At 44.7% G+C, this 230,686-nt stretch carries 224 protein-coding genes, 1 tRNA gene, 3 pseudogenes, 2 riboswitches and 3 other annotated features (1 of these 233 cut by a window edge); of the genes and pseudogenes, 176 read left to right on the forward strand and 52 right to left on the reverse strand.

Annotated features, from left to right (window positions below):
- Nucleotides 1-67: 67 nt before the first annotated feature.
- Genes Q5C82_RS07805 through Q5C82_RS07815 form a run of 3 tightly spaced genes read right to left on the reverse strand, consistent with a single transcriptional unit; the run spans nucleotide 68 to nucleotide 2,654 of the window.
- Nucleotides 68-880 (reverse strand): ABC transporter permease, encoded by an 813-nt coding sequence (locus tag Q5C82_RS07805; protein ID WP_003223298.1) that lies wholly within the window; start codon nucleotides 878-880, stop codon nucleotides 68-70.
- Nucleotides 855-1,637 (reverse strand): ABC transporter ATP-binding protein, encoded by a 783-nt coding sequence (locus Q5C82_RS07810; protein WP_003223299.1) that lies wholly within the window; start codon nucleotides 1,635-1,637, stop codon nucleotides 855-857. The genes Q5C82_RS07805 and Q5C82_RS07810 overlap by 26 nt, the downstream gene beginning before the upstream one ends.
- Nucleotides 1,638-1,649: 12 nt before the next feature.
- Nucleotides 1,650-2,654, reverse strand: a complete 1,005-nt coding sequence (locus tag Q5C82_RS07815) for an ABC transporter substrate-binding protein (protein WP_003223301.1) — start codon at nucleotides 2,652-2,654, stop codon at nucleotides 1,650-1,652.
- A 149-nt stretch (nucleotides 2,655-2,803) separates the two neighbouring features.
- On the opposite strand from Q5C82_RS07815, the gene Q5C82_RS07820 reads away from it, so the two are divergent.
- Both Q5C82_RS07820 and Q5C82_RS07825 read left to right on the forward strand, forming a co-directional pair.
- The gene (locus Q5C82_RS07820) at nucleotides 2,804-3,577 is read left to right on the forward strand and encodes a S9 family peptidase (RefSeq protein WP_003223302.1); all 774 of its coding nucleotides are present in this window, start codon (nucleotides 2,804-2,806) and stop codon (nucleotides 3,575-3,577) included.
- A gap of 51 nt (nucleotides 3,578-3,628) precedes the next feature.
- Nucleotides 3,629-3,871, forward strand: a complete 243-nt coding sequence (locus Q5C82_RS07825; protein ID WP_003223304.1) for a DUF2584 domain-containing protein — start codon at nucleotides 3,629-3,631, stop codon at nucleotides 3,869-3,871.
- 38 nt (nucleotides 3,872-3,909) lie between these two features.
- On the opposite strand, the gene pckA is transcribed toward Q5C82_RS07825, so the two are convergent.
- The gene (gene pckA, locus Q5C82_RS07830) at nucleotides 3,910-5,493 is read right to left on the reverse strand and encodes a phosphoenolpyruvate carboxykinase (ATP) (protein ID WP_003223307.1); all 1,584 of its coding nucleotides are present in this window, start codon (nucleotides 5,491-5,493) and stop codon (nucleotides 3,910-3,912) included.
- Between the two features lie 198 nt (nucleotides 5,494-5,691).
- Nucleotides 5,692-5,830, forward strand: a riboswitch (SAM riboswitch).
- A 167-nt stretch (nucleotides 5,831-5,997) separates the two neighbouring features.
- Between pckA and metK the strand changes: the two genes are divergently transcribed.
- The 3 genes from metK (at nucleotide 5,998) to alaP (ending at nucleotide 10,778) form a co-directional block, all read left to right on the forward strand.
- Complete coding sequence (metK, locus tag Q5C82_RS07835) at nucleotides 5,998-7,200, forward strand: methionine adenosyltransferase (protein ID WP_003223309.1); 1,203 nt, start codon at nucleotides 5,998-6,000, stop codon at nucleotides 7,198-7,200.
- A 148-nt stretch (nucleotides 7,201-7,348) separates the two neighbouring features.
- Nucleotides 7,349-9,247: an asparagine synthase (glutamine-hydrolyzing) gene (asnB, locus tag Q5C82_RS07840; RefSeq protein WP_003223311.1), complete on the forward strand. Its 1,899-nt coding sequence runs from the start codon at nucleotides 7,349-7,351 to the stop codon at nucleotides 9,245-9,247.
- A 139-nt stretch (nucleotides 9,248-9,386) separates the two neighbouring features.
- A complete protein-coding gene (gene alaP / locus Q5C82_RS07845) occupies nucleotides 9,387-10,778 on the forward strand; it encodes an alanine permease AlaP (RefSeq protein ID WP_003223313.1) in 1,392 nt (463 codons plus the stop codon).
- A 259-nt stretch (nucleotides 10,779-11,037) separates the two neighbouring features.
- Here alaP and Q5C82_RS07850 read toward each other — a convergent pair whose 3' ends face one another.
- Nucleotides 11,038-11,553 (reverse strand): gamma carbonic anhydrase family protein, encoded by a 516-nt coding sequence (locus Q5C82_RS07850; RefSeq protein WP_003223315.1) that lies wholly within the window; start codon nucleotides 11,551-11,553, stop codon nucleotides 11,038-11,040.
- Nucleotides 11,554-11,601: 48 nt separating this feature from the next.
- On the opposite strand from Q5C82_RS07850, the gene ytpA reads away from it, so the two are divergent.
- Nucleotides 11,602-12,381: a phospholipase YtpA gene (gene ytpA, locus Q5C82_RS07855; protein WP_003223316.1), complete on the forward strand. Its 780-nt coding sequence runs from the start codon at nucleotides 11,602-11,604 to the stop codon at nucleotides 12,379-12,381.
- A gap of 20 nt (nucleotides 12,382-12,401) precedes the next feature.
- A complete protein-coding gene (gene tbcS, locus Q5C82_RS07860; protein ID WP_003223318.1) occupies nucleotides 12,402-13,508 on the forward strand; it encodes a tetraprenyl-beta-curcumene synthase in 1,107 nt (368 codons plus the stop codon).
- Here tbcS and Q5C82_RS07865 read toward each other — a convergent pair.
- Together Q5C82_RS07865 and Q5C82_RS07870 are read right to left on the reverse strand one after the other, a co-directional pair.
- A complete protein-coding gene (locus Q5C82_RS07865; RefSeq protein WP_003223320.1) occupies nucleotides 13,498-14,082 on the reverse strand; it encodes a class I SAM-dependent methyltransferase in 585 nt (194 codons plus the stop codon). The genes tbcS and Q5C82_RS07865 overlap by 11 nt on opposite strands.
- Complete coding sequence (locus tag Q5C82_RS07870; RefSeq protein WP_003223322.1) at nucleotides 14,079-15,050, reverse strand: TIGR01212 family radical SAM protein; 972 nt, start codon at nucleotides 15,048-15,050, stop codon at nucleotides 14,079-14,081. Before Q5C82_RS07870 ends, Q5C82_RS07865 begins: the two co-directional genes overlap by 4 nt.
- 161 nt (nucleotides 15,051-15,211) lie before the next feature.
- Between Q5C82_RS07870 and Q5C82_RS07875 the strand changes: the two genes are divergently transcribed.
- The 12 genes from Q5C82_RS07875 to Q5C82_RS07930 all read left to right on the forward strand — a co-directional run bounded on the left by Q5C82_RS07875 (nucleotide 15,212) and on the right by Q5C82_RS07930 (nucleotide 25,654).
- Nucleotides 15,212-15,484, forward strand: a complete 273-nt coding sequence (locus tag Q5C82_RS07875) for a YtzC family protein (RefSeq protein ID WP_003223324.1) — start codon at nucleotides 15,212-15,214, stop codon at nucleotides 15,482-15,484.
- 155 nt (nucleotides 15,485-15,639) lie between these two features.
- Entirely contained in the window at nucleotides 15,640-15,777 is a 138-nt protein-coding gene (locus Q5C82_RS07880; RefSeq protein WP_003223326.1) for a hypothetical protein, read from the forward strand.
- Between the two features lie 33 nt (nucleotides 15,778-15,810).
- Nucleotides 15,811-16,203 carry a GntR family transcriptional regulator YtrA gene (gene ytrA, locus Q5C82_RS07885; RefSeq protein ID WP_003223328.1) on the forward strand — a complete coding sequence of 131 codons (393 nt, stop codon included), beginning with the start codon at nucleotides 15,811-15,813 and terminating at the stop codon, nucleotides 16,201-16,203.
- Nucleotides 16,196-17,074, forward strand: coding sequence for an ABC transporter ATP-binding protein YtrB (gene ytrB, locus Q5C82_RS07890; RefSeq protein ID WP_003223329.1), 879 nt, complete (start codon nucleotides 16,196-16,198; stop codon nucleotides 17,072-17,074). The genes ytrA and ytrB overlap by 8 nt, the downstream gene beginning before the upstream one ends.
- Entirely contained in the window at nucleotides 17,068-18,054 is a 987-nt protein-coding gene (gene ytrC, locus Q5C82_RS07895) for an ABC transporter permease YtrC (RefSeq protein WP_003223331.1), read from the forward strand. Before ytrB ends, ytrC begins: the two co-directional genes overlap by 7 nt.
- Nucleotides 18,055-18,083: 29 nt before the next feature.
- Nucleotides 18,084-19,061 carry a hypothetical protein gene (locus Q5C82_RS07900; protein WP_003223333.1) on the forward strand — a complete coding sequence of 326 codons (978 nt, stop codon included), beginning with the start codon at nucleotides 18,084-18,086 and terminating at the stop codon, nucleotides 19,059-19,061.
- A 14-nt stretch (nucleotides 19,062-19,075) separates the two neighbouring features.
- Nucleotides 19,076-19,771 carry an ABC transporter ATP-binding protein YtrE gene (ytrE, locus tag Q5C82_RS07905; protein ID WP_003223334.1) on the forward strand — a complete coding sequence of 232 codons (696 nt, stop codon included), beginning with the start codon at nucleotides 19,076-19,078 and terminating at the stop codon, nucleotides 19,769-19,771.
- Nucleotides 19,761-21,071 carry an ABC transporter permease YtrF gene (gene ytrF / locus Q5C82_RS07910; protein ID WP_003223336.1) on the forward strand — a complete coding sequence of 437 codons (1,311 nt, stop codon included), beginning with the start codon at nucleotides 19,761-19,763 and terminating at the stop codon, nucleotides 21,069-21,071. Before ytrE ends, ytrF begins: the two co-directional genes overlap by 11 nt.
- Nucleotides 21,072-21,168: 97 nt before the next feature.
- Nucleotides 21,169-21,864 carry a two-component response regulator BceR gene (gene bceR / locus Q5C82_RS07915; protein ID WP_013308036.1) on the forward strand — a complete coding sequence of 232 codons (696 nt, stop codon included), beginning with the start codon at nucleotides 21,169-21,171 and terminating at the stop codon, nucleotides 21,862-21,864.
- On the forward strand, nucleotides 21,857-22,861 hold the full coding sequence (locus Q5C82_RS07920) for a HAMP domain-containing histidine kinase (RefSeq protein WP_003223340.1): 1,005 nt from the start codon (nucleotides 21,857-21,859) through the stop codon (nucleotides 22,859-22,861). Before bceR ends, Q5C82_RS07920 begins: the two co-directional genes overlap by 8 nt.
- A 101-nt stretch (nucleotides 22,862-22,962) precedes the next feature.
- Entirely contained in the window at nucleotides 22,963-23,724 is a 762-nt protein-coding gene (bceA, locus tag Q5C82_RS07925) for a bacitracin ABC transporter ATP-binding protein BceA (RefSeq protein WP_003223342.1), read from the forward strand.
- Nucleotides 23,714-25,654, forward strand: a complete 1,941-nt coding sequence (locus tag Q5C82_RS07930; protein ID WP_003223344.1) for an ABC transporter permease — start codon at nucleotides 23,714-23,716, stop codon at nucleotides 25,652-25,654. The genes bceA and Q5C82_RS07930 overlap by 11 nt, the downstream gene beginning before the upstream one ends.
- A 36-nt stretch (nucleotides 25,655-25,690) precedes the next feature.
- Here Q5C82_RS07930 and Q5C82_RS07935 read toward each other — a convergent pair whose 3' ends face one another.
- A complete protein-coding gene (locus Q5C82_RS07935; RefSeq protein ID WP_003223346.1) occupies nucleotides 25,691-26,437 on the reverse strand; it encodes an LMBR1 domain-containing protein in 747 nt (248 codons plus the stop codon).
- Nucleotides 26,438-26,626: 189 nt separating this feature from the next.
- Here Q5C82_RS07935 and Q5C82_RS07940 point away from each other — a divergent pair, with 189 nt between their 5' ends.
- Nucleotides 26,627-27,820, forward strand: a complete 1,194-nt coding sequence (locus tag Q5C82_RS07940; protein WP_003223349.1) for an MFS transporter — start codon at nucleotides 26,627-26,629, stop codon at nucleotides 27,818-27,820.
- Nucleotides 27,821-27,851: 31 nt separating this feature from the next.
- Here the strand turns inward: Q5C82_RS07940 and Q5C82_RS07945 are convergent, their stop codons facing one another.
- Nucleotides 27,852-28,637: a blue-light photoreceptor gene (locus tag Q5C82_RS07945; protein WP_003223351.1), complete on the reverse strand. Its 786-nt coding sequence runs from the start codon at nucleotides 28,635-28,637 to the stop codon at nucleotides 27,852-27,854.
- 393 nt (nucleotides 28,638-29,030) lie between these two features.
- Between Q5C82_RS07945 and Q5C82_RS07950 the strand changes: the two genes are divergently transcribed.
- The 3 genes from Q5C82_RS07950 to Q5C82_RS07960 all read left to right on the forward strand — a co-directional run bounded on the left by Q5C82_RS07950 (nucleotide 29,031) and on the right by Q5C82_RS07960 (nucleotide 32,634).
- On the forward strand, nucleotides 29,031-29,366 hold the full coding sequence (locus Q5C82_RS07950; RefSeq protein ID WP_003223352.1) for a DUF4257 domain-containing protein: 336 nt from the start codon (nucleotides 29,031-29,033) through the stop codon (nucleotides 29,364-29,366).
- Between the two features lie 103 nt (nucleotides 29,367-29,469).
- Nucleotides 29,470-29,684: a binding site (T-box leader), on the forward strand.
- Between the two features lie 109 nt (nucleotides 29,685-29,793).
- A complete protein-coding gene (gene leuS / locus Q5C82_RS07955) occupies nucleotides 29,794-32,208 on the forward strand; it encodes a leucine--tRNA ligase (protein WP_003223355.1) in 2,415 nt (804 codons plus the stop codon).
- Between the two features lie 114 nt (nucleotides 32,209-32,322).
- A complete protein-coding gene (locus Q5C82_RS07960) occupies nucleotides 32,323-32,634 on the forward strand; it encodes a rhodanese-like domain-containing protein (protein ID WP_003223357.1) in 312 nt (103 codons plus the stop codon).
- 22 nt (nucleotides 32,635-32,656) lie between these two features.
- Here the strand turns inward: Q5C82_RS07960 and melA are convergent, their stop codons facing one another.
- Genes melA through Q5C82_RS07985 form a run of 5 tightly spaced genes read right to left on the reverse strand, consistent with a single transcriptional unit; the run spans nucleotide 32,657 to nucleotide 38,055 of the window.
- Nucleotides 32,657-33,955, reverse strand: a complete 1,299-nt coding sequence (gene melA, locus Q5C82_RS07965) for an alpha-galactosidase MelA (RefSeq protein WP_003223359.1) — start codon at nucleotides 33,953-33,955, stop codon at nucleotides 32,657-32,659.
- A 19-nt stretch (nucleotides 33,956-33,974) separates the two neighbouring features.
- Entirely contained in the window at nucleotides 33,975-34,805 is an 831-nt protein-coding gene (locus Q5C82_RS07970; RefSeq protein ID WP_003223361.1) for a carbohydrate ABC transporter permease, read from the reverse strand.
- Nucleotides 34,802-35,713 carry a carbohydrate ABC transporter permease gene (locus Q5C82_RS07975; RefSeq protein ID WP_003223362.1) on the reverse strand — a complete coding sequence of 304 codons (912 nt, stop codon included), beginning with the start codon at nucleotides 35,711-35,713 and terminating at the stop codon, nucleotides 34,802-34,804. The genes Q5C82_RS07970 and Q5C82_RS07975 overlap by 4 nt, the downstream gene beginning before the upstream one ends.
- On the reverse strand, nucleotides 35,710-36,987 hold the full coding sequence (locus Q5C82_RS07980) for an ABC transporter substrate-binding protein (protein WP_003223363.1): 1,278 nt from the start codon (nucleotides 36,985-36,987) through the stop codon (nucleotides 35,710-35,712). The genes Q5C82_RS07975 and Q5C82_RS07980 overlap by 4 nt, the downstream gene beginning before the upstream one ends.
- A gap of 33 nt (nucleotides 36,988-37,020) precedes the next feature.
- A complete protein-coding gene (locus Q5C82_RS07985) occupies nucleotides 37,021-38,055 on the reverse strand; it encodes a LacI family DNA-binding transcriptional regulator (protein WP_003223365.1) in 1,035 nt (344 codons plus the stop codon).
- A 217-nt stretch (nucleotides 38,056-38,272) separates the two neighbouring features.
- On the opposite strand from Q5C82_RS07985, the gene Q5C82_RS07990 reads away from it, so the two are divergent.
- From Q5C82_RS07990 to Q5C82_RS08040, 11 genes are all read left to right on the forward strand, one after another.
- Nucleotides 38,273-39,172, forward strand: a complete 900-nt coding sequence (locus Q5C82_RS07990; protein WP_003223367.1) for a dienelactone hydrolase family protein — start codon at nucleotides 38,273-38,275, stop codon at nucleotides 39,170-39,172.
- 89 nt (nucleotides 39,173-39,261) lie between these two features.
- A complete protein-coding gene (locus tag Q5C82_RS07995) occupies nucleotides 39,262-39,762 on the forward strand; it encodes a hypothetical protein (RefSeq protein WP_032727398.1) in 501 nt (166 codons plus the stop codon).
- A 199-nt stretch (nucleotides 39,763-39,961) separates the two neighbouring features.
- A complete protein-coding gene (bioW, locus tag Q5C82_RS08000) occupies nucleotides 39,962-40,738 on the forward strand; it encodes a 6-carboxyhexanoate--CoA ligase (protein WP_003223371.1) in 777 nt (258 codons plus the stop codon).
- Nucleotides 40,728-42,074, forward strand: coding sequence for an adenosylmethionine--8-amino-7-oxononanoate transaminase (gene bioA / locus Q5C82_RS08005; protein WP_003223373.1), 1,347 nt, complete (start codon nucleotides 40,728-40,730; stop codon nucleotides 42,072-42,074). Before bioW ends, bioA begins: the two co-directional genes overlap by 11 nt.
- Entirely contained in the window at nucleotides 42,064-43,233 is a 1,170-nt protein-coding gene (gene bioF, locus Q5C82_RS08010) for an 8-amino-7-oxononanoate synthase (RefSeq protein ID WP_003223374.1), read from the forward strand. Before bioA ends, bioF begins: the two co-directional genes overlap by 11 nt.
- Nucleotides 43,230-43,925, forward strand: coding sequence for a dethiobiotin synthase (gene bioD, locus Q5C82_RS08015; protein ID WP_003223375.1), 696 nt, complete (start codon nucleotides 43,230-43,232; stop codon nucleotides 43,923-43,925). The genes bioF and bioD overlap by 4 nt, the downstream gene beginning before the upstream one ends.
- A 2-nt stretch (nucleotides 43,926-43,927) precedes the next feature.
- Nucleotides 43,928-44,935, forward strand: coding sequence for a biotin synthase BioB (bioB, locus tag Q5C82_RS08020; RefSeq protein ID WP_003223377.1), 1,008 nt, complete (start codon nucleotides 43,928-43,930; stop codon nucleotides 44,933-44,935).
- Between the two features lie 66 nt (nucleotides 44,936-45,001).
- Nucleotides 45,002-46,189, forward strand: coding sequence for a cytochrome P450 (locus Q5C82_RS08025; protein ID WP_003223379.1), 1,188 nt, complete (start codon nucleotides 45,002-45,004; stop codon nucleotides 46,187-46,189).
- Nucleotides 46,190-46,266: 77 nt separating this feature from the next.
- Entirely contained in the window at nucleotides 46,267-47,028 is a 762-nt protein-coding gene (locus Q5C82_RS08030) for an NAD(P)-dependent oxidoreductase (RefSeq protein ID WP_003223380.1), read from the forward strand.
- Nucleotides 47,029-47,236: 208 nt separating this feature from the next.
- Nucleotides 47,237-48,097 (forward strand): carbohydrate ABC transporter permease, encoded by an 861-nt coding sequence (locus tag Q5C82_RS08035; protein WP_079996637.1) that lies wholly within the window; start codon nucleotides 47,237-47,239, stop codon nucleotides 48,095-48,097.
- Between the two features lie 23 nt (nucleotides 48,098-48,120).
- Complete coding sequence (locus tag Q5C82_RS08040; RefSeq protein WP_003223383.1) at nucleotides 48,121-49,623, forward strand: extracellular solute-binding protein; 1,503 nt, start codon at nucleotides 48,121-48,123, stop codon at nucleotides 49,621-49,623.
- Nucleotides 49,624-49,663: 40 nt separating this feature from the next.
- Here Q5C82_RS08040 and Q5C82_RS08045 read toward each other — a convergent pair whose 3' ends face one another.
- Nucleotides 49,664-51,979 carry a helix-turn-helix domain-containing protein gene (locus Q5C82_RS08045; protein ID WP_003223385.1) on the reverse strand — a complete coding sequence of 772 codons (2,316 nt, stop codon included), beginning with the start codon at nucleotides 51,977-51,979 and terminating at the stop codon, nucleotides 49,664-49,666.
- Between the two features lie 215 nt (nucleotides 51,980-52,194).
- Here Q5C82_RS08045 and rmgP point away from each other — a divergent pair, with 215 nt between their 5' ends.
- The 6 genes from rmgP to Q5C82_RS08075 all read left to right on the forward strand — a co-directional run bounded on the left by rmgP (nucleotide 52,195) and on the right by Q5C82_RS08075 (nucleotide 57,027).
- Nucleotides 52,195-53,160 (forward strand): polygalacturonan/rhamnogalacturonan ABC transporter permease, encoded by a 966-nt coding sequence (rmgP, locus tag Q5C82_RS08050; protein ID WP_003223387.1) that lies wholly within the window; start codon nucleotides 52,195-52,197, stop codon nucleotides 53,158-53,160.
- A 7-nt stretch (nucleotides 53,161-53,167) separates the two neighbouring features.
- A complete protein-coding gene (gene rmgQ, locus Q5C82_RS08055; protein WP_136975888.1) occupies nucleotides 53,168-54,289 on the forward strand; it encodes an unsaturated rhamnogalacturonyl hydrolase in 1,122 nt (373 codons plus the stop codon).
- On the forward strand, nucleotides 54,286-54,789 hold the full coding sequence (locus Q5C82_RS08060; protein WP_079996437.1) for a lipoprotein YteS: 504 nt from the start codon (nucleotides 54,286-54,288) through the stop codon (nucleotides 54,787-54,789). The genes rmgQ and Q5C82_RS08060 overlap by 4 nt, the downstream gene beginning before the upstream one ends.
- 11 nt (nucleotides 54,790-54,800) lie before the next feature.
- Nucleotides 54,801-56,087 carry a Gfo/Idh/MocA family protein gene (locus tag Q5C82_RS08065; RefSeq protein WP_003223393.1) on the forward strand — a complete coding sequence of 429 codons (1,287 nt, stop codon included), beginning with the start codon at nucleotides 54,801-54,803 and terminating at the stop codon, nucleotides 56,085-56,087.
- 21 nt (nucleotides 56,088-56,108) lie between these two features.
- Nucleotides 56,109-56,777, forward strand: coding sequence for a YesL family protein (locus Q5C82_RS08070; protein ID WP_003223395.1), 669 nt, complete (start codon nucleotides 56,109-56,111; stop codon nucleotides 56,775-56,777).
- 67 nt (nucleotides 56,778-56,844) lie between these two features.
- Nucleotides 56,845-57,027 (forward strand): sporulation protein Cse60, encoded by a 183-nt coding sequence (locus tag Q5C82_RS08075; RefSeq protein ID WP_003223398.1) that lies wholly within the window; start codon nucleotides 56,845-56,847, stop codon nucleotides 57,025-57,027.
- Between the two features lie 37 nt (nucleotides 57,028-57,064).
- Here Q5C82_RS08075 and Q5C82_RS08080 read toward each other — a convergent pair whose 3' ends face one another.
- Together Q5C82_RS08080 and Q5C82_RS08085 are read right to left on the reverse strand one after the other, a co-directional pair.
- Nucleotides 57,065-58,600, reverse strand: a complete 1,536-nt coding sequence (locus Q5C82_RS08080; protein ID WP_003223399.1) for a BCCT family transporter — start codon at nucleotides 58,598-58,600, stop codon at nucleotides 57,065-57,067.
- A 189-nt stretch (nucleotides 58,601-58,789) separates the two neighbouring features.
- On the reverse strand, nucleotides 58,790-60,052 hold the full coding sequence (locus tag Q5C82_RS08085) for an NAD(P)/FAD-dependent oxidoreductase (protein WP_032727399.1): 1,263 nt from the start codon (nucleotides 60,050-60,052) through the stop codon (nucleotides 58,790-58,792).
- 202 nt (nucleotides 60,053-60,254) lie between these two features.
- On the opposite strand from Q5C82_RS08085, the gene murJ reads away from it, so the two are divergent.
- Together murJ and Q5C82_RS08095 are read left to right on the forward strand one after the other, a co-directional pair.
- A complete protein-coding gene (gene murJ / locus Q5C82_RS08090; RefSeq protein WP_013308033.1) occupies nucleotides 60,255-61,889 on the forward strand; it encodes a lipid II flippase MurJ in 1,635 nt (544 codons plus the stop codon).
- A gap of 68 nt (nucleotides 61,890-61,957) precedes the next feature.
- On the forward strand, nucleotides 61,958-62,677 hold the full coding sequence (locus Q5C82_RS08095) for a pseudouridine synthase (RefSeq protein ID WP_003223403.1): 720 nt from the start codon (nucleotides 61,958-61,960) through the stop codon (nucleotides 62,675-62,677).
- 120 nt (nucleotides 62,678-62,797) lie between these two features.
- On the opposite strand, the gene Q5C82_RS08100 is transcribed toward Q5C82_RS08095, so the two are convergent.
- The gene (locus tag Q5C82_RS08100; protein WP_003152337.1) at nucleotides 62,798-63,019 is read right to left on the reverse strand and encodes a DeoR family transcriptional regulator; all 222 of its coding nucleotides are present in this window, start codon (nucleotides 63,017-63,019) and stop codon (nucleotides 62,798-62,800) included.
- Between the two features lie 289 nt (nucleotides 63,020-63,308).
- Between Q5C82_RS08100 and Q5C82_RS08105 the strand changes: the two genes are divergently transcribed.
- Nucleotides 63,309-64,019, forward strand: a complete 711-nt coding sequence (locus Q5C82_RS08105; RefSeq protein ID WP_003223405.1) for an ABC transporter ATP-binding protein — start codon at nucleotides 63,309-63,311, stop codon at nucleotides 64,017-64,019.
- Nucleotides 64,016-65,173 (forward strand): ABC transporter permease, encoded by a 1,158-nt coding sequence (locus Q5C82_RS08110; RefSeq protein WP_003223407.1) that lies wholly within the window; start codon nucleotides 64,016-64,018, stop codon nucleotides 65,171-65,173. The genes Q5C82_RS08105 and Q5C82_RS08110 overlap by 4 nt, the downstream gene beginning before the upstream one ends.
- Before the next feature lie 38 nt (nucleotides 65,174-65,211).
- On the opposite strand, the gene pbuO is transcribed toward Q5C82_RS08110, so the two are convergent.
- Entirely contained in the window at nucleotides 65,212-66,510 is a 1,299-nt protein-coding gene (gene pbuO / locus Q5C82_RS08115; protein WP_003223409.1) for a hypoxanthine/guanine permease PbuO, read from the reverse strand.
- 96 nt (nucleotides 66,511-66,606) lie between these two features.
- On the opposite strand from pbuO, the gene pepV reads away from it, so the two are divergent.
- The gene (gene pepV, locus Q5C82_RS08120) at nucleotides 66,607-67,998 is read left to right on the forward strand and encodes a dipeptidase PepV (protein WP_003223412.1); all 1,392 of its coding nucleotides are present in this window, start codon (nucleotides 66,607-66,609) and stop codon (nucleotides 67,996-67,998) included.
- A gap of 32 nt (nucleotides 67,999-68,030) precedes the next feature.
- Here pepV and cysK read toward each other — a convergent pair whose 3' ends face one another.
- The gene (cysK, locus tag Q5C82_RS08125; RefSeq protein ID WP_032727295.1) at nucleotides 68,031-68,966 is read right to left on the reverse strand and encodes a cysteine synthase A; all 936 of its coding nucleotides are present in this window, start codon (nucleotides 68,964-68,966) and stop codon (nucleotides 68,031-68,033) included.
- Nucleotides 68,967-69,115: 149 nt separating this feature from the next.
- Here cysK and thpR point away from each other — a divergent pair, with 149 nt between their 5' ends.
- The 5 genes from thpR to Q5C82_RS08150 all read left to right on the forward strand — a co-directional run bounded on the left by thpR (nucleotide 69,116) and on the right by Q5C82_RS08150 (nucleotide 74,742).
- On the forward strand, nucleotides 69,116-69,667 hold the full coding sequence (thpR, locus tag Q5C82_RS08130) for an RNA 2',3'-cyclic phosphodiesterase (RefSeq protein WP_003223416.1): 552 nt from the start codon (nucleotides 69,116-69,118) through the stop codon (nucleotides 69,665-69,667).
- Nucleotides 69,668-69,692: 25 nt separating this feature from the next.
- On the forward strand, nucleotides 69,693-70,607 hold the full coding sequence (locus Q5C82_RS08135) for a hypothetical protein (RefSeq protein ID WP_003223417.1): 915 nt from the start codon (nucleotides 69,693-69,695) through the stop codon (nucleotides 70,605-70,607).
- A gap of 48 nt (nucleotides 70,608-70,655) precedes the next feature.
- Entirely contained in the window at nucleotides 70,656-71,585 is a 930-nt protein-coding gene (locus Q5C82_RS08140; RefSeq protein ID WP_003223419.1) for a YegS/Rv2252/BmrU family lipid kinase, read from the forward strand.
- 24 nt (nucleotides 71,586-71,609) lie between these two features.
- Nucleotides 71,610-73,766 (forward strand): type I pullulanase, encoded by a 2,157-nt coding sequence (gene pulA / locus Q5C82_RS08145; RefSeq protein WP_003223421.1) that lies wholly within the window; start codon nucleotides 71,610-71,612, stop codon nucleotides 73,764-73,766.
- 178 nt (nucleotides 73,767-73,944) lie between these two features.
- On the forward strand, nucleotides 73,945-74,742 hold the full coding sequence (locus Q5C82_RS08150; protein WP_003223423.1) for a phosphotransferase family protein: 798 nt from the start codon (nucleotides 73,945-73,947) through the stop codon (nucleotides 74,740-74,742).
- Here Q5C82_RS08150 and Q5C82_RS08155 read toward each other — a convergent pair whose 3' ends face one another.
- Nucleotides 74,743-75,021: a YtzH-like family protein gene (locus tag Q5C82_RS08155; RefSeq protein ID WP_003223424.1), complete on the reverse strand. Its 279-nt coding sequence runs from the start codon at nucleotides 75,019-75,021 to the stop codon at nucleotides 74,743-74,745. It abuts the gene before it with no gap.
- Nucleotides 75,022-75,225: 204 nt separating this feature from the next.
- Between Q5C82_RS08155 and trmB the strand changes: the two genes are divergently transcribed.
- The 3 genes from trmB to Q5C82_RS08170 all read left to right on the forward strand — a co-directional run bounded on the left by trmB (nucleotide 75,226) and on the right by Q5C82_RS08170 (nucleotide 78,562).
- The gene (gene trmB, locus Q5C82_RS08160; RefSeq protein WP_003223427.1) at nucleotides 75,226-75,867 is read left to right on the forward strand and encodes a tRNA (guanosine(46)-N7)-methyltransferase TrmB; all 642 of its coding nucleotides are present in this window, start codon (nucleotides 75,226-75,228) and stop codon (nucleotides 75,865-75,867) included.
- Between the two features lie 66 nt (nucleotides 75,868-75,933).
- Nucleotides 75,934-76,779, forward strand: a complete 846-nt coding sequence (locus tag Q5C82_RS08165) for an MBL fold metallo-hydrolase (RefSeq protein ID WP_003223428.1) — start codon at nucleotides 75,934-75,936, stop codon at nucleotides 76,777-76,779.
- A gap of 82 nt (nucleotides 76,780-76,861) precedes the next feature.
- Nucleotides 76,862-78,562 carry an NAD-dependent malic enzyme gene (locus Q5C82_RS08170; protein ID WP_003223430.1) on the forward strand — a complete coding sequence of 567 codons (1,701 nt, stop codon included), beginning with the start codon at nucleotides 76,862-76,864 and terminating at the stop codon, nucleotides 78,560-78,562.
- A 53-nt stretch (nucleotides 78,563-78,615) separates the two neighbouring features.
- On the opposite strand, the gene Q5C82_RS08175 is transcribed toward Q5C82_RS08170, so the two are convergent.
- The gene (locus Q5C82_RS08175; RefSeq protein WP_003223432.1) at nucleotides 78,616-78,933 is read right to left on the reverse strand and encodes a PepSY domain-containing protein; all 318 of its coding nucleotides are present in this window, start codon (nucleotides 78,931-78,933) and stop codon (nucleotides 78,616-78,618) included.
- A gap of 158 nt (nucleotides 78,934-79,091) precedes the next feature.
- On the opposite strand from Q5C82_RS08175, the gene Q5C82_RS08180 reads away from it, so the two are divergent.
- Complete coding sequence (locus Q5C82_RS08180) at nucleotides 79,092-80,165, forward strand: M42 family metallopeptidase (protein WP_003223434.1); 1,074 nt, start codon at nucleotides 79,092-79,094, stop codon at nucleotides 80,163-80,165.
- A 56-nt stretch (nucleotides 80,166-80,221) separates the two neighbouring features.
- Here Q5C82_RS08180 and Q5C82_RS08185 read toward each other — a convergent pair whose 3' ends face one another.
- A complete protein-coding gene (locus Q5C82_RS08185; protein WP_003223436.1) occupies nucleotides 80,222-80,668 on the reverse strand; it encodes a YtoQ family protein in 447 nt (148 codons plus the stop codon).
- Nucleotides 80,669-80,745: 77 nt separating this feature from the next.
- On the opposite strand from Q5C82_RS08185, the gene Q5C82_RS08190 reads away from it, so the two are divergent.
- From Q5C82_RS08190 to motS, 13 genes are all read left to right on the forward strand, one after another.
- Nucleotides 80,746-80,862, forward strand: a complete 117-nt coding sequence (locus tag Q5C82_RS08190; protein WP_136975886.1) for a hypothetical protein — start codon at nucleotides 80,746-80,748, stop codon at nucleotides 80,860-80,862.
- Nucleotides 80,863-80,901: 39 nt separating this feature from the next.
- The gene (locus Q5C82_RS08195) at nucleotides 80,902-81,225 is read left to right on the forward strand and encodes a thioredoxin family protein (RefSeq protein ID WP_003223438.1); all 324 of its coding nucleotides are present in this window, start codon (nucleotides 80,902-80,904) and stop codon (nucleotides 81,223-81,225) included.
- Between the two features lie 14 nt (nucleotides 81,226-81,239).
- On the forward strand, nucleotides 81,240-82,049 hold the full coding sequence (locus Q5C82_RS08200) for a DUF1444 domain-containing protein (RefSeq protein WP_003223439.1): 810 nt from the start codon (nucleotides 81,240-81,242) through the stop codon (nucleotides 82,047-82,049).
- A 15-nt stretch (nucleotides 82,050-82,064) separates the two neighbouring features.
- The gene (gene ytpR, locus Q5C82_RS08205; RefSeq protein ID WP_003223441.1) at nucleotides 82,065-82,670 is read left to right on the forward strand and encodes a YtpR family tRNA-binding protein; all 606 of its coding nucleotides are present in this window, start codon (nucleotides 82,065-82,067) and stop codon (nucleotides 82,668-82,670) included.
- Between the two features lie 160 nt (nucleotides 82,671-82,830).
- Entirely contained in the window at nucleotides 82,831-85,707 is a 2,877-nt protein-coding gene (locus tag Q5C82_RS08210; protein ID WP_003223444.1) for a DNA translocase FtsK, read from the forward strand.
- 248 nt (nucleotides 85,708-85,955) lie between these two features.
- Nucleotides 85,956-87,254, forward strand: coding sequence for a UDP-N-acetylmuramate--L-alanine ligase (gene murC, locus Q5C82_RS08215; protein ID WP_003223446.1), 1,299 nt, complete (start codon nucleotides 85,956-85,958; stop codon nucleotides 87,252-87,254).
- Between the two features lie 161 nt (nucleotides 87,255-87,415).
- Nucleotides 87,416-87,838: a DUF948 domain-containing protein gene (locus Q5C82_RS08220; protein ID WP_003223447.1), complete on the forward strand. Its 423-nt coding sequence runs from the start codon at nucleotides 87,416-87,418 to the stop codon at nucleotides 87,836-87,838.
- A 30-nt stretch (nucleotides 87,839-87,868) separates the two neighbouring features.
- The gene (locus Q5C82_RS08225; protein WP_003223450.1) at nucleotides 87,869-88,324 is read left to right on the forward strand and encodes a YtxH domain-containing protein; all 456 of its coding nucleotides are present in this window, start codon (nucleotides 87,869-87,871) and stop codon (nucleotides 88,322-88,324) included.
- A gap of 23 nt (nucleotides 88,325-88,347) precedes the next feature.
- Nucleotides 88,348-88,674: a bacillithiol system redox-active protein YtxJ gene (gene ytxJ, locus Q5C82_RS08230; protein WP_003223452.1), complete on the forward strand. Its 327-nt coding sequence runs from the start codon at nucleotides 88,348-88,350 to the stop codon at nucleotides 88,672-88,674.
- 235 nt (nucleotides 88,675-88,909) lie between these two features.
- Nucleotides 88,910-89,986 carry a bifunctional 3-deoxy-7-phosphoheptulonate synthase/chorismate mutase gene (locus Q5C82_RS08235; protein ID WP_003223454.1) on the forward strand — a complete coding sequence of 359 codons (1,077 nt, stop codon included), beginning with the start codon at nucleotides 88,910-88,912 and terminating at the stop codon, nucleotides 89,984-89,986.
- Between the two features lie 275 nt (nucleotides 89,987-90,261).
- The gene (gene ccpA / locus Q5C82_RS08240; protein WP_003223457.1) at nucleotides 90,262-91,266 is read left to right on the forward strand and encodes a catabolite control protein A; all 1,005 of its coding nucleotides are present in this window, start codon (nucleotides 90,262-90,264) and stop codon (nucleotides 91,264-91,266) included.
- A gap of 63 nt (nucleotides 91,267-91,329) precedes the next feature.
- Nucleotides 91,330-92,148, forward strand: coding sequence for a flagellar motor protein MotP (motP, locus tag Q5C82_RS08245; RefSeq protein WP_032727402.1), 819 nt, complete (start codon nucleotides 91,330-91,332; stop codon nucleotides 92,146-92,148).
- Nucleotides 92,138-92,848: a flagellar motor protein MotS gene (motS, locus tag Q5C82_RS08250; protein WP_003223460.1), complete on the forward strand. Its 711-nt coding sequence runs from the start codon at nucleotides 92,138-92,140 to the stop codon at nucleotides 92,846-92,848. The genes motP and motS overlap by 11 nt, the downstream gene beginning before the upstream one ends.
- A 28-nt stretch (nucleotides 92,849-92,876) precedes the next feature.
- Here motS and Q5C82_RS08255 read toward each other — a convergent pair whose 3' ends face one another.
- The 3 genes from Q5C82_RS08255 to acuA are packed head-to-tail and all read right to left on the reverse strand — an operon-like array spanning nucleotide 92,877 to nucleotide 95,343.
- Complete coding sequence (locus tag Q5C82_RS08255) at nucleotides 92,877-94,043, reverse strand: acetoin utilization protein AcuC (protein ID WP_003223462.1); 1,167 nt, start codon at nucleotides 94,041-94,043, stop codon at nucleotides 92,877-92,879.
- Nucleotides 94,040-94,684 carry an acetoin utilization AcuB family protein gene (locus Q5C82_RS08260; protein ID WP_003223464.1) on the reverse strand — a complete coding sequence of 215 codons (645 nt, stop codon included), beginning with the start codon at nucleotides 94,682-94,684 and terminating at the stop codon, nucleotides 94,040-94,042. Before Q5C82_RS08260 ends, Q5C82_RS08255 begins: the two co-directional genes overlap by 4 nt.
- 26 nt (nucleotides 94,685-94,710) lie before the next feature.
- Nucleotides 94,711-95,343, reverse strand: a complete 633-nt coding sequence (gene acuA, locus Q5C82_RS08265) for an acetoin utilization protein acetyltransferase AcuA (RefSeq protein WP_003223467.1) — start codon at nucleotides 95,341-95,343, stop codon at nucleotides 94,711-94,713.
- A 159-nt stretch (nucleotides 95,344-95,502) separates the two neighbouring features.
- Between acuA and acsA the strand changes: the two genes are divergently transcribed.
- From acsA to Q5C82_RS08280, 3 genes are all read left to right on the forward strand, one after another.
- Entirely contained in the window at nucleotides 95,503-97,221 is a 1,719-nt protein-coding gene (gene acsA, locus Q5C82_RS08270) for an acetate--CoA ligase (protein WP_003223469.1), read from the forward strand.
- Between the two features lie 54 nt (nucleotides 97,222-97,275).
- Nucleotides 97,276-97,513, forward strand: a binding site (T-box leader).
- 49 nt (nucleotides 97,514-97,562) lie between these two features.
- On the forward strand, nucleotides 97,563-98,831 hold the full coding sequence (gene tyrS, locus Q5C82_RS08275) for a tyrosine--tRNA ligase (RefSeq protein WP_003223470.1): 1,269 nt from the start codon (nucleotides 97,563-97,565) through the stop codon (nucleotides 98,829-98,831).
- Nucleotides 98,832-98,961: 130 nt separating this feature from the next.
- Nucleotides 98,962-99,090: a hypothetical protein gene (locus tag Q5C82_RS08280; protein ID WP_003223472.1), complete on the forward strand. Its 129-nt coding sequence runs from the start codon at nucleotides 98,962-98,964 to the stop codon at nucleotides 99,088-99,090.
- Nucleotides 99,091-99,111: 21 nt separating this feature from the next.
- Here the strand turns inward: Q5C82_RS08280 and rpsD are convergent, their stop codons facing one another.
- Entirely contained in the window at nucleotides 99,112-99,714 is a 603-nt protein-coding gene (gene rpsD, locus Q5C82_RS08285) for a 30S ribosomal protein S4 (RefSeq protein ID WP_003223474.1), read from the reverse strand.
- Nucleotides 99,715-100,008: 294 nt separating this feature from the next.
- Between rpsD and Q5C82_RS08290 the strand changes: the two genes are divergently transcribed.
- Nucleotides 100,009-101,748: a diguanylate cyclase gene (locus Q5C82_RS08290; protein WP_013308031.1), complete on the forward strand. Its 1,740-nt coding sequence runs from the start codon at nucleotides 100,009-100,011 to the stop codon at nucleotides 101,746-101,748.
- Nucleotides 101,749-101,785: 37 nt separating this feature from the next.
- On the opposite strand, the gene Q5C82_RS08295 is transcribed toward Q5C82_RS08290, so the two are convergent.
- Complete coding sequence (locus Q5C82_RS08295; protein ID WP_003223477.1) at nucleotides 101,786-102,277, reverse strand: GAF domain-containing protein; 492 nt, start codon at nucleotides 102,275-102,277, stop codon at nucleotides 101,786-101,788.
- A gap of 126 nt (nucleotides 102,278-102,403) precedes the next feature.
- Here Q5C82_RS08295 and refZ point away from each other — a divergent pair, with 126 nt between their 5' ends.
- Complete coding sequence (gene refZ, locus Q5C82_RS08300) at nucleotides 102,404-103,027, forward strand: transcriptional regulator RefZ (protein ID WP_003223478.1); 624 nt, start codon at nucleotides 102,404-102,406, stop codon at nucleotides 103,025-103,027.
- Here the strand turns inward: refZ and hisJ are convergent.
- Nucleotides 103,020-103,829 (reverse strand): histidinol-phosphatase HisJ, encoded by an 810-nt coding sequence (gene hisJ / locus Q5C82_RS08305; RefSeq protein ID WP_003223480.1) that lies wholly within the window; start codon nucleotides 103,827-103,829, stop codon nucleotides 103,020-103,022. The two genes, refZ and hisJ, sit on opposite strands and share 8 nt — an antisense overlap.
- Nucleotides 103,830-104,025: 196 nt before the next feature.
- On the opposite strand from hisJ, the gene ezrA reads away from it, so the two are divergent.
- Complete coding sequence (gene ezrA, locus Q5C82_RS08310; protein ID WP_003223482.1) at nucleotides 104,026-105,729, forward strand: septation ring formation regulator EzrA; 1,704 nt, start codon at nucleotides 104,026-104,028, stop codon at nucleotides 105,727-105,729.
- 98 nt (nucleotides 105,730-105,827) lie between these two features.
- Here the strand turns inward: ezrA and brnQ are convergent, their stop codons facing one another.
- Nucleotides 105,828-107,168, reverse strand: a complete 1,341-nt coding sequence (gene brnQ, locus Q5C82_RS08315) for a branched-chain amino acid transport system II carrier protein (protein ID WP_003223483.1) — start codon at nucleotides 107,166-107,168, stop codon at nucleotides 105,828-105,830.
- 201 nt (nucleotides 107,169-107,369) lie between these two features.
- On the opposite strand from brnQ, the gene Q5C82_RS08320 reads away from it, so the two are divergent.
- The 5 genes from Q5C82_RS08320 (at nucleotide 107,370) to Q5C82_RS08340 (ending at nucleotide 113,403) form a co-directional block, all read left to right on the forward strand.
- A complete protein-coding gene (locus Q5C82_RS08320; protein WP_003223487.1) occupies nucleotides 107,370-108,515 on the forward strand; it encodes a cysteine desulfurase family protein in 1,146 nt (381 codons plus the stop codon).
- A 3-nt stretch (nucleotides 108,516-108,518) separates the two neighbouring features.
- A complete protein-coding gene (gene thiI / locus Q5C82_RS08325; RefSeq protein WP_003223488.1) occupies nucleotides 108,519-109,724 on the forward strand; it encodes a tRNA uracil 4-sulfurtransferase ThiI in 1,206 nt (401 codons plus the stop codon).
- Nucleotides 109,725-109,815: 91 nt separating this feature from the next.
- Nucleotides 109,816-110,025, forward strand: coding sequence for an alpha type acid-soluble spore protein SspA (gene sspA, locus Q5C82_RS08330; RefSeq protein WP_003223491.1), 210 nt, complete (start codon nucleotides 109,816-109,818; stop codon nucleotides 110,023-110,025).
- 179 nt (nucleotides 110,026-110,204) lie between these two features.
- A complete protein-coding gene (locus Q5C82_RS08335) occupies nucleotides 110,205-111,794 on the forward strand; it encodes an acyl--CoA ligase (RefSeq protein ID WP_013308030.1) in 1,590 nt (529 codons plus the stop codon).
- A 19-nt stretch (nucleotides 111,795-111,813) separates the two neighbouring features.
- Entirely contained in the window at nucleotides 111,814-113,403 is a 1,590-nt protein-coding gene (locus tag Q5C82_RS08340) for an amidohydrolase (RefSeq protein ID WP_003223495.1), read from the forward strand.
- Between the two features lie 33 nt (nucleotides 113,404-113,436).
- Here Q5C82_RS08340 and Q5C82_RS08345 read toward each other — a convergent pair whose 3' ends face one another.
- Nucleotides 113,437-114,240 carry an NAD kinase gene (locus Q5C82_RS08345; RefSeq protein WP_003223497.1) on the reverse strand — a complete coding sequence of 268 codons (804 nt, stop codon included), beginning with the start codon at nucleotides 114,238-114,240 and terminating at the stop codon, nucleotides 113,437-113,439.
- Between the two features lie 186 nt (nucleotides 114,241-114,426).
- Here Q5C82_RS08345 and sppA point away from each other — a divergent pair, with 186 nt between their 5' ends.
- From sppA to Q5C82_RS08415, 14 genes are all read left to right on the forward strand, one after another.
- The gene (gene sppA / locus Q5C82_RS08350) at nucleotides 114,427-115,434 is read left to right on the forward strand and encodes a signal peptide peptidase SppA (RefSeq protein ID WP_003223499.1); all 1,008 of its coding nucleotides are present in this window, start codon (nucleotides 114,427-114,429) and stop codon (nucleotides 115,432-115,434) included.
- A 12-nt stretch (nucleotides 115,435-115,446) separates the two neighbouring features.
- On the forward strand, nucleotides 115,447-115,941 hold the full coding sequence (locus Q5C82_RS08355) for an RDD family protein (RefSeq protein WP_003223500.1): 495 nt from the start codon (nucleotides 115,447-115,449) through the stop codon (nucleotides 115,939-115,941).
- Nucleotides 115,942-116,015: 74 nt separating this feature from the next.
- Nucleotides 116,016-116,696, forward strand: a complete 681-nt coding sequence (locus Q5C82_RS08360) for a DUF2953 domain-containing protein (protein WP_003223502.1) — start codon at nucleotides 116,016-116,018, stop codon at nucleotides 116,694-116,696.
- Nucleotides 116,697-116,709: 13 nt separating this feature from the next.
- Nucleotides 116,710-117,165, forward strand: a complete 456-nt coding sequence (gene ytfJ / locus Q5C82_RS08365; RefSeq protein ID WP_003223504.1) for a GerW family sporulation protein — start codon at nucleotides 116,710-116,712, stop codon at nucleotides 117,163-117,165.
- Between the two features lie 108 nt (nucleotides 117,166-117,273).
- Nucleotides 117,274-117,777, forward strand: a complete 504-nt coding sequence (tpx, locus tag Q5C82_RS08370; RefSeq protein ID WP_003223506.1) for a thiol peroxidase — start codon at nucleotides 117,274-117,276, stop codon at nucleotides 117,775-117,777.
- Nucleotides 117,778-117,836: 59 nt separating this feature from the next.
- The gene (locus tag Q5C82_RS08375; protein WP_003223507.1) at nucleotides 117,837-118,823 is read left to right on the forward strand and encodes a class I SAM-dependent methyltransferase; all 987 of its coding nucleotides are present in this window, start codon (nucleotides 117,837-117,839) and stop codon (nucleotides 118,821-118,823) included.
- Nucleotides 118,824-119,169: 346 nt separating this feature from the next.
- Nucleotides 119,170-120,357, forward strand: a complete 1,188-nt coding sequence (locus Q5C82_RS08380) for an acetate kinase (RefSeq protein ID WP_003223511.1) — start codon at nucleotides 119,170-119,172, stop codon at nucleotides 120,355-120,357.
- Nucleotides 120,358-120,442: 85 nt separating this feature from the next.
- The gene (locus tag Q5C82_RS08385; RefSeq protein WP_003223512.1) at nucleotides 120,443-120,955 is read left to right on the forward strand and encodes a molybdenum cofactor biosynthesis protein B; all 513 of its coding nucleotides are present in this window, start codon (nucleotides 120,443-120,445) and stop codon (nucleotides 120,953-120,955) included.
- A gap of 170 nt (nucleotides 120,956-121,125) precedes the next feature.
- Nucleotides 121,126-122,337 (forward strand): argininosuccinate synthase, encoded by a 1,212-nt coding sequence (locus Q5C82_RS08390; RefSeq protein ID WP_003223513.1) that lies wholly within the window; start codon nucleotides 121,126-121,128, stop codon nucleotides 122,335-122,337.
- Nucleotides 122,334-123,719: an argininosuccinate lyase gene (argH, locus tag Q5C82_RS08395; protein ID WP_003223515.1), complete on the forward strand. Its 1,386-nt coding sequence runs from the start codon at nucleotides 122,334-122,336 to the stop codon at nucleotides 123,717-123,719. The genes Q5C82_RS08390 and argH overlap by 4 nt, the downstream gene beginning before the upstream one ends.
- Before the next feature lie 64 nt (nucleotides 123,720-123,783).
- On the forward strand, nucleotides 123,784-123,915 hold the full coding sequence (locus tag Q5C82_RS08400; RefSeq protein WP_003223517.1) for a hypothetical protein: 132 nt from the start codon (nucleotides 123,784-123,786) through the stop codon (nucleotides 123,913-123,915).
- A 125-nt stretch (nucleotides 123,916-124,040) separates the two neighbouring features.
- Nucleotides 124,041-124,808 (forward strand): SDR family oxidoreductase, encoded by a 768-nt coding sequence (locus tag Q5C82_RS08405; protein ID WP_003223520.1) that lies wholly within the window; start codon nucleotides 124,041-124,043, stop codon nucleotides 124,806-124,808.
- 62 nt (nucleotides 124,809-124,870) lie between these two features.
- Nucleotides 124,871-125,554, forward strand: a complete 684-nt coding sequence (locus tag Q5C82_RS08410) for a metal-dependent hydrolase (protein WP_003223523.1) — start codon at nucleotides 124,871-124,873, stop codon at nucleotides 125,552-125,554.
- A gap of 120 nt (nucleotides 125,555-125,674) precedes the next feature.
- Nucleotides 125,675-126,994, forward strand: a complete 1,320-nt coding sequence (locus Q5C82_RS08415; protein ID WP_003223527.1) for a CBS domain-containing protein — start codon at nucleotides 125,675-125,677, stop codon at nucleotides 126,992-126,994.
- 19 nt (nucleotides 126,995-127,013) lie between these two features.
- On the opposite strand, the gene Q5C82_RS08420 is transcribed toward Q5C82_RS08415, so the two are convergent.
- Nucleotides 127,014-127,316 (reverse strand): YtpI family protein, encoded by a 303-nt coding sequence (locus Q5C82_RS08420; protein ID WP_003223529.1) that lies wholly within the window; start codon nucleotides 127,314-127,316, stop codon nucleotides 127,014-127,016.
- Nucleotides 127,317-127,446: 130 nt separating this feature from the next.
- Here Q5C82_RS08420 and nrnA point away from each other — a divergent pair, with 130 nt between their 5' ends.
- Entirely contained in the window at nucleotides 127,447-128,388 is a 942-nt protein-coding gene (nrnA, locus tag Q5C82_RS08425; RefSeq protein WP_003223531.1) for a bifunctional oligoribonuclease/PAP phosphatase NrnA, read from the forward strand.
- Between the two features lie 17 nt (nucleotides 128,389-128,405).
- Here nrnA and Q5C82_RS08430 read toward each other — a convergent pair whose 3' ends face one another.
- The 3 genes from Q5C82_RS08430 to ytrH form a co-directional block, all read right to left on the reverse strand.
- The gene (locus Q5C82_RS08430) at nucleotides 128,406-128,597 is read right to left on the reverse strand and encodes a hypothetical protein (RefSeq protein WP_003223533.1); all 192 of its coding nucleotides are present in this window, start codon (nucleotides 128,595-128,597) and stop codon (nucleotides 128,406-128,408) included.
- A gap of 101 nt (nucleotides 128,598-128,698) precedes the next feature.
- A complete protein-coding gene (gene ytrI / locus Q5C82_RS08435) occupies nucleotides 128,699-129,202 on the reverse strand; it encodes a sporulation membrane protein YtrI (RefSeq protein ID WP_003223535.1) in 504 nt (167 codons plus the stop codon).
- Complete coding sequence (ytrH, locus tag Q5C82_RS08440; protein WP_003223537.1) at nucleotides 129,199-129,540, reverse strand: sporulation membrane protein YtrH; 342 nt, start codon at nucleotides 129,538-129,540, stop codon at nucleotides 129,199-129,201. Before ytrH ends, ytrI begins: the two co-directional genes overlap by 4 nt.
- A 139-nt stretch (nucleotides 129,541-129,679) precedes the next feature.
- Between ytrH and dnaE the strand changes: the two genes are divergently transcribed.
- From dnaE to Q5C82_RS08475, 7 genes are all read left to right on the forward strand, one after another.
- Nucleotides 129,680-133,027: a DNA polymerase III subunit alpha gene (gene dnaE / locus Q5C82_RS08445; RefSeq protein WP_003223539.1), complete on the forward strand. Its 3,348-nt coding sequence runs from the start codon at nucleotides 129,680-129,682 to the stop codon at nucleotides 133,025-133,027.
- A gap of 136 nt (nucleotides 133,028-133,163) precedes the next feature.
- Nucleotides 133,164-134,396 carry an NADP-dependent malic enzyme gene (gene maeB / locus Q5C82_RS08450; RefSeq protein WP_003223541.1) on the forward strand — a complete coding sequence of 411 codons (1,233 nt, stop codon included), beginning with the start codon at nucleotides 133,164-133,166 and terminating at the stop codon, nucleotides 134,394-134,396.
- Nucleotides 134,397-134,729: 333 nt separating this feature from the next.
- The gene (gene accD, locus Q5C82_RS08455) at nucleotides 134,730-135,602 is read left to right on the forward strand and encodes an acetyl-CoA carboxylase, carboxyltransferase subunit beta (protein ID WP_003223544.1); all 873 of its coding nucleotides are present in this window, start codon (nucleotides 134,730-134,732) and stop codon (nucleotides 135,600-135,602) included.
- Complete coding sequence (accA, locus tag Q5C82_RS08460; protein WP_003223545.1) at nucleotides 135,587-136,564, forward strand: acetyl-CoA carboxylase carboxyl transferase subunit alpha; 978 nt, start codon at nucleotides 135,587-135,589, stop codon at nucleotides 136,562-136,564. The genes accD and accA overlap by 16 nt, the downstream gene beginning before the upstream one ends.
- 183 nt (nucleotides 136,565-136,747) lie before the next feature.
- Nucleotides 136,748-137,707, forward strand: coding sequence for a 6-phosphofructokinase (gene pfkA, locus Q5C82_RS08465; RefSeq protein WP_003223547.1), 960 nt, complete (start codon nucleotides 136,748-136,750; stop codon nucleotides 137,705-137,707).
- 41 nt (nucleotides 137,708-137,748) lie between these two features.
- Nucleotides 137,749-139,506, forward strand: a complete 1,758-nt coding sequence (gene pyk / locus Q5C82_RS08470; RefSeq protein ID WP_003223548.1) for a pyruvate kinase — start codon at nucleotides 137,749-137,751, stop codon at nucleotides 139,504-139,506.
- 94 nt (nucleotides 139,507-139,600) lie between these two features.
- Complete coding sequence (locus Q5C82_RS08475) at nucleotides 139,601-139,984, forward strand: FxsA family protein (RefSeq protein WP_003223550.1); 384 nt, start codon at nucleotides 139,601-139,603, stop codon at nucleotides 139,982-139,984.
- Nucleotides 139,985-140,016: 32 nt separating this feature from the next.
- Here the strand turns inward: Q5C82_RS08475 and ytvI are convergent, their stop codons facing one another.
- Nucleotides 140,017-141,132 carry a sporulation integral membrane protein YtvI gene (ytvI, locus tag Q5C82_RS08480; RefSeq protein ID WP_003223552.1) on the reverse strand — a complete coding sequence of 372 codons (1,116 nt, stop codon included), beginning with the start codon at nucleotides 141,130-141,132 and terminating at the stop codon, nucleotides 140,017-140,019.
- A gap of 96 nt (nucleotides 141,133-141,228) precedes the next feature.
- Between ytvI and Q5C82_RS08485 the strand changes: the two genes are divergently transcribed.
- From Q5C82_RS08485 to coaE, 10 genes and pseudogenes are all read left to right on the forward strand, one after another.
- Nucleotides 141,229-141,693 carry a DUF441 domain-containing protein gene (locus Q5C82_RS08485; protein ID WP_003223553.1) on the forward strand — a complete coding sequence of 155 codons (465 nt, stop codon included), beginning with the start codon at nucleotides 141,229-141,231 and terminating at the stop codon, nucleotides 141,691-141,693.
- Nucleotides 141,694-142,025: 332 nt separating this feature from the next.
- A complete protein-coding gene (gene citZ / locus Q5C82_RS08490) occupies nucleotides 142,026-143,144 on the forward strand; it encodes a citrate synthase (protein ID WP_003223555.1) in 1,119 nt (372 codons plus the stop codon).
- Nucleotides 143,145-143,308: 164 nt separating this feature from the next.
- Nucleotides 143,309-144,580: an NADP-dependent isocitrate dehydrogenase gene (icd, locus tag Q5C82_RS08495; protein ID WP_003223557.1), complete on the forward strand. Its 1,272-nt coding sequence runs from the start codon at nucleotides 143,309-143,311 to the stop codon at nucleotides 144,578-144,580.
- A gap of 43 nt (nucleotides 144,581-144,623) precedes the next feature.
- Nucleotides 144,624-145,562 carry a malate dehydrogenase gene (gene mdh / locus Q5C82_RS08500; RefSeq protein ID WP_003223559.1) on the forward strand — a complete coding sequence of 313 codons (939 nt, stop codon included), beginning with the start codon at nucleotides 144,624-144,626 and terminating at the stop codon, nucleotides 145,560-145,562.
- Nucleotides 145,563-145,773: 211 nt separating this feature from the next.
- The gene (phoP, locus tag Q5C82_RS08505) at nucleotides 145,774-146,496 is read left to right on the forward strand and encodes a two-component system response regulator PhoP (RefSeq protein ID WP_003223561.1); all 723 of its coding nucleotides are present in this window, start codon (nucleotides 145,774-145,776) and stop codon (nucleotides 146,494-146,496) included.
- The gene (phoR, locus tag Q5C82_RS08510) at nucleotides 146,489-148,228 is read left to right on the forward strand and encodes a sensory box histidine kinase PhoR (RefSeq protein WP_003223563.1); all 1,740 of its coding nucleotides are present in this window, start codon (nucleotides 146,489-146,491) and stop codon (nucleotides 148,226-148,228) included. Before phoP ends, phoR begins: the two co-directional genes overlap by 8 nt.
- A 241-nt stretch (nucleotides 148,229-148,469) precedes the next feature.
- On the forward strand, nucleotides 148,470-151,112 hold the full coding sequence (polA, locus tag Q5C82_RS08515) for a DNA polymerase I (protein WP_003223566.1): 2,643 nt from the start codon (nucleotides 148,470-148,472) through the stop codon (nucleotides 151,110-151,112).
- A gap of 22 nt (nucleotides 151,113-151,134) precedes the next feature.
- Nucleotides 151,135-151,965 (forward strand): DNA-formamidopyrimidine glycosylase, encoded by an 831-nt coding sequence (gene mutM, locus Q5C82_RS08520; protein WP_003223569.1) that lies wholly within the window; start codon nucleotides 151,135-151,137, stop codon nucleotides 151,963-151,965.
- A 148-nt stretch (nucleotides 151,966-152,113) separates the two neighbouring features.
- A pseudogene (gene ytaF, locus Q5C82_RS08525) lies at nucleotides 152,114-152,764 on the forward strand (sporulation membrane protein YtaF); the annotation flags it as partial.
- 15 nt (nucleotides 152,765-152,779) lie between these two features.
- Nucleotides 152,780-153,373, forward strand: a complete 594-nt coding sequence (gene coaE / locus Q5C82_RS08530; RefSeq protein WP_003223573.1) for a dephospho-CoA kinase — start codon at nucleotides 152,780-152,782, stop codon at nucleotides 153,371-153,373.
- Between the two features lie 36 nt (nucleotides 153,374-153,409).
- On the opposite strand, the gene ytbE is transcribed toward coaE, so the two are convergent.
- Both ytbE and Q5C82_RS08540 read right to left on the reverse strand, forming a co-directional pair.
- The gene (gene ytbE / locus Q5C82_RS08535; protein ID WP_003223574.1) at nucleotides 153,410-154,252 is read right to left on the reverse strand and encodes an aldo/keto reductase YtbE; all 843 of its coding nucleotides are present in this window, start codon (nucleotides 154,250-154,252) and stop codon (nucleotides 153,410-153,412) included.
- Nucleotides 154,253-154,275: 23 nt separating this feature from the next.
- Nucleotides 154,276-155,466, reverse strand: coding sequence for an MFS transporter (locus tag Q5C82_RS08540; protein ID WP_003223577.1), 1,191 nt, complete (start codon nucleotides 155,464-155,466; stop codon nucleotides 154,276-154,278).
- A gap of 183 nt (nucleotides 155,467-155,649) precedes the next feature.
- Here Q5C82_RS08540 and Q5C82_RS08545 point away from each other — a divergent pair, with 183 nt between their 5' ends.
- The 9 genes from Q5C82_RS08545 to thrS all read left to right on the forward strand — a co-directional run bounded on the left by Q5C82_RS08545 (nucleotide 155,650) and on the right by thrS (nucleotide 165,037).
- Entirely contained in the window at nucleotides 155,650-156,030 is a 381-nt protein-coding gene (locus Q5C82_RS08545; RefSeq protein ID WP_003223580.1) for a winged helix-turn-helix transcriptional regulator, read from the forward strand.
- A gap of 204 nt (nucleotides 156,031-156,234) precedes the next feature.
- Complete coding sequence (locus Q5C82_RS08550; RefSeq protein ID WP_003223582.1) at nucleotides 156,235-157,257, forward strand: glyceraldehyde-3-phosphate dehydrogenase; 1,023 nt, start codon at nucleotides 156,235-156,237, stop codon at nucleotides 157,255-157,257.
- Nucleotides 157,258-157,495: 238 nt separating this feature from the next.
- Entirely contained in the window at nucleotides 157,496-157,876 is a 381-nt protein-coding gene (speD, locus tag Q5C82_RS08555) for an adenosylmethionine decarboxylase (protein ID WP_003223584.1), read from the forward strand.
- Nucleotides 157,877-158,149: 273 nt separating this feature from the next.
- Entirely contained in the window at nucleotides 158,150-158,608 is a 459-nt protein-coding gene (gene nrdR / locus Q5C82_RS08560) for a transcriptional regulator NrdR (protein ID WP_003223586.1), read from the forward strand.
- 114 nt (nucleotides 158,609-158,722) lie between these two features.
- Nucleotides 158,723-160,144 (forward strand): replication initiation membrane attachment protein DnaB, encoded by a 1,422-nt coding sequence (gene dnaB / locus Q5C82_RS08565; protein WP_003223588.1) that lies wholly within the window; start codon nucleotides 158,723-158,725, stop codon nucleotides 160,142-160,144.
- Between the two features lie 27 nt (nucleotides 160,145-160,171).
- The gene (gene dnaI, locus Q5C82_RS08570) at nucleotides 160,172-161,107 is read left to right on the forward strand and encodes a primosomal protein DnaI (protein WP_003223590.1); all 936 of its coding nucleotides are present in this window, start codon (nucleotides 160,172-160,174) and stop codon (nucleotides 161,105-161,107) included.
- 33 nt (nucleotides 161,108-161,140) lie between these two features.
- On the forward strand, nucleotides 161,141-161,782 hold the full coding sequence (locus tag Q5C82_RS08575; RefSeq protein ID WP_003223592.1) for a TVP38/TMEM64 family protein: 642 nt from the start codon (nucleotides 161,141-161,143) through the stop codon (nucleotides 161,780-161,782).
- A 78-nt stretch (nucleotides 161,783-161,860) separates the two neighbouring features.
- Nucleotides 161,861-162,706, forward strand: coding sequence for a putative sporulation protein YtxC (ytxC, locus tag Q5C82_RS08580; RefSeq protein WP_003223594.1), 846 nt, complete (start codon nucleotides 161,861-161,863; stop codon nucleotides 162,704-162,706).
- Nucleotides 162,707-163,105: 399 nt separating this feature from the next.
- A complete protein-coding gene (thrS, locus tag Q5C82_RS08585; protein WP_003223596.1) occupies nucleotides 163,106-165,037 on the forward strand; it encodes a threonine--tRNA ligase in 1,932 nt (643 codons plus the stop codon).
- A gap of 40 nt (nucleotides 165,038-165,077) precedes the next feature.
- Here thrS and Q5C82_RS08590 read toward each other — a convergent pair whose 3' ends face one another.
- Entirely contained in the window at nucleotides 165,078-165,860 is a 783-nt protein-coding gene (locus Q5C82_RS08590) for an HAD family hydrolase (protein WP_013308029.1), read from the reverse strand.
- 166 nt (nucleotides 165,861-166,026) lie between these two features.
- Between Q5C82_RS08590 and lytS the strand changes: the two genes are divergently transcribed.
- The 4 genes from lytS to lrgB all read left to right on the forward strand — a co-directional run bounded on the left by lytS (nucleotide 166,027) and on the right by lrgB (nucleotide 169,801).
- Complete coding sequence (gene lytS, locus Q5C82_RS08595; protein WP_003222402.1) at nucleotides 166,027-167,808, forward strand: two-component system sensor histidine kinase LytS; 1,782 nt, start codon at nucleotides 166,027-166,029, stop codon at nucleotides 167,806-167,808.
- Nucleotides 167,786-168,511 carry a two-component system response regulator LytT gene (gene lytT, locus Q5C82_RS08600; RefSeq protein ID WP_003222403.1) on the forward strand — a complete coding sequence of 242 codons (726 nt, stop codon included), beginning with the start codon at nucleotides 167,786-167,788 and terminating at the stop codon, nucleotides 168,509-168,511. The genes lytS and lytT overlap by 23 nt, the downstream gene beginning before the upstream one ends.
- Before the next feature lie 133 nt (nucleotides 168,512-168,644).
- Nucleotides 168,645-169,085 (forward strand): antiholin-like murein hydrolase modulator LrgA, encoded by a 441-nt coding sequence (gene lrgA, locus Q5C82_RS08605; protein WP_003222405.1) that lies wholly within the window; start codon nucleotides 168,645-168,647, stop codon nucleotides 169,083-169,085.
- Between the two features lie 20 nt (nucleotides 169,086-169,105).
- Nucleotides 169,106-169,801: an antiholin-like protein LrgB gene (gene lrgB, locus Q5C82_RS08610; protein WP_003222407.1), complete on the forward strand. Its 696-nt coding sequence runs from the start codon at nucleotides 169,106-169,108 to the stop codon at nucleotides 169,799-169,801.
- 31 nt (nucleotides 169,802-169,832) lie between these two features.
- On the opposite strand, the gene Q5C82_RS08615 is transcribed toward lrgB, so the two are convergent.
- Nucleotides 169,833-170,492, reverse strand: coding sequence for a hypothetical protein (locus tag Q5C82_RS08615; RefSeq protein WP_003222409.1), 660 nt, complete (start codon nucleotides 170,490-170,492; stop codon nucleotides 169,833-169,835).
- Between the two features lie 114 nt (nucleotides 170,493-170,606).
- Between Q5C82_RS08615 and Q5C82_RS08620 the strand changes: the two genes are divergently transcribed.
- The 5 genes from Q5C82_RS08620 to Q5C82_RS08640 all read left to right on the forward strand — a co-directional run bounded on the left by Q5C82_RS08620 (nucleotide 170,607) and on the right by Q5C82_RS08640 (nucleotide 172,579).
- Nucleotides 170,607-170,810, forward strand: a complete 204-nt coding sequence (locus Q5C82_RS08620) for a hypothetical protein (RefSeq protein WP_003222411.1) — start codon at nucleotides 170,607-170,609, stop codon at nucleotides 170,808-170,810.
- 129 nt (nucleotides 170,811-170,939) lie between these two features.
- Nucleotides 170,940-171,070: a sequence feature (ribosomal protein L20 leader region), on the forward strand.
- 58 nt (nucleotides 171,071-171,128) lie between these two features.
- Nucleotides 171,129-171,650: a translation initiation factor IF-3 gene (gene infC, locus Q5C82_RS08625; protein WP_010886591.1), complete on the forward strand. Its 522-nt coding sequence runs from the start codon at nucleotides 171,129-171,131 to the stop codon at nucleotides 171,648-171,650.
- A 12-nt stretch (nucleotides 171,651-171,662) separates the two neighbouring features.
- Nucleotides 171,663-171,863 carry a 50S ribosomal protein L35 gene (rpmI, locus tag Q5C82_RS08630; RefSeq protein ID WP_003222418.1) on the forward strand — a complete coding sequence of 67 codons (201 nt, stop codon included), beginning with the start codon at nucleotides 171,663-171,665 and terminating at the stop codon, nucleotides 171,861-171,863.
- A gap of 31 nt (nucleotides 171,864-171,894) precedes the next feature.
- On the forward strand, nucleotides 171,895-172,254 hold the full coding sequence (rplT, locus tag Q5C82_RS08635) for a 50S ribosomal protein L20 (RefSeq protein ID WP_003222420.1): 360 nt from the start codon (nucleotides 171,895-171,897) through the stop codon (nucleotides 172,252-172,254).
- A gap of 55 nt (nucleotides 172,255-172,309) precedes the next feature.
- Nucleotides 172,310-172,579 carry a DUF1294 domain-containing protein gene (locus Q5C82_RS08640; protein WP_003222422.1) on the forward strand — a complete coding sequence of 90 codons (270 nt, stop codon included), beginning with the start codon at nucleotides 172,310-172,312 and terminating at the stop codon, nucleotides 172,577-172,579.
- Nucleotides 172,580-172,595: 16 nt separating this feature from the next.
- Here the strand turns inward: Q5C82_RS08640 and ysdB are convergent, their stop codons facing one another.
- A complete protein-coding gene (gene ysdB / locus Q5C82_RS08645; RefSeq protein WP_003222423.1) occupies nucleotides 172,596-172,988 on the reverse strand; it encodes a sigma W pathway protein YsdB in 393 nt (130 codons plus the stop codon).
- 183 nt (nucleotides 172,989-173,171) lie between these two features.
- Between ysdB and Q5C82_RS08650 the strand changes: the two genes are divergently transcribed.
- The 17 genes from Q5C82_RS08650 to Q5C82_RS08730 all read left to right on the forward strand — a co-directional run bounded on the left by Q5C82_RS08650 (nucleotide 173,172) and on the right by Q5C82_RS08730 (nucleotide 190,397).
- Nucleotides 173,172-174,257: a M42 family metallopeptidase gene (locus tag Q5C82_RS08650; RefSeq protein ID WP_003222426.1), complete on the forward strand. Its 1,086-nt coding sequence runs from the start codon at nucleotides 173,172-173,174 to the stop codon at nucleotides 174,255-174,257.
- Nucleotides 174,258-174,454: 197 nt separating this feature from the next.
- Nucleotides 174,455-175,426: an arabinan endo-1,5-alpha-L-arabinosidase AbnA gene (gene abnA / locus Q5C82_RS08655; RefSeq protein WP_032727403.1), complete on the forward strand. Its 972-nt coding sequence runs from the start codon at nucleotides 174,455-174,457 to the stop codon at nucleotides 175,424-175,426.
- 183 nt (nucleotides 175,427-175,609) lie between these two features.
- Complete coding sequence (gene araA, locus Q5C82_RS08660; protein ID WP_003222429.1) at nucleotides 175,610-177,100, forward strand: L-arabinose isomerase; 1,491 nt, start codon at nucleotides 175,610-175,612, stop codon at nucleotides 177,098-177,100.
- A 15-nt stretch (nucleotides 177,101-177,115) separates the two neighbouring features.
- Complete coding sequence (gene araB, locus Q5C82_RS08665) at nucleotides 177,116-178,801, forward strand: ribulokinase (RefSeq protein WP_003222431.1); 1,686 nt, start codon at nucleotides 177,116-177,118, stop codon at nucleotides 178,799-178,801.
- Nucleotides 178,802-178,814: 13 nt separating this feature from the next.
- Nucleotides 178,815-179,504, forward strand: a complete 690-nt coding sequence (gene araD / locus Q5C82_RS08670; protein WP_003222433.1) for an L-ribulose-5-phosphate 4-epimerase — start codon at nucleotides 178,815-178,817, stop codon at nucleotides 179,502-179,504.
- Nucleotides 179,482-180,300 (forward strand): HAD-IIA family hydrolase, encoded by an 819-nt coding sequence (locus tag Q5C82_RS08675; protein WP_079996632.1) that lies wholly within the window; start codon nucleotides 179,482-179,484, stop codon nucleotides 180,298-180,300. Before araD ends, Q5C82_RS08675 begins: the two co-directional genes overlap by 23 nt.
- Entirely contained in the window at nucleotides 180,297-181,481 is a 1,185-nt protein-coding gene (gene egsA, locus Q5C82_RS08680) for a sn-glycerol-1-phosphate dehydrogenase (protein WP_003222437.1), read from the forward strand. The genes Q5C82_RS08675 and egsA overlap by 4 nt, the downstream gene beginning before the upstream one ends.
- Before the next feature lie 30 nt (nucleotides 181,482-181,511).
- Entirely contained in the window at nucleotides 181,512-182,813 is a 1,302-nt protein-coding gene (locus Q5C82_RS08685) for an ABC transporter substrate-binding protein (protein ID WP_003222440.1), read from the forward strand.
- Nucleotides 182,814-182,848: 35 nt separating this feature from the next.
- Nucleotides 182,849-183,790, forward strand: a complete 942-nt coding sequence (locus tag Q5C82_RS08690) for a carbohydrate ABC transporter permease (RefSeq protein WP_003222442.1) — start codon at nucleotides 182,849-182,851, stop codon at nucleotides 183,788-183,790.
- Nucleotides 183,791-184,636, forward strand: coding sequence for an arabinose ABC transporter permease AraQ (gene araQ, locus Q5C82_RS08695; RefSeq protein ID WP_003222443.1), 846 nt, complete (start codon nucleotides 183,791-183,793; stop codon nucleotides 184,634-184,636).
- An 18-nt stretch (nucleotides 184,637-184,654) separates the two neighbouring features.
- Entirely contained in the window at nucleotides 184,655-186,157 is a 1,503-nt protein-coding gene (gene abfA, locus Q5C82_RS08700; protein ID WP_003222445.1) for an alpha-L-arabinofuranosidase AbfA, read from the forward strand.
- Nucleotides 186,158-186,310: 153 nt separating this feature from the next.
- Complete coding sequence (locus Q5C82_RS08705) at nucleotides 186,311-186,637, forward strand: PadR family transcriptional regulator (protein ID WP_003222447.1); 327 nt, start codon at nucleotides 186,311-186,313, stop codon at nucleotides 186,635-186,637.
- Nucleotides 186,634-187,188 (forward strand): DUF1700 domain-containing protein, encoded by a 555-nt coding sequence (locus tag Q5C82_RS08710; RefSeq protein ID WP_003222449.1) that lies wholly within the window; start codon nucleotides 186,634-186,636, stop codon nucleotides 187,186-187,188. The genes Q5C82_RS08705 and Q5C82_RS08710 overlap by 4 nt, the downstream gene beginning before the upstream one ends.
- Nucleotides 187,185-188,075 (forward strand): DUF4097 family beta strand repeat-containing protein, encoded by an 891-nt coding sequence (locus tag Q5C82_RS08715; protein WP_003222451.1) that lies wholly within the window; start codon nucleotides 187,185-187,187, stop codon nucleotides 188,073-188,075. Before Q5C82_RS08710 ends, Q5C82_RS08715 begins: the two co-directional genes overlap by 4 nt.
- A gap of 111 nt (nucleotides 188,076-188,186) precedes the next feature.
- Nucleotides 188,187-189,983: a carbon starvation protein CstA gene (gene cstA / locus Q5C82_RS08720; RefSeq protein ID WP_003222453.1), complete on the forward strand. Its 1,797-nt coding sequence runs from the start codon at nucleotides 188,187-188,189 to the stop codon at nucleotides 189,981-189,983.
- Nucleotides 189,926-190,114: a hypothetical protein gene (locus Q5C82_RS08725; RefSeq protein WP_079996435.1), complete on the forward strand. Its 189-nt coding sequence runs from the start codon at nucleotides 189,926-189,928 to the stop codon at nucleotides 190,112-190,114. Before cstA ends, Q5C82_RS08725 begins: the two co-directional genes overlap by 58 nt.
- Entirely contained in the window at nucleotides 190,029-190,397 is a 369-nt protein-coding gene (locus tag Q5C82_RS08730) for a VOC family protein (RefSeq protein WP_230939516.1), read from the forward strand. The genes Q5C82_RS08725 and Q5C82_RS08730 overlap by 86 nt, the downstream gene beginning before the upstream one ends.
- Before the next feature lie 36 nt (nucleotides 190,398-190,433).
- On the opposite strand, the gene Q5C82_RS08735 is transcribed toward Q5C82_RS08730, so the two are convergent.
- Nucleotides 190,434-191,768 (reverse strand): (Fe-S)-binding protein, encoded by a 1,335-nt coding sequence (locus Q5C82_RS08735; RefSeq protein ID WP_003222458.1) that lies wholly within the window; start codon nucleotides 191,766-191,768, stop codon nucleotides 190,434-190,436.
- Nucleotides 191,765-193,177 (reverse strand): glycolate oxidase subunit GlcD, encoded by a 1,413-nt coding sequence (glcD, locus tag Q5C82_RS08740; protein WP_003222460.1) that lies wholly within the window; start codon nucleotides 193,175-193,177, stop codon nucleotides 191,765-191,767. The genes Q5C82_RS08735 and glcD overlap by 4 nt, the downstream gene beginning before the upstream one ends.
- A 294-nt stretch (nucleotides 193,178-193,471) precedes the next feature.
- On the opposite strand from glcD, the gene Q5C82_RS08745 reads away from it, so the two are divergent.
- Nucleotides 193,472-193,618: a hypothetical protein gene (locus Q5C82_RS08745; protein ID WP_003222461.1), complete on the forward strand. Its 147-nt coding sequence runs from the start codon at nucleotides 193,472-193,474 to the stop codon at nucleotides 193,616-193,618.
- 81 nt (nucleotides 193,619-193,699) lie between these two features.
- On the opposite strand, the gene Q5C82_RS08750 is transcribed toward Q5C82_RS08745, so the two are convergent.
- From Q5C82_RS08750 to sspI, 3 genes and pseudogenes are all read right to left on the reverse strand, one after another.
- Nucleotides 193,700-194,560: a glycerophosphodiester phosphodiesterase family protein gene (locus tag Q5C82_RS08750; protein ID WP_003222463.1), complete on the reverse strand. Its 861-nt coding sequence runs from the start codon at nucleotides 194,558-194,560 to the stop codon at nucleotides 193,700-193,702.
- Nucleotides 194,561-194,705: 145 nt separating this feature from the next.
- Nucleotides 194,706-194,810: pseudogene (locus Q5C82_RS08755) on the reverse strand (hypothetical protein); the annotation flags it as partial.
- Nucleotides 194,811-195,088: 278 nt separating this feature from the next.
- Entirely contained in the window at nucleotides 195,089-195,304 is a 216-nt protein-coding gene (gene sspI / locus Q5C82_RS08760) for a small acid-soluble spore protein SspI (protein ID WP_003222464.1), read from the reverse strand.
- A gap of 118 nt (nucleotides 195,305-195,422) precedes the next feature.
- On the opposite strand from sspI, the gene Q5C82_RS08765 reads away from it, so the two are divergent.
- A complete protein-coding gene (locus Q5C82_RS08765; RefSeq protein WP_003222467.1) occupies nucleotides 195,423-196,169 on the forward strand; it encodes an RNA methyltransferase in 747 nt (248 codons plus the stop codon).
- Nucleotides 196,170-196,235: 66 nt separating this feature from the next.
- Here Q5C82_RS08765 and Q5C82_RS08770 read toward each other — a convergent pair.
- A pseudogene (locus Q5C82_RS08770) lies at nucleotides 196,236-196,440 on the reverse strand (hypothetical protein).
- 81 nt (nucleotides 196,441-196,521) lie between these two features.
- Between Q5C82_RS08770 and pheS the strand changes: the two are divergent.
- Nucleotides 196,522-197,556, forward strand: a complete 1,035-nt coding sequence (gene pheS, locus Q5C82_RS08775) for a phenylalanine--tRNA ligase subunit alpha (protein ID WP_003222470.1) — start codon at nucleotides 196,522-196,524, stop codon at nucleotides 197,554-197,556.
- 15 nt (nucleotides 197,557-197,571) lie between these two features.
- Nucleotides 197,572-199,986 carry a phenylalanine--tRNA ligase subunit beta gene (pheT, locus tag Q5C82_RS08780; RefSeq protein ID WP_003222472.1) on the forward strand — a complete coding sequence of 805 codons (2,415 nt, stop codon included), beginning with the start codon at nucleotides 197,572-197,574 and terminating at the stop codon, nucleotides 199,984-199,986.
- A gap of 35 nt (nucleotides 199,987-200,021) precedes the next feature.
- On the opposite strand, the gene rnhC is transcribed toward pheT, so the two are convergent.
- On the reverse strand, nucleotides 200,022-200,963 hold the full coding sequence (gene rnhC, locus Q5C82_RS08785; RefSeq protein ID WP_003222474.1) for a ribonuclease HIII: 942 nt from the start codon (nucleotides 200,961-200,963) through the stop codon (nucleotides 200,022-200,024).
- Nucleotides 200,964-201,095: 132 nt separating this feature from the next.
- On the opposite strand from rnhC, the gene zapA reads away from it, so the two are divergent.
- The 14 genes from zapA to Q5C82_RS08855 all read left to right on the forward strand — a co-directional run bounded on the left by zapA (nucleotide 201,096) and on the right by Q5C82_RS08855 (nucleotide 217,488).
- Nucleotides 201,096-201,353 (forward strand): cell division protein ZapA, encoded by a 258-nt coding sequence (gene zapA / locus Q5C82_RS08790; protein ID WP_003222476.1) that lies wholly within the window; start codon nucleotides 201,096-201,098, stop codon nucleotides 201,351-201,353.
- A gap of 6 nt (nucleotides 201,354-201,359) precedes the next feature.
- Nucleotides 201,360-201,893, forward strand: a complete 534-nt coding sequence (locus Q5C82_RS08795) for a CvpA family protein (protein WP_003222477.1) — start codon at nucleotides 201,360-201,362, stop codon at nucleotides 201,891-201,893.
- 71 nt (nucleotides 201,894-201,964) lie between these two features.
- Nucleotides 201,965-203,677, forward strand: a complete 1,713-nt coding sequence (gene polX / locus Q5C82_RS08800) for a DNA polymerase/3'-5' exonuclease PolX (protein ID WP_003222479.1) — start codon at nucleotides 201,965-201,967, stop codon at nucleotides 203,675-203,677.
- Nucleotides 203,678-203,697: 20 nt separating this feature from the next.
- A complete protein-coding gene (locus Q5C82_RS08805) occupies nucleotides 203,698-206,055 on the forward strand; it encodes an endonuclease MutS2 (protein ID WP_003222482.1) in 2,358 nt (785 codons plus the stop codon).
- A gap of 14 nt (nucleotides 206,056-206,069) precedes the next feature.
- Entirely contained in the window at nucleotides 206,070-206,474 is a 405-nt protein-coding gene (locus tag Q5C82_RS08810; RefSeq protein ID WP_003222485.1) for a DUF350 domain-containing protein, read from the forward strand.
- A 187-nt stretch (nucleotides 206,475-206,661) separates the two neighbouring features.
- Nucleotides 206,662-208,344: a long-chain-fatty-acid--CoA ligase LcfA gene (gene lcfA / locus Q5C82_RS08815; protein WP_003222487.1), complete on the forward strand. Its 1,683-nt coding sequence runs from the start codon at nucleotides 206,662-206,664 to the stop codon at nucleotides 208,342-208,344.
- A 117-nt stretch (nucleotides 208,345-208,461) separates the two neighbouring features.
- Nucleotides 208,462-209,046, forward strand: a complete 585-nt coding sequence (gene fadR, locus Q5C82_RS08820) for a fatty acid metabolism transcriptional regulator FadR (RefSeq protein WP_003222489.1) — start codon at nucleotides 208,462-208,464, stop codon at nucleotides 209,044-209,046.
- A gap of 14 nt (nucleotides 209,047-209,060) precedes the next feature.
- Nucleotides 209,061-209,837, forward strand: coding sequence for an enoyl-CoA hydratase (locus Q5C82_RS08825; RefSeq protein ID WP_003222490.1), 777 nt, complete (start codon nucleotides 209,061-209,063; stop codon nucleotides 209,835-209,837).
- A 14-nt stretch (nucleotides 209,838-209,851) separates the two neighbouring features.
- Complete coding sequence (gene etfB, locus Q5C82_RS08830) at nucleotides 209,852-210,625, forward strand: electron transfer flavoprotein subunit beta (protein WP_003222492.1); 774 nt, start codon at nucleotides 209,852-209,854, stop codon at nucleotides 210,623-210,625.
- Between the two features lie 35 nt (nucleotides 210,626-210,660).
- On the forward strand, nucleotides 210,661-211,638 hold the full coding sequence (gene etfA / locus Q5C82_RS08835; RefSeq protein ID WP_003222494.1) for an electron transfer flavoprotein subunit alpha: 978 nt from the start codon (nucleotides 210,661-210,663) through the stop codon (nucleotides 211,636-211,638).
- Between the two features lie 213 nt (nucleotides 211,639-211,851).
- Nucleotides 211,852-213,339, forward strand: a complete 1,488-nt coding sequence (gene abfB / locus Q5C82_RS08840) for an alpha-L-arabinofuranosidase AbfB (RefSeq protein ID WP_003222497.1) — start codon at nucleotides 211,852-211,854, stop codon at nucleotides 213,337-213,339.
- 327 nt (nucleotides 213,340-213,666) lie between these two features.
- Complete coding sequence (gene trxA, locus Q5C82_RS08845) at nucleotides 213,667-213,981, forward strand: thioredoxin (RefSeq protein ID WP_003222500.1); 315 nt, start codon at nucleotides 213,667-213,669, stop codon at nucleotides 213,979-213,981.
- Between the two features lie 135 nt (nucleotides 213,982-214,116).
- Nucleotides 214,117-215,889: an excinuclease ABC subunit UvrC gene (gene uvrC, locus Q5C82_RS08850; RefSeq protein ID WP_003222502.1), complete on the forward strand. Its 1,773-nt coding sequence runs from the start codon at nucleotides 214,117-214,119 to the stop codon at nucleotides 215,887-215,889.
- A 64-nt stretch (nucleotides 215,890-215,953) separates the two neighbouring features.
- Nucleotides 215,954-216,133, forward strand: a riboswitch (Lysine riboswitch).
- A gap of 125 nt (nucleotides 216,134-216,258) precedes the next feature.
- Nucleotides 216,259-217,488, forward strand: coding sequence for an aspartate kinase (locus Q5C82_RS08855; protein WP_003222504.1), 1,230 nt, complete (start codon nucleotides 216,259-216,261; stop codon nucleotides 217,486-217,488).
- A 43-nt stretch (nucleotides 217,489-217,531) separates the two neighbouring features.
- Here the strand turns inward: Q5C82_RS08855 and Q5C82_RS08860 are convergent, their stop codons facing one another.
- Nucleotides 217,532-217,978 (reverse strand): YslB family protein, encoded by a 447-nt coding sequence (locus Q5C82_RS08860; protein ID WP_003222508.1) that lies wholly within the window; start codon nucleotides 217,976-217,978, stop codon nucleotides 217,532-217,534.
- Between the two features lie 291 nt (nucleotides 217,979-218,269).
- On the opposite strand from Q5C82_RS08860, the gene sdhC reads away from it, so the two are divergent.
- The 12 genes from sdhC (at nucleotide 218,270) to Q5C82_RS08920 (ending at nucleotide 227,191) form a co-directional block, all read left to right on the forward strand.
- Nucleotides 218,270-218,878 (forward strand): succinate dehydrogenase cytochrome B558, encoded by a 609-nt coding sequence (sdhC, locus tag Q5C82_RS08865; protein WP_003222512.1) that lies wholly within the window; start codon nucleotides 218,270-218,272, stop codon nucleotides 218,876-218,878.
- 33 nt (nucleotides 218,879-218,911) lie between these two features.
- Nucleotides 218,912-220,678: a succinate dehydrogenase flavoprotein subunit gene (sdhA, locus tag Q5C82_RS08870; RefSeq protein WP_003222515.1), complete on the forward strand. Its 1,767-nt coding sequence runs from the start codon at nucleotides 218,912-218,914 to the stop codon at nucleotides 220,676-220,678.
- Nucleotides 220,675-221,436 (forward strand): succinate dehydrogenase iron-sulfur subunit, encoded by a 762-nt coding sequence (sdhB, locus tag Q5C82_RS08875; protein ID WP_003222517.1) that lies wholly within the window; start codon nucleotides 220,675-220,677, stop codon nucleotides 221,434-221,436. The genes sdhA and sdhB overlap by 4 nt, the downstream gene beginning before the upstream one ends.
- A 59-nt stretch (nucleotides 221,437-221,495) precedes the next feature.
- Nucleotides 221,496-221,939 (forward strand): thioesterase family protein, encoded by a 444-nt coding sequence (locus Q5C82_RS08880; RefSeq protein ID WP_003222520.1) that lies wholly within the window; start codon nucleotides 221,496-221,498, stop codon nucleotides 221,937-221,939.
- A gap of 115 nt (nucleotides 221,940-222,054) precedes the next feature.
- Nucleotides 222,055-222,279, forward strand: a complete 225-nt coding sequence (gene gerE, locus Q5C82_RS08885; protein WP_003184172.1) for a spore germination transcription factor GerE — start codon at nucleotides 222,055-222,057, stop codon at nucleotides 222,277-222,279.
- Nucleotides 222,280-222,523: 244 nt separating this feature from the next.
- Nucleotides 222,524-222,964: a MarR family winged helix-turn-helix transcriptional regulator gene (locus tag Q5C82_RS08890; RefSeq protein ID WP_003222521.1), complete on the forward strand. Its 441-nt coding sequence runs from the start codon at nucleotides 222,524-222,526 to the stop codon at nucleotides 222,962-222,964.
- A gap of 7 nt (nucleotides 222,965-222,971) precedes the next feature.
- Nucleotides 222,972-223,790: a glutamate racemase gene (gene racE / locus Q5C82_RS08895; RefSeq protein WP_079996433.1), complete on the forward strand. Its 819-nt coding sequence runs from the start codon at nucleotides 222,972-222,974 to the stop codon at nucleotides 223,788-223,790.
- A 115-nt stretch (nucleotides 223,791-223,905) separates the two neighbouring features.
- Nucleotides 223,906-225,006 carry a spore germination protein GerM gene (gene gerM, locus Q5C82_RS08900; protein ID WP_003222525.1) on the forward strand — a complete coding sequence of 367 codons (1,101 nt, stop codon included), beginning with the start codon at nucleotides 223,906-223,908 and terminating at the stop codon, nucleotides 225,004-225,006.
- Between the two features lie 110 nt (nucleotides 225,007-225,116).
- Nucleotides 225,117-225,854 carry a ribonuclease PH gene (gene rph, locus Q5C82_RS08905; protein ID WP_003222527.1) on the forward strand — a complete coding sequence of 246 codons (738 nt, stop codon included), beginning with the start codon at nucleotides 225,117-225,119 and terminating at the stop codon, nucleotides 225,852-225,854.
- Nucleotides 225,855-225,866: 12 nt separating this feature from the next.
- The gene (locus Q5C82_RS08910; protein ID WP_079996431.1) at nucleotides 225,867-226,463 is read left to right on the forward strand and encodes an XTP/dITP diphosphatase; all 597 of its coding nucleotides are present in this window, start codon (nucleotides 225,867-225,869) and stop codon (nucleotides 226,461-226,463) included.
- Between the two features lie 15 nt (nucleotides 226,464-226,478).
- Nucleotides 226,479-226,988 (forward strand): metallophosphoesterase, encoded by a 510-nt coding sequence (locus tag Q5C82_RS08915; protein WP_003222531.1) that lies wholly within the window; start codon nucleotides 226,479-226,481, stop codon nucleotides 226,986-226,988.
- 129 nt (nucleotides 226,989-227,117) lie between these two features.
- Nucleotides 227,118-227,191 (forward strand) — tRNA-Arg (locus Q5C82_RS08920).
- Between the two features lie 64 nt (nucleotides 227,192-227,255).
- Here the strand turns inward: Q5C82_RS08920 and Q5C82_RS08925 are convergent.
- Nucleotides 227,256-228,080 carry a YsnF/AvaK domain-containing protein gene (locus Q5C82_RS08925; protein ID WP_003222533.1) on the reverse strand — a complete coding sequence of 275 codons (825 nt, stop codon included), beginning with the start codon at nucleotides 228,078-228,080 and terminating at the stop codon, nucleotides 227,256-227,258.
- A 221-nt stretch (nucleotides 228,081-228,301) separates the two neighbouring features.
- On the opposite strand from Q5C82_RS08925, the gene Q5C82_RS08930 reads away from it, so the two are divergent.
- Entirely contained in the window at nucleotides 228,302-229,612 is a 1,311-nt protein-coding gene (locus Q5C82_RS08930; RefSeq protein ID WP_003222535.1) for a DUF1668 domain-containing protein, read from the forward strand.
- A 140-nt stretch (nucleotides 229,613-229,752) separates the two neighbouring features.
- Here the strand turns inward: Q5C82_RS08930 and Q5C82_RS08935 are convergent, their stop codons facing one another.
- Nucleotides 229,753-230,208 (reverse strand): GNAT family N-acetyltransferase, encoded by a 456-nt coding sequence (locus Q5C82_RS08935; RefSeq protein ID WP_003222537.1) that lies wholly within the window; start codon nucleotides 230,206-230,208, stop codon nucleotides 229,753-229,755.
- 199 nt (nucleotides 230,209-230,407) lie between these two features.
- Nucleotides 230,408-230,686, reverse strand: the 3' portion of a protein-coding gene (locus Q5C82_RS08940) for a hypothetical protein (protein WP_032727404.1). 45 nt of this gene lie beyond the right edge of the window; only the last 279 of its 324 coding nucleotides appear in the window; its start codon lies off the right edge, out of view; the stop codon is at nucleotides 230,408-230,410.

Genomic DNA, 230,686 nt, shown 5'->3' on the forward strand with positions numbered 1-230,686 from the left:
TGGCTGTTTAAAAGGTGTTTTGATCCCTGTCTCAAAAACGGGGGTCAGTCCCATTTGCCGGATTTTTTTATGTCCTGCCCTTCGTCCATTTCTTTTCCAGCAGCTCTACGCCCTGATACATCAAAGTGGCGAATATGGCGATGATCAGCAGACTTAAGAAGACGAGTGTAAAATTGAAGACTTGGAAACCATAAATGATCATATATCCTAATCCGACCTTAGAAACAAGGAATTCTCCTACAATGACGCCAACCCATGATAAACCGACATTTACTTTTAGTGTTGAAATAATAGCGGGAGAGGATGCGGGCAGTATCACTTCTTTAAAAATGACCCATTTTTTTGCGCCGAATGTTTTCATGACTTTTATATAGTTTTCGTCCACCTCCTGGAAAGCGGTGTACACGACGATGGTTGTGATAATAACGCTGATGATGGCCCCCATCGCAATAATGCTGATAAAACTGGGACCGAGCGCGACAATCAGGATCGGGCCCAGAGCCACTTTCGGCATTGCATTCAAAATAACAAGATATGGATCTAAAATCCTGGCAAGCCGGTTGGACCACCATAACAAGGCAGCGAGGCACGTGCCCATAAACGTTCCAAGCAAAAAGCCAAGCACCGTTTCAAATAAAGTGACGCCGATGTGGGACAGTAAAGATCCGTCACCGAGCTTCTCCAGCAATAAATGCCATACAGCTGACGGAGAGCTGAAGATCAGCGGATCGATCCAGCCGAGCCTGCTGGAGATTTCCCAACCCGAGAAAAAGAGAATAAATATGGCAAGCTGAAAGGAATGGACATTCCATTTTTCCTTTTTCTGTTTGAATTGATATTGCTCGTGAAGCAGATCAATCGTTTCTTTGCTGTTTCTCAAGAGAATTCAGCTCCTTCCATATCGTTTGAAACAGTGTCTGGAAGGATGGCTCCTGGCGGGCGTCAAAAGGCATCATCGCGGCCAATTCCTTAGGAATCGTAAAAATCTGATGGATGGTGCCCGGCTGGTTTGAAAATAAAAAGATCGTATCGCTCATCGCTATCGCTTCCCCAATATCATGTGTGACAAGCACTGCAGTTTTTTGATACTCCTTTAATGTGCGGAATACCAGGTTTTCCAGTGACAGCTTTGTCTGAAAATCAAGCGCGGAAAATGGCTCATCCAGCAAAAGCAGACTTGGATTTGGCGCAAGAGTTCTTGCAAGCGCGGCCCGCTGGCGCATTCCGCCCGACAGCTCCTTCGGATATTTTTTCTCCACATCTATGAGGCCGAACTCCGGCAATAAACCGAGTGCAGCAGCCTTGCTATCTTCCGTCAACGTGTCGGCGATTTTTAAACCGAGAAGCACATTTTCCTCGATAGATTTCCAGGGAAATAAGTAATCCTGCTGAAGCATGTAGCCAATGTTATGTTCTTTTTGATTCGGCTCACGGCCTTCAATCAGAACTCTGCCTTCCGAAGGCTCAATCAGGCCTGCAATAATGGAAAGCAGTGTTGTTTTTCCGCAGCCGCTTGGGCCGAGAAATGAAATGAAATCACCTTTTTCGGCATTGAAATGAATATCCCGTACGGCCGTCGTTTTTTCTTTAATAGAAAAATAAGTATGGGTTACATGGTCGACATGTAAGAAAGACATAGATGGCGCCTCCTATTTTTCCGAGGTGACTTTTTCGGCAATTTGTTTATTTACAAGCTGATTGTATGGAATATGCTTCGGCAGTTCTCCCGATTGATCCATAATGGTTTGGAGCAGCTCCCATTCTTTTTCGTTGAGAAGAGGGTCTGGCGAATACGCATGCTGCTTTTTATAGCGGTCAATGGATGTTTCAATGACTTCTGGATCGGTATCGTCAAATTCATCTTTAATGGCGTCTGTGATTTCTTTCGCCGAGTGATTTTCCACCCACTGCTGCGCCTTATAAATAGCTCTTGTAAATTTGACGGCTGTGTCTTCATGTTTTTTCAGATAGCTTTGTTTTGCCATAAAAGTCGTGTAAGGAACCTGGCCTGATTCTTCTCCGAACGAAGCCACGATATGGCCGATGCCTTTTTTCTCAAAGAGAGAAGCTTGCGGTTCAAAGAGCTGCACATACTCGCCGGTTCCAGAAGCAAATGCATTGGCGATATTGGCGAAGTCTATATTCTGGATGAGGTCAATATCCTTATGCGGGTCAATCTTATGGTTGTTCAGCACATACTCGCCGACCATTTGCGGCATGCCGCCTTTTCTTTGGCCGAGAAACGTTTTTCCTTTTAGTTGATCCCAGTCAAACTGTTTAACATCTTCTCTCGCGACAAGAAAGGTTCCGTCTGTCTGAGTCAGCTGGGCGAAATTAATGACAGGATCTTTAGCCCCTTGCGCTTCGACATAAATAGATGTTTCTGACCCGACAAGTGCGATGTCTGAGCCGTTTGAAAGAAGCGATGTCATCGTTTTGTCGCCGCCCCAGGTCGTATTTACATCGACATCAAGCCCTTCTTCCTTGAAAAATCCTTTAGACTCAGCAACATATAAAGGCGCGTAAAAAATCGAATGGGTCACTTCAGCTACTTTGACTTTGGTGAGCGTTTCTTCCTGCTTGCAAGCCGCTAGGGCGATCATCAGAAATATACTGCCGACACAGGCGCAGCCCAGCCTTAACCATTTGTTCACATAGACAACCTCCTTATTTAGCATCAAGTTAATATCCTTTTTTGCTTTACATATCGTATGATGGGTATAAAAATGTGTGAATGCCTAATCAGGTTCTCAGGATGTAATTTTGGAGTAAGGAAAGCATATAGAAAAAGGAGGCGGCTGCTATGATTGTTGAGAAAAGAAGATTTCCGTCGCCAAGCCAGCATGTGCGTCTGTACACGATCTGCTATTTATCAAATGGTTTACGGGTAAAAGGGCTTCTGGCTGAGCCGGCGGCACCGGGACAATATGACGGATTTTTATATTTGCGCGGCGGGATTAAAAGCGTGGGCATGGTTCGGCCGGGACGGATTATCCAGTTTGCATCCCAAGGGTTTGTTGTGTTTGCTCCTTTTTACAGAGGAAATCAAGGGGGAGAGGGCAACGAGGATTTTGCCGGAGAAGACCGGGAAGATGCTTTTTCCGCTTTTCGCCTGCTTCAGCAGCATCCAAATGTCAAGAAGGACAGAATCCATATCTTCGGTTTTTCCCGCGGCGGAATTATGGGAATGCTCACTGCGATTGAAATGGGCCGGCATGCTGCTTCATTCGTTTCCTGGGGAGGCGTCAGCGATATGAACCTTACATATGAGGAGCGGCAGGATTTGCGGCGAATGATGAAAAGAGTCATCGGCGGAACGCCGAAGAAGGTGCCTGAGGAATACAAATGGAGAACACCGTTTGACCAAGTAAATAAAATTCAGGCACCTGTGCTATTAATCCATGGAGAAAAAGACCAAAACGTTTCGATTCAGCATTCCTATTTATTTGAAGAGAAGCTAAAACAGCTGCATAAGCCGGTGGAGACATGGTACTACAGTAAATTCACACATTATTTCCCGCCAAAAGAAAACCGGCGTATCGTGCGGCAGCTCACGCAATGGATGAAAAACCGCTGACGGTGAAATATGTTATGATAAAGAAAAAAGAGAACGAAAGGGGATTTCACTTTGGGAATGCCTGTTGAATTTAATACACTGATTGTGACAAAAGGAAAAGAAGTTCGCATAGATGAAAATATATTCACGTTAGAGAAAGACGGATACCGTGTGTATCCGATGGAGATTCCGATGGATGTGCGCAAAACAAAGTTCGGCGAAAAGTCAGGCACAGCTGAAGTGCAGAAACTTCAATGGGAAGACGGCCGGACCATCATTACGTACAAGCTGACTTCTTTGCATTCTGTCAATTAAAACAAGCCAAGAGCGTAATTGCTCTTGGCTTTTGCTTTTTAAACGAGAGGGCCGCCTGCCAGTGCAATGGCATCTGTATGTGCGAATTTTTTAAAATTCTCTTTGAATTCATTTGCGAGGTAGAGAGCCTTTTCTCTGTATTCTTTCTTGTTGCTCCACGTGTTTTCAGGCTGAAGGATATGATCAGGAACGCCAGGAACATGGACCGGTATATGCAGGCCGAAAATATCGTCAGTCATCATTTCTGTATCCTCTAATTTGCCTTCAATCGCTGCTTTGACCATCGCTCTCGTGTAAGAAAGCTTCATGCGTTCGCCTGTACCGTAGCCGCCGCCGGTCCAGCCGGTATTGACCAAGAAAACGTCTGCGCCGTGTTCATCGATCTTTTTGCCGAGCATTTCAGCATAGACATGAGCAGGAAGCGGCAGGAACGGTGAGCCGAAGCATGTGGAAAACGTCGTCTCAGGAGACGTCACACCGCGTTCGGTTCCGGCTAGCTTACTCGTATAACCGCTCAAGAAATGATACATCGCCTGCTCCTTCGTCAGTTTGCTAATCGGGGGCAAGACTCCGAATGCATCAGCCGTCAAAAATACAATTGCTGACGGGTGGTCTGCCATGCTTGGTGTCACGATGTTGTCAATCATATGAATCGGGTAAGCCGCACGCGTGTTTTCGGTATAGAAGGAATCATCATAATTGGCTTCGCGTGTATCTTCATCAACAACAACATTTTCGAGAACAGACCCGAAGCGGATCGCGTTAAAGATCTGAGGTTCCTTTTCTTCGCTTAAATGAATACACTTGGCGTAGCATCCGCCTTCAATATTAAAGACGCCTGTGTCAGACCATCCGTGTTCATCATCGCCGATCAGTTTGCGGTCAGCATCGGCTGAAAGAGTGGTCTTGCCTGTTCCAGACAGTCCGAAGAAAAGGGCAACATCGCCTTTTTCACCGACATTGGCAGAGCAATGCATGGATAAAATATCTCTTTCAGGGAGCAGGAAATTCATAATGGAGAAGATGGACTTCTTCATTTCTCCGGCATACTCTGTTCCGCCGATTAAAATCGTCCGCTTTTCGAAAGAGACAATAATAAAGGTTTCGGAATGTGTGCCGTCTGTTTTTGGATCTGCTTTGAAATGCGGAGCAGAAAGAATGGTAAACGGTTGTTCAACTGTTTTCTTATCATTGCCTTCTGGGCGGATAAACAGCTGTCTGGCGAATAAATTGTGCCATGCGAACTCATTTACGACAGTGATCGGCAGTCTGTATTTTTCATCTGCGCCGGCAAATCCTTCGAAAACAAACAGCTCATCCCGCTGTTTCAGATAGCTGACAACTTTCGTGTACAGCCGCTCAAACGCTTCTTCTGAAATCGGCTGATTCACCGTACCCCAATCGATCTTATTTATCGTGCTTTCTTCCTCCACGATAAATTTGTCATTAGGTGAGCGTCCTGTATAAGCGCCTGTTGTCGCCCGAACAGCACCCGTAGAAGTTAAAATGCCTTCGTTCCGGGAAAGTACTTTTTCTGTAAGCTGCGCTGCTGATAAATTATGACGCACATTTGGGCTTGTTAATAAGGCTTGTAAATCAGCGGTTAAATCAACTGAGTTCATATGAAACCTTCCTTTATCGTTTTTTGTGTTTTGCTAATTGTGAATTAGTATAACATATATTTTCAAATAGTCTATACTATTTATCGTTTTTTTGTGTGTGCGTTTTCCAATGTTTTCCCTCGATATAGGTGCCTATTTCTTCTGAATCATATTGACATTGCAAACCCTTTTACGATAAGATATTTCATTGAGCGGATACTCTTATCCCGAGCTGGCGGAGGGACAGGCCCTATGAAGCCCAGCAACCGGTTTCTCTGTTATTTATTATGTTTAACTGTGTGAGACAACCAAGGTGCTAACCTGTTGCAAGGTTGTATGATTCCTTGAGCGATAAGAGTGAAAGGCACAAAGACCAAACCCTTTCCTCGATGGAAAAGGTTTTTTTATTTCATAAATATGCCAATTAACATTCTCTAATATAACGTTACATTGTATAAGAGGGAGCGAGTTCCGTATCATATATACAAGGTCTTTCGGGAGGCCTTGTGCAGGAGGAAGCAAATCATGAGTAAAAATCGTCGTTTATTTACATCAGAATCTGTTACGGAGGGGCATCCGGATAAAATCTGTGACCAGATTTCTGACAGCATTTTAGATGAAATTTTAAAGAAAGACCCTAACGCGCGTGTTGCTTGTGAGACGTCTGTGACAACTGGTTTGGTGCTTGTCAGCGGAGAAATCACAACATCTACGTATGTTGACATTCCGAAAACGGTTCGTCAAACCATTAAAGAAATCGGATACACACGTGCGAAATACGGATTTGATGCGGAAACTTGTGCGGTTTTAACATCAATTGACGAGCAGTCTGCTGATATCGCAATGGGTGTAGACCAAGCGCTTGAAGCCCGTGAAGGCACAATGAGCGACGAAGAAATTGAAGCGATCGGTGCGGGTGACCAAGGTTTAATGTTCGGTTACGCGTGCAACGAAACGAAAGAGCTTATGCCTCTTCCAATTTCACTTGCTCATAAATTAGCCCGCCGCCTGAGTGAAGTCCGTAAAGAAGATATTCTTCCGTACCTTCGCCCTGACGGCAAAACACAGGTAACGGTTGAGTACGATGAAAATAACAAACCTGTCCGCATTGACGCGATTGTTATTTCAACTCAGCACCACCCTGAAATTACGCTTGAGCAAATCCAGCGCAACATCAAAGAACATGTGATCAATCCGGTTGTTCCTAAAGAGCTGATTGATGAAGAAACAAAGTATTTCATCAACCCTACAGGACGTTTCGTAATCGGAGGTCCTCAAGGGGATGCGGGACTAACAGGACGCAAAATCATCGTTGATACGTACGGCGGCTATGCACGCCATGGCGGAGGAGCGTTCTCAGGTAAGGATGCAACGAAGGTAGACCGTTCTGCAGCTTACGCAGCGAGATACGTTGCGAAAAACATCGTTGCGGCTGAGCTTGCTGATTCTTGCGAAGTACAGCTTGCTTACGCGATCGGTGTTGCACAGCCTGTATCAATCTCAATCAACACATTCGGTTCCGGAAAAGCTTCTGAGGAAAAACTGATTGAAGTTGTTCGCAATAACTTTGATTTACGACCTGCCGGCATTATCAAAATGCTTGATTTACGCCGTCCGATCTACAAACAAACTGCTGCGTACGGCCACTTTGGACGCCACGATGTTGATCTTCCGTGGGAACGTACAGACAAGGCGGAGCAGCTGCGTAAAGAAGCGTTAGGAGAATAACTTTATAGCCGCTTACTGGTTAAGCGGCTTTCCCTTTTTCACGTTGTATTCATGTTTATTTTTTTACATAACCGTGAAACCAAATACTATTCACAGCGTCTATAAATAGGGGTTCAATGATGACAATTTTAATTATGGAGGCAATACTATGTGTGGATTTGTCGGGGTTTTTAACAAGCATCCGTTAGCTCAAACCGCTGATCAAGAAGAACTAATCAAACAAATGAACCAAATGATCGTTCACCGCGGTCCTGACAGTGATGGATATTTCCATGATGAGCACGTTGGATTCGGATTCAGACGGCTCAGCATTATTGATGTAGAAAATGGCGGACAGCCTTTATCATATGAAGATGAAACATATTGGATTATCTTTAACGGAGAAATCTATAACTATATTGAACTGAGAGAAGAACTTGAAGCAAAGGGGTACACATTCAACACGGATTCGGACACAGAGGTTCTTCTTGCGACTTACCGTCACTATAAAGAAGAAGCGGCGTCCAAACTCCGCGGTATGTTTGCCTTTCTGATTTGGAATAAAAACGATCATGTGCTTTATGGAGCAAGAGATCCATTCGGCATTAAACCGTTGTACTACACAACGATCAATGATCAGGTTTATTTTGCCTCAGAGAGAAAAAGTTTAATGGTTGCTCAGAATGATATTGAAATAGATAAAGAGGCATTACAGCAGTACATGTCTTTCCAATTCGTTCCTGAACCAAGCACGCTTGATGCCGATGTGAAAAAAGTAGAGCCGGGTTCCCAGTTCACAATCCGCCCGGACGGCGATATCACATTCAAAACGTATTTCAAAGCGAACTTTAAGCCAGTTCAAACTGAAGAAGATAAGCTTGTAAAAGAAGTCAGAGACGCGATCTATGACTCTGTAAACGTTCATATGAGAAGTGACGTTCCTGTCGGTTCATTCCTGTCTGGCGGAATTGATTCTTCCTTTATTGTATCCGTTGCGAAGGAATTTCATCCAAGCTTAAAAACATTCTCTGTCGGATTTGAACAGCAGGGCTTCAGTGAAGTCGATGTAGCGAAAGAAACTGCAGCGGCACTTGGCATTGAAAATATCAGCAAAGTCATTTCGCCTGAGGAATACATGAACGAGCTTCCGAAGATCGTATGGCATTTTGATGATCCGCTTGCTGATCCGGCAGCGATTCCATTGTACTTTGTTGCAAAAGAAGCGAAAAAACATGTAACGGTTGCTTTATCAGGTGAAGGTGCGGATGAGCTCTTCGGAGGATATAACATTTACCGTGAGCCGCTTTCGCTTAAACCGTTTGAACGCATTCCGTCAGGCCTGAAAAAGATGCTTCTGCACGTTGCGGCTGTTATGCCTGAAGGTATGAGAGGAAAGAGCCTGCTTGAGCGCGGCTGTACTCCGCTTCAAGATCGTTATATCGGTAACGCGAAAATTTTCGAAGAATCTGTCAAAAAACAGCTGCTGAAGCATTATGATCCGAATCTTTCATATCGTGATGTGACAAAGACTTACTTTACAGAAAGCAGCTCATACAGCGATATCAACAAAATGCAGTATGTCGATATCCACACTTGGATGCGCGGCGATATTTTGTTAAAAGCGGATAAAATGACGATGGCGAATTCTTTGGAATTGCGTGTGCCGTTCTTGGATAAAGTCGTATTTGACGTCGCTTCTAAAATTCCTGATGAGCTGAAAACGAAGAACGGCACGACGAAGTATCTTCTTCGCAAAGCCGCTGAAGGAATTGTGCCTGAGCACGTATTAAACCGCAAAAAGCTTGGTTTCCCTGTACCGATCCGTCATTGGCTGAAAAACGAAATGAACGAATGGGTGCGGAACATTATTCAGGAAAGCCAAACGGATGCTTATATCCACAAGGATTATGTTCTTCAGCTTCTTGAAGACCATTGTGCGGACAAGGCTGATAACAGCCGGAAAATCTGGACTGTACTGATCTTTATGATCTGGCACAGCATTAATATCGAAAAACGGTATATGCCTGAAGAGCTGAGTCATCAGCCGAAAGAAGTCATCTTTGTGTAACAGACAACAAGGCTTTCGATTCGTCGAAAGCCTTGTTATTATCCTTTTATTATTTCTTCATCATCATTGATTTACCCAATCCACACGGAAAATTCAGAAAAATGATTTATTGATATTTTTTTCTAGGGGAGAAGAAAGCATGCAAAAACAAAAACAAGAGCTGCACCGCGGACTCGAAGAAAGGCATATTTCTTTAATGTCTTTAGGAGCTGCTATAGGAGTGGGATTGTTCCTCGGCTCCGCATCAGCTATTCAATTAGCAGGGCCGGGTATTTTGGGAGCGTATGCCATAAGCGGCATGGTCATGTTTTTTATTATGAGAGCGCTTGGAGAAATGGCCATTCAAAAACCGGTCGCTGGCTCCTTCAGCCGCTACGCCCGTGATTATTTGGGACCGCTTGCAGGTTATTTAACAGGGTGGAACTACTGGTTTTTATGGGTTGTAACCTGTATGGCTGAAATCACTGCTGTCGGGATTTATATGGGGTACTGGTTTCCGGACGTGCCAAACTGGATTTGGGCATTATCAGCGCTGGTCATTATGACGGGTGTTAATTTCTTGGCTGTCAAAGCTTACGGAGAGCTGGAATTTTGGTTCGCTTTGATTAAAATTGTCGCAATCTTATCAATGATTGCTGTCGGTTTATTGATGATCATCGCAGGGGTTGGCAATGGAGGCATTGCAACCGGAATCAGCAACTTGTGGAATAACGGAGGATTTTTTCCACATGGAATAAAAGGGATTTTATTGTCACTTCAAATGGTAATGTTCGCCTATTTAGGGATTGAAATGATTGGGGTGACGGCTGGTGAAGTGAAAAACCCGCAAAAATCGTTGGCCAAAGCAATTGATACGGTATTTTGGCGTATTTTGATTTTTTATGTAGGCGCTTTATTTGTCATTATGTCTATTTACCCATGGCAGGAAATTGGCTCACAAGGAAGCCCGTTTGTCCTCACATTTGAAAAAGTGGGCATTCCATCGGCAGCAGGCATCATTAACTTTGTTGTCTTGACGGCTGCGCTGTCTTCATGCAACAGCGGCATTTTCAGCACAGGGCGGATGCTGTTTAACTTAGCGGAGCAGGGTGAGGCACCGCAAGCATACGGGCAGCTGACGAAAGGCGGCATCCCGGGTAAAGCTGTTCTGGCTTCAGCGGGCGCTTTATTAGTCGGAGTGCTGTTAAACTATGTTGTACCTGCAAAGGTGTTTACTTGGGTCACAAGCATTGCGACATTCGGAGCGATTTGGACGTGGGCGATCATTTTGCTTTCCCAAATAAGATACCGGAAAAGCTTGCGGCCGGAAGAAAAGAAACATTTAAAATACAAAATGCCTTTCTTTCCGTTTACGTCTTATGTATCTTTGGCATTTTTAGCATTTGTCGTTATTCTTATGGCTTACAGTCCAGACACAAGAGTAGCTGTGATTGTCGGGCCGATTTGGTTTCTTATCTTACTTGCCGTGTATTATGGAAAAGGCTTTCATAAGAAAAATGCGGCTGCTGCCAGTGAACGAAATATTAGCTGACCAAAAGAGCTCCCAGCGGGCTCTTTTTGTGTGTGGTCATAGAAAATAGAGAATAGGAAAGAATAGGAACATATTTTTTTGCAGAGGCAGCTTACAGTTGCGGAGCAAGTTTTATGATAAGATAAAAGTCATACGTTTGATGCCGGATGTGAACGTTTTATGGAGAAATCAAAACCCGAACTGTCATTACGTCCGGGTCAGCAATGGTTATTGCTTTCAAACATAATTTGAAAAATGGTAAAGTAAGACGAAGCAGGTCTTATGTTTGTTGAAGTGATTTATAGTATTGGCCCTTTGCTACATATTCGGACCGTATTCTTTGCATATCTTGTCGGTCTTCTTCGGTCAAAGGGCGGATAACTTTTGCAGGACGGCCAAAAGCGAGATGGCCAGGCGGAATGATCTTTCCCGGCGGGACAAGACTGCCGGCACCAATAAAGGCGCCTTCGCCAATTTCGGCTCCGTCTAAGATGATTGAGCCCATACCAATTAAGGCGTTCTTGCGGATAACAGCGCTATGAAGTGTAACCTGATGGCCTATCGTGGCGTCATCTTCAATGAGAAGCGTCTGATTCGGGCTTTGATGGAGGCAGCTTAAATCTTGGATATTGACTCTATTTCCGATTCTAGTCGGCGCGACATCTCCCCTTATGACAACAGAAAACCAAATGCTGGACTGTTCTCCGATAACGACATCACCGGTAATTGTTGCATTATCAGCTACAAAGGCTGTTGGGTGGATATCTGGCATGTGTTCCTTATAAGGGTAGATCATAGTATTCATCCTTCTTTCTCTATTTAAATTTCGTATGAGGTGAAGAGCATGTGGACCTGGAAAGCAGACAGACCTGTTGCCGTGATTGTGATGATCCACGGGGCAAGTGAATATCACGGACGATATAAATGGCTGATTGAAATGTGGAGATCTTCGGGTTATCACGTTGTCATGGGCGACTTGCCGGGTCAGGGGACAACCACAAGGGCCAGAGGTCATATTCGCTCATTTCAAGAATACATTGATGAAGTAGATACTTGGATAGATAAAGCACGAACCTTTGAGCTGCCGGTTTTTCTTCTTGGTCACAGCATGGGCGGCCTGGTCGCGATTGAATGGTTTAAACAGCAAAGAAATCCCCATATTACGGGAATTATTTTATCATCACCGTGTCTCGGACTGCAAATTAAAGTCAATAAAGCGCTTGACCTTGCATCAAGAGGCCTGAATGTCATCGCTCCGTCGCTTAAGGTTGATTCGGGATTATCAATTGATATGGCGACACGTAATGAGGACGTCATCGAGGCCGACCAAAATGACTCGTTATACGTCAGGAAAGTTTCTGTCAGATGGTACAGAGAGCTTTTAAAAACTATTGAGTCAGCGATGGTGCCGACAGATGCGTTTTTAAGAGTGCCGCTTCTTGTGATGCAGGCCGGTGACGATAAGCTTGTTGACAAAACGATGGTCATCAAGTGGTTTTCAGGTGTAGCTTCCCATAATAAAGCGTACAGAGAGTGGGAAGGGCTTTATCATGAAATATTTAATGAACCCGAAAGAGAAGTTGTCTTTAAAGCGGCAAGAGCGTTTACTGATCAATATATTTGAACTAGTTGGGGGTGCATGTGTTGACAGTACCGGAACATCCTTTTGGACTGATGGCAAAAGTATATCGAGATATATTTCCGCTCGTTCATCAAGAGCTGGACATATGGAAGCAAAAATCAGAATCAATTTATAACAGTGAATTAAAAGCACAGGCAACCGCAAGTATTCGAGACAAAACGTTCCACTGTGAGGGCGGCGGCATACTGGCCTTGTTGTCAGGCAATCAAAAGCAGAAATGCGTCGAGTTTATCATTGCGTATCAAACGATCAGTGATTATCTGGACAATCTGTGCGACCGCAGCACCTCACTTGACCCGCAAGATTTTCGGATGCTCCACACTTCAATGCAGGACGCACTGACAGTGGGAGCAGAACCGCAAAATTATTATCAATTCAGAGAAGAACAGGATGACAGCGGATATTTGCATGAACTGGTCAAAACGTGCCAGCGTGTTCTTGGTTCAATTGAGCACTACGACATGATCAAACCTTATCTGCTTGAACTGTGCGGCTATTATTGCGATTTGCAGGTACATAAGCACGTCATTGAGCATGAGCGTGTCCCGCGGCTTGAGAAGTGGTTTACTCAGTATGAATCAGAGCTGCCTGAGAAGATGGAATGGTATGAATTTTCAGCCTGTGCAGGCTCTACGTTAGGCATATTCTGTCTTGTTGCGTATTCGTTCCAGCCTGATTTCACAGAAAACACCGCTAAAAAAATCCGCAATAGTTATTTTCCTTACATACAAGGTCTTCACATTCTGCTTGATTATTTGATTGATCAAGAGGAGGACTTGCTGGAAGGGGACTTGAATTTTTGCTCGTATTACGAGTCGCATGAAGAAATGATGAAGCGGCTTGAACACTTTATCCAAAAAGCCGACGAACATTTACAAGGCATTCCGCATGAAAACTTCCATCGTTTAATCAATCGCGGCTTGCTGGGCGTTTATTTGTCAGATGATAAAGTGGCTGGCCAAAAGGAAATGGGCCGGCTTGCGAAGAAGCTGATCAAAGCAAGCGGAAAAACCTCCTTTTTCTTTTATATAAACGGCAGAGCCTACCGGAAATTTCAAAAAATGGGCTGGATGAAAAACTCAAAGAAAAAAGCTCAAATCATTTGCTGATTTGAGCTTTTTTTTCGATGGCAACAATAAATGGCGGGTCATTTTGTTGATTGATAAATCCGTATGTTAAGACACGGGCTGCTTGCTGATCCAAGTTCCGGCAAAAGTCAAGCACGTCGTTTTTTTCAGCTTTGCCTTCGGGGTGACCATGATAGACGACCAAAACAATCAGGCCTTCATCTTTCATGATGCTGAGAAGCTGTTCAATTGCTTTGATCGTTGAACTGCCGTTCGTTGTAATCGATTTGTCCCCGCCCGGCAGATAGCCGAGGTTAAACACAGCGGCCGCCACTTTGCCATGTGTTTCCGGTGGAAGGGATTTCGCGATTTTGTCATGGCTTTTGTGAAATAACGTTGTTCGCGCTTGATATGCCTCACCGAGCCGTTCCTTCGTATTGGCCACGGCTGATTCTTGGATGTCGAAAGCGTACACATGGCCGTTTTCACCGACAAGCTCCGCTAAAAACTGCGTATCATGTCCGTTGCCCATCGTTGCATCTATGACAATATCTCCTTCTCCCGCGGCCATTTTCAGCAGTTCCTTGCTGTAAGGAAGAATTTTTTTCAAAATCATAGGGATGATTCCTCCTCAACAAAACGCTGGAAGAACTTCCCTTGATAGCTGCCGCGATTTTCAAGCTCTTTATTAATGGCGCCAAGCACTTCCCATTTGTTAACGCTCCACATCGGCCCAATCATCAATTCTATCGGTCCGTCACCTGTAATGCGGTGGACGATCATTTCCGGCGGAATGATTTCAAGCTGATCGCAGACGAGTTGCACATATTCATCTTGAGAAAGGAATTCGAGTTTTCCCTTTTCATATTGCTTGACCATTGGTGTTCCCTTCAATAGGTGCAGCAGATGGATTTTAATGCCCTGGACGTCCAAATCTGCGACAGCCTTAGCAGTTTCCATCATCATGTCCCGGTCTTCCAAAGGCAGTCCGTTGATAATATGCGAGCAGACACGTATGCCGTGTTTTCTTAATTTATTGACGCCTTCCACATAGCAGTTAAAATCATGTGCGCGGTTGATCAGAAGAGCAGTCCGTTCATGAACCGTTTGAAGCCCAAGCTCCACCCACAAATACGTGCGTTCATTCAGCTCTGCCAAATAGTCAACGACATCATCAGGCAGACAGTCTGGACGTGTGGCGATCGAAATGCCGACCACATCATCAAGCGCGAGGACAGATTCAAATTTCTCACGAAGCACCTCAACGGGCGCGTGCGTGTTGGTGAAAGCCTGAAAATAAGCGATGTATTTGCCGTCCTTCCATTTTTCGTGCATACGGTTTTTGATGTCATGGAATTGCGTAATTAAATCATCGGCCCGGTTCCCGGCAAAATCGCCGGAGCCTGCTGCACTGCAAAATGTACAGCCGCCGTGGGCCACGGTGCCGTCCCGGTTCGGACAGTCAAAGCCGCCGTCCAGCGCCACTTTAAACACCTTATGGCCGAAATGTTCTCTGAGATGATAATTCAATGTATGATAGCGTTTTTCCGTATTTGAATAAGGAAAAGGATTGTTCTGCATCACAATTCATGTGCCTCCTTGCGTACGATTGCATCCTAAAATTGTAGCACGCATTTGACAAGAGAACAAATGAATATCGACCATAAATTACTTTATTGAACGAAGTCAGATGGGGCTACAATATGAATGATGGATTATTTCCATTACCAAGAGGAGGGGTTACTGTGGCAACAAGACAATCAGTAGATGAACATCTCCAGCAATGTATGCAGGCATATGATTATGCTGAAGAACAGCTGACAATCGCTTCTAAACAAGAGCATTATAATGACCAAGAATACAGTGATGCACAAATGCAACTTGAAAATGCGGTAAATGCCTTAAATAAGCTGTGGCTGTCATCAAATGATCAGCAAAGAGAACAGCTGTACAGAATGAGGCTTCAGCTTCAAGCTTTGCAAAATAATATGATCCTGCAGCAACCTCTTGATGTGTAAGAAACGGACCCTTTTGATAAGGGTCCGTTTTTTTTGTAAAAAAGGATTGACTTTGTGGGGCAAAGTATTTATTGTATTAAGTGTACTAATTGAAGTAATACACTATAGACACTGATAAAAAGTCATTTATATATTGAAAGTAAAGGGAGGCAGTTATGAAACATAAAAAACGAAACAAACGTAACCTGCCGATGCTGATCGCGGCATCTGTGATCGCTTGTTCTTTTTTTCTTGTTCTTGTGATGATCGGTTTTGAATGGCAAAAAAGTATAATTGATCAGTTTTATTTATAAAAGGTTCAGATCGTATAGAAAGTAGGGAAGTAAATGATTCAAATCGATCCAAGAAGCTCAACACCTATTTATGAACAAATTATTCAGCAGATGAAAGAGCTTTGTTTGAAAGGGATCATGAAGCCTGGTGATAAGCTTCCTTCTGTCAGAGAATTGGCGACGATCATTATTGCGAATCCGAACACTGTCAGTAAAGCGTATAAAGAGCTTGAGCGAGAGGGGATTATTGAAACGCTTCGAGGCAGAGGGACCTATATATCGGAGAATGCAAAAACGACACTGGTTGAAGGGAAGATGACGATGATTAAAGAGCAACTCAAACAGCTCATCATCGATGCACACTATGCAGGGGTTGAGCTGGAGAAACTGCAAGAATGGATAAAGGAAATCAGCGCTGATGTGAAGGGAGGCGTAGAAAATGATTGAACTACGGCAGCTGTCAAAAACGATTGACGGAAATCAAGTATTAAAAGATGTTTCATTAACAATTGAAAAAGGAGAAATCTTCGGGCTGCTCGGCCGCAATGGGTCAGGCAAAACGACAATGCTTCGCTTAATCCAGCAAATCATTTTCGCCGACAGCGGGACGATTTTGTTTGATGGCGTAGAAATCAAAAAGCATCCGAAGGTCAAACAAAATATCATCTACATGCCTGTTCAAAATCCTTTTTACGACAAGTATACATACAAGCAGCTAGTCGATATCCTAAGAAGAATTTATCCGAAATTTGATGTGACGTACGCGAATGAGCTGATGAACAGATATGAAATTCCAGAAACGAAAAAATACCGCGAGCTGTCGACAGGTTTGAAAAAACAGCTGTCGCTCGTTCTGTCGTTTGCAGCAAGACCGGCGCTGATTCTTCTTGATGAGCCGACGGATGGAATAGACGCGGTGACAAGACATGATGTATTGCAGCTGATGGTCGATGAAGTGGCTGAGCGTGATACGAGCATTCTGATCACCTCTCACAGGCTTGAGGACATAGAGCGGATGTGCAACCGAATCGGTTTTCTCGAAGATAACAGATTGACCAACGTCATGGATCTTGATGAGTTAAAAGAAGAATACATTAAAATTCAAATGGCCTTCGATACAGATGTCAATTTGGCCATCAGAGAACAAAACATTCCGATGCTCGATCAGGCCGGTGTGTTTTACACAGTGCTGATCCCGAAAAGCGATGAGGAGAACAAGAGCTTTTTGAGAGAGCTGAAGCCAAAAGTGTGGAATGAGCTTCCTGTCAACTTGGAAGAAGTGTTCATTGCGAAGTTTGGAGGGAAGCGGAGATGGTAGACCGAGGTCTCCTCTATCGAGAGTGGAAGCAGAATCAAGTGGTAATTGTGTTAAGTATTGTGTTTTTAGTGCTGGCAAATCCCCTCTCTATCGTTAATACGTATTTGTCTTATCAAGGATGTCTTGATCGCCAAGACCCGCAATATTGTGATTTTATTGTGAATTATTCCATAAGCAATCTGATAGATATCAACTGGGTACCGGGTGTCATTTTGGCGGTCTGCTTTCTGGGAATGGAACGTTCGAAAGGCACGATGGATTTTATATTAAGCCTCCCGTATAACAGAAGCCAAATTTTTCAGACGAAATTTTGGTTAGGCGGTTTTGTCATTGTGATGTCTCAATTGATTGGCTTTTTACTTGCATGGCTGCTAATTCTTGTTTATAGGCCTGAACACGTCTACTATTTTGAGCACAGCAGCGTTGGAGTAATCGTGATTAGTTTTATGGCTTTTTCACTGGTGATGGCCGCTGGAGCGTTAACTGGAAATGCTTTTGCCCAGCTATTAACTGCATTTTCTGCCGGAATATTGCCGTATTTAATTGTTGCATTGCCGGTTGGAAACCTTGAAGTTGTTTTTGATGTGAGTATATGGGAATTGTTCCCTTCCCCTGAGAGTTATTTCTCGCTGGCGAGCAATTTATCGTATCTAGTACCGATTAGTTACGTTGGAAATGAATGGCTGACTAACAGTAAATATCTTTTATTGATTCCAGCCGTTATGAGCATGCTATTTTACTTGATTGGCTTAATAAGCTTCAAAAAGCTTCCAAGTGAACGAAACGGACACTTTTTCTTATGGAACAAATTAGATCGTCCGGTGCAAATTCTGGTTATGGCTTTCGGCATCCTTGGGTTTGGTTTATTTGGTTACTATACAGGACATTCCATTATTGGTTATATTTTTGGAATGATCATTGGAGCGGTGGTTGGGTTCTTTGTGAGCTACTTCTCTATTTATAAGAAAACGAAACATTAAGAAATACTTTCGGTTTGGAGGGAAGTGATTTGCCGGACTTTGGGCTGTTTTATAAAGAGTGGAGGCAAAATAAAGCTCTGTTAACCATGATTTTTTTGATATTTATGCTTAGCAATCCTTTTACGATTTTAAATACGTACATCTCGTATCAAGGCTGCGTCGCACATCAGAATGAGTGGGTCGAAACCTGCGTATTTTCGATTAACTATTTAAACGGGACGTCTATCTCAATGTTTTGGATTTGGGGCGTCGTTTTGGCGGTCAGCCAGCTTGGGATTGAACGAAGCAAGGGCTTGTTTGATTTTACATTAAGCCTTCCTTATACACGTGGGCAGATATTTAACGCAAAGTTTATGATGGGCGGAATGGTGATTGTGGTTTCACAAATCACGGGGTATGGATTAGCTGTTTTGCTGGTTATGCTTTTGAAGCCTGATCAGGTTGCTAATTTTCATCACTACAGCCTTGGAATGATCATCATCAGCATGCTGGCTTATTCTTTGGTTATGGCTGGAGGAGCTTTGACAGGCCATATTTTTGCACAGCTGCTGGTCTCATTTACTGTCACCATCATGCCTTTTTTAGTCATTACCCTTCCTGCGATTACTATGGATATCCTTTTTGGCGGGAGAGCGGGATTTTTAGATTACCCTATACCTGAATGGATGCAGTATATATTTCCGATCACATATGTTATTCCAAACTGGGTTGAGGATTCACCGAATTATTTAGTGATTCCGGCTGTCATGAGCATTATTTTCTACCTCATCGGGTACATCAGCTTCGTCAAACTGTCAAATGAACGAAACGGATATTTCTTTTTGTGGAAAGCGTTGGATCGTCCGGTGCAAGTGATCGTCATTATCATTGGCATTTTGGGCTTCGGCTACTTTGGATTTGCTACAAGCGAGAGCTTTGTCGGCTATCTCCTTGGCATGGCTGCAGGCGCTGTGATTGGTTTCTTCATCAGCTATTTTGCGATTTATAAAAAAACAAAACATTTATAAGGGAGAGAGAAAAGATGATTGATGTTCAGCATATTAACCATTCTTTCACGATCGGAAAAAAGGGCCGTGAGAATGAAGTGCCTGTCTTAAAAGATGTCTCGTTGACTGTTGCGAAAGGTGAAATCGCTTGTATCGTCGGACGAAGCGGGTCGGGGAAGTCAACGCTTCTGAATTTGATTTCAGGCTACATCTCACCAACAAAAGGGCGTATTGTGATTAACGGAACTGATGTCACGGGCTTTAATGAAAAGGAATGGGCTCAGTTCCGCCTTGAACACTTTGGGTTTATTTTTCAAAGCTTTCAGCTCATCCCGGGTTTAACGACGTATGAAAATGTTGAAATGCCGCTGGCGTTAAAAGGGATCAAACCGTCCGAGCGCAAGCAAAAGGTACAGGATATGCTGAAGCGCGTTGGTCTTGAAAACCATGCCGCTCATTATCCGAATGAACTGTCAGGCGGCCAGCAGCAGCGTGTCAGCATTGCGAGAGCGTTGATTTTAAATCCGTCGATTATTTTAGCGGATGAGCCGACAGGAAGCCTTGATTCAGAAACGGAACAGGAAGTGCTGAATTTGATTCAACAGCTAAACCGTGAGCGGGGCATTACATTTGTGATCATTACTCACGATGATGAAGTGGCTTCCATCGGACATTCAAAATTTCAGCTTCATGACGGAGTGTTAAAAGGGGGAATTACCGTTGAGGTTTAAGGATCAGGTTCATTTTATTAGAAGAAATATGAAGAAAAACAGATTGCGTGTCTTTATGACAATTCTTGCGACAACAATGGCGTGTGCGTTTTTGGTGGTGCTGTCGTCGGTTGGATTTGGGATTCAAAAGACAATTACTGATATGACAATGAGCCAGCAGATTGTAACGAAAGTCAGTGTAATGGGCAAGGAAGGCGACAAGCCTATTAAAAAAGCTGATTTAGAGAAGTATGACCACGTAAGGTCAGTTGTAGAAAGAACGCAAGTGTATGAACCAAACAAAGCAACTTTAGGCAATCGTACAAATGAAAGCTCAAATTTAATCTTTACCAATATGAATGATGAACTGAAGGCCAATATGGAGTTGGAAAAAGGAAGAGTCGCAAAGTCGGAAAATGAAATCGTAGTAGGATACGACTTTGCAAAGAGATTATTGACGAAAAAAGAATCGGAAGAGTATAACAAAAAAATCGAGGAAGCAAAAGGAAACCCGGAAGATATAAAAGAACCAGAAGGCTATACGAAAGATATTCTGAACAAAACAATTGAATTAAGTGTATCAAAAACAGATCCTAAAACAGGGGATGTCGAAAAAACAAAAACATATGACTTTAAAATTGTTGGTATTACAAAAAAGCCATCTCAAGATTGGATGGAGGACTCAAACATTTTTATCAGTGATCAATTCAAGAAAGATTTTTCGGAATTCTTAGACTTCAAAGACGGAAATGTTGAAAAAAACATTGGTGTTTTTGCTGATAAATTTGAGAACGTGGAACAACTGACAAATGATCTGACAGATGACGGATACTATGTAACCTCGGTGACTACCGAGCTTGAGGGAGCCAACACCTTCTTCATGGTCTTTAAAATCGGACTGATCTTTGTCGGATGTATTGCGGTAATCATCTCAGCGATCGGTATTTTTAACACGATGACGATGGCGGTGACAGAAAGAACGCAGGAAATCGGCATTATGAAAGCGATTGGAGCGAGCCCGTCTATCATTCGCCGAATGTTTCTAATGGAAAGCGCGTATATCGGGATTTTAGGCTGTGTGATTGGGATTATCATTTCTTACGGCGTGAGCTACCTTGTTAACCTTGCCGTTCCGATGATTCTCGCGGCGACAAGTGGGGGAGAAGCGGGCGATTTGAGTTACACATTCTCCTACATTCCGGCGAGCCTTGTCATCATTGCCGTTGTGATTTGCGGAGGAGTTGCGGTGATTTCCGGTATGAACCCGGCGAGAAAAGCGACCAAAACCAACGTGCTGACTGCGTTGAGAAGAGAATTATAATGTGTACGAGCCGGCTGAGACAGCCGGCTTTCTCTATAGCGCATGAAGGTGTTTTGCTATACACTTGATAAAAAAAGGAAAAAGTGCGGTGAGTCGATTGTTTAAACTTTTGCTGATTGAAGATGATGAATCGCTGTTTCATGAAATCAAGGATCGCTTAACGGGATGGTCCTATGATGTATATGGCATTCAGGATTTCAATCAAGTTCTGCAGGAATTTGCGGCGGTTAAGCCTGATTGCGTCATTATTGATGTCCAGCTGCCTAAATTTGACGGGTTTCATTGGTGCCGGCTGATCCGCTCTCGGTCAAATGTTCCGATTCTCTTTTTATCCTCCCGAGATCATCCTGCTGATATGGTGATGTCTATGCAGCTTGGGGCAGATGACTTTATTCAAAAGCCGTTTCATTTTGATGTGCTGATTGCGAAAATCCAAGCGATTTTCCGGCGCGTACATCATTATAATACGGAGCCGAGCACGATCAAAACATGGTGCGGGGCTGCCATAGACGCAGAGCAGAACCTCGTCAGCAATGACGAAGGCTCTGTTGAACTGACTAAAAATGAAATGTTCATTCTAAAACAGCTAATAGAACAAAAAAACAAGATCGTCAGCCGGGAAGAGCTGATCAGAAGCTTGTGGAACGATGAGCGTTTTGTGAGTGATAATACGCTGACCGTCAATGTCAACCGCCTGCGGAAAAAACTGGAGGCCTTGCAGCTTGGCACATATATCGAGACGAAGGTCGGCCAAGGATACATGGCGAAGGAAGAGGATCATTTCTATGATTAAAGCATTCCTTACCGAAAGGCGAAGCTGGATTGCCGTGTTTTTGTTTCAGCAGGTTTTGATTTTATTCGTTGCTTTTGTTGATCCCTCTATTTCATTTGAAAATATTCTTTATATGGTGTATTTGTGCAGCTTGTTTTTTATGATATTTCTTCTTGCCCGCTATCGGAAAGAAACGGCGTTTTATAAAAGCCTGCAAACATGGGAGAACAATCTTGATGTGACAGCGATAAATGAACCGGCAACGCCGTTTGAATCGATGGTTGAAAGAAGCATTACCGGGCAAACGGAACACTTGAAGCAGACCGCAGCCCGGCATCGCTTGGCATTAGAAAATGAAAAAGATGAGCTGATGGCATGGATTCATGAGGTCAAAACCCCATTGACAGCGATGCATTTAATCATTGATAGAATGGAAGACCACGCTTTAAAATCCCAGCTATCATATGAATGGCTTCGTATTCACCTGCTTTTAGATCAGCAGCTGCATCAAAAACGCATATCATTTATTGAAAACGATCTGTCTGTGGAATTCATTCAGCTTCAGCCTTTGATCTTCAAGGAAATCAAAGATTTACAATCGTGGTGTATCCAAAAAGGGATCGGCTTTGATATTCAGCTGGAGGCTGAAGAAGTGCTGAGCGATGCAAAATGGCTGGCGTTTATTATCAGGCAGCTGCTGACAAATGCGGTGAAATACAGCGAAGCCTCTGAAATTGAGATCAAAAGCTTTCAAAAAGGGGAACAGACACAGCTCCAAGTGAAAGACTGTGGCAGGGGCATTGATCAAAAAGATGTGCCGCGTATTTTTGATAAAGGATTTACATCTACAACGGACCACCATGATCAAGCGTCCACTGGCATGGGGCTGTACTTGGCGAAAAAAGCCGCGACGCCGTTATTGATCCATATTGATGTTGATTCGGAGTTCGGTGTGGGGACAGTTTTTACATTAACCTTTCCGAAACGGAATCAATTTGAACGTGTCATAAGCATGTGACGAAAATGTCACATGCTTTTCTTTTTTGTTCGCCGTATCGAAGGAAAAGCCCGGCATTCCTTTTTATAATGAGATTATCCAATATAAAGGAGATTATAGAAATGATGATCTTACAAGCAAATAAAATTCGAAAAAGCTATGGAAACAAGCTGAATAAACAAGAAGTGCTCAAAGGTATTGATATCCATATCCAAAAAGGCGAATTTGTCAGTATTATGGGGGCATCAGGGTCCGGGAAAACCACATTGCTTAACGTGCTGTCTTCGATTGATCAGGTCAGTCACGGAACGATCAACATTAACGGAAACGAAATGACTTCTATGAAGGAAAAGCAACTGGCTGAATTTAGAAAACAGCATTTAGGCTTTATCTTTCAAGATTACAATTTGTTAGACACATTGACAGTGAAAGAAAATATCCTTCTGCCATTATCGATCACGAAGCTATCAAAAAAGGAAGCCAATCGAAAATTCGAGGAAGTTGCAAAGGAGCTGGGAATTTATGAATTGCGGGATAAGTACCCGAATGAAATTTCCGGCGGCCAGAAGCAGAGAACATCCGCCGGGAGAGCGTTTATTCATGATCCAAGCATTATTTTCGCTGATGAACCGACCGGTGCGCTCGATTCAAAATCAGCCTCTGATCTATTAAACAAGCTGAGTCAGCTCAATCAGAAACGCAACGCCACGATTATTATGGTCACCCATGATCCTGTCGCGGCCAGTTACTGCGGGAGAGTCATTTTCATTAAAGACGGGCAAATGTATACACAGCTGAATAAAGGAGGCCAAGACAGGCAGACGTTTTTCCAGGATATTATGAAAACGCAGGGCGTGTTAGGCGGGGTGCAGCATGAACATTAATCAGCTTATCCTGCGAAATTTGAAAAAGAATCTTCGGAATTACTATTTATATGTGTTTGCGCTCATTTTTAGCGTGGCTCTTTATTTCGCCTTTGTCACGCTCCAATATGATCCTGCGATTAACGAAGTGAAGGCTTCAATCAAGGGAGCCGCGGCCATTAAAACCGCTTCGATTTTGCTTGTGGCTGTAGTGGCGATCTTCATTTTATATGCCAATACGATTTTTATTAAAAGACGGAGTAAAGAAATCGGGCTGTTTCAATTAATCGGAATGACGAAGCATAAAATCTTTCGCATCTTAAGTGCAGAAAATATCATGCTGTATTTCGGTTCCTTAGCAATCGGGGTAGTGGCTGGGTTTTCGATATCGAAGCTTGTTTTAATGATTCTGTTCAAAATTGTCGATGTCAAAGCTGATGCGAAACTGCATTTTTCCGAGCAAGCTCTAATCCAAACGATCATTGTATTCTGCGGCATTTACCTTTTGATTATGATCATGAATTATACGTTTATCAAAAAACAAAGTATTTTATCCTTATTTAAAGTGGCGTCTTCCACTGAAGATAAAGTGAAGAAAATATCATTTTTCCAGATGCTGATCGGCGCTTTGGGCATCGTGCTGATTTTGACAGGATACTATGTGTCTTCTGAGCTGTTCGGCGGAAAATTTAAGACCATTAATGAACTATTTGCTGCGATGAGCTTTATCCTGGGGACCGTCATTATCGGGACGTTTCTCTTTTATAAAGGATCGGTGACGTTTATCTCGAACATCATCCGAAAAAGCAAGGGCGGCTACTTAAATATTTCAGAAGTCCTGTCACTATCATCAATCATGTTCAGAATGAAATCGAACGCGTTGCTATTGACGATTATTACAACCGTTTCAGCGCTCGCCATCGGGCTGTTATCGCTCGCTTATATTTCGTATTACTCGGCAGAAAAGACTGCTGAACAAAATGTAGCAGCTGACTTTTCATTCATGAATGAGAAAGATGCCAAACGATTTGAGAGCAGTTTGAGTGAAAATGACATTTCGTATGTTCAAAAAGAAATGCCTGTCCTGCAAGCGTCTTTTGATCTCACAAATATCATGGATGGAACCTCGAAAGAGATGCAGGGCGATCCCAGCAACACACAGCTTGCTGTTGTTAGCGATAAAGATGTAAAAGGAGTCGATGTGGCGACTGGGGAAGCCGTTTTCTCAGGATACACCGACTTGCTGAAAAAAATAATGGTTTTAAAAGATTCCGGCAGCATTAAAGTAAACAGCAAGCATGAGACACAATCATTAGACTATAAAGGATTAAGAGAAGAGTTTCTTGTATCCTACACGTTTACAAGCGGGGGAATGCCCGCAGTCATAGTGGATGACAACCTGTTTAAACAGCTGAACAAAGATAAAGACCCTCACATTCAGCTGGCGCAATCTGAATTTATCGGCATCAATATGAAACATGAGGATCAGCTTGAAAAAGCAAATGAGCTTTTTCATAAGGTGAACAAGAATGATCAGCATTTATCAAGATTGGATACAAGCATTGTGCAAAAATCACTGTTTGGTCTCGTGATGTTCATCGTCGGCTTCTTAGGATTAACGTTCCTGATTACATCAGGATGTATCCTTTATTTTAAACAAATGGGTGAAAGTGAAGATGAAAAACCGAATTATACAATTTTGAGAAAACTCGGTTTTACGCAGGGCGACCTGATAAAGGGGATACGCATCAAACAAATGTACAACTTCGGCATTCCACTTGTTGTCGGCCTCTTCCACAGCTACTTTGCCGTCCAATCCGGCTGGTTCTTATTCGGATCTGAGGTGTGGACACCGATGATAGTGGTGATGGTGTTATATACTGCGCTCTACTCGATTTTTGGTTTTTTGTCAGTGCTTTATTATAAGAAGGTTATTAAATCGTCGTTGTGAAACAGCAAAAGCTCCAGAGATTCTGGAGCTTTTTGTTTATCGTTTTGGCGCCCGGTAGCCGGCGGCTTCAGCTTCTTCAACTGAACAAAACATTTCAGCCGGGTCGGTTGTCCGGTCATAGTATGTACTGCCCGGCGTGTGGTAGATGCCGTTTTTGCTTCCTTTAATATTACAGCCTTCTGCTGTGTCAGCTGTTGTGGCTTCATCACTTTTATATGTATTGCTTGAAGAATTTCCAGTGTCTTCATGAGAACTGGCAGTTTGGCTCTTTGCCTCTTTCAATTGCTTTTCAAGCTTTGTTTTATCTTGGTGTAGTGTTTCATTTTCAGCCTTTACCGTTTTTGTATCTTCTTTGAGCTTTTTTTGATTTTCTTGAAGCGCTTTAATCTCAGCTTGTAATGATTTCTGAGTCTTTTTTAGTTCGCTATTTTCTTTTTCAAGCTGTTTAAGCTTGTCCTGATCTTCTGTGTTGTTTTTCAATTTTTTTGCTTCAGAGCTGACAGATTTATATTCTTTCTCAAGTGCTTCATGCTCTTTTGTGAGACTTTTATATTCGGCGTGTAGCGCTGAATATTTTTTCTCAGCATTTGCTGCAGCAGCATCAGGTTCTGACAATCCTGCTCCGGTGAAAAGCAGTACCAGGCCTCCTATCAAAAGCGGCCAAAAGAGTTTCTTAGAGAAACGTTTTTCCTTTTTCAGCATATATCTGACGAGGTGATACAATCCATAGCCAAGCGAAATGAGACATGCGAGAAAACCTAAGAATGCTAATACCATTTCCATAATATTACCCCTTTTTCTACTTATTTTACATTTTTTAAACAATATTTGTTAGATTTTTTCACGCTCATCAGTTGAAAAATGTGAGACAGAGAGATAGAATGAATGTGCTATGATAACTCGATTCGTACGGAGCCGTTTTTAGGTTTCGTTTTTTTCATGAGCTTTTTTAGGGAAGAAAGGGGGATTAGTATGCCGCGTGCTCTTAAAATTTTAATCATTGGAATGTTTATCAATGTGACGGGTGCTTCTTTTTTATGGCCGCTGAATACGATTTATATCCATAATCATTTAGGAAAGTCATTAACAGTAGCCGGACTTGTGCTGATGCTGAATTCCGGCGCCAGTGTAGCAGGAAATTTATGCGGCGGTTTTTTGTTTGATAAAATCGGCGGCTTTAAATCGATTATGCTTGGGATTGGGATTACGTTAGCAAGCCTGATGGGCCTTGTCTTTTTTCATGAGTGGCCGGCCTATATTGTGTTGCTGACAATTGTGGGCTTTGGTTCCGGTGTTGTTTTTCCGGCCAGCTATGCAATGGCTGGATCGGTGTGGCCTGAAGGGGGAAGGAAGGCATTTAATGCGATCTATGTTGCGCAAAACGCGGGGGTGGCCGTCGGCTCAGCGCTTGGCGGTGTCGTGGCGTCTTTCTCGTTTTCATACGTATTTTTGGCGAATGCTGCATTGTATCTGGTCTTTTTCTTTATCGTATATTTCGGATTTCGAAATATTCAGACGAAGGATGCGTCTCAAACATCGGTGCTTGATTATGATGCTGTAAACAACAAAGCAAAATTTGCTGCGCTCATCATATTAAGCAGCGGCTATGTACTTGGCTGGCTGGCTTATTCCCAGTGGTCTACCACGATTGCTTCGTACACGCAAAGCATTGGAATATCTCTTTCTTTATACAGCGTGCTGTGGACGGTTAACGGAATTTTAATTGTGCTTGGCCAGCCGCTTGTCAGCTTTGTAGTGAAAAAATGGGCGGAGTCGCTGAAAGCGCAAATGGTCATCGGATTTATCATTTTCATTCTATCATTCAGTATGCTGCTGACGGCAAAGCACTTCCCGATGTTTCTGGCTGCCATGGTGATCCTGACTATCGGGGAAATGCTTGTCTGGCCTGCGGTGCCGACGATTGCCAACCAGCTTGCCCCTAAAGGGAAGGAAGGATTTTATCAAGGCTTTGTCAACAGCGCGGCGACAGGCGGCAGAATGATTGGTCCGTTGTTCGGCGGTTTGCTTGTCGATCACTTCGGCATTCAAGCTCTTGTTTTATCTCTTTTGGTTTTGCTGTTGACCAGTATTGCCACAACGCTTTTATATGACAAACGGATAAAACCGGGTAAAGAAACAAATAAGCAAGCATCAATCTCTTCATAATAAAAGATCCCGCCGGATGAGCGGGATCTTTTTACATAATCGGAAGCACGTTCACGGCATCCTTTACATTAGAATATGTTTTCAGCGATGAGAAATTGGCGTCCAGTTTATTCATTTTCATGGCCAATTCAGGCTTAATGCCGGTAATGATTAATTCGGTTCCAGTCAATTTCAGCAAATGGCTCAGCTTGAAAATCTGGTCGGCAGTTTGGTCATTTACTTGGGCCAAACCCGATAAATCAATGATCAAATAATCATCCTTAGATGTTGATAAGATATTCGTTAATGTGCTGACGATGGAATTAAATCGCTCCTCTGTCAGGTTGCCGACTAGCGGAAGAGCCGAAATGCCGTTGCGAATCGGGACAATAGGCGTTGAAAGTGCAGTAATTTCTGTGAGGGAATCCTCGAGAAGCTTTTCATACTCTTTTTGCTGGGTGATGTCTTTTTGAATTCCGACAAAATAGGTCTTGTCTTCGATCTCCAGCGGATCAATACTCAATTCATTCCAGAACATCGTTCCGTCTTTTTTGTAGTTTTGGATCTGAACGGTAACCGGCTCTTTATTTTGCAAAGCAATTCTGATGTTGTCAACTTCAGCGGATTCTGTATGTTTCCCCTGTAAGAAACGGCAGTTCTTTCCTAAAATCTCCCCGGCTTTATAGCCGGTCATTTGAACAAAGCCTTGGTTTACGTAAACAATAGGATTATCTTCGAGTGCAGGATCTGTAATTACCACACCGACTCGGGCGTGATCAAGCGCTTTTTTGATGACTTCCAGCTGTCCTTGTATTCCAAATGATTGAAAACTAGCCATATAAATCCCCCTTAGGCTGTCAGCTAACTGTGCGAAAGCCTGGTATTCCCCTTTTTTTAATGAATTCTACAGTAACCGTAGCACAACACATGTTCTGATTCAAGCAAGCGCAGTTTGATGTTTGTCATCAAGGCTTGTCCTCGTATACACTAAAAATAAGAACAGAGATTGAACATATGAATGGAAGTAGCTAAATGAGTGACTAGGTCAATGTCACTGGGTGAAAAATGAATCCAATGCATCAAGCTTACCGATCATATGTTCACATATAATGGAAGAAACAAGCTTTTCACAGATTTGCCAGTATGTAGATATCGAAAATCATCGGAATTGTTTAAGGGGGCTGGATGGCCTGAAGTCGCTTTACGAAATAAGGGCTTTAGGAAGGTGATGATGAAGATGCTGCATCAGGTACTCATTGCTTGTGTAATTGGAGGAATCATGGGGATTCTCGGTCATGTGAAAAAGAGAGGCAGGCTGGAGAAGCCCAGAATGACGAAGCGGTTTATCTACCTTGGATTTTTGGAAGATTGGTTTATCGGAATGACAGCTTCCATTTTACTTGTATTATCCGCTGACCCCGATTCAGGAATTCAACTTGTCATCTTATCCATTATCTCAGGCTACGGCGGTGAAGCTGTTCTCAGAAGTTTTGACTTTGTAAGAGAAATGAACAGCGGCGGCGAACCGGCCGAGTCCAAACGTCAAACCAAAACTCCACCCGAATAATTGTCCTCAATCTTCGCCCGTTCAGGGTACATTCCCATTGTATACAAACCTGCTTGCACTTATGAACAGAATTCTATAAAATACAGTTAAGATTACGGTTGCGATAAGAACAATGAAGAGGAGCAGTAAGAAGCAGATATTGTTGCAGAGAGTTGACGGCTGGTGAAAGTCAATCAAGTTTGTTTCCGAACTCACCTCAGAGTTGCAGCGGTGAAAAGCCGCTGACGCATAACTGCGTTAAAAGTATCAAGTGAGTGCGGCGCATGCCGCGCTAACGAGGGTGGTACCGCGGGAAAACGAAAGTCTCTCGTCCCTTTTTGGGATGAGGGAGTTTTTTTTAGTTTGGGAATATTCTGAATATAATCCTCTCCTTCCCGTCAATACTTGAACCATAAACGCCGTATTCAATCAGAAGGAGGTTTTTACTTTGAGTTTTCAGCACAAAGAGATAGAAAAGAAATGGCAAACATATTGGCTTGAAAACAAAACATTTGCCACTCTTGATCATAATGAAAAACAAAAATTTTACGCGCTGGACATGTTCCCTTATCCGTCTGGAGCGGGATTGCACGTCGGCCATCCTGAAGGATATACAGCGACAGATATCCTGTCCCGTATGAAGCGTATGCAGGGCTATGATGTCCTTCATCCAATGGGCTGGGATGCATTCGGCCTGCCGGCTGAACAATACGCGCTTGACACAGGGAACGATCCCGCTGTGTTTACGAAGCAGAATATCGATAATTTCCGCCGCCAAATTCAGTCGCTTGGCTTCTCATATGACTGGGATCGTGAAATCAACACGACTGACCCCGAATACTATAAATGGACGCAATGGATTTTCTTAAAGCTTTACGAAAAAGGCCTTGCTTACGTTGACGAAGTGCCTGTAAACTGGTGCCCTGCGCTTGGAACGGTTCTTGCCAACGAAGAAGTCATTGACGGCAAGAGCGAACGCGGCGGCCATCCGGTCGAGAGACGCCCGATGAAGCAGTGGATGCTGAAAATTACAGCATATGCGGACAGGCTTCTTGAAGACTTGGAAGAGCTTGACTGGCCGGAGAGCATTAAAGACATGCAGCGCAACTGGATCGGCCGTTCTGAAGGCGCGCACGTTCATTTTGCTGTAGATGGACACGCTGAATCCTTTACGGTGTTTACGACAAGACCAGATACGCTGTTTGGCGCTACATACACTGTACTTGCTCCGGAACACGCATTGGTGGAAAACATCACAACGGCAGAGCAAAAAGAAGCTGTTGAAGCATATATCAAAGAAATTCAATCAAAGAGTGACCTTGAGCGTACAGATCTTGCGAAAACAAAGACAGGCGTTTTCACAGGAGCTTATGCGATCAATCCTGTAAACGGAGAAAAATTGCCGATCTGGATTGCGGATTACGTTCTTGCTTCATACGGAACAGGTGCTGTTATGGCTGTTCCTGGCCACGATGAGCGTGATTTTGAATTCGCCAAAACATTCGGCCTTCCGGTGAAGGAAGTCGTGAAAGGCGGAAACATTGAGGAAGCAGCGTACACTGGCGACGGCGAGCACGTAAACTCAGATTTTCTGAACGGCCTTAACAAGCAGGAAGCGATTGAGAAAGTGATCGCTTGGCTGGAAGAAACGAAAAACGGCGAAAAGAAAGTGACGTACCGTCTGCGCGACTGGCTCTTCAGCCGCCAGCGTTATTGGGGCGAACCGATTCCGGTCATTCATTGGGAAGACGGAACATCAACGGCTGTGCCGGAAGAGGAGCTGCCGCTGATTTTGCCGAAAACGGATGAAATCAAACCGAGCGGAACAGGCGAATCACCGCTTGCGAACATTAAAGATTGGGTGGAAGTCACAGACCCTCAGACAGGGAAAAAAGGAAGAAGAGAAACGAATACAATGCCGCAATGGGCGGGAAGCTGCTGGTATTTCTTGCGCTATATTGATCCGCGCAATCCGGATCAGCTGGCATCACCAGAGAAATTGGAAAAATGGCTTCCGGTTGATATGTATATCGGCGGCGCAGAACATGCCGTGCTTCACCTTCTGTATGCCCGCTTCTGGCATAAGTTCCTTTATGATATCGGCGTAGTACCGACGAAAGAACCGTTCCAAAAGCTGTACAACCAAGGCATGATTCTCGGCGAAAACAACGAAAAAATGAGTAAATCTAAAGGGAACGTTGTCAACCCTGATGAAATCGTTGCCTCTCATGGCGCTGATACGCTGAGATTGTACGAAATGTTTATGGGACCGCTTGATGCTTCAATCGCCTGGTCTGAATCAGGATTAGACGGCGCGCGCCGCTTCCTAGACCGCGTATGGCGCCTGTTTGTTGAAGACAGTGGTGAGCTTAATGGCAAAATCGTTGAAGGTGCCGGTGAAACATTGGAGCGCGTGTATCATGAAACGGTCATGAAAGTCACAGACCATTATGAAGGCCTTCGTTTCAACACGGGTATTTCCCAGCTGATGGTCTTTATTAATGAAGCGTATAAAGCAACAGAGCTGCCGAAAGAATATATGGAAGGCTTCGTGAAGCTTCTTTCTCCTGTCGCGCCTCACTTAGCGGAAGAGCTTTGGGAGAAGCTTGGCCATTCCGGCACGATTGCATACGAAGCTTGGCCTGTATATGATGAAACAAAACTTGTGGATGATGAAGTTGAAATCGTTGTTCAGCTGAACGGAAAAGTAAAAGCGAAATTACAGGTTCCTGCCGATGCGACGAAAGAACAGCTGGAACAGCTTGCTCAAGCAGATGAAAAGGTCAAAGAGCAGCTTGAAGGCAAAACGATTCGAAAAATCATCGCGGTGCCTGGCAAGCTTGTCAATATTGTGGCAAACTAAGCCTAGAAAAAATCCCCTTTGCCAAAAGGGGATTTTTTTATCAGTCTCTAAATAGCAATCGTCCAGCTGACTTTGATATACTGAACATGATCATTGTGAATAGGAGTGTTTTCTTTGAAGATAAAAGAAATCAGCACAGCCGCTTTGAAAGAAAAAATTGAGGCGGACGAAGAACTATATTTAATTGATGTCAGAGAAGATGAAGAGGTGGCGGAAGGCATGATCCCGCAAGCCGTTCATATTCGGATGGGGGATATTCCTGAAAAAGTGGACACCCTTGATAAAGACAAAGAGTACGTGTTTATCTGCCGCTCAGGAATGCGCAGCATGAATGTCTGCAGGTACTTGGATGAGCAAGGTTTTAAAACAGTCAATGTTGAAGGCGGCATGATGGCCTGGGAAGGCGAAACAAAACCAAAAAACTAGGGGAGAGCGGTCCCCTAGTTTTTTATTTATATTCCGGAAGCCAATCGCCGTGTGCTGCAAATAAATCATCACACATGGAGATGATGTCAGTCATGGAAAGCTCCGCGCTTGTATGAGGATCAAGCAGTGCCGCTTGGTAGACCGCTTCTTTTTTCCGTGTAACAGCTGCTTCAATTGTCATCAGCTGCGTATTAATATTCGTCCGGTTTAAGGCTGCAAGCTGCTCAGGCAGTTCTCCGGTGAAGCAAGGGGTAATTTTTTTTCTGTCGGCGACGCATGTCACTTCCACAACCGCTTTTGAAGGAAGATTGGTGATCAGTCCTGTATTCAAGACGTTTCCCCCGAAGGTGAACGGCTCGTTCGTTTCCATTGCTTCTATAATTCTTGAACCATATTCCTTTGAGCGTTCATGCGTGAGGTTTTTATTATTGACGATATCATCCCGCATTTTCTCCCAATTTTGAATCTGTTTGACGCATCTTCTCGGATATTCGTCGAGAGGGATTTGCAGCTCGCTGATCAGCTCGGGATAGTTCCGTTTAATAAAGTATGGATGGTATTCTGCGTTGTGTTCGGATGATTCCGTGACATAATAGCCGAACTTATCCATCAATTCAAACCGCACCATATCATGATGTTTTGTTTTTTGTTTTTCTTTCGCTCTCCTTTTGATTTCTGGATATAGATCTAGGCCGTCTTTTTTGACTTCCAAAAGCCAAGCCATATGATTGATGCCCGCGATGTGCTCCTCGATTCCGTGATGCTCCATTCCGAGAGATTTGAATAAATCCTTCGTGCACACTTGAACACTGTGGCAGAGTCCGATTGTTTTGACATTCGTATAGCGGAGCATGGCGCCTGTAAGAGAGGCCATCGGGTTTGTATAGTTTAAAAACCATGCATCCGGGCACATTTCCTCCATATCTTTTGCGATATCAAATAAGACCGGGATTGTTCTAAGTGATCTGAAGATCCCGCCGATGCCGACTGTGTCGGCGATCGTCTGACGCAGCCCGTACCGTTTCGGAATCTCGAAATCTATGACTGTGCTCGGTTTATACCCTCCAACCTGAATCGCATTGATGACATAGCTTGCGTTCTGCAAAGCGAGTTTTCTGTCGTCGTAGCTGTTGATGGCCACGCTAGGGTTATAGCGGTCTCTCAGATTTTCGAGCATGAGCTGGGATTCCTGTAAGCGTTTTGGATCAATGTCATAAAGGGCGAATTCAAATCCATTCAGCGCTTCAGTTAACAAGCAGTCTCCCAAAACATTTTTGGCGAAAATGGTGCTCCCTGCACCGATAAATGTAATCTTTTTCATATTGCTTCCTCCCTTAATGTTATCCCTTTACCGCTCCGGATGACAGGCCGGCAATAAAGTATTTTTGCAGCGCCAAAAACAGAATAACCATCGGCAGCATCGCCATAAGTGCGGCTGCGGCAACTAAATGCAGATTGTTGGCATTTTCACCGAAAAACCCTGCCATGGCTACTGTTAATGTCTGAACCTTTTGATCTTGTAAAAAGAAAATCGCAAATTGATAGTCGTTCCATATGAAGACACAGGAAATAATACAGATGGTCGCAGTGATCGGCTTCAACAGAGGAAACACGATCGTAAAAAAGATTTTCAGCATGCCTGCGCCATCTATTCTTGCGGCCTCTTCAAGCTCTTTTGGAATGGTCGAACGGATGAAGCCAGAATACAAGAATACGGTTAACGGCATATAAGCCGCTGTATTGATCAAAATGGCGATGGCGTGTGTATTGACCATTCCGGCGTCCACTACCATTCGGTACAAAGGCACCATCGACGTTAACGGAGGGATGATCATAATGGAAATCAGCAAGGCAAAAACGGCTTTATTCAGTTTCGTTTCCCGCCGTGCAAGCGGGTAGGCAGCAAGTGAGCCGAATATAATTAATAACAAGGCAGAAAAACCTGTGATGATGATGGTGTTCATAAAAGAGTTTCCTAACGAAGCGCGCTCCCATGCCTCTGAAAAATTGTGAAAGGAGATGTCGGCTGGAAACAGCCATTTTGAACTGTAGTCTCCTTTTGCTTTTAATGAAGTGGTCAGCAGGATGTAAAAAGGAATAAAATGCGCACAGGCCACAATGGCGGCAAAAAGCGTAACGATCCGCAGTTTTTTTGAACGGGCGGCTTTCATGACGTTTCCGTCTCCTTTCTTTTAAAGTACGCAAGTGCGCAAAAGCTGATGATCAAAATGACAAATGCCATAAATATGCCTTGTGTTGCGGCATAGCCGGCATCCTGCCGTTTGAAATACAAATCATACATAAACGTGGACATAGATTGTGACGCATTTCCGGGACCGCCTGCGGTGAGCGCGATAATGACATCAAACAGCTTTAAGCCTCCGATAATGTTGATGACCATATTAATCGTGATCGAGGGCATTAACAGCGGCAGCGTAATGCTGAAAAACTGCTGGCTTTGTTTCGCACCATCCATTTGCGCCGCTTCGTAGTAGTCTTTCGGAATGCTTTGCAGGCCAGCTAAGTAGACAATCATAGCGATCCCGACATATTGATAGGTGTTAATCATGACAATGATCCACGGATTGAGCGATGGACTGGCGAGCGCATTGATCGGGCTGATGCCGAATACACCGAGCAAATCATTGAGCGCACCTCCGTCATAGGAGAAGAAAAAGTACCAAATGTAACCCATAATGAGTGGGCTGATCATCACCGGCAAATATACAATTGTTCTTGTCATTGCTTTCATTTTGATGCTTTGATTCAAGAGCAGGGCGTACAGGAGTCCGATCACATTTTGGAAAAAGGTGCTGCCGAGCCCATAAAGCAGCGTGTTTTTTAAGATGTGCCAAGTGTCAGGATCAGAAAACAGCCTTTCATATTGCGCGAATCCCACCCATTGGTAGACTTGTGAAAAGCCGTTCCAGTTTGTAAAGGTGATCAATGCGCCTTTTGCAAACGGATAAATCATAAAGACCAGAACGGAGAGCAAAGCAGGAATATACATCCACCAAAGTGAGGACTGCTTTTTCGGCTTCACCTGTTTCACATGAACGTCTCTTGCGATCTCACTCATTGTTCTTCAGCTCCCTGTGTTTCCGATTGCTCCCGGAGTCGTTTGTATTCTCTTCCCAGCTTCTTCGAAATCTCTTGAGGCGTCAAAATGTCAGCCATAAGCTCCTGTCCGACCGTGCCCAGGACATCCCACATTCCGTTTGGCAAGTATAAACGGTCGAAGTAAGGCTCGACTTTGACATCTTGATAATGCTCATAGTCATTTGAGTAGAAAATATCAGCTTTGACATTGGTCAGACCTGATGGAAGCGATGTGGCTTCAGCCATTTGTTTGGCATTGGCGGGACGGGCCATAAATGCGATGAATTCTTTTGCTTCCTTTACGTGAGGGGAGTCTTTCCAAGCTGCAAGTGTGTAGCGTTCACCGCCGATCCATATCGGATCATCATCGGGATGTATGGCAGGTGTCGGGATAATGCCGACCTTGACCTTCGGATTGATCTGGGCAACGTCTTGGCCGAGTGTGCCTCCTTGCATCGTAAAGGCGATTTTGTTTTGGGCCATTAATTCAATGAGCTGTGATTTTTTTGCAGTTACGGCGTCAATATTGATCAGTTTTTCTTTCTGCATTTGTTTGAGGGTATCTGATAGATAAGTAAATTTTCTCCAATTGAAGGTGCCGTCAATGAGCTGTTTCTTTTCATTATGGGCAGGATCCGTGATGAGAAGAGGTGTAGCGAATTGGTCGTAATATTGGGCGAATGAGCTTTTGTCATATCCGGCAAACCAGAAGGGAACAATGCTTCCCTTGCTCTTTTCTTTAATCGTTCTCAGCGCTTTGATAAAGTCATCCATGGTTTCCGGCGGGTTAATGCCGTAACGGTCTAAAATATTGCGGTTATATGCCAGGCCGTCTTTTGCCTGATTGATCGGGTAGGCATATACCTTGCCGCTTTTATTTTTGAGGATGCTGTTTAAATTGGGATCGAGATCTTGGGTCCATCCCATATCTCTGAGATCCGCTGTATATTCTCCATACCTAATTTTTCCCCAGCCATGTGTATCGAAAAGGTCAGGCAAATCATTGGCTGCCATTCTGACACGCATCATATTTTCATAGTCATTGCCTGGGAAATGAAGGCTGACACGAAGGTCTCTGTGTTCCTTTTCAAACGCTGCCGCCAGTTTTCTGAACGTATCTCTTTCACTGTCCGTTGACATTGTAGAATAAATGGTTAACGTCTTTTTTGCGGTATCTGCTGAACTTTTCTCTGCTGAGCAGCCGGGCAGAACAAGCAGAATAAGAGAGAGAAATAAAACAAAAGTGTGTTTCATCTTTTCCTCCTTATCATCGTGATGAATGCTTGCTTATGTCACCTCCTTAGCTGTATATCCGCAGCTTTGTCTCACGATTAATGTTGTTGGCAGGGTGACATGGTGAGGAAGGGTTCGGCCATTGAGACGATCAAGCAGCAGTTTTACACCTGTACGGCCCATTTCCTCTGTGTACACCTTCACCGTCGTTAAAGGCGTGCTGGCAAATTCAGCTTCTTCAATGCCATTAAAGCTGACGATCGCTGTATCCCGCGGCACCTGCAGTCCGGCTTCCTGAAGCGCTTTTAACGTGCCGATCGCCATGGAATCGCTCGCGATAAAGAATGCTTCCGGCAGATTGCCTTTGGCGATTGCTTTCTTCATCAGGCGATAACCCTCACGCATGCTGTATTCTCCGATCAGCACATGCTCAGGCTGGGGGGCGGCGGACTCCAAAAAGGCGGTCAGTCGTTTGTCTTCAATGGTTCTGCGAGTGCTTTGACCGTCCTTCAGCGTATGCTCTTTTTCCTGCCCGCCAATGTAACCTAACCGTTTGTAACCAAGACCGAAAAGGTGATCAATCGCTTGGCGTGAAGCGGATTCAAAATCAATGCCAATCGAATCGTATGCTTGCGGATCAGGAGAATGATTGATAAATATGGCATGTTCCAGCCTTCCGCTGATATGCTTAACCGCTTCATCATGAACACGGCCGATAACAATGACACCATCCAGTTCCCGAAAGATATGCTCCTGAAAGGAACCGAGATGAATCGAATTTGTAATGAAAATTTCCTGTTCAAAGCATTCTTTTTCAATGCCTTTGCGAATCGAAGAAAAATAAGGGTCCTGCCGTTCCTGATCAGGGGACAGACAGCTCAGCACGCCGATCAGCGGCTGGGCCCGCTGTTTTTGCCCGCGGGCTTTCCGGCGTTTGGCAACTGTTTGATAGCCGAGCTCTTCTGCGATAGTGATGACTCTTTGTCTCGTTTCGCCAGCAACAGAAAGCGACTCATCTTCATTTAAAATTCTGGAAACAGTCGCACTGGAAACATTAGCTTTCAAGGCGATATCTTTAATCCGAACCATAGGTATCCCTCTCATCTATTTAGTAAAATATTAACTTCTCTGTTTTTGATAAATTGATACTATCATAAGAAAGTAAGCGGTTACAATAACTATTTTCGGAATATTTCGTTATATTTACTAAATATTTAGTAAATGATGCGATTTATTTTGGAAAAATAAAGGGGAAACCAGATTCGTCTCGTAAATGTGAAGTAAGCGAAAAAGGAAGGGTGAGGGAATGAGTACGGAAAGAAGAAAGCAGCTGTTTCGATTGCTTGGAGATTTGCCTGATCAGAGGGAAATCAGTACGGAGTCATTGCGTATTGAAGAAAGAGAAGGAAACATCATTGAAACGCTCCTGCTCGATCTAAACGGACATGAAAAGGTGCCCGCTTATTTTGTAAAACCGAAATCCGCAAAAGGGCCTTATCCAGCCGTATTGTTTCAGCATTCGCATGGCGGCCAGTATGACAGGGGAAAAAGTGAACTGATTGAAGGAGCGGATTATTTGAAAGCGCCTTCTTTTTTCCGTGAGCTGACTTCTCTTGGGTACGGCGTGCTTGCGATTGACCATTGGGGATTTGGAGATCGGCAGGGAAAAACGGAAAGCGAGATTTTTAAAGAAATGCTTCTTACCGGAAGAGTGATGTGGGGCATGATGATTTATGACAGTTTAAGAGCGTTAGATTATCTGCAGTCTCGCCCTGATGTGAAGCCTGACAGAATCGGGACCATTGGCATGTCTATGGGAGGGTTGATGGCGTGGTGGACAGCGGCGCTTGATGACCGGATAAAGGTGTGTGTGGATTTGTGCAGCCAGGTAGATCATCACGTGCTGATGACAACACAGAATCTTGATCGGCACGGCTTTTATTATTACGTCCCGTCGCTTGCAAAGCATTTTTCTGCCTCGGAGATCCAAAGCATGATCGCGCCGCGCCCCCACCTTAGCCTTGTTGGTGTACACGACCGGTTAACGCCGGCTGAGGGTGTGAACAAAATCGAAGAAGAATTGACAGCTGTGTATGCTGGACAGGAAGCTTCTGATTGCTATCGGGTGGTCCGTTCCGCTTCGGGGCATTTCGAAACAGCAGTCATGAGGCGTGAAGCTGTCCGGTTTTTGCAAAAGTGGCTGTGACGGTTACGCGTAAACTGGCAGAAGGCCAGATGAAAGAGTTTTGTCAGAAGCACATCAAATTTTATTAATAAACGAGGGATGTGGAACCAATAGAATTACAAGACATTTTGGATTGGGCTTTCCGGCGGCATCTCAATCCATTAAGCTGGTATATTCGCCCCCTCTTTTTACTCGTATTGGTTTATGCTGCGTATAAGCGCAGCTGGAAAGGCATCATCATCACTTTTGTATTGATGATGAGCAGTATGGTCTGGTTTCCAGAACCTAAGAAGATCCATCTGCAAATGCAAAAAGTGCTCGAATTTGAACAAATGCTTTTAAGCAGTCCGGTCTCGGCGGTTTTAACAATAGCTTTCATGATGGTTTTTCTCGGTTTTATTTTGGCTGCTTTCTGGAAGCGGTCGCTTGTATTTGGTTTATTCCTATTAAATGTGACACTTGTTGGGAAGGTGGTCCTGTCCTTATGTTTCACAGGTGAGAATGGCTGGGCACCGTTAGGTAATACGATTTTTGGGCTGATGTTGATAAATGGGATCGGCTTGTTCATCAAGGTTCGAAATCGAAAAAAACGCAGAGGAATAGACATCTAAGGCTAGGACCGTTTTACTGTAAAACGGTCTTTTTGCTCGTTTCAAGAACCAGCTCCAAAACAAAATGAAGATTTCCTATATTGACAGAATCGTATGTGAATAATAATATTCTAATTGTTAACTTTAATTTATAATTGGTTAACATTTTGAATAGGATGTGATATACGTTCTTCAGTTATCAGTGAAAGGGCGAGATTGGATGCAAGAAGAAACATTTTATAGTGTCAGAATGAGGGCTTCTATGAATGGATCTCATGAAGACGGCGGAAAGCATATATCTGGCGGAGAACGGCTTATTCCTTTCCATGAGATGAAGCGTACAGTCAATTCCTTATTAGAAAAAGGGTTATCCCATTCAAGGGGAAAACCTGATTTTATGCAAATTCAATTTGAAGAGGTTCATGAACCGATAAAAACCATTCAGCCATTGCCAGTGCGCACGAACGAAGTGAGCTCCCCGGAAGAGGGCCAAAAGCTTGCCCGATTGTTGTTGGAAAGAGAAGGCGTTTCACGAGAAGTGATTGAAAAAGCATATCAACAAATCATTTCATGGTCGGGTGTCAGGGGAGCTGTTTTGTTTGATATCCACTCAGGCAAACGGATTGATCAAACAAAAGGAAAAGGGGTGAGGGTCTCCAGAATGGATTGGCCGGATGCCAATTTTGAAAAATGGGCGCTTCGCTATCACGTGCCGGCACATTCTAGAATAAAAGAGGCACTTGCGCTCGCCTCAAAGGTTAGCCGGTTCCCGGCAGCCGTTGCAGAATTATGCTGGTCAGATGACCCTGATTACATAACAGGCTATGTTGCAGGTAAGAAAATGGGCTATCAGCGTATTACAGCATTGAAAGAATACGGGTCTGAAGACGGCTGCCGCATCTTTTTTATTGATGGCTCCGAAGATGTAAATACGTACATACATGATCTGGAGAAGCAGCCTATTTTGATAGAGTGGGAGGAAGACCATGACTCATGATTTGATAGAAAAAAGTAAAAAGCACCTCTGGCTGCCGTTTACCCAAATGAAAGATTATGATGAAAACCCCTTAATCGTCGAAAGCGGTACTGGAATTAAAGTCAAAGACATAAACGGCAAGGAATACTATGACGGGTTTTCTTCTGTTTGGCTTAATGTCCACGGGCACCGCAAAAAGGAATTAGATGACGCGATAAAAAAGCAGCTTGGAAAAATCGCGCACTCTACGTTATTGGGCATGACCAACGTTCCTGCAACGCAGCTTGCCGAAGCATTAATCGACATCAGCCCAAAAAAGCTCACGCGAGTCTTTTATTCAGACAGCGGTGCAGAAGCGATGGAAATAGCCCTAAAAATGTCGTTTCAGTATTGGAAGAACATCGGAAAGCCTGAGAAACAAAAATTTATCGCAATGAAAAATGGCTATCACGGTGATACGATTGGCGCTGTCAGTGTGGGTTCAATTGAACTGTTCCACCACGTATACGGCCCGTTAATGTTTGAAAGTTACAAAGCTCCGATTCCTTATGTGTATCGCTCTGAAAGCGGAGATCCTGATGAGTGCCGTGATGAGTGCCTGCGAGAGCTTGAACAGCTGCTCGAAGAACATCATGAGGAAATTGCCGCGCTTTCAATAGAATCAATGGTTCAAGGGGCGTCCGGTATGATTGTGATGCCGGAAGGATATTTGGCAGGCGTGCGCGAGCTATGTACTCAATACGATGTGTTGATGATCGTTGATGAAGTCGCTACAGGCTTTGGCCGTACCGGAAAAATGTTTGCGTGTGAGCACGAGAATGTCCAGCCTGATCTGATGGCTGCCGGCAAAGGCATTACAGGAGGCTATTTGCCAATCGCCGTTACGTTTGCCACTGAAGACATCTATACGGCATTCTATGATGATTATGAAAACCAAAAAACCTTTTTCCACGGTCATTCCTACACAGGAAATCAGCTCGGCTGTGCGGTTGCACTTGAAAATCTAAGATTATTTGAATCTGAAAACATTGTGGAACAAGTAGCGCAAAAAAGTGAAAAACTCCATTTCCTTCTTCAAGATCTGTACGCTCTTCCTCACGTGGGAGATATTCGGCAGCTGGGCTTTATGTGCGGTGCAGAGCTTGTTCAGTCAAAGGAAACCAAAAAGCCTTACCCTGCTGATCGGCGGGTGGGATACAAAGTTTCCCTTAAAATGCGGGAGCTTGGCATGCTGACAAGGCCGCTTGGGGACGTGATTGCATTTCTGCCTCCTCTCGCCAGCACAGCTGAAGAGCTCGCGGAAATGGTTGCCATTATGAAACAAGCGATACAAGAGGTTACCAGCCTTGAAGTTTGACACCTGGTTAAACGAGAGGTTAGACAGAGCGAAGGAAGCCGGCTTATACCGTAATCTGCGGACAATGAACGGGGCTCCGGTTTCAGAGAGGAACATTGATGGGGAAAATCAAACGGTCTGGTCTTCAAACAATTATTTAGGACTGGCAAGCCATAGCCGCTTGATTTCTGCAGCCCAAGAAGCACTGCAACAATTTGGGGCAGGAAGCAGCGGCTCCCGTTTAACGACAGGCAATTCGGTTTGGCATGAAAAGCTTGAAAAAAAGATTGCCGCCTTTAAACGGACGGAAGCGGCTTTACTGTTTTCGAGCGGTTATTTAGCCAATGTCGGTGTCCTTTCATCATTGCCAGAAAAGGAAGATGTCATTTTAAGTGATCAACTCAATCATGCAAGTATGATTGATGGCTGCCGGCTGTCCAAGGCTGATACAGTTGTTTACCGGCATATTGATATGGATGATCTTGAAAACAAGCTGAATGAAACACAGTGTTATCAGCGCCGTTTTATCGTAACAGACGGGGTATTCAGCATGGATGGCACAATTGCCCCTCTTGATCAGATCATCTCACTTGCGAAACGCTATCATGCCTTCGTGATCGTTGATGATGCCCACGCAACAGGTATTTTGGGTGATTCGGGAGGAGGAACGAGTGAGTACTTTGGGGTTTGTCCTGACATTGTGATCGGCACCTTAAGCAAAGCTGTTGGCACGGAAGGAGGTTTTGCCGCAGGTTCAGCGGTCTTCATCGACTTTTTGCTCAACCATGCCAGAACATTTATCTTTCAAACCGCTATTCCGCCAGCCAGCTGTGCAGCCGCTTATGAGGCTTTCAACATCATTGAAGTCAGCAGGGAAAAACGGCAGCTTTTATTTTCTTATATCAACATGATCAGAACCAGTCTGAAGAACATGGGTTATGTGGTAAAAGGTGATCACACGCCGATTATTCCTATAGTCATCGGCGATGCCCGCAAAACGGTCACATTTGCTGAAAAACTGCAGGACAATGGAATTTATGCCCCAGCCATTCGGCCACCGACCGTTGCGCCAGGTGAAAGCCGGATCCGATTAACAATCACTGCTGATCATAGTATGGGTGATATTGATCATTTGCTGAAATCATTTCATTCAATTGGAAAGGAGCTGCACATCATTTGAGGGGTTTTTTTGTGACAGGAACAGATACAGAAGTGGGGAAAACGGTTATATCCAGCGGAATCGCCGCTTTATTGCGAGCACATAACAAAGATGTCGGGGTGTTTAAACCATTTTTAAGCGGTATATCTCGTCATCATCCGGAGAGCGACACTAGCCTCCTGAAAGATACGTCACAGACGGGTCTTTCTCATGAAGACATTACGCCTTTTGCCTTCAAAGCGCCACTTGCACCATATGTTGCAGGGAAGCTGGAAGGAAAGGCTGTCACCATGGAAGAGGTCTTAAGCCATTGGGAGCAGATAAGAGAAAAACATGAATGCTTTATCGTAGAAGGTGCGGGCGGTATTTCTGTGCCCTTGGGAGAGGATTTTTTAGTCAGTCATGTCATAAAAGCGCTACAGCTTCCCATCATCCTTGTGGCACGTCCTCATCTCGGAACAATTAATCATACCTTTTTAACTGTCCAATATGCAAAAAGCATGGGTCTGCCAATTGCCGGAATTGTCATCAATGGAATCTGTGATTCCCCTGATGATGATGAAAAAACCAATCCTGAGATGATTGAGCGCTTATGCGGTGTGCCGATTTTAGGGATTACGCCAAAGCTTGCCAACGTGACGAAAGAAACGGTTCTACATATGGTAAAAGACCATATCAATCTATCATTACTGATGAATCAAGTGGGGGTATGAGAATGAATCAATGGATGGAACTCGCAGACCGGGTGCTTGCTGGAGCAGAAGTGACCGACGAAGAGGCGCTTTCGATATTAAACTGTCCGGATGAAGATATTTTGCTATTAATGCATGGGGCTTTTCATATCAGAAAACACTTTTATGGAAAAAAAGTAAAGCTCAATATGATTATGAATGCGAAATCAGGACTCTGTCCCGAAAACTGCGGCTATTGTTCACAGTCTGCGATTTCAAAAGCGCCGATTCAGTCTTACCGGATGGTGAATAAGGAAACGCTTCTTGAAGGCGCAAAGCGGGCGCACGATCTAAATATCGGCACATATTGCATCGTGGCAAGCGGCAGGGGGCCGTCCAACAGAGAAGTGGATCAGGTCGTAGACGCGGTGCAGGAAATTAAAGAGACATATGGACTGAAGGTTTGTGCGTGTCTCGGACTGTTAAAGCCGGAGCAGGCGAAGCGGCTGAAAGAAGCCGGAGTAGACCGCTATAATCATAATTTGAATACGTCACAGAGAAACCATTCAAACATCACGACCTCACATACATACGATGACAGGGTCAATACAGTTAAAATGGCAAAAGAATCGGGGCTATCTCCGTGTTCAGGCGCCATTATCGGAATGAAGGAGACGAAACAGGACGTCATTGATATTGCAAAAAGCTTGAAGGCTCTTGACGCGGATTCCATTCCGGTGAATTTTTTGCATGCGATTGACGGCACGCCGTTAGAAGGCGTCAACGAATTAAACCCGCTGTATTGTTTAAAAGTGCTGGCGCTGTTCCGTTTTATCAATCCGTCAAAAGAAATCCGCATTTCAGGAGGAAGAGAGGTCAACCTCCGCTCATTACAGCCATTAGGGCTTTACGCCGCTAACTCCATTTTTGTCGGAGATTACTTAACAACTGCCGGACAAGAGGAGACGGAGGACCATAAAATGCTGAATGATTTAGGCTTTGAAGTCGAATCTGTCGAAGAAATGAAGGCCAGTTTAAGTGCGAAAAGCTGAAAGATTCAATAAAAGCAATCGTGATGTCGATTGCTTTTATTTTTGAACAGAAAGGAGAAGGTTCACATGACTATTGCATCTTCAACTGCATCTTCAGAGTTTTTGAAAAACCCATACCCTTTTTACGAAACATTGCGCGCTGTTCATCCTATATACAAAGGGAGTTTCTTAAAATACCCGGGCTGGTATGTCACAGGATATGAAGAAACGGCAGCTATCCTGAAAGATGCCAGATTCAAAGTCCGGACCCCGCTCCCTGAGACGTCAATCAAATATCAGGATCTTACACATGTGCAAAATCAGATGATGCTGTTTCAGAATCAGCCTGATCATAGACGATTGCGGATGCCGGCCAGCGGAGCGTTTACTCCTCGAATGGCAGAGAGGTATCGTCCGTATATCGATGAAACTGTCCATCACTTGCTTGATCAAGTGCAAGGTGAAAAAAAGATGGAGGTGATTTCGGACTTTGCTTTTCCTTTAGCGAGCTACGTCATAGCCAACATTATAGGTGTACCGGCAGAAGATAGGGAGCAATTAAAAGATTGGGCTGCAAGTCTCATTCAAACGATAGATTTTACCCGGTCAAGAAAGGCATTAATAGAGGGCAATCATAGCGCTGTACAGGCTATGGCATATTTTAGAGAGCTGATTCAAAAGCGAAAACGGCATCCGCAGCAGGATATGATCAGCATGCTCTTGAAGGGGAAAGAAAAGGATAAGATGACGGAAGAGGAAGTGGCATCTACGTGCATATTGCTAGCGATCGCCGGACATGAAACAACGGTCAATCTCATCAGCAATTCAATCCTTTGTCTGCTGCAGCACCCAGAACAGCTTTTGGAGCTAAAAGAAAACCCAGATCTTATTGCGACCGCAGTTGAGGAATGTTTACGCTTTGAAAGCCCTACGCAAATGACAGCCAGAGTTGCGTCTGAAGATATTGATATTAGCGGGGTGACGATTCGTAAAGGGGAACAAGTCTATCTGCTGTTAGGGGCTGCCAATCGAGATCCAAACATATTCACGCGCGCTGATGTCTTCGATATCACCAGAAGCCCTAATCCGCATCTTTCATTCGGGCATGGCCATCATGTTTGCCTAGGATCCTCACTTGCACGATTAGAAGCACAAATGGCGATTCATACCCTTCTGCAGCGAATGCCCGGCCTCAAGCTCGCTGAATCTAAATGGCGGTACCGGCCGCTTTTTGGCTTTCGGGCGCTTGAGGAGCTGCCGGTGACTTTTGAATAAACCAAAGCATGTGAGTGCCGAAAAAAGTGTCAGCCCCGCCGAAAATGGGCAATCTATAAAAAAGGGGAGTGAACACAGTGAAAAAAGTGCTGATCGCCGGCGGAAATGGTGTGATTGGGAGACTACTGGCTGAAGGGCTTCTTTCGGATTATGAAGTGACAGTGCTTGATAAAGATCATTTTGATGGCACAGCCTCTTCCATTCAGGCTGATGCGGCAAATTATGAGGAGCTGTTAAAGAAGATTCCGAAAGATACCGATGTGATCTTGAATTTATTGGCTGTCAAAATCAAATACGATGTCATGGACATCGCTGAATTCGAGAAAATGACGGATGTTTTCTATAGGGCAAGCTATTATCTGTGCCGCGCCGTAGCGGAGCTCGGCATTCCAAAGCTCGTGTTCGCCAGCAGCAATCATGTCACAGATGTATACGAAAAGGACGGGCGTTCTCTCTTAGGACGGGAAATCACAACAAGCGATTATCCGCTGTCAAAAAACTTGTATGGTGTATTAAAGCTGACCTCGGAACAGATCGGCCATTTATTTTATTTGGAAAATAAGCTTTCAGTGATCAACCTTCGAATCGGAACTGTCGTCACAGATGAAATGGATACGCTGCATGAAAAAGAACGGACGAAAAAAACACTGCTTTCTCACCCCGATCTGCTGTCGATTTTTAAAGCCGCCATTGAAACCAATCTAAGGTACGGCACTTATTACGCCGTCTCTGATAATCCAGGCCGGCCATGGTCGATTGAATCCGCTGTTAATGAACTTGGATTTTCGCCTCAAATTAATACGGCCGAGCTTCTGAAAGAGGAAGAGAATGGAGCATAATCATTTTCTAAGATTATGCTCTTTTTCTTTTGTCATCAGTTTTCATTCACGCCAGCCCCCGCCGTGCCGGGGGCTCTGTTCAAATGATTATAGACATGGCAATCACAGATTTGCTACATTTTAGACACGATATCGTCACATGCTGCAGCTCGTTTAAAAAAGAATGATAACGCTTACAAAAAGAGAGGTGGGAGCTATCGCACATTCACTGAAAAATCGCCTGTTTGATATTTTGATTTACGGGTTTTTGCTGATGTTCGCTTTAATATGCGTACTTCCGTTTATTCATGTCATCGCGGCATCTTTCGCCACAGTAGAAGAAGTCGTGTCGAAAACATTTATTTTAATACCGACCACTTTTTCGCTAGATGCTTATCGTTACATTTTTTCAACAGATATTATTTATAAGAGTTTGCTTGTTTCTGTGTTTGTGACAGTGATAGGCACTGCGGTCAGCATGTTTCTTTCGTCACTGATGGCTTACGGGTTATCCCGCCGTGATTTAATCGGGCGGCAGCCGCTCATGTTTCTCGTCGTATTTACGATGCTCTTCAGCGGCGGCATGATTCCGACTTTCCTTGTGGTCAAATCGCTTGGATTGCTCGATTCTTACTGGGCGCTCATTTTGCCGACAGCCATTAATGCCTTTAACCTGATCATTCTGAAAAACTTCTTTCAAAATATCCCGTCAAGCTTGGAAGAGTCCGCGAAAATTGACGGGTGCAATGATCTGGGCATTTTCTTTAAAATTGTGCTGCCGCTGTCTCTTCCTGCGATTGCAACGATTTCACTATTTTATGCGGTTACGTATTGGAACACGTATATGACGGCGATCTTGTACTTAAATGATTCTGCAAAATGGCCGATTCAGGTGCTTCTGCGCCAAATCGTGATTGTATCAAGCGGGATGCAGGGGGATATGTCAGAAATGGGGTCGGGCAGCCCGCCGCCTGAGCAAACCATCAAAATGGCAGTCATAGTGGTGGCGACCATCCCGGTTCTGCTCGTCTATCCTTTTATACAAAAGCATTTTGCAAAAGGAGCTTTGCTGGGATCTGTCAAAGGATAATGAATATGAAATGGAGGGGTACGATGGGAAACAAATGGAGAGTGTTTTTGATTGTGCTTGTACTTGTACTTGCATTTGGCGGAGTGCTGGCGGGCTGTAAAGGGGCTGATCAGTCTTCGGCCGAAGGCAAAGCTGACTCGAATTCAAAGGTGAAGCTGTCTTGGATGGCGATTTTGTATCACCAGCAGCCGCCGAAAGACAGGGCGATTAAAGAAATTGAAAAGCTGACAAATACAGAACTGGACATCACCTGGGTCCCAGACGCGGTGAAAGAAGACAGGCTGAATGCAGCGCTTGCTGCCGGCAATCTTCCGCAAATCGTGACCATCCAGGATATTAAAAATTCGTCAGTCATGAATGCCTTCAGATCAGGAATGTTCTGGGAGATTGGCGATTATATTAAAGATTATCCGAACTTAAGCAAAATGAACAAACTCATTAATAAAAACGTAACGATCGACGGCAAACTCTACGGGATATACAGAGAACGTCCGCTTTCCAGACAGGGAATCGTCATTCGGAAGGACTGGCTGGACAATTTGAATTTGAAAACGCCGAAAACGCTGGATGAGCTTTATGAAGTGGCCAAAGCGTTTACGGAGGATGATCCGGATAAGGATGGGAAAGACGATACATTCGGGCTGACAGACCGCAATGACTTAATTTACGGCGCATTTAAAACGCTCGGCTCTTATGAAGGCATGCCGACAGATTGGAAGGAATCAGGCGGCAAATTCACGCCTGACTTCATGACGCAGGAATACAAAGACACAATGAACTATATGAAAAAGCTGCGTGACAACGGCTATATGAATAAGGATTTTCCTGTTACAAGCAAAACCCAGCAGCAAGAGCTGTTTTCTCAAGGAAAAGCCGGCATCTACATTGGGAATATGGTAGATGCGGTTAATCTGCGCGACCATGCCTCCGATAAATCGATGAAGCTTGAAATCATCAACCGCATAAAAGGCCCAGATGGGAAAGAGCGGGTGTGGGCATCAGGAGGGCATAACGGCTTGTTTGCTTTTCCAAAAACGAGTGTGAAAACGGAAGCTGAGCTTAAACGGATTTTGGCGTTTTTTGACCGAATTGCCGAAGAAGACGTCTATAGTCTGATGACTTATGGCATTGACGGCGTTCATTACAACAAAGGAGAGGGCAAAACGTTCACACGCGAAGAAAGCCAAGTGAAAGACTGGCAGACTGATATTCAACCGCTGTCCGCCTTAATCGCCATTGATAAAGCCTACTTAAAAAACACTGGGGATCCGCTTCGGACGGCGTACGAGGAGCTGACCGAAGACAATGAAAAGATCATCGTCTCAAACCCTGCTGAAAGCCTGTATTCCGCTGCGGAGTCGGAACGGGGAGATGAACTGAAGAAAATCATCGATGACGCGACCTATAAATATATGATTGGAGACATCACAGAAAGCCAGTTTGATAAAGAAGTGGAAAAATGGGAGACAAGCGGTGGAAAGCAAATTATTCAGGAATACGAAGAAGCGTTTAAACAAGCAAAATAACACTGGAAAAACCCAAAACCGCTTGCGCGTTTTGGGTTTTTTACATGCTTCTTTTTTGCTGGCGATAGTTTCCCGGTGTAATCCCCTCCAGCTTCTTAAATGATCTGATAAAGTTTTGCGAGTTTTTGTATTTCAGCTTTTCGGCAATGTCTTTTACCGCCATATCGGTTTCGGCAAGCCAGCTTTTCGCCATATGGTGGCGGTAGCTGGAGACATATTCGCTGAATGAAATGCCCATTTCTTTTTTGAAAATGCTGCTTAAATAGTTTGGATTGTAATGCAGCCTGCGGGCGATCTCGTCCAGTGTCAAATCGGATTCAAACTCATGGTGGATGATATGGATAATGTTGTCGGAAATATTTTTGTACTGGGCATCCGCACGGGCGTTCACTTTGTCTGTCATTGGATGAATGAACTCATTCTTGAGCCAGTTTTCGGTATCCTCAAACGTTTTCAGTTCAAAAATTTGGTCATACAGCATTTTGTTTTCTTCAAGCTCAAACAATTCGATCCCGAGCACATGCATCAGCTCAATCACATGGTTCAAAAAGCGGGCGATTGCGATTTGAAATTGATACGGGTTGGTGTTTTGGGTGAAAATAGCTTGCAAAATCGCGTGCAGGCATTTGTCCGCTTTCTCCTTGTCTCCCGCTTTTACGGCATCGAACAGCTCATGCTGAAGCTGCTTTGGAAAGTGGGTTTTGAAGGTTTTTTTCTGGTCAAGGTCTTCGTAAAAGATGATCGATTTGTTTTCCGCTTTGAGCCGGTATTTCAACGCTTCTGAGCCTTCTGCATAGGCTGTTTTCGTTTTTGCGAGCGCATCAAACGGCTGGCTGATGCCGATGCTGACAGACAGCTGCAGCTCAACTTCCGCTTTTTCCTGAATCATTCTTGCAGTCTCACTCAGCTCAGCCAAGAATTCTTCCTTTGTCCCGTTCTGGTTGATCAAAATGGTTGCTTGCTGTTTGTCCACAACGGCGGGTGCAAGATGTTTGTCTGCAGGAATGTTTCGCTCAATAAGGCTGTTGACGGCGAACAAAAGTAGATCCATATCTTTTTTCTCATAAGGCGTATGATTCAGCGTATCAATTTGAAGCACGAGCAGGGCGAGGTGCCGCCAATTTTGCTTTAAACCAAGGCTTTCAAAACGATTATTGACCTCCTCATCCGTTAGTTTTCCAAGCATGAGCCTGACCATAAAATATTGCTGCAGATGGGTTGCCTGCTGTTTCATCGTTTCTTCAAGGTCGTCATTTCTGTTTTTTAACTGCTTAAAGCTCTGTTCAATTAACTCAAATTCATTTTGAGGCGGCTGTTTCTCTTGTATGGCACCATGCCTTGCGAAGGATTCGTAAAGCACTCTGATCGGCTTATAAAAGTGGCGGGAGCCAAGCCAAGAGAACAATAATGAAAGCGCTAACAAAATGAAGCATACCGTAAAAGTGATCCAGCCGATTGACTTGGCCTCTTTTTTTAATTCAGGCAAGGAGACGAGAGAGAAATAAGTCCATGTGTTATAGTCCGATTTTTGATAGGTGACTTTATAATGAATCCGGTCAATAACTGTTTCAAACTGACCGCTATTGGCGGTCTGCGACAGCATTTTTTGGACAAAGTCGTCATTTTGAAGAGATTCACCGATGTCAGACATGTTGTTATGCAGGATGATGCGGCCCTTTTCATCAATGATAAACAGGTTGTTGGCGTTTGAATAGTCAGGCATGTTTTTGACAAGTGAACAGCTCGGGATGCTGGCGGCGGCCAATCCCTTCGTATTTGTGCTGTTTAAAGGAAGCTGTTTAATCAAATTGATATTGTAGCGGCAGTTGTCTGATGTGCCTTCTTTTGTCGAAATCAAATGATTGTTTTCTTCAAGCGTCCAATACGAGCGGCTTGCTTTGTGTTGCGTGTACGCTGCTGATGCTTCATGAAGGGAGTCTGTATTTAAACGGTACAAGCCTGAATTGTTCATGTACCATTTTTTTATATAACTGACTAGCGTCATGTTGGACAGGTCGGTATCAAAGCTTTGCAGATAGTTGAGTTCTTGGTGCACTTGGTTATAGATTTGAAATTGGTCAGAGTGCAAGGGCTCGGACAGTGTGCGAAGGAGAGGCGGCGAACTCACATAGTGGGTTAAAGAGTGATCGACGGTTTTCAAAATATGCTCAATGCTTTGCTGGGTCTGCTGAAGTGTGTCGAGTTTTTCCTCCGAAACGTTGGAGATAGCCGTTTTCTGAGAGTGCTCGTACGAAAACAATCCGACCAGAATGACTGGTATGGTGCTGAGCAGACAGAAAAACGTGATTAGTTTGTAATAAAACTTGTATTGGCTTCTTTTCATAAAACCCCCCATTTCATAACATCCACTTCATCTTAATACAATTAATCCAAAGATTGATAGATATTGTCAATAATCATTTTCTAATATCGGTGTCTTTTTTTCAGGTGGAACGGCTGAAGCCTTGATCATAAAGGGATAAGGCAGGATGTGATCATATGATTGTAGACGGACTTTTGCCTGCTGCGCTACAGTGAATGCAAGAACCCGTGAAAGGAGGCTTGGAAAAGATGAAAACAGCAGAAGCGCAAGCGCCGGCTGTTGATGCAGTCATTTTTAAAAGAGAAAAAAGAAAGCGCTTACTAAGCAAGCTGATTCAACAGAAATATTTGTACTTGATGATTTTGCCGGGGTGTATTTATTTTTTGCTTTTTAAGTATGTCCCGATGTGGGGAATTGTGATTGCGTTTCAGGATTATCAGCCGTTTCTCGGCATTTTGGGCAGTGAGTGGGTCGGACTGAAGCATTTTATCAGGCTGTTTACAGAGCCTACATTTTTTCTCCTGTTAAAAAACACGCTCGTGTTATTTGCTTTGAATCTGGTTATATTTTTCCCGGTGCCGATTTTGCTGGCGCTTCTATTAAACGAAGTGCGGATCGCTCTTTTTAAAAAGTTTGTTCAGACACTGATTTATATCCCGCATTTTATGTCTTGGGTCATTGTTGTATCGCTTTCGTTTGTGCTTTTAACGGTAGACGGAGGCTTGATTAATGAACTGATTGTGTTTTTTGGCGGCGAAAAAATCAATTTTCTGCTGAACGAAGATTGGTTCCGGCCCCTGTATATTCTGCAGGTCATCTGGAGGGAAGCGGGCTGGTCGACGATCATTTATCTGGCAGCCATTACAGCGGTTGACCCCCAGCTGTATGAAGCGGCGAAAATGGACGGAGCGGGACGGCTGCGGCAAATGTGGCATATTACGCTGCCCGCCATTAAAAGCGTTATCGTTGTTTTGCTGATTTTGAAAATCGGAGACACGCTGGAGCTTGGCTTCGAGCATGTGTATTTGCTGTTAAACGCGACAAACAGGGAAGTGGCGGAAATTTTTGATACGTACGTTTATACTGCAGGGCTGAAACAGGGCCAGTTCAGCTACAGTACAGCGGTCGGCGTGTTTAAAGCGGCGGTCGGGCTGATTTTGGTCATGCTTGCGAATCGTTTGGCGAAGAAATTTGGCGAGGAAGGAATCTATTAAGAAAGGGATGGGATCAATGGATCAATCAATCGCTGTAAAATCGCCTCTTACGTACGCGGAGGCATTGGCAAAAACCATTATGAACACGTACACAGTGGAGGAGCTGCCGCCTGCAAACCGCTGGCACTACCATCAGGGTGTTTTCTTATGCGGTGTATTGCGGCTGTGGGAAGCAACCGGGCAAAAACAGTATTTTGAGTATGCGAAGGCTTATGCAGATCTCTTAATCGATGATTATGGCAATCTATTATTTAGAAGAGATGAGCTTGACGCTATTCAAGCGGGTCTTATTCTTTTTCCATTATACGAGCAGACCAATGATGAGCGGTATGTCAAAGCGGCAAAAAGGCTGCGCAGCTTGTATGGGACACTGAACCGGACGTCTGAGGATGGTTTTTGGCACAAGGACGGCTATCCTTATCAAATGTGGCTTGACGGTTTATACATGGGCGGGCCGTTCGCACTGAAGTATGCGAATCTGAAGCAGGAGCCGGAGCTGTTTGATCAGGTCGTGCTCCAAGAGTCGCTAATGAGAAAGCATACGAAGGATTCAAAAACCGGACTCTATTATCATGCCTGGGATGAAGCGAAAAAAATGCCTTGGGCCAATCAAGAGACAGGCTGTTCACCGGAATTCTGGGCGCGTTCTATCGGGTGGTACGTCATGTCTCTTGCTGACATGATTGAAGAGCTACCGAAAAAGCATCCAAACCGTCGCGTGTGGAAAAAAACGCTGCAGGACATGATTGAAAGCATCTGCCGCTATCAAGACAAGGAGACGGGGTTATGGTACCAGATCGTTGATAAGGGCGACAGGCCCGATAACTGGCTGGAAAGCTCAGGATCAACTCTGTACATGTACGCAATCGCGAAAGGGATCAATAAAGGATATCTAAACAGGGCATACGAACCAACACTGTTCAAAGCGTATCAAGGTTTGATTCAGCATAAAACCGAAACGACAGAAGACGGTGCGTTTCTCGTCAAAGATATATGTGTCGGAACGTCAGCCGGTTTCTATGACTATTATGTCAGCCGGGAAAGAAGCACAAACGACCTGCACGGGGCCGGCGCGTTTATTTTAGCCATGACAGAGCTGGAGCCTCTTTTTAGGTCAACGGGAAAATGACAACAAGTATACGTACGGCTTTGTGTATGATCGTCTCATTGCTCTTTTTGACATCATGCTCAAGCAGGCCGGACGGAATGCATGTCATCCTCTTTTCTGATATGCAGGCAGGCGTACAGAAAAACATCAAAGAGGCCGCTGAGCAGAAGGCCGGGAAGGTTGATATCTTTCCAGCCTTTCCGGAAAAACTGCTGACTGAAATCACCGCTCACGAGGGAGATGTTTTCATCGTGCCAGAAGACATGTTTCAAGCGTACGATGATCCGGAAAATTTTCAGCCGTTAGACGGATTACGATTGGAAAAAACATCTCCTTATACAACTGTTAATAAAAAAACAGGAGAAAAAACGGCCTACGCCGTTCAGATCGAAAAAGGGGAAAAACAGCTAAACGGCTATTCTTTTCAATTGAATCGCAATATGGCGGCGTTTATCCCTGTGTACGCTAAAAAAACAGAGGAAGCGCTGCAGCTGATTTCCCAACTAACTGAAGCCCGATAGAGGTGAGGACATTGAAGAACATCGTCATTTGCGGATTGAGCAGCAGAGCTCTCAGTATGTTTATCAAACCGCTGATAGAGCGATTTTCAACACATTATGAAATTACAGGGTTGCTGGATGCAGATCCGAAACGTTTTGCCGTATGCAAGAAGAAGTTTCCCGAGCTTGCTCACGTACCGGAGTACAACGAAGACGCTTTTGATGAGATGATGCGCGTTTCAAAGCCTGATATCGTCATTGTGGCAGGCAGGGATGACACACATGTCACATATATCTTAAGAAGCCTTCAGTGGGATACGGATGTGATTACAGAAAAACCAATGGTGACGACCGTGCAGGATGCGAATCGGGTGCTTGAGGCAGAGGCGAAAAGCAAAGGGAAAGTCACCGTCGCGTTTAACTATCGCTATAGCCCGTTCCACCGGAAAATTAAAGAATTGATTCTGGACGGAAAAATAGGCAGGGTAACCTCTGTTGATTTGAATTGGTATATTGATACGTATCACGGCGCCAGCTATTTTAAACGCTGGAACCGGTCAAGACCACTTTCCGGCGGTCTTTCTGTCCATAAATCAACACACCACTTCGATCTCGTTAATTGGTGGCTCGGGCAAAATCCGGCGGAGGTATTTGCTTACGGCGCCTTGAATTACTATGGGCCGGACAGTGAGTGGAATCCGCTGCCGGAAGAAGACGGGCGTTTTTGCGGGACGTGCCGGGTTAAAGAAAAATGCCATTACTATTCAAGATGGCATCCCCGCTCCTCCAAAGCCTCTGTTAAGGATGATCATCTCCAAGCGGGAGACCAGTCCAGCTTATATACGGCATACAGGCCTGACGCGTGTATTTTTGACGAAGAGATTGACATCGAGGATACGTACGTGGCGGCTGTCAAATATGACGGAGGCGCGCTTTTAAGCTACTCGATTATATTTTCAGCCCCGTATGAAGGCTACCGGCTGACGATCAACGGCACAAAAGGGCGTATCGAATCAAATGAATTTCACGAGCCTTCCAGAATTCCGTTTGCTTTTCCTGAGCAGACGATCGAATACTATCCGCTTTTTGAATCAAAGCAGACGATACAAGTGGTCAAAAACGAGGGAGGACACGGCGGAGGCGATCCGCTTTTGCTTGAGGATCTTTTTTTAGGAAGAGACCCGCTGCGCCGCTATGACATTTTAGCCGGGGCTGAAGCAGGAGCCTACTCCATCGCGGTTGGTGAGGGGATGTGGCGCTCGGTTGCCGAAAAGAAGCCGATCGACATTAAAAGGCTTTTTCAGATGCAAAATGTATAATGCGGAAAAGGAGGGGCCGCCGTGGATCATGATGGTTCAATGGGACGGGTACTGCGCTTTTGTGAATGGATCATGAGATTTGCGTATACAAACTTGCTTTGGCTGGTTTTTACGTTGCTCGGTCTCGGTGTGTTCGGCGTCATGCCCGCGACCGCAGCTTTATTCGCTGTCATGCGGAAATGGATTCAGGGGCAGGACAACGTTCCAGTGCTAAAAACGTTTTGGCGGGAATACAAGGCTGAATTTTTTCGTTCAAATCTGATTGGCGCTGTATTGGCGATCATCGGATTGATCATTTATATTGATTTGGCCTTTATTTATCCGAGCCATTTCCTTCTGCATGTTCTGCGCTTCGCCATTATGATATTTGGATTTTTGTTCGTATCCATGCTTTTTTATGTGTTTCCGCTGCTTGTCCATTTTGACTGGAAAAAACGTCTGTATGTGAAGTTTTCGCTCTTGCTCAGTGTGGCGTATTTGCAATATACACTCGTCATGCTTGCGCTGACTGTCGCTCTCCTTTTCTTGCTTGCGTACCTGCCCGGCATTGTCCCTTTTTTCAGCGTCAGCCTGATCAGCTACTGTCATATGCGAATTGTTTATGCCGTACTGCTGAAAGTGGAGCAGCAAGACGGTGTCCCGCAGAAGAAGCACCAAACACGGGAAGCTTTTTATCCGGAGACGAGGTGATCATCATTTCTCTATCATAACGCTGTTCCAAATGGAATAGATTGATAGAGAAAGGAGAGCGGATAAGATGCTGAAGGTGGCAGTATTTGATGAAGAGCATGAAAAAGACTTACAGACGGAAATCAATTCATTTTTAAAAGGGATATCGGAGGAGCAGCTAATTGATATCAAATATACGGTTTCGGCGGCGTGTGACCCAGACGGTGAGCAGCTTTACTGTTTTTCCGCCCTTATTCTATATCGCAAATAAAAAGATCTTTCCGCAGGCGCGGAAAGATCTTTTTTTGTTAATATGCCTTTTTCACTCTTGGACTTCTCGGTTTGTCGATTTTCTCTGCTTTTTTGATCTCTTTCCGTTCTTTTGAGAGCGATTTATAGAGAGCGACAATCATCAGCAGGATGACGATAGAAAACGGAAGCGCTGCCAGAATCGCTGTATTTTGCAAAGCGGAAAGCCCGCCGGAATACAAGAGGACAGCAGCCATGGCAGATTGAATGATGCCCCAGCTGAATTTTACTGAATTGGCCGGGTTCAATGAGCCGTATGTCGTCTGCATGCCGAGCACAAATGTTGCAGAGTCAGCAGACGTAATAAAGAACACAGCGATCAGGATTAATGACAAAATAGATGTCACCATCGTCAGCGGATAGTGGTCGAGTGTTCCAAACAGCATCGTTTCACTTGACAACTTCGCAACATTGAAGATGCCTTTTTGCTGAATATCCATAGCAGATACGCCAAAGATAGAGAACCATAGGAACGCGAGAATACACGGTGTTACCAAGACGCCGATCAAAAATTCACGGATTGTCCGTCCTCGGGATACCCGGGCGATAAAAATGCCGACAAATGGAGACCAGGAAATCCACCATGCCCAATAGAAAATCGTCCAGCCGTTAATCCATTCACGTTTTTCAGGATCGTACGGCGTCAGCCTGAAGCTCATTTGCACGATGTTTTGAATATACTGTCCGATAGAATCTGTAAATGAGTTCATAATCAGTACGGTAGGCCCGGCAAACAGCACAAACAGCATTAACAGCCCGGCTAATACCATATTGGTGTTGCTCAAATACTTAATGCCTTTTCCGAGTCCGCTCCACGAAGAAACCAAGAAAAGGATAGTAACAACGGCAATCAAAATAAATTGAACGAGAAAGTTATTTGGTATCCCAAATAAGTAATTCAATCCGCCGTTGATTTGAGTTGCCCCGATACCAAGGCTTGTCGCTACCCCGGCAACTGTGGCAAAAACAGCTATACAGTCAATCAGTTTTCCGATCGGGCCGTTCACTTTATCGCCGAGAATCGGTGTCAGCGTACTGCTGATTAATCCCGGAGCGCCTTTTCGGAATTGGAAATATGCGATACATAATGCTACAACGGCATAAATGGCCCAAGCGTGCAGACCCCAGTGGAAAAACGTATAGCGGAGTGCATCTCTAAAGGCTTGGGGGGTTTCTGTTTCACCTGATGGAGAGCTAATTGCGTAATGGCTGATCGGTTCAGCCGCACCGTAGAATACCAAGCCGATTCCCATGCCTGCGCTGAACAGCATGGCAAACCATGATAATAACCCGAATTCCGGTTTTTCATCGGGCTTTCCAAGTTTAATTTTTCCGATCGGGCTGAAAATCAAAAAGAGACAGAACCCGACAAACAATGAGACAACTAAAAGATAATACCAACCAAACGAATTGGTGATAAATGCTTGTGCAGATTGGGATACGTTTTGCAGGCTGTCAGGAGAAACAACGCCCCACAATACAGCGGCAGCTGTGATCACAATCACAATCCAAAATACACTAGATATATTTTTCAAATATTCTCACCCTCTAAATTTTTTGTGTACGCCTATATCTGCTCGTAGGCTTAGTATGGTCGTACGCTGGCAGATCATTCCTCTCTTAAAATTACCCCGCAATCAGGTGAAACAAAACAAGTCTCACCCTAACATGAATGCGGAGAATTTTCAAATGTTCAGCGTTTTGTAAAAATTTGAAAAGGCTGGTCAAGAGCGGGCAAAGCGACCGGCATTGAGCCCCGCAAGCCTTCCTGTTACAAGGGCTGAGGTAATATTGTAACCTCCTGTGTAGCCGTGGATATCCAGAATTTCACCGCAAAAATAAAGGCCCTCCATTTTTTTAGAAGCCATCTTTTTCGGATCAATTTCTTTTACAGATACCCCTCCTCCTGTGACAAATGCCTTATCAAGAGACAGTGTGCCGTTCGCGAGAACGGTAAACTGCTTGCAGTCCTTTACAAATTGTCTGAAAGGGTCCTTCGGCAGCTCAGAAAATGATACGTTCGGAGAGATGCTGTTTTTTTCGAGCAAGAATAAGAGATAGCGCTCCTGCATCCAAGGTTTCAGCACGTTTTTAATGGCTTTTTTCGGTGCTTCTTTCAGTTCTTTATACATCTTTTGGAATAGTGTTTCTTCATTGATATCCGGATACAAATCAATTCTGATTGGCACTTGCGGCTGTTTTTTCAGCTCTTTCACGACAAATTGGCTGCATCTGAGAATGGCAGGTCCCGAGAGGCCGAAATGGGTAAACAGCATGTCCATTTTATGTGTGATGATCGGTTTGCCTTTTTTATTTAGCACACTGACAGCAACATCTCTAAGTGATAAACCCTGAAGTGTTTTTTGCTTAATGAACGGTTCGGCAGAAGTGACGGGAACCTCTGTCGGAAACAGCTCTGTTATTGTATGCCCTGCGGCTTCAGCCCATTCATAGCCGTCTCCCGTGCTTCCGGTATGAGGCACGCTTTTACCGCCGACAGCGATAATGACTGCCTGACTATGAATCATTTCGCCGTTATTCGTCACAATCCCTGCTGCTTGTCCATCTTCATAGATGACAGATTTAATTTTCTCGTTCGTTCTGATCGTTACGCCGAGCTGTTTCAGCCTGTTTAACAGCGCGTCAACCACACTTTGGGCTTTGTCTGTTACAGGAAACATCCGGCCGTGATCTTCTTCCTTCAATTGAATGCCGAGATTTTCAAAAAACTTGATAATGTCTTCATTGCTAAATTCAGAAAACGCACTGTATAAAAAACGCCCGTTGCCGGGGATGTGCTTAATAATTTCCTCCACAGGAAGGCGGTTCGTCACATTGCAGCGGCCGCCCCCAGAAATCGCGAGTTTCCGGCCTAATTTATTTCCTTTATCGATCAGCAAAACATCTGCGCCCTGTTCACCTGCTGCAATCGCAGCCATCAAGCCTGATGGGCCTCCGCCGATTACGATTACGTCGTATTGTTTCATCTTTATCATCAACTTTCTTTTTCCGATTCGTGTGCGCACCTTGTCCGCAGTACTATTATAGCGAAAGAAAGCCTCTCCTTAAACGTCTTTTGCCGCGAACCTGAATGTTCACAAGATTGCTTTTGTATTTATTACCGTCTAAATGCCCAGTTGTGGTAAAATAGAAAAGTTGAATCTTCGTAGAAAATGGTGATGAAGAAACATGTCAAGCAAACTGTTAAGAGGCACGTTTGTATTAACGCTCGGTACATATATATCGCGAATTCTGGGAATGGTCTATTTAATTCCCTTCAGCATTATGGTCGGGGCGACAGGCGGTGCATTATTTCAATACGGATACAACCAATACACTTTATTTTTGAATATTGCTACGATGGGCTTTCCGGCCGCTGTTTCTAAATTTGTTTCCAAATATAATTCCAAAGGGGATTATGAAACAAGCAGAAAAATGCTAAAGGCGGGCATGTCAGTTATGCTCGTCACTGGAATGATTGCCTTTTTCATTCTGTATTTATCCGCTCCGATTTTTGCGGAAATATCGCTTGGGGGCAAGGATAATAACGGCCTGACAATTGATCATGTCGTTTATGTCATTCGCATGGTCAGCTTAGCGCTTTTGGTCGTGCCGATTATGAGCCTTGTCCGCGGATTCTTTCAAGGGCACCAAATGATGGGACCGACAGCTGTTTCCCAGGTCGTTGAACAGATTGTCCGCATCATCTTTTTACTGAGTGCGACATTCTTGATTTTGAAAGTTTTCAACGGCGGCCTTGTGATCGCTGTCGGTTATGCAACCTTCGCAGCGCTGATCGGCGCCTTCGGAGGACTGATCGTGCTGTATATTTATTGGAACAAACGGAAGGGCAGCCTGTTGGCGATGATGCCGAATACGGGACCGACAGCAAACTTAAGCTACAAGAAAATGTTTTTCGAGCTGTTCAGCTATGCCGCTCCGTACGTTTTTGTCGGACTAGCCATCCCTTTGTATAACTATATTGATACAAATACGTTTAACAAAGCGATGATTGAAGCCGGCCATCAAGCCATCAGTCAGGACATGCTGGCGATTCTTACCCTGTATGTACAGAAGCTCGTGATGATCCCGGTTTCCCTTGCAACGGCTTTCGGCCTGACATTAATTCCAACGATTACTGAATCGTTTACAAGCGGAAACTATAAGCTGCTGAATCAGCAGATCAATCAAACGATGCAGACGATCCTGTTTTTAATTATTCCAGCTGTTGTCGGGATCTCTCTATTGGCAGGACCGACGTATACGTTCTTTTACGGATCAGAGAGCCTTCATCCTGAGCTGGGTGCAAACATTCTGCTTTGGTATTCGCCAGTTGCGATTCTGTTCTCTTTATTTACGGTCAACGCAGCCATTCTGCAGGGTATCAATAAACAAAAATTTGCGGTTGTCAGCCTTGTGATCGGCGTCGTGATCAAGCTTGTGCTGAATGTTCCTCTGATCAAGCTGATGCAGGCTGACGGCGCGATTTTAGCGACAGCGCTTGGATATATTGCTTCACTTTTATACGGATTTATCATGATTAAGCGCCATGCAGGCTATTCGTATAAGATATTAGTCAAACGGACTGTTTTGATGCTGGTCTTATCAGCCATTATGGGTATTGCCGTGAAAATCGTACAGTGGGTATTAAGCTTCTTTATTTCCTACCAGGATGGCCAGGTGCAAGCTGCGATCGTTGTAGTGATTGCGGCCGCTGTTGGCGGAGCTGTTTATCTGTATTGCGGCTACCGGTTAGGATTTTTGCAGAAAATATTAGGCCGCCGTTTGCCGGGGTTCTTAAAGAGAGGCAGACATGCTGGCTGATGAACGAGATATATTGAAACTGAGGGCTCGCATGCTGCGGGCTTTCTTTTATAAAGGAGAGATCGGGTATGAGACTTGATAAGCTGCTTGCCAATAGCGGATATGGTTCCAGAAAAGAAGTCAAAGCTGTTGTGAAGGCGGGTGCCGTCATGGTCGACGGTAAACCGGCAAAAGATGTAAAGGCGCACGTTGATCCTGATACGCAGGAGGTTACTGTATACGGGGAACCGGTTGATTACCGCAAGTTCATTTATCTTATGATGAATAAGCCCCAGGGAGTGCTGTCGGCGACTGAGGACAGCCGGCAGCAAACAGTGATCGATCTGCTGACGCCAGAGGAGATGAGATTTGAGCCGTTTCCTGCCGGCAGGCTTGATAAAGATACAGAGGGCTTTTTGCTGCTTACAAATGACGGCCAGCTCGCACATCGGCTCCTCTCGCCTAAAAAGCATGTTCCCAAAACGTATGAAGTCCATTTAAAATCACAGATTTCACCGGAAGACATCTCTGATTTGGAAACGGGAGTCTACATTGAAGGCGGCTATAAAACAAAGCCTGCAAAAGCGGAAATCAAAGCAAACGACAACGGCAATACCGTAGTATATCTGACAATTACAGAAGGAAAATTCCATCAGGTCAAACAGATGGCAAAGGCCGTCGGCAATGAAGTCATTTATTTGAAGCGGCTTTCGATGGGACCAGTTTCCTTGGATCCCGCTCTGGCGCCGGGAGAATATCGTGAGCTTACAGAAGAAGAGCTTAAGCGGCTGAATGAGCCGCAAGCATAAAAAAATCCCGCATTTCGATGCGGGATTTTTTATTTATAAGCACACAAAAACAAGGCTCAGAAGTTTCTGTGCCCTATATCTATCAGGCCGCTCACAGGCGGCCCTATGTAATTTTTCAATTTATGAGGTAATCTTTACTTTCTTTCTCGTTGTCTCCCACTTGCCACGGCTTGGACTATGAACAAGATCATTATATGCCAACACATTTAAGTCTCTTTGAATCGTTCTAGGTGTAATGCCGAATTCGTCAACCAGTTCCTGTGTTGTCACAAGACCTTTTTCTTGGATAAACATGTAAACTGATTTGATTCGAGTTAGCATACGGTTTGTTGAAGGTTTCAAAAAACCACTCCCTATCATAAGATCGGATGGACTTGACTAACCACAACTCACGACTATCAACTGCGTACGAAATAGCAACAAAGGCAGACATCTGTAATTTTTAAAATAATTCGCCCTCATTATACACGATATCGCAGTGATGAATCTAGGGATAACTCCTATTAATTTTTTCCAATTTGAGTTGGGCAGCCATCCTTGTTGGATTACTATGTATTTCGACACAATATTATTATGGTTAAAGAAACTTTTTTTATTCTGTTTCGTAGTAAATTTTGGAGGTGGGTGACATTTGACAAAATTACTTGAAGCTTCAATAGAACAGGCAGGGTATACAAGCCGAAAAAAAGTGCTCACCGATGTTTTTTTGGAAGTCGGAAAAGGGGAGCTGGTCGGGCTAATCGGAGCTAACGGCGCCGGAAAAAGCACCGCAATCAAGGCAATCCTCGGCCTCTCAGAAGACTTTAAAGGGCATATTGCCTGGAACGACTGTTCATTTGCATATATTCCGGAGCATCCGTCCTTTTACGAAGAGCTGACGCTGTGGGAGCATTTGGATCTGATCAGCACGCTCCACGGTATTGAGGAGAGTGAATTTGCGCATCGGGCCCAAAGCCTGCTGCAGACGTTTTCGCTTGATCATGTCATGCACGAGCTGCCTGTCACCTTTTCAAAAGGCATGCAGCAAAAACTGATGCTTATCCAGGCTTTTCTCTCTAAGCCGGATATGTATGTGATTGATGAACCATTTATCGGCCTTGATCCGATATCGACGAAACGTTTTGTGGACATGCTTAAGGCAGAAAAAGATCGAGGAGCCGGCATTCTCATGTGTACCCACGTACTCGATACCGCAGAAAAAATCTGTGACCGGTTTTACATGATTGAGAAAGGTTCTTTGTTTCTCCAAGGCACGTTAAAAGATATTCAGGGCCAGACCGGATTAGAGGGGCAGTCATTGCTTGACTGTTTTTATCAGGCGGTCCAAGGTGATCGGCCATGAACGGGCGATCGCTCTTTTTTCGAAGGCTGTTTGACTATTACAGATATCAGTTTAAAGTATTCCATGCGGTCATTGACTGGACAGTCTCACTCTACATTGTTTTGCCGGCGCTTGCTTTTGTCATCTATCAGTATATCGATTTGATGAACGGAACAGGCCTTTTTTATGAGTGGTCTGAAATGATGGAATGGAGATGGCTGTACGCTGTGTGTGTGCTGATCGTGTGCACAGGTTCAATCCATACGTTTTTAATGGAAGCAGACAAAGTGTTTTTGCTGCAAAAGAAAGAGATAATCTATCAGCTCAAGCGGTACGCGCTGGTGTATACTTTTTTGGTCACGCTGGTCAAATGGCTGCTGCTCTTTTCTATTGCCCTTCCCTTTATCAGTCATTCTGTTCACGTCACATCGGCAGAAAGCACTGCTCTATTGTGTTACCTGTTTGGCCTTCATACCATCTTTTTATCCTTAAAGCAAGACAGGATCAGCAAGCCGCGTTCCATTTCGAGACGGATTGCCGAACTTCTTTTCAGAGCCGTTCTTTTCTCTGGTTCTGCTGTCCTGATCGTATTCACTGAGTGGCATTTGCTTGCGCTCATTGGCATTTTGTTTTTGAGTTTTGCATTCATCCGCGGTTGGAAAAAGACAGCTTCGTTATCGGCTTTTGAAGCAGAGGTGACTGAAGAGAAAAAAAGCAGGCTTGCGCTTACCGGGCTTGTGATGATGATGAGCCAGGAGGCGGGAATCCCGAAAGTGAAGGACAGGATGAGAAGAAAGCCATTATTATACCGGAATTCAAAAAGGATATTTAAAAGACGAACGATCTTGACTGGCTATAAGGAATTGTTTTTTAAAGTCATGCTGAGGAATGGCGAGTATACGAGGCGGATGTGCATGCTGTTGTCAGCATTCATCATCTTAATTTTTATGTCCCCGATCTGGCTGAAGGTGATTGCGCTGCTGGTGTATACAGGCGTTTGCCATTATATCCTTACGCTTATCTTTGACAAAGTGATGGACGCGCCTATTTTAATTGGAGCCGATAAGGAAAGTGATGAGTATTACCGAGCCAGAAAAAGCTGTATACACACCCTGCATTATGCGTTTGTCGCCTGTTGTTTTGTAGCGGCCGTTGTTTCTTTATTGTTTACATAAAAAACCCAAACGGCTGACGTTTGGGTTTTTGGCATGTGTTATAAAATAAACAACTGGATGAAAAACAGAATGGCGAAAACGATGACGAGCGGATGAATCTCTCTCCATTTTCCACGCGCTGCTTTGACGATCGGATATGAAATAAATCCAAGCGCAATTCCTGTAGAAATGCTGGATGTCAAAGGCATGGCCAGAATGACAAGAAACGCAGGAAATGCCTCGTCCATCTCTTTCCAATTCATATTGGAAACCGAATTCATCATCAGGCTGCCGACAATAATCAAAGCAGGAGAGGTGATGGCGGCTATGCCGGATAATGCGCTGACAAGCGGACTGAAAAACATTGAAACCGCAAACAGCACCGCAACAGTCAAAGCCGTAAGCCCCGTTCTTCCTCCGGCTGCGACACCGGCGGAAGACTCGATAAATGCGGTTGTCGGACTTGTGCCGAAAACAGCTCCTACTGTCGTCGCCGTTGAATCGGCAAGCAGCGCTTTTCGCACGTTCGGCAGCTTGTTGTTCTTCATCAGCCCGGCTTGCTCGGCAACACCGATCATTGTGCCGGTTGTATCAAAAATTGTGACCAATAGAAAAGAAAAGACGACAGCGTACAGGCCGTGATGAACGACATCGCCAAAAGCGGAAAACGGATTAGAGATGATCAATCCTTCCGGCAAATGAGGAAGCGACATAAAGCCTTTTGAAAAATGCAGCTGCCCGGTTAAAAAGGCGATCAAAGCGGTAGCTGCCATTCCGATGAATAATGCGCCACTGACATTCAGCACCATTAAGACTACACTGATCAGAAGGCCGATCAGCGTTAATATAACACCTGGTGAATGCAGATTGCCGAGAGTAACCAGGTTTGACTCATCAGCCGCCACAATTCCCGCCTGCCGTAAACCGATAAAAGCAATAAACAGCCCGATCCCTGTTGTGATCCCGTATTTTAAATTATTTGGAATCGCTTCTATAAGTTGTTTTCTTAAAGGGGTTAACGATAGAATAATGAAGAGAACCCCTGCTGTAAATACGGCACTGAACGCTGTTGCGTATGTAATGCCGCCATCGCTTGCGCTTACGACATGAAAGGCTAAATAAGCGTTCAAGCCCATGCCGGGCGCAATAGCAATCGGATAATTTGCTGCCAGGGCCATCCACAGCGTTCCGACAATGGAGGCAATAATCGTTGCGGTGAAAACCTGGTCGAAAGGAACTCCGGCGTTAGCCAGAATGACCGGATTAACTACGACGATATAGACCATTGTGAAAAAAGTGGTCAGTCCTGCTATGATTTCTTGCTTTATGGATGTTTGCTGCTCTTTTAGATGAAACATAGTATCCTCCAATTACGAACGTTTTAACAAAACACCATTAATATTATTCGTTTTATTTTGTTTTTGCAAGTCATTTCTTGCGGAAAGGGGATCGTTATGAACTGGGAAGTCGAAGTGATCAGAAAAAAAGAGGATTTAATTCGTGATACGCAGGAATTTTTGAGAATCAACAGTGTAATGGACGAAACAACCGCCGGACCCGGCAAACCGTTTGGAGAAGGGGTAAACGCCAGCCTGACCTCACTGTTGGAGCTCGGAGAAAAAGAAGGTTTTACAACAAAAAATCTTGACGGCTTTGCGGGCCATATTGAATGGGGCGAGGGCGATGACATTGTCGGTGTACTTTGCCATGTTGACGTCGTGCCGCCAGGAGATGGGTGGACGAGTGATCCGTTTTCAGCTGATATTCGTAACGGACGGATTTATGCAAGAGGCGCCATTGATGATAAAGGTCCGACGATGGCTGCGTTCTACGCGCTGAAAATCGTGAAAGATATGAATCTGCCGCTGTCCAAGCGTGTCAGAATCATTATCGGAACAGATGAAGAAAGCGATTGGAGATGTGTGGAGCATTATTTCAAGCATGAAGAAATGCCAACGCTAGGATTTGCGCCTGACGCCGATTTTCCAATCATTAACGCGGAAAAAGGAATCATTGATACTTCATTACTCATCCCGCACCGCTCAAACCAAGCCGATGCAGAGACAGTGCTTGTCTCATTTCAGTCGGGTCTTCGCTTGAACATGGTGCCTGATGCTGCGAAAGCTATCATTGAAGGGCCGAAAAAAGAAGAGATTCTTGCTTCGTTTAAAGACCTGCTTCGCACGACAGATCAAAAAGGGGAAGCTGAAATAGAGAACGGACAGCTCATTTTGCGTATGTACGGGCTTTCGTGCCATGCGATGGAACCGAACAATGGAATCAATGCCGGCCTTTTATTGTGCGAATTTCTGCAGCAGGCTGAGCTTGACGAAGCAGGGCAGCGGTTTGTTCAAGTCGTGACAGACAAGTTTTCAGACGATACGAGAGGGAAGAAACTGAATATCGACTGTGAGGATGACATTAGCGGAGAGCTGACATTAAATGTCGGAACACTGCGCTATACGGAAGGGCAAGGAGGCGAGCTCGGGATCAATATCCGCTATCCTGTTACCGCAGATAGCAAAGTGATCCGTGATGCATTCGAAAGCGCCGCTGAATTTGAGCTGGGAGAATTCAAAGACAGCAAGCCGCATCACGTGTCAGCAGACCATCCGTTAGTCAAAACCCTGCAAAAGGTTTATGAAGGCCAGCTGGGCAAAAAAGCTGATTTAATCTCAATCGGCGGGGGGACTTATGCTAGATCTTTAAAAGCCGGTGTCGCGTTCGGCCCGTTGTTCCCCGGACGTCCCGACAGCGCACATCAAAAGGATGAATATATCGAAATCGATGATTTGCTTAGATCGACAGCTTTATACGCGCAGGCGATCTATGAACTTGCAAAATAAAAGGACGGGCTTCTTCTGAAGCCCGTCCTTTTTTAAACAAATGACCATAAATCAGTTGATAAATACCGTTCTCCCGTATCGGCTGTCATGCAGACCACAATATGGTCAGGAGAGAGGCGTTTCGCTGTTTCGATTGCCGCGAAGCAGGCAGCGCCTGACGAAGGCCCGACAAGAATTCCTTCTTCAGCAGCGAGGCGTCTTGTCGTCGTATAGGCGTCTTCATCAGAGAGTTTGATAATTTCATCATATACCTCTTGATTTAAAATCGGAGGAATAAAGCCAGGACTCGTCCCTACAAGCTTATGTGCGCCGGGTTTTCCTCCGGATAATACGGGCGATCCCGCAGGCTCGACAACATGAACCGTGATATCCGGAAAAATCTCTTTGAGCGCTTCACCTGTTCCGGTAATGGTTCCGCCCGTTCCGGAAGAGGCGACAAAAGCGCCGAGCGGTCTTCCGATTTCCTCTATTGCCCGGGCAATTTCAAGCGCCGTCGTTTTCCGGTGCGCGTCAGGATTGGCGGTGTTATCGAACTGCATCGGAATATAGCTGTTCGGAATTTGTTCGGCAAGCTCCTTCGCTTTTTTGATGCTGCCCGGCATTCTTTCCGCTCCGGGTGTTAATACAACCTCTGCGCCGTAAGCTTTTAGTAGGTTGATCCGTTCCTTCGTCATCGTATCAGGCATGACTAGGATCGCTTTATAGCCGCGTGCTGCCGCATTCATGGCGAGCCCGATTCCGGTATTTCCGCTTGTCGGCTCTATAATAACTGAGCCCGGCTTGAGCAAACCGTTTTGTTCTGCTTCTATGATCATCTGATAAGCGGCTCTGTCTTTCACACTGCCGCTCGGATTGAAGAATTCAAGCTTTAAATAGACCTGTGCCGCGTTTTCCGGCTGAAGCCGATTCAATCTCACAAGCGGTGTATCTCCTATCAAATCGGCTGTATTTTCAACGATTTTCAACATTGTCATTCCTTTCTGAATAAAACAAGTGTCACATAATATCCTAACATAATAAACGTTTGTGCGAGAGTGTTTTCATACACTGTTCCTCTATTCGCACAGCCTCTTTATTGATAAAATAATAGCTGTCAAAGGAAGGGAGTGTCAGACGGATGCCAGATATACGGCCTCATTATTTCATCGGTGTTCCCATTCCTGAGGGAATTGCGAATCCGATTTACCATGCTGCGAAAAACGAGCCGGTTTTGACGTTTCAAAAATGGGTGAACCCGCTTGACTACCATATCACGTTGATTTTTCTCGGAGCGGCGGATGAGACACAAATCCAGCAGCTTGAAGGCTCACTGGCTGCGATTGCTTCAGAAGCTGATCCGTTTCCGATTGAGTTTGGCAAAATAGATGTATTCGGCAACCGCAGAAGGCCGCGTGTTTTACATCTGGAACCAAAGAAAAACAGAACGCTTGAACTATTGCGGGAACGTACGAAACAGGCTGTTCTTCAAGCTGGCTTTCAAGTGGAAAAAAGACCGTATCACCCTCATATGACGCTGGCTAGAAAATGGACAGGCGAAGAAGGATTTCCGGCACATGTTCCGTTTGAAAGCGGCGAGGTTTCGATGATGGCTGAACGGTTCTCGCTCTTTCAAATACACTTGAACCAATCACCAAAATACGAGGAAATATTCAAATTTCATTTATCTTAATTCATTGCGGAGTGGAGAAACGAACATGGCACAAATCATCAAAATTCATGATTATATATCGAGATATGAGCTTGACCCGTACCATTATATAAATCAGTTTGTACGGCTGAAAAAAGAGCGCTGGCTTTCACTATTGGAAGCAGCTGAGCGCCAGCATGAAGAAAGACAAGCCAGTACAGAAGAGCCGGAACCGGTGCAGAAACGAAAAAAATTTTCATTGAAAAGAAGAAAAGAAGAGATAAAAGCCGATATACAAGAAGAGAGACACCGATGGTTTGAGGAAGAAGACGATTTACATGTAAGGCTGCCGAAGAGCAGGATGGCGCTTGCTTCTTTTTATAAAAGACATTTATATGACTTTCAGCTTAAATGGGCAAGCTCTACTCTTTCAGAAATATCACATCTCTCAAACCAGGTGAAGCAGGACCGCATTTTGCGTTATCTGACCCAGCAGCTGCCTGATTCTTATTTCATTATGTATAAGCCTGTGCTGCAAATTCAGCAGGCGGCGGTTGAATTAAGCATTGTGATTCTTTCCCCGCTTGACATATATTGCGTTTCTTTTTTAGAGGCAGAGGAAGACAGTGTGTACATAGGGTCTAAAAATCGTTTTTGGGAGAAGAAAACAGCCTCTCAGACTGCATCAGTGTTAAATCCGGGGCTGAGCCTGTTTCGCACGGACTCCGTTGTGTCAAAGATCATAAAGGAAAAACAGGCTGAGATTCCGGTTCGAAAATTGCTTCTGAGCAGAACGTCGTACATCGATTATCCGGAACCGCCATACGGCTTAGAAATAGCAGATAAGCGGGGCGCGGAGGAATGGATTGAGCGGCAGAAGAAAAACACTGCTCCGATTAAACATCATCAGGTAAAGGCAGCAAAGGCTCTATTGTCTTACTGCATGTCTGACTCCTATCGCAGACAAGAGTGGCTGGAGTAAAAGAGAACGATTTGAGCGGTTTTCTCATATCATAAGCAGGTGAGAAAAGTGAGCCATTGGTTTTTTATCATTAATCCGACAGCAGGGCATCGAAATGGCCTGCGTGTTTGGAAGTCCATTCAAAAGGAATTGATCAAACGAAAGGTCGAGCACCGCTCATTTTTAACTGAATACCCGGGACACGCCGAGGTGCTCGCCAGGCAAATTTCAACGATACAGGAATATAAGCTGAAGCGCCTGATCGTCATTGGCGGAGACGGAACCATGCATGAAGTTATCAACGGGCTGAAAGATGTTGATGATATTGAACTGAGCTTTGTGCCGGCGGGCGCGTATAATGATTTTTCGAGAGGATTCTCTGTTAAAAAAATCGATCTGATACAGGAAATCAAGAAGGTAAAGCGTCCGTTAACCAGAACCTTTCATTTAGGGAGCGTTAATTTCCTCCAGGATAAATCTCAGATTCTTTATTTTATGAATCATATCGGGATCGGGTTTGACGCATATGTCAATAAAAAGGCGATGGAATTTCCGTTGAGACGGTTTTTTCTTTTTCTTCGCCTTCGGTTTCTTGTGTATCCGCTTTCCCATTTGTACGCCTCGGCGACCTTTAAGCCGTTTTCATTAGCTTGTACAATAGAAGGTGAAACACAAGAATTTCATGATGTCTGGTTTACGGTTGTATCCAACCATCCGTTTTACGGGGGTGGCATGAAGGCTGCACCGCTTGCAAATCCGCGCGAGAAGGCATTTGATATCGTGATCGTTGAAAATCAGCCGTTTTTAAAAAAATATTGGCTTTTATGTCTGATGGCATTTGGTAAACATACAAAGATGGACGGCGTTACGATGTTTAAAGCAAAGGACATTACGTTTTACACGAAGGACAAAATCCCTTTCCATGCTGACGGAGAAATCATGGGCACCACCCCATTTCGTCTCGGATCGAGTCCTTCACCCTTAAGGATCAAAACATAAAACGTGTTTGGAGGAGAGCTTCCGATGGTCAGCATCCGCCGCAGCTTCGAAGCGTACGTCGATGACATGAATATCATTACCGTTCTGATTCCTGCTGAACAAAAAGAAATCATGACACCGCCGTTTCGGCTTGAGACAGAAACAACCGATTTTCCTCTGGCTGTCAGAGAGGAATACCGCCTTGAAGACACATACAAGTACGTCTGCGTATCAGACCGTCCAGTGACATTCGGAAAAATACATGCCGTCAGAGCGTCCAGCGGCGACAAAACGGATCTCCAAATTGGCGCGGTCATCCGGACCGATACGTTTGATGATTCATTTTATTATGACGGAGAGCTGGGGGCTGTTTATACTGCGAATTATACTGATTTTAAAGTATGGGCGCCTGCCGCAACCTCAGCTGCTGTCAAGCTTTCCCATCCGAATAAAAGCGGCCGCATATTCCAAATGATTCGGATGGAAAAAGGCGTCTATACCGTTACTGTCAACGGTGATCTTCACGGTTATGAATATGTGTTCTGCATCTGCAACAATTCAGAATGGACAGAAACGGTTGACCCGTATGCAAAGGCAGTGACAGTAAATGGAGAGAAGGGTGTCGTCCTGCGCCCGGATCAAATGAAATGGGCTGACAAGCTCAAACCATTCTCAAACCCTGTGGATGCTGTCATCTATGAGATGCACATCCGCGACTTCTCCATCCATGAAAACAGCGGCATGAAAAACAAGGGAAAATACTTAGCGCTGACGGAAACAGAAACGCAAACCATAAATGGCTGTTCTTCCGGATTGGCGTATATAAAAGAGCTAGGCATTACACATGTAGAGCTTCTGCCGGTAAATGATTTTGCCGGAATTAATGAGGAGAAGCCGCTTGATGCTTACAATTGGGGATATAACCCGCTTCATTTTTTTGCTCCGGAGGGAAGCTATGCCTCAAACCCTCATGATCCTCAAACAAGAAAAACAGAGTTAAAACAAATGATCAAAACCCTTCATCAGCATGGACTGAGAGTTATTCTGGATGTCGTCTTTAATCACGTGTACGAGAGGGAGAATTCACCTTTTGAAAAGACAGTGCCAGGTTATTTTTTCCGGCATGACGAATTTGGGATGCCGTCAAACGGCACCGGCGTTGGCAATGACATCGCGTCAGAAAGACGGATGGCAAGAAAATTCATAGCGGATTGCGTCATATACTGGATTGAGGAATACGATGCCGACGGCTTCCGCTTTGATCTGCTTGGCATTTTAGATATTGATACAGTGCTTTATATGAAAGAAAAAGCAACTGCGGTAAAGCCTGGAATCCTGCTTTTTGGAGAAGGGTGGGATTTGGCGACACCTCTGCCGCAAGAACAAAAAGCGACCTTGGCGAACGCTACAAAAATGCCGGGCATCGGTTTTTTTAATGATACGTTTCGTGATGCTGTGAAAGGGAACACCTTTCACCTCACGGCAGCGGGATTTGCGCTCGGAAACGGTGAGGCAGCGGAAACCGTTATGCACGGGATAGCCGGCTCTTCCGGATGGAAGGCATTAGCACCAATTGTTCCTGAACCCAGCCAGTCCATCAATTATGTTGAGTCACACGACAATCACACCTTTTGGGATAAAATGGGCTTTGTGCTGTCTCAAGAAACTGATAGCCGAAAGAGAAGCAGGCAAAGGCTGGCAGCCGCGATTATCTTGCTTGCCCAAGGGGTGCCGTTCATTCATAGCGGACAGGAATTTTTCCGGACGAAGCAGGGAGTGGAAAACAGCTATCAATCCAGTGACAGCATCAACCAGCTGGATTGGGATCGGCGTGAAACGTTCAAAGAAGATGTTGACTATATCCGCAGGCTGATTTCACTGAGAACAACGCATCCGGCATTTCGTCTCAATTCCTCTGTAGACATTCAGAGCCATCTTGAATGTTTAACGCTAAGAGAACACCTTATTGCCTACAGGCTTTATGATCTTAACGGGATCGACCAATGGGAAGACATCATCGTCATTCATCACGCGAGTCCGGACTTCGTTGAATGGGAGCTGCCAAACGACAAAACGTACCGGCTTTTATGTGATACATCAGGTTTTCATCATGACCCGAAAGAAATCAAGAAAGCGGTTGCGGTAAACAGCATCGGAACGGTTATCTTATATTTAGCATCAGATCTTAAGAGTTTTTCTTGACGAAGTTTGTGCTATAGCGCTAAAATTTAAAGGACGGCTATTGATTAGCATATGAGACTCTCAATAGCTGTCTTTTTTATTTTCATACGATTCGTACGAAAAAGGCACTCGCTGGATAGACTAGAGACGATTAGCCTTTATCCTAAAATATTTTAGAAATGATGGGTTGAACATTGATATGAACTGGTTGGGACAATTACTAGGTAGCGATTGGGAGATCTTCCCTGCCGGAGGAGCTACAGGAGATGCATATTATGCGAAACATAACGGGCAGCAGCTTTTTTTAAAACGTAATAGCTCACCTTTTTTAGCTGTTTTATCCGCCGAAGGCATTGTTCCGAAGCTGGTTTGGACAAAACGGATGGAAAATGGAGACGTCATTACGGCTCAGCACTGGATGACCGGCAGAGAGCTGAAGCCTAAAGATATGAGCGGACGGCCCGTTGCTGAATTGCTTCGTAAAATACACACATCAAAAGCCTTGCTGGACATGCTAAAGAGACTTGGAAAAGAACCGCTGAACCCGGGGGCTCTTCTGTCTCAGCTGAAGCAAGCTGTATTTGCTGTGCAGCAATCTTCGCCGCTGATTCAAGAAGGGATCAAGTATTTAGAAGAACATCTGCATGAAGTGCATTTCGGTGAGAAAGTCGTTTGCCATTGTGATGTCAATCATAATAACTGGCTATTGTCTGAAGACAACCAGCTGTATTTAATTGACTGGGACGGCGCCATGATCGCTGATCCGGCGATGGATCTCGGGCCTTTGCTGTACCACTACGTCGAAAAGCCAGCTTGGGAGAGCTGGCTGAGCATGTACGGCATTGAGTTAACAGAAAGCCTGCGGTTACGAATGGCTTGGTATGTGTTATCTGAAACAATCACTTTCATTGCCTGGCACAAAGCAAAAGGCAATGATAAGGAATTTCATGACGCAATGGAAGAGCTGCATATTCTCATGAAACGTATCGTTGAATAATCAGGAATACGAATCCATTTGCTCTACCCATTGAGACAGGCTGTTCTGATGCTCTTGTATGTGTGAGTCGATGGATTTGGACGATATTCCTGATTGGCTGTAGCGGTAAACATCTTCCAGCACGTTTTTGAAGTTTGAATCAAGCTCGGTGTTTGCCATAAGCGATTTAACCACACGCTCAAGCTGCTCGTACTCTGCGACGGTTCCGCAGCAGTCCAATTGATGGTCAGTCAATATATCCTTCAATAAATGTACTTGATGCTCATAATGTAAACCCATAACGGTACACATCCCTTCAGTATCATACGGGTTAAATTGTTCAAAATAGAGCGTTTTTATGCATGTGAAAGGAGTGTTCCAGCAGACGGGAACCTCTTTTTTTATATAATCGGCCATAGAAGACACACTGGAAAAACGATCTTGCGGGTCTTTTTAATTCATGGTATGTTGTTAGTCGAAATAATAGATAGAGGTGTCAATCATATGAGAATGCGCCACAAGCCTTGGGCTGATGACTTTTTGGCTGAGAACGCAGATATTGCCATCAGCAATCCTGCTGATTATAAAGGAAAATGGAACACAGTGTTTGGCAACGACAATCCGATCCATATCGAGGTTGGTACAGGGAAAGGGCAATTCATTTCTGGAATGGCCAAACAAAATCCGGATATTAATTATATTGGTATTGAGTTGTTTAAAAGCGTCATCGTGACAGCCGTCCAAAAAGTAAAAGACAGCGAAGCGCCGAATGTAAAGCTTCTGAATATAGACGCGGACACGCTGACGGATGTGTTTGCACCGGGTGAAGTCAAACGGGTCTACTTGAACTTTTCTGATCCTTGGCCGAAGAAACGCCACGAAAAACGCCGTCTGACGTATTCCCACTTCCTCAAAAAATATGAAGAAGTAATGGGAAAAGATGGAGCGATTCATTTTAAAACGGACAACCGCGGCTTGTTTGAGTACTCTTTGAAGAGCTTCTCTGAGTACGGCCTGCTGCTGACATATGTTAGTCTCGATTTGCATAACAGCAATTTGGAAGGCAATATTATGACAGAATATGAAGAAAAATTCTCAGCGCTCGGCCAGCCGATCTATCGGGCTGAAGTTGAATGGAGAACGTAAACAGACTCTGAAGGAGTCTGTTTTTTTTATGGACCGTTTGCTACCATGATGACAGGGGGGATGAGAATGGAAACAATGAAAATTGGAAACATCACGTTGACCTGGCTTGACGGAGGCGTGACACATATGGACGGAGGTGCCATGTTCGGCGTCGTTCCAAAGCCGCTATGGTCTAAAAAATATCCAGTTAATGAAAAAAACCAGATTGAACTAAGGACAGACCCTATCCTCATTCAAAAGGACGGGATGAATATCATCGTCGACGCCGGAATTGGGTTCGGCAAGCTGACTGATAAACAAAAACGAAACTATGGCGTGACACAAGAAACGAATGTGAAAACATCATTAGCGGCACTTGGATTAACGGTTGCTGATATAGATGTAGTCGCTATGACACACCTTCATTTCGATCATGCATGCGGTTTAACGGAATATGAAGGAGAACAGCTCGTCTCTGTCTTTCCGAATGCAGTGATTTATGCATCAGCTGTTGAATGGAATGAAATGCGCCATCCAAATATCAGATCGAAAAATACGTATTGGAAAGAAAACTGGGAGGCTGTTGCGGGCCAAGTTAAAACCTTTGAAGACACCTTAACGATCACAGAGGGGATTACGATGCATCACACCGGAGGCCATAGTGACGGACATAGTGTACTTATATGTGAGAATGCTGGTGAAACCGCCGTACATATGGCAGATCTAATGCCGACACACGCCCACCGCAATCCGCTATGGGTGCTGGCTTATGATGATTATCCGATGACCTCTATACCGCAAAAGCAGAAATGGCAGGCATTCGCAGCCAAAAAAGACGCTTGGTTTATTTTTTATCATGATGCTGGATATCGCGCGCTTAAATGGGATGAGGATGGAAGTATCAAAGATTCAGTCAAGCGAATGAAGCAATAGCATATTTTTATGTTTACCCTGCATGTTTTCCGGCTATTAATGCAAACCTAGTATTAATTATGCTCAGAAAGGAAGAGGCAGGGTGAAACAATTCAAAGTAACAAACGAAGGAGACATTCAAACAACATTAAGAGGCCTTGAAGTACTCTCTGTTCCTTTTTTGAACAAAGGTGTTGCTTTTACTGAGGAAGAAAGAAAAGAACTTGGTTTAAAAGGCTTTCTGCCGCCAAAGGTATTAACAATCGAAGATCAGGCGAAAAGAGCATACGAACAATATTCCGCACAGCCTGACGAATTGAGCAAAAATGTCTATTTGACAGCACTGCATGATCGGAATGAAACGCTGTTTTACCGCCTGTTAAATGACCATTTAGGGGAAATGCTCCCGATTGTCTACACACCGACAGTCGGAACGGCGATCCAGAGATACAGTCATGAATACAGAAAGCCGAGAGGGCTCTATCTGTCAATCGATGACCCGGACGGTATGAGAGAAGCATTTAAACAGTATAAAGATCAAAGCGATACGATCGATTTAATTGTTGCAACTGATGCGGAAGGCATTTTAGGAATCGGGGACTGGGGCGTCGGCGGAATCGCCATTTCTATCGGCAAGCTTGCGGTTTATACGGCGGCTGCCGGCATTGATCCGAGCAGAGTGCTGGCTGTCGTTTTAGATGCGGGGACAAATCAGGAGAGCCTCTTAAACGACCCGCTTTATGTCGGCAACCAGCATTCCAGAGTGCGCGGGGAACGCTATGACCAATTTATTGATGATTACGTTGAGCTGGCAAGAGAAACGTTTCCAAATGCACTGCTGCACTGGGAGGATTTCGGAGCGAAAAACGCGCGCAGCATTTTGAAACGCTATAAAGATAAAGTGTGTACGTTTAATGATGATATCCAAGGTACAGGCGCTGTTTCGCTGGCGGCAGTCTTATCCTGTGCAAAAGCGTCTAAAGTGCCGCTGAGAGATCACAGAGTCGTCATATTCGGAGCGGGGACAGCAGGAATCGGAATTGCTGAACAGCTGCGGGAAGCATTGGTGCGCGAAGGGCTGAGTGAGGAAGAATCATACCAGCGCTTCTGGTGCATAGACCGAAACGGGCTGTTAACAGATGATATGGATCAACTTCTCGATTTCCAAAAGCCTTATGCCCGTTCGGCTGATGAAGTGAAGGATTATCAGCGTAACGGAGAAGGCGGGGGCATTGATCTCCTTGAAGTGGTCCGGCAGGCGAAACCGACGATCCTGATCGGGACATCTACGGTTTCCGGTGCCTTTACTGAAGAAATTGTAAAAGAAATGGCGTCACACGTAAAACGTCCGGCGATTTTGCCGATGTCGAATCCAACAACTCTTTCTGAAGCAAAACCGGAGGATTTAATTCAATGGACAGAAGGCCGTGCGCTGATTACGACAGGAAGCCCGTTCCCGCCAGTAGAATATAACGGTGTGACGTACCATATCGGCCAAGCAAACAACGCGCTTGTTTTCCCTGGTCTCGGGCTTGGAACGATTGTCACCAAATCAAAATTAATAACCGATGGCATGTTTGAAGCATGTGCCCGCGCGATCGCAAGTATGGTCAATGTCGGGGTGCCTGGCGCGCCGATGCTTCCGAAAGTAGAGGATTTGCGGACTGTATCGGCAACCGTCGCAGTTGAAGTGGCTAAAACTGCAATTAAGGAAGGCGTTGCGACGGAAGAGCCTGAGGACATCATACAGGCTGTGCAGGACGCAATGTGGTATCCGGTATATAAACCGATTCGCGCGATATAATAAAAAAAGAGCCGCTGCATGAGCAGCGGCTTCTATTTTACGCTTGTCCGGCGTTAAGAGGCGATTGTATCAATGACATCTACAATTTCCCCCGTCTTCGCATCCACCATGACTTCATACTGCTCTAATTCTCCGAAAGCTGATCGTGTAATGCCGGTTTTGTACACCTGTACTGTTTCTCCGTTCACATTGTAAGGCTCCGGCTGGGTGTAAATCCATGATCCATCAATCGGCCCCCGCTGCTTAAAAGCAGATTTTACGATTCGAAGCGCTTTTTCTGAAGAAATATAAGGCTTCATCACATATTGTTTCACAACGACAGCCGTACAAATGCCAAGTCCTGCTCCTAAAAGAAGATGACGCAATTTCAAAATAAAGCACCTCCTGGTTGATCGTACTTTTCATTATACAGAAACCGCCAAATCCTGTTAAGCAATACGCGGCTGATCGAGCAGATTCGGTCAGGGTGCTTGGAAAACTTGATTTTTTCTAATAAAATAAAAGGACTACATAGAAATGAGGGGAAAACATGAATCAAGAAACGAAAGCGCTTTTCCAAACACTGACGCAGCTTCCCGGCGCGCCGGGCAATGAGCATCAGGTTCGTGCTTTTATGAAGCAGGAGCTTGCCAAATATGCCGATGACATCGTTCAGGACAGACTGGGAAGTGTTTTCGGAGTCAGAAAAGGCGAAGAGGGCGCACCGAGAATCATGGTAGCCGGGCATATGGACGAAGTCGGCTTCATGGTTACATCCATCACAGACAACGGGCTGCTCAGGTTCCAGACGCTAGGGGGCTGGTGGAGCCAGGTGCTGCTTGCACAGCGAGTTGAAATTCAAACAGATAACGGGCCGGTTCCGGGTGTGATTTCAAGCATACCTCCGCATCTGCTGACAGATGCTCAGCGAAATCGCCCGATGGATATCAAAAACATGATGATCGATATTGGAGCGGATGATAAGGAAGATGCTATCAAAATCGGCATAAAACCGGGACAGCAGATTGTTCCTGTCTGTCCGTTTACGACGATGGCGAATGAAAAGAAAATATTATCAAAAGCGTGGGATAACCGGTATGGATGCGGCTTGAGCATAGAACTTCTGAAGGAATTGCACGGAAAAGAGCTTCCGAACACGCTTTATGCGGGCGCAACGGTTCAGGAAGAAGTGGGGCTGAGAGGCGCGCAGACGGCTTCTCATATGATTAAACCGGACTTGTTTTTCGCGCTTGACGCCAGTCCGGCAAACGATATGAGCGGTGACAAAAATGAATTTGGCCAGCTTGGAAAAGGCTTTTTGCTCCGCATTCTTGACAGAACGACAGTCATGCACCGCGGAATGAGAGAATTTGTTCTTGATATGGCGGAAACACATGATATTCCATATCAATATTTTGTATCAGGCGGGGGAACAGATGCAGGCAGAGTTCATATTTCGAACAGCGGCGTTCCTTCAGCCGTTATCGGAATTTGTTCCCGCTACATTCATACGAACGCTTCTATCATTCATATTGATGATTATGCTGCTGCGAAAGAAATGCTCATCAAACTTGTAACAGCCTGCGATAAGCAGACGGTGGATGCAATTAAAGAAAATATGTAAGAATTCAAAAAAGCTTGTTGAACGGGGCAGTAAGCCCGGATCGACAAGCTTTTTTCTTATTCTGTTTCAAATACATAGGAAAGGGCCTTAATGGCTTGGTTCACGGTTTCAACCGTTATATTTGCTTTGTTGGAAAGCTCTTTTAAAGGATGGTGGAGCGATTCCGGCCGAATAATAATCAGGGGTTTTCCTTTTGCGATTGCATATGATGCATCCATTGCCGTGTTCCACTGTTTGTATTTTTCGCCAAACAGGGCGATCACAAAGTCTGCTTTATTCATCAGGACGGCGGTTCTGAAGTTGTTTATGTCTGAGGCTTTGTCATCTTTCAAAACGGCATTTGGCTGAATGCCCACAATTTCTTCTCCGATATTGTCTGATCGGTCATGATTCTCCATCGGGCCGACAAACGTAATCGGCAGCTTCAGAGATTTTGTTTTCTCTTTGATTTCCTCGCGCCAATTGCTGTGGATTTCTCCTGCTAAATAGACGATAAACTCCATACTGAATCACTCCTTATGTATGTCCATCTGTAAATTTTACCCTCATGTACACGATGTTAAACGAAACGAGCTTGATAATGCAAATGAAATATGATAATGATAATGGGAAAGCCAATCTTACATATTCATTCGTTGCATATAAGTGGTTTTGCCGCAAGCAGTTTGGTATGATCCAAATGGACGAGTATCGATAAACAAACATGTAAGAACATAAACAACTGGAGGGATATGAAATGAAAAAAATTGAATCAACTCAAGAGCTGGAAAAAGCGGTAAAGGATGATTGGGCGGTATTTATGTTTTCAGCCGACTGGTGCCCTGATTGCCGTTTTGTAGAGCCTCTTCTGCCTGAACTGGAAGCGAACTTCCCTGAATTCACTTACTACTACGTAGACCGCGACAAATTCATTGATACGTGTGCAGAGTGGGAAATTTACGGGATCCCAAGCTTTGTGGTGTTTAATGAAGGAAAAGAAGTAAATCGTTTTGTGAGCAAAGACCGCAAAACAAAAGAAGAAATTGAACAGTTTTTAACTGACTCTCTCGCTAAAGCGTAAAGGAGGACATCGGTTTGAAAATGACCTCAAGGAAGCTGTCAGATATACTGAAACAGCGCCTTCAGCACGAGAATCGCTCCTTTCTGTTTGACAGAGAAAAAGACACCCTTCGTGTTGAGGATCAAACGACCAAAAAGGGAATTACGCTCGACCTGCCGCCGATTATTGCAAAATGGGAACTGAAAAAAGACGAAGCCATTGATGAGATTGTGTACTATGTCTCCGAAGCAATGACGGCAATGGAAGGGAAGGCTCAGGAAATGACCGGAAAAGAAAGCCGCATTTATCCGGTTATCCGCTCGACTTCTTTCCCGGACAAGTCCAGCGAAGATATTCCGCTTATTTATGACGATCATACCGCAGAGACAAGAATTTATTACGCGCTTGATCTTGGGAAAACCTATCGTTTAATTGATCAGCGCATGCTTGAGAAAGAAAACTGGACAAAAGAGCGGATCAGAGAGACGGCTGCATTTAATCTCCGTTCCCTGCCGACGGTTGTCAAAGAGGATACGGTTGCCGGCAATTACTTTTATTTCTTCAGGGCAAACGACGGTTACGACGCCAGCCGGATTCTGAACGAAGCGGTTTTAAATGAGTACAAGCAACGTGCAGAAGGTGAGCTGGCAATCTCAGTTCCGCACCAGGACGTTCTGATTCTTGCTGACATCCGGAATGAATCGGGGTATGATATTCTAGGACAAATGTCGATGAGCTTCTTTGCAGGCGGCACCGTTCCGATTACCGCCCTTTCATTTTTGTACAATGAAGGAAAGCTGGAACCGGTGTTTATCCTGGCGAAAAGCCGTCCGAAAAAGGATTAGAAAGGATTTTTACTTATGAACGCTTTTTATAATAAAGAAGGTGTGGGAGACACGCTCCTGATCTCTCTTAAAGATGTGACACGTGAACAAATAGGCTATGAAAAACACGGTGACGTCGTCAAAATGTTCAATAACGAAACAAAGGAAACCACGGGATTCAACATATTCAATGCGTCTTCTTACTTGACCATTGATGAAAACGGCCCTGTTGAGCTCTCAGAAACATTTGTGCAAGATGTGAATGAGATTCTAAGCAGAAACGGCGTTGAAGAAACATTAGTCGTTGATTTATCTCCGAAGTTTGTTGTGGGGTATGTGGAATCAAAAGAAAAACATCCGAATGCGGATAAACTAAGCGTATGTAAAGTCAATGTAGGAGAAGAAACGCTTCAGATCGTCTGCGGCGCACCTAACGTTGACCAAGGCCAAAAAGTTGTCGTTGCCAAAGTGGGCGCCGTGATGCCGAGCGGACTTGTCATTAAGGATGCAGAGCTTCGCGGTGTTCCGTCAAGCGGAATGATCTGCTCAGCAAAAGAGCTCGCTTTGCCGGATGCCCCTGCTGAAAAAGGAATCTTGGTGTTAGAAGGAGACCATAAGGCGGGAGACGCATTTCAGTTTTAGACTCCCATAAATCCGACCCAAAAAACGAATCATGTGAAAAAAGCCGCTAAGCTCTTGTTTAGCGGCTTTATTTTGCTGATAGCTTAATCTTTTCTGGGCCGACCAGCAATGGTATACTAAAAACCGTCCCAGAAAACTATAAGGGAGTTAGAGATAAATTATGAGTTGGCTTCATAAATTTTTTGATTTGTTTTTAGGCGAGAGCGAAGAGAATGCTGAACGGGAGAAAAAACCTGCTCAAATTCCGCAGCAACAAGAAGTACATCATCCTGAAGGACAATTAAAAAGATTGGAAGATCCTAAAATATATTATGAATATCCAAAAGGCAAGTTCCGTTTTCCAATCGTGCCTGATGGATACAAAAATCAAGACTTGAGAAGGCGCCGAGCACCATCGGACGAACCGAAATCCGCGCCTCGTCCAAGCGCCGCATCATACAGAGAACGTCCTAAAGATGAAAAAGAGCAGCATACATATCAAACATCAGAGCCGGCGAAGAAACCGTTTAAACCGACAAATATCCCTTCGCCTATATATGGATTCAATCAAAAACCATCCGTCAAAAAGGATGTGCCGAAACAGCCTTCTGAACCATTGAAGGCACCGGACAAATCTGTAAAAGAGAAAGTAACACTGCTGTCAGAAGAGATTGAACGTGAACGCAGCTATCCTGCTCCAGACAGGCCGGTACAGCACGTGAAAGAACGACCCTTTCCGGATAGCCAATTCGAAGAACAGCCTTCTGGCGTATTAAACAGAACGACTGCAGGGCATGAAGAAGCGCGGGTGCAGCGCCCAGCCGAAGGAAGGTCAGACAAGAGAGTGCCATCTGCTGCCGACATTCAGCAGCGGCCTGAAAAAGACGCCCCTTTCTTCCCTGCGGGACAAAATGAAGAGCAAACAGTACCTGAAACACTGACAGATACGGTGGCTGAGCCACAAGAAGATCTTACAGGCAGTGAAGTAAGCCGTGAAGACATCAAGTCTGAGACTGAGGTTCAAGAAGAACAAAGGGAACAACAGCCAGATGAATTAGAAGAATCTGTGTTCCGTGGTGAACAAAATGAAGGGCAAACAGCACCTAAGTATCTGACAGAGGCAGTATCTGAGGCCGAAGTATCAGAAGAGCCGTCAGACAGCTCAGTAAACAATCATCACGAAATCGCGGCAGAAGCTGCTGAGACCCCATCTGTTCAAGGAGAGCAAATGGAAATTCAACAGGAAGAACCTTCCTTATTTACTGATCATAAGCATTCAGCATCTGAGATTCTGACTCAAGCAGTAACTGATGCCAATGAATCAGAAGAGCCATCAGACAGCATAGTAAATAATCAGTACGATATCCTGGGAGAAGCTGAGGACACAAAGATAGATGTTCAGCCAGACAGCCAGGCAGAATCGGTGCAGAATGACAGCCGGGAGCAGGGTTCCAGACCGTTTCCTGCAGCCCATGAAAATCGGCAGGAAATCCATGCGAACGAAGCCATAGAGGAGCCGCAAAAAAGGCCTGTCATGCAGGAGAAACGGACTGAACGAAGCGCATCTCCTCAAAAAGGGCCGTCCGTTCCTTTTAATGTCATGATGCTGAAAAGAGATACACATAAACAGCAAAAAGCAGAGGAGCGCCGCGGCAGCTATGTGTTTCCGAATGTCGCACTGCTTGATGTCCCGCCAGCACAAGTTCAGGACGATACTGCGTGGATCGAAGAACAGCGTCAGCTTCTTGATTTGACCCTGAAAAATTTCAATGTCCGCGCCAATGTGGTCCATGTGACCCAGGGGCCGTCTGTCACAAGATTTGAAGTGCATCCCGAGCCAGGCGTTAAGGTAAATAAAATCACCAACTTATCTGATGATATTAAACTCAGCCTGTCCGCAAGAGATATTCGGATTGAAGCGCCGATTCCGGGGAAAAACACGATCGGAATTGAAGTGCCGAACCGCTCGAGCAAGGTGGTTGATTTGCGCCAGATGATTCGCAGCTCAGCCTTCAGGACAAGCAAGTCACCGCTCACGGCTGCGCTGGGATTGGATATCTCAGGAAACCCTGTCGTTATCGACTTAAAGAAAATGCCGCATGGTTTGATTGCGGGCGCCACGGGCTCGGGAAAAAGCGTTTGCATCAATACAATATTAGTCAGCCTGTTGTATAAAGCCGATCCGAGTGAGGTAAAGGTGCTGCTGATTGATCCGAAAATGGTAGAGCTGGCCCCTTACAACAAAATTCCTCATCTCGTCAGCCCGGTCATTACTGATGCCAAAGCGGCTACGGCTGCGTTAAAGTGGGTCGTTGAGGAAATGGAGCGGCGCTATGAGCTGTTTGCCCATTCAGGTGTTCGCGACATTGACCGCTTTAATCAATTAACCGCTGATCATCACACGGGCGAAAAGCTGCCGTATTTAGTTGTGGTTATTGATGAACTTGCTGATTTGATGATGGTGGCTCCAAATGATGTGGAAGAGAGCATTGCGCGAATCGCCCAAAAAGCCAGAGCGTGCGGAATTCATCTGCTTGTCGCAACTCAGCGGCCGTCAGTCGATGTCATTACCGGTCTGATTAAGGCGAATATCCCGACGAGAATCGCATTTTCTGTCTCAAGCCAGGTTGATTCCCGAACGATCATTGACATCGCAGGTGCAGAAAAGCTTCTCGGAAAAGGGGATATGCTCTTTTTGGAAAACGGCTCGGGAAAACCTGTCCGCCTTCAAGGTAACTTTGTGTCGGACCGCGAAATCGACCGCGTTGTTTCCCACGTCAGAAAACAAATGCCGCCAACCTATTTATTTGAACAAGAAGAACTTGTAAGACAAGGATCAGCCCTGAAAGAAGAGGATGAACTGTTTTACGAAGCGTGTGAGTTTGTTGTTGAGCAAAACAGCGCGAGCACTTCAAGTCTGCAAAGAAGATTTAGAATCGGATACAATCGCGCGGCAAGGCTGATTGATATGATGGAAGCGGAAGGCATGATCTCTGAGGCAAAAGGAAGCAAGCCTCGAGAGGTGCTGATCACAGCAAGTGATTTAATAAACGAATAATAAAGGTTCATTTTCAGACCAAACATGGTATGACAGTGTTTAGAGCATTTAACAGCTATGCCGCTTTACAGCAGGTGCGCATAAACAATTCTTGATATCTAGGTTTAATCGGAAAGAAATAACCGGATACTAAATATAACAAAACATATAAAATACGCCGCTAAGGAGGCTTTTCAGCCGCCGCGGTCGCAAATTGAAATGAGCGTCATATACTGGGGAACAGATAGACGTTTGTTGGAGGTACAATTATGACTGTTTATCATTTTGTTGGAATAAAAGGGACCGGTATGAGTCCGCTTGCCCAAATACTTCATGATAATGGATATACTGTCCAAGGATCGGATATCGAAAAATTTATTTTTACGCAAACAGCGCTTGAAAAAAGAAATATTACGATTCTTCCTTTTAGCGCGGATAATATCAAACCCGGCATGACAGTCATCGCCGGAAACGCATTCCCAGACACGCATCCTGAAATTGAAAAAGCCATGTCTGACGGAATTCCGGTGATACGTTATCATAAGTTTTTAGGCGACTACATGAAAAAATTCACTAGTGTTGCCGTTACGGGCGCACATGGCAAAACGTCGACTACGGGTCTGCTGGCTCATGTGATCCAAAACGCGAAACCGACGTCTTTCTTAATTGGGGACGGAACAGGCCAGGGAAATGAAAACAGTGAATACTTTGTGTTTGAAGCGTGTGAATATCGCCGCCATTTCTTAAGCTATCAGCCAGACTACGCGATCATGACAAATATTGATTTTGATCATCCTGATTACTTCTCAAGCATTGACGATGTGTTTGACGCTTTCCAAGAGATGGCTCTGCAAGTCAACAAAGGAATTATTGCCTGCGGAGACGATGAGCATCTGCCGAAAATTCATGCGAACGTACCTGTTGTATATTACGGCACGGGGGAAGAAAATGATTTTCAAGCCAGAAACATCGTAAAAAGCACGGAAGGGACAACTTTCGATGTATTTGTACGCAATACATTCTATGATACGTTTTATATTCCTGCGTACGGCCACCACAATGTATTAAACTCATTGGCGGTCATTGCGTTATGCCATTATGAAGAAATTGATTCCAGCATCATTAAGCATGCCCTCAAATCATTCGGCGGCGTCAAACGCAGATTCAATGAGAAGCAGCTCGGGGATCAAGTGCTGATAGATGATTACGCTCACCACCCGACAGAAATAAAAGTGACGATTGAGGCGGCAAGACAGAAATACCCTGATCGTGAAATCGTCGCGGTATTTCAGCCTCATACATTTACACGGACGCAGCAATTCCTTGACGAATTCGCAGAAAGCCTGAGCGGGGCTGACTGTGTGTATTTATGTGATATTTTCGGCTCAGCCCGGGAGAATGCAGGAAAGCTGACAATCGGCGACCTGCAGGGAAAAATTCATAATGCTAAGCTGATTGAAGAAGATGACACCTCTGTTTTAAAAGCTCATGAAAAAGCCGTTCTCATCTTTATGGGAGCAGGAGATATCCAAAAATATATGAGAGCCTACGAAAACGTCATGGCATAATAAAAAGCAGTGATCTCACTGCTTTTTATTTATCTGATGGAAAAGCTTGTTAAAGGATTTTCTTACATAATGGAGAATAATATGTATACAGCCCAGTACACATGTTTATGATTGAAGAAAACGGGTAAACAGCAGTATATCCTGCAGCAAGGAGGTTTGAGATGATTATCATTCTTTATTTAAGCGTTGCACTCATCGCAGTCGCATTTCTGGTATTAGTGATCTACTTGTCTAAAACATTGAAGTCACTGCAGCTGACACTAAAACATGTCGCATCCACTCTCGAAGGGCTGGAGGGACAAATGAAAGGCATCACAACTGAAACAGCCGAGCTTTTACATAAGACCAATCGCCTGGCTGAAGATATTCAGGAAAAATCAGAAAAGCTGAACACGGTCGTTCATGCTGTTCAAGGGGTGGGAACTTCTGTACAGCAGTTCAATACATCCATGAAACAGGCGGCAGGGTCTGTATCGGCATCAGTAAGAGAAAATCAAGACAAGATCAATCAAGTTGTCACATGGAGCCAAGCGGCAATGGAAATTTGGGAGAAATGGAAGCAAAGGAAAAAAACAACTCTCTAAGAGAAAAAAACACTATGAGGAGGAATAATGATGAGCAAAGATGGAATTAATAGTAAAGATTTTTTAATCGGAACTTTAATCGGGGGAATCATCGGTGCCACTACCGCTCTTTTTCTAGCGCCTAAATCAGGCAAAGAACTTCGCGATGATCTCGGCAGCCAAGCTGTTGCTTTACGAGACAAAACTGACAAAATGACGACAGATGCGAAGGAAAAAGGCACGCAATATGTCAGCATTGCAAAAGACAAAACATCCAACATCACACAGCTTGTAGCGGATCAGTCAGGGCAGATCATGAACAAGGTGAAGGATTTAAGAGATCGTTCCAAATCTGCAAAAACAGATTCATCAACTGATATGCAAGAGATGAGAGAAGAAGCGATGCAGGCGGCAGACGAAACGAAAGATCAAGTCCTTCAAACGAAGGAAGATGTAAAAGACGAACTGAAAGATGCACAAAAGCAGGCTGAGCATATCAATCGCTGAGCCGGGAAGGAAGAGCTTGAGACATGGCAAAACAGCTTATTCAATCTGAGGAAGAATTTAAACGGATTGCAGAACAGGAAGGCACTTTCGTCTTCTTTAAGCACAGCATCACATGCCCGATCAGCCAGGCAGCATTTCATGAGTTTGATGCCTTTGCAAATCAGCATGAGGATGTGCCAGCTTATTATCTGCAAGTACAAGAAGCCCGGCCGCTGTCAAATTTCATCGCAGAAACATACGGCGTAAAGCACGAAAGCCCTCAGGTTTTCGTCATCCAAAGCGGCGAGGTTAAATGGCATACCTCACATTCACAAATTACAGAAGCGGCTATTAAGCAGCATTTGTCATAAAAAAAGCGTCCAGATATAATCTGGCGCTTTTTTTTTGAAAAAACCCTTGAACATTGCCCTTACATCATGTAGGATAACTTCATAGATTACTTTATCACTTAAAAGCGTTTGGGTAATAAAGTAGAGTTTTTATAAAATTTTTTGTATTTCAGTATTTCCATTTGGAATTACTTATAGTAAGATGCATGATAACTACAGAATAAAAAAATGAATGTGCAGGGAAAGGATGAAAAAAATGAGCAACACAGAGTTAGAGCTATTAAGGCAAAAGGCAGACGAATTAAACCTACAAATTCTAAAATTAATCAACGAACGCGGAAATGTTGTAAAAGAGATCGGTAAAGCGAAGGAAGCACAAGGTGTCAACCGATTTGATCCTGTCAGAGAACGTACAATGTTAAATAATATCATTGAAAACAATGACGGGCCGTTCGAAAATTCTACCATCCAGCACATTTTTAAAGAGATATTCAAAGCCGGTTTAGAGCTTCAGGAAGAAGATCACAGCAAAGCGCTGCTTGTCTCCCGTAAGAAAAAACCTGAAGATACAATTGTAGATATCAAAGGTGAAAAAATCGGAGACGGCCAGCAAAGATTCATTGTCGGCCCATGTGCGGTAGAGAGCTACGAGCAGGTGGCTGAAGTGGCTGCGGCTGCGAAAAAACAAGGAATTAAAATATTGCGCGGAGGAGCCTTTAAGCCTCGTACGAGCCCATACGATTTCCAAGGGCTTGGTGTTGAAGGCCTTCAAATCTTAAAACGTGTAGCGGACGAATTTGATTTGGCAGTAATCAGTGAAATCGTAACCCCGGCTCATATCGAAGAAGCGCTGGACTACATTGATGTCATTCAAATCGGAGCGCGCAATATGCAAAACTTCGAGTTGCTGAAAGCGGCCGGCGCAGTGAAAAAGCCAGTGCTTCTGAAGCGCGGACTTGCTGCAACGATCTCTGAATTCATCAATGCTGCTGAATACATCATGTCACAAGGAAATGATCAAATTATCCTTTGTGAGCGCGGTATCAGAACATACGAAACAGCAACAAGAAACACACTGGATATTTCTGCCGTGCCGATTTTGAAACAAGAAACGCATTTGCCTGTCTTTGTTGATGTTACGCATTCAACTGGCCGCCGCGACCTCTTGCTTCCGACAGCTAAAGCTGCTTTAGCGATCGGTGCAGACGGCGTAATGGCTGAGGTTCACCCTGATCCGTCAGTCGCACTTTCTGACTCTGCTCAGCAAATGGCGATTCCTGAATTCGAAAAATGGCTGAATGAACTAAAACCTATGGTGAAAGTCAACGCTTAATTGAACAATCCAAAAGGCCGCGTCTGCGGCCTTTTTTTATGCTTTCTCGTTTAATTAGTTATAAAATCCAAGTATACGTTTTCATCATCTATAAAAACGTGTATAATTTCATGAGAAGTATTTAAATTTGATGAATAATGAAAAATAATGTACACTACTGACTTACGCTTACAAATCATAAACGACATAAATTCGGACATTATGACATTTCTCTACATAAAGTGTTTATGCTATAGATAAGGATAAGTGTATCCAGTAAAAGGAGTGGTTTTAGGATGAGCAATATTACGATCTACGATGTAGCGAGAGAAGCTAATGTAAGCATGGCAACCGTTTCCCGTGTCGTGAACGGCAACCCGAATGTAAAACCGACAACGCGGAAAAAAGTCTTGGAAGCCATTGACCGTCTCGGTTACCGTCCAAACGCGGTGGCAAGAGGGCTGGCAAGCAAAAAAACAACAACTGTAGGTGTCATCATTCCCGATATCTCAAGCATTTTCTATTCAGAGCTTGCGCGCGGAATTGAAGATATCGCGACAATGTATAAATACAATATTATTTTAAGCAACTCTGACCAAAACATGGAGAAAGAGCTGCACCTGTTAAACACAATGCTCGGCAAACAAGTGGACGGCATCGTGTTTATGGGCGGAAACATTACGGACGAGCATGTTGCGGAATTTAAGCGTTCTCCAGTGCCGATCGTACTTGCTGCTTCTGTAGAGGAGCAGGAGGAAACACCGTCAGTCGCGATCGATTACGAACAGGCGATTTATGATGCAGTGAAGCTATTGGTTGATAAAGGGCATACAGATATCGCATTCGTTTCCGGACCAATGACAGAACCGATCAACCGTTCGAAAAAACTGCAAGGTTATAAACGTGCGCTTGAAGAATCGAACCTTCCGTTTAATGAACAATTTGTCGCTGAAGGGGATTACACATATGATTCCGGACTTGAAGCGCTGCAGCATCTGATGAGCCTGGACAAAAAACCGACTGCCATTCTTTCTGCAACTGATGAAATGGCACTCGGGATTATCCATGCGGCTCAGGATCAAGGCTTATCCATTCCTGAGGATCTCGAGATTATCGGCTTTGATAATACGAGATTAAGCCTCATGGTTCGTCCGCAACTTTCAACAGTTGTTCAGCCGACATATGATATTGGCGCCGTTGCGATGAGACTGCTGACGAAGCTCATGAATAAAGAGCCGGTTGAAGAGCATATCGTCGAACTGCCGCACCGTATAGAGCTAAGAAAGTCAACCAAGTCATAAGAAAAACAAGAGAGCAAGCTTCACCATTAAGGTGAATTCTTGCTTTTTTCATGGGGAGAAATGATGAAACGTTTTGATTATCTTACACCTGTTGGTTTTGTGTTAGGAACGATTATTATTGTTATAGGGATTATCTCGGGATCGGGAGTAAGCGGTTTCCGCTCTTTTCTTGATCTGACCTCTTTCTTCATCGTAACAGGGGGACTATGCGCCGCTGTTTTTATCAGTTTTCCGCCGAGAGAGCTGAAAAAAGCGCCCTCTGTGTTAAAGCAGGCATTTATCCGCCAGGAAGACAATGTGAAAGATCTTGTGAAAACCTTTGTCTCTCTTTCCGATCACGCGCGTAAACACGGGCTTTTATCATTGGATGATCAGACTCGGGAAATCAAAGATCCATTCTTGAAAAAAGGGCTGCTTCTAGCAATTGACGGCTGGGATGAAGAAACGATTCGGCTCGTCATGGATTCAGAAATCGCAGCAATGGAGGAACGGCACCGCAAAGGACGGCGTGTTTTTGAAAAAGCGGGGGAATTCGCTCCGGCATGGGGAATGATCGGAACACTCGTCGGGCTCGTGCTGATGCTCAAAAACTTAAATGATCCACATATGCTTGGACCGAATATGGCCATTGCGCTTCTGACGACCTTATACGGTTCATTACTGGCGAACATGGTCTTCAACCCGATTGCTGCAAAGCTCGAAGAAAAAACAGAAAGTGAAATCTTTATCAAGCAGGTAATGGTGGAAGGTATTATCGGAATCCAATCCGGAAAAAACCCGCGCAATCTCGAAAGCCAGCTTGTCGTTTTCAGCTCCCGGGAAGAATGGCGGAAGCAGCCAAATCAAGTAAAAACAAAAAAGGGATCTGTACATGAAGCTTAGAAGAGAACGTTTTGATAGAAGGAATGGAAGCGGGAAAAACAGCCATTCTTCCTCAAGCTGGATGGTCACCTTTTCAGATTTGATCACTTTGATCCTTGTGTTCTTTATTTTACTTTTTTCTATGTCCCAAATCGATCTGCAAAAATTTAAAGCGGCAGTTGATTCGATCCAAAAGGAAGGCGGCGGGCTTCAGCCGGACCAAACGTCCATAGAAAAAAAGAATACCTCGCCAGCCGATGCGAAGAAGCAAGAGGATCAGCAGGATCAGCTTCTCAAGAAAGTAAATACATATATAAAAGACAATCATTTGAAGGCCCAAATGACAGCCAAACGGGATGAACGCGGTGTCGTGCTCGTTCTGCAGGAGGCTGTGCTGTTTGATTCAGGTGAGGCAAAGGTGCTGAAAAATGCTGAAACACTTCTTCACCAAATTGCTGTTCTTCTTCAAACAATTCCAAATGACATTCAGGTGGAGGGCCATACAGACAGCCGAAACATTTCGACATACCGATACCCGTCTAACTGGGAGCTGTCGGCAGCGCGGGCGAGCGGAGTTATTCAATATTTCACATCAAAAGAAAAACTTCCCTCCAAGCGCTTTATCGCTGTCGGTTATGCAGATACAAAGCCTGTAAAGGATAACAAGACAAACGAACACATGAAGGAAAACCGGCGTGTGGAAATCGTCATCAAAAAATAAAAAACGACCTCTTCGTAAAGGTCGTTTTTTATTTTGTTCTTTGCTGCTGCTCAGATCGTATCGCATATAATGCTTTGCTGACGGTTTGTGCATTTTTTTCTGTAATTTCTGGCTTGCGGGGAATCGGAGGATATAAATCGGCCGGATCGCTCCAGCTGGACGGAAGGGTGACGGGGCATTGTTTTTGCCATTTAGCGATCCAATCCTGCGGGATATCGTCTCCCGGATCAATTCCCTTCATTTCAAGCCATATTCTGGCCCAGGCACGGGGCACGACACGCCAAATATCATAGCCGCCGCCTCCCACTGCAATCCATCTTCCTTCGCAATACTGGTGCGCTAACGTGTGTGCAAGCCGGGGAATTTCTTCGTATATGTTGATTGTTGCAGATAAATGTGTCAGCGGATCATAGTAATGGGCATCGGCGCCGTTTTGGCTGATAATGACATCCGGCTGGAAATAAGCAGCTATTTCGGAAGCCGCTGTCTGGTAAGCTTCAAGAAAAGAATCATCCTCTGTAAAAGCGTCAAGAGGGATATTAAAGGAATAGCCATATCCTTTTCCGCTGCCTTTTTCCTGGATCTGGCCGGTTCCGGGGAATAAATACCTTCCTGTCTCATGAATGGACAGCGTGCATACGTCAGGGTTATCGTAAAACGTAAATTGCACACCGTCTCCATGGTGGGCGTCCGTGTCAATATAAAGCACTCTGGCTCTGTATTTTTTCTGAATATATTGAATCGCCACAGCACTGTCGTTGTATATGCAAAACCCTGAAGCTCTCCCCCGAAAGCCGTGATGTAGGCCCCCTCCAAGGTTGGCGGCATGCAGGGCTTGTCCTGACATCACCCAGTCTGCGGCCGTTAAGGTGCCACCGACTAAGAGTGATGCCGCTTCGTGCATGCCGGCAAAGACAGGTGTATCCTCTGTGCCGAGCCCGTAGCTTTCTCCTTCTTTAACGGGAAGCTTTCCCGCGCCCGCAAGCTTGACCGCCTGAATATAATCGTCCGTATGGACAAGGGCGAGCTCCTCTTCTTCCGCGAGTCTGGGACTGACAATGTCTCCATCACCAAAGGCATTGATCGTCTTGAGTAAATCGTATGTTAACAGAACCCGCTGCTGATTAAATGGATGTTCCTGATGAAACATATAGGTTTGATACGATGGAGAATAGATAAATACACTGTCTCTCATAGCAAATCCCTTTGCTCTGACGGCCATATGACGTGGTGCCCATTTCTTTGTAATGCCTGCAAAAACGGCAGCGGATTCATCGTTTTTACACGGAAGACAAGCACTTTTACACCGGGATCATCATGCGGATAAACAAGCACGCTTAATATTTTCACTTGAAGGTCTTGGCAAAGGCTGCTGATCTCCGCGAGGCTTTTGGTGATGTCGTTTACTTTTATTTCGATTTGCGATCCCGGCTGGTCAGCGCCTGTCAATTTGACAAACGTCCGGAGCAAATCGGTTTTTGTCAAAATGCCTACTACTTTTTGATGCTGCACCACTGGGAGACAGCCGATGCCATGCTCGTAGAACACAGCAGAAATTTCTTCGACAAAATCTAACGGGTGGGCGCAGACGACATCTTTTTTCATAATTGAATCTACGCTTCGTGTGAGAAATCGGCTCCGTTTGCTTTCTTCAAAAATACTCGGGCTGGCCTGTTTCATGTCTCTGTCTGTAATCATGCCGATCACATGGCGGTCTTCGTCTACAACAGGCAGATGCCTGATATGGAACTCCTTCAGTTTGCATATTGCTGTTTCAAGCGTATCCGTCTTCGTTAATGTAATGACATCCCTTTTCATGATTTGCTCAACAATCATTATTTTTTCCCCTTTGTCAGTGTCAGTTAATACATATAACGATGATAAAAACGGAGCCTGTCAAATTGTTCAATTGATTCTTGGCTGACGTTTTTTCCGATGCGGGCCATCAGACAGTTTGCAGGGTGAGAGCTGATCTCCGGCTCATCCGTTGCAAACCAGACCAATCCGCCTGCATTCATCATCTTTTCCATGATCTTTCTGTATTCCCACACATCTTTTTTCATCCCTTTTAAATCCCAATGCCAGTAATATTCTGTCGTCATCACGATGTAGTTTTCCATTTGTTCATCCATCATGCTGACGGTTAGTAGCGTTTTTCCGACAGAACATCCCCGATAGGCCGGCGCTACCTCGATGGCACCGAGCTCAAGCAAGTTCTCCATATTTCCTTCAGACCATCTTTCGAGCGGGTCAGGATATAAATACGTCACATAGCCGACGATGGTTCGGCCGTCTCTGGCAATAATAATGCGCCCCTCGGGAAGGCCTGCAATGTCGACTAACGCTTCATGCTGCTCACGGGGCGGGCGAAATGCGGTTAAATCGTTATGAAACTCGTAACCTGCTAAATCCCCTGGAGACACAGGCCCTTCTATCAGTAAGGAGCCGGTTGCTGTTTTGATGTTTGCTGAATGGTATGTTTTATGATGTTCCACTGATCCACCGTCCCATCAATTCTTATAAAAATACATGCCTTCTTTAAGAATAACAAATTATAAAGCGTTTTCAATACGGTTTATATTTTAAAAATTGAGAAGAATATGAATATATACTATAATAAATGTGACAACTTCAGCAAAGGGGGATGTTTGGGCATGAATTTGAAAGCGTTACCAGCAGTGGAAGGGGATCATCATTTAAAAAACTATGAAGAAACGTACCGGCATTTTGATTGGGCCGAGGCAGAGAAACATTTCTCCTGGCATGAGACAGGGAAACTAAATGCGGCGTATGAAGCGATTGACCGTCATGCCGAATCGTTTCGAAAAAACAAAGTAGCGCTTTATTATAAAGACGCAAACCGGGATGAAAAATACACATTTAAAGAAATGAAAGAAGAATCAAACAGAGCTGGGAATGTGCTGAAACGGTATGGAAATGTGGAAAAAGGGGACCGCGTTTTTATTTTTATGCCGAGATCACCCGAGCTTTATTTTATTATGCTTGGCGCTATCAAAATTGGCGCCATCGCGGGGCCGCTGTTCGAAGCATTTATGGAGGGAGCGGTGAAGGACCGGCTTGAAAACAGCGAGGCGAAGGTTGTTGTCACAACGCCTGAACTGCTGGAGAGAATACCGGCTGACAAACTGCCTCACTTACAGCATATATTCGTAGTCGGCGGAGAGGCTGAGATCGGCGCAAATATCATCAATTATGATGAAGCGGCAAAACAGGAGAGCACAAGACTGGATATCGAATGGATGGACAAAAAAGACGGCTATCTGCTTCACTATACATCTGGTTCCACTGGAACGCCAAAGGGTGTGCTTCATGTTCATGAAGCGATGATTCAGCAATATCAGACAGGAAAGTGGGTCCTTGATTTAAAGGAAGAAGACATTTACTGGTGTACAGCTGATCCGGGCTGGGTGACAGGTACGGTATACGGCATTTTTGCACCGTGGCTGAATGGAGCGACAAATGTCATCGTCGGCGGCCGTTTCAGCCCGGAAAGCTGGTATGGAACGATTGAGCAGCTTGGCGTCAACGTCTGGTACAGCGCGCCGACCGCGTTTCGAATGTTAATGGGAGCGGGAGATGAGATGGCTGCGAAATATGATTTAACCTCACTTCGGCATGTGCTCAGTGTCGGTGAACCGTTAAATCCGGAAGTCATCAGATGGGGGCACAAAGTCTTTAACAAACGAATTCATGATACATGGTGGATGACAGAAACGGGCAGCCAGCTCATCTGCAACTATCCTTGCATGGATATCAAACCGGGCTCAATGGGTAAGCCGATTCCCGGTGTGGAGGCAGCAATCGTTGACAATCAGGGCAACGAACTTCCACCGTACCGAATGGGTAATCTCGCCATTAAAAAGGGCTGGCCTTCCATGATGCATACCATTTGGAATAATCCTGAAAAGTACGAATCGTATTTCATGCCGGGCGGCTGGTATGTGTCTGGCGATTCTGCTTATATGGATGATGAAGGGTATTTCTGGTTCCAAGGCAGAGTTGATGACGTCATCATGACCTCCGGTGAGCGCGTCGGCCCATTTGAAGTGGAAAGCAAGCTTGTCGAACATCCGGCTATTGCAGAAGCAGGCGTGATCGGGAAGCCTGATCCGGTGCGGGGAGAAATCATTAAAGCTTTTATCGCACTCAGAGAAGGATTTGAGCCGTCCGATAAACTGAAAGAAGAGATCCGCCTATTTGTGAAGCAGGGTCTTGCAGCCCATGCGGCTCCGCGTGAAATTGAATTTAAAGATAAGCTTCCGAAAACCCGGAGCGGAAAGATCATGAGACGCGTGCTGAAGGCGTGGGAGCTGAATCTGCCGGCCGGAGATCTGTCAACGATGGAGGATTAAAAGGCGACGTTGACACGGGATTTTATTTATGTTAAAAATGATATAGCTTCATATGAAAAGGTAAAGATTGAGACAAGTAGAATATCCTTACGTTCCAGAGAGCTGATGGCCGGTGAAAATCAGCACAGACGGATATCTCGAATACACTCATGAACCGCTTTTGCAAACAAAGCCGGCCAGGCTTTCAGTAGTGAAAGAACGGACCTGATCCGTTATCAGGCAAAGTGATAAGACGAATGTTTTGCATTCTCTTATTAGTAGGGTGGTACCGCGATAATTAATCGTCCCTTCGTGTAAACGAAGGGGCGTTTTTATTTTAATCAAAAAAGGAGCTTTATCTCATGACAAACTTACTTGAAGACTTATCCTTCCGCGGATTGATTCAGCAAATGACGGATGAAGAGGGATTAAATAAACAGCTGAATGAAGAAAAAATCCGCCTGTACTCAGGCTTTGATCCGACAGCAGACAGCCTGCATATCGGACACCTGCTGCCTATTTTAACACTTCGCCGTTTCCAGCTGGCGGGGCATCATCCGATAGCGCTTGTGGGCGGCGCGACGGGCCTCATTGGCGATCCGAGCGGAAAAAAAGCGGAGCGTACATTAAACACTGCTGACATCGTATCCGAATGGTCCCAAAAAATCAAAAACCAGCTGTCCAGATTTCTGGATTTTGATGCAACAGAAAATCCTGCTGTCATCGCGAACAACTTTGACTGGATCGGCAAAATGAATGTGATCGACTTCCTGCGTGATGTCGGTAAAAACTTCGGCATCAATTACATGCTGGCAAAAGACACGGTCAGCTCAAGAATTGAATCCGGCATTTCATACACGGAATTCAGCTACATGATTCTTCAATCTTATGATTTCTTAAATCTATACAGAGACAAAAACTGTAAGCTGCAAATCGGCGGAAGCGATCAGTGGGGGAACATCACAGCGGGTCTTGAACTGATCAGAAAATCAGAAGAAGAAGGAGCGAAAGCGTTCGGCCTTACCATTCCGCTTGTCACAAAAGCAGACGGCACGAAGTTCGGAAAAACGGAAGGCGGCGCTATCTGGCTTGATAAGGAAAAAACATCGCCGTATGAATTCTATCAATTCTGGATCAACACAGATGACCGTGACGTTGTGAAATACTTAAAATACTTTACGTTCCTATCAAAAGAGGAAATTGAAGCATACGCTGAGAAAACAGAAACGGCGCCTGAAAAGCGTGAAGCGCAAAAACGCCTGGCAGAAGAAGTGACAGCACTCGTTCATGGACGTGAGGCGCTGGAGCAAGCTATTAACATCTCCCAAGCGTTGTTCAGCGGCAATATTAAAGAGCTTTCTGCCGAAGACGTAAAAGTCGGCTTTAAAGATGTTCCATCTATGGAAGCTGACAGCAGCCAAGAGCTTTCACTTGTAGATGTATTGGTGCAATCTAAATTATCTCCATCTAAACGCCAAGCCCGTGAAGACATTCAAAACGGAGCTGTTTACATTAACGGCGAACGCCAGACGGAAATAAATTATATCTTATCGGGTGAAGACCGCATCGAAGGCCAATTTACTGTCCTGCGCCGCGGGAAGAAAAAATACTTCCTTGTAACTTATAAATAAGAAAAAAATCCTTTGCCGTTAAGGGCAAAGGATCTTTTTTTGTTTAGCGCATAGGAAAGACAGGAAAAGAGTATATTAGATAGGGCAAACACGATCAATCACCACCTTTTAACAGAAAGGAGCGCTCACCGTGAATCTCATGTTTACGATTGCAAAAGAAAGGCTGCAGCGGGATTATTGGGAACAGCAGGCGCGAGATAGTGTTGGCCAGCAAGAGGTAAAAGACGAAACAGACGATAAAAAAACCCCGACCGCATAGCGGCAGGGGTTTTTAAAACGATTAACGAGAGTAGAACTCAACGATAAGCGCTTCGTTAATTTCCGGAGCAAGTTCAGAACGCTCAGGAAGACGAGTGAAAGTACCTTCAAGCTTTTCAGCGTCGAAAGTAAGGTATTCAGGAACGAAGTTGTTCACTTCAACAGATTCTTTGATGATAGAAAGATTTCTTGATTTTTCGCGAACACCGATTGTTTGACCAGGTTTTACTTGGTAAGACGGGATGTCAACGCGGCTTCCGTCTACAAGAATGTGACCGTGGTTAACCAATTGGCGAGCTTGACGGCGAGTACGTGCTAAACCTAGCTTGTACACAACGTTATCAAGACGAGAATCTAAAAGAATCATGAAGTTTTCACCGTGTTTACCAGCTAGTTTGCCAGCTTTGTCAAACAAAGTGCGGAATTGGCGTTCGTTTACACCGTACATGTGACGAAGCTTTTGCTTTTCTTGCAATTGCAAACCGTATTCTGATAATTTTTTACGTTGTCCTGGACCGTGTGGACCTGGAGCGTAAGGGCGTTTTTCTAATTCTTTTCCTGTACCGCTAAGAGAGATTCCTAGACGGCGGGACAGTTTCCAAGATGGACCTGTATAGCGAGCCATAATGTGACTCCTCCTTTGGTTTTATTTTTGTGGAAAATAAAAACCGTCTGCTCTATTCGACCATGTACATTTTGTTTTCATGTATCCTCGCTCCAGCAGCAGAGAGTTACACGATACACCTTATGGATAAGGAACAAAATGAAAACATAGAAGCTGAACAAAAAGGCTGCAATATTTCACACAAAGGTCATTATATAATTTATTTGTTTTGAAGTCAACCATTCCTCCATTATTGCTTTGCCGTTTATGATATAATAAACAAAAATTAGTGGTAAACTTTTAGGTGATAAAAACATGGTAGAACAAACAAAAGAACAACTATCCGCCTTTCATTATCATATGCTCGATTTTTTATTAACCAAATCTGAAAAAGTCACATTCACCGACTCATTCAAATGGCTGACTTCGGCTATACAAACCTACTTTTCATCCCTTTGTGTTTCGCTTACACCGTCACCATCTGACTCTGCGGCAAAACTGGCAGATGATGAATTATATTTTTCCGCTTCGAAAATAAACGCTTCATTTTATATGATTGAGGACGGCTCCGGCAGGCGCTTTCATCTTACATGCAGACAGGGTGGAGAGATTCCTGAAGGGCTTTCGGACGTGGTTGCTTCATTTTTAAACCAGTCAATGAAACAGGAAAGACTCTATATCAAAACGATCTATCAAAAAAAGATATACAAAATGACAGAGCTGTTCCATTCACTGCTTGATCAGACAGAGGTGCTGAAGCAGCTTTTAGAAAGCTTGACCCGCACGTTTTCTCCTATTGAGTTTTCATTGTTTATTTCGCACGACCAAGATCAATGTTTAGGTGTTCCTGCAAAAGAGCTGGATATGGAAGGGGAAAAATCCGATTCCTTTGCTCTCAAAGTGTATTTGTCCGGGGATATTTTGCGAAAAAATGAATCAGCCGCCTACATTCCGATCAAAGGACAGCAGGGAACGTACGGGGTGTTGATGGCTGAAGGAAAGGGCGGCAGTTTGATTACTGACGTCTACCTTGATGAAATGTCGCTAATAGCAAACGCGGCGGGAAAAGCATTTGAAAATGCCCAGCTCTATGAACAATCCAAAGCAAGCATCGCAAATTTGGAATTGATCAATGAAACGTCACGCCGCCTGAATCAGCGGCTGACACTGACCGATACGATGAATGATCTGGCTGTGAGAATGGCGGAATCATTTCTGGCAGAAGAAGTGGGTTTTTTTCATATAGATCATTTTGAAAAGCTAACATTGCTCCCTGGCAGCACAGCGTTTTTTAAAGAAGCGAAGCCATCTGACTTTTATCATGAGTTGAAAGAAAAGCTGTATGAAGGTGAAAGAGGGGTTTTCATCGGAAATGGCCAGTCTGTTTTTGGAAAGGCCGGCTACGGCTCGCTGATGGCCGCTCCGATGATTGAGAATGACCGGCTTTTAGGCTTTGCGGTTTTATTAAAACAGGAACTGTACGCCTTTACATTTGAAATGTATAAGCTGTTTCAAGCGCTGATTCATCACGCAACGCTGGCTGTAACCAATTCAATGCTCCGCGACCGCCTTGAGCATCTCGTGAAAACAGATCAGCTAACTGAACTGTATTCAAGGGTGTATTTAGATGAAAAAATTCAATACAGCATGAAAATCCACCAAAAGGGTGTCTTTATTCTAGTTGATATTGATAATTTCAAGAATGTAAATGATACGTACGGTCATCAGACTGGGGACGAGATTTTAATTCAAGTCGCTTCGGTGATTAAAAGCAACATCCGAAAGCAGGATGTAGGCGCCCGCTGGGGAGGCGAAGAGCTGGCGATTTATTTACCGAATGTGCCGATTGCGGTGGGTAAACGGATTACTGAGCGATTGGTTTATGCGGTCAGAAAAAACACAAAACCCGAGGTGACCATTTCATGCGGTATCTCCTGCTGGACGGCAGAAAAAAGAAAGTCTTTGAAAGAGCTTGTGCATGAGGCTGATGAAGCGCTCTACAGCGCGAAACGAAGCGGAAAAAACCGCTTGATGATACACGAATCAATAAAATAAAAAAAGCCCAAAACAATATCAGTTTTGGGCTTTTATATTACTGTGCTAACGCTTTTTCAAGCGTTTCGGCAAATTGTAATAAGTATTTTTCATCAATTTCGTCGAAACGGTTTTTCACTGGGCTGTCGATGTCCAGGACGCCGACAACTTTTCCGCCTACATGAATCGGAAGCACAATTTCTGATTGAGACGCTGCATCGCAAGCGATATGTCCCGGAAACGCGTTTACATCCTCAACACGCTCCACTTTTCCGTTTGCATACGCTGTACCGCAAACGCCTCTGCCGAAAGGAATCCGAACACATGCCGGCAGACCTTGGAACGGCCCTAACACAAGCTGTCCGTCCTCTTCTTTGGCAAAATAGAAACCAGCCCAGTTTACTTCAGGCAAAGAATGATACAGAAGCGCTGAGGCATTTGCATAGTTTGCAATTTGATCTGTCTCGTCTTCGGTCATGGCTTCGAGCTGTTTTAGCAGAAGCTGATAGTCTTTTTCTTTATCTCCAGATTGTTTTTCGACATGGAACATGGAAAACCCTCACTTTTTCTATAATATAAAACAAAGTTCCGGCTTTTCTGCCGGCATTTGTCGATAAGTTCTTACAGGAACAGCGGCCTTCTGCTTGAATAGTACAAAGAGGAAGGAGTGAGCCGTATGAAAGTAAGCACCAAAGACAAAATTATTGAATCTGCTGTCATGCTTTTTAACCAAAAAGGATTTTCTGGCACGTCTGTCCGTGAAATTGCAAAGTCAGCTGATGTAAATGTTGCGCACATCTCCTACTATTTTAAAGGTAAAGGAGGTCTGATGGAACACTTAGTTTCAGAGTTTTACGAAGGCTACAGCAAAACGCTTGAAACAGCGGCAGGCAATATCTCTTCTCAAAGCACGCAGGAACAGCTTCTCCAATTGGTTTTCGATATTTTATCCTATCAGCATAATCATCGTCAATTAACTCGTTTTGTCTACCGGGAAGTCACGATTGACTCCACGTTAATCAGGGAAATTATGTCGACATATCTAATGAAGGAAAAGTATATCTTCCAGCTGATCATTGAGGAAGGAGAAAAACAGCGTGAACATTTAACGCTGCCGCTGCCCCATTTTATTCTTCAATTAAAATCTCTCTTAATGATGCCATATCTCCAGCCTCAATATATTTCAGAAGTGCTCTACATGCAGCCGCACGAGCCGTATTTTTATAAAATGTATTTTGAAGAAATCAAAATTTGGATCAGAAGCGTCTTCCGGACAGGAGACGTGGCGCTTATCAATTAGCCCCCTTCAAAAACGTCTCATATGCGTATCCGACATCTCCCGCTTGATGGGCATCAGACCCAAACACAAGCGGGATTTTCTTTTGCTTCGCTTCATTCAGCATCCAATCCTCTATATAAATGCCGCCAGCGTACGTTTTTCTCAAGCCGGAAGTATTGAAGTCGAGCTCCATTCCGTTTTCTTCAATAGCATTCAGGCACTGAGAAACGAGTCCGCGAATATGTTCAGACATGCTGTATGGAAACAGCTTGATGAATTTTTGAACGAGTGTGATATGGCCGACTCTTTTTGGCTTATTAGAGCCGAGAAATGCTACAATGGAAGAATAGATGCTGCGGTAATACTGTTCATATACAGCTTCAATGCTCCCGCAAGCTGAAATCAGCTCCTTAAAGGTATGCTCATCATAATCAAGGCACAGATAGGAAGAACCTGCGCGCAAAAAATGAACGGATAGGATGCTGTCATCTAAATATGGCCCGTATGTGTCCAGAAATAATTTGATTTCGTCTTCAAATTCAGCAATATAATCAACCTCAAGCCCCGTCCGTATGGTAAGCTGTCCGCGATATTCTTTCTTTAATCGGGAAATTTCATTGATATAACGCTCCAGAGAGGCTTGTGCCATCGCGCTGTCTTTCAGCGGTGTCGGATCAGTAAAAGAGGGCGGCAATGGGGCGTGTTCGGTAAAAGTAATCGAATCGAAGCCTTTTTTTAGGGCCTCTTCTGCATATTGCCTGAGTGTGTCATTTGAGCCGTGAGGGCAAAATGGTGTGTGAATATGTCCGTCTCGCTTTTGCATTGGCGTCACCTCATGAAAAAATAGTCAAATCTTGCCGATTTTGCACAAAAAGTTTTTGATTTCTGGTCAAAAAATGTTGGTAACATGGTATCATAATAACAATGAAAACGACAGTTTTTCTCAATACATATCCTGAAATCTTTCTGAATAAATAAAACACCCTGACAGATTAAGGTTAACAGCAAGGGGGCTCATTATGGAGTTTGTCATTGGATTATTAATCGTACTGCTCGCGCTGTTTGCGGCAGGCTACTTTTTCAGGAAAAAAATCTACGCTGAAATTGACCGGCTTGAATCGTGGAAGATTGAAATTCTAAACCGGTCGATTGTGGAAGAAATGTCCAAAATTAAACACTTAAAAATGACGGGTCAGACAGAAGAGTTCTTTGAGAAGTGGCGTGAAGAATGGGATGAGATTGTCACAGCCCACATGCCGAAAGTTGAAGAGCTCCTTTATGATGCCGAGGAAAATGCAGACAAATACCGTTTTAAAAAGGCCAATCAAGTGCTTGTTCATATCGACGATTTGCTGACAGCGGCGGAATCGAACATTGAAAAGATTCTTCGCGAAATCAGCGACCTCGTCACAAGTGAGGAAAAGAGCCGTGAAGAGATTGAACAGGTGAGAGAAAGCTATTCAAAATCGCGAAAAAACCTGCTGGCTTACAGCCACCTTTACGGAGAGCTTTATGACAGCCTTGAAAAGGATCTTGACGAAATTTGGAGCGGAATCAAACAATTTGAAGAAGAAACAGAAGGCGGAAACTATATTACTGCACGAAAAGTGCTGCTTGAGCAGGACCGCAATCTTGAACGGCTTCAGTCATACATAGATGACGTGCCGAAGCTGTTAGCTGACTGCAAGCAGACGGTGCCAGGCCAGATTGCAAAGCTCAAGGACGGCTATCGCGAAATGAAAGAGAAAGGGTATAAGCTTGAGCATATCCAGCTTGATAAGGAATTAGAAAATCTGTCAAATCAGCTGAAACGGGCGGAACATGTCTTGATGACTGAGCTGGATATTGATGAAGCGTCCGCAATCCTGCAGCTCATAGACGAAAATATTCAATCTGTTTATCAGCAGCTGGAGGGCGAAGTCGAAGCCGGCCAATCTGTGCTAAGCAAAATGCCTGAATTGATCATTGCTTATGACAAGCTGATAGAAGAGAAAGAGGATACAAAGGCGGAAACTGAGCTGGTGAAGGAAAGCTACAGACTGACAGCTGGCGAACTCGGCAAACAGCAGGCTTTTGAAAAGCGCCTTGATGAAATTGGCAAGCTGCTCTCATCCGTTAAAGATAAGCTCGATGCAGAGCATGTCGCCTACTCACTTTTAGTAGAAGAAGTTGCTTCAATAGAGAAGCAGATTGAAGAAGTGAAAAAAGAGCATGCTGAATACCGTGAAAATCTGCAAGCGCTGAGAAAAGAAGAACTTCAGGCAAGAGAGACGCTCAGCAATTTGAAAAAAACAATTTCCGAGACAGCAAGACTGCTGAAGACAAGCAATATTCCAGGCATTCCGAGTCATATTCAAGAGATGCTCGAAAACGCATATCATCATATTCAAGAAACAGTCAATCAACTAAACGAACTTCCATTAAATATGGAAGAAGCCGGAGCCCATTTAAAGCAAGCAGAAGATATTGTCAACAGGGCAAGCCGGGAATCAGAGGAACTTGTCGAGCAGGTGATCCTCATTGAAAAAATCATTCAGTTCGGAAACCGGTTCAGAAGCCAGAATCATATTTTATCTGAACAGCTGAAAGAAGCAGAAAGACGTTTTTATGAATATGATTACAGTGAAGCGTATGAAATTGCAGCAGCAGCAGTTGAAAAAGCCGCACCAGGGGCTGTCCGAAAAATAGAATCACAAAAGAAAAAAGAGCATCAATATCAATAAAGTGTACATAAAAGGCCGACGCGTGAATGCTCGGCCTTTTAATGTATTAAGAATAAAAAAAGCCTTATTGGATGTAGATCCAATAAGGCTTTTCGTTTTTACTGGTTGATATTAGCTGTTTTTTTATTCGAACCGGTAGCAAGAGAAATCAGATAACCGGCAATGCCTCCAATGATTGCAGGGATGACCCAGCCAAATCCTAAGCTGTAAAGCGGCAGCGATTGCCCGAGAACTTTATTTAAAGAACCGAGCGGAATGCTCGCGGCATTCAGGCCATCAATAATACTGAAAATACCAGTTGCAATCAAACAAAGAATATATACTTCACGTCTGCCTTTAAATGATTTTTCAATAAATGAAAGCAAAATGATAACAATTGCTAACGGATAAATAGCTGATAAAATAGGAACTGAGAATAAAATAATATTTGACAGCCCAAAGTTAGAAATAATAAAACTGAACACAGTGACAATCGTTACTACGGCTTTATAAGATAAAGAAGGAATCAGTTTTGAGAAATAATTTCCGCATGAAGAGACAAGGCCAATGCTTGTTGTCAAGCACGCGAATAGGATAGCGACGCCTAAAATGATATTTCCTAATGACCCGAACAGGTGCTGTGAAGATTCTGATAAGATTTTGCTTCCTGCTCCAAGGAGTCCGACAGATTCTGTGCTTGTTGCTCCTAAATAGGCAAGTGAAACGTAAACCAGGCCGAGCCCTGCTGCGGCAACAAGTCCCGCTTTAATACATACGGAAGCAACTGATTTACGGCTGGTGATGCCTCTGTCCTTAACGGCATTAACAACGACAATTCCGAACACGATAGAAGCAAGGGCATCCATTGTTTTATAGCCTTCTAAAAATCCTTTAAACAATGATCCGGAAGCATACGCTTCAAGCGGCGACTGAATGTCCCCCATCGGCGTCACGATGCTTTTGATGACTAAGATTGCGATAACAGCAAGTAAAATAGGTGTTAATACCTTACCAATCCTGTCAACTAGCTTTGTAGGATTTAAAGCCAGGTAGTACGTAACAGCAAAGAAAAGAAACGTAAAAATAAGAAGTGTGAGCCATGCCGGCATGCCGCCTACAAAAGGTACAGCCGCAATTTCATAAGAAACAGTGCCTGTTCGCGGAATTGCAAACAGCGGTCCGATTGTTAAATAAAGAACGACTGTAAAAATGGTTCCAAAGACCGGATGTGCTTTATCTGCAAGGCCTTTAGCATCTGTACCTGTTAAAGCAACAGCTACAACACCTAAAAGCGGCAGGCCGACACCCGTCACGAGAAAGCCTGTCATCGCTTTCCAAACATTTTCACCGGCTGCTTGCCCAAGTTCCGGCGGAAATATCATATTTCCTGCGCCAAAGAACAAAGCAAAGAGCATAAGCCCAATGGCGATCGTTTCCTTGGCTGATAGTGATGATTTCATAACGTATAAATCCTCCTAATTTCAACATGGTAGAATATTCTGTCAATTAATTGTCAGATAATATGACGAAAGTAACAAATCTAATTATAGGTGAATGTATGAAGAAGTCAATAGTAATTTTATTTACTTTTTCAGCAGTAATTTGTTATGGTAACATATAAAATTAGTTTTGTATCGCTTTCATATTAAAGGAGTAAAAAGATGTTATATTTAGACAATAGTTCAACGACCAAACCTTACGATGAAGTCTTGAACACATATGAACAAACAAGCAGACGATATTTTGGAAATCCTTCATCTTTGCACCGGTATGGAGCTGAAACGGAACAGCTGCTTCAGGCAGCTAAACATCAGATAAAAAGAGCCATAGGCCTAAAGAATTATGATATTGTATTTACGTCAGGCGCTACAGAAGCTAATAATTTGGCTTTAAAAGGAGCCGCTTTGTCAAAAATAAAAGCAGGCAAACATATCATTGCCACTTCTATTGAACATCCGTCCGTTACGGAATCGTTAGAACAGCTGACAGAGTTATTCGGGTTTGACGTCACTTATCTTCCAGTGAACGAAGACGGATTTGTTTCAATTGAAGAACTGAAACAAGCCATCCGTCCGGATACCGTGCTTGTCAGCATGATGCATGTGAACAATGAAGTCGGTTCCGTGCAGCCGATTGAAAAGGCAGGAGAAGTGCTGAAAGAGCACCCGAACATTTTGTTTCACGTCGATTATGTGCAGGGCATCTATAAAGTGCCCTTGGCGATTGAAAAGGCAGGCATTGATCTATGTTCGATTTCCGGGCATAAATTTCACGGGCTGAAGGGGACAGGCGCGCTTATCGTAAAAGAAGGAACACGTCTTATTCCCCTGATAACGGGAGGCTCTCAGCAAAAAGGCATTCGGGCCGGAACGGAGCATACTGCGGGGGCGGTTTCGCTTGCCAAAGCCATTAATCTTGCCGCTGCTGATTTTGAAACAAGGCTTGACACGATGGCTGCCGCAAAGGAATTGTTTATGAAAAGGCTGAGTGAAACCGAAGGCGTTGTTGTCAATACGCCTCAAATGAATAGTGCGCCGCACATTATTAATTTCTCTGTTCCTGGGATTAAAGCAGAAGTGCTTTTACACATGCTCGAGGAACAGGATATATTCGTCTCAACAACATCGGCCTGCTCGGCAAAAGAGCATAAGCCCAGCAAAGTTCTTTTACAGATGGGCAAGGGAGAGCAAATTGCCGGAAGCAGCATCAGAATCAGCTTAAATTACAGCCAGACAAGCGATGTGGCAGAACCGTTTATGAACGCGCTCCGTCCTGGCATCAAAAAATTAAAGAAAATGATGAGGTAGAACATGAATTACGATCATATATTAATTCGTTTTGGGGAAATTTCGACAAAAGGCAAAAACAGAAAAAGCTTTATTGAGCGCTTAAAGCAAAACGTCAGACTCGTTTTGAAAGACTATCCGAACTTAAATTACTTTTCCAATCGGGACCGTATGACAATTACATTAAATGGAGAAGATCCTGAGGCGCTTTTTCCTCATTTAAAGCAGGTGTTTGGCATTCAAAGCTTCAGCCTGGCGATTAAGTGTGATAGCCGCCTTGATGATATTAAGGCAACTGCTCTGCAGGCTATCGAAAATCAGTATCAGCCTGGTGATACGTTTAAAGTCGCAACGAAGAGAGCATATAAACAATTTGAATTAGATACGAATCAAATGAACGCCGAAATCGGCGGCCATATTTTGCGAAATACAGAAGGATTGACGGTCGATGTCCGCAATCCCGACATCCCGCTCAGAATCGAAATCAGGGAAGAAGCGACCTTTTTGACGATCCGCGATGAAAAAGGTGCAGGCGGCCTGCCCGTTGGTTCAGCAGGCAAAGCGATGCTGATGCTTTCCGGCGGTTTTGACAGCCCTGTGGCTGGTTTTTATGCGATGAAACGTGGACTGTCGGTAGAAGCTGTTCATTTCTTCAGCCCGCCATACACAAGCGAGCGCGCAAAACAAAAGGTAATGGATCTGGCAAAATGCCTGTCCCGCTTCGGGGGAAGCATGACGCTTCATATCGTTCCGTTTACGAAAACGCAAGAGCTCATCCAAAAACAAATACCTGAGAACTACACAATGACGGCAACCCGCCGCCTCATGCTTCAAATTGCCGACAGAATCAGAGAAAAGAGAAATGGGCTTGCCATCATTACGGGGGAAAGCCTTGGTCAGGTAGCGAGCCAAACGCTTGAAAGCATGTATGCGATTAATGCGGTGACGTCAACACCGATTTTGCGTCCGTTAATCGCCATGGATAAAACAGAAATCATCGAAAAATCACGAGAAATCGGCACATATGAGACAAGCATTCAGCCGTTTGAAGACTGCTGCACGATCTTTACGCCGCCAAGTCCGAAAACACGCCCTAAAAAAGAAAAAATCGAACACTTTGAAAGCTTTGTTGATTTTGAGCCGTATATTCGGGAAGCGGTTGACAACATTGAAACAATAACGCTTTATAGCGAACAAGAAGCAAGCGATAAATTCGCAGAACTCTTTTAAATCGCTCCGGCTCCTGTATACAATTACCAAAGTTTTTTTGAATGAAGCCATGTGTTTTAACACATTCTATACTCACAAGGAGGTGAGACACATGGCTAACAATAACTCAGGTAACAGCAACAACCTTTTAGTACCAGGAGCTGCTCAAGCGATCGACCAAATGAAATTAGAAATCGCTTCTGAATTCGGTGTAAACCTTGGAGCAGACACAACTTCTCGCGCTAACGGTTCTGTTGGAGGAGAGATCACAAAACGTCTTGTATCTTTTGCTCAACAAAACATGGGCGGAGGACAATTCTAATTTACAATTTCACATAATGGCTTAGGAGTGGGGGTATCCCCACTCTTTTTCATTTTATATATATAAAAAAGGACCAGCGGCCTATAAAAACCTATGTTTACGGAGCTTGTTTTTAGGCATATCCTTACGGAAAGAGCCTGTATTTATGTATAATGGGTGAAGAAAGTGAGGAGTTGTACGTGTTAAAACGAGAAGATTTAATTGCCCCTATGCAATATAATTTAGTGAATGAAATGGAAAAGTTCAGTGCCGCTGGACAAAAAACCGCTCTTCTATGGGAGGATGAGTCGGGTAAGCAAAAATCTTGGTCATATGAAAAGCTGATGGAAGAAACAAATAAAATTGGAGCAGCTTTGGCTGACCTTGGATTTAAAAAGGGAGACAAGCTGATTGTAATGGTTCCGCGGGTGCTTGAAGCCTATGCTGTTTATTTGGCTATCCTAAAATCAGGAATGGTTGTCATTCCGTGCTCGGAAATGCTTCGTGCGAAAGATCTTGAATATCGGATTGAACATGCAGAAGTAAAAGGCGCCATCGTCTATTCTGAATTTATCGGCGCTTTCCGTGATGTCAGTACGGCTGACAAACTGATTAAACTGTCTATTGGCGAAAACGATGCCGGCTGGAAAAATCTCTTATCGATCCAAGCGGACGGAAGCCGATTCCAAACAGCTGACACAACAAGAGAAGATATGGCTTTCTTATCTTATACATCCGGAACAACAGGTCAGCCTAAAGGTGTTGTACATACACACGGATGGGCATTTGCTCATTTAAAAACATCTGCCGGCGCTTGGCTTGATATTTCTGAAAAAGATATCGTCTGGGCGACTGCTGCCCCTGGCTGGCAAAAGTGGGTGTGGAGCCCGTTTTTAGCGGTACTCGGAAGCGGAGCAACGGGTTTTGTGTACCACGGCAGATTCAAAGCAGAAAAATATTTAGAACTTTTAAACCGCTACAAAATCAATGTCTTTTGCTGTACGCCAACGGAATACCGCTTAATGGCGAAGGTCGAAGGTTTAGACCGATATGATCTTTCTGCCCTGCACAGCGCAGTGTCCGCAGGCGAGCCGCTCAACCGTGAAGTCATTGATGTGTTCCAAAAGCACTTCGGCATTAAGGTGCGGGACGGGTATGGCCAAACGGAAAGCACGCTTTTAGTCGGTGTCTTGAAAGATATGGATATTAAACCGGGAAGCATGGGAAAACCGACACCGGGAAATCAGGTGGAGATCATTAATGAAGACGGTGAAATCTGCAAATCTGGTGAGGTTGGCGATATCGCAGTTCACCTTAGCACGCCGGCACTCTTTAAAGAATATTACAAAGATCCTGAAAGAATGAAAACACAAATTCGCGGCGATTATTTCCTAACAGGAGACAGAGCAAAAAAAGATGAGGAAGGTTACTTCTGGTTTGAAAGCCGAAATGACGATATCATTATCAGCTCCGGCTACACCATCGGGCCATTCGAAGTGGAAGACGCGCTTGTTAAGCACCCTGAAGTAAAAGAATGTGCTGTTGTCGCAAGCCCTGATGAAATCAGAGGATCCATCGTTAAGGCGTACGTTGTCCTGCAAAATCACGAAAAACGCAGTGATGAGCTTGTCAAAATACTGCAAAACCATGTGAAGACCATTACCGCTCCATACAAATATCCGAGAGAGATTGAATTTGTGGAAAGCCTGCCGAAAACGGCTTCTGCAAAAATCAGACGAGTGGAATTAAGAAAACGTGAAGAACAGCTCAAAGCCAATAAAAAGGCGTAAAGAAAGAGAGTGAACGTGAATGAAGGCGATATGGCACGGCGGTTTCATTTATACGATGCTCGAAGAAGGCGATCTGACAGAGGCAGTTTATATCGAGGATGGTGTCATAAAGGGCACCGGCAGCTATGAACGTCTAAAGAAACAGTACGGGGCCCCGGAAACAGAAGAAATCAGCCTGAACGGAGCAGTGATGTTTCCCGGTTTTGTCGACAGCCATTTACATTTGATCGGCCACGGTGAGAAACAGCTCCAGCTCGATCTGTCCGCACTAACGTCAAAAGAAGCTATTTTGCAGGCTGCCAAGGAAAGAGAGCGACAGCTTCCTGAAGGCGATTGGCTCATTGGAGAGGGCTGGAATGAAAATCAGTTTGAGTCACCGGACTATTTGGTTAAGCATGATCTTGATCGCTTATTTCCAGACAGGCCCGTCTTGCTCAAGCGAATATGCCGGCATGCGATAGCCGTCAATTCTGCGGCTCTTCAAGCGGCAGGGATTACTAGAAACACTCCTGATCCTGACGGCGGAGTCATCGCAAAAGATGCAAACGGTGAGCCGACCGGGCTTCTGTTTGATAAGGCGCAGAATTTGATTCTGAAGGCTGTCCCGCCAGTCTCCCAGCGCTATGTTGATGAGGCGCTTACGGCTGCGATAAAGGACTGCTGGACAAAAGGCCTGACGGGCGGACATTCGGAAGACTTGTCCTATTATGGTGATGTTTCGGTGCCGATGAAAGCTTATGAGAAAGCTGCCGCTCGCGGAAAGTATCCGTTCCGCTGTCATTTGCTCGTTCATCATGAAGCGGTAGATCGATGGGAGCAGCTGGAGAAGCCATCCGGCCCGTATGTGGAGTTCGGTGCGATGAAAATCTTTGCAGACGGGGCGCTTGGCGGGAGAACGGCTTTATTGAAAGAACCATATCAGGACGATCCGTCCACTAATGGAGTTCAAGTTCATGATGACGAAACCCTTGACAGGCTCATTCGAAAAGCGAGAGAAAAAGGCATGGAAGTTGCGGTTCATACAATCGGCGACCTAGCTTTTGAAAAAGTGCTGAACGCAATAGAAAAGCAACCGCCCAAAAACGGCCGGCATGATCGGCTGATTCATGCTCAAGTGCTGAATGACGAATTAATCGAAAAAGCAGCACGTATGCCGGTCGCACTTGATCTTCAGCCTCATTTTGTCGCCAGTGATTTTCCTTGGGTGATTGACCGTCTCGGAAAAGACCGGATGAACACAGCCTTTGCGTGGAAAACGCTGATGTCTAAAGGCATATTATGCGCGGGCGGTTCAGACGCCCCGATTGAGCCTGTTGACCCTCTTCTTGGCATCCAGTCTGCGGTGCTCCGGAAAAGCAGTCATGAACAGAACGGGCCAAGCTATAATGAAAGCGAATGTTTAACTGTATATGAAGCAATTAAGCTCTATACAGAAGGAAGCGCAGGGATCATTTATAAAGAGAAATCACGCGGAAAAATTGCCGAAGGCTATGACGCGGATTTTACGGTTCTCAGCGCGGATCCGTTTACAATTGACCCTGTAAAGCTTCATCTTTTAGACATTGAAAAAACCGTAATTAACGGCCAGGTTGTATATGAGAAATCATAAAAGGACAGGCGGGAAGCCTGTCCTTTTCACGTTCTATAAAAAAGTGCGTTTTACTTTCTCCCAAAATGAATTGTCCTTTAGTTTGACTGTTTTGATTTTCTTGTCAGACAGTTTGATTTCGATCGTTTTCACGTTTCTTGTGCTGAGTGCTTCATTGTCCAAGCCGATGATTGGGTGCTCATTGCCGTCTTGTACCACACGAAGAGTCAGCTTTCGGTCGGAGCTGAGGACAAATGGCGAGCCGAGTGTCCGGTAGTTGTTATTGTTAAGAGAAGCAAGCTCAGATACCTGCATGCATGGGAGCAGCGGATCAACAACCGCACCTGCAACAGACTTGTTATATGCAGTGCTGCCTGTAGGCGTCGAGATAATCATCCCGTCACCTCTAAACGTTTCAAAGTGCAGATCATCAATCAGCACGTCCATCACAAAGGTTTTAATAATGCTTGAACGGATGGAAACCTCGTTTAGGCAGTGAAAAGGACTGGCGTTATCCACTGTCACTTCAATCAGCGGATATTTTCTGACTTCAATTTGTTCAAACGTCATCGCGTCGACCATTTTTTCACGCTCATCACTATGAAAGTCGCAATATAAATGAGCTTTCCCCTTTTTGGTAATGCCGACGTACAAGCAGTCGTCACGGAAATTCGTCTTTCTGACTGCCTGCAAAAATGTGCCGTCACCGCCAATGCTAGCAATGATGTTGGCGTCTGAGGGCTGATTCACAACCGTAAATCCATGCTCTTCAGCCAATTGCGTTAAAGAGTTGGCTTGTTCGTGTGTTTCTTGGTCCTGTTTGTGAAAAAAATAAACATTACGGCGTTGATCGGTCATATCCCATTTCCCCTTTGCTGTCATATTTAAGTTTTTCTGCCATCCAGTATTTGTGATAAAATACCTTTGGCCATAAGTGTACCACGTTTGGCGGCAGCCCGTTAAGCCAGAGCTTTCTCATCAAATGAAACATTTTTCATATTAAATCGTATAATGAGAGAGTTTGGGAAAAAGGAGGAGAAAAAAATGAATGCAAAAAGATGGATTGCATTAGTGATTGCCCTGGGGATTTTCGGCGTGTCCATCATCGTCAGCATCTCAATGAGTTTCTTTGAAAGCGTCAAAGGCGCTCAAACGGATCTCACATCACTGACGGATGAATCGCAGGAAAAGACGCTGGAAAACGGCAGTCTCTCAAGTAAAATTGCCGTACTGGAGGTCAGCGGCACCATTCAGGATAATGGGGATTCAAGCAGTCTGCTCGGTTCAGACGGATATAACCACAGAACGTTCTTAAAAAACCTTGAGCGTGCAAAAGATGACAAAACGGTCAAAGGCATCGTTCTGAAGGTGAATTCTCCGGGCGGCGGAGTATATGAAAGTGCTGAAATACATAAGAAGCTGGAAGAAATCAAGAAAGAAACAAAAAAACCGATTTACGTGTCGATGGGATCGATGGCAGCATCTGGCGGCTATTACATCTCAACGGCGGCTGATAAGATTTTTGCGACACCGGAAACCCTGACTGGGTCACTCGGCGTCATTATGGAAAGCGTCAATTATTCAAAGCTTGCTGATAAGCTCGGCATTTCTTTTGAAACGATTAAGAGCGGGGCTCATAAGGATATTATGTCTCCTTCCCGTGTGATGACGAAAGAAGAAAAGAACATCATGCAATCCATGGTTGATAATTCGTATGAAGGCTTTATTGATGTCATTTCTGAAGGCCGCGGCATGTCGAAATCAGAGGTGAAGAAAATTGCGGACGGACGCGTGTATGACGGACGGCAGGCGAAAAAACTGAATCTCGTTGATGAGCTTGGTTTTTATGATGATACCATTTCAGCGATGAAAAAGGATCATAAGGATTTGAAAAACGCCTCTGTCATTTCTTACGAGGAAAGCTTCGGATTAGGCTCACTGTTTTCCATGGGCGCGAACAAAATGTTTAAGAGTGAAATTGATTTTCTGAATATGAGAGAAATTCTTTCACAATCCGGTTCGCCGAGAATGATGTATCTCTATGCGAAGTAGGAGGGATCAATAATGGATGTGACATATGAAGAGTTAGAGCGCAATGACATCAAAAGCCCACAAGAAGCGGAGCAGCTGACACACGCCTATGCCGGCTTTTGGGTTCGTTTCTGGGCTTTCCTGCTTGATTGGCTCGTTGTATGGGGATTAAACCATTTGCTTGTTTCTCCCCTCTTTACCGTATTGGATCTGCCGAAAACATCCGGTATGTTTACCTTCTCGGCCTACAGTGTGACTACGCTTGTTGTTTACCTTGCCTATTTTGCGCTGATGACAAAGTTTTTCAGGCAGACGCTTGGAAAAATGGTGTTCGGCCTCAAAGTGGTTTCTGTGAAGCCGGATCGCAAACTGACATGGAGCACAGTGATTTTTCGTGAAGTAGTCGGACGGTATATTGATAAGATTTGGATTTTATATATCGTCGTTGCTTTTTCACCCACAAAGCAGGGGATTCATGATTATATTGCGGATACGACTGTGGTGCATGAAAAACTCTATAGCAAATAACCGATAAACCCGGACCTCGTCCGGGTTTATTTTTTTCTGGTTTGGCGATAATGCTCCTAGAGGAAGTGAAGAATATGGTATATGTGCTGACAGCCATTTTTATTCTCATAGGTATCGTGCTGCTTCTCAGAATGAAAGTTCATGTCGCTGCAGAGTATCTTCACACTGATGATAACGACAAAATGACCTTGAAGATCACGACGCTGTTTGGCCTCATACGGATCAAAAAAACAATCCCGGCGATTAAGGTGAATAAAGAGGACGGAACAGTTGATATCAAACAAAAATCAACTTCGAAAGTGAAAAAAAGCAGCAGTAAGAAAAAAGTTTCGTTTGATGATGTACAGCAAGGCATTAATAAAATCGAAATGCTTCTGCATCAGGTCACCAAATTACGGAAAATCAGCGCGTCTTTTCTGGCGCATTTGCATATCACAAAACTCGAATGGGTCACAGTTGTCGGAATTCATGACGCGGCAGTGACAGGTGTATTAACAGGTGCTGTATGGGGTGTGAAAGGCGGTATCGCTGCGATGCTGTATGACCATCTGGATTTTGTGAATAAACCCGTCTATCAAGTGATTCCATCGTTTCAAGTCCCGGTCTCCAAGACCCATTTTCAGTGTATATTCTTTTTTCGCTTTGGACATGCTATGCTTGCAGCTTTCAAATTCGTCAAATACGGACGGGAGCTATCCGTATTAAAGAAGAATCCGTCGTCCCGAATGACTTCAAAGAATGATTCATCAGTTTAAGGAGGAAGCGTATATGGCAGACCATCCCATCCAAGGTTTAATGAAAACCGCAATGGAAAACTTGAAGGAAATGATTGATGTTAACACCATTATCGGAGATCCGGTTGAAACGCCGGATGGAAGCGTCATTTTAACCGTTTCTAAAGTTGGATTCGGATTCGCCGCAGGCGGAAGCGAGTTTGGCGGAAAGCCGGCAGAAAAGAAATCGGAAGACGATGAGACAAGAGAACAAAAACTTCCTTTCGGAGGCGGAAGCGGGGGCGGTGTGTCTATTACGCCGATCGCGTTTTTAATTGTCGGATCGACAGGAATCAGAATGCTTCATTTAGATGAAAATACCCATTTGATTGAGAAAATTTTAGACGCAGCCCCTCAAACCCTTGAACGCATCCAGCAAATGTTCAAGAAAAATAACAAGAACCAAGGTCAGGGCCAAAATCAAAACCAAATGAACAATATGAATTATTAAAGAAAGGTTAACTGCGGCGCCGCAGTTAACTTTTTTTTGGCATAAACTTTGCAGTTTGCAGGAAACTTTACTATGATAGAGACATACATACAAAAGGGAGGAATTATAATGGCTGAAATTACATTTAAAGGCGGTCCGGTTACACTCGTCGGACAAGAAGTGAAAGTAGGAGATCAAGCCCCTGATTTCACAGTGCTGACTAACAGCCTTGAAGAAAAATCGTTAGCTGATATGAAAGGAAAGGTAACGATTATTTCTGTTATCCCTTCAATTGATACAGGTGTTTGTGATGCGCAAACACGCCGTTTTAACGAAGAAGCTGCAAAGCTTGGAGATGTTAACGTCTATACAATCAGTGCAGACCTTCCATTTGCACAAGCGCGCTGGTGCGGTGCTAACGGAATTGATAAAGTGGAAACACTGTCTGACCACAGAGATATGTCATTTGGCGAAGCATTCGGTGTGTATATTAAAGAACTTCGTCTGCTTGCACGTTCCGTATTCGTGCTTGATGAGAACGGAAAAGTCGTTTACGCTGAATATGTAAGCGAAGCAACAAACCACCCGAACTATGAAAAGCCAATTGAGGCTGCCAAGGCATTAGTGAAGTAAGCACGGAAAAAAGCTCCAGGCTGCCGCCGGAGCTTTTTTCATGGCAAGGAGGAACATATATGCAAAAAGACCATGTAGGTGCGGTTTACGAGCTGTTAAACGAAGCCGCGATCATGATAAAGAATGAATTGCAAATTTCATATATAGAGGCGCTGGCTGAAGCGGGAGAAATGTATTTTCTTGAAAAAACAGATCAGTTGAAACTGCCTGATGAGAAAGCCGAACAGCTTCAGGCTCTGCTAGAAAAAGCGGAATTCGGCACATATGAGCACGAGTGGGTGCGCAAAGCTTTTCAGCTTGCCGTCCTGAAGGGATTGAAAGATATCTCCCATCCGAACAGACAAATGACGCCGGATACGATCGGGCTTTTCATCAGTTATTTGGTGAATAAGTTTATGGCGGACAAAAAGGAACTGACGGTTCTTGATCCGGCAGTAGGAACAGGAAACCTTCTGTTCACCGTGCTGAACCAGCTGTCTGAAAAAACGGCAAATAGCTATGGCATTGAAATTGATGATGTGCTGTTGAAGATCGCGTATGCCCAAGCGAACCTTCTGAAAAAAGAGCTTGAGCTTTTCCATCAGGACAGCCTTGAGCCGCTGTTTATCGATCCTGTTGACACGGTCATATGCGATCTGCCAGTCGGCTATTATCCGAATGACGAAGGAGCAGAAGCGTTTGAGCTTAAAGCTGACGAAGGCCATTCCTTCGCTCATCATCTGTTTATTGAACAAAGCGTCAAGCACACCAAACCGGGCGGCTACTTATTTTTTATGATCCCGAATCATTTATTTGAGAGCTCCCAAAGCGACAAGCTGAAGCAGTTTTTCAAAGATAAAGTTCATATCAACGCGCTTTTGCAGCTGCCAAAATCCATTTTTAAAGACGAGGCTCATGCCAAAAGCATCCTTGTGCTTCAGAAAAAAGGAGAGGAGACAAAAGCGCCGGGCCAAATTCTGCTTGCGAATCTTCCGTCTTTCTCCAATCAGAAGCCGATGCTTGACATGATGGCACAATTGGATGCGTGGTTTAAAAAAGAAAAATAGATGTTAAATAGCAGCTTAGGCAGCCGTCATACGATGGATGCTTAAGCTGTTTTTATTTGTGCACTTGAAGACAAGACCGGCGAATTGAATCCCGCATTGAAACACAAAATACAGAAAGAAAAACTGCAAATTGTAAGCGTTCGTTAACACGAAATCTATAGATGATATGTCTGAAAATAACGACTTCTCGTTGTAAGCGTTATCAATACACAAGTTGACTTGAAATGCCGACATGACAATGTTTAAATGGAAAAGTCAGATATTTTTCGGAGAAGATGATGATATTCACCGGGAAAAAAGTACGAAAAACGAAGTTGTTGATACAGAGTATAAAGGAGCGTCAATCATGTCCAAAATTATTGCAATTAACGCAGGAAGCTCGTCTTTGAAATTTCAGCTTTTCGAAATGCCTTCAGAAACCGTTTTAACGAAGGGTTTAGTTGAACGAATTGGTATCGCCGACAGCGTATTCACGATTTCTGTAAACGGCGAAAAAAATACAGAAGTAACTGATATTCCGGATCATGCGGTAGCTGTTAAAATGCTGCTGAACAAGTTAACGGAATTCGGCATTATTAAAGATTTGAATGAAATTGACGGAATCGGCCACCGCGTCGTGCACGGCGGAGAAAAATTCAGTGATTCTGTTTTATTAACTGATGAAACCATTAAGGAAATTGAAGATATTTCTGAATTGGCACCGCTTCACAACCCGGCAAATATCGTTGGAATTAAAGCGTTCAAAGAAGTGCTTCCAAATGTTCCAGCGGTTGCTGTTTTTGATACGGCATTCCACCAAACAATGCCTGAGCAGTCTTACCTGTACAGCCTGCCGTATGAATACTATGAAAAGTTCGGCATCCGTAAATACGGCTTCCACGGCACTTCACATAAATATGTGACTGAGCGCGCGGCAGAGCTTCTCGGCCGCCCGTTAAAAGACTTACGCCTGATTTCCTGCCACCTTGGAAACGGCGCAAGTATTGCTGCTGTTGAAGGCGGAAAATCAATTGATACATCTATGGGCTTTACGCCGCTTGCAGGTGTTGCAATGGGTACACGCTCTGGAAACATCGACCCTGCCCTGATCCCATACATCATGGAGAAAACAGGCCAGACAGCTGACGAAGTACTGAATACATTAAACAAAAAAAGCGGCCTGCTCGGCATCTCCGGTTTCTCAAGCGATCTTCGTGACATCGTTGAAGCAACGAAAGAAGGAAATGAGCGCGCGGAAACTGCTCTTGAAGTCTTCGCAAGCAGAATCCACAAATACATCGGTTCTTACGCTGCAAGAATGAGCGGTGTTGATGCGATCATCTTTACTGCCGGTATCGGTGAAAACAGTGTGGAAGTCAGAGAACGCGTGCTTCGCGGCTTAGAATTCATGGGCGTATACTGGGATCCTGCGCTTAATAACGTGCGCGGCGAGGAAGCTTTCATCAGCTATCCGCATTCTCCAGTAAAAGTCATGATCATTCCGACTGATGAAGAAGTTATGATTGCGCGCGACGTTGTCCGTTTAGCAAAATAAATCGCATGAAAGCACATTCTCTTGAATGTGCTTTTTTGTTGATGCATGATAGTGACAGACAGAAAAAAATAAAAGAGGTGGGCCAATGAGCGTTCAAGAGCATAAACAGGAAGCTCCCGATATCGTTCGGTGCAAAGTGATTACAGTCAGTGACACGAGGACAGAAGAAACGGATAAAAGCGGCAAGCTGATGATCTCGTTTTTAGAAGAAGCCGGTCATCACATTGCTGCACATGAAATTGTAAAAGACGAAAAGGATGCTTTGCAGCGGGCAGTGCTTGCGGGCTGCATGGATGAACAGACAGACGCGGTTCTCTTAAACGGAGGGACAGGCATAGCAAATCGAGACGTCACAATTGAGGCCATCACGCCATTGTTTTCGAAAGAGCTGCCCGGCTTTGGAGAAATATTCAGGATGCTGAGTTATACAGAGGATATCGGCTCTGCCGCAATCATGTCGAGAGCCACTGCTGGTGTCATCCAGCATACTGCTGTTTTCTCGACACCAGGCTCAAGCGGCGCGGTAAAGCTGGCAATGAATAAGCTGATTATTCCCGAACTTGCACATGTAGTCAGAGAAATCAGAAAAGACAAGTAAATGAATAAATACTACGAAACTTCACCTGGAAATTTAGGTGAAGTTTTTTTATAAAAGGCTTGAAAAAAAGAAACGTACTTGTTAAAGTGTATACATACAAAATGTATTTTTATTAAATATAATTTATTTTTATACAAAAAAAGAAACACGGTTGAGAGGGGATTTTTATCATGTCAGAACAGAAAAAAGTCGTATTAGCATACTCAGGAGGTCTTGATACTTCCGTCGCAATAAAATGGCTTCAGGAGCAAGGATATAATGTAATCGCCTGCTGTCTGGACGTCGGTGAAGGCAAAGATTTGGCATTTGTTCAGCAGAAAGCGCTGGAAGTCGGCGCGACAAACTCCTACGTGATCGATGCAAAAGAAGAATTTGCACAGGACTACGCGCTTATCTCTTTACAGGCCCATACGATGTATGAAGGAAAATATCCGCTCGTTTCGGCATTATCTCGACCGCTGATTGCGAAAAAACTTGTTGAAATCGCGGAAAAAGAAGATGCACAGGCGATTGCGCACGGATGCACAGGGAAAGGAAATGACCAAGTTCGTTTCGAAGTATCCATTAAATCATTAAACCCTGACCTTGAAGTTATCGCGCCGGTTCGGGAATGGCAATGGTCACGTGAAGAAGAAATTGAATATGCATCAAGCCGCGGCATTCCGATTCCGATCAATCTTGACAGCCCGTATTCTATTGACCAAAACCTGTGGGGACGCGCAAATGAGTGCGGCATTTTAGAAGATCCATGGGCGGCGCCGCCAGAAGGTGCATACGATTTAACAGCTCCGCTGGAAAAAACGCCGGATACGCCGGAAGTGATTGAAATTGCATTTGAACAAGGTGTGCCTGTATCCATTGATGGCGTATCCTACTCGCTTTCTGAACTGATTTTGAAGCTGAATGAAATGGCAGGCGCACACGGTGTCGGACGTATCGACCACGTGGAAAACCGTCTTGTCGGCATTAAATCCCGGGAAGTATACGAATGCCCTGGTGCGATGACACTCATCAAAGCGCATAAAGAACTGGAAGATCTAACCCTGGTTAAAGAGGTAGCCCACTTTAAACCGATCATTGAGCAAAAAATGTCAGAAATCATTTACAACGGCTTATGGTTCTCACCGTTAAAAGACGCGCTGCATGCTTTCTTAAAAGAAACGCAAAAACATGTCACAGGCATTGTCCGCGTGAAGCTGTTTAAAGGCCATGCGATTGTAGAAGGTCGTAAATCAGAATACTCTCTATATGATGAAAAACTTGCAACATATACAAAAGACGATGCGTTTGATCACCATGCGGCAATCGGATTTATCGAGCTTTGGGGACTTCCGACAAAAGTGAACAGCATCGTGAAAAAGAAGGAGCAGATTAAAGCATGAAGAAGCTTTGGGGAGGCCGATTTCAAAAAACACCGGAAAAATGGGTCGACGAGTTCGGCGCGTCCATATCATTTGACCAACATTTAGTCACTGAAGACATTACAGGGTCTCTCGCACATGCTGCCATGCTGAAAAAATGCGGTATCCTGACAGCGGAAGAAGAGCTGAAAATCCGTGAGGGACTGAAAACCCTTCTGCAAAAAGCAGAGGAGGGAGCATTGGAATTCTCAGTAGATTATGAAGATATTCATTTGAACATTGAGAAAATGCTTATTGACGAAATCGGCCCTCTTGGCGGCAAACTGCATACTGGCAGAAGCCGGAATGACCAGGTCGCGACTGACATGCATTTATACTTGAAACATCATGTCGGCCACATCATTGAGCTGATTGAGGCATTCCAAAGCGTGCTGATCGAAAAGGCGGAAGCGAATATCGAAACGATTCTGCCTGGCTACACACATCTGCAGCGCGCCCAGCCGATTTCATTCGCTCACCATTTGCTTGCGTATTTCTGGATGCTTGAGCGCGATAAGGAGCGTTTTCAAGATTCAATGAAGCGGATTAACAAATCTCCGCTTGGCTGCGGGGCGCTTGCGGGAACAACCTTTCCAATCGACCGTGATTATTCAGCAGAACTGCTCGGTTTTGACTCTATTTATGAAAACAGCCTGGACGGCGTCAGCGACAGAGATTTCATTTTGGAGTTTTTAAGCAACAGCAGTATGCTGATGATGCACCTATCCCGTTTCTCTGAAGAAATCATTTTATGGTGCTCTCAGGAGTTTAAATTCATCGAGCTTGACGATACGTACGCAACAGGAAGCAGTATGATGCCACAAAAGAAAAACCCTGATATGGCAGAGCTGATCCGCGGAAAAACGGGACGCGTATACGGTGACATGATGGGGTTGTTTACGCTCATGAAAGGTCTTCCGCTCGCTTACAACAAAGACCTTCAAGAAGACAAAGAAGGCATGTTTGACACAGTGAAAACGGTTGAAGGCAGCCTGCAAATCTTCACAGGCATGATCCAAACAATGACTGTAAACAAAGAGGTCATGAAGCAAGCAACAAAACAAGACTTTTCAAATGCGACAGAACTGGCCGACTATTTAGCAAAAAAAGGAATGCCGTTCAGAGAAGCGCATGAAGTGGTTGGAAAACTTGTGTACACATGCATCGAAAAAGGGATCTATTTAAGCGATATGCCGTTTGCCGATTTTAAGCAGGCAAGCACGCTCTTCGATGAAGAGATTTACACTGTGTTAGACCCTTACCACGCAGTTGAAAAAAGAATGAGCGCCGGGGGCACCGGATTCAAACAAGTGGAGCAGGCGCTTAAAAAAGCGAAAGCTTGCGTGGCAGCAGGAGTTTGTTAAAATTTCCTTCATAAAATCCCGTCATTACAGCCAACCTACCTCTATAATGATGGGAGGCAGAAGAATGAAAAAAGAACCGGAACGCTATATATATGATGAACAAGAAAGCCAGGAGACAACAAGGCTCATTTCAGAAGCATATCAAAGCGGTTATGTCGATATGCATGATCAGGAGCCTTCATCTTCTGCAGAATAAGCTGTCTGTACAGGCAGCTTTTTTGTATGTCAAAGTGTAAAAAGTGATATTGAAGGCCTTTTATAGTAAAGTAGAAGAAGAAACACTTTATTGAAAGCGGCGACGTTGCTTTGGGAGGTATTCATGTGCGACATGCTTTAATTACTGCCGGTTCGAAGGGTTTAGGCCGCAAAGTGACTGAAACGTTGCTTGCAAAGGGGTATTCAGTAACAGTCAATTACAGACAGGACGAGGAGGCTGTCAGCCGCCTAAAGGAAGCCTGTCCTGATTGTCTTGACCGGCTGCAATTTGTAAAAGGTGATGTCACCAAAAAAGAAGATCTGCTGCGTATTGCAGAGGTAGCCTTAAACCGCTTCGGAAGGATCGACTTTTTGATTAACAACGCGGGACCATACATATTTGAACGTAAAAAGTTAGCCGATTATACTGATGATGAATGGTACGGCATGCTGGAAGGTAATTTAAGCGCCGTCTTTCATTTATTCAAAGCGGTTATTCCTATTATGAGAAAACAGCAATTCGGACGCATTATCACGTACGGATTCCAAGGTGCGGCGCACGCGCCCGGCTGGCTTCACCGGTCGGCATTTGGCGCTGCGAAAGTGGGTTTGGCTTCTTTGACGAAGACCATTGCCATTGAAGAAGCCGAATTCGGCATAACTGCCAACATGGTTTGCCCGGGTGACATTGTCGGCGACATGAAGGAAGCATCAATAGAGGAAGCCAGGAAGCGAATCGGCAAGGAAAAAACGCCGATAGGAAGATCTGGCACAGGCGAGGATATCGCCCGGATTATCGCTTTCTTGTGTGAGGAGAACTCAGACCTTGTGACAGGCACTGTCATTGAAGCCACCGGAGGTCTCAATGTCATTAATAAGAATCAAACAACATAAGTTTTTCAGCTTTTTAAAAAGGGAAAATAAACAAATCAAAATAACGTGACGAGGTGAAAGAAATGAAAGTGACATATCACGGACATTCTGTAATCACAGTGGAAACGAAGGATCACCATATTATATTTGATCCGTTTTTGACAGGGAATTCGTTAACGGATGTAAAACCGGAGGATGTAAAAGCAGACGTCATTTTATTGACGCACGGCCACAATGACCATGTCGGCGACACTGAGCAAATTGCCAAGCAAAACAACGCGCTGGTTGTAGCTCCGAACGAGCTCGCCGTGTACCTAGGCTGGAAAGGCTTGAATGTTCATCCGATGCACATCGGCGGCTCCCGCCAGTTCGATTTTGGAAAAGTGAAGCTCACACAGGCCTTTCACGGATCAGCCATCACAGATGAAGAAAACAAAACGATCACTTACACAGGCATGCCAGCCGGTATTTTGCTGACAGTAGAAGATAAAACTATTTTCCACGCGGGCGATACGGCTCTTTTCTCTGATATGAAACTTATTGGCGAATTGAATCATATTGACATTGCCTTCCTGCCGATTGGCGATAACTTTACGATGGGGCCTGAAGACGCCAAGCTTGCCGCTGAATGGCTGCGCGCAAAACAGGTCGTGCCGGTGCATTACAATACATTCCCGGTCATCGAACAAGACCCTGAGGCCTTCGCTGACAGCCTGCCGGGCGGAGTCGGTAAAGTCATGGCGGTCGGTGAGACGATCGAGCTCTAAACGGATGAAAACATCTCCTGATTTCTCAGGGGATGTTTTTTTTATTTTCTCCGCTCATTGCGTATAAATCCTCCGAAACCTTATAATAAAAGCAGAAGACTGTCCTTAGAGGTGAAACGCTTGGCAACGAAGCATGAACAAATTTTAACATATATTGATTCACTGCCTGTCGGTGAAAAAATTTCTGTGCGAAGAATTGCAAAGGAAATGAAAGTAAGCGAAGGGACCGCGTACAGAGCGATCAAGGAAGCAGAGAATAAAGGGTTTGTCAGCACGATTGAACGTGTAGGCACAATCAGGATTGAACAAAAGAAAAAAGAGAATATTGAAAAGCTTACATATGCAGAAGTCGTAAATGTCATAGACGGACAGGTGCTCGGAGGCCGGGCCGGACTCCATAAGACATTGAATAAATTCGTCATCGGCGCGATGGAGCTGGACGCAATGATGCGTTACACCGCAGCGGGCAATCTTTTGATTGTCGGAAACAGAATCAATGCACACAGACAGGCGCTCGAAGCGGGTGCGGCTGTATTGGTGACCGGGGGTTTTAACACGGATGACAGCATTGTACAGCTGGCAGATGAGCTTGAGCTGCCGATTTTATCCACAAGCTATGACACCTTTACAGTCGCCGCAATGATCAACCGGGCGATTTATGACCAGCTGATCAAAAAAGAAATTGTCCTGGTGGAGGACATCTTAACGCCTGCTGACCGTACGGTATATCTTTCGCCTAAGGATAAACTTGAAAAATGGTATGAGAAAAACTTTGAAACGGGGCACGGCCGGTTCCCGGTTGTCGACGACCAGATGAAAATCCATGGCATCCTGACATCAAAAGATATTGCCGGCCATGACCGAAACGCACCTATCGAAAAAGTCATGACTAAAAATCCTGTTACGGTTATTGGGAAAACCTCTGTCGCCTCAGCGGCGCAAACGATGGTATGGGAAGGGATCGAAGTGCTTCCCGTCACTGACGGCCACCAAAAACTGATCGGCATGATCAGCCGCCAAGACGTGTTAAAAGCGCTTCAAATGATTCAAAAGCAGCCGCAGGTCGGGGAGAAGCTTGATGATATCGTTTCAAGGGGATTTAAAGATGAGGGTGATGATAAAGAGGATCAAACGGTTTACGAGTATGAAGTCACGCCGCAGATGACAAACCAGCTCGGAACAATTTCTTATGGTGTGTTTACGACCATTTTGACGCAAGCGGCAAATCGGTTTTTGCGCTCGAAAAAACGCGGCGAGCTCGTCATCGAAAGCATCACCATTTTCTTTTTGAAGCCTGTGCAGATGGAATCGGTCATCGAAGTCAAACCGCGCATTTTGGAGGCTGGCCGAAAGTTCGGAAAAATGGAAGTTGAAGTGCACAGCCAAGGCCATATCGTGTCAAAAGCGATGCTGATGGTTCAGCTGATGGAAAGAAGCTAAGGGACGTTTCAGGCGCCCCTTACGCGTGATCTCTTTCAGCTTCTTTGGCGTGAAGGGGATAGTAATGCCTGTAGGCTTTATAACCTGCCCAAGCGCTTCCTGCTCCTATAACGATAAAGATACCGCCAATTACTAACGTTAATACAGAATGAAATAATATCATTTGGTTGAGCCCGTAGAACAGGACCAGTGACCCTAAGGCCATGCTTGATTTTGCTGAACAGATTTCTTTCTCCAAAGATTGCTTAGCCCGAACGCCTTTTACTTTATAGTACACATAAAAGCAGGCTGAAAGCCCAATCAAAAAAACAAGAACCAGCATAAATGAAATCCTCCATCGTAAAAGTTTACAAACCCATTCTATACAAAAACGGGCTTGGTTTTGACGTTATTTTTCTTTTCCGTCGGCAGAGAATGTGATTTAATGAATAAAAACAATAAAGGAGTATCAAATGAAAACAGAACTGATCAGAACCATATCATTATATGACACGATTATCTTACATAGACATGTGCGTCCTGATCCGGATGCCTACGGATCACAGTGCGGCCTTACAGAAATCCTGCGTGAAACATATCCTGAAAAAAATATTTTTGCGGTGGGCACGCCTGAACCGTCCCTCTCTTTCTTATATTCCCTTGATGAGGTGGACAATGAAACATATGAAGGCGCACTTGTCATTGTCTGCGATACGGCAAATCAGGAAAGAATCGACGATCAGCGTTATCCTTCCGGCGCCAAACTGATAAAAATCGACCACCATCCGAACGAAGATCCATACGGTGACCTTCTCTGGGTCGATACAAGCGCCAGCTCAGTAAGTGAAATGATTTACGAGCTGTATTTAGAAGGAAAAGAGCACGGCTGGAAGCTGAATACGAAAGCGGCAGAGCTCATCTACGCCGGCATCGTCGGAGATACCGGACGCTTCTTATTTCCGAATACAACGGAAAAAACATTAAAATATGCAGGCGAGCTCATTCAGTATCCATTCTCTTCCTCAGAGTTGTTTAATCAATTGTATGAAACAAAACTGAATGTGGTGAAGCTTAACGGCTATATCTTTCAAAATGTGTCATTGTCCGAAAACGGTGCAGCTTCTGTTTTTATCAAAAAAGATACGCTTGAAAAGTTCAGCACAACGGCTTCAGAAGCGTCACAGCTCGTCGGGACGCTTGGGAATATCTCAGGTATTCGCGCTTGGGTGTTTTTCGTAGAAGAAGACGATCAAATCAGAGTCAGATTCCGTTCGAAGGGGCCTGTCATTAACGGACTTGCCCGAAAATATAATGGCGGTGGGCATCCGCTTGCTTCGGGCGCCTCTATTTACAGTTGGGATGAAGCTGATCGGATTTTAGCTGATCTGGAAGCATTATGTAAAGAACACGAGTAGAGGGGAGACCCTCTCTCTTAGTGTTCATCTGTGACAGGGATGAACCAGCAGCCAAAATCAGTAAGGTCCTCATAGACTTGGAGATTGTGAGATTGAAGTTCTTTTTTGATGAGGGAAGCGAGTGAGTGTGTTTCGGCATATGCAGAAAAACCTTGTCTGAGCCGGGCTGCTTGATCTTTTGCTAACTGACGGTCACTGTAAACCTCCATTTCCCTTCCTCCTTCCTTTCGCCATTAAGCCTCACATATAGTTTATAAAAAAGAATGGGAAAAAGCGACAGAAGTTTGGAGAATTTAAAAAAAATCCATAATTATGTGGCGAATGATATTTCAAGTTCTACTGTCAATCTTGTATAAATCGTTAATTCCTTGACGGTTGCCTCGTATTTTTTTTCATTGATCATATACACTTTATTTTCGATTGTCCGTTTTAAAAGATCTTTTGTTTGATAGACGCTCTCTATGTCTTTTGTAATCACCTCTGAAATATCATCCTTTACATGCTCCTCGAATTTCGTTTTATCCGGCTGTGATATTTTATATTTATCCCCATTCAGCAATTTAACGCTGACGCTTTGAATCAGCAGTTTTCTTTTATTATCTTCATTCAGTTTATGGAGGTCTTCCTGATAGATCGAAATTTGATTGTTCAAGTCTTTTACATGCTCTTTTTGTTTTTCGATGAGGCTGACCTGCTCCTCTTGGAATGTTCCGTAAGTAAACAGGAAAAAGAACCAGCTGATTACGGCTCCGCACATCATTCCTGCGAAAAAGCGCTGCCACCCCGGTTTTTTGTAATGCTGGGGGACCCTCATGAAGAAAGATGCTCCTGAGTCAGCCATGAAATAATGAGCCAGCCGCTTTGCGCACCGCCCATGGCCGAGATAATCAATAGAAGCTGCTTAAAGATATCTCTCGTATTGCCTTCAAGAATGCCTCGTTCAAAGCTGTATACCGCATCAAAGGTGCCTCCGATAGCTGCGACAAGCGCCCAAATTTTTAACCGGTTCGCAAGCTTTGTAATCGCCGTAAGCGGGGCTTCGCCTGCCAAATATGCTCCGAGCCCTCCGATGAGTGCGCCCCCGATCAGCACCCCTAACGCAATGAAGTAACTATTAATAAAATTCACCATAAATCCTGCTTCCTGATCCATCTTTATCACCTCACCTTTTATATCATATTGAGCTTTCAGGACAAGTATGATGAGTAGTCGAAAAAGAACATTTGTTTCTTTTGGAAACCGGACTTATAATGAAGAAAGAAATGGATCGTAAGGAGAAAGAGGTGATAGCATGTCTTTTGTTCACCTGCAAGTGCATAGCGGGTACAGCCTGCTAAACAGCGCCGCGGCTGTGGAAGAGCTCGTCAGTGAAGCTGAGAGGCTCGGATATGCGTCTTTGGCGCTGACAGATGATCATGTCATGTACGGAGCTATTCAATTTTATAAAGCATGCAAGGCGAGAGGAATTAACCCGATAATCGGTTTGACGGCTTCTGTTTTTACAGATGATAACGGGCTTGAAGCCTACCCGCTCGTCCTGCTGGCCAAATCAAATACAGGCTATCAAAACCTGCTGAAAATCAGCAGCGTCCTGCAATCGAAATCAAAAGGCGGGCTAAAGCCGAAATGGCTTCACAGTTATCGAGAAGGCATTATCGCAATAACGCCCGGCGAAAAAGGATATATTGAAATGCTACTTGAAGAAGGGCTGTTTGAACAGGCTGCTCAAGCCGCACTTGAATTTCAGTCTATATTCGGAAAGGGAGCTTTTTATTTCTCCTATCAGCCTTTTAAAGGGAATCAAGCCTTGTCTGAGCAGATTCTGCGTCTGTCTGAAGAAACGGGTATCCCTGTAACGGCTACAGGCGATGTGCATTACATAAGGAAAGAAGATAAGGCTGCCTACCGCTGTCTGAAAGCGATTAAAGCAGGTGAAAAACTGACGGATGCACCCGCCGAAGACCTTCCTGATCTCGATTTGAAACCGCTCGAAGAAATGCAAAACATTTATCGAGAGCATCCCGAAGCACTGCAAGAATCTGTTGAGATCGCGAAACAATGCCGGGTTGATGTCAGCCTCGGGCAGACCCGTCTCCCGTCTTTCCCGACTCCAAACGGAACGTCCGCTGATGATTATTTAACGGACATCTGTATGGCAGGACTCCGCAGCCGTTTTGGCACGCCTGATGAACGATATCTTCGCCGTCTTCAATATGAGCTTGGTGTCATCAAGCGGATGAAATTCAGCGATTACTTTCTGATCGTATGGGATTTTATGAAGTATGCCCATGATAAAGGGATCGTCACGGGACCGGGAAGGGGTTCTGCGGCAGGCTCTCTTGTGGCTTATGTGCTGTATATCACAGATGTTGACCCGATTAATCATCATCTGCTGTTTGAACGATTTTTAAATCCCGAACGTATCAGTATGCCGGATATTGATATTGACTTCCCGGATACAAGAAGAGATGAAGTCATCCAATACGTTCAGCAGAAATACGGTGCGATGCATGTTGCGCAGATTATTACCTTTGGAACACTTGCAGCAAAAGCGGCGCTTCGGGACGTCGGCAGAGTATTCGGCGTAAGCCCGAAGGAAGCAGATCAGCTTGCAAAACTCATTCCTGCAAGGCCGGGCATGACACTGGATGAAGCGAGAAAGCAGTCGCCGCAGCTGGATAAAAGGCTTCGGGAGTCAAGCCTGCTTCAGCAAGTCTATATGGTTGCTCGAAAAATAGAAGGGCTGCCAAGGCATACATCAACCCACGCAGCAGGCGTTGTCCTGAGTGAAGAACCATTAACAGATGTTGTTCCTCTTCAGGAAGGGCACGAAGGGATATATTTGACGCAATACGCGATGGATCATCTTGAAGACTTGGGCCTTTTAAAAATGGATTTCTTAGGTTTGCGGAACCTGACTCTGATCGAGTCCATCACTTCAATGATCGAAAAAGAAGAAAACATCAAAATAGATCTTTCAAGTATTTCCTACCGTGATGACAAAACGTTCTCCTTGCTGTCAAAAGGCGATACGACAGGGATTTTTCAACTTGAATCTGCAGGGATGAGAAGCGTCTTGAAACGGCTTAAACCTTCAGGCTTGGAAGATATTGTGGCGGTCAATGCGCTGTACCGGCCCGGTCCGATGGAAAATATTCCGCTATTTATCGACCGTAAACATGGTCGGGCGCCTGTTCACTATCCTCATGAAGATTTAAGGAGCATCTTGGAAGATACGTATGGCGTCATTGTGTATCAGGAGCAAATTATGGTGATTGCTTCTCGTATGGCAGGATTTTCTTTAGGCGAGGCGGACTTGCTCAGACGTGCAGTCAGCAAAAAAAAGAAAGACATTCTTGACCAAGAGCGAAGCCATTTTGTTGAAGGGTGCTTAAAAAAGGAGTATTCTGTAGACACTGCAAATGAAGTCTACGATTTAATCGTCAAATTCGCAAACTATGGCTTCAACAGAAGCCATGCTGTGGCATACAGCATGATCGGCTGCCAGCTTGCGTATTTGAAGGCTCATTATCCGTTATATTTTATGTGCGGATTGCTGACAAGCGTCATTGGCAATGAGGATAAAATAGCTCAATATCTTTACGAAGCAAAGGGGAGCGGGATTCGTATCCTTCCTCCGTCAGTGAACAAAAGCAGCTATCCGTTTACAGTTGAAGACGGAGCTGTCAGGTACAGCCTCCGTGCGATAAAAAGTGTAGGCATCTCAGCAGTCAAAGATATATATAAAGCAAGAAAAGAGAAACCATTTGAAGATCTTTTCGATTTCTGCTTTCGCGTGCCGTCAAAAAGCGTAAATCGCAAAACGCTAGAAGCACTCATATTTTCTGGTGCGATGGACGAATTCGGCCAAAACCGGGCCACGCTGCTCGCATCCATTGATGTTGCTTTGGAACATACTGAGCTATTCGCCGCGGACGATGACCAAATGGGATTGTTTTTAGATGAATCGTTTTCAATTAAGCCGAAGTATGTGGAGACTGAGGAGCTTCCGCTTGTGGATTTACTTGCGTTTGAAAAAGAGACGCTCGGCATTTATTTTTCAAATCATCCGCTCTCTGCCTACCGAAAACAGCTGGCTGCGCACGGGGCAGTGTCCATTCTGCAAGCCCAGCAGGCTTTCAAAAGGCAGCTTTCTCTCGGAGTTCTGCTGTCGAAGATCAAGACGATTCGGACGAAAACAGGTCAAAACATGGCGTTTTTAACGCTCAGTGACGAAACCGGCGAAATGGAAGCCGTAGTCTTTCCTGAACAATTCAGACAGCTTTCTCCCGTTTTAAGAGAAGGCGCTCTTTTGTTCGCGGCGGGAAAATGTGAAGTAAGGCAGGATAAGGTCCAATTTATCATGTCCCGGGCAGAATTATTAGAAAATATGGATGCAGAAAAAGCGCCATCGGTTTATATAAAAATAGAAAGCAGTCAGCACAGTCAGGAGATCCTGGCAAAGATTAAGCGCATTTTGCTGGAGCATAAAGGGGAAACAGGCGTTTATCTCTATTATGAAAGGCAGAAACAGACGATTAAGCTTCCTGAGTCGTTTCATATCAATGCGGATCACCAGGTGTTATATCGCTTAAAAGAGCTGTTGGGTCAAAAAAACGTCGTTTTAAAACAGTGGTAACGAGTCACTTTTTGTTATACAATTGGAGCAATTATGTGATCCTGTTTAAATATTCAGATAGATCAACTCCGCAGAATGCAGCAATCAACGCAGCAGTTTACGAATCAAAAAATATCCATAAGGAGTGTTTAGGAGAATGTCATTAAGAGAAGAAGCATTACACCTGCATAAAGTCAATCAGGGGAAACTGGAGTCTAAATCGAAAGTAGAAGTCAGAAACGCGAAAGATTTAAGTCTTGCGTATTCCCCGGGTGTTGCAGAACCGTGTAAGGATATTCATGAAGACATTAACAAAGTATATGATTATACAATGAAGGGGAACATGGTAGCAGTTGTAACTGACGGTACAGCTGTGCTTGGCCTTGGAAATATCGGCCCTGAAGCCGCGCTTCCTGTCATGGAAGGGAAAGCTGTTCTATTCAAAAGCTTTGCAGGCGTGGACGCGTTCCCGATTGCTTTAAACACAAACGATGTTGATAAAATCGTTGAAACTGTTAAATTGCTTGAACCGACATTTGGCGGCGTCAACCTTGAAGATATTGCAGCGCCAAACTGCTTTATCATTGAAGAACGCCTCAAAAAAGAAACAAACATCCCGGTTTTCCATGATGATCAGCACGGTACTGCCATTGTAACGGTAGCAGGTCTTGTAAACGCGCTGAAACTGTCTGGAAAATCCATGTCATCCATTAAAGTTGTCGCAAATGGCGCCGGCGCAGCTGGTATTGCGATTATCAAGCTTCTTCACCATTACGGCGTGCGTGACATCGTGATGTGCGATTCAAAAGGAGCGATTTATGAAGGGCGTCCGGAAGGCATGAACGATGTCAAAAATGAAGTGGCGAAATTCACAAACCAAGACCGCAAAGACGGTTCTCTGAAAGATGTCATCGTTGATGCTGACGTGTTTATCGGTGTGTCTGTAGCAGGAGCGTTAACAAAAGAAATGGTTCAAAGCATGGCAAAAGATCCTATTATCTTTGCGATGGCAAATCCAAATCCGGAAATTATGCCGGAAGATGCGCGTGAAGCTGGCGCAAGCGTTATTGGAACGGGCCGTTCTGACTTCCCGAACCAAGTAAACAATGTTCTAGCATTCCCTGGTATTTTCCGCGGTGCGCTTGACGTTCGTGCCACTCACATTAACGAAGAAATGAAAATCGCAGCAGTTGAAGCCATTGCTTCACTGGTTTCAGAAGATGAGCTTAGCGCAGACTACGTTATCCCTGCACCGTTTGATAAACGTGTTGCGCCTGCCGTTGCGAAAGCTGTTGCAAAAGCGGCGATGGAAACAGGTGTTGCAAGAATCACTGTTGACCCTGAGGAAGTCGCAGAAAAAACGAGAAAACTTACGATTATTGGTGAATAATTTTAATTCATTCCAAAAATGGCAGCGCGTTGGCGGAGTCCGGCGCGCTGTTCTCAAGTTAAACTGGCGGCTGAAATTTTTTTAATGGCTGGTCTTAAAAAAATTTCAGCCGTGTTTAACATTATTTTTGAATACGCTGCCAATCCTGTTATTTCAACGTCTTATCTGAATTCATCCGAACCTTTCCGAACACGTCATCGAATAAAAAGTTGTCGAATTGAGGATGACAGCGTTTGACAAAAAAAGTACAATAGTTTCGGTAAAGTTATTAGCAAGTCTATCTGATTGATGACATGCGGTGAAGAGAACCCTTCACAAAAGGGAGGTAATCATTTGTTAAAGGATATATTCACGAAAAAGAAAAAGTATGCTTCCGTACCGTCTGATCAAGCGAAGCACGATGTTCCGGAAGGCATTATGACAAAATGTCCTAAGTGTAAAAAAATCATGCTCACTAAAGAGTTGGATAAAAATATGCGGGTATGCATGAACTGCGATTATCATTTCCCAATGAACGCAAAACAACGTATCGAAAGCTTGATGGATGAACAATCCTTTGAGGAATTCAATCAGGGAATGTTATCGGAAAACCCGCTTGGGTTCCCGGGATATCTGGAAAAGCTTGAAAAAGATCGCGAGAAAACATCCTTAAACGAGGCTGTTGTGACAGGCAAGGGCACCATCGGCGGACACCCGGCTGTTGTCGCAGTCATGGATTCTTCATTCAGAATGGGCAGCATGGGTTCAGTCGTCGGTGAAAAAATCACGCTTGCGATTGAAAAAGCAAAAGCTGATAAAGTTCCGTTTATTATTTTTACGGCTTCAGGCGGCGCTAGGATGCAGGAAGGCGTATTAAGTTTGATGCAGATGGCTAAGACAAGCTCTGCCTTAAAACTGTTCAGTGAAGAACAAGGCCTCATTATCTCAGTGATGACGCATCCGACTACCGGGGGCGTATCAGCAAGCTTTGCATCCCTTGGCGATTACAATTTCGCTGAGCCTGGCGCGCTGATCGGTTTTGCCGGAAGACGGATTATTGAACAGACAATAGGAGAAAAACTGCCAGAGGACTTCCAAACGGCTGAATTTTTATTAAAACATGGACAGCTTGATGCGGTTATTCACCGCGACGATATGAAAAAAACGTTAGAGAATCTGCTGGATATGCATCAAACAGGAGGTGACATAGAGTGGCTGCAAGATTAGAATTTGAAAAACCGGTGATTGAACTGCAAACCAAAATCGCCGAACTAAAAAAATTCACCCAAGATTCCGATATGGATCTAAGTGCGGAAATCGAACGGCTCGAAGATCGTCTCGCTAAGCTTCAGGATGATATTTACAAAAATCTGAAGCCTTGGGACCGTGTTCAAATTGCGCGTCTGGCGGACCGTCCGACAACGCTTGATTATATCGAACAACTGTTTACCGACTTTTTTGAATGTCACGGAGACAGAGCGTACGGGGACGATGAAGCCATTGTCGGCGGGATTGCGAAGTTCCATGGCCTACCTGTAACGGTTATCGGGCATCAGCGCGGCAAAGACACGAAAGAAAACCTAGTCCGCAATTTTGGGATGCCTCACCCTGAAGGCTACCGAAAAGCGCTTCGTCTCATGAAACAGGCTGACAAATTCAACCGACCGATTATCTGTTTTATTGATACGAAGGGAGCATACCCTGGACGAGCAGCGGAGGAAAGAGGACAAAGCGAAGCCATTGCCAAAAACCTGTTTGAGATGGCCGGCCTTCGAGTGCCTGTTATCTGCATCGTCATCGGTGAAGGCGGAAGCGGCGGAGCCCTTGGTCTGGGTGTAGGTAATCACTTGCATATGCTGGAAAACTCTACTTATTCTGTTATTTCTCCGGAAGGTGCCGCGGCACTTTTATGGAAGGACTCCAGTCTTGCTAAAAAAGCAGCAGAAACAATGAAAATCACTGCGCCGGATTTAAAAGAATTAGGTATTATAGATCATATGATAAAAGAAGTAAAAGGCGGAGCGCATCACGATGTAAAGCTGCAGGCAAGCTATATGGACGAAACCCTTACACAATCGTTAAAAACTTTGCTGAAGCTGAGCGAAGAAGAATTAGTTCAGCAGCGCTATGAAAAATATAAAGCAATTGGCAAAGTCTCGGTTGAAGATCAATATATCGGGGCAAACTAAATAAACGTGAAGCCTTTGGCTCACGTTTATTTTTTGTGACATTCTTTAAAATTTATTTAAAAACAATTTATTTAATTGTATAATAGGTAAGGTTTGATAGGGAGGATGGAGATCCCTTTTCATTGTTTTTAGGGCAATGATCATGTTATGTTTAATCATATATGTTGCTGAGGTGAATGGAGAATGAAACGTATAGGGGTATTAACGAGCGGCGGGGATTCCCCGGGAATGAACGCAGCAGTTCGCGCAGTAGTCAGAAAAGCGATTTATCATGACGTTGAAGTTTACGGCATTTACAACGGATACGCAGGATTGATCAGCGGAAAGATTGAAAAGCTTGAACTCGGATCTGTTGGCGATATTATACATCGCGGAGGAACAAAGCTTTATACGGCAAGATGTCCTGAATTCAAAACGGTTGAAGGCCGTGAAAAAGGGATAGAAAACTTGAAAAAGCTTGGTATTGAAGGTCTTGTTGTCATCGGCGGAGACGGTTCCTATATGGGTGCGAAAAAATTAACAGAACACGGGTTTCCATGCGTAGGTGTACCGGGTACAATTGATAATGACATTCCGGGCACTGATTTTACAATCGGTTTCGATACAGCTTTAAATACAGTAATTGACGCAATTGATAAGATTCGCGATACAGCGACTTCTCATGAACGTACATATGTGATCGAAGTAATGGGACGTCATGCCGGTGATATCGCATTGTGGGCCGGTCTTGCAGGGGGCGCGGAATCAATCTTAATCCCTGAGGCAGACTATGACATGCACGAAATCATTGCCCGCTTAAAACGCGGCCACGAACGCGGCAAGAAACACAGTATTATTATCGTTGCCGAAGGTGTAGGCAGCGGTGTTGAGTTCGGGAAACGCATTGAAGAAGAAACAAATCTTGAAACTAGGGTATCTGTACTGGGCCATATCCAGCGCGGTGGTTCTCCAAGCGCTGCTGACCGCGTGCTGGCAAGCCGTCTTGGCGCATATGCTGTTGAACTGCTGCTAGAAGGAAAAGGCGGACGCTGTGTAGGTATACAAAACAATAAGCTTGTAGACCATGATATTATAGAAATATTGGATACAAAACACACAGTTGAGCAAAACATGTATCAGCTTTCAAAAGAACTGTCTATTTAATGTCAGCTGAAGGCTGAAGATTTCAGAAGGAAGTGAACCAAATGAGAAAAACTAAAATTGTTTGTACTATCGGTCCGGCAAGTGAAAGTGTTGAAATGCTTACGAAATTAATGGAGTCAGGAATGAATGTGGCTCGATTAAACTTTTCTCACGGAGATTTTGAGGAGCACGGTGCAAGAATTAAAAATATCCGCGAAGCAAGCAAAAAGCTTGGCAAAAATGTCGGTATCCTGCTAGATACAAAAGGTCCTGAAATCCGCACACATACAATGGAAAACGGCGGCATTGAGCTCGAAACAGGCAAAGAGCTTATCGTTTCAATGGACGAGGTAGTGGGAACAACAGATAAAATTTCAGTCACATATGAAGGTTTAGTTGACGACGTTGAAAAAGGTTCAACGATTTTGTTAGATGACGGACTTATCGGCCTTGAGGTACTAAATGTAGATGCTGCTAAACGCGAAATCAAAACAAAAGTATTGAACAACGGAACACTCAAAAATAAAAAAGGTGTTAACGTACCGGGCGTCAGCGTCAATCTTCCGGGTATCACTGAAAAAGATGCACGAGACATCGTTTTCGGTATTGAGCAGGGAGTAGACTTCATCGCGCCATCTTTCATACGCCGTTCCACGGACGTGCTTGAAATCCGTGAGCTTCTTGAGGAGCACAACGCTCAGGATATTCAAATCATTCCTAAAATCGAAAACCAAGAGGGCGTTGACAATATCGATGCGATTCTCGAAGTGTCTGACGGCTTAATGGTTGCGCGCGGAGACTTAGGTGTTGAAATTCCAGCTGAAGAAGTTCCGCTCGTGCAAAAAGAGCTGATCAAAAAATGCAACGCGCTAGGAAAACCTGTTATTACAGCGACACAAATGCTTGACAGCATGCAGCGCAACCCGCGTCCGACTCGTGCGGAAGCAAGTGACGTTGCAAACGCGATCTTCGACGGCTCAGATGCGATCATGCTTTCTGGTGAAACAGCTGCCGGAAGCTATCCGGTTGAGGCGGTTCAAACGATGCACAACATCGCGTCACGTTCTGAAGAAGCGTTAAATTATAAAGAAATTCTTTCAAAACGCAGAGATCAAGTAGGAATGACGATTACAGACGCAATTGGACAATCTGTCGCACATACGGCAATTAACCTGAATGCTGCTGCGATCGTAACACCGACTGAAAGCGGCCATACAGCGCGTATGATCGCGAAATACCGTCCACAGGCGCCAATTGTTGCGGTTACGGTAAATGATTCTGTTTCCAGAAAACTTGCGCTCGTATCAGGCGTATTCGCAGAAAGCGGCCAAAATGCGAACACAACAGATGAGATGCTTGAGGATGCTGTCCAAAAATCATTGAACAGCGGAATTGTAAAACACGGCGATCTGATCGTCATTACAGCAGGCACTGTCGGTGAGTCTGGCACTACGAACTTAATGAAAGTTTACACTGTCGGCGATATCATCGCTAAAGGCCAAGGCATCGGACGCAAATCAGCTTTCGGTCCGGTTGTCATTGCACAAAATGCAAAAGAAGCTGAGCAAAAAATGACTGACGGTGCGGTACTTGTTACCAAAAGCACTGACCGTGATATGATCGCATCTCTTGAAAAAGCGTCTGCCCTTATTACAGAAGAAGGCGGTTTGACAAGTCATGCTGCGGTAGTGGGATTAAGCCTTGGCATTCCGGTAATCGTTGGCCTTGAAAATGCGACATCTATTTTGACAGAAGGCCAGGAAATTACAGTTGACGCTTCCAGAGGCGCAGTCTACCAAGGCCGTGCGAGCGTTCTTTAATTACAGGTGAAAATGGAAGGGGAATCCCTTCCTTTTCTCTTTATCTTGCCTTATGTTGAACAGAGGCGTGTTACACGTGTGGGGGGGCTTGGATATGAGATTTTTATTTTTGCTTTTTATTCTATTTCCGGCAATAGAAATCGGCATATTCCTATTTTCAGGCAAGCTGATCGGCATTTTGCCGACGGTCCTTTTAATGATTCTGACGGGCATTATCGGCGCAGCAGCTGCAAAAAAACAAGGAACCGAAGTATATTATAAGGTTCAGCGTGATCTTCAATATGGCAAAATGCCGGGGGAAGCGATTGCTGACGGCCTGTGCATTTTCATTGGCGGTCTATTGCTGATGCTTCCGGGCTTTTTATCAGATTTGGCCGGCGCCTGTTTGCTTATCCCGTTTACCCGCAGCTGGTGTAAGCCGATTCTGTTCAAATGGCTGAGAGGGATGTCGAAGAACAAGCGGATCATCATCAAATAAAAAACGGCAGCCATGCAACATGGGCTGCTGTTTTATTTTTGCTGAACAGTAATGTAGGACCATATTTCCTTTAATGCGCCTGTTGTGATGAAGGCTTGGATGATGACGAGCACAGCCGGCCCGGCAATCAATCCTAAAAACCCGAATAATTTAAAACCGGCAAACAGGGCGATGAGCGTTGCCAGCGGATCGATCCCGATAGATTTACTAAGTATTTTAGGCTCTGTCAGCTGCCGCTGAATCAGAACGACGAGGTACAGTACACCGATTCCAATCGCCTGAGGCAGCTGGCCTGTAATCGATAAATATAAAATCCACGGCACAAATACGGAACCCGCACCCAAATAAGGGAGAAGATCAACAAGCCCGATTAAAAAAGCAATTGTTGCAGCATGTTCAACTTTTAAGAGAGAAAGGCCGATAAATACAATTACCATCGTAATGAAAACGAGAACGGCTTGAGCTTTGATAAAACCGGTCATTGCTTTTTTTAACTCGCTGCTGATGGCCTTGCTGTTAGCTGTAACCCGACCCGGCAGAATCGAAACGAGCATTGCTTTCAGTTTGTGCCAATCCTTTGTCATAAAAAATGTTGCCAGAAGAGAAAAAATCAGAACAGCCGCCGTATTGGGAAGAAGCGCGAAAAACCTCGGGATCATTTCTAGAATGTGGGACAGCAGCAGTCCGGCATTTTTAGCGGCGGAATCACCGAGTGTCTGAATGTGAGTGACAATCGAAGCCTGCTGGTTGGTCTCCAATTCTTGAAACAAAAGGGACAGTTCGTTATAGAGCGGCTGGATATGAGTCGTAAACAATTTTTCGCAATATGAGATAAACGTGCTGATATGCGGAGGCAGTGTTTTTGCAAGATAGGCTGTTCCCGTTACGATTTCCGCTACAAGAATGGTGAGCACGCCGAAGGCGGCGAGCAGAAAAAAAGCTAGCACGCCCAGGACGTTTATCGTTCGGGGGAATCCTGTCACTTTGTCCAAATAGTCAACAAGAGGATGAATCACTGATGAGAGAATAAGGGCGATCAGGAACGGATAAGTTAACGGAAACGAATAATAGGCCGCAGCTATCGATCCTGCGGTAATTGATATGACAAAGAGGGTTCTGAAAAAAATAGTGATATAAGATTGATTCACGGAATCGGTCCTCCTCTCGTCAGCATGTCCTATTTTTTATATGTATTCACGCTCCGGCTGAATATGAATACATTCATCTTAAAGGAGGGATGGCATGTGTTTACACAAGCAAATTTATTTTTAATTATACTCTTGGCTATTGCACTTATCGCAAAAAACCAATCATTGCTCTTTGCTGTATCCGTCCTTTTGATCATCAAAATCGTTGGACTTGACCAGAAATTATTTCCAACCATCCAGTCAAAAGGCATTAACTGGGGAGTGACCATTATCACAATCGCTGTTCTTGTTCCGATTGCCACGGGAGAAATCGGATTTAAGCAGCTTGGAGAAGCAGTGCGGTCTTCCTATGCTTGGATCGCCTTGGGAGCAGGAATTGCAGTGGCGCTGATTGCCAAAAACGGCCTGACCCTGCTGGAAAATGACCCGCATATTACAACTGCTCTTGTGATCGGGACCATTCTTGCAGTCGCGCTTTTTGGCGGAGTTGCGGTGGGACCGCTGATCGGAGCGGGGATTGCTTATATAGCCATGCAGATCGTAAAACTGTTCACTTCATAAAAAAAGCGGCCCTAAAGCCGCTTTTTTTTTATGCAAAAACCCGCAAATAAAGGCGTTTTTTCGGGGAAATCACAGAATGAAAAAAAAAATTATAGGTAAACATTTAACAAATGTCTGATTATTGTTTATAATGAGAATAGGCTTAAACTTAAATAAGCTTATAAGAATTTGTTATGTTCTTTCATAAGCAAAGGGTTTCAGTAGAAGCAGGCAGTAAAATGTAAGCATTTTCTTTTAGGGGGAGAGAAATACTTGCATCATGCTTTTTAAGTAAGCCTCATGTTTTTACAACACTCTTAAAGGGGAAATATATTGAAAAGGAGATGTTATATATGACAGCGACACGCGGTCTAGAAGGGGTTGTAGCAACAACATCATCTGTTAGTTCTATTATTGACGATACCCTTACATATGTGGGGTATGATATCGATGATTTAACAGAGAATGCAAGTTTTGAAGAAATCATCTACTTGCTTTGGCATTTAAGGCTGCCGAACAAAAAGGAGCTTGATGAGTTAAAGCAGCAGCTTGCAAAGGAAGCTGCCGTTCCGCAAGAAATTATTGAGCACTTCAAATCTTATTCCCTCGAAAATGTTCATCCCATGGCTGCTCTTCGGACAGCAATTTCATTACTAGGCCTGCTTGACAGCGAGGCTGATACCATGAACCCTGAAGCCAACTACAGAAAGGCGATCCGCCTTCAGGCAAAGGTGCCTGGTCTGGTTGCAGCGTTTTCCAGAATCCGCAAAGGTCTTGAGCCTGTTGAACCAAGAGAAGACTACGGCATTGCCGAGAATTTTCTCTACACATTAAACGGTGAAGAGCCTTCGCCAATTGAGGTTGAAGCTTTCAACAAAGCGCTGATATTACATGCTGACCATGAGCTGAACGCGTCAACGTTCACAGCAAGGGTCTGCGTCGCAACACTTTCTGATATCTATTCAGGCATTACTGCCGCAATCGGCGCACTGAAGGGTCCTCTTCACGGCGGTGCAAATGAAGGCGTGATGAAGATGCTGACAGAAATCGGTGAAGTGGAAAACGCTGAGCCGTACATCCGCGCCAAACTTGAAAAGAAAGAAAAAATTATGGGATTCGGCCACCGCGTGTATAAGCATGGCGACCCGCGCGCGAAGCATCTGAAAGAAATGAGCAAGCGCCTGACAAACCTGACAGGCGAAAGCAAATGGTATGAGATGTCGATTCGCATAGAAGAGATCGTCACATCAGAGAAAAAGCTACCGCCTAACGTTGATTTCTATTCGGCTTCTGTTTATCACAGCCTCGGTATTGACCATGATTTGTTCACACCGATTTTTGCTATAAGCAGAATGTCCGGCTGGCTTGCTCATATTCTTGAGCAGTATGACAACAACCGACTGATCCGCCCGCGGGCAGATTACACAGGCCCTGATAAACAAGCATTTGTTCCAATTGAAGAAAGAGCCTAAAGAACCATTGGAGGCTGGCTTGCGTTAATGAGGTTAGCCTCTTGTTCAGAACATTAAAAGTGGTTTACACTTTACATTGAATGTTGAGAAAAATCATTTTGTTTTCTATATAGGAAAAATAAAATGTTTTCTAAATATGAATTACATACTGGGAGGTTTTTATTGTGGCACAAGGTGAAAAAATTACAGTTTCTAATGGAGTATTAAACGTACCAAACAACCCGATTATCCCGTTTATCGAAGGAGACGGAACCGGTCCTGATATTTGGAACTCGGCTTCGAAAGTTTTGGAAGCAGCAGTTGAAAAAGCATACAAAGGCGAAAAGAAAATTACGTGGAAAGAAGTTTATGCCGGAGAAAAGGCTTATAATAAAACAGGTGAGTGGCTGCCTGCTGAAACATTAGATGTTATCCGCGAATATTTCATCGCGATTAAAGGCCCGTTAACGACCCCTGTCGGCGGCGGAATCCGATCTTTGAACGTAGCGCTCAGACAAGAGCTTGACCTATTCGTCTGCTTAAGACCTGTAAGATACTTTACTGGAGTGCCGTCACCGGTAAAACGCCCTGAAGATACTGATATGGTCATCTTCCGTGAAAATACAGAAGATATTTACGCAGGCATCGAGTACGCAAAAGGCTCTGAAGAAGTGCAAAAGCTCATCAGCTTCCTGCAAAATGAGTTAAACGTCAACAAAATCCGTTTCCCTGAGACATCAGGTATCGGCATTAAGCCTGTTTCTGAAGAAGGAACAAGCCGTTTGGTCAGAGCAGCCATTGATTATGCAATCGAGCACGGCCGCAAATCTGTAACCCTTGTTCACAAAGGAAACATCATGAAGTTCACAGAAGGCGCCTTCAAAAACTGGGGCTATGAACTTGCTGAAAGAGAATACGGCGAAAAAGTCTTCACATGGGCTCAATATGACCGCATTGCTGAAGAACAAGGAAAAGACGCTGCCAACAAAGCGCAAAGTGAAGCGGAAGCAGCAGGCAAAATCATTGTCAAAGACAGCATTGCTGACATCTTCCTTCAGCAGATTTTAACGCGACCGAACGAATTTGATGTCGTTGCAACTATGAACCTGAACGGAGATTACATCTCTGATGCTCTTGCCGCGCAAGTCGGCGGAATCGGCATTGCACCTGGAGCAAATATCAACTATGAAACAGGACATGCGATTTTCGAGGCGACGCACGGAACGGCTCCTAAATATGCAGGCCTTGATAAAGTAAACCCATCTTCAGTTATTCTTTCAGGCGTTCTGCTTCTTGAGCATTTAGGGTGGAACGAAGCGGCTGATTTGGTTATCAAATCTATGGAAAAAACAATCGCTTCTAAAGTCGTAACTTACGATTTTGCCAGATTAATGGACGGCGCGACTGAAGTGAAATGTTCAGAGTTCGGAGAAGAACTGATTAAAAACATGGACTAAGCAAGGAAACAGCCTAAAACTAGCCATAAAGGAGAAGAGAGACATGGGAAATACTCGTAAAAAAGTTTCTGTTATCGGAGCAGGTTTTACCGGAGCGACAACTGCATTTTTAATCGCTCAAAAAGAGCTGGCAGACGTAGTTCTTGTTGACATTCCGCAATTGGAGAACCCGACAAAGGGAAAAGCGCTTGATATGTTTGAAGCAAGCCCGGTTCAAGGCTTTGACGCAAAAATCACAGGCACATCCAATTACGAGGATACAGCGGGTTCTGACATTGTTGTCATTACAGCCGGTATCGCAAGAAAACCTGGTATGAGCAGAGATGATCTAGTCTCTACAAACGAAAAAATTATGAGAAGCGTTACACGAGAAATCGTGAAATATTCTCCTGACTCTATCATTGTGGTGCTGACAAATCCTGTTGATGCAATGACATACGCGGTGTACAAAGAATCAGGTTTCCCTAAAGAGCGCGTAATCGGCCAGTCCGGTGTGCTTGATACGGCAAGATTCAGAACATTTGTGGCAGAGGAATTAAACCTGTCAGTGAAAGATGTGACTGGTTTCGTTCTTGGCGGCCACGGTGACGATATGGTGCCGCTTGTGCGTTATTCTTATGCTGGCGGTATCCCGCTTGAAACTCTCATTCCGAAAGAACGGATTGACGCAATTGTGGAGCGCACTAGAAAAGGCGGAGGCGAAATCGTGAATCTTCTTGGAAACGGAAGCGCGTATTATGCGCCTGCGGCTTCTCTGACAGAAATGGTCGAAGCGATCTTGAAAGATCAGCGCCGCGTCCTTCCTACAATTGCTTACCTTGAAGGGGAATACGGCTATGAAGGCATCTACCTTGGTGTTCCTACAATTGTAGGCGGCAACGGTCTTGAGCAAATCATTGAACTTGAACTGACAGACTATGAAAGAGCACAGCTGAATAAATCAGTTGAATCTGTCAAAAATGTCATGAAAGTATTGTCTTAATAAAAAGAGAGAAAGGCTTGCTTGATAGAGCCTTTCTCTTTTTGCTATAAATGAAAGCGTTATCATTAACGTCTATCTTTCTTTTAAAAATGATGTAAAAGACGAATTGTCGGAATGTCCTGCTTTCGCTAAAATAAAATCATGAAACATGTTAAGATGACATAAAATAGAGAAATAGGATGTCGGGGAATTATAATACTGGAGGCACAGCATGAACAAGAAAATTTTAGTTGTGGATGATGAAGAATCTATTGTTACTCTTTTACAGTACAATTTGGAACGGTCAGGCTATGATGTCATTACCGCCTCGGATGGGGAAGAAGCACTCAAAAAAGCAGAAACAGAGAAGCCTGATTTGATTGTGCTTGATGTGATGCTTCCAAAACTGGACGGGATCGAAGTATGCAAGCAGCTGAGACAGCAAAAACTGATGTTTCCGATTTTAATGCTGACAGCGAAGGATGAGGAATTTGACAAAGTATTAGGGCTTGAGCTCGGTGCTGATGATTATATGACCAAGCCGTTCAGTCCAAGGGAAGTAAATGCAAGGGTCAAAGCGATTTTAAGGCGTTCGGAAATGGCTGCGCCCTCTAGTGAAATGAAAAACGATGAAATTGAAGGTCAGATCGTAATTGGCGATCTGAAAATTCTGCCTGATCATTATGAAGCATACTTTAAAGAAAATCAGCTTGAGCTGACACCGAAAGAATTCGAACTGCTGCTCTATTTGGGCAGACATAAAGGCAGAGTGCTGACGAGAGATCTTCTGTTGAGCGCTGTCTGGAATTATGATTTTGCCGGAGATACGAGAATTGTTGATGTGCATATCAGCCATCTCCGCGACAAAATTGAAAACAATACTAAAAAACCGATCTATATTAAAACGATTAGGGGATTGGGATATAAACTGGAGGAGCCAAAAATGAATGAATAAATACCGTGTGCGCCTTTTTTCTGTACTCGTTGTCTGTATGATTCTGGTGTTTAGTGTCCTCGGGCTGTTTTTGCAGCAGCTCTTTGAAACATCTGATCAAAGGAAAGCAGAGGAACACATTGAAAAAGAAGCCAAATACATGGCTTCGCTTCTTGATGCCGGCAATCTGAATGATCAAGCAAATGAGAAAATCATTAAAGATGCAGGCGGCGCGCTTGATGTGAGCGCATCCGTTATCGATACAGACGGCAAGGTGCTGTATGGGTCAAACGGGGGAGCAGCAGATTCTCCAAAGGTGCAGGCGCTTGTTTCTGGCCATGAGGGTGTTCTTTCAACAGCGGATAACAAGCTTTATTATGGACTCTCGCTTAGAAGTGAAGGTGAAAAAACAGGATATGTGCTGCTTTCTGCCTCTAAAAAAAGCTACGGCTTGAAAGGCGAAATGTGGGGGATGCTGACGGCCAGTCTTTGTACCGCTTTTATCGTCATTGTTTATTTTTATTCCAGTATGACCTCACGCTATAAAAGATCGATTGAAGCAGCGACAAACGTAGCAACAGAACTATCCAAGGGGAACTACGATGCCAGGACGTACGGCGGCTATATCAGGCGCTCTGATAAGCTTGGCCGTGCGATGAACAGCCTTGCCGTTGATCTGATGGAAATGACGAGAACGCAGGAAATGCAGCGGGACCGGCTGCTGACAGTCATTGAAAATATCGGTTCCGGGCTGATTATGATTGATGGAAGAGGTTTTATCAATCTCGTAAACAGGTCTTATGCCAAGCAGTTTCATATCAATCCGAATCAGATGCTGCGCCGTCTTTATCATGATGCATTTGAACATGAAGAAGTGATCCAGCTTGTCGAAGACATTTTTATGACGGAGACAAAGAAATGCAAGCTGTTAAGGCTTCCGATCAAAATTGAACGGCGTTATTTTGAAGTGGACGGCGTTCCGATTATGGGGCCGGACGATGAATGGAAAGGAATTGTGCTCGTTTTCCATGACATGACGGAGACAAAGAAATTAGAGCAGATGAGAAAGGATTTTGTGGCTAATGTTTCTCATGAGCTGAAAACGCCGATTACGTCCATTAAAGGGTTTACGGAGACATTATTGGACGGGGCGATGGAGGACAAAGAAGCGCTTTCTGAATTTCTCTCCATTATTCTAAAGGAAAGCGAAAGGCTTCAGTCTTTGGTTCAGGATCTTCTCGATCTCTCAAAAATCGAGCAGCAAAATTTTACGCTCAGCATCGAAACGTTTGAACCAGCCAAAATGCTTGGTGAGATTGAAACGCTTCTTAAGCATAAGGCGGATGAGAAAGGCATCTCCTTACAATTGAATCTACCGAAAGATCCGCTATACGTATCAGGCGACCCGTACAGGCTGAAACAGGTATTTCTTAATCTCGTAAACAATGCGTTAACCTACACGCCTGAAGGGGGCTCTGTAGCTATCAATGTAACGCCCAGAGAAAAAGACATTCAGATTGAAGTTGCCGATTCTGGAATCGGAATTCAGAAAGAAGAAATCCCGCGCATCTTTGAACGTTTTTACCGCGTAGATAAAGACAGAAGCAGGAATTCGGGCGGAACCGGTCTGGGCCTTGCGATCGTAAAGCATTTAATAGAGGCTCATGAAGGGAAAATCGATGTCAAAAGCGAGCCTGGACGGGGAACGGTCTTTACAGTGACACTGAAAAGGGCCGCTGAAAAGTCCGCCTAATGTTTACAAAGGTTTAACAATATCTTCATGCACTGTTAAACCTATGCTGGTAGGATGTAGTAGAACCCCTTCATCCAAGGAGCCAATTTTGACGGCGGGAACATTTTGTGTTCCCGTCCTTTTTTGTGTCTTCTCTTCAGTTCACGTATTTTCCTTTCAAATTGAACTTTGTTAAAATAAGAGGAGCTAATGACTATGTAAGAGATGAATGGAAGCCTGAGGCTTCTTAGGAGGATATTGAATGACGGAACGAAAAAAATTAGTGCTTGTAGACGGAAATAGTCTGGCTTACCGGGCGTTTTTTGCATTGCCGCTGTTAAGCAATGATAAAGGTGTTCATACGAATGCCGTATACGGCTTTGCGATGATTTTAATGAAGATGCTTGAGGATGAAAAACCGACGCACATGCTGGTTGCATTTGATGCCGGGAAAACAACATTTCGTCACGGCACATTTAAAGAATATAAAGGCGGCAGACAGAAAACACCGCCTGAGCTTTCCGAACAAATGCCATTTATCCGCGAGCTGCTGGATGCCTATCAGATCAGCCGCTACGAACTGGAACAATACGAAGCCGACGATATTATCGGCACACTGGCCAAATCGGCTGAAAAAGACGGATTTGAAGTAAAGGTTTTCTCAGGAGATAAGGATTTAACCCAGCTGGCAACAGACAAAACAACAGTTGCCATTACGAGAAAAGGAATTACCGATGTTGAATTTTACACACCGGAGCACGTCAAAGAGAAATACGGGCTTACGCCTGAACAAATCATTGACATGAAGGGTCTGATGGGTGATTCATCGGATAATATTCCAGGTGTGCCCGGCGTAGGAGAAAAGACAGCCATTAAGCTCTTAAAACAGTTCGATTCCGTGGAAAAGCTGCTGGAGTCCATTGACGAGGTGAGCGGAAAGAAACTGAAGGAAAAACTTGAGGAATTTAAGGATCAGGCATTGATGAGCAAGGAGCTTGCGACGATCATGACGGATGCGCCGATTGAGGTATCTGTTTCCGGCTTGGAATATCAAGGCTTCAATCGTGAACAGGTGATTGCCATCTTTAAAGATCTAGGATTCAACACGCTTCTTGAACGTCTTGGGGAAGACAGTGAAGAAGCAGAGCAGGATCAGGCATTAGAGGAAATTAAGGTCGAAACCGTCACAGACGTAACAAGCGGCATATTGGTTTCTCCATCCGCATTTGTCGTTGAACAGATTGGCGATAATTATCATGAAGAGCCGCTTCTCGGATTTTCGATCGTAAATGAAACGGGATCTTATTTTATTCCGAAAGACATTGCCGTGGAGTCTGAGGTGTTTAAAGAATGGGCAGAAAATGACGAGCAGAAGAAATGGCTTTTCGATAGCAAGCGGGCTGTTGTCGCTTTGCGCTGGCAGGGCATTGAGCTGAAAGGGGCGGAGTTTGATACACTTCTTGCGGCTTATATCATCAATCCGGGCAATTCATACGATGACGTTGCGAGTGTGGCCAAGGATTACGGCCTGCATATCGTATCAAGCGACGAATCGGTTTACGGCAAAGGAGCAAAACGGGCGGTGCCGTCAGAAGATGTACTGTCTGAGCACCTTGTCCGAAAAGCGTTAGCCATTCAAAGCCTCCGGGAAAAGCTTGTTCAGGAGCTGGAGAACAACGATCAGCTTGAACTGTTTGAAGAGCTCGAAATGCCGCTTGCGCTTATTCTCGGCGAAATGGAATCAACTGGCGTCAAGGTCGATGTTGATCGTTTAAAACGAATGGGTGAAGAACTGGGTGCGAAGCTGAAGGAATATGAAGAAAAAATCCATGAGATTGCGGGAGAGCCGTTTAATATCAATTCTCCGAAACAGCTCGGCGTCATCTTGTTTGAAAAAATCGGCCTGCCTGTCGTGAAAAAAACAAAAACAGGCTATTCAACGTCTGCTGATGTGCTTGAAAAGCTGGCTGACAAGCATGATATTGTCGACTATATTTTGCAGTACAGACAAATTGGCAAGCTTCAATCGACATATATCGAAGGGCTTTTAAAGGTGACGAGACCGGATTCGCATAAGGTCCACACGCGCTTTAACCAGGCTTTAACGCAAACAGGCCGTCTCAGCTCGACTGATCCGAATCTGCAAAACATTCCGATCAGGCTTGAAGAAGGGCGTAAAATCCGCCAAGCTTTTGTTCCGTCTGAAAAAGACTGGCTTATTTTTGCAGCCGATTACTCACAAATCGAGCTGCGGGTGCTTGCCCATATTTCAAAAGATCAAAATCTTATCGAAGCTTTTACAAATGATATGGATATTCATACGAAAACGGCAATGGATGTGTTCCATGTTGCCGAGGATGAAGTGACATCTGCGATGAGACGCCAGGCGAAAGCGGTCAACTTTGGCATTGTATACGGCATCAGCGATTACGGGTTGTCACAGAACCTCGGCATTACCCGGAAGGAAGCCGGCGCATTCATTGACCAATATTTGGAAAGCTTCCAAGGCGTAAAAGCGTACATGGAAGATTCAGTTCAGGACGCAAAGCAAAAAGGATACGTGACAACGCTTATGCATCGCCGCCGTTACATTCCTGAGCTGACGAGCCGAAACTTTAATATTCGCAGTTTTGCGGAGCGGACGGCAATGAATACGCCGATTCAAGGAAGCGCGGCTGATATTATAAAAAAAGCCATGATTGATATGGCTGCCAAGCTGAAAGAAAAACAGCTGAAAGCAAGACTGCTGCTTCAAGTACACGATGAATTAATTTTTGAAGCGCCGCAGGAAGAAATTGAAATTCTTGAAAAGCTTGTTCCTGAAGTGATGGAACATGCGCTTGCATTAGATGTGCCGTTAAAGGTGGACTTTGCATCAGGCCCATCTTGGTACGACGCGAAATAAACAGAGATAGGAAGTGATGGATGTGCCGGAATTACCAGAGGTTGAAACTGTCCGGCGCACTCTGACCGGGCTTGTAAAGGGAAAAACAATCAAATCGGTAGAGATCAGATGGCCGAATATCATCAAACGGCCTGCCGAACCGGAGGAATTTGCGCGAAATCTAGCAGGAGAAACGATACAGTCTATCGGAAGACGGGGAAAGTTTTTGCTGTTTCATTTAGATCATTATGTCATGGTTTCCCACCTTCGAATGGAAGGGAAATACGGGCTTCATCAAGCGGAGGAGCCAGACGATAAACACGTGCATGTCATATTCACGATGACAGACGGGACCCAGCTTCGTTACAGGGATGTGCGGAAGTTTGGAACCATGCACTTATTTAAACCGGGAGAGGAAGCGGGTGAGCTCCCTCTTTCTCAATTAGGGCTGGAGCCGGATGCAGAAGAATTTACGAGTGCATATTTAAAAGAACGGCTTGCCAAAACAAACCGTGCTGTCAAAACCGCCCTACTGGATCAGAAAACAGTTGTCGGACTCGGGAACATTTATGTGGACGAGGCTCTTTTCAGAGCGGGTGTCCATCCTGAGACGAAAGCAAATCAATTATCAGACAAAACAATCAAAACACTTCACGCTGAAATCAAAAACACCCTGCAGGAAGCGATTGATGCAGGCGGCAGCACAGTCCGTTCGTATATCAACTCCCAAGGGGAAATCGGAATGTTCCAGTTGCAGCATTTTGTATACGGAAAAAAAGACGAGCCGTGCAAAAATTGCGGAACGATGATTTCAAAGATTGTCGTCGGTGGCAGGGGCACGCATTTTTGTGCGAAGTGCCAGAAAAAAAAGTAGCATAATGCTTCATCGTCCAAGCTGTCGGTGCATATATCAGTAACTCTGTAATAGAGGATGCCATTTTCGAAACACGGATTTTTCACTTTCCCATATATATGATTGTGATGAATCCCGGGCATTTTACATCTGATACAAGAGCACCAACAGAAAGGAAGAAACGGATATGCAAATGGTTTCTATACTGCTGCTGGCGTTGGCTGTCAGCTTGGACAGTTTTTCAGTCGGATTTACGTATGGATTGAGAAAAATGAAAATACCGTTTAAAGCGATTTTGGTTATCGCCTGCTGTTCCGGTGCTGTCATGTTTATTTCCATGCTGATCGGAAGCTTTCTCACGAAGTTTTTACCTGTATATGTGACGGAGAAGCTTGGCGGTTTGATATTGGTCGGAATTGGTGCGTGGGTTCTGTATCAATTTTTCAAACCGGCAAAAGACAAAGAATACTTATTGCATGAAAAAACGCTGCTTAATTTAGAGGTTCGGTCATTAGGGATTGTGATTCATATTTTGAGAAAACCTATGAGTGCGGATATCGACAAATCGGGTGTGATCAATGGAATTGAGGCGGTCTTACTGGGATTTGCCTTATCGATTGATGCCTTCGGAGCAGGTATTGGCGCAGCCATTCTCGGTTTTTCACCGATTGTGATGAGCATCGCCGTGGCAATCATGAGCTCGCTGTTTGTATCAATCGGAATCAATGCCGGCCATTTTCTGTCTAAGTGGAAATGGATTGATAAGATGGCGTTTTTGCCGGGGCTTCTGCTGATCACGATCGGGCTCTGGAAATTGTAAAAAGGAGTGGATCTCTTGACCTTAGTCATTGGTTTAACGGGAGGAATAGCTAGCGGCAAAAGTACGGTAGCCAATATGCTGATTGAAAAAGGAATAACAGTTATAGATGCAGATATCATTGCCAAACAAGCGGTAGAAAAAGGGATGCCGGCCCACCGGCAAATCATTGACGAATTCGGTGAAGACATTCTGCTCCCAAACGGTGATATAGATCGAAAAAAGCTTGGGGCACTGGTATTTACAAATGAACAAAAGCGCCTTGCTTTAAATGCGATTGTTCATCCTGCAGTCAGGCAGGAAATGCTCAATCGCCGTGATAAAGCCATAGCAAATCGCGAGGCCTTTGTTGTATTAGATATCCCGCTATTATTTGAAAGCAAATTGGAATCTTTAGTTGATAAAATTATTGTGGTCAGTGTGACCGAAGAGCTTCAGCTGGAACGTCTGATGAAGCGCAATCAGCTGACGGAAGAAGAAGCGGTCAGCCGTATCCGTGCTCAAATGCCCTTAGAGGAAAAAACAGCAAGAGCAGATCGAGTCATCGATAACAGCGGCACGCTTGCAGAGACCAAACAGCAGCTTGATGACATCATCACTAGCTGGGCATAATACAAAACACCGTTCGTTATGAACGGTGTTTTTTCATTAAAAATCAAAGTTGTCCGGATCAGGACCGACGCGCAGGTTTTCATTCAGCGCATCGATTCGGTTCATGTCATCCTGTGTTAATTCAAAGTCAAACACACTGGCATTTTCTTTAATGCGGTGTTCCTTCGTTGATTTAGGAATCGTAATGATGCCATGCTGCAGATCCCAGCGCAAAATGATTTGGGCGACAGATTTGTTATATGTTTGAGCGATGTCTGCCAGTACAGGGTGATCCAACAGCTGTCCCTGCATTAAAGGTGACCAAGCTTCCATCTGGATGCCTTGTTTTTGGCAGTATGCCATCAACTCTTTTTGTGTAAGGCGCGGGTGTAATTCCACTTGGTTGATCATAGGCTTCAATTCAGCAGCCGTCATCAGGTCTTCAAGATGATGGGTTTGGAAGTTGCTCACGCCGATCGCTTTGACACGGCCTTCTTTATACAGCGTTTCAAGCGCTCTCCAGGCTTCTTTATATTTTCCTTCTACAGGCCAGTGGATAAGATATAGATCTAAATAATCCAAACCGAGTTTTGACACGCTTGTTTCAAATGCGGCAAGTGTTTCCTCGTAGCCTAAATCTGCATTCCACACTTTCGATGTAATAAATAGATCCTCTCTTGAGATGCCTGCTTCTTCAATGCCTTGCCGAAGCCCTTCTCCGACTCCAGCTTCATTTCCGTAGATAGCGGCAGTATCAATACTGCGGTATCCGTGAACAATCGCGGTTCTAACTGCGTTTACCAGTTCAGATCCTTCTTCCACTTGGAATACGCCGAGACCGAACCATGGCATTTTTACCCCGTTATGAAGTGTTGCTGCTGCTTGTAAATGTGTTGTCATATTGATTTCCTCCTTTAAAATGGTCAGGCTTCCTGTTGATCCCGTTTTTCCATCAAGCGGCTCCAGCCTGTTAAGATAACTGCACCGACTACCATTAATCCGCCTATCCAAGCGGTATGAATCAGTCCGATTGAATCGGTGATCACACCTCCAAGATATGATCCAAGCGCAATCCCTGCATTAAAGGCAGCGATATTCATCGCGGATGCGACATCAACTGCACTCGGGACAAAACGCTCAGCCAGCATGACGACATACACCTGAAGGCCGGGCACATTCATAAAGGCCAGCAATCCCATACAGAGAATGGTGATAAGGCCTGCTGTTTGATATGGAGCTGTAATTGTCAGCGTGAATAGAACGATTGCCTGTACGATAAACATATAGAATAAAGCGGCAATCGGATTTCGGTTTGACAGCTTTCCGCCAATCATATTGCCGATTGCAATGGCAATTCCGTATCCGAGCAGGATCACTGCTACAGTTCCGGCCTTGAAGCCTGTTACTTCCTGAAGCAGGGGAGACAGGTACGTGAATACAACAAATGTTCCTCCGTATCCAAGTGCTGTAATGACAAATAACAGCAATAACCGGCCGTTTGTCACAAGCTTCAATTGATCCCGCATCGTTGTTTTCGTCCCTTTTCGCAATTTGGACGGGACAAGAATGCCATTTGTAATGAAAGCAATGATTCCGACTGCGATAATGACCATAAAGGCAAAACGCCAGCCGAGCTGCTGGCCGATAAACGTACCGAAAGGAACTCCGGTTACAGTTGCCACAGTGAGACCTGTAAACATAATCGAAATCGCGCTAGCCCTTTTATCCTCAGGGACGATATCCGCTGCGATCGTCGAACCGATCGACATAAACACACCGTGCGAAAAAGCTGATATCACACGTGCTGCTAATAAAATCCCGATGCTTGAAGCGGTAGCGGCCATCGTATTCCCGGCAATAAAAATCAACATGATCCAAAGCAATAGCGTCTTACGTGACATGCTTGAGGTCAATGAAGTTAATATAGGTGCACCGAATGTAACGCCAAGCGCATAAAGGGAAACGGTCAATCCCGCTGTTGTGACAGGAATGTGCAGGTCATCAGAAATGAGCGGCAAAAGGCCGACGCTGATAAATTCGGTTGTTCCTATGGCGAATGCACTAACGGCTAAAGCCAGGAGTGCAGGTATGCTGCTTTTATTGGCTGAAGTCATTATGTTCCTCCTTTGTGTGATGTGCTGTATGATTGAAATTCTGCCGAGTAAGCTATATAAATAAAAAAGAGCAGATTCAAATCAGCCGGCAAATGTGATTATGAAAGATATCGTCAAAAAAGAAAAGTACGTACTTTTAAGTGCTATAGTCACTTTCTGGTGCCTGTAAGGAGAATGAACTGTATGGAGAAGAAAAAATATAATATTTCTGTGGAAGCGACTCTTGAAGTAATCGGCGGGAAATGGAAATGCGTTATCTTATGCCACCTGACGCACGGAAAAAAACGCACGAGTGAATTAAAGCGCCTTATGCCTAACATCACGCAAAAAATGCTGACCCAGCAGCTGCGTGAGCTGGAAGCGGACGGTGTCATTAACCGGATCGTGTACAATCAGGTTCCTCCCAAAGTGGAATACGAGCTCAGCGAATACGGCCGCAGCTTAGAAGGGATTTTAGACATGCTGTGTGCTTGGGGAGCGAGTCATATTAACAGAGTGTACGGGGATACATTTTCTGTGTTAGAAGAAAGTGTGCTCAATGATAAGTTAAAACAGGAGTCATAAAAAATGAGAGCAGTCAGTGCGGAACGCTGGCTGCTTTTTGGTTCTTACGCCTAATTTGTGTGCAAGAAAACATATAATGTATCATAAATTAGCGTTGTAATCGTTGATTTTTAACAATATGTACTGGCGAATCCATTTCAATGTGTTATACTAATTACAGATGACAACAAATTAGAATGACATAATCGATAAGGGGTGTCCAACATGAAGGTAAAAGTAGCGATCAACGGCTTTGGAAGAATCGGGAGAATGGTTTTTAGAAAAGCAATGTTAGATGATCAAATTCAAGTAGTGGCCATTAACGCCAGCTATTCCGCAGAAACGCTGGCTCATTTAATAAAGTATGACACAAATCACGGCAGGTACGACAAAGAGGTTGTGGCTGGTGAAGACTGCCTAATCGTGAATGGAAAGAAAGTGCTTTTATTAAACAGCCGTGATCCAAAACAGCTGCCTTGGCGGGAATATGATATTGACATTGTCGTCGAAGCGACAGGGAAGTTTAATTCAAAAGATAAAGCGATGGGTCATATAGAAGCGGGCGCGAAAAAAGTCATTCTGACTGCTCCGGGAAAAAATGAAGACGTTACCATTGTGATGGGAGTAAATGAGGACCAATTCGACGCCGACCGCCATGTCATTATTTCAAATGCGTCATGCACGACAAACTGCCTTGCGCCTGTTGTAAAAGTGCTGGATGAAGAATTTGGCATTGAGAGCGGGCTGATGACCACAGTTCACGCATATACGAATGACCAGAAAAATATTGATAATCCGCATAAAGATTTGCGCCGGGCGCGGGCATGCGGTGAATCGATCATTCCGACGACAACAGGAGCGGCAAAGGCGCTTTCGCTCGTGCTGCCGCATCTGAAAGGAAAGCTTCACGGCCTTGCCTTGCGCGTCCCCGTTCCGAACGTCTCACTGGTTGATCTCGTTGTCGATCTGAAAACTGATGTAACGGCAGAAGAGGTAAACGAGGCATTTAAACGGGCTGCCAAAACTTCGATGTACGGCGTTCTTGATTATTCAGATGAACCGCTCGTTTCAACTGACTATAATACAAATCCGCATTCAGCGGTCATTGACGGGCTTACGACAATGGTAATGGAAGACAGAAAAGTAAAGGTGCTCGCATGGTATGACAACGAATGGGGCTACTCATGCAGAGTTGTTGATCTGATCCGCCATGTAGCGGCACGAATGAAACATCCGTCTGCTGTATAAAATAAGGTCATGGACGCATTTTGAAGAAAAAACCCTTAACAGCATATTTCTGAAAAAACGCACCTTGCAAATTAGACTTAAACACAGTATACTATTTTTCGTGAACTTCTTGCTTGAGACTGTTTCGGAATTACTTAAAGGGTTAGGACCTCTCCGGACTAACTTTCCCCCGTGGTAAATGGCCGACCCAGTTGTTGGAATTTCACTTTTTAATTCTTGTTAAGGGGGGTCCATGACTATGGAAACAATGGGGCGTCACGTTATCTCCGAGCTATGGGGATGCGATTTTGATAAGCTGAATGACATGGATTTTATTGAAAAAACGTTTGTAAATGCTGCTCTAAAATCAGGTGCTGAGGTGCGCGAGGTTGCATTTCACAAATTTGCACCGCAAGGCGTAAGCGGAGTTGTGATTATTTCTGAATCACACTTAACAATTCACAGTTTTCCTGAGCACGGATATGCGAGCATTGATGTTTATACTTGTGGAGACTTAGATCCTAATGTCGCTGCTGACTACATCGCAGAGGCATTACATGCTGATACAAGAGAAAACATTGAAATACCAAGAGGAATGGGGCCTGTGCAAATTAAACAGGCGCAAGCGAAAGTACTATAGTAAACACGAACACAAAGGGAGCTGAAGCTAGAAAGCCATTATGCGCTTTTTAGCTTATGCTCCTTTTATTTTTATAAAGAAACAAGGGTGGTCCAGCTTTTTCTTTTTTCGTTTTTTTTGTAAAATAAGAAAGAGATTTTCACAAACCACCAGATGCTGTAGACACAGCTTTACACAACGGCTCTCCCGACAGATGCTTTCACATCTATTTTTAAAAGGCGGAGGCTGCCGAAAATACATTGCAGGGAACGAAATAGTTGGGAGCTGATTTTATTGAAATGTCCTTCATGCCAGCATAACGGAACGAGAGTCCTCGATTCACGGCCTGTGGATGACGGAAAATCGATTCGCCGAAGACGCGAGTGTGAATCCTGCCATTACCGGTTTACGACCTTTGAGAAAGTGGAGGAAACCCCGCTCATTGTCGTGAAAAAAGAAGGTGTGCGTGAGGAATTCAGCAGAGAAAAAATGCTGCGCGGCCTCATAAAAGCATGCGAAAAAAGACCTGTTTCACTCAAAACGCTTGAAGACATGTGCTTTGATATTGAAAAAGAACTTCGCAATCAAGGCTGCTCTGAGGTGAAAAGCGAGCTCGTCGGAGAAATGGTGATGGACCGGCTGGCTAAGATTGATGAAGTCGCGTATGTACGGTTCGCGTCCGTTTATCGGCAGTTTAAAGATATAAATGTCTTTATCGACGAATTAAAAGACTTAATAAAGAAAGAGCGTTAAAAGAGCTAAGAGGATTCTTCTAGCTCTTTTCTCATGTGCAAAATTGGCATTTGATAGATATGAGAAACGGTGTAAAATGAAAGGTAGAAACAAATTCGGAAGGTTTGAGAATGTATGGCTGACTATTGGAAAGATGTACTGCCTGTAGATCCGTATGTGGTCAAAAGCAGATCGATGCTGCAGGATATAGACAGACAAATTATCACACAACTGTATCAGCCCTTAATCGGCCCTGTTGCATTCTCTCTTTATATGACATTGTGGGGAGAGCTTGAACAAAACCGTCTGTGGGGCGGAGAGTCCACACATAGACAGCTGATGGGGATGACACAGTCTAATTTAAAAACGATCCATCAGGAACAGGGGAAGCTCGAAGGCATCGGATTGCTAAAAGTATATATGAAGGAATCCGAGCGGCAGGAGCGCCTCTTTATATATGAACTCCTTCCGCCGCTCAGGCCAAATGATTTTTTTGAAGACGGAATGCTGAATGTTTTTCTGTACAATAGAGTCGGAAAAACAAAGTATCAGCAATTAAAACAATTTTTTACGCACCCGGCCATTTCAGAAGATGCGAAGGATATTACGCGGCCGTTTAATCATGCGTTTGAATCGCTGCAGCCGAGTGAATGGAAGCTCACATCTGATATGGAGGAAACGGTGAGACTTGCGCAGGGCACAGAGTATACTTCTGTCGGACAGGCACCGTCCTACACCATAACGGAGGATGTGTTTGATTTTGATTTGTTTTTAGCGGGACTTTCTGAGACGATGATTCCGAGAAAAGCGATGACTCAGCAGGTGCGGGACACAATCAAAAAGCTTTCTTATCTGTACGGCATAGATCCTTTGCAGATGCAAAATGTCGTGATGAGCGCGATTGATGAGCGTGACGTCATTACGACGGAGGCTTTAAGAAAAGCGGCAAGTGACTGGTATCAAATCGAAAGAAACGGACAGCTGCCTGACTTAGTAGAAAAAACACAGCCGGTGCATCTGCGTGAAGGCGAAAAACCGGCGGAAGGGGATTCGCTGGACGGGAAGCTGATCGCATTGCTTGAGGCGATTTCTCCTAAGAAGCTTCTGCAAGACATTGCCGACGGAACAGAGCCGTCCAAAGCTGATCTGAAAATCATAGAAGAAATTATGTTTGAACAGAAGCTCGAGCCAGGTGTTACAAATGTGTTAATTTATTACGTCATGCTGAAAACCGACATGAAGCTGTCGAAAAACTATATCCAAAAAATCGCGTCGCATTGGGCACGCAAAAAGGTAAAAACGGTCAGAGAAGCGATGAAGCTCGCGATAGAAGAAAACCGCCAATACCTGGAATGGGCTGAAGGGAAAGCAAATCAGCCTTCGAAACGCAACTCAAAAGTGATTCGTGAAGAGAAACTCCCTGACTGGATGAAAGAGAAGGAGACAGCGTCCGATTCAGAATCCGGACAGCAGAAGCTGCAACCGCAGGATTTGGAAGAACAGAAGAAAAAGATGATGGAAGAGATGCAAAAACTGAAAAAATACTCTGCCTATTAAAGACAGAGACGCGGGGTGAAGTAATAGATGGAACCAATCGGCCGTTCCCTGCAGGGCGTAACCGGCAGGCCGGATTTCCAAAAACGTCTTGAACAAATGAAGGAAAAAGTCATGAAGGATCAAGATGTTCAGGCATTTTTGAAGGAAAACGAAGAAGTGGTTGATCAAAATATGATCGAAAAGAGCTTAAATAAGCTTTATGAATATATCGGACAAAGCAAGAATTGCTCCTATTGTTCAGAAGATGAAGATTGCAACAATCTGTTGGAGGGCTACCATCCGAAGCTTGTTGTCAATGGCCGTTCTATTGATATCGAGTATTATGAATGTCCGGTCAAACGGAAGCTCGACCAGCAGAAAAAACAAAAGTCTCTTATGAAAAGCATGTATATCCAGCAGGACCTTCTCGGAGCGACATTCCAGCAGGTTGATATCAGTGATCCGAGCAGGCTCGCGATGTTCCAGCATGTTACGGATTTTCTGAAAAGCTATAATGAGACGGGAAAAGGGAAAGGACTGTATTTATACGGGAAATTCGGGGTAGGAAAAACGTTTATGCTCGCTGCGATTGCCAATGAACTGGCGGAAAAAGAGTATTCCTCCATGATCGTATATGTACCCGAATTTGTGAGGGAGCTCAAGAATTCGCTTCAAGACCATTCATTGGAAGAGAAGCTCAATATGGTCAAAACAACACCTGTATTGATGCTTGATGACATCGGGGCGGAATCAATGACGAGCTGGGTAAGGGATGAAGTCATCGGAACGGTGCTTCAGCACAGAATGTCCCAGCAGCTGCCGACGTTCTTTTCTTCTAACTTCTCACCTGACGAACTGAAGCATCATTTTACGTATTCGCAAAGGGGAGAAAAGGAAGAAGTAAAAGCGGCGAGATTAATGGAGCGGATATTATATTTGGCTGCTCCGATCCGCCTTGACGGAGAAAACCGCCGCCATCCGTAATCGCTGCGGTTCAAAGGGGAAGGAACTGAGGGTATGAAACGAAAAACCGCTCTTAAATGGCTGGCAGTGCTGGCCGTTGCAGGTTTAATCTTTTGGGGAAATAAAAGGTATTTGAATGTATCGCCGAAAGAGATCAGGGTATGGGTATTGTCATTCGGGGTCTTTGCACCGCTGATATTTATCGGGATATCCATCGTCAGACCTCTTGTTTTATTTCCGGTGTCTGTTATTTCTATAGCGGGTGGACTTGCGTTTGGCCCGCTTCTCGGCACGCTTTACACGTTATTCGGTTCGATGTGCGCCTCAGCTGTTTCGTTTTTTGCGGCTGGTTTGTTTGCTGCGAAAAAGAACGGCCATTACGAAAAGCTGGAAGCCATTCAGAAGCAGATGGAGGATAACGGATTTTTTTATATCTTTCTTTTAAGAATCCTGCCGATCAATTTTGATTTTGTCAGTTATGCGGCAGGTCTTTCCAATGTCAAAGCGCTGACGTATTTTGCGGCGACGGCTGCGGGAATCATCCCTGGGACTATTGCGCTTAATGTGCTGGGTGCGAGCTTTTTGGCTGGCAATCTGCCCGCTTTCTTTATGGTGCTCGCTTTGTATATCGTGTTTATCTCGCTGCCGTTCATCTTCAGAAAGAAAATGCAAAACTTGTTCCAAGAATCAAATTAAGATTTGCCAATGACCTTTACGTCTATTTTAAAAACATCCCCCATATACTTGTAACAGATGCCGTAAGGGGGGACAAACATGCTTGAAATAATCTTTGAAGATGACCATGATGTAGCTGCTTTTTTACATCTCATTCAGCATTCGGACGATCGGAACAATATCATTGTCCGTGAAGGCATACGGAAAATCGGGATTGAAAAAGCTCAGCCGGCTTTCTCTATTCAGCGTTTTATGGAGCCGATTCTGGTCAAGTTTTTTTTAGAATGCAAAGAAGACGAGCATATGCTGTCATTGATTGAGGGAACATACTGCTTCGCGGACCAAGATGAACAGCAGCAAATCCTTCAGCTCGCACACAGTATTATTGAAGGAGAAGCGGACGATCTTCCGTTTGAGCCGCTAAAGCTTTCGCGGAAACAATCAATTTTGGATGAACTCCAAACGATTTGTTTAGAGGAAGGCTTATTTTCCATTCGTTCCTTTCAGACCTTCCGACTCGGACAATACTACAAGCAGCTTAGAGACATTACGGAAGCGGCGATAGACGAATATAAGATGGAACAGGAATATCAAAACTTTATTCAAACACTCAGAGACTATGTAACAGCAAAACAGCCGCGAATCAAAAAGGTGCATATTGTCCATGATGGTTCATTTACATTATGGGAACTGCGCTATGTGCCGGAACGGGAAAAAATGAAATACATAGACAGGCGATTTGTCCGCGATCATCCTATGTACATTGATTCTCATTTGCTCGCGCCGCTGATTTCCATTGCGCCTGATGAAGTGGTGCTTTACACCGACCAGCCCGAGCACATGATGGCAAGGACCATTCAAAACGTATTTCAAGAGAGAATGGAAATGCTTCCGCTGCACGCTTTTTCAGACGCAGAAATACCCGTGAAGCACTCGGAAGCATAAGGGCCGGCAGCCTGTATATATAAGGCTGTCGGTTTGAAAAAAGGAAATACGATCGTGTTGATTTTTTGGATTGAACAATTTATAATACATAGGAGATTAAGAAAGACACACGTATTGATAAGGACACGAAGGAATGATACCGGCTCAAAGAGAGGGAAGCCCCGGCTGCAAGCTTCCCAGCTAAGGACCATTCACTTTACCGCCTTTGAACTTCAGCTGTGAACCCCTTTAATAAGGAGCAGTAATGGCTGACGGGAACTCCCGTTACAGAGCTTAGAGCCGCAGATGCCGGAGTATTGGTTTTTGCGGAAAAAAGGGTGGAACCACGATTCCGTTTATTCAACCTCGTCCCTTTCATAGGGGGCGGGGTTTTTATATGCAAAAAAAGGAGTGACATAGATGTCAGATATGGTAAAAATCACATTTCCTGATGGAGCAGTCAAGGAGTTTGCGAAAGGAACAACAACAGAAGATATCGCGGCATCCATCAGTCCGGGATTAAAGAAAAAATCATTAGCCGGAAAACTGAACGGAAAAGAGATCGATTTGAGAACACCGATTAATGAGGACGGTACAGTGGAAATCATTACAGAAGGCTCAGAAGAAGGTCTTCAAATTATGCGACACAGTACGGCTCACTTGCTGGCTCAAGCGATTAAACGCATTTATAAAGATGTCAAATTCGGTGTCGGTCCAGTCATCGAAAACGGTTTTTACTACGATGTAGAAATGGAAGAAGCGATTACACCGGAGGATCTGCCGAAAATCGAGAAGGAAATGAAAAAAATCGTCAATGCGAACCTTCCGATCGTTCGAAAAGAAGTCAGCCGTGAAGAAGCGAAAGCCCGTTTTGCAGAAATCGGCGACGACCTGAAGCTTGAACTATTGGATGCAATTCCTGAAGGAGAAACCGTTTCGATCTACGAGCAAGGCGAATTCTTTGACCTGTGCCGCGGCGTGCACGTTCCTTCAACAGGGAAAATCAAAGAGTTTAAGCTGTTAAGTCTTGCAGGCGCATATTGGCGCGGTGACAGCAATAACCAAATGCTTCAGCGCGTATACGGCACGGCTTTCTTCAAAAAAGCTGATCTTGAAGAGCATCTTCGCATGCTTGAAGAAGCGAAAGAGCGTGACCACAGAAAGCTTGGTAAAGAATTAAAGCTGTTTGCGAATTCTCAAAAAGTCGGACAAGGTCTGCCGCTTTGGCTGCCAAAAGGCGCGACTATCCGCCGCGTCATCGAGCGCTACATTGTCGATAAAGAAATCAGCCTCGGTTATGAGCATGTATACACACCTGTGCTTGGAAGCAAAGAGCTGTATGAAACATCAGGACACTGGGATCATTATCAAGAAGGCATGTTCCCTCCGATGGAAATGGACAATGAAACACTTGTATTGCGTCCGATGAACTGCCCGCACCATATGATGATTTACAAACAAGACATTCACAGTTACCGCGAGCTTCCAATCCGTATTGCGGAGCTGGGAACGATGCACCGCTATGAAATGTCAGGTGCGCTGTCAGGGCTTCAACGCGTACGCGGCATGACGTTAAATGATGCACACATCTTTGTGCGCCCGGATCAAATTAAGGATGAGTTTATCCGTACAGTCCGTTTAATACAGGATGTATATGAAGATTTCGGTTTAAGTGATTACACATTCCGTCTGTCTTACCGTGACCCGGAAGACACAGAGAAATATTTTGATGACGATGAAATGTGGAACAAAGCGCAATCCATGCTGAAAGAGGCAATGGACGAAATCGGCCATGACTATTACGAAGCAGAAGGTGAAGCGGCATTCTACGGCCCTAAACTTGATGTTCAGGTGAAAACAGCGATCGGCAAAGAAGAAACATTGTCTACGGTTCAGCTTGACTTCTTATTGCCTGAACGTTTCGATCTGACCTATATCGGTGAAGACGGCAAGCAGCACCGTCCGGTTGTTATTCACAGAGGTGTCGTATCAACAATGGAACGCTTTGTTGCCTTCTTAATCGAAGAACACAAAGGCGCACTGCCAACATGGCTTGCACCGGTTCAGTTCCAAGTCATCCCAGTGTCTCCGTCTGTGCATTTAGACTACGCGAAAAAAGTGCAGGAACGCCTGCAGCGTGAAGGCCTGCGTGTAGAAGTCGACAGCCGTGATGAAAAAATCGGCTACAAAATTCGTGAAGCGCAAATGCAAAAAATTCCGTACATGCTTGTGGTCGGTGACCAAGAAGCAGAAAACGGAGCGGTAAACGTCCGTAAGTACGGAGAGCAGAACTCTGAAACCATTTCGCTTGATGATTTTGTGAAAAAGGCAGTAGCTGAAGCGAAAAAATAACATAAAAAAGCATGATCTCATTGAAGAGATCATGCTTTTTTTATTTCTCTAATATAGGAAACAAATCATGAAGGCTGCTGATGATGTAATCAGGCGTCACATCGGTTTCGTTTTTCTTATCTGTCCGATTAATCCAAACGGTTTTGATTCCAGCTCTTGAAGCGCCTAAAATATCAGTATTCAAATTATCGCCGACCATGATCGCATCGTCTTTTTCAATATTCATCAGCTTAAGGCAGTGTTCAAAAATAGAAACATCCGGTTTCCCTTTTCCGAAAGCGCCCGAGATGACGATTTCATTGAAATAAGGGGCGAGTTCAGGCACGCCGGCGAGCTTCTCCTTTTGCAGACTCGGATCGCCGTTTGTCAAAAGCAGCAATTCATATTTGCCTTTTAATTGCTCGAGTACAGCAAATGTTTCATCATATACAAACGGGCGTTTTCTGCGCTCTGCCGCAAAAAACTCTCCTAAATATTCGCCGTATGCCGGATCATCGATGCCAAGCGCTTTCAGTCCGTTTGTCCATGCGTTTCTTCTGTACTCCGGCACAATCTTGTTCAGCTTCTGAAAGCCTTCACTGATCGGCTCTGAGAAATTGGACCACAGTCCTTCAAACGGGTTAATGCCGATCATCACTGTATATGGATACGTCTCATAAGACATGTACAATTCTCTCGCCGCTTCGCGAACAGCTGCTTCGAATGCTTGCGGGTTAAGGCCATACTTTTTCTCTGCCTGTAAACAAGTTTCTGCAAATGTTGTTCTGACGCTTTTTTCGTCCCAAAGTAGTGTATCGTCTAAATCAAAAAATACGGCTTTCATGATCTTCTCCTCTGCTTCAGATTCAAATCTTTCTGCCAAAAGGCTCATGTTTTATTTTACAATAGATAAAAGCCTTGTGAAATATGTTTTCAGACGATTTTAAAAAAACAGTCAGCCGCGAAACGAAAACATGCTAGAATGAAAACGGAAAGAACAGGTGACATGCATGATTCATTTAATGATTATGATGCTTGAGAGGGTAGGGATTATCGTTATATTGGGTTTCATTCTCGCCCATACGAAGCTTTTTAGACAAGCTCTTCAAAATCAGGACGGCTATAAAGGAAAAGCGGTTTTAATCTCTATTTTTTCTCTCTTCAGCATCATCAGCAATTATACAGGCATCGAAATTCAAAAAAATATGATTGTAAACAATGACTGGGTGTTTGCGATAGATCCGTCGGGCTCTATCGCGAATACCCGTATTTTGGGCGTGGAAATCGGAGGCCTTCTTGGAGGTCCGTTTGTAGGGGCGGGGATCGGTATACTGGCAGGCCTGCACCGTTTTTCGCTCGGCGGCAGTACAGCCTTAAGCTGTGCGGTATCATCCGTTTTAGCAGGTGTTCTTGCAGGCTTGATCGGCAGGTATTTTATGAAGCGGTACCGAATGCCGACACCGCGTATCGCCGCTCTTGTGGGAATCAGCATGGAGTCACTGCAGATGGTGATTATTTTGCTGATGGCGAAGCCATTCAGTGACGCTTGGGCGCTTGTCAGCATGATCGGGATTCCGATGATACTCATCAACGGAACAGGCAGCTTTATTTTCCTGTCGATTATTCAAGCGATCATTCGCAAAGAAGAGCAGGCAAGGGCGCTTGAAACGCACAGAGTGCTGACAATTGCTGACCAGACGCTTCCATTTTTTCGCCAAGGTCTAAATGAAAACTCCTGTAAAAGTGTGGCGGCTATTATTCATAAGCTGACCGGAACAGATGCGGTGTCCCTCACTGACAATGAGAAGATCCTTGCGCATGTCGGCGCGGGAATGGATCATCACATCCCATCAAAAAGCTTGATCACCGGCTTGTCCAAAAAGGTGATTAAAACAGGGCAAATCATGAAGGCGATTTCCCAGGAAGAGATTGAATGCACGCATTCTGAATGTCCTTTGCACGCGGCGATTGTCCTGCCGCTGACATCAAACGGCAATACAATCGGCACCTTAAAAATGTATTTTAAAAACCCGGCAGGCCTGAGCCAGGTAGAGGAGGAGCTTGCTGAGGGGCTGGCCATGCTGTTTTCGACACAGCTTGAGCTTGGGGAAGCAGAGCTGCAAAGCAAGCTTCTCAAGGATGCTGAAATCAAAGCGCTTCAAGCACAGGTGAATCCGCATTTTTTATTTAATGCGATCAATACGATTTCTGCGTTATGCCGCACGGATGTTGAAAAAACCCGTAGACTCTTATTGCAGCTCAGTGTTTATTTTCGTTCAAACCTTCAAGGAGCGAGACAGCTGCTGATTCCGCTCTCAAAGGAGCTGAATCACCTTCACGCCTATTTGTCATTAGAACAGGCGCGTTTTCCCGGGAAATATAAGATTGAGCTGAATATCGACAGCAGGCTGGAGCAGATTGAAATCCCTCCATTTGTTTTACAGGTGCTTGTGGAAAACGCGCTTCGGCATGCGTTTCCGAACAAACAAGACATATGCAAAGTTACGGTCTGTGTCTTATCTGATGATACATTCGTCTATATGAAGGTGACGGATAACGGACGAGGAATTCCGCCGGACATCCTGCCGGAGCTGGGAAAGAAACCGTTTCCTTCTAAGGAGGGAACCGGTACAGCGCTTCATAACCTGAATCAGCGGCTGGTCGGTTTATTCGGACAGCAGGCCGCACTGAATATCAGGAGTGAGGTTCAGAAAGGGACAGAGGTTTCCTTTCAAATGCCAATGCAACAGATGAAAGAGGGAGAAGAACATGCTAAGGGTGTTAATAGTTGATGATGAGATACTGGCAAGGGATGAACTGGCTTACTTGCTCAAGCGGACCAATGAGGAAATAGAAATCAATGAAGCGGAAAATATCGAATCTGCTTTTGACCAAATGATGGATCAAAAACCTGATTTGCTGTTTTTAGACGTTGATTTATCCGGAGAAAACGGTTTTGATATCGCAAAGCGATTGAAGAAAATGAAGCATCCTCCTGCTGTTGTATTTGCGACAGCGTATGACCAATATGCGCTCAAAGCGTTTGAGGTGGACGCTCTTGATTATTTAACTAAGCCTTTCGATGAGGAAAGAATTCAGCAAACGCTGAAAAAATATAAAAAAGTAAATCGGGATATCGTTGAAATAGAACAGAACAGCCATGCCAGCCAGCATAAACTCGCGCTATCTGTCGGAGAATCAATTGTAATCGTAGATACGAATGACATTATCTATGCCGGAACGGAAGATGGTCATGTCAATGTAAAAACCTTCGATACATCTTATTCGGTCAGCGATACGCTCGTTGTGATTGAGAAAAAGCTGCCTGATGCTGACTTTATCCGCGTCCACCGAAGCTTTGTCGTCAATACCGAATATATTAAAGAGATTCAGCCGTGGTTTAATTCAACGTACAATCTGATCATGAAAGACGGATCAAAAATACCGGTCAGCCGGACATATGCGAAGGAATTGAAAAAGCTGCTTCATATTTGATGGGCGGCTTTTTGCATTTCAGCCATTTGATTCTGCAACTCAGTCCCGCTATTCGGCATGTTATCTTGTAAGCGCTTCATAATAGGGGATTCTTATTTATAATGAGGGTATCAAAGAGAAAGAGGTGAAGAAAATGAGTGCTAAAAAAGTGTACGGGTTTTTAACACAAGCATTTATTTTTGCCGTCATTATGCTGGTTTCGAATATGATTGCAGCTATTGTCCCAATACCTATCCCGGCATCGGTTGTAGGGTTGGTCTTATTATTTCTTCTATTATGTTTGAAAGTCATTAAATTGGAACAAGTAGAAACGCTCGGAACGTCTTTAACCTCTCTGATCGGGTTTTTATTTGTCCCGTCAGGTATATCTGTTATGAATTCGCTAGGTGTGATGCAGCAATACGGTCTGCAAATTGTTCTTGTCATTCTGCTTGCAACAATCATTTTGCTAGGGGCTACAGGATTGTTTTCTCAGCTGATTCTTTCGCTGAGCGGAAAACGCAAATCTACAGCTGACATGAAAACAAAAACAGTGCAAAGCCCGCAGAACAATAAAGAACTCGTCCACCATTAAGGAAACAGGAGGTTCATCAGATGGAAAGCACAATGAGTCCTTATTTCGGAATTGTCGTATCACTTGCTGCATTCGGCATCGGCACCTTTTTATTTAAGAAAACGAAAGGCTTCTTCCTTTTCACTCCTTTGTTTGTTGCCATGGTGCTAGGGATCGCATTTCTAAAAATCGGCGGTTTTTCCTATGCGGACTATAATAACGGGGGAGAAATCATTAAGTTTTTCCTTGAACCGGCGACGATCGCTTTTGCAATTCCTCTGTACAAACAAAGAGATAAGCTGAAAAAATACTGGTGGCAAATCATGTCCTCCATTATTGTCGGCTCTATCTGCTCTGTCACGATTGTTTATTTGCTCGCAAAAGGCATTCACCTCGATGCGGCAGTGATGAAAAGCATGCTTCCGCAGGCGGCTACAACGGCAATTGCGCTTCCTCTATCAAAAGATATTGGAGGCATCAGCGACATCACTGCCTTTGCGGTCATCTTTAACGCTGTTATTGTTTACGCGCTCGGAGCATTGTTCTTGAAGGTGTTTAAAGTAAAGAATCCTATTTCTAAAGGATTGGCTCTTGGAACGTCCGGACATGCACTCGGTGTAGCCGTCGGGATCGAGATGGGAGAAGTCGAAGCTGCGATGGCAAGTATTGCGGTTGTCGTAGTAGGAGTGGTAACGGTTCTGGTCATCCCTGTGTTCGTGCAGCTGATCGGAGGATAAGCCAAGGCTGAAAGCCTTGGCTTTTTCTATTCTATGGTGCGTCTTCGGGATCGATATATCCTTGTTTAATGCCCCATTCCACTTGATCGTCATGCCACTTTTTTCGTTCTTCATAACCATAGCCATCGTCATCAGGAAGCTCTGAAGCCGGCTGTTGAATGGTATCATCTGTCTGTTTCGAGGAAGATGGTGCATTTTGGCTATTAGATGAGGGTACCTCGGTCTGCTGCCGTTGTGTCTGCGATTGCCGCTTTTTCTCAGCATTCGCTTCCTGCTCTTTTTGGACTGCTGCCTGTCGCTGTCTTTCAAGCTCAGCTTGTCTTTTAGCTTCCGCTAATCGCTGCCTCTCTGCTGTCGCCTGCCGCTCTGCCAATCGCTGTCTTTCAGCTTCTTCCTCCTGCTGTTTCGCCTCTCGCTCTTTTTCACGTTTTTTCGCGGCCTCGATTTGTCTTTGTTTCTCTGCTTCTTCTTTTGCTTTCAGCTTTCCTAATTCAGCAGCGAGCGGACTTTCAAACTTCATTTCCAATGAAACGGGTTTTAGTTTTTTTAGCTCTTTCTCCAATTCCTTTTGGTTAAATGCTACGGCTGTCTGAACAGTTTCAGCTTTTGGTTCGGAAGATGTGCTGCTGCTATTCGAGCAACCGGTTACTATCAATGTGAAAAATAAAGCAAGTTGTATCAGTTTGTTCATGTGTCAGACTCCCTTCTGCTTCATATATCGGTTATGATTAACTTTGTTTTACATTTTTTCCTGTCGGTGGTTTTATGGTAAACTGCGAAATAAGGATAAGGATGGGGGAGACTATTGGTTCTTTATATAACAGAATCAGATGTACACCATCCTTGGCTCGTGGTCTTTATTCATGTCGGAGGTGTCAGCGGCTGGTTGTGGGAACAGCAAATCAGCTATTTTCGGCATTTCCGGGGATCGGTCATGGAGCACCGAAGGCTGAAACCGATGTTATTCAACAGAACACTTGATGCGTGGCTAAGCGTGCATCCAGGATGAGGATGAAAGATTTTCTTTTTCTCTCTTGCGCTCCTAGTAAACCCGTGTTACAATGTAAAAGTTGTTCCGGATAAGTCGTCCTTGACTAAAGATCCGGTATTGTGTAGAATAGTTATTGAATTGAATATAAATCACAAGCAGAAGCACCCGCTTCTCACCTGATTGACACATGCATGTAGTTGGCAGGTTGACCGTACATTTTTATTGATACAGATGTTCGTAGTGTGGGTGTTTTATAATGCCCACACTTTTTGTTTGCCTGCAGAATGCAGTCAAAATGAGTTGTGAATCAATTCGAAGAAACTATGGAGGTGGCTCATTATTAGCAAAGATCAATTGGTTAATGAGGGTATCCGTGCACGTGAGGTCCGTTTAATCGGACAAAATGGCGACCAGCTTGGAATCAAGTCCCGTCAGGAAGCACTTGAAATCGCCGGCCGCGCAAATCTTGACCTTGTGTTAGTTGCAGCGAATGCAAAACCGCCTGTCTGCCGAATCATGGACTACGGTAAGTTCCGATTTGAGCAACAGAAAAAGGAAAAAGAAGCACGCAAGAATCAAAAAATCATTAACTTAAAAGAAGTTCGGTTAAGTCCGACAATCGATGAGCATGACTTTAACACGAAATTGCGCAATGCGATTAAATTCCTTGAAAAAGGCGATAAAGTGAAAGCTTCTATCCGCTTTAAAGGACGCGCAATCACTCATAAAGAAATCGGTCAGCGTGTGTTAGACCGTTTTTCTGAAGCATGTGCTGAGGTTGCGACTGTCGAAACAAAACCAAAAATGGACGGCCGCAGCATGTTCTTAATGCTCGCGCCGAAAAACGAAAAGCAATAAGGAGGAAATCCCATGCCAAAAATGAAAACTCACCGCGGATCTGCTAAACGTTTTAAAAAGACAGGTTCTGGGAAGTTAAAACGTTCTCATGCATACACAAGTCACTTATTCGCCAACAAATCTCAAAAGCAAAAGCGTAAGCTTCGCAAGAGTGCTGTTGTAAGCGCAGGAGACTTCAAACGTATCAAACAAATGCTTGCTAACATCAAGTAATCGGACAAGGAACAATTAGGAGGGAAATTTAATGCCAAGAGTAAAAGGCGGAACTGTTACACGTAAGCGTCGTAAAAAGGTTCTTAAATTAGCAAAAGGTTATTTCGGTTCAAAACATACATTATACAAAGTAGCTAACCAGCAGGTCATGAAATCTGGAAACTATGCTTTCCGTGACCGTCGTCAGAAAAAACGTGATTTCCGTAAGCTTTGGATCACTCGTATCAACGCAGCTGCTCGTATGAACGGTCTTTCTTACAGCCGTTTAATGCACGGTCTTAAGCTTTCTGGTATCGAAGTAAACCGTAAAATGCTTGCTGATCTTGCTGTAAACGATCTTACTGCATTCAATCAGCTTGCTGATGCTGCTAAAGCTCAATTAAACAAGTAATCATATAGAGCCGCTCTCCAGCAGAGCGGCTTTTTTATATAAAGGATGAGGCAACATGGTTATTGCTGTCTATTTGGTGCTGATTAATCTATGCGGTTTTTGGGTGATGGGCGTTGACAAACGAAAAGCGCAGCAGCACAAATGGAGAATTTCTGAAGAACGGCTGTGGCTGATAGCGATCGTGTTTGGAGCGCTCGGTGTCTGGCTTGGCATGCAAACCTTCAGACATAAAACGAAACACACGTCTTTTAAGTACGGAGTGCCGCTTCTTCTGGTAATTGAAGCGATCTTGATCGGCATTTATTACAGCCCGTTTGATTTATAAAAAGCAGAAAAGCGTTTTAGCGCTCTTCTGCTTTTTTTGCGAGTTTAATGGGCTGGTCCCAGTCAATTTTACAATTCGGATAGCGTTCCAGCACTTTTTCTTCAATGTTCTCAAAATCTTTTGCAGAGAAATGTTTCAGCTTCTCAGGAGATTCTGTCCAGACAAAGATGGTGTGGATAAACAGCGGATGATCCTTGGAAGGAATATGCTTTTCTCCTTCAAAAAGCACGCCTTTATACGTCAGCTGAAAGTTCTTTCGGGTATTGTTCTGTTCATCAATAATATAAAAATGTTCTTTTGATTGGGCCAGCTTAAGCCTTCTCTTTGGATTCGCGACATATTTGACTGCAGCATAAATACAATAAGCAAAAAGTGCAAGCAATATAATCCTTAAAACCATGACAAACATTGTGTGAAGGCACCTCCCTTATTGTGATGATCTGATGTAATACGAAGAGCATAGAAAAAGGTTTCACTTTTTTAAAAAGAAAGTTCTAAAAACATATACCCGATTTTCAAGTGAAATAGTCGTATGGTTAGCGCCAGGTTTTGTATAATAAGAAGGCAGGACTGATGAAGGAGGTTTTGAAACATGGCAAAATTAGATGAAACATTGACCATGCTGAAAGATTTAACAGATGCAAAAGGCATACCGGGCAATGAGAGAGAAGTAAGGCAAGTGATGAAATCATACATAGAACCATTTGCTGATGAGGTGACAACAGATCGGCTGGGCAGTTTAATTGCCAAAAAAACAGGTGCGCAAAACGGCCCGAAAATTATGATCGCCGGGCATTTGGACGAAGTCGGCTTTATGGTGACACAAATCACCGATAAAGGCTTTATCCGTTTTCAAACCGTTGGCGGCTGGTGGGCTCAGGTTATGCTGGCCCAGCGTGTCACCATCGTGACAAAAAAAGGCGAAATTACAGGGGTAATCGGCTCCAAGCCGCCGCATATTTTATCTCCTGAAGCGAGAAAAAAATCAGTGGAAATAAAAGACATGTTTATTGATATTGGAGCTTCAAGCCGAGAAGAAGCCTTGGAATGGGGTGTAATCCCGGGAGATATGATCGTACCTCATTTTGAATTTACGGTCATGAACAATGAAAAATTCTTACTGGCGAAGGCCTGGGACAACCGTATCGGCTGTGCGATTGCAATTGATGTGTTAAGAAACTTACAAAATACAGATCATCCAAACATTGTGTATGGCGTCGGAACCGTGCAGGAGGAAGTTGGCCTGAGGGGAGCGAAAACGGCTGCGCATACCATTCAGCCTGATCTTGCGTTTGGTGTTGATGTAGGAATAGCAGGAGACACGCCTGGCATTTCCGAGAAGGAAGCGCAAAGCAAAATGGGCAAAGGCCCGCAGATTATCGTTTACGATGCATCCATGGTCTCTCACAAAGGCTTGCGCGATGTAGTTGTCTCCACCGCAGAGGAAGCAGGCATTCCGTACCAGTTTGATGCCATTGCCGGCGGCGGAACAGATTCGGGAGCTATCCATTTGACGGCAAATGGCGTTCCTGCGCTCTCCATTACCATTGCAACCCGCTACATTCATACTCACGCGGCCATGCTGCACCGTGACGATTATGAAAACGCTGTAAAATTAATTACAGAAGTCATTAAGAAGTTAGACCGGCAAACGGTTGATGAGATTACGTACCAATAAAGATACGGAGGAATCCGCCTGTTGAGGCGGGTTCTGTTTTTTTGTCTGTACAAATTGTGGCAGAGTGACTACAATAAAGAAGATACCGAAAATTTCCTGAACTAGATGATATACGATACGCAGCTCATTTGTAAGGAAGGGAGGATCAAACAATATTATTTGTAAGCGCTTTCTAATTTAAAGGAGGTTGGAAAATGTTGAAAAATAAAAAAACATGGAAACGTTTCTTTCACTTATCTAGTGCCGCTCTGGCTGCAGGTTTGATATTCACTTCTGCTGCTCCCGCAGAGGCCGCATTTTGGGGTGCATCTAACGAGCTGCTTCACGACCCGACTATGATCAAAGAGGGGAGCTCATGGTATGCGTTAGGAACAGGGCTTAATGAAGAACGGGGACTGCGGGTTTTGAAGTCTTCGGATGCTAAAAACTGGACCGTCCAAAAATCTATTTTCAGCACACCGCTATCGTGGTGGTCCAATTATGTGCCGAATTACGAGAAAAACCAGTGGGCGCCGGATATCCAATACTATAACGGAAAGTACTGGCTGTATTATTCAGTTTCCTCTTTTGGAAACAATACATCTGCCATCGGACTGGCATCCTCAACGAGCATCAGTTCGGGGAACTGGAAAGACGAAGGCTTGGTCATCCGTTCGACAAGCTCCAATAATTATAACGCGATTGATCCGGAGTTGACATTTGACAAGGATGGCAACCCGTGGCTTGCATTCGGCTCGTTTTGGAGCGGAATTAAGCTGACAAAGCTTGATAAAAGTACGATGAAGCCTACAGGCTCGCTCTATTCGATTGCAGCCAGGCCGAATAATAACGGGGCGCTGGAAGCTCCTACTCTTACGTATCAAAATGGCTATTACTATTTAATGGTTTCATTTGATAAATGTTGTAACGGGGTAAACAGTACGTACAAAATTGCTTATGGAAGATCTAAAAGCATTACAGGGCCTTATCTTGATAAAAGCGGGAAAAGCATGCTTGATGGCGGGGGCACCATTTTGGATTCCGGCAACGACCAATGGAAAGGCCCTGGCGGTCAGGATATTGTAAACGGAAACATTCTTGTTCGTCATGCCTATGACGCCAATGACAACGGCACTCCGAAGCTTCTCATCAATGATTTGAATTGGAGTTCGGGCTGGCCGTCCTATTAAACGAAAAAGCCGGGAGATCTGTCCCCGGCTTTTTTTAAAAGAAAAGATTGACAGTCTAATAGTCAATTACTATAATAAAGTTGTTCGTACAAATTAATAGATATCAATTAATTTATTGTCATTAGTACGTATCTTTTGTTATGTTTGAAAGCGTTTTATTTTATAGGGAAAGGGGCAGTTTACATGCTTCAGACAAAGGATTATGAATTCTGGTTTGTAACAGGAAGCCAGCACCTATACGGGGAAGAGACGCTGGAACTGGTGGATCAGCATGCGAAAAGCATTTGTGAGGGGCTCAGCGGGGTTTCTTCCAGATATAAAATTACGCATAAGCCCGTCGTCACTTCATCCGAAACCATCAGACAGCTCTTAAGAGAAGCGGAGTACAGTGAGACATGCGCCGGCATCATTACCTGGATGCACACATTTTCTCCCGCAAAAATGTGGATAGAAGGCCTTTCTTCTTATCAAAAACCGCTTATGCATCTGCATACTCAATATAATCGCGATATTCCGTGGGGTACGATTGACATGGATTTTATGAACAGCAACCAATCCGCACACGGCGATCGTGAGTATGGTTACATCAACTCGAGAATGGGGCTGAGCCGAAAAATCGTTGCCGGCTATTGGGATGATGAAGAAGTGAAGAAAGAAATATCCCAGTGGATGGATACGGCGGCTGCATTAAATGAAAGCAGACACATTAAGGTAGCCAGATTCGGAGATAACATGCGTCACGTCGCGGTAACAGACGGAGACAAGGTAGGGGCGCATATTCAATTTGGCTGGCAAGTTGACGGATATGGCATCGGAGACCTTGTTGAAGTGATGAACCGAATTACGGACGACGAGGTTGACACGCTTTATGCGGAGTATGACAGGCTTTATGCCATCAGCGAGGAAACAAAACGCGACGAAGCAAAGGTAGCGTCGATTAAAGAACAGGCGAAAATTGAACTTGGCTTAACCGCTTTTCTTGAACAAGGCGGATACTCAGCTTTTACGACATCGTTTGAAGTGCTGCACGGAATGAAACAGCTGCCGGGACTTGCCGTTCAGCGCTTGATGGAGAAAGGCTACGGGTTCGCAGGTGAAGGAGATTGGAAGACAGCGGCTCTTGTACGGATGATGAAAATCATGGCTCAAGGAAAAAGAACGTCCTTCATGGAAGATTATACGTATCATTTTGAACCGGGAAATGAAATGATTCTGGGCTCGCACATGCTTGAAGTGTGTCCGACTGTCGCTTTGGATCAGCCGAAAATTGAGGTTCATCCGCTTTCTATCGGCGGAAAAGAGGACCCTGCACGTTTTGTATTTAATGGCATCAGCGGTTCAGCCATTCAAGCAAGCCTTGTTGATATTGGTGGGCGTTTCCGTCTTGTTTTGAATGAAGTCAACGGACAGGAAATTGAAAAAGACATGCCGAATCTGCCGGTGGCCCGTGTTCTCTGGAAGCCGGAGCCGTCATTGAAAACAGCGGCGGAGGCATGGATTTTAGCCGGCGGCGCACACCACACCTGCTTGTCTTATGAACTGACAGTGGAGCAAATGCTCGATTGGGCGGAAATGGCGGGCATCGAAAGTGTTCTCATTTCCCGTGATACGACAATTCACAAGCTGAAACACGAATTAAAATGGAACGAGGCGCTTTACCGGCTTCAAAAGTAGAGAGGGGGATGTCACTTGGCTTACACAATAGGGGTTGATTTTGGAACTTTATCAGGAAGAGCGGTGCTCGTTCATGTCGAAACAGGGGAGGAACTGGCGTCTGCTGTGAAAGAATACAGGCATGCGGTCATTGATACCGTGCTTCCAAAAACGGGTCATAAGCTGCCGCGGGACTGGGCGCTGCAGGATCCGGCTGATTACCTTGAAGTCTTGGAAACAACCATTCCGTCTTTACTCGAACAGACGGACGTTGAACCGAAAGACATTATCGGGATCGGTATTGATTTTACGGCATGTACGATCCTGCCAGTTGACAGTACAGGGCAGCCGTTATGCATGCTGCCGGAATATGAAGAGGAGCCGCACAGCTATGTGAAGCTCTGGAAGCATCATGCGGCCCAAAAGCATGCTGATCGGCTCAATCAAATCGCGGAAGAAGAAGGAGAAGCTTTTTTACAGCGGTACGGTGGAAAAATTTCATCAGAATGGATGATTCCGAAGGTCATGCAGATTGCCGAAGAAGCGCCTCACATTTATGAAGCGGCTGACCGGATTATCGAGGCTGCAGACTGGATCGTGTACCAGCTGTGCGGCTCGCTTAAGCGAAGCAACTGTACTGCAGGGTATAAAGCAATTTGGAGTGAAAAAGCGGGATATCCGTCAGAAGATTTCTTTGGCAAATTAAATCCTTTAATGAAAACGATTACAAATGACAAATTAGCGGGTTCTATTCATTCAGTAGGGGAAAAAGCCGGCGGACTGACTGAAAAAATGGCACAGCTTACAGGCCTTCTTCCGGGTACGGCTGTTGCGGTTGCCAATGTTGATGCTCATGTTTCCGTGCCAGCGGTCGGCATCACAGAGCCAGGAAAAATGCTGATGATTATGGGAACTTCAACGTGCCATGTTCTTCTGGGCGATGAGGTACAAATCGTGCCGGGTATGTGCGGAGTCGTGGACAACGGAATTCTCCCGGGCTACGCGGGATATGAAGCCGGGCAGTCCTGTGTCGGCGATCATTTTGACTGGTTTGTTAAAACATGTGTCCCGCAAGCGTATCGAGAGGAAGCAGAGGAAAAAAACATTGGCGTTCATGAGCTGCTGAGTGAGAAGGCAAATCTTCAAGCGCCGGGTGAAAGCGGCCTGCTTGCTTTAGATTGGTGGAATGGAAACCGTTCAACCCTTGTTGATGCTGATTTAACTGGGATGCTGCTTGGCATGACGCTGCTGACGAAGCCTGAAGAGATTTATAGAGCATTAGTTGAAGCGACAGCTTACGGAACCCGGATGATTATCGAAACGTTCAAAGAAAGCGGGGTTCCGATTGAGGAGCTGTACGCAGCCGGTGGAATTGCAGAGAAAAACCCGTTTGTCATGCAGATTTATGCTGATGTGACAAACATGGACATTAAAATCTCTGGTTCCCCGCAAGCCCCTGCCTTAGGATCTGCCATTTTCGGCGCGCTTGCCGCCGGTAAAGAAAACGGCGGATACGACGACATCAAAGAGGCGGCGGCGCACATGGGAAAACTGAAAGATATATCTTATACGCCGAACGCCGAAAACGCCGCGGTGTATGAAAAATTGTACGCTGAATATAAAGAGCTGGTTCACTATTTTGGTAAAGAAAACCATGTCATGAAACGTCTGAAAACAATTAAAAATTTTCAATTTTCATCTGCCGTCAAAAAGAATTCATAAAGGGTGATGGAGCATGCTTGAAACATTAAAAAAAGAAGTGCTGGCTGCCAACCTGAAGCTTCAAGAGCATCAGCTGGTAACCTTTACGTGGGGAAATGTCAGCGGTATTGACCGTGAAAAAGAAAGAATTGTCATCAAACCAAGCGGAGTCGAATACAGCGACCTGACAGCTGATGACTTGGTTGTTTTGAATCTTGAAGGAGAGGTCGTCGAAGGCTCGCTCAAGCCTTCATCAGATACACCTACTCATGTTTATTTGTACAAAGCCTTTCCGAACATCGGGGGAATTGTCCATACCCATTCCCAATGGGCGACAAGCTGGGCGCAATCGGGCAGAGACATACCGCCTTTAGGCACGACCCATGCTGATTACTTTGACAGTGCGATTCCGTGTACAAGAGAAATGTACGATGAAGAAATCATTCATGACTACGAACTGAATACAGGGAAAGTCATAGCGGAAACTTTTCAGCATCATAACTACGAACAGGTTCCGGGTGTGCTTGTGAATAATCACGGCCCGTTCTGCTGGGGCACGGACGCCTTAAATGCCATTCATAACGCCGTTGTATTAGAAACGGTTGCGGAAATGGCCTATCACTCCATTATGTTGAACAAGGATGTAAATCCAATTAATACAGTCCTTCATGAAAAGCATTTTTATCGAAAACACGGAGCAAATGCGTATTATGGCCAGTCATGATTCCGCTGTGTCACCGGCCGGCATTCTGATTGACTTGGACGGTACTGTATTCAGAGGAAATGAATTGATTGAAGGGGCAAGGGAAGCGATCAATACACTCCGAGAAATGGGGAAGAAAATCGTCTTTTTGAGCAATCGGGGGAATATCTCCCGTGCCATGTGCAGAAAAAAACTTCTCGGCGCGGGGATAGAGGCGGATGTAAGCGATATTGTTCTGTCTTCAAGTGTCACAGCAGCTTTTCTGAAAAACCATTATCGTTTTGCAAAGGTGTGGGTGCTTGGAGAACAAGGCTTGGTTGACGAGCTGAGGCTGGCCGGCGTGCAGCACGCGAACGAACCGAAGGAAGCGGATTGGCTCGTGATCTCCCTTCATGAAACGCTCACGTACAAAGATTTAAATCAAGCCTTTCAAGCGGCCGCAGGCGGAGCTCGTATCATTGCTACGAACAAAGACCGCTCTTTTCCAAATGAAGACGGCAATGCCATCGATGTGGCCGGAATGATTGGGGCGATAGAGGCTTCCGCTCAAGCGAAAACGGAGTTTGTTGTCGGAAAGCCGTCATGGCTGATGGCGGAGGCTGCATGTACAGCAATGGGGCTGTCCGCACATGAATGCATGATTATCGGAGACAGCATTGAATCAGACATTGCGATGGGGAAGCTTTATGGCATGAAAAGCGCCTTAGTGCTTACTGGTTCTGCGAAACCGGGTGAAAAGCGTGTGTACACACCGGATTATGTGCTGGAGTCTATTAAGGATGTAACCAAATTAGCTGAGGAGGGGATTCTGTTATGAATCGTATCGCAGCTGACGTTCAGCGTGCTTTTGAACAAGCCGGAGAAAAGACGTTTCCTATCGAAATGGAAGAAATTGCTCTCGAAAAACAAGCAGCTGATTCGCTTTTAGAGTATGTAAAAAGAAAAAAACACAAACAGGTCGTCCTAGTCTGTGACTCGAATACACATCGCATTGCAGGAATTGATTTGGAAGACCGTTTGAATCAAGAAGGATTCCAGGCCGAGTGCCTAATCATTCCGGAAAATGAAGCCGGGGATGTGACGGCTGATGAACGGTCTCTCATTCATGTACTGATCCATATGAAAAAAACAACGGATGTCATGATCGCAGTCGGTTCGGGCACGATTCATGATATTGTGCGCTTCTCAGCGTTTCAGAGGGATTTGCCGTTTATTTCTTATCCGACTGCTCCATCTGTAGACGGATTTACATCAGCCGGGGCACCGCTTATTTTATACGGTACGAAGACAACCATCCAAACGAAGGCGCCGTCCGCGCTGTTCGCTGATCTGGATCTATTAAAAGCAGCACCCCAGTTAATGGTGGCGGCTGGATTTGGCGACATGCTCGGTAAAATCACGTCTTTAGCTGATTGGGAGATATCCCGCCATCTTGCCGGCGAGCCTTATTCGCCAGCAGGGGCTAAGATCGTTCAGGAGGCACTTGATGCCTGTATCGAACACACAGAAGACATTGCGATGAAAACGGAAACAGGCATACAGGTTTTAATGGAATCTTTAATTGTGTCGGGGCTTGTCATGCTGGCTTTAGATCATTCCCGCCCGGCATCAGGGGGAGAGCATCATATTTCCCATTGGATTGAGATGGAATTAATGGAGAAAAACCGGCCTCAGATTCTCCATGGGGCAAAGGTGGGCTGTGCCGCTGTGTTATTAACTGACACATACAGAAAGCTCGCCCAGGATGACGGGCTGAACGAATTTTCTCCGCGCCAGCGGCAAGCCATTCAATCGGCTTATGAAACGCTCCCAGAAGGAGAAGTATTGGCCAATTGGCTGAGATCAGCCGGAGGCCCTGCGTTTTTTGACGAAATCGGTGTCGGACAGGATTCCGTCAAGAATGCCTTCAGACACGCGCACACCTTAAGAGACCGCTGCACCGGATTAAGAATCATCAATGAAAACAAAACGCTGATCAATCATGGTCTATATGAATAGCCCGCACCTTGAATGGAAGGGGTAACGCAAATGAAAAAAATGACTGCCTGTTTTCTTGTGCTCATGATGCTGCTGACATTATGCATTGCTGGGTGTTCAGCAGAAAGATCATCCGGAAAATCGGGTGAAACCGAACTGACCTTTTGGACATTTAACGGACTTCATGAGCAGTTTTATGTGGAAATGGTGAAGGAATGGAACAAAAAATATCCTGACCGCAAAATTAAACTGAATACGGTCGTTTATCCATATGGGCAAATGCACGATAATTTGTCTATCTCCTTAATCGCGGGAGAAGGCGTCCCTGATATTGCCGATGTCGAATTGGCTCGTTTTTCAAACTTTTTGAAGGGCTCTGATATCCCGCTTGCCGACTTGACTCCGCTGATTGAAAAGGACCGAGATAAATTCGTTGAGGCACGGCTTACCCTGTACAGCAAAAACGGCAAGCTTTACGGGCTGGATACGCATGTAGGGACGACAGTGATGTTTTATAACATGGATGTGATGAAAAAAGCCGGCGTCGATCCTGATGATATTAAAACATGGGATGATTACCATAAAGCCGGGCAGAAAGTGCGCAAAGTAACCGGAAAGCCGATGGGAACGGTGGAAACAAATGATTCCGGAACGTTCTTATCCATGATTTCACAGCAAAACTCAGGCTATTTTGATAAAAATGGCAAGCTGATCCTCAATAATGACACCAATGTAAAAACACTTCAATATTTAAAGGACATGATTAATGATAAAACGATGATTGCCGCACCAGGCGGCGGGCATCATAGTGAAGAATATTACGGCTTTATGAACCAAGGCGGAGCAGCGTCGGTTCTGATGCCGATTTGGTATATGGGAAGATTCATAGATTATATGCCTGACCTGAAAGGGAAGATTGCCATCCGGCCGCTCCCGGCATGGAAAGAAGGAGGCGACCGTTCGGCAGGTTTGGGCGGTACGGCAACTGTTGTACCGAAGCAATCCAAGCATGTTGAGTTAGCAAAAGAGTTTTTGGCCTTTGCGAAGGGTTCTAAAGAAGGGAACAAAAAGCTTTGGAGCGTACTCGGGTTTGACCCGCTTCGCTGGGATGTCTGGAGCTCCAACGAATTGAAAGAGAAAAACAAATACACGGAATACTTCCAAAACGGAACAGGTATTTTTTCTATGCTGCTCGATATCAAGGATGAAATCAATCCGATATATTTACATGAGGATTTTGCCAAGGCTTCAGACCTTGTCAACAGAAGTGTATTGTTCGACGCACTTAAATCTCAGCAAAAAACGCCTAAACAAGCCTTGGACAGAGCGGCAGGTGAACTGAAACAGAAATAGAATCCCATTCAAAAAGTGAAAGCGGGGAGGTTCTCATGAAACCTGTGAAAACGGGAACGGTTCATCCCGTTCCTTCAGCTGAGAAACAATCAGGCTGGCGAGATTTATTTTATTCGAAAAAAGCGGCGCCCTATCTGTTTACTGCGCCATTCGTTTTATCCTTTCTCGTATTCTTTCTATACCCCATCATTAGTGTCTTCATCATGAGCTTTCAAAGAATTTTGCCGGGAGAGGTGTCGTTTGTCGGATTGTCTAATTATACAGCACTAAACAACCCGACGTTCTATACAGCCCTTTGGAATACGCTGGAATACACCTTTTGGACGCTGATTGTGCTGATTCCTGTTCCTTTGCTTCTGGCCATATTCCTGAATTCAAAGCTGGTCAAATTCAGAAATATATTCAAATCAGCGCTATTCATTCCGGCACTGACTTCTACAATTGTGGCGGGGATCATTTTTCGGCTGATCTTCGGAGAAATGGAAACATCGCTGGCCAATTCCATCTTACTTAAACTAGGCTTTTCACCTCAGAACTGGATGAACAATGAGCATACCGGCATGTTTTTAATGGTGCTGCTTGCTTCGTGGAGATGGATGGGAATCAACATCCTTTACTTTTTGGCCGGTTTGCAAAATGTGCCGAAAGAGCTGTACGAAGCCGCCGATATTGACGGCGCGAATACGATGAAAAAATTCCGGCACATTACGCTGCCGTTTCTCAAGCCAGTAACCGTATATGTGCTGACCATCAGCATCATCGGCGGATTCAGGATGTTTGAGGAAAGCTACGTCCTTTGGCAAAATAATTCCCCGGGTAATATCGGTCTGACGCTTGTCGGATATTTGTATCAGCAGGGGCTTGCCTACAACGAAATGGGATACGGAGCGGCCATCGGCATTGTGCTTTTGATTGTGATACTTGTTGTCAGCCTGATTTCATTAAAGCTGTCAGGCTCGTTTAAGGGGGAGGGATAAATGTTGCGGCACAGTCCTCAGTTTAGCGTTTACAGAATCGCACTAACCCTGTTTTTTATTATGCTGAGCCTATTGTATATTTTTCCGATTTTCTGTTTGCTTTTAGGATCATTAAAGCCGTCATCTGAGCTTTTGCGTGTGGGGCTGAATCTTGATATTGATCCAAAAGTGATGAGTTTTGATAACTACACATTTCTGTTTAATGGCGGCAGCATTTATTTCAAATGGTTTTTTAACAGTCTTGTGCTCGGACTTTTTACAACCGTGCTCACTCTGTTTTTTTCTTCGATGATCGGGTACGGGCTTGCGGTTTATGATTTTAAGGGCAGAAATATCATCTTTGTTCTTGTGCTGATTATTATGATGGTTCCGCTGGAAGTGATGATGCTTCCGTTGTTTAAGCTTACCGTCGGATTGCATTTGATTGATTCGTATACGGGTGTCATATTGCCGTTCATCGTTTCGCCTGTTGCTGTTTTCTTTTTCAGGCAGTATGCGCTTGGTTTGCCAAGAGATCTGCTGGACTCTGCAAGAATGGACGGCTGTACGGAATTCGGCATCTTTTTCAGGATTATGGCACCGCTGATGAAACCGGCTTTCGGCGCGATGATTATCCTCCAGTCCTTAAACAGCTGGAACAACTTCTTATGGCCGCTGATTGTGCTTCGTTCGAAAGAAATGTTTACGCTTCCAATTGGGCTGTCCAGCTTGCTGAGCCCTTACGGAAACAACTATGACATGCTCATATCCGGCTCAGTATTTGCGATTTTGCCGGTGATTATCATTTTCTTGTTTTTCCAAAAGTACTTTATCTCCGGCCTGACAGTAGGCGGAGTCAAAGGTTAAAAAGGGAGGAAACGTGTGATGAAAAAAGCGCGAATGATTGTAGACAAAGAATATAAAATCGGTGAAGTAGACAAACGGATTTATGGATCGTTTATCGAACATATGGGGCGTGCGGTATATGAAGGCATATATGAGCCAGATCACCCTGAAGCGGATGAAGACGGGTTTAGAAAGGATGTCCAGTCGCTGATCAAAGAATTGCAGGTTCCGATCATCCGCTATCCGGGCGGAAACTTTTTATCCGGATACAACTGGGAGGACGGTGTCGGTCCTGTAGAAAACCGCCCAAGACGGCTTGACTTGGCATGGCAAACGACAGAAACCAATGAAGTGGGAACAAATGAATTTTTATCTTGGGCAAAAAAGGTCAACACTGAAGTCAACATGGCCGTCAACCTTGGTACTAGAGGCATAGATGCTGCCCGCAATCTCGTTGAATACTGCAACCACCCGAAAGGCTCGTACTGGAGTGATTTAAGAAGATCACATGGCTATGAACAGCCATACGGCATCAAGACATGGTGCCTGGGTAACGAAATGGATGGCCCGTGGCAGATCGGCCACAAAACAGCTGACGAATACGGACGGCTTGCCGCGGAGACGGCAAAGGTCATGAAATGGGTTGACCCATCAATTGAACTTGTTGCCTGCGGCAGCTCAAACAGCGGCATGCCGACCTTTATCGATTGGGAAGCAAAGGTACTGGAGCATACGTACGAGCATGTCGACTATATTTCTCTCCATACGTATTACGGAAACCGGGATAACAATCTGCCAAACTACTTGGCCCGTTCCATGGATCTGGATCATTTTATCAAATCCGTCGCTGCAACCTGTGACTATGTAAAAGCAAAAACACGCAGCAAGAAAACAATCAATCTCTCTCTGGATGAATGGAACGTTTGGTACCACTCAAATGAGGCTGATAAAAAAGTAGAACCGTGGATTACTGCGCGGCCAATTTTAGAGGATATTTATAATTTTGAAGATGCCTTATTGGTCGGCTCTCTGCTCATTACAATGCTTCAGCACGCAGACCGTGTGAAAATCGCGTGTCTTGCACAGCTTGTAAATGTCATCGCGCCGATCATGACGGAAAAAGGTGGAGAAGCGTGGAGACAGCCGATTTTCTATCCATACATGCATGCTTCTGTTTACGGAAGAGGCGAGTCGCTGAAACCGCTTATTTCTTCTCCGAAGTATGACTGCTCAGATTTTACTGATGTGCCTTATGTTGATGCCGCTGTTGTGTACTCCGAAGAGGAAGAAACACTCACCATTTTTGCGGTAAACAAAGCTGAGGATCAGATGGAGACGGAGATTTCGCTCAGAGGCTTTGAATCCTATCAAATCGCAGAGCACATCGTACTCGAGCATCAGGATATTAAAGCGACAAACCAGCATAACAGAAAAAATGTCGTCCCGCATTCCAACGGAACATCGTCTGTCAGCGAAAACGGCCTAACCGCGCATTTCACGCCGCTTTCCTGGAATGTGATCCGCTTGAAAAAACAGTCATAAAGCGAAACAAAACCGGAGAGCTCTCTCCGGTTTTTCTTTTTTTTCTTAGTAGATATGGTTCAGTACCTTGTAATGTTCAGTAGTGGATGTTACCATATAGATAAGTGATGGGAAAAATAAACAAAATTGACCAGCCGCAGGGAGGATCTTATGATGAATGCTCAATTCAAAAAGGGAGCATTAGAGCTATGTGTACTTGTATTAATATCCGAAAAAGACCAATACGGATATGAGCTTTCTCAAAACATTTCCAGGCACATGGCGATTGCTGAAGGCACCTTATATCCTCTTCTCAGAAGACTGACGAAAGAAGAGTATTTAGAAACATATATGGCGCCGTCTTCCGAAGGGCCTGCCAGAAAATATTACACGATGTCAAAGCTTGGTTTCATGCGAATGAAACTGCTGCTGGCAGAATGGGATCAATTCACAGCATCTGTCAATCAAATCATTGATGCGGCAAGGGGAGGAGAACGATGAATCAAGAACAGTTTTTACAGGAGTTAAGTAAAGCGTTAAAGCCGCTTTCTGAAGAAGAACGGAATGAGATCTTATTTGATTTTGAAGAACATATTACCGAAGGGGTGAAAGAAGGCAGGCCGGAAGCGAACATCATCAGGGAACTCGGCTCCCCAAAACAAATTGCAAAGGAATTGGTGCCAGATGTGACGGAAACTGCTCCAGCAGTGCAGCGCCCTAAGAAGAACCTCTTTCAGATGGCATGTTCAGCAGCAGCGATAAGCATCTTGAATTTGATTTTTGTGCTGGGACCAGCTCTTGGCATTTTTGGAGTGTACGTGGGTTTCTGTGGGGCTGCGCTTGCACTTTCTGTATCACCAATTATGTTTGTCGGCATGGTGATGTTTCAAATGAATACGCACATGATGCTGGAGTTCTTTTTATCGCTCATGTTTGGCAGTCTGGGACTGCTATCTTGTATAGGGCTGTGGCATTTAGGAAAGCTGCTGTATAGCGTGAGTTTACGATATATCAGATATAATTTAAAGCTGGTGACGGGGGCGCAGACATGAAAAAAATCATAATAGGATTGATCGCAGTATTTGCAGTCGGGGTAATCGGTGCGGTCATCTCTGCAGCTGCCTCGGATTTTACAAAAGAAGAGGTGAAAGCTGCCGAAACATATGATCCTGCAGATATTAAAAAAATTGAGGTAACAACGAGCTCGATGAATGCAGAGGTCAAAAGCGGGCAAACGGATGATATTCAGGTAGCTGCTGAAGGACAAGTCAGTGATAAAAGCAAAAAGCTGTTCGATGTGACCCAAGATGGTAAATCATTAACAATTAATCAAATAGCACGCGAGAATTTCATCTCTTTTATACCGTGGGGCAGCGAAAAGGATATGAAAATCACAATCACGATTCCGGAAAAGAAGTATGATGAGGTAACCGTAACGACAACCTCTGGCGATATTCTGATAGAAAATGCGCAAACGGATCAATCAGCTGCTGACTCTACATCAGGAAATATTGAGCTGAAGCATACACGCATCGAAAACGAGCTGACGCTAAAAACAACGAGCGGAGATGTTCAAACTGATCAAAATTCATTCGGCCAAGGTGAGGTAAAGACAACAAGCGGATCAATAAAAAGCAGCCACACAACAGCTGAAAAGGTGAACTATAAGACAACTTCCGGGGATATTGATCTTCTCCAGGATCATCAGAACGAAGAGGTCGACATCGTCACTACGAGCGGAAGTGTGTCAGTAGAGTATCAGAAAGAACCTGCATCTTTGGCAGTGGATTTTCAGGCTGACTCAGGTGATACCGAGGTCAATCTCGACCACATCCTGTATAAAGAAAAATCAGAGCACCGTATTGTAGGTTATGTAGGTGATAGCCCCTCTAACCGTTTAAAAGTTCGCACAACCTCTGGAGACATTGAACTAAACTAACTGCCTCAAGCCGGCCCATTCCAGCCGGCTTTTTTGTATAGGAAAAAATGACCGCTTTTCACCATGAAATTGTGATATATTTATGAAAAACAGCAAAGGGGATGGGAGAAAATGAATGCGGTTACAATTGTGATAGCGTCAATGTGCATTTTGGCTATCGCCTATCGTTTATACGGAACATTTATGATGGTGAAGGTTCTCAAAGTGAATGATGACAAGCCGACGCCTGCTCACACGCTTGAGGATGGAAAAGATTATGTGCCTACAAATAAATGGGTTTCGTTCGGCCATCATTTTGCGGCAATCGCAGCGGCTGGGCCGTTGGTCGGACCGATTCTGGCGGCGCAGTTCGGCTATTTGCCGGGGTTGTTATGGCTGTTAATCGGGGCGGTAATAGGGGGAGCCGTCCATGATATTGTTGTGCTGTTTGCCTCGATGCGCAAAAATGGAAAATCGCTGTCAGAAGTAGCGAAGGACGAGCTCGGCCCTGTTGCCGGCTTTTGCACGGGACTGTCCATGCTGTTTATTATCACGATTACGATGGCGGGCCTGTCGATGGTTGTGCTGCACGCGCTTGAACGCAATCCATGGGGAACATTTGCGGTAGGGATTACGATTCCGATTGCGATGGGCGTGGGCTTATTTTATAAGAAAACAGGAAATTTAAAGCTTGCGTCAACGATCGGCTTTCTCTTTTTAATGGCAGGAGTTTTTATCGGCCCATGGGTGCAGACTACCGCGCTCGGTGACTTTTTAACGCTAGATACGAAAACGCTTGCAATAGCGCTCCCAGTTTATGCGTTCTTTGCAGCGGCGCTTCCCGTTTGGCTGCTGCTCGCACCGCGTGATTATTTAAGCAGCTTTATGAAAATCGGTGTTTTTATCGCTTTGATTGCAGGAGTGTTTGTGGTCAATCCATCCATCCCGTTTCCTGCGTTTACAGAATTCGTAAAAGGCGGCGGACCGGTGCTGGCAGGGCCTGTTTGGCCGTTCATTTCAATAACCATCGCCTGCGGTGCGATCTCGGGATTCCATGCCTTTGTCGGTTCAGGTACGACGCCGAAAATGCTGAATAAATGGAGTGATATGAAGCCGGTTGCGTTTGGTGCAATGCTTGTCGAGTGTCTTGTCGGCATCATGGCGCTGATTGCAGCGACCGCCTTGCAGCCTGCTGATTACTTTGCGATTAACAGTACGCCTGAGGTTTTCCGCACGCTCGGTATGGATGTCGTCCATTTGCCTGAATTGAGCAGGGAAATCGGTTTGGACCTAGAAGGAAGAACAGGGGGAGCCGTTACGCTTGCGGTGGGAATGACTTATATTTTTACGGAAATGCCGTTTTTCAGCCATTTGGCCTCATATTTTTTCCAATTTGTCATTATGTTTGAAGCTGTATTTATTTTAACAGCGATTGACGCAGGGACACGTGTTGCCCGTTATTTGATCCAGGATTTCTTTGGAGAGGCGTATAAACCGCTGAAGAAAACAGACTGGATTCCGGGATCCGTATTTGCCAGCGCACTTGCCTGCTTTATGTGGGGCTATTTGCTGTATTCAGGGGATATCGGTTCCATTTGGGCGCTGTTTGGCGTGTCCAATCAGCTGATGGCTTCAGTTGGGCTGATTATCGGAGCGACTATAGTGCTGAAAATCGCTGATAAACGCCGTTACATTCTTACCTGCCTCATCCCGCTTGCCTATTTATATGTCACTGTCAATTATGCAGGCTATTGGATGGTCCGTAATGTTTATCTCAATCCTGAAGCAGCAGGCTACAGTGTATTGAATGGCGTATTATCGATCATCATGCTGCTGTTAGGCTTCATTATTATCGTGGCGGCTGTGAAAAAATGGGCGCAGATGTGGAGAGATCCGAGCTTAAGGATGGAAGCTTCTATCCCGGGGTAGAAAGGCTAATGAAAATGTTGAGGAGGATTGGGAATGAATCTATCAATGAAATATCTTATTCTATACGTATCAGACAGCAAGCGGGCCATTCATTTTTATCGGGATATTTTAGGACTGCCGATTCGTGCTGAACATGGAACGTATGTCGAATTTGAAACAGGATCTACGATATTGGCGCTTAATACGCGAGAAAGTGCCAGAGAAATCACGCGGCTAGACATTCCAAATACATCTGCTTCAAACACATTTGAGATCGGATTTGTCACTGCAAACGTAGAAGAGGTTATTAAAAGGGTAAGAGAACAAGGTGTCACGATTATTGGGGAGCCAAAAGTGAAGCCATGGGGGCAGACGGTCGCCTATATTGCTGACCCGGATGGACATTATATTGAAATTTGCAGTCCGATGGAATAAAGAACAAGCCCAAAACAATTTCTGTTTTGGGCTTTCTTATGATGTTTTGTGTCCAGTTGCTTCCAGCAGCAAATCAGCTAGATGAACGGCTTTGACTTTACCGCTTAGTCCCTCGCGCTCAATGCCGAGCTTCATCTGCAGCAGGCAACCTGGATTTGCTGTCACAATGACGATCGCTTCGGTTGCTTTGACGGCAGCCATTTTACTGTCCAGTATTTTCATAGACATTTCAGCTTCCACGATGTTATAAATTCCCGCTGATCCGCAGCAGCTGTCTGCTTTCTCCATTTCTCTGAATTCGGCTCCCTTGATGCTTTGAAGAAGCTGGCGGGGCTCAAGCGACGTATGCATCACATTTCTTAGATGGCATGAATCTTGATAGGTAATGACCTGCGGTGTCTCGAGCGCTAAGTCCATTTGATGAAAATCGAGTTCAACCAAAACGGATGAAAAATCTTTCAGCTTCTGAACAAATGCAGCGGCCCGCTCCGACCACTCGGGGTCATCCTTCAGCAAATGATCATATTCAGTGAGAAAGGCTCCGCATCCTCCTGCGTTTGTAATGACAGCATCCACGTCTAACGCTTCAAAAGCAGCGATATTTTGTTTCGCGAGCTCTTTCCCCGCGTTTTTTTCACCGCTGTGCCCATGCAGTGCCCCACAGCAAGCCTGTTCAGGCGGGATGACAATGTCGCAGCCTGCCAACTGAAGCAGCTTCAGTGTGGCATTGTTGGTCGGTAAAAACATTGTATCCATTAGGCAGCCCGAAAAAAAGGCGACCCGTTTTTTCATGGGGCGAATTGACGGCAGTAAATGCGGCCGATGCTTCATATCTTTACTTTTAGGAACATTAGGTAGAACAGCTTCCATCGTCCGCAAGTGCTCAGGCAGGACGCGAAGCATACCGGTTCTACGCACAGCGGTTTGCAGTCCTGACCGCTGATACAAACCGATAAGGCTTACTGCTGAGCGCATGCGATCTTGATGCGGAAACAGCTCATGAAAAGCCGCCTTTCGCATGACACGTGCGCTGAGCGAGTGTTTTTTATTTTGGTGGATAATATCTCTGGCTTCCTCAAGCAGCTGTCCGTATTTCACGCCTGACGGGCATACAGGTTCACAGGCGCGGCAGCCGAGGCAAAGTGAAAGCGAACGTTCGACATCTTCATCCGGTTCAATCATACCGTCAGCTACGGCTCTCATTAAGGCGATGCGCCCACGCGGAGAGTGAGTTTCCTGAAACCCCGATTCAATATAGGTCGGGCAGGAAGGAAGACAGAAGCCGCAGCGCATACAATTCAAAAGCTCGCCTTCATCCATACGCTCTTTGAACTCATCTTGGATCTGTTTCATTTCTTTATTTGTTGTCATCTTTCCGTCACCACACGTTTTCTGGCGTCTTTCGCAAACACTTTGCCCGGATTTAATATGTTACCGGGATCAAATGCGGCTTTCATCGCTTTCATCGCGGCAATCCCTTCTTTTTTCAGCTTCATCTCCAAGTAGGGCGCTTTCATGGCCCCGACCCCGTGCTCTCCGGTAATCGTGCCGCCAAGTTCAATCGCTTTCTCAAAAATCTCGGCAAAAGCCTGTTCGACACGTTCCATTTCATCCTCATTTCTTATGTCTGTCGTGCATGTCGGGTGAAGGTTTCCATCTCCAGCATGGCCAAAGGTACAAATGGAAATATCATATTTAGCAGCAATAACATTAATCGCTTTAACCATATTGGCGATTTCTGAGCGAGGAACGGTCGCGTCCTCTAAAATGGTTGTCGGCTTGAGGCGGGCAAGGGCAGAAAGTGCAGAACGCCGGGCTTCAGTCAGGGCAAATGCTTCCTCCTCGGTTTGAGCGGTCTGAACGGAAACAGCATCGCCTTTTTTGCAGATCGCCTCAATCTTTTCCATATCCCGTGCAACGGTTTCAAGCGGCCCGTCTTGCTCAATTAACAGAACGGCCTTTGCGTTTGTCGGAAGTCCGATTTTGGCATAATCCTCAATGACCAAAAGTGTAGGCTGGTCGAGAAATTCCAGCGTGGCGGGTATAATTTTTGCGGCAATAATGTCTGATACTGTTTGGGCAGCTGCGTCGATGTTTTCATAAAGAGCAAGCAGCGTCTTCTTTGTTTCCGGCTTTGGAACGAGTTTGACGATGGCTTCTGTCACGATGCCGAGTGTTCCTTCTGAGCCGACAAAAAGGCGTGTGAGATCGTATCCGGCCACATCCTTTGCGAGTTTTCCGCCGGTGCGGATGATGTCTCCATTTGCGAGCACAATCTCCAGTCCAATAACATAGTCGCGAGTGACGCCGTATTTTAATCCGCGGAGCCCACCGGAATTTTCATTGATGTTTCCGCCTATGGTGGATATTTTCATAGAACTCGGGTCAGGAGGATAAAACAAACCTTTGCTTTCAACTGCGCGGATCATATCCAGCGTAATGACGCCCGGCTGGACTGTGGCGGTCAAATTTTCTTCATCAATCTCAAGAATCCGGTTCATATGCTTAAAGAGAAGAACTAGTCCGCCTTCAGTCGGGCACGTGCCGCCGCACAGGTTTGTCCCTGATCCTCTTGGAACGATCGGCACTTGATGTTCGCTGCAAATTGCTAAAATTCGTGATACTTCATCTGTATTCCTCGGTGCAATCACGGCATCAGGCATAGACTGAAACTGCGGCGTCGCATCATATGAATAGACGAGACGGCCGGCATTGGAGTCATCAAAGTTTTCCGGTCCGACAATTCGGATCAGCTGTTCTTTTACAGTTTTGGTGATCATTTTACCATCCCTCTTTCGAAAAAGCGCTTTCATTCTATTGTAAAAGAATTATAGAAAAGCTTCCATAGAGTAACATACAAAAGAAACTACAACTCTCTCTATTTTGTATCTTGATCTAAAAAATAGAGTGCCATTTATCGTGACAGCCTTAGACGACGTTGGTAAAGCAATATATGCATGTCTTTTGCTGTTTGTTTCAAGGACATATCGTTTATATCGCCAATATTATTAAGTCCGTATACGTCGTGAATCACTATGATAGCCGTCGGCTTTGTTACAGGGAAGTGGCTGAACATGTATCCGACGAAACTGCGGTTATCAATGCCTGCCATTCAGGTTAGAGCGGAACGGGGAACATCGTCCATTCTCAGCGCCGCAGAGGGCCTCAAGCTCATAGCATTTGCCCAGTTGTCCACTAGACGACGGAGTGATAACCGTTAAGCTGCCGTTGAAGCTATTAGCTCAGTTTTATGATGAATGAAAAAGCCTGCAGAGGGAACTGCAGGCTTTATTTTTTAGTTTCTAGCGTACTTTTTTTGGAACATAATCAGGAAAGTCTGTCACAATTCCATCCACGCCAGCTTTTAAAAGCGGAGACACTTCATCACGGGAGCGGACGGTCCAAGGGGTAATTTTCATGCCGAGCGCATGAATCCTCGGCACAAGCGTAGGATCAGCGGTCACATTTTTTAAGTTGGTGTTCACATATTTGGCATAGCCGGAAAATTCCTTGAGTTTTGCATCTGTTAAGTCCGCCGCTTTTGACGTTAAAACACCTGTCGGCATTGATGGAAGCAGCTGATGAATTTTGTAAACAGAGTTAAAATCAAACGATTGCACAATGATTTTTCCGTTTTTAGGCTTATCCATTCTCCGTTCTTTCAATGCTGCTGATACTTTTTCTTCGATTCCCGGATAGCGTGCAGGCTCTTTCAATTCGATCAGCATTCCGATCTTCCCTTTATACCGGTCAAGCACTTCTTCAAATGTCGGAATGCGTTCCCCGGCGAACTGCGGAGCGAAGAAGCTGCCTGCATCAAGCTTGCGCAGCTCGGCGAGCGTCAAATTCTTTACGGCAACCGGCAGCTCTGAGTCAATGTCTGTCGTACGGTTTACGGTCGTATCATGGATGATGACAAGCTCCCCATCCTTGGACATTTGAACATCCAGCTCGATATAATCCGCTTTCATCTGAAGCGCCTTTTCAAAGGCAGCCATCGTGTTTTCAGGCGCATATCCTGAAGCGCCTCTGTGAGCAATGATATCGACTTTTTTAGGCTTGGCCGCCGGCTCTTCTGCCTCCGCATTCGGTGCAAACAGGGCTGATCCGATGGAAATCCCGATCAGTGAAGAGAACATCAATTTTTTTAATACAGCTGACACATCATCCACTCCCCTTTTATTTGCTTTTCTCTTGCCAAATTATAGGTTTGCTCTGTTAAGATTATGTTTCAACAGTCTTTCATTTTCATAAATTTCCTGATAAACAAAAAAGACCCTTTAGCAGAGATCTTTTTTGGATATACCAGCGTGTACATGCAATTTTGTCTATATCTCGGTCCAGCTTTATATTGGCGTCATAAAGCGCTTTTGAAACATAGGCTTGTACTTCGCGTTTTCAGCCTTCGTTTTTGTTTGCCTTATCGCAGGCACTTCAGAAAAACCGGTGAAAGACCAGCAGACAAAAGATTCGCCGCCATTTTTTCATCCGGTTTGAACTCTTTCTATTTCTTATGTATCATTTATTTTCCTCATTCAATACAGTAATAGATTGCATTTTTTATTAAAAAGTATAAATCGAATAAAAGTTCTTCAGCAATGATTTTTTACTGTTGATAACGGGAAAAACTTTCTCATCATGTTTCTGTTATATAAGAAAAAACCGGGCGCTGTCACCCGGTTTCATGAGTCTTATTGGGCGGGTTTTAATCCGCCTTCAAGCGTTTTTAGCATTTCGTTTTTCTCACTTTCGGATGCGTGCTGCCAGATAACCTCGAATAAAACGCCGAGCCCTGGAAGCATTTTTTCTTCACCGCTTTGAATCGCATCCACGATTGTATGTTCAAGCTGCTCCTGATTATTGCCGGTTACATTGGCAATGACGGCATGACGCAAATTAAGATCCATATAAAACGCTCCTTTTCCTAAAATGTAATACGTATATTCTAACCCTGCATCTGGTTTATTATGTGCTGTTCTTGCGATATAATAACATCATGTTAAAAAAAGGAGAGCCACACAGACAGTGAAACAAATAGAATCGGCAAAAAACCAAAAAGTGAAGGATTGGAAAAAGCTTCACACAAAAAAAGAACGAACAAAAACGAATACATTTCTGATAGAGGGAGAACATCTTGTTGAAGAGGCGTTGAAGAGCCCGGGCACGGTAAAAGAAATCCTTATAAAGGATGAAACGAAAATTCCGTCAGATCTTGATGTGAGCATCCAGTGCTACGTGCTGAGTGAAGATGCATTTTCAGCTGTTACTGAAACCGAAACGCCGCAGCAGATTGCCGCTGTGTGCCATATGCCTGAAGAAAAACTGGCGTCGCCTCAGCGGGTGCTACTGATTGACGCTGTTCAAGATCCGGGAAACCTCGGCACGATGATTCGGACGGCTGATGCGGCTGGTTTAGATGCGGTTGTGCTCGGTGACGGCACGGCGGACGCTTATAACGGAAAAACACTGCGATCTGCGCAAGGATCTCACTTTCATATTCCTGTGGTGAGAAGAAACCTGCATACATATGTGGATGAATTGAAGGCAGAGGGCGTAAAAGTGTATGGCACGGCGCTGCAAAACGGGGCGCCTTACCGGGACATGTCCCAGGCTGAATTCTTTGCACTCATTGTAGGAAATGAAGGGGCAGGGGTGAATGCCGCCTTGCTGGAAAAAACGGATTTGAACCTGTATGTGCCGCTTTACGGACAGGCTGAATCACTGAACGTTGCCATTGCTGCTGCCATCCTCGTGTATCACTTGCGAGGATAGTGTTGCGCCAAGCGAAGGATTTCTCTATAATAGAACATAATATTTCAAAAACCGTGACAGAGGACCTCAATTTCTGATCAACTGCTTTCCAGGGAGAAAATGCCGCTGACTGAGAGCATTTTTAACGCAGCCAGAAATTGGCTTCACCTCTTGAGTTGTCACCGGGACCGCGCACTGCGCGTAAAGGTGAACCGGAATCTGATTCCGTTATGTCAATGAAGCTGACGACAGCATCAGTCTGTCTGAAATAAGGGTGGTACCGCGGCCACAACTCGTCCCTTGTACAAGGGACGGGTTTTTTTTGTTTTCCAAAGACATATAACGGTTTGTTTACATAAAAGGAGGATGCAAAATGGAAGAAAAGCTAAAACAGCTGGAACAAGAAGCTTTAGAACAAGTAGAAGCGGCAAGCTCATTAAAGGTTGTCAATGATATTCGGGTGCAATATCTCGGAAAAAAAGGGCCGATTACAGAAGTGCTGCGCGGAATGGGCAAACTTTCTGCTGAGGAACGTCCGAAAATGGGCGCGCTCGCGAATGAAGTAAGAGAGCGTATCGCCAATGCGATTGCTGTCAAAAACGAGAAGCTTGAGGAAGAGGAAATGAAGCAGAAGCTTGCTGGACAGACAATCGACGTCACGCTGCCTGGGAACCCTGTCGCAGTCGGAGGCCGCCATCCGCTCACTGTTGTCATTGAAGAAATTGAAGATTTATTTATCGGTATGGGCTACACAGTCGAGGAAGGACCTGAGGTTGAAACGGATTACTACAACTTCGAATCACTCAATCTGCCGAAAGAACACCCTGCGCGCGATATGCAGGACAGCTTTTACATCACAGAGGAAACTTTGATGAGAACGCAAACTTCTCCTGTGCAAACACGGACGATGGAAAAGCATGGAGGCAAAGGGCCGGTTAAAATCATTTGTCCGGGTAAAGTATATCGACGCGATAACGACGATGCGACGCACTCTCACCAATTTATGCAAATTGAAGGGCTTGTTGTTGACAAAAACATCAGCATGAGTGATTTAAAAGGAACACTTGAACTCGTTGCGAAAACAATGTTCGGGCAAGACCGTGAAATCAGACTCCGCCCAAGCTTCTTCCCGTTTACTGAGCCTTCAGTAGAAGTAGACGTGACATGCTTTAAGTGCGGAGGAAACGGCTGCTCAGTATGTAAAGGAACAGGCTGGATCGAGATCCTCGGCGCCGGCATGGTTCACCCGAACGTACTGAGAATGGCTGGCTTTGATCCGAAGGAATATCAGGGCTTCGCATTCGGAATGGGTGTTGAGCGCATCGCGATGCTGAAATACGGCATTGATGATATCCGCCACTTCTATACAAATGATGTCAGATTTATTTCGCAGTTTAAACAGGCGTAAGAGGAGGATGCTAGGATGTTTGTTTCTTATAAATGGTTAGAGGATTATGTTGATATAAAAGGCATGGAACCGGCTGTTCTTGCTGAGAAAATTACAAGAGCCGGTATCGAAGTTGAAGGAATTGAATACAAAGGGGAAGGCATCAAAGGCGTTGTCATCGGCCACGTGCTGGAGCGTGAGCAGCATCCGAATGCTGATAAGCTGAATAAGTGCCTTGTGGATATTGGAGCGGATGCACCTGTACAAATCATTTGCGGCGCGCCGAATGTGGATAAAGGGCAAAAAGTCGCAGTTGCAACAGTCGGAGCGGTGCTTCCGGGCAATTTCAAAATCAAAAAAGCAAAGCTTCGCGGTGAAGAATCTAACGGCATGATCTGTTCTTTACAAGAGCTTGGCATTGAAAGCAAGCTTGTGGCGAAAGAGTATGCGGAAGGCATTTTCGTATTCCCGAATGCTGCTGAAACAGGGAGCGATGCCTTAGCGGCTTTACAGCTTGACGATGCGATTCTTGAGCTTGGTTTAACGCCAAACCGCGCGGATGCCATGAACATGCTTGGTGTTGCTTACGAGGTTGCAGCGATTTTAGATACAGAGGTAAAACTTCCGCAAACGGATTATCCGGCTGCTTCAGAACAAGCGTCTGATTACATCGCTGTCAAAGTCGAAGATCAAGAAGCGAACCCGCTGTACACTGCAAAAATCATTAAAAACGTCACGATCGCTCCGTCACCGCTTTGGATGCAGACGAAGCTGATGAATGCAGGCATTCGCCCGCACAACAACGTCGTCGACATCACAAACTTTGTCCTGTTGGAATACGGACAGCCGCTTCACGCATTTGATTATGACAGATTCGGCTCCAAGGAAGTTGTAGTAAGAAAAGCAGCTGAAAATGAAACGATCGTAACCCTTGATGATCAAGAACGAAAGCTTTCTGCCGATCACCTTGTTATTACGAACGGAACGAAAGCGCAAGCCGTTGCCGGTGTCATGGGAGGAGCAGAGTCAGAAGTTCAGGAAGATACGAAAACGATTTTGCTGGAGGCTGCGTATTTCAATGGACAGACAGTTCGCAAGGCTTCCAAAGACCTTGGTTTGAGAAGTGAATCAAGCGTAAGATTTGAAAAAGGCATTGATCCGGCCCGCGTGCGTCTTGCAGCAGAACGGGCTGCACAACTGATCCATCTGTATGCCGGCGGTGAAGTGCTCACTGGCACGATTGAGGAAGATCATCTGACAATCGAAGCAAATAACATTCATGTATCTGCTGACAAAGTGAGCAGCGTTCTCGGCATGACAATCAGCAAAGAAGAACTCATCAGCATTTACAAGCGTCTCGGTTTTACTGTCGGTGAAGCGAATGAACTTCTCGTTGTGACAGTACCATCACGCCGCGGTGACATTACAATTGAAGAGGATTTAATTGAAGAAGCGGCAAGACTGTACGGCTACGATAACATTCCGTCCACGCTTCCTGAGACAGCGGGAACAACAGGCGGATTAACGCCATATCAGGCAAAACGCCGTAAGGTCAGACGTTTTCTTGAAGGCGCAGGCTTGTCACAAGCCATCACGTACTCACTGACAAACGAGAAGAAAGCGGCAGCGTTTGCGATTGAAAAATCATTGAACACTGTGCTTGCGCTTCCAATGAGTGAAGAAAGAAGCATTCTCAGACACAGTCTTGTTCCTAATCTGCTTGAGTCCGTCTCTTACAATCTGGCGAGACAGACTGACTCAGTCGCACTGTACGAAGTCGGCTCCGTTTTCCTGACGAAGGAAGAGGATACAAAACCTGTTGAAACAGAACGTGTGGCAGGAGCTGTTACCGGATTATGGCGCAAGCAGCTGTGGCAGGGCGAGAAAAAACCGGTTGATTTCTTTGTCGCCAAAGGAATTGTGGAAGGGCTGTTAGACAAACTGAACGTCCTCGACAGCATTGAATTTGTTCAATCTGAACGCAAACAGCTGCACCCGGGCAGAACAGCGAACATTCTATTGAATGGTTCTCTTATCGGCTTCATCGGCCAAGTCCATCCTTCATTGGAAAAAGAACTGGATATAAAAGAGACATACGTGTTTGAGCTTGATCTTCATGCACTGCTCGCAGCGGATACAGCGCCGCTTGTTTACACGGCGATTCCAAAATATCCGTCTGTGACACGTGATATCGCGCTTGTAACAAATAAATCCGTCACAAGCGGCCAGCTCGAAAGCGTGATTAAAGAGGCTGGCGGCAAGCTTCTGAAAGAAGTATCCGTCTTTGACGTATACGAAGGCGAGCATATGGAGGAAGGCAAAAAGTCAGTCGCTTTCTCACTTCAATATGTCAACCCTGAACAAACACTGACTGAAGAAGAAGTGACAAAGGCGCACAGCAAAGTGTTGAAAGCGTTAGAAGACACATATCAGGCTGTTTTGAGAGGCTAAGAAAAAAGCTTGCAGATTTCTCTGCAAGCTTTTTTCTATGAGCGTTTTTTATCAGCAAGGCGCTGCGCTTTCTGTGTATTGGCAAAATGAAGTTTTGTAAAGGTTCTGAGAGCGGATGCCCCTTTTTTGAGGATCAGCTTGGCTGCCGCTTCATCCACGTGCGGGCCGGCCCCTTTCGGAAGTGTCATTCCTGCCTCACGTGACAGTTTATCCATTTCCATTAAAAACGAATATCTTGCAATGATTGAAGCAGCAGCGACTGACAAGTGAATGCCTTCAGCCTTTGTGCTGAAATAGGTCCGCTCCCTCACAATGTCTCTGCCCTTCAAATGATTGAAGTAGACGCCTGGCTCAGCGAATTGATCAATCAAAATGGCCTCAGGCTTTGCCCCATCCATTTTTCTTAACAAATGGGTGATGGCTTGATTGTGCAGCAAAGCTTTCATTTTCCCTTGGCTCATGCCTTTTTCCTGCATGCTGTTGTACTTTTCATTCTTTAAAACCAACAAGCTGTATGGAATGGTTTTGATCAGGTTTCGGGCAATCTCAATGATTTGCGGATCCTTTAAGTCTTTAGAGTCCTTAACACCGAGTTCCTTCATTAAAGGAAGCATCGTTTTGTCGACGTACGCGCATACAACTGTCATTGGGCCAAAGTAATCTCCGGTTCCGACCTCGTCAGAGCCGATAACAGACATGCCGGCGATATCTGCCGGAGGGGCATAACGGGGATCAGCCAGCTTTTTGGCCGTTTTCTTCTTTTCCTGCGGCTCTGCTGTTCCCCAGCGCGCGGATTCTGCCGCTGCGTTTTTGCCTTGAAACAAGACCTTGCCGGATTGATATGCTGTAATGGTACAGCCTGGCGGTTTCGCCTGAAAAACGGCTCCCTGCGGAACAGAGGCAGTAAGCGAACCGCTGTACGTCGTTTTCATTTGGTCAATAGCAGACAACGATACTTTTATCACAGAATGGGACACGTAATAATCTCCTTTTTTTACACTTTTCGCTGTATATACCAGTGTATCATAACAGCGGGGGCTCGTCTTTCCATTCATTTAATAAACGTGTTATGATAAGAACTAGGATTCTCGCGGAATGGAGGAGAAACGTTGTCTGACGGCAAAAAAACAAAAACAACCGTTGACATTTACGGCCAGCACTTCACGATTGTCGGTGAAGAAAGCAGAGCCCATATGAGGTATGTCGCCGGAATTGTTGATGATAAAATGAGAGAAATCAATGAAAAAAATCCATACCTTGATATAAATAAACTTGCAGTGCTGACAGCGGTAAATGTGGTGCACGATTATGTTAAATTACAAGAGAAATATGAGAAACTGGAGCGTCAGCTTAAAGAAAAGGATTGAACAACTATGCTAGATATCATCATCTTAATCTTGCTCCTGATGGGGACTTTACTGGGGTTAAAACGCGGTTTTATCCTGCAGTTTATCCGCTTGACGAGCTTTATTTTATCGATCGCCTTTGCGGCTTTATTCTATAAAAATGTGGCGCCGCATTTAAAGTGGATTCCCGCACCAGACTTTTCAGCGGGACAGCCGGCTCTTTCTTTTTTTACGGGAAATTTGGAAGCGGCCTACTATAATGCGATTGCGTTTATCGTTTTATTTATCATCGCTAAAATCTTACTGAGAATCATCGGCTCATTCCTGAGTATTGTCGCCGGCATTCCGGTGATCAAACAAATCAACCAGGTGCTGGGCGCCGTTCTCGGTTTTCTAGAAGTCTATTTATTTACATTTGTGCTGCTGTATGTCGCATCCGTGCTTCCGGTAGATGCTTTGCAGCAAATGATGGGGCAATCGTCTCTCGCAAATGTGATCATTAACCATACACCGTATTTGTCAGGGCTTTTAGAAGAGCTGTGGACACAGTACGGGGCATAAAAACTTCTCTTGTCCGGAGAAGTTTTTTTCGAGTATGATGGAAACATATGTGAACGTCTGGGGGTTATTGTATGCATAAAAAAGACATTATCCGGCTGCTTGAAACCATTGCAGTCTACATGGAACTCAAAGGGGACAACCCGTTTAAAGTATCCGCCTTCCGAAAAGCAGCGGCAGCCCTGGAACAGGACGACCGCAGCTTATCAGAAATGGACGATATGATGTCGCTGTCCGGCATTGGAAAAGGAACGTACAGCGTCATTAAAGAGTATATAGATGAAGGAAAGTCAAGCACGCTCGAATCGCTGCAGAAAGAAGTGCCGGAAGGGCTCGTGCCTTTATTGAAGCTGCCGGGGCTCGGCGGCAAAAAAATCGCAAAGCTGTATAAAGAGCTCGGCGTACATGATGCAGAATCCCTGAAGGAAGCCTGTGAACAGCAAAAGGTACAAGGTCTTGCGGGCTTCGGCAAAAAATCAGAAGAAAAAATATTGCAGGCGCTCGGAGAAGCCGGAAAACAGCCTGAACGGTTCCCGATTGGCTACGCCCTCCGGATCGCCCGGGACATTGAAGAGCACCTTTCTCAATTTACGGATATCATCAAATTTTCTCGTGCCGGAAGTCTCCGCAGAGCGCGGGAAACGGTGAAGGATCTGGATTATATCATTGCCACAGATTACCCGGCTGAAGTAAGAGAGCAGCTTCTTGCACTGCCAAACATCAAAAGCGTGATCGCGAGCGGAGATACGAAGGTATCTGTCATCCTTTCCTTTGAATATGAAACAAGCGTCGATTTCCGTCTTGTGACGGAAGAGCAGTTTCCGACAACACTTCATCATTTTACGGGATCAAAGGATCACAATATTAAGATGCGCCAAATCGCGAAAGAACGCGGCGAGCGGATCAGTGAATACGGTGTCGAGACAGTTGAAACCGGAGACATCAAAACATTTCCGAGTGAACGTGAATTTTATGCGCACTTCGGCCTTCCGCTGATTCCGCCGGAGCTCCGTGAAAGCGGGAAAGAAGTGGAAACCTACAGGGACAGCATTGAACTGATAGAGCCCGGGCAAATCAAAGGAGATCTCCACATGCACTCAACGTGGAGCGATGGTGCATTTTCGATCAGAGAGATGGCTGAAGCATGCATGAATAAAGGCTATCAATATATGGCGATTACCGATCACTCGCAATATTTAAAGGTCGCCAACGGGCTGACTGCAGAAAGACTAAAGCAGCAGGCAAAAGAAATTGACGTGCTCAATGCGGAATTCAAGAATTTCCGTATCTTGAAAGGTGTCGAGATGGATATCCTGCCTGATGGCACGCTTGATTATGATGACGACGTGCTGGCGGAAATGGATATCGTCATTGCATCGATTCATTCCAGCTTTAATCAGCCGGAACACGTCATTATGAAACGGCTTGAGACGGCACTGGCCAACAAGCATGTTGACATTATCGCACATCCGACCGGACGCCTGATCGGCAGACGGGCCGGTTACGAAATTGATATTGACAAGCTTATTGAGCTTGCGAAGAAAACAAATACGGCGCTTGAACTCAACGCCAACCCTGCGCGTCTCGATCTGCGCACAGAACATTTAATCAAAGCAAACGAACAAGGGGTTACATTGGTGATTAATACTGATGCCCATAATATTGAGATGTTAGAAGATATGAAAACCGGCGTTACTGCCGCGCGCAAAGGATGGACGGAAACGAAAAACGTTCTGAATGCCCGATCGCTTGAAGACGTAGAGGCATTTCTGAAGCGCAACGATTAAGTAAGGAGGCTCACACAATCGTGCAGCAAAAAGTATTATCAGCTCTTGAATTTCATAAAGTGAAAGAACAGGTTATTGAGCATGCCGCTTCATCGCTCGGAAAAGAAATGCTTCTCGAGCTTAAGCCTTCTGCTTCTATAGACGAAATCAAAAAACAGCTGGATGAAGTAGACGAAGCTTCTGCCATTATCAGGCTGAGAGGCCAGGCGCCATTTGGCGGCCTTACTGATATCAGAGGAGCGTTAAGACGGGCGGAAATCGGCAGCGTTCTCAGTCCCTCAGAATTCACTGAAATCTCAGGCCTGCTTTATGCAGTTAAACAAATGAAACATTTTATTAGCCAAATGGCTGAAGATGGCGTGGACATTCCGCTGATCCATCAGCATGCTGAACAGCTTATCACGCTGTCCGATTTAGAGCGGGACATTAATTCCTGCATCGATGATCATGGAGAAGTGCTTGATCACGCGTCGGAAACATTAAGAGGAATCCGCACACAGCTCAGAACACTTGAATCGAGAATCAGAGACCGGTTAGAGTCAATGCTGCGCTCCTCTTCCGCCTCAAAAATGCTGTCTGATACGATCGTTACGATTCGGAATGACCGCTTTGTGATCCCGGTCAAACAAGAGTACAGATCAAGCTACGGAGGAATTGTGCACGACACTTCTTCCTCAGGTGCAACACTGTTCATTGAACCACAGGCAATTGTAGATATGAACAACTCGCTTCAGCAGGCGAAAGTGAAAGAAAAACAAGAAATTGAACGGATTTTGCGCGTGCTGACAGAGCAAACGGCTGAACACACAGAAGAGCTCTTTCTAGATTTGCGCGTACTGCAGACGCTTGACTTTATTTTTGCAAAAGCAAGGTACGCAAAAGCGGTCAAAGCGACAAAACCGATCATGAACGACAACGGCTTTGTCCGTTTGAAAAAAGCCCGCCATCCATTGCTTCCGCCTGATCAGGTGGTTGCCAATGACATCGAGCTTGGCGGCGATTTTTCAACCATTGTCATTACAGGGCCAAACACCGGGGGGAAAACAGTCACCCTTAAAACGTTAGGCCTGTTAACCTTGATGGCGCAATCCGGTCTTCATATTCCGGCGGATGAAGGATCAGAAGCCGCGGTATTTGAGCATGTATTCGCTGATATCGGCGATGAACAGTCGATTGAGCAAAGCTTAAGTACGTTCTCATCCCATATGGTGAACATTGTCGGCATTTTAGAACAGGTCAATGAAAACAGCCTAGTGCTCTTCGATGAACTGGGCGCAGGGACAGACCCGCAAGAAGGGGCGGCCCTCGCTATGAGCATCTTGGATGACGTACATCGCACTAATGCAAGAGTGTTAGCAACGACGCACTATCCGGAATTGAAGGCGTACGGCTATAACAGAGAAGGCGTGATGAATGCCAGCGTGGAATTTGACATCGAAACGCTGTCGCCGACCTATAAACTTTTAATTGGTGTGCCGGGACGAAGCAACGCCTTCGAAATTTCAAAACGCCTTGGGCTCCCGAACCATATCATCGGGCAGGCGAAATCAGAAATGACAGCCGAGCATAACGAAGTCGATACGATGATTGCGTCGCTGGAACAAAGCAAAAAACGTGCGGAAGAAGAGCTTTCTGAGACAGAATCAATCAGAAAAGAAGCAGAAAAACTGCATAAAGAGCTGCAGCAGCAAATCATCGAGCTCAACAGCAAAAAAGACAAAATGCTCGAGGAGGCTGAACAGCAAGCGGCTGAAAAAGTAAAAGCGGCAATGAAAGAAGCCGAAGACATTATTCATGAATTGCGCTCAATAAAAGAAGAACACAAATCCTTCAAGGATCACGAGCTGATCAACGCGAAGAAACGGTTAGAAGGCGCAGTTCCTACTTTTGAAAAGTCCAAAAAACCGGAAAAAACGAAAACGCAAAAACGTGACTTCAAGCCAGGTGATGAGGTGAAAGTCCTCACCTTCGGGCAAAAAGGAACACTGCTTGAAAAAACCGGCGGCAATGAGTGGAATGTTCAAATCGGCATATTAAAAATGAAAGTAAAAGAAAAAGACCTGGAGTTTATCAAATCAGCTCCGGAACCAAAAAAAGAAAAAATCATTACGGCGGTCAAGGGAAAGGATTATCATGTATCACTTGAACTTGATCTTCGCGGTGAACGCTATGAAAATGCCCTGAGCCGTGTTGAAAAATACTTGGACGATGCAGTATTAGCCGGATATCCAAGAGTGTCAATCATCCACGGAAAAGGAACCGGCGCTTTAAGAAAAGGCGTGCAGGATCTTCTGAAAAACCACCGCAGCGTCAAAAGCTCCCGTTTCGGTGAAGCAGGTGAGGGAGGATCAGGCGTTACGGTTGTTGAACTAAAATAAAAGGGAGTATGGCCATGAGTGATTTTTGGGAAAACGAGCTTGTGGAAATCGCGGCGTATTACAGTGTCGCGGTTCTCTGCCTCGTCCTCTTTTTGACTGTGTTTGAGCTGGTCACGGCTTATAAAAACTGGGAAGAGATTCAAAAAGGAAATCTTGCGGTGGCAATGGCGACCGGCGGAAAAATTTTAGGAATCGCAAACGTATTTCAGCATTCCATCTCCCAGCACAATTCTCTGCTGCAAATGATCGGCTGGGGCGTTTACGGATTTGTTATGCTTCTGCTAAGCTACTTTATTTTTGAGTTTTTGACTCCGCGATTTAAAATTGATAAGGAAATCGAGAATGATAACCGGGCTGTCGGCTTTATCTCATTTGTCATTTCTGTCGGGCTTTCATTTGTTGTGGCAGCCGGAATATAAGGGGACGGAGAATAGATGGAAAAGCTTGCAAAAATACTGCTCGCCGCGGCGGGAATCTTTTTGTTGATTGGTCTTATATATCTGTTTATATTTTGAGAAAAAGAAAGATTTTCCTTTCTTTTTCTTTTTTTTGCCGTCCATCTGCTATAATAGTAGGGTGAACTCTAAAACCGAAAGGGGAGGTTTTATGCAGTCTCAAAAGCCGTGGCTAGCCGAGTATCCCGAAGATATCCCGCATGAGCTTCCGTTGCCGACCCAAACCCTGCAATCCATCCTGACAGACTCCGCCGCACGATTCCCTGACAAAACCGCAATATCTTTTTATGGAAAAAAACTCACCTTTCATGACATTCTGACGGATGCTCTTAAACTCGCAGCTTTTTTGCAGGGCAATGGCCTGCAAAAAGGAGACAGAGTGGCTGTCATGCTGCCCAATTGCCCGCAAACAGTGATTTCTTATTATGGCGTTTTGTTTGCCGGTGGCATTGTGGTGCAGACGAATCCGCTCTATACCGAGCACGAGCTTGAATACCAGCTGAGAGATGCTGAGGCAAGCGTGATCATCACCTTAGATTTGCTTTTCCCGAAGGCAATAAAAATGAAAACGTTATCAATTGTGGAGCAGATTTTGATCACCAGCGTAAAAGATTATTTGCCTTTTCCGAAGAATATTCTTTACCCGCTGACGCAGAAACAAAAAGTGCACATCGACTTTGACAGAAAAGATCACATTCACATGTTCGCTTCCAGCATGAAGGAGGAAAAAACTGAGCTCTTGACAATCCCGAAGATCGATCCTGAACATGATATCGCTGTCCTCCAATATACAGGAGGAACAACGGGGGCTCCAAAAGGAGTCATGCTCACGCACCAAAACATTTTGGCCAATACTGAAATGTGCTCCGCTTGGATGTACGATGTGAAGGAAGGGGCTGAAAAAGTGCTGGGCATCGTCCCGTTTTTTCACGTATACGGACTGACGGCAGTGATGAATTATTCGATTAAACTAGGCTTCGAAATGATTCTTCTTCCTAAGTTTGATCCGCTCGAAACGCTGAAAATCATCGACAAACAAAAACCGACTCTCTTTCCGGGTGCACCGACAATTTACATTGGCCTTTTGCATCACCCCGAATTGCAGCATTATGATCTGTCATCCATTAAAAGCTGTCTTAGCGGCTCAGCCGCACTCCCTGTGGAGGTAAAGCAGAAATTTGAAAAGGTGACTGGCGGAAAGCTTGTGGAAGGCTACGGCTTGTCTGAGGCATCCCCAGTGACACATGCCAATTTTATCTGGGGGAAAAACAAGCCGGGCAGTATTGGCTGTCCTTGGCCGAGTACTGACGCAGCGATCTATTCGGAAGAGACGGGTGAGCATGCCGCTCCATATGAGCATGGAGAAATCATTGTAAAAGGTCCGCAAGTCATGAAAGGATATTGGAACAAACCGGAGGAAACTGCCGCTGTACTGAGAGACGGCTGGCTGTTTACCGGAGACATGGGCTATATGGATGAAGAGGGCTTTTTCTATATTGCCGACAGGAAGAAGGATATCATCATCGCGGGCGGCTACAATATTTATCCGCGTGAAGTAGAAGAAGCACTTTATGAACATGAAGCCATCCAGGAAATTGTCGTTACCGGTGTGCCTGATTCCTATAGAGGAGAAACAGTAAAAGCATTTGTCGTGTTAAAGAAAGGCGCAAAAGCCGATGCAGAGGAACTGGACACTTTTGCGAGATCCCGCCTCGCTCCCTACAAGGTGCCGAAAGCCTATGAATTCAGAAAAGAGCTGCCGAAAACGGCAGTCGGAAAAATTTTAAGAAGGCGTTTACTTGAAGAAGAAGCCGAAAATCATCATGTCAAATAACAAATGACATAAGAAAAAGAGAATACATGCGAATAAACTTGACAAAGTCGAAAATCCTTTTTATCATGAAATTATGAATGAATAGTCATTCATTTCTATAGGAAGGAACGATGAACATTGAAGCAAAAACGGCCAAAGTATATGCAGATTATTGATGCAGCAGTAGAAGTTATTGCGGAAAACGGCTACCACCAGTCACAGGTATCCAAAATTGCCAAACAAGCCGGAGTGGCGGACGGCACCATCTACCTCTATTTCAAAAACAAAGAAGACATTTTAATTTCTCTTTTCAAAGAAAAAATGGGCCAATTTATTGAGCGGATGGAAGAGGACATAAAAGAAAAGACAACAGCGAAAGAGAAACTGGCGCTTGTGATTTCAAAGCATTTTTCCCTTTTAGCGGATGATCATAATCTCGCGATTGTCACTCAGCTTGAGCTCCGCCAGTCAAACTTGGAGCTGCGCCAGAAAATCAATGAAATATTAAAAGGCTACTTAAATATTTTGGATAGTATTTTGATGGAAGGTATACAATCAGGCGAATTAAAAGAAGGCCTCGATGTCCGCCTCGCCCGGCAGATGATTTTTGGAACGATTGACGAAACCGTGACAACTTGGGTGATGAATGACCAAAAGTACGATCTCGCTGCCTTGTCAGACAGCGTTTTAGAATTGTTGGTGTCCGGAATTCACAATAAGTAAAGGGGTTCTGTCCTATGAATGCAATTTCACTAGCGGTTGATCAATTTGTGGCAGTCTTGACGATCCACAATCCGCCGGCAAATGCGCTTTCCAGCCGGATATTAGAAGAGCTGTCCTCCTGTCTTGATCAATGTGAGACAGATGCAGGCGTACGAAGCATTATCATTCACGGTGAGGGAAGATTTTTCTCAGCCGGGGCTGATATTAAAGAATTTACATCGCTTAAAGGCAATGAGGATTCCTCACTGCTGGCTGAGCGCGGCCAGCAGCTAATGGAAAGAATTGAAGGCTTCCCAAAACCGATTATCGCGGCAATTCACGGTGCTGCTCTTGGAGGCGGGCTGGAGCTTGCGATGGCTTGTCATATCAGAATTGCGGCAGAAGACGCTAAGCTGGGGCTACCGGAACTTAACCTCGGTATCATACCGGGTTTTGCGGGAACACAGCGTCTTCCGAGATATGTCGGTACAGCCAAAGCACTAGAGCTCATCGGATCAGGAGAACCGATATCCGGAAGAGAAGCGCTTAATCTCGGACTTGTGTCAATTGGAGCAAAAGATGAAGCAGAAGTGTTTGAAAAAGCAAAGGCACTTGCCGCTAAGTTTGCAGAAAAAAGCCCGCAAACGCTGGCATCTCTGCTTGAGCTTCTATATTCCAATAAGGTGTATTCCTATGAAGGCAGCTTAAAGCTTGAAGCAAAACGGTTTGGAGAAGCATTTGAGTCAGAGGACGCCAAAGAAGGCATCCAGGCATTTCTCGAAAAAAGAAAGCCTCAGTTCAAAGGCGAATAAAAGGGGATATGATCATGAATCTATTTGTACTGATGAAACGGACGTTTGACACAGAAGAAAAAATCGTCATTGAAGCAGGAAAGATTCAGGACGACGGAGCGGAATGGATCATTAATCCATACGATGAGTACGCGATAGAAGAAGCCATCCAGCTGAAGGAAAAGCACGGCGGCACGATCACCGCCGTCACTGTCGGCGGCGAAGAAGCGGAGAAAGAATTGCGCACTGCTCTTGCCATGGGATGTGACCAAGCCGTTTTAATCAACATAGAAGATGATCTCGAGGAGCCCGACCAATATTCCATTTCTCAAGTTTTATACCACTATATGAAGGATCAGGAGTTTGATTTAATTCTCGGCGGAAATGTTGCCATTGACGGAGGTTCCGGACAAGTAGCGCCTCGGCTTGCCGAGCTACTGGACATTCCGTGCATCACAACGATCACCAAACTCGAAATCAGCGGCACTGATGCAGAAGCAGAAAGGGACGTCGAAGGTGATGTTGAAAAAATCAAAACAACACTTCCATTGCTTGTCACAGCTCAGCAGGGCTTAAACGAACCGCGCTACCCATCGCTTCCGGGAATTATGAAGGCCAAGAAAAAACCGCTTGAAGAGCTAGAACTTGATGACCTTGATCTGGACGAAGAGGATGCCGAACCTAAGATGAAAACCATTGAACGTTTTCTGCCGCCGAAAAAAGAAGCCGGGAAGCTTCTCCAAGGTGAGCCTGCCGAACAGGCAAAAGAGCTCGTCTCATTGCTCCGCAGCGAAGCTAAAGTCATTTAAAGCTTGGACATTCAAAGAAACAGGGGGATGTTAGAATGGGAAAAAAAGTGATCGTACTCGGAGAAATTCGCGATGGAGAATTGCGGAATGTCACCTTTGAAGCATTAGCTGCAGGAAGAACCATTTCAGGCGATGGGGAAGTCATCGGTGTTCTCATCGGAGAAAATGTACAAAGCGTTGCACAAGAGCTTATCCATTACGGAGCCGATAAAGTTCTCACAGCCGAGGACCCGAAGCTGAAAGCATACACGGCAGACGGATACAGCCAGGTCATGAGGGCCATTATTGACCAAGAAAAACCCGATTCAGTCATATGCGGGCACACGGCAATGGGCAAAGACCTTTCACCGAAGCTCGCGGCCCGGCTGCAAACAGGCTTAATTTCTGATGCTACAGATGTAAGCGTTACCGGAGAGAATGTCGTGTTCACGCGGCCGATTTACTCGGGGAAAGCATTTGAACGCGTCATTTCAACCGATCCGCTGATTTTTGCAACGATTCGCCCTAATAATATTCAAGCTTCAGAAAAAGACGCCAGCAGGTCGGGGAATATCGAAAGCGTTGATGTTTCTCTTACCGACCTCCGCACCGTTATCCAAGAAGTCGTGAAAAAAACAGCGGACGGCGTTGATCTCTCCGAAGCCAAAATTATCGTTGCAGGCGGCCGCGGAGTCAAAAGCAAGGAAGGATTTCAGCCGCTGCAAGAGCTTGCCGAGGTGCTGGGGGCCGCAGTCGGGGCATCTCGCGGGGCGTGTGACGCTGATTATTGCGATTACGCTCTCCAAATCGGGCAGACCGGGAAAGTCGTTACCCCGGATTTGTACATTGCCTGCGGCATTTCCGGCGCCATCCAGCATTTGGCCGGCATGTCAAACAGCAAGGTGATAGTCGCCATCAATAAAGACCCTGAAGCGGATATCTTTAAAATAGCGGATTACGGCATCGTAGGCGATTTATTTGAAGTCGTCCCGTTATTAACTGAGGAATTCAAACAATTAAATATACACTCGTAAAGAAAACCCCGGACTGCTGAAGTTCGGGGTTTTTATATTTTTGAATACATACGTACAAATATAAATTTTAGGAAAAATGTCGTTGACATGTACGAACATATATAATATGGTTACTTTAAAAGCGCTTACATTCATGCTGACTCCTCAGGCAAAAGACAGATCACATATTTGACTGTGGTGCTTTTCATATTTGTATGAAAGGAATGATCATGCATGTCTGAACATCAAGCAGTGATCCAAACAGATATTGTAAAAGGAACCATTAACAAAAATATATACGGTCATTTTGCGGAACATTTAGGAAGAGGGATTTATGAGGGGATTTGGGTCGGAACGGACTCGAACATTCCTAACATAAACGGAATACGAAAGGATGTGCTGGAAGCGCTCAAACAGCTGAATATTCCTGTCCTCAGGTGGCCGGGCGGGTGTTTTGCGGACGAATACCATTGGGCAAATGGTGTCGGTGACCGTAAGACGATGCTTAACACGCACTGGGGCGGTACAATTGAATCAAATGAATTCGGAACGCATGAATTTATGATGCTTTGCGAGCTGCTTGAATGCGAGCCTTATATTTGCGGCAATGTCGGAAGCGGAACGGTTCAGGAAATGGCGGAATGGATCGAGTATATGACGTTTGAAGAAGGCACGCCGATGTCAGACTGGAGAAAACAAAACGGAAGAGAGGAGCCTTGGAAGCTGACATATTTCGGCGTAGGCAATGAAAACTGGGGCTGCGGCGGCAACATGCATCCTGAATACTACGCAGATCTATACCGGCGTTTTCAAACCTATGTCCGCAATTACAGCGGGAATGAACTATACAAAATTGCAGGCGGCGCAAATGTGGACGATTTTCATTGGACGGACGTGCTCATGAAAAAAGCCGCTGGCTTGATGGATGGATTGAGTCTTCATTATTACACGATTCCGGGTGATTTCTGGAAAGGCAAAGGATCAGCCACAGATTTCACGGAGGATGAATGGTTCATTACGATGAAAAAAGCCAAATACATCGATGAATTGATTCAAAAACACGGCACGATTATGGACCGGTACGATCCAGAGCAGCGGGTCGGGCTGATTATTGATGAATGGGGCACGTGGTTTGATCCTGAGCCAGGCACGAACCCTGGTTTCCTGTATCAGCAAAACACCATTCGTGATGCACTGGTGGCGGCTTCTCATTTCCACATTTTCCATCAGCATTGCCGCCGAGTGCAAATGACCAATATCGCCCAAACCGTAAACGTTCTTCAAGCGATGATTTTGACTGAGGGAGAGCGGATGCTTTTGACACCGACGTACCATGTATTTGAGATGTTTAAGGTACACCAGGACGCCTCTCTTTTAGACACTGAAACAACGTCTGCTGACTATGAATGGAAGGGTGAAACGCTGCCGCAAATCAGTATTTCAGCCTCAAAACATGCAGAAGGCGATATCAATATCACGATCTGCAACATCGATCACCAAAACAAAGCGGAGGCTGAGATCGAGCTGAGGGGTCTTCACAAGGCAGCGGACCATTCCGGAATCATTCTGACGGCTGACAAAATGAATGCACATAACACGTTTGACGATCCTCATCACGTCAAACCGGAATCTTTCAGCCAATACACGCTCAACAAAAACAAACTGAAAGTAAAACTCCCGCCAATGTCAGTCGTCTTACTCACGCTGCGTGCTGATTCTTGAGCGAGCTAGAGCGCCGGAGCTTCATGCCGGCGCTCTTTTTCATGTTTTAAAACAGCTCCGGCAGGGCATGGTAAAGGTACATGACAGTGAAGAGGAGATGTTATTCTATGCTTCGTACTATTCTAATGATCATCGGGGCGATTGTAGTCATTGGGGCCATTATCAGATTCGTGTTTTAATGCAAAGTGACATAGCCCATTCAATCCAGATAAACATGAGTAAACCGATTGTGATCAGGAAAAAATAATTTATAAGCATTTAAATAGCGTGAACGAATGGGAGATGCTATACTAAAAATCATCATTTCACAATTGGAGGAATTCAATAATGGCTATCGTAAAAGCAACTGATCAATCTTTCTCAGCTGAAACAAGCGAAGGCGTCGTACTGGCTGATTTCTGGGCACCTTGGTGCGGACCTTGTAAAATGATTGCACCTGTTCTTGAAGAATTGGATCAAGAAATGGGCGACAAACTAAAAATCGTAAAAATCGATGTAGATGAGAACCAAGAAACAGCCGGCAAATACGGCGTTATGAGCATCCCGACACTTCTTGTCTTAAAAGATGGAGAAGTTGTTGAAACATCTGTCGGCTTCAAACCGAAAGAAGCGCTTCAAGAGCTTGTAAACAAACATCTTTAATTTTCGGCTGCTTACATGCCAGAGCGATTCCAATTGAGGGATCGCTTTTTTTATTCGCTAATCGTGAACCATGGAGAAAAACACCTGTTCGTGTTAAACTGGAAGCAAAGGACTAAATTTAAGGAAGGGTAACATATGAACAAACAACTGAAAGAAAAACTCGCCCTCCTTCCCGATCAGCCCGGGTGTTATCTCATGAAGGACCGGCAGCAGACTGTGATCTACGTAGGAAAAGCAAAAGTGCTGAAAAACAGAGTGCGCTCCTACTTCACCGGTTCTCATGATGCGAAAACACAAAGGCTTGTGACGGAAATCGAGGATTTTGAATATATCGTGACGTCCTCCAATCTTGAAGCGCTTATTTTAGAAATGAACCTGATCAAAAAGCATGATCCGAAATACAACGTCATGCTGAAAGACGACAAAACCTATCCTTTCATAAAACTCACCCATGAACGCCACCCAAGGCTGATTGTCACCCGCAATGTCAAAAAAGACAAAGGGCGCTATTTCGGGCCGTACCCGAATGTACAGGCCGCAAGGGAAACAAAAAAACTGCTCGACCGTCTGTACCCTCTCAGAAAATGCTCCAAGCTGCCGGACAGAGTGTGCCTCTACTATCATCTGGGCCAATGTCTCGCTCCGTGCGTAAAGGACATTTCCGAAGAGACGAACAGAGAACTGGTTGAGAGCATTACCCGTTTCTTAAAGGGCGGCTATAACGACGTTAAAAAAGAGCTTGAAGAGAAAATGCTTGAGGCGGCTGAGAATCTTGAATTTGAACGGGCAAAGGAGCTTCGTGACCAAATTGCCCATATCGAATCAACGATGGAAAAACAAAAAATGACGATGAATGACTTAGTCGACCGTGATGTATTCGCTTACGCTTATGATAAAGGCTGGATGTGCGTACAGGTCTTTTTTATCCGCCAAGGAAAGCTCATTGAACGCGATGTCAGCATGTTCCCGCTCTATCAGGAAGCAGATGAAGAGTTTCTTACGTTCATCGGGCAGTTCTATTCAAAAAACAACCACTTCCTTCCAAAGGAAATTTTAGTTCCGGACAGCGTTGATCAATCCATGATCGAACAGCTGCTGGAAACAAACGTCCACCAGCCAAAAAAAGGCTCGAAAAAAGAACTGCTTATGCTGGCCCATAAAAACGCGAAAATCGCGCTGAAAGAAAAATTCTCCTTAATCGAACGGGACGAGGAGCGCTCAATCGGGGCTGTGCATAAACTCGGTGAAGCACTGAATATTTATACTCCGCACAGAATTGAAGCGTTTGATAACTCAAACATACAGGGGACAAACCCGGTTTCCGCGATGATCGTGTTTATCGACGGCAAACCGAACAAAAGGGAATACCGCAAATATAAAATCAAAACCGTTACGGGACCGGATGATTACGGCTCAATGAGAGAGGTCGTTAGAAGACGCTATACGAGAGTGCTTCGCGAAAATCTGCCGCTGCCTGATCTGATCATTATTGACGGAGGAAAAGGGCAGATCAACGCTGCAAGGGATGTCATTGAAAATGAACTTGGCTTGGATATCCCAATCGCCGGTTTAGCCAAAGACGAAAAACACAGAACTTCAAATTTATTAATCGGAGATCCGCTGGAGACGGTGTATTTGGAACGAAACAGTCAGGAATTTTACCTCCTGCAGCGCATTCAGGACGAGGTGCACCGTTTTGCGATCAGTTTTCACAGGCAAATCCGCGGAAAAAGCGCGTTTCAATCCGTATTGGACGACATCCCGGGTATCGGAGAGAAAAGAAAGAAAATGCTGTTAAAGCATTTCGGTTCGGTTAAAAAAATGAAGGAAGCAAGCCTTGAGGACATCCAAAAAGCGGGTGTTCCCGCAGCGGCAGCTCAGCTGCTTTACGACAAATTGCAAAAATAATGTTGTCCTTTTAAAAAAGATCTGATAAAATGTGAACTAATTTCATAGTTAGATCGTGTTATATGGTGAAGATAGAGGTGCGAACTTCAAGAGTAAGCCTTTGGAGAAAGATGGATTCTGTGAAAAAGGCTGAAAGGGGAGCGTCGCCGAAGCAAATAAAACCCCATCGATATTATTTGCTGGCCGTGCATTGAATAAATGTAAGGCTGTCAAGAAATCATTTTCTTGGAGGGCTATCTCGTTGTTCATAATCATTCATGATGATTAATTGTAAGCAATGAGAGCAATTCCTCTCGTTGCTTTTTTTATTGTGGACAAAGCGCTCTTTCTCCTCACCCGCACGAACCAAAATGTAAAGGGTGGTCATACATGGGTCTTATTGTACAAAAATTCGGAGGTACTTCCGTCGGCTCAGTCGAAAAAATTCAAAATGCTGCAAACCGCGCGATTGCAGAAAAACAGAAGGGCCATCAAGTCGTTGTTGTCGTTTCAGCTATGGGGAAATCCACTGACGAATTGGTCGGCCTTGCAAAAGCAATTTCTGACCAGCCGAGCAGACGAGAAATGGATATGCTGCTGGCGACGGGCGAGCAGGTCACCATTTCCTTGCTTTCAATGGCGCTGCAGGAAAAAGGCTATGACGCTGTGTCCTATACTGGCTGGCAGGCGGGAATCCGTACGGAAGCCGTTCACGGAAACGCCAGGATCACAGATATCGACACTTCGGTTTTAGCAGACCAGCTTGAGCAAGGAAAAATTGTCATTGTCGCAGGATTCCAAGGCATGACAGAGGATTGCGAAATCACGACATTGGGCCGGGGCGGTTCAGATACAACTGCAGTTGCTTTGGCTGCCGCATTAAAAGCGGATAAATGTGACATATACACGGACGTGCCCGGCGTGTTTACTACCGATCCGCGCTATGTGAAATCAGCGAGAAAACTTGCCGGTATCTCATACGATGAAATGCTTGAGCTTGCCAATTTGGGCGCCGGCGTTCTTCATCCGAGAGCTGTTGAATTCGCGAAAAATTACCAAGTGCCTTTAGAAGTGCGTTCAAGTACAGAAACAGAAGCGGGAACATTAATTGAGGAGGAATCATCCATGGAGCAAAATTTAATTGTCAGAGGCATTGCGTTCGAAGACCAAATCACAAGGGTAACCATTTATGGGCTGACTGGCGGCCTGACAACCCTGTCTACTATTTTTACAACACTTGCCAAAAGAAACATTAACGTCGATATCATTATCCAAACGCAGGCTGGAGACAATCAGACCGGAATTTCCTTCTCTGTTAAAACAGAAGACGCAGACCAAACCGTTGCGGTGCTTGAAGAATATAAAGACGCGCTTGAATTCGAGAAAATCGAGACAGAAAGCAAATTGGCCAAAGTATCCATTGTCGGATCCGGCATGGTCTCAAACCCTGGTGTAGCGGCTGAAATGTTTGCTGTACTGGCGGAAAAAAACATATTAATCAAAATGGTCAGCACATCTGAAATCAAAGTATCAACAGTCGTAAGCGAAAATGACATGGTGAAAGCGGTCGAAGCGCTGCACGATGCATTTGAGCTTTCAAAACATCCTTCAGCTGTGTAATGACAATCAAAAAGGCGGGACTATGCAGTCACCGCCTTTTTGATTACACTGGGTCTTTCATATCCCATTTCACAGTCAGAACCACCTTATCGGCTCTCTTTTTCACTTGTTCATATGATTCAGCAATCTGGTCATTCATCAATTGAATTTGTTCAGCAATAAAACCAGCTTCCAGCTGAAAGCATGGCTCTTTCTGATGTTTAAGCCGGTTGGAAATGATCGGCCCTTCAAGTTCAAATTCAAGCTCCTGTTTTTTAGCGCTTACGTTGGTGAGGGTTCCCCAGCCCGCTTCTTCAAAGAAGGCCGGAAATTCCTCCCATGATTCAAGAGGAAACTTACGGGCGAGATGTTTCCCTGCCCAATACATCATGGAAGAGTAATCTTGGCCAAGCATATCTGGGAGAACAATCTCTCGTATTAGTTCGTAGGCATAGGCATTCATTTCAATTTCTTTTAGGTTGTCAATAGATGCTTCAAATTTAGACTTCATATCTGTCTCCCCTCTCTCCTTGGTATATTATAGCCCAAACAGGGGGGAGGATTACAGAATGATCCTATAATTCTTATGAAAAATTAAACAGAAACATATATTGATAAAATAAAATTTTTAAATCAACTATTCAATTCGGAAAATTATAATTTATGTACGCGTTTTCTTGACGCCCTTTTGAGGGAGGAGTAAAATGAAATTGTCAATAAATCTTAATAAAGTGCTTACAATTGAAAGAAGTGGGGGAAGAGATTTAGCACATTTCGCACTTATCAAACAGGGGGTAAAGTAATGTCTGGGAACAGAGAGTTTTATTTTCGAAGATTGCATTCCTTGCTTGGCGTCATACCGGTCGGCATCTTTCTCATTCAGCATTTAGTCGTCAACCAGTTTGCCGCAAGGGGCGCTGAAGCATTCAATAGTGCTGCTCATTTTATGGATAGTCTGCCTTTCAGGTATGCCTTGGAAATTTTTATTATCTTCTTACCATTAATTTATCATGCAGTTTATGGTGTGTACATAGCGTTTACTGCAAAAAATAACGCAGGCCAATACAGCTATATGAGAAACTGGCTCTTCGTCCTGCAGCGTGTAACCGGTATCATCACCCTCATTTTCGTGAGCTGGCACGTGTGGGAAACCCGTATTGCCGCACAAATGGGCGCTGAGGTCAATTTCGACATGATGGCGAATATTTTGAGCTCTCCGGCTATGCTTGGCTTTTACATTGTCGGTGTTTTATCAACAATTTTCCACTTCTCGAACGGTTTATGGTCTTTCGCTGTTACATGGGGCATCACGGTAACGCCTCGTTCTCAAAGAATTTCGACATACGTTACGCTGATCATTTTTGTTGCACTGTCTTACGTAGGCTTAAAAGCGATTTTTGCATTTGTATAAGAGTACTAGATTACTAGAGGGAGAGGGGCTATCATGAGTCAATCAAGCATTATCGTAGTCGGCGGGGGTCTTGCCGGCCTCATGGCGACAATTAAAGCAGCGGAATCGGGAATGGCGGTTAAGCTGTTTTCCATCGTTCCTGTCAAACGTTCTCATTCGGTTTGTGCGCAAGGCGGCATAAACGGAGCGGTCAATACAAAAGGGGAAGGTGACTCTCCGTGGGAACATTTTGATGACACTGTATACGGAGGAGACTTTCTCGCAAACCAGCCGCCGGTTAAAGCGATGTGTGAAGCGGCGCCTTCTATTATCCACTTATTAGACCGGATGGGCGTCATGTTTAACCGGACGCCTGAAGGGCTGCTTGATTTCCGCCGATTCGGGGGTACACAGCACCACAGAACAGCTTATGCGGGTGCGACGACGGGACAGCAGCTGCTTTACGCACTGGACGAGCAAGTGCGCAGATACGAAGTTGCGGGTCTGGTTACAAAATACGAAGGCTGGGAATTCCTTGGCGCTGTATTAGATGATGACAGAACCTGCCGCGGAATTGTTGCGCAAAACCTGACAAACATGCAAATTGAATCCTTTCGTTCAGACGCTGTCATCATGGCAACGGGCGGACCGGGAATCATTTTTGGAAAATCGACTAACTCCATGATTAATACAGGGTCTGCTGCGTCGATCGTTTATCAGCAGGGAGCGTATTATGCAAACGGAGAATTTATTCAAATCCACCCGACAGCCATACCGGGCGATGACAAACTAAGACTGATGAGTGAATCAGCGCGCGGTGAAGGCGGACGCGTGTGGACATATAAAGACGGGAAGCCGTGGTATTTCTTAGAGGAAAAATATCCGGCTTATGGAAACTTGGTGCCGCGTGATATAGCGACACGCGAAATATTTGATGTGTGCGTCAACCAGAAGCTCGGCATTAACGGCGAAAACATGGTATATCTCGATCTGTCTCATAAAGATCCGAAAGAGCTTGATATCAAGCTTGGCGGCATCATTGAGATTTATGAGAAATTCATGGGAGACGACCCGCGGAAGCTTCCGATGAAAATCTTCCCGGCAGTCCATTATTCAATGGGCGGTTTATGGGTGGATTACGATCAAATGACAAACATCCCGGGACTCTTTGCAGCCGGGGAATGTGATTACTCTATGCACGGCGGCAACCGCTTGGGGGCAAACTCCCTGCTCTCCGCGATTTACGGAGGAATGGTGGCCGGACCGAATGCGGTGAAATATGTAAACGGCTTAGAATCTTCAGCAGAAGACATGTCTTCATCTTTATTCGACGCTCACGTTAAAAAAGAAGAAGAAAAATGGGCTGAGATTATGAGTATGGACGGAACCGAAAATGCCTATGTTCTTCACAAAGAGCTTGGGGAGTGGATGACGGCGAACGTCACAGTTGTCCGCCATAACGACAAACTATTGAAAACGGATGACAAAATTCAGGAATTAATGGAGCGGTTTAAAAAGATCAACATCAATGACACAACAAAATGGAGCAACCAGGGGGCAATGTTCACACGCCAGTTCTCGAACATGCTTCAGCTTGCAAGGGTGATTACCCTTGGCGCATACAACCGAAATGAAAGCCGGGGCGCCCATTATAAACCGGATTATCCTGAACGTAATGATGATGAATGGCTCAAAACAACAATGGCTAAACATGTAAGCCCGTATGAAGCGCCGGAATTTGAGTATCAGGATGTTGATGTATCACTGATAACGCCTCGGAAACGGGATTACTCGAAGAAGAAGGTGGCGAAAAAATCATGAGTGAACAAAAAACCATACGATTTATTATCACACGTCAAGATACAGCTGACAGCACGCCTTACGATGAAGAATTTGAGGTTCCATACCGCCCGAACCTGAACGTCATTTCCGCTCTGATGGAAATTCGCCGGAATCCGGTTAACGTGAAAGGTGAAAAGACAACCCCTGTCACATGGGATATGAACTGTCTTGAAGAAGTATGCGGCGCATGTTCAATGGTCATAAACGGAAAGCCCCGCCAGTCTTGTACGGCACTTATCGACCAGCTTGAACAGCCGATCCGCTTAAAACCAATGAAAACATTCCCGGTCGTGCGTGATTTGCAGGTTGACCGAAGCAGAATGTTTGATTCATTGAAAAAGGTAAAAGCGTGGATACCGATTGACGGTACTTACGATTTAGGACCGGGACCGAGAATGCCGGAAAAACGCCGTCAATGGGCATATGAATTATCAAAATGCATGACGTGCGGCGTCTGCCTCGAAGCCTGCCCGAATGTGAACAGCAAATCGAAGTTCATGGGGCCAGCACCGATGTCTCAGGTCCGCCTGTTTAACGCACATCCGACAGGCGCCATGAATAAATCTGACCGATTAGAAGCACTGATGGATGAAGGCGGCCTTGCAGATTGCGGCAACTCGCAAAACTGCGTTCAATCCTGTCCGAAAGGCATCCCGCTCACTACATCCATTGCAGCCTTGAACAGAGATACAAACTTACAAGCGTTCCGCAATTTCTTCGGAAGCGACAGAGTATAAGAAGAAAAAACCTCTTCCGCATGGGAGAGGTTTTTTTAACAATAAGGAGATGAATAAAGATGAAGCTTCCCGCTTATATTGATATGCCGTTCCAAGAATGGAAAACATCCTTTTCTTTTTTTAATGAAGTATCCGTGCGATTTTCCGAGACGGACATGTTTGGACATATGAATAATGTAACGCCTTTTATATACTTTGAGGAGGCACGGATTTCTTATTTTAAAAAGCTGAATATGATGAATGAAAACAAACAGACAATGACGGTCGTGGCAAGCCAGCAATGCGATTATTTGCGCCAAGTCATGCCTTATGAAGAGCTGCGCATCTATGTGAAAACAAGCGCTGTCGGCAGCTCATCTCTTACCCTGCATTATCTCGGAGAGAACCGCAATGGCGAGCCTTGCTTTACTGGAGCAGTTGTGATGGTCCAAGTCTCAAAGGATAGCGGCAAGGCTGTCAGCTGGACGGATGAGGAAAAACAAACCCTTCTCCATACACCATAAACTAATTCTCTTGTAAACGTCACCTCCTTTGCCCTTCTTACATATGATATCTCGACTATATCAAAACCCATTCGTTTTTGATTCGCTCTCACCTTAGCAAGGAGGGTTACAATACTTGAAGGAGAAAGAATTTCAATCGAAGCCGCTGCTAACGAAAAGAGAAAGAGAAGTGTTCGAATTGCTCGTTCAAGATAAGACAACAAAGGAAATTGCAAGCGAGCTATTTATCAGTGAGAAAACCGTTCGAAACCATATTTCAAATGCCATGCAGAAATTAGGTGTGAAAGGGCGTTCGCAAGCCGTTGTTGAGCTTCTTAGAATGGGTGAGCTAGAGCTTTAATCCTTGCCGGTATTCCTTCTTTTCAGGAAGGAGCCGGTTATTGCTGTTTGGTTAGTTCGAAACCATATTTGGAATGCTATGCAAAACTTGGATGGCAAGGCGTAAAACAAATTTTTCTATTTGATGTTGTTTGCCTAAAGTCCTCTATTTCTCTCCAGCGAGTCTTGCATTTTCTTCAAAAAAGAAGGAAAATAGACACGGAACGCTTTTGTGCGTAAGAGATCCTTGAGTGAGGGATGGACAAATGACATCAAAACCTTTGGAGCATGTTGCGGATATTGAAAAGTCACTCCGCCACATTGCCGCGATCATTAAGCAAAAAGGACGAGAAATCCTTAACCAATATGCGATTACGCCGCCGCAATTTGTCGGCCTGCAATGGCTTTATGAATTAGGAGATATGACAATCGGCGAATTATCGGGCAAAATGTATTTAGCATGCAGCACGACAACGGACTTAATCGACCGCATGCAAAAAAATGAGCTTGTTGAGCGGGTCAAGGACCCGGCGGACAGACGTGTTGTTCGGATACATTTGCTGCCTGAAGGAGAACGGATTATCCAAGAGGTCATTACCAAAAGGCAGGAATATCTGCGTGATATGTTCGAAACGTTTACAGATGAAGAAATAGCCATCTTCGAAAAGTCATTGATGAAACTGCAGCATGAAATGAAGAGAAAATGAGGCGATTTTGTTGGAACAACCAATAGGAGTCATTGATTCCGGGGTTGGCGGTTTAACCGTTGCAAAGGAAATCATGAGACAGCTACCAAAAGAAAATATTATCTACGTCGGGGATACGAAACGGTGTCCATATGGGCCGCGTCCTGAAGAAGAAGTCCTTCAATATACGTGGGAGCTGACGAATTATTTACTCGATAACCACCACATCAAAATGCTCGTGATCGCCTGCAACACAGCAACAGCGATCGCATTGGAAGATATCCAGCGCAGTGTCGGTATACCTGTGGTCGGAGTGATCCAGCCGGGTGCGAGAGCAGCGATAAAAGTAACGGAAAATCAGCATATCGGTGTCATCGGTACTGAGAATACGATTAAGAGCAATGCGTACGAAGAGGCGCTTTTGGCATTAAATCCTGATCTAAAGGTTGAGAACCTAGCCTGCCCTCTGCTTGTGCCTTTTGTGGAAAGCGGGAAGTTTCTTGACAAAACAGCAGACGAGATTGTCAAAACATCGCTATATCCGTTAAAAGACACATCGATTGATACGCTGATTTTAGGCTGCACCCACTATCCTATTTTAAAAGAATCCATTCAGAGATATATGGGAGAGCACGTAAACATTATTTCGTCCGGCGATGAAACAGCAAGGGAAGTCAGCACGATTCTCTCATATAAAGGGCTGCTGAACCAGTCTCCGATTGTTCCGGATCATCAGTTCCTGACAACAGGAGCACGTGATCAGTTTGCAAAAATTGCAGATGACTGGTTTGGCCATGAGGTGGGCTATGTGGAATGCATCTCACTGCAAGAACCGATTAGAAGATAGTTTTCTCCCGCAACGGCATGTTGCGGGTTTTTTTCTGTTTTGCCGGAATTCTTCGGTCTATTTCCTAATAAGGCTCGTATACATAATAGTACAAACAGCCTTAGGAGGGAAAAGTATGCTGAAAAAAGGACCTGCAGTCATTGGTGCCACTTGTCTCACCTCTGCCTTGCTTTTATCCGGATGCGGTTTGTTTCAATCTGATAAGGCAGCAGAGGAAATTGATCCGCCTCAAGACGTTACATACGTGAACGATGAAGCGGGGGCCAATTCAAATACAACAGCAACCGAAAAAACAGAAAGTGAAAAAAATGATACCGCCAAAGCGGATCAAGCCTCATCTACAGTCATGAGGGAGCTTTATCTCATTGATAAAAACGGGTATGTCGTTGCGCAAACGCTGCCCCTTCCGAAAAGTGAAGGCACGGCCAAACAGGCGCTTGAATACCTCGTTCAGGGCGGACCTGTGTCAGAAATTCTTCCGAATGGTTTCAGAGCCGTATTGCCGGCTGACACAACCGTTAACGTTGACATCAAAAAAGATGGGACAGCAATAGCTGATTTCTCTAGTGAATTTAAAAATTATAAGAAGGAAGACGAACAGAAAATCGTTCAATCTGTGACATGGACACTTACGCAATTCAGTTCGATAGATAAAGTGAAGCTGAGAATAAACGGGCATGAACTAAAGGAGATGCCTGTAGGCGGCACGCCGATCTCAGATGATTTAAGCCGAAAAGACGGGATTAACATGGAAACATCTGGGGTGAATGATCTCACTGCAACACATCCGCTCACAGTTTATTATTTGGCGGAAAACGAAGACAGTGAGTACTACGTTCCGGTGACGAAACGGATCGACAATTCAGAAAAAGACGACATCACAGCGGCGATCAATGAATTGGCCAAAGGCCCAAGCAAGGTGAGCGGGCTGTTAACAGACTTCAGTGAAGATGTAAAGCTGGTCAGTAAACCGAAAATCAAAGACGGACGGGTGACGTTAGATTTCAATCAATCTATATTCGGCAGCGCCGATGAAAAGACGAAGATGATTTCTTCAGAAGTGCTGAATAGCATTGTGCTGACGTTAACGGAGCAACCGGAAGTAAAAAGTGTCTCTGTTAAAGTAAACGGGAAATCAGAGCTTGTAAATGAAAAAGGCGAAAAGCTCACAGAACCGGTCTCCAGACCTTCTCAAGTGAATACGGGTAGTTTTTAAATTGGGATTTTTGATATACTAGAAAGAAAGAGGTTAGCGTTCCGGCTGCCTCTTTCTTTATTCAATTCCGGGACAAAAATGGTTTATGTACATACAATCGGAGGTAAAACATGAGACATGACGGAAGACAACATGATGAGCTGCGTCCAATCACATTCGATTTGGATTTTATCAGCCATCCGGAAGGTTCTGTTCTAATAACAGCAGGAAATACAAAAGTAATCTGCAACGCGTCTGTTGAGGACCGCGTGCCGCCTTTTTTGCGGGGCGGAGGAAAAGGCTGGATTACAGCTGAATACAGCATGCTGCCGCGGGCAACAAACCAAAGAACAATTAGAGAATCTTCTAAGGGGAAAATTTCCGGCAGAACAATGGAGATTCAACGCCTGATCGGCCGCGCGCTTCGGGCAGTCGTAGATTTAGAAAAGCTCGGTGAACGGACGATTTGGATTGACTGTGATGTCATTCAGGCTGATGGCGGGACAAGAACCGCTTCCATTACAGGTGCATTTCTTGCTATGGCGATTGCGATTGGCAAGCTGATCAAAGCGGGAACGATCAAGACAAATCCGATCACTGATTTTCTTGCTGCGATCTCTGTCGGAATTGATAAGGAACAGGGAATTTTGTTAGATTTAAATTATGAAGAAGATTCTTCCGCTGAAGTTGACATGAATGTCATTATGACTGGCAGCGGCCGTTTTGTAGAGCTGCAGGGAACCGGGGAAGAGGCGACTTTTTCAAGGGAGGATCTGAACGGTCTTCTCGGTCTTGCAGAAAAAGGCATTCAGGAACTGGTTGACAAGCAAAAAGAAGAGCTGGGTGATTCTCTGCCAGAACTGAAATAAAGACAGAAAGGCTTGATCATCATGAAAGAAGCAATTATTGCGACACATAATCCAGGAAAAGTGAAGGAATTCAAAGAAATCCTTGAGCCAAAAGGCTATGATGTCAAATCTTTAGCTGAAATTGGATTCACAGAAGAAATTGAGGAAACAGGCCATACGTTTGAAGAAAATGCCATTTTGAAAGCTCAAGCTGTTGCCAAAGCAGTGAACAAAATGGTGATTGCGGACGACTCCGGTCTGTCCATCGATAATCTTGGAGGCAGACCAGGCGTTTATTCCGCCCGCTATGCAGGGGAGCAGAAAGACGACCAGGCAAATATCGCTAAAGTTCTCAGCGAGCTGAAAGGAATCGAAAAAGAACAGCGCACGGCCCGTTTCCGGTGCGCGCTGGCTGTGAGTATCCCAGGAGAAGAAACAAAAACAGTCGAAGGCCATGTTGAAGGGTATATTGCTGAAGAACCGAGAGGAGAATACGGCTTTGGCTATGACCCGATCTTTATTGTGAAAGATAAAGATAAGACAATGGCCGAACTGACAAGTGATGAAAAAAATAAAATCAGCCATAGGGCTGACGCGCTTAAAAAGCTGTCTAAGCTTTTGGAGGCATAAGGAGGAAGCTTGTACATGAACGTGCTGATTATCAGTGACAGCCATGGGCTTGAAGAAGAACTCCAAACCATTGCGAAACGGCATGAAGCAGAAGTTGATCTCATGATTCATTGCGGAGACTCTGAGCTTGAAACCGGGCATCCGGCATTGGATCCTTATGCGGTTGTAAAAGGCAATTGTGATTTTACGGGCGATTTTAAGGACGAGCTTCTTCTGACTGCCGGTTCAAAAAAAATACTGGTCACGCACGGCCACCTTCACGGTATAAAACAGACCTTGTTAAACGTATACTATCGTGCAGAGGAGCTCGGAGCGGATATTATCTGTTTCGGGCATTCGCACATCGCGGGAAGCGAAGTGCTGCGCGGAAAACTGATGATTAATCCAGGCAGCATCCGGCTTCCGAGGGTGCGCAGGACAGAAAGCTATGCTATACTAACATTAGAAAATGATGCTGCGACAGTGCGTTTTTACGACCAAGCAGGCCATGAAATTGAGGATCTGCAAAACCAGGTCACACTATAAAAAAGTCATGAGGAAGAAAATTTTCTTCCTCATGAAAAAAATTCTAAAAAACCGTTGACTTATTGTTGCATCCCATATATAATAAATCTTGTCGCTGATAGTTAAAGCGAAAAACAAAAAACAAAACATGTCCCAGTAGCTCAGCTGGATAGAGCAACGGCCTTCTAAGCCGTCGGTCGGGAGTTCGAATCTCTCCTGGGACGTACCAAAAGAAAAACCTCAAACCCTTTAAGGATTTGAGGTTTTTTGTTGTTGATTTATGATCTTTTATTTATTATTTAACGGATCATCATCCAAGTCGTCAACTTTTCCTTCTTTATTCAAGCGAGGCTCTTCTTTCTTCACAGTTTCAGAAATATGCTCGTTTTCTTCAACAGTGCGTTTTCCGACAACCACTTCATCAGTGACAACCGGTTTTTTAGTCACTTCTAGCTTTTCTTCAACGATTGGCACTCTGATCTCTTCCGAATCGTTGACAGGAGAAGCGTCCGCTTTATTTTCATCCACTGGGCGGCGTTCGACATAAATTTCATCGTGTCTCACCGGGATGTCCATATCTCTTTGTTCTGTTTTCACTTCTTTTCCTATCTCTACTTCTCCAGTTTGAACGTCTTCCTTATCGACTTTCAACTGTTCTTCCCGCAGCGGCATTGTTTTTTCTTCTTTCGTTGTATAATCCGCCATTTCATTTGTGCTTGAAAAGCCGCCTGAAAGGGCATTGCCGTTATCGATAGGAGCATTTACATCTGCATCTGTCTCAACGGCCACAAGGAGTTTGCCGTCATCCAAATCTTCTTGGTACTTGTCTATTTCGTTAGTGGTGATATCCAAATCGGATAATGCTTTGCTGTGTGCGGCGGTATCATCCATTGTGAAATAATCTTTCAGTTTATCGAAAAAAGATTCAGATTCGCCCTCACGTGCATCAATGGCCTGATTGACTTCTGTTCCTGTGCGTGTTTCAAGATAATCTGTATCTCGCCGGCTTGTCACAACAGAGATGTCGTCAGAATCATAGCCTTTTGTTAATAAGCCTTCAATCGCTGCAATGGTTTCTTGCGGAGTTTCGTATACACCAACTATACTTTTCATATTAATCTCCTCCTTTATCAATTTTCATTTTATCGTTCATGTCGTTTGTAATTCCCGATGCTCTTTAAAATAAACAAGATTGAAAACATCCGAGTTTTTTAGAGAAAACTTTTATTATAGAATTTCCTGAAAAATGAATATACAGGAAAAGATATGAAAAAAACCAAAGTCATGCCGATATTTGTTATGTGAAATTAATTAAATAAAGGGAGTGCTTTCTTTTGAAAAAATGGTTCATTGTTTTTTTCTTGTTCGTTATTACGTTGTTTCAATCGCTTCAAACAGTTAGCGCGGAAACAGTTGAATGGAAAGAAAGAGCAGATTTGCCTGAGCCGCGTGTCGGTGCAAGCAGTGGTGTGGTAGATGGAAAGATATATGTGATAGGTGGCGGGACGGAAAAACCGGGTAATTATGGTAACCAAACGTTTGTCTATGATCCTAAAACAAATGAATGGACAAGAAAAGCCGATATGCCCACGGAGAGGGGAGGAGCTGCGACTGTTACAGTTGACGGTAAAATTTATGTCATGGGTGGAAGGTCAAACGATGGAGTTGTAAAGACAGTAGAAGTATATGATCCAAAAAAAGATTCGTGGGAAAAATCGGATGATCTCCCCTTTGAAAATAAGGTTCCAGCCTATAGGATTTATGCAGAAGCTATCGGAAAGAAAATATATGTTGTAGCCTATGAGAATTCAAGCTATGCAACGACTTACAGTTACGATCTCGAAACGAAAAAATGGCAGAAAAAACAGAATTTAAATTATGAAGTAACCGGAGCAGTAACCGGAGCTTCTACAGCAGTAATTGATAATAAACTATATATTCTTGGCGGAACTCATTATATACCCCAAATCGTTTATGTTTATGATCCAGAAAAAGACACATGGTTAGAAAATGGTAAAGGATTCACAGCAGGGTATTATTCTGCTCTTGCTTACAAAGGAAAAATTCTGATGACTGGAGGGGTAAACCGAATTAAGGTGTACGATCCTAAAAGTCAATCAGCTACAGCGGTAAAAAACCCTAAAGCCCCCTACAGAATGGCTCATTCTTCTGCCGTCATTGATGATACTCTTTACGTAATCGGTGGAAGAGAGGAAACATCCAGTTTTACTGGAAGTGCAGCCTCTAAATTTAAATCAGTAATGTCAATTTCATTGAAGGATTTAAACATACCATCCGATTCAGAGGAAACTCCGGGAGATAAGGATAAAGGATCAACAACCCCTTCTGAAGGCAATTCAGGAGATAAGGACAAAGGATCAACAACACCTTCTGAGGATAAACCAGCAGAAGATGGAGACGCCCTCCTTGTTATCACAATGGTAAACGGTTTGCAAAAAGAATATCAACTGTCTATGAAAGAAGTGAACGGATTTCTCAAATGGTACAAGCAGCGTGATGCTGGAGAGGGACCAGGCTTTTATGAAATAGATGAGCATGACAACAACAAAGGGCCTTTTGAAAGTAAAAAGGATTATGTTGTGTTTAAAAACATTTTAATGTATGAAGTAAATAAATATAAATAAAATCATACAGAAACCATCCAGTGCAATGCTGGATGGTTTTGTTGACTTACTCTATTAAATTTTAACAGGAAAAACTGATGAAATTTATATAAGAGATAGACAGACCTCCCCCTGCACTTATCTACCCTCATAAAAACGCCTCACAGCTTCTTCGTCATAAACACACTGTTTGGATCTTCAACATAGTCAGCAAACGGTTCACAGTACTGAAAACCGAAGCTTTCATACAATTTTCTTGCCGGCTCAAATGAAGCCATTGAACCCGTTTCTAAGCTTAGCCGCTCATAGCCTCGCTTTGCAGCCTCTTCTATGATGTGCTGAAGAACTTGTTTGGCAACGCCTTTTCTTAAATGGGATGCAGACGTGCGCATTGATTTGATTTCTCCGTGCCGGCTGTCCAGTTCTTTAAGCGCTCCGCAGCCGGCTAGTTCATCACTCTCCCAGGCGCTCCAAAATGTTACTTCAGGCGCTCTAAGCCTTTCTAAACCTAAGGCGTGGATGCTTTCTGGCGGGGACATGAGTGTCATGCTATGTAAATGCTCATTAACAAGTGAGATCACCTGGTGTCCAGTTACATCATCTATTTTTATATACAATTCCATTTCCTCCTCAGATACTTGTAGGTTTGCCAGCACATATTTCCATTTCATGTTAATCATATTTCGTCCTGTTTTCCAAGTATAAAGACAGAAAATCTGACAGTATGGATCATTCTCTAGAATGATTTGATTTGAAAAAGGCGTTTTAAAGCAAAAAAAGAGGCCGAATTTAAATGTTCGGCCTCTATTGTCATCTTTAATATCGAAACCCTCCGTGTGCGCCTGCTCCGCCGAATCCGCCGACGTGTGTCGCCGGGATACTGAAACCGCCGCCATGGCCGCTATAGCCAGCACCTGCAAATTGCTGCCCGTAAAATCCTGAAGCATATGGATAGGAGGAGTACATAGCAGAGGGAGTGCTTATCGGGCTGTATGCCTGGCTGTACGGCTGACCGTATCCATAACCTCCGAATGGCTGATGGCTTTGCTGGTAAAAGGCAGGGGCAGTAGGGTAATACGGTTGCGGAAAGCTGGG

Origin of the sequence: uncultured Bacillus sp. (genome assembly GCF_958411575.1) — a bacterium.
Classification (GTDB): domain Bacteria; phylum Bacillota; class Bacilli; order Bacillales; family Bacillaceae; genus Bacillus; species Bacillus spizizenii.

What these genes read in the sequence shown, in the direction of transcription:
- Q5C82_RS07810 (WP_003223299.1), bottom strand. Translation starts at nt 1,637, where the DNA reads ATGTCTTTCTTACATGTCGACCATGTAACCCATACTTATTTTTCTATT.
- Q5C82_RS07820 (WP_003223302.1), top strand. Translation starts at nt 2,804, where the DNA reads ATGATTGTTGAGAAAAGAAGATTTCCGTCGCCAAGCCAGCATGTGCGT.
- pckA (WP_003223307.1), bottom strand. Translation starts at nt 5,493, where the DNA reads ATGAACTCAGTTGATTTAACCGCTGATTTACAAGCCTTATTAACAAGC.
- metK (WP_003223309.1), top strand. Translation starts at nt 5,998, where the DNA reads ATGAGTAAAAATCGTCGTTTATTTACATCAGAATCTGTTACGGAGGGG.
- asnB (WP_003223311.1), top strand. Translation starts at nt 7,349, where the DNA reads ATGTGTGGATTTGTCGGGGTTTTTAACAAGCATCCGTTAGCTCAAACC.
- alaP (WP_003223313.1), top strand. Translation starts at nt 9,387, where the DNA reads ATGCAAAAACAAAAACAAGAGCTGCACCGCGGACTCGAAGAAAGGCAT.
- Q5C82_RS07850 (WP_003223315.1), bottom strand. Translation starts at nt 11,553, where the DNA reads ATGATCTACCCTTATAAGGAACACATGCCAGATATCCACCCAACAGCC.
- ytpA (WP_003223316.1), top strand. Translation starts at nt 11,602, where the DNA reads ATGTGGACCTGGAAAGCAGACAGACCTGTTGCCGTGATTGTGATGATC.
- Q5C82_RS07865 (WP_003223320.1), bottom strand. Translation starts at nt 14,082, where the DNA reads ATGATTTTGAAAAAAATTCTTCCTTACAGCAAGGAACTGCTGAAAATG.
- Q5C82_RS07880 (WP_003223326.1), top strand. Translation starts at nt 15,640, where the DNA reads ATGAAACATAAAAAACGAAACAAACGTAACCTGCCGATGCTGATCGCG.
- ytrA (WP_003223328.1), top strand. Translation starts at nt 15,811, where the DNA reads ATGATTCAAATCGATCCAAGAAGCTCAACACCTATTTATGAACAAATT.
- ytrB (WP_003223329.1), top strand. Translation starts at nt 16,196, where the DNA reads ATGATTGAACTACGGCAGCTGTCAAAAACGATTGACGGAAATCAAGTA.
- ytrC (WP_003223331.1), top strand. Translation starts at nt 17,068, where the DNA reads ATGGTAGACCGAGGTCTCCTCTATCGAGAGTGGAAGCAGAATCAAGTG.
- ytrE (WP_003223334.1), top strand. Translation starts at nt 19,076, where the DNA reads ATGATTGATGTTCAGCATATTAACCATTCTTTCACGATCGGAAAAAAG.
- Q5C82_RS07920 (WP_003223340.1), top strand. Translation starts at nt 21,857, where the DNA reads ATGATTAAAGCATTCCTTACCGAAAGGCGAAGCTGGATTGCCGTGTTT.
- bceA (WP_003223342.1), top strand. Translation starts at nt 22,963, where the DNA reads ATGATGATCTTACAAGCAAATAAAATTCGAAAAAGCTATGGAAACAAG.
- Q5C82_RS07930 (WP_003223344.1), top strand. Translation starts at nt 23,714, where the DNA reads ATGAACATTAATCAGCTTATCCTGCGAAATTTGAAAAAGAATCTTCGG.
- Q5C82_RS07935 (WP_003223346.1), bottom strand. Translation starts at nt 26,437, where the DNA reads ATGGAAATGGTATTAGCATTCTTAGGTTTTCTCGCATGTCTCATTTCG.
- Q5C82_RS07940 (WP_003223349.1), top strand. Translation starts at nt 26,627, where the DNA reads ATGCCGCGTGCTCTTAAAATTTTAATCATTGGAATGTTTATCAATGTG.
- Q5C82_RS07945 (WP_003223351.1), bottom strand. Translation starts at nt 28,637, where the DNA reads ATGGCTAGTTTTCAATCATTTGGAATACAAGGACAGCTGGAAGTCATC.
- Q5C82_RS07950 (WP_003223352.1), top strand. Translation starts at nt 29,031, where the DNA reads ATGAAGATGCTGCATCAGGTACTCATTGCTTGTGTAATTGGAGGAATC.
- melA (WP_003223359.1), bottom strand. Translation starts at nt 33,955, where the DNA reads ATGAAAAAGATTACATTTATCGGTGCAGGGAGCACCATTTTCGCCAAA.
- Q5C82_RS07970 (WP_003223361.1), bottom strand. Translation starts at nt 34,805, where the DNA reads ATGAAAGCCGCCCGTTCAAAAAAACTGCGGATCGTTACGCTTTTTGCC.
- Q5C82_RS07975 (WP_003223362.1), bottom strand. Translation starts at nt 35,713, where the DNA reads ATGAGTGAGATCGCAAGAGACGTTCATGTGAAACAGGTGAAGCCGAAA.
- Q5C82_RS07980 (WP_003223363.1), bottom strand. Translation starts at nt 36,987, where the DNA reads ATGAAACACACTTTTGTTTTATTTCTCTCTCTTATTCTGCTTGTTCTG.
- Q5C82_RS07985 (WP_003223365.1), bottom strand. Translation starts at nt 38,055, where the DNA reads ATGGTTCGGATTAAAGATATCGCCTTGAAAGCTAATGTTTCCAGTGCG.
- Q5C82_RS07990 (WP_003223367.1), top strand. Translation starts at nt 38,273, where the DNA reads ATGAGTACGGAAAGAAGAAAGCAGCTGTTTCGATTGCTTGGAGATTTG.
- bioW (WP_003223371.1), top strand. Translation starts at nt 39,962, where the DNA reads ATGCAAGAAGAAACATTTTATAGTGTCAGAATGAGGGCTTCTATGAAT.
- bioA (WP_003223373.1), top strand. Translation starts at nt 40,728, where the DNA reads ATGACTCATGATTTGATAGAAAAAAGTAAAAAGCACCTCTGGCTGCCG.
- bioB (WP_003223377.1), top strand. Translation starts at nt 43,928, where the DNA reads ATGAATCAATGGATGGAACTCGCAGACCGGGTGCTTGCTGGAGCAGAA.
- Q5C82_RS08025 (WP_003223379.1), top strand. Translation starts at nt 45,002, where the DNA reads ATGACTATTGCATCTTCAACTGCATCTTCAGAGTTTTTGAAAAACCCA.
- Q5C82_RS08040 (WP_003223383.1), top strand. Translation starts at nt 48,121, where the DNA reads ATGGGAAACAAATGGAGAGTGTTTTTGATTGTGCTTGTACTTGTACTT.
- Q5C82_RS08045 (WP_003223385.1), bottom strand. Translation starts at nt 51,979, where the DNA reads ATGGGGGGTTTTATGAAAAGAAGCCAATACAAGTTTTATTACAAACTA.
- rmgP (WP_003223387.1), top strand. Translation starts at nt 52,195, where the DNA reads ATGAAAACAGCAGAAGCGCAAGCGCCGGCTGTTGATGCAGTCATTTTT.
- rmgQ (WP_136975888.1), top strand. Translation starts at nt 53,168, where the DNA reads ATGGGATCAATGGATCAATCAATCGCTGTAAAATCGCCTCTTACGTAC.
- Q5C82_RS08060 (WP_079996437.1), top strand. Translation starts at nt 54,286, where the DNA reads ATGACAACAAGTATACGTACGGCTTTGTGTATGATCGTCTCATTGCTC.
- Q5C82_RS08075 (WP_003223398.1), top strand. Translation starts at nt 56,845, where the DNA reads ATGCTGAAGGTGGCAGTATTTGATGAAGAGCATGAAAAAGACTTACAG.
- Q5C82_RS08085 (WP_032727399.1), bottom strand. Translation starts at nt 60,052, where the DNA reads ATGAAACAATACGACGTAATCGTAATCGGCGGAGGCCCATCAGGCTTG.
- murJ (WP_013308033.1), top strand. Translation starts at nt 60,255, where the DNA reads ATGTCAAGCAAACTGTTAAGAGGCACGTTTGTATTAACGCTCGGTACA.
- Q5C82_RS08095 (WP_003223403.1), top strand. Translation starts at nt 61,958, where the DNA reads ATGAGACTTGATAAGCTGCTTGCCAATAGCGGATATGGTTCCAGAAAA.
- Q5C82_RS08110 (WP_003223407.1), top strand. Translation starts at nt 64,016, where the DNA reads ATGAACGGGCGATCGCTCTTTTTTCGAAGGCTGTTTGACTATTACAGA.
- pbuO (WP_003223409.1), bottom strand. Translation starts at nt 66,510, where the DNA reads ATGTTTCATCTAAAAGAGCAGCAAACATCCATAAAGCAAGAAATCATA.
- pepV (WP_003223412.1), top strand. Translation starts at nt 66,607, where the DNA reads ATGAACTGGGAAGTCGAAGTGATCAGAAAAAAAGAGGATTTAATTCGT.
- cysK (WP_032727295.1), bottom strand. Translation starts at nt 68,966, where the DNA reads ATGTTGAAAATCGTTGAAAATACAGCCGATTTGATAGGAGATACACCG.
- thpR (WP_003223416.1), top strand. Translation starts at nt 69,116, where the DNA reads ATGCCAGATATACGGCCTCATTATTTCATCGGTGTTCCCATTCCTGAG.
- Q5C82_RS08135 (WP_003223417.1), top strand. Translation starts at nt 69,693, where the DNA reads ATGGCACAAATCATCAAAATTCATGATTATATATCGAGATATGAGCTT.
- pulA (WP_003223421.1), top strand. Translation starts at nt 71,610, where the DNA reads ATGGTCAGCATCCGCCGCAGCTTCGAAGCGTACGTCGATGACATGAAT.
- Q5C82_RS08150 (WP_003223423.1), top strand. Translation starts at nt 73,945, where the DNA reads ATGAACTGGTTGGGACAATTACTAGGTAGCGATTGGGAGATCTTCCCT.
- Q5C82_RS08155 (WP_003223424.1), bottom strand. Translation starts at nt 75,021, where the DNA reads ATGGGTTTACATTATGAGCATCAAGTACATTTATTGAAGGATATATTG.
- trmB (WP_003223427.1), top strand. Translation starts at nt 75,226, where the DNA reads ATGAGAATGCGCCACAAGCCTTGGGCTGATGACTTTTTGGCTGAGAAC.
- Q5C82_RS08165 (WP_003223428.1), top strand. Translation starts at nt 75,934, where the DNA reads ATGGAAACAATGAAAATTGGAAACATCACGTTGACCTGGCTTGACGGA.
- Q5C82_RS08180 (WP_003223434.1), top strand. Translation starts at nt 79,092, where the DNA reads ATGAATCAAGAAACGAAAGCGCTTTTCCAAACACTGACGCAGCTTCCC.
- Q5C82_RS08185 (WP_003223436.1), bottom strand. Translation starts at nt 80,668, where the DNA reads ATGGAGTTTATCGTCTATTTAGCAGGAGAAATCCACAGCAATTGGCGC.
- Q5C82_RS08190 (WP_136975886.1), top strand. Translation starts at nt 80,746, where the DNA reads ATGCAAATGAAATATGATAATGATAATGGGAAAGCCAATCTTACATAT.
- Q5C82_RS08195 (WP_003223438.1), top strand. Translation starts at nt 80,902, where the DNA reads ATGAAAAAAATTGAATCAACTCAAGAGCTGGAAAAAGCGGTAAAGGAT.
- ytpR (WP_003223441.1), top strand. Translation starts at nt 82,065, where the DNA reads ATGAACGCTTTTTATAATAAAGAAGGTGTGGGAGACACGCTCCTGATC.
- Q5C82_RS08210 (WP_003223444.1), top strand. Translation starts at nt 82,831, where the DNA reads ATGAGTTGGCTTCATAAATTTTTTGATTTGTTTTTAGGCGAGAGCGAA.
- murC (WP_003223446.1), top strand. Translation starts at nt 85,956, where the DNA reads ATGACTGTTTATCATTTTGTTGGAATAAAAGGGACCGGTATGAGTCCG.
- Q5C82_RS08220 (WP_003223447.1), top strand. Translation starts at nt 87,416, where the DNA reads ATGATTATCATTCTTTATTTAAGCGTTGCACTCATCGCAGTCGCATTT.
- Q5C82_RS08225 (WP_003223450.1), top strand. Translation starts at nt 87,869, where the DNA reads ATGAGCAAAGATGGAATTAATAGTAAAGATTTTTTAATCGGAACTTTA.
- ytxJ (WP_003223452.1), top strand. Translation starts at nt 88,348, where the DNA reads ATGGCAAAACAGCTTATTCAATCTGAGGAAGAATTTAAACGGATTGCA.
- Q5C82_RS08235 (WP_003223454.1), top strand. Translation starts at nt 88,910, where the DNA reads ATGAGCAACACAGAGTTAGAGCTATTAAGGCAAAAGGCAGACGAATTA.
- ccpA (WP_003223457.1), top strand. Translation starts at nt 90,262, where the DNA reads ATGAGCAATATTACGATCTACGATGTAGCGAGAGAAGCTAATGTAAGC.
- motP (WP_032727402.1), top strand. Translation starts at nt 91,330, where the DNA reads ATGAAACGTTTTGATTATCTTACACCTGTTGGTTTTGTGTTAGGAACG.
- motS (WP_003223460.1), top strand. Translation starts at nt 92,138, where the DNA reads ATGAAGCTTAGAAGAGAACGTTTTGATAGAAGGAATGGAAGCGGGAAA.
- Q5C82_RS08255 (WP_003223462.1), bottom strand. Translation starts at nt 94,043, where the DNA reads ATGAGAGACAGTGTATTTATCTATTCTCCATCGTATCAAACCTATATG.
- Q5C82_RS08260 (WP_003223464.1), bottom strand. Translation starts at nt 94,684, where the DNA reads ATGATTGTTGAGCAAATCATGAAAAGGGATGTCATTACATTAACGAAG.
- acsA (WP_003223469.1), top strand. Translation starts at nt 95,503, where the DNA reads ATGAATTTGAAAGCGTTACCAGCAGTGGAAGGGGATCATCATTTAAAA.
- tyrS (WP_003223470.1), top strand. Translation starts at nt 97,563, where the DNA reads ATGACAAACTTACTTGAAGACTTATCCTTCCGCGGATTGATTCAGCAA.
- rpsD (WP_003223474.1), bottom strand. Translation starts at nt 99,714, where the DNA reads ATGGCTCGCTATACAGGTCCATCTTGGAAACTGTCCCGCCGTCTAGGA.
- Q5C82_RS08290 (WP_013308031.1), top strand. Translation starts at nt 100,009, where the DNA reads ATGGTAGAACAAACAAAAGAACAACTATCCGCCTTTCATTATCATATG.
- Q5C82_RS08295 (WP_003223477.1), bottom strand. Translation starts at nt 102,277, where the DNA reads ATGTTCCATGTCGAAAAACAATCTGGAGATAAAGAAAAAGACTATCAG.
- refZ (WP_003223478.1), top strand. Translation starts at nt 102,404, where the DNA reads ATGAAAGTAAGCACCAAAGACAAAATTATTGAATCTGCTGTCATGCTT.
- hisJ (WP_003223480.1), bottom strand. Translation starts at nt 103,829, where the DNA reads ATGCAAAAGCGAGACGGACATATTCACACACCATTTTGCCCTCACGGC.
- ezrA (WP_003223482.1), top strand. Translation starts at nt 104,026, where the DNA reads ATGGAGTTTGTCATTGGATTATTAATCGTACTGCTCGCGCTGTTTGCG.
- brnQ (WP_003223483.1), bottom strand. Translation starts at nt 107,168, where the DNA reads ATGAAATCATCACTATCAGCCAAGGAAACGATCGCCATTGGGCTTATG.
- Q5C82_RS08320 (WP_003223487.1), top strand. Translation starts at nt 107,370, where the DNA reads ATGTTATATTTAGACAATAGTTCAACGACCAAACCTTACGATGAAGTC.
- thiI (WP_003223488.1), top strand. Translation starts at nt 108,519, where the DNA reads ATGAATTACGATCATATATTAATTCGTTTTGGGGAAATTTCGACAAAA.
- sspA (WP_003223491.1), top strand. Translation starts at nt 109,816, where the DNA reads ATGGCTAACAATAACTCAGGTAACAGCAACAACCTTTTAGTACCAGGA.
- Q5C82_RS08340 (WP_003223495.1), top strand. Translation starts at nt 111,814, where the DNA reads ATGAAGGCGATATGGCACGGCGGTTTCATTTATACGATGCTCGAAGAA.
- Q5C82_RS08345 (WP_003223497.1), bottom strand. Translation starts at nt 114,240, where the DNA reads ATGACCGATCAACGCCGTAATGTTTATTTTTTTCACAAACAGGACCAA.
- sppA (WP_003223499.1), top strand. Translation starts at nt 114,427, where the DNA reads ATGAATGCAAAAAGATGGATTGCATTAGTGATTGCCCTGGGGATTTTC.
- Q5C82_RS08355 (WP_003223500.1), top strand. Translation starts at nt 115,447, where the DNA reads ATGGATGTGACATATGAAGAGTTAGAGCGCAATGACATCAAAAGCCCA.
- Q5C82_RS08360 (WP_003223502.1), top strand. Translation starts at nt 116,016, where the DNA reads ATGGTATATGTGCTGACAGCCATTTTTATTCTCATAGGTATCGTGCTG.
- ytfJ (WP_003223504.1), top strand. Translation starts at nt 116,710, where the DNA reads ATGGCAGACCATCCCATCCAAGGTTTAATGAAAACCGCAATGGAAAAC.
- tpx (WP_003223506.1), top strand. Translation starts at nt 117,274, where the DNA reads ATGGCTGAAATTACATTTAAAGGCGGTCCGGTTACACTCGTCGGACAA.
- Q5C82_RS08375 (WP_003223507.1), top strand. Translation starts at nt 117,837, where the DNA reads ATGCAAAAAGACCATGTAGGTGCGGTTTACGAGCTGTTAAACGAAGCC.
- Q5C82_RS08380 (WP_003223511.1), top strand. Translation starts at nt 119,170, where the DNA reads ATGTCCAAAATTATTGCAATTAACGCAGGAAGCTCGTCTTTGAAATTT.
- Q5C82_RS08385 (WP_003223512.1), top strand. Translation starts at nt 120,443, where the DNA reads ATGAGCGTTCAAGAGCATAAACAGGAAGCTCCCGATATCGTTCGGTGC.
- Q5C82_RS08390 (WP_003223513.1), top strand. Translation starts at nt 121,126, where the DNA reads ATGTCAGAACAGAAAAAAGTCGTATTAGCATACTCAGGAGGTCTTGAT.
- argH (WP_003223515.1), top strand. Translation starts at nt 122,334, where the DNA reads ATGAAGAAGCTTTGGGGAGGCCGATTTCAAAAAACACCGGAAAAATGG.
- Q5C82_RS08400 (WP_003223517.1), top strand. Translation starts at nt 123,784, where the DNA reads ATGAAAAAAGAACCGGAACGCTATATATATGATGAACAAGAAAGCCAG.
- Q5C82_RS08410 (WP_003223523.1), top strand. Translation starts at nt 124,871, where the DNA reads ATGAAAGTGACATATCACGGACATTCTGTAATCACAGTGGAAACGAAG.
- Q5C82_RS08420 (WP_003223529.1), bottom strand. Translation starts at nt 127,316, where the DNA reads ATGCTGGTTCTTGTTTTTTTGATTGGGCTTTCAGCCTGCTTTTATGTG.
- nrnA (WP_003223531.1), top strand. Translation starts at nt 127,447, where the DNA reads ATGAAAACAGAACTGATCAGAACCATATCATTATATGACACGATTATC.
- Q5C82_RS08430 (WP_003223533.1), bottom strand. Translation starts at nt 128,597, where the DNA reads ATGGAGGTTTACAGTGACCGTCAGTTAGCAAAAGATCAAGCAGCCCGG.
- ytrI (WP_003223535.1), bottom strand. Translation starts at nt 129,202, where the DNA reads ATGAGGGTCCCCCAGCATTACAAAAAACCGGGGTGGCAGCGCTTTTTC.
- ytrH (WP_003223537.1), bottom strand. Translation starts at nt 129,540, where the DNA reads ATGGATCAGGAAGCAGGATTTATGGTGAATTTTATTAATAGTTACTTC.
- dnaE (WP_003223539.1), top strand. Translation starts at nt 129,680, where the DNA reads ATGTCTTTTGTTCACCTGCAAGTGCATAGCGGGTACAGCCTGCTAAAC.
- maeB (WP_003223541.1), top strand. Translation starts at nt 133,164, where the DNA reads ATGTCATTAAGAGAAGAAGCATTACACCTGCATAAAGTCAATCAGGGG.
- pfkA (WP_003223547.1), top strand. Translation starts at nt 136,748, where the DNA reads ATGAAACGTATAGGGGTATTAACGAGCGGCGGGGATTCCCCGGGAATG.
- pyk (WP_003223548.1), top strand. Translation starts at nt 137,749, where the DNA reads ATGAGAAAAACTAAAATTGTTTGTACTATCGGTCCGGCAAGTGAAAGT.
- Q5C82_RS08475 (WP_003223550.1), top strand. Translation starts at nt 139,601, where the DNA reads ATGAGATTTTTATTTTTGCTTTTTATTCTATTTCCGGCAATAGAAATC.
- citZ (WP_003223555.1), top strand. Translation starts at nt 142,026, where the DNA reads ATGACAGCGACACGCGGTCTAGAAGGGGTTGTAGCAACAACATCATCT.
- mdh (WP_003223559.1), top strand. Translation starts at nt 144,624, where the DNA reads ATGGGAAATACTCGTAAAAAAGTTTCTGTTATCGGAGCAGGTTTTACC.
- phoP (WP_003223561.1), top strand. Translation starts at nt 145,774, where the DNA reads ATGAACAAGAAAATTTTAGTTGTGGATGATGAAGAATCTATTGTTACT.
- phoR (WP_003223563.1), top strand. Translation starts at nt 146,489, where the DNA reads ATGAATAAATACCGTGTGCGCCTTTTTTCTGTACTCGTTGTCTGTATG.
- polA (WP_003223566.1), top strand. Translation starts at nt 148,470, where the DNA reads ATGACGGAACGAAAAAAATTAGTGCTTGTAGACGGAAATAGTCTGGCT.
- ytbE (WP_003223574.1), bottom strand. Translation starts at nt 154,252, where the DNA reads ATGACAACACATTTACAAGCAGCAGCAACACTTCATAACGGGGTAAAA.
- Q5C82_RS08540 (WP_003223577.1), bottom strand. Translation starts at nt 155,466, where the DNA reads ATGACTTCAGCCAATAAAAGCAGCATACCTGCACTCCTGGCTTTAGCC.
- Q5C82_RS08545 (WP_003223580.1), top strand. Translation starts at nt 155,650, where the DNA reads ATGGAGAAGAAAAAATATAATATTTCTGTGGAAGCGACTCTTGAAGTA.
- Q5C82_RS08550 (WP_003223582.1), top strand. Translation starts at nt 156,235, where the DNA reads ATGAAGGTAAAAGTAGCGATCAACGGCTTTGGAAGAATCGGGAGAATG.
- speD (WP_003223584.1), top strand. Translation starts at nt 157,496, where the DNA reads ATGGAAACAATGGGGCGTCACGTTATCTCCGAGCTATGGGGATGCGAT.
- dnaB (WP_003223588.1), top strand. Translation starts at nt 158,723, where the DNA reads ATGGCTGACTATTGGAAAGATGTACTGCCTGTAGATCCGTATGTGGTC.
- dnaI (WP_003223590.1), top strand. Translation starts at nt 160,172, where the DNA reads ATGGAACCAATCGGCCGTTCCCTGCAGGGCGTAACCGGCAGGCCGGAT.
- Q5C82_RS08575 (WP_003223592.1), top strand. Translation starts at nt 161,141, where the DNA reads ATGAAACGAAAAACCGCTCTTAAATGGCTGGCAGTGCTGGCCGTTGCA.
- ytxC (WP_003223594.1), top strand. Translation starts at nt 161,861, where the DNA reads ATGCTTGAAATAATCTTTGAAGATGACCATGATGTAGCTGCTTTTTTA.
- thrS (WP_003223596.1), top strand. Translation starts at nt 163,106, where the DNA reads ATGTCAGATATGGTAAAAATCACATTTCCTGATGGAGCAGTCAAGGAG.
- Q5C82_RS08590 (WP_013308029.1), bottom strand. Translation starts at nt 165,860, where the DNA reads ATGAAAGCCGTATTTTTTGATTTAGACGATACACTACTTTGGGACGAA.
- lytS (WP_003222402.1), top strand. Translation starts at nt 166,027, where the DNA reads ATGATTCATTTAATGATTATGATGCTTGAGAGGGTAGGGATTATCGTT.
- lytT (WP_003222403.1), top strand. Translation starts at nt 167,786, where the DNA reads ATGCTAAGGGTGTTAATAGTTGATGATGAGATACTGGCAAGGGATGAA.
- lrgA (WP_003222405.1), top strand. Translation starts at nt 168,645, where the DNA reads ATGAGTGCTAAAAAAGTGTACGGGTTTTTAACACAAGCATTTATTTTT.
- lrgB (WP_003222407.1), top strand. Translation starts at nt 169,106, where the DNA reads ATGGAAAGCACAATGAGTCCTTATTTCGGAATTGTCGTATCACTTGCT.
- Q5C82_RS08615 (WP_003222409.1), bottom strand. Translation starts at nt 170,492, where the DNA reads ATGAACAAACTGATACAACTTGCTTTATTTTTCACATTGATAGTAACC.
- rpmI (WP_003222418.1), top strand. Translation starts at nt 171,663, where the DNA reads ATGCCAAAAATGAAAACTCACCGCGGATCTGCTAAACGTTTTAAAAAG.
- rplT (WP_003222420.1), top strand. Translation starts at nt 171,895, where the DNA reads ATGCCAAGAGTAAAAGGCGGAACTGTTACACGTAAGCGTCGTAAAAAG.
- Q5C82_RS08640 (WP_003222422.1), top strand. Translation starts at nt 172,310, where the DNA reads ATGGTTATTGCTGTCTATTTGGTGCTGATTAATCTATGCGGTTTTTGG.
- ysdB (WP_003222423.1), bottom strand. Translation starts at nt 172,988, where the DNA reads ATGTTTGTCATGGTTTTAAGGATTATATTGCTTGCACTTTTTGCTTAT.
- Q5C82_RS08650 (WP_003222426.1), top strand. Translation starts at nt 173,172, where the DNA reads ATGGCAAAATTAGATGAAACATTGACCATGCTGAAAGATTTAACAGAT.
- araA (WP_003222429.1), top strand. Translation starts at nt 175,610, where the DNA reads ATGCTTCAGACAAAGGATTATGAATTCTGGTTTGTAACAGGAAGCCAG.
- araD (WP_003222433.1), top strand. Translation starts at nt 178,815, where the DNA reads ATGCTTGAAACATTAAAAAAAGAAGTGCTGGCTGCCAACCTGAAGCTT.
- Q5C82_RS08675 (WP_079996632.1), top strand. Translation starts at nt 179,482, where the DNA reads ATGCGTATTATGGCCAGTCATGATTCCGCTGTGTCACCGGCCGGCATT.
- egsA (WP_003222437.1), top strand. Translation starts at nt 180,297, where the DNA reads ATGAATCGTATCGCAGCTGACGTTCAGCGTGCTTTTGAACAAGCCGGA.
- Q5C82_RS08685 (WP_003222440.1), top strand. Translation starts at nt 181,512, where the DNA reads ATGAAAAAAATGACTGCCTGTTTTCTTGTGCTCATGATGCTGCTGACA.
- Q5C82_RS08690 (WP_003222442.1), top strand. Translation starts at nt 182,849, where the DNA reads ATGAAACCTGTGAAAACGGGAACGGTTCATCCCGTTCCTTCAGCTGAG.
- araQ (WP_003222443.1), top strand. Translation starts at nt 183,791, where the DNA reads ATGTTGCGGCACAGTCCTCAGTTTAGCGTTTACAGAATCGCACTAACC.
- abfA (WP_003222445.1), top strand. Translation starts at nt 184,655, where the DNA reads ATGAAAAAAGCGCGAATGATTGTAGACAAAGAATATAAAATCGGTGAA.
- Q5C82_RS08705 (WP_003222447.1), top strand. Translation starts at nt 186,311, where the DNA reads ATGAATGCTCAATTCAAAAAGGGAGCATTAGAGCTATGTGTACTTGTA.
- Q5C82_RS08710 (WP_003222449.1), top strand. Translation starts at nt 186,634, where the DNA reads ATGAATCAAGAACAGTTTTTACAGGAGTTAAGTAAAGCGTTAAAGCCG.
- Q5C82_RS08715 (WP_003222451.1), top strand. Translation starts at nt 187,185, where the DNA reads ATGAAAAAAATCATAATAGGATTGATCGCAGTATTTGCAGTCGGGGTA.
- cstA (WP_003222453.1), top strand. Translation starts at nt 188,187, where the DNA reads ATGAATGCGGTTACAATTGTGATAGCGTCAATGTGCATTTTGGCTATC.
- Q5C82_RS08725 (WP_079996435.1), top strand. Translation starts at nt 189,926, where the DNA reads ATGGGCGCAGATGTGGAGAGATCCGAGCTTAAGGATGGAAGCTTCTAT.
- Q5C82_RS08730 (WP_230939516.1), top strand. Translation starts at nt 190,029, where the DNA reads ATGAAATATCTTATTCTATACGTATCAGACAGCAAGCGGGCCATTCAT.
- Q5C82_RS08735 (WP_003222458.1), bottom strand. Translation starts at nt 191,768, where the DNA reads ATGACAACAAATAAAGAAATGAAACAGATCCAAGATGAGTTCAAAGAG.
- glcD (WP_003222460.1), bottom strand. Translation starts at nt 193,177, where the DNA reads ATGATCACCAAAACTGTAAAAGAACAGCTGATCCGAATTGTCGGACCG.
- Q5C82_RS08745 (WP_003222461.1), top strand. Translation starts at nt 193,472, where the DNA reads ATGTATCCGACGAAACTGCGGTTATCAATGCCTGCCATTCAGGTTAGA.
- sspI (WP_003222464.1), bottom strand. Translation starts at nt 195,304, where the DNA reads ATGGATCTTAATTTGCGTCATGCCGTCATTGCCAATGTAACCGGCAAT.
- pheS (WP_003222470.1), top strand. Translation starts at nt 196,522, where the DNA reads ATGGAAGAAAAGCTAAAACAGCTGGAACAAGAAGCTTTAGAACAAGTA.
- pheT (WP_003222472.1), top strand. Translation starts at nt 197,572, where the DNA reads ATGTTTGTTTCTTATAAATGGTTAGAGGATTATGTTGATATAAAAGGC.
- Q5C82_RS08795 (WP_003222477.1), top strand. Translation starts at nt 201,360, where the DNA reads ATGCTAGATATCATCATCTTAATCTTGCTCCTGATGGGGACTTTACTG.
- polX (WP_003222479.1), top strand. Translation starts at nt 201,965, where the DNA reads ATGCATAAAAAAGACATTATCCGGCTGCTTGAAACCATTGCAGTCTAC.
- Q5C82_RS08810 (WP_003222485.1), top strand. Translation starts at nt 206,070, where the DNA reads ATGAGTGATTTTTGGGAAAACGAGCTTGTGGAAATCGCGGCGTATTAC.
- lcfA (WP_003222487.1), top strand. Translation starts at nt 206,662, where the DNA reads ATGCAGTCTCAAAAGCCGTGGCTAGCCGAGTATCCCGAAGATATCCCG.
- Q5C82_RS08825 (WP_003222490.1), top strand. Translation starts at nt 209,061, where the DNA reads ATGAATGCAATTTCACTAGCGGTTGATCAATTTGTGGCAGTCTTGACG.
- etfB (WP_003222492.1), top strand. Translation starts at nt 209,852, where the DNA reads ATGAATCTATTTGTACTGATGAAACGGACGTTTGACACAGAAGAAAAA.
- etfA (WP_003222494.1), top strand. Translation starts at nt 210,661, where the DNA reads ATGGGAAAAAAAGTGATCGTACTCGGAGAAATTCGCGATGGAGAATTG.
- abfB (WP_003222497.1), top strand. Translation starts at nt 211,852, where the DNA reads ATGTCTGAACATCAAGCAGTGATCCAAACAGATATTGTAAAAGGAACC.
- trxA (WP_003222500.1), top strand. Translation starts at nt 213,667, where the DNA reads ATGGCTATCGTAAAAGCAACTGATCAATCTTTCTCAGCTGAAACAAGC.
- uvrC (WP_003222502.1), top strand. Translation starts at nt 214,117, where the DNA reads ATGAACAAACAACTGAAAGAAAAACTCGCCCTCCTTCCCGATCAGCCC.
- Q5C82_RS08855 (WP_003222504.1), top strand. Translation starts at nt 216,259, where the DNA reads ATGGGTCTTATTGTACAAAAATTCGGAGGTACTTCCGTCGGCTCAGTC.
- Q5C82_RS08860 (WP_003222508.1), bottom strand. Translation starts at nt 217,978, where the DNA reads ATGAAGTCTAAATTTGAAGCATCTATTGACAACCTAAAAGAAATTGAA.
- sdhC (WP_003222512.1), top strand. Translation starts at nt 218,270, where the DNA reads ATGTCTGGGAACAGAGAGTTTTATTTTCGAAGATTGCATTCCTTGCTT.
- sdhA (WP_003222515.1), top strand. Translation starts at nt 218,912, where the DNA reads ATGAGTCAATCAAGCATTATCGTAGTCGGCGGGGGTCTTGCCGGCCTC.
- sdhB (WP_003222517.1), top strand. Translation starts at nt 220,675, where the DNA reads ATGAGTGAACAAAAAACCATACGATTTATTATCACACGTCAAGATACA.
- Q5C82_RS08880 (WP_003222520.1), top strand. Translation starts at nt 221,496, where the DNA reads ATGAAGCTTCCCGCTTATATTGATATGCCGTTCCAAGAATGGAAAACA.
- Q5C82_RS08890 (WP_003222521.1), top strand. Translation starts at nt 222,524, where the DNA reads ATGACATCAAAACCTTTGGAGCATGTTGCGGATATTGAAAAGTCACTC.
- gerM (WP_003222525.1), top strand. Translation starts at nt 223,906, where the DNA reads ATGCTGAAAAAAGGACCTGCAGTCATTGGTGCCACTTGTCTCACCTCT.
- rph (WP_003222527.1), top strand. Translation starts at nt 225,117, where the DNA reads ATGAGACATGACGGAAGACAACATGATGAGCTGCGTCCAATCACATTC.
- Q5C82_RS08915 (WP_003222531.1), top strand. Translation starts at nt 226,479, where the DNA reads ATGAACGTGCTGATTATCAGTGACAGCCATGGGCTTGAAGAAGAACTC.
- Q5C82_RS08925 (WP_003222533.1), bottom strand. Translation starts at nt 228,080, where the DNA reads ATGAAAAGTATAGTTGGTGTATACGAAACTCCGCAAGAAACCATTGCA.